Origin of the sequence: Colwellia sp. 20A7 (genome assembly GCF_009832865.1) — a bacterium.
Lineage (GTDB): Bacteria > Pseudomonadota > Gammaproteobacteria > Enterobacterales > Alteromonadaceae > Colwellia.
Window position 1 is genome coordinate 1 of sequence record NZ_CP047130.1, and the last position, 230686, is coordinate 230686.

180 protein-coding genes, 4 tRNA genes, 4 rRNA genes, 1 pseudogene, 1 CRISPR repeat array and 3 riboswitches (1 of these 193 cut by a window edge) are annotated in these 230686 nt (G+C 36.4%); of the genes and pseudogenes, 105 read left to right on the top strand and 84 right to left on the bottom strand.

Features of this window, described 5'->3' with window-relative positions; all coding sequences use genetic code 11:
• The first annotated feature begins 99 nt into the window (after window positions 1–99).
• From dnaA to glyS, 6 genes are all read left to right on the top strand, one after another.
• Entirely contained in the window at window positions 100–1494 is a 1395-nt protein-coding gene (dnaA, locus tag GQS55_RS00005; protein WP_442872167.1) for a chromosomal replication initiator protein DnaA, read from the top strand.
• A gap of 86 nt (window positions 1495–1580) precedes the next feature.
• A complete protein-coding gene (gene dnaN, locus GQS55_RS00010) occupies window positions 1581–2684 on the top strand; it encodes a DNA polymerase III subunit beta (RefSeq protein ID WP_159816749.1) in 1104 nt (367 codons plus the stop codon).
• Between the two features lie 25 nt (window positions 2685–2709).
• Window positions 2710–3906 carry a DNA replication/repair protein RecF gene (gene recF / locus GQS55_RS00015; protein WP_159816751.1) on the top strand — a complete coding sequence of 399 codons (1197 nt, stop codon included), beginning with the start codon at window positions 2710–2712 and terminating at the stop codon, window positions 3904–3906.
• A gap of 9 nt (window positions 3907–3915) precedes the next feature.
• Complete coding sequence (gene gyrB / locus GQS55_RS00020; RefSeq protein WP_159816753.1) at window positions 3916–6360, top strand: DNA topoisomerase (ATP-hydrolyzing) subunit B; 2445 nt, start codon at window positions 3916–3918, stop codon at window positions 6358–6360.
• Between the two features lie 181 nt (window positions 6361–6541).
• Entirely contained in the window at window positions 6542–7480 is a 939-nt protein-coding gene (gene glyQ / locus GQS55_RS00025) for a glycine--tRNA ligase subunit alpha (RefSeq protein WP_159816755.1), read from the top strand.
• Window positions 7480–9543 carry a glycine--tRNA ligase subunit beta gene (gene glyS / locus GQS55_RS00030; RefSeq protein WP_159816757.1) on the top strand — a complete coding sequence of 688 codons (2064 nt, stop codon included), beginning with the start codon at window positions 7480–7482 and terminating at the stop codon, window positions 9541–9543. The genes glyQ and glyS overlap by 1 nt, the downstream gene beginning before the upstream one ends.
• A gap of 77 nt (window positions 9544–9620) precedes the next feature.
• On the opposite strand, the gene lepB is transcribed toward glyS, so the two are convergent.
• Window positions 9621–10280: a signal peptidase I gene (gene lepB, locus GQS55_RS00035; protein WP_159822434.1), complete on the bottom strand. Its 660-nt coding sequence runs from the start codon at window positions 10278–10280 to the stop codon at window positions 9621–9623.
• 206 nt (window positions 10281–10486) lie between these two features.
• Between lepB and GQS55_RS00040 the strand changes: the two genes are divergently transcribed.
• Window positions 10487–10738: a YdcH family protein gene (locus GQS55_RS00040; RefSeq protein ID WP_159816759.1), complete on the top strand. Its 252-nt coding sequence runs from the start codon at window positions 10487–10489 to the stop codon at window positions 10736–10738.
• Between the two features lie 40 nt (window positions 10739–10778).
• Here GQS55_RS00040 and tusA read toward each other — a convergent pair whose 3' ends face one another.
• Entirely contained in the window at window positions 10779–11024 is a 246-nt protein-coding gene (tusA, locus tag GQS55_RS00045; RefSeq protein WP_159816761.1) for a sulfurtransferase TusA, read from the bottom strand.
• Between the two features lie 171 nt (window positions 11025–11195).
• On the opposite strand from tusA, the gene GQS55_RS00050 reads away from it, so the two are divergent.
• The 4 genes from GQS55_RS00050 (at window position 11196) to GQS55_RS00065 (ending at window position 16762) form a co-directional block, all read left to right on the top strand.
• Window positions 11196–13130: a transglycosylase SLT domain-containing protein gene (locus tag GQS55_RS00050; RefSeq protein ID WP_159816763.1), complete on the top strand. Its 1935-nt coding sequence runs from the start codon at window positions 11196–11198 to the stop codon at window positions 13128–13130.
• 145 nt (window positions 13131–13275) lie between these two features.
• On the top strand, window positions 13276–14607 hold the full coding sequence (gene pepQ, locus GQS55_RS00055) for a Xaa-Pro dipeptidase (protein WP_159816765.1): 1332 nt from the start codon (window positions 13276–13278) through the stop codon (window positions 14605–14607).
• Window positions 14608–14639: 32 nt separating this feature from the next.
• Window positions 14640–15260 carry a YigZ family protein gene (locus tag GQS55_RS00060; RefSeq protein WP_159816767.1) on the top strand — a complete coding sequence of 207 codons (621 nt, stop codon included), beginning with the start codon at window positions 14640–14642 and terminating at the stop codon, window positions 15258–15260.
• A gap of 50 nt (window positions 15261–15310) precedes the next feature.
• Complete coding sequence (locus tag GQS55_RS00065; RefSeq protein WP_159816769.1) at window positions 15311–16762, top strand: TrkH family potassium uptake protein; 1452 nt, start codon at window positions 15311–15313, stop codon at window positions 16760–16762.
• 126 nt (window positions 16763–16888) lie between these two features.
• Here GQS55_RS00065 and trkA read toward each other — a convergent pair whose 3' ends face one another.
• Genes trkA through def form a run of 4 tightly spaced genes read right to left on the bottom strand, consistent with a single transcriptional unit; the run spans window position 16889 to window position 21215 of the window.
• Entirely contained in the window at window positions 16889–18265 is a 1377-nt protein-coding gene (trkA, locus tag GQS55_RS00070; protein ID WP_159816771.1) for a Trk system potassium transporter TrkA, read from the bottom strand.
• Between the two features lie 54 nt (window positions 18266–18319).
• Complete coding sequence (rsmB, locus tag GQS55_RS00075; RefSeq protein ID WP_159816773.1) at window positions 18320–19681, bottom strand: 16S rRNA (cytosine(967)-C(5))-methyltransferase RsmB; 1362 nt, start codon at window positions 19679–19681, stop codon at window positions 18320–18322.
• Window positions 19682–20677 carry a methionyl-tRNA formyltransferase gene (gene fmt, locus GQS55_RS00080; RefSeq protein ID WP_159816775.1) on the bottom strand — a complete coding sequence of 332 codons (996 nt, stop codon included), beginning with the start codon at window positions 20675–20677 and terminating at the stop codon, window positions 19682–19684.
• A gap of 22 nt (window positions 20678–20699) precedes the next feature.
• Entirely contained in the window at window positions 20700–21215 is a 516-nt protein-coding gene (gene def / locus GQS55_RS00085) for a peptide deformylase (RefSeq protein WP_159816777.1), read from the bottom strand.
• 127 nt (window positions 21216–21342) lie between these two features.
• Between def and GQS55_RS00090 the strand changes: the two genes are divergently transcribed.
• From GQS55_RS00090 to GQS55_RS00105, 4 genes are all read left to right on the top strand, one after another.
• Window positions 21343–22446 (top strand): LysM peptidoglycan-binding domain-containing protein, encoded by a 1104-nt coding sequence (locus tag GQS55_RS00090; RefSeq protein WP_159816779.1) that lies wholly within the window; start codon window positions 21343–21345, stop codon window positions 22444–22446.
• A 51-nt stretch (window positions 22447–22497) separates the two neighbouring features.
• On the top strand, window positions 22498–23637 hold the full coding sequence (dprA, locus tag GQS55_RS00095) for a DNA-processing protein DprA (RefSeq protein WP_159816781.1): 1140 nt from the start codon (window positions 22498–22500) through the stop codon (window positions 23635–23637).
• A gap of 26 nt (window positions 23638–23663) precedes the next feature.
• The gene (locus GQS55_RS00100; RefSeq protein ID WP_159816783.1) at window positions 23664–24137 is read left to right on the top strand and encodes a DUF494 family protein; all 474 of its coding nucleotides are present in this window, start codon (window positions 23664–23666) and stop codon (window positions 24135–24137) included.
• Between the two features lie 121 nt (window positions 24138–24258).
• Window positions 24259–24825 carry a DNA topoisomerase family protein gene (locus tag GQS55_RS00105; RefSeq protein ID WP_159816785.1) on the top strand — a complete coding sequence of 189 codons (567 nt, stop codon included), beginning with the start codon at window positions 24259–24261 and terminating at the stop codon, window positions 24823–24825.
• 69 nt (window positions 24826–24894) lie between these two features.
• Here the strand turns inward: GQS55_RS00105 and GQS55_RS00110 are convergent, their stop codons facing one another.
• A complete protein-coding gene (locus tag GQS55_RS00110; protein WP_159816787.1) occupies window positions 24895–26052 on the bottom strand; it encodes a 5-(carboxyamino)imidazole ribonucleotide synthase in 1158 nt (385 codons plus the stop codon).
• Between the two features lie 9 nt (window positions 26053–26061).
• The gene (gene purE, locus GQS55_RS00115) at window positions 26062–26544 is read right to left on the bottom strand and encodes a 5-(carboxyamino)imidazole ribonucleotide mutase (protein WP_159816789.1); all 483 of its coding nucleotides are present in this window, start codon (window positions 26542–26544) and stop codon (window positions 26062–26064) included.
• A gap of 270 nt (window positions 26545–26814) precedes the next feature.
• Here purE and GQS55_RS00120 point away from each other — a divergent pair, with 270 nt between their 5' ends.
• Window positions 26815–27372: a Sua5/YciO/YrdC/YwlC family protein gene (locus tag GQS55_RS00120; protein ID WP_159816791.1), complete on the top strand. Its 558-nt coding sequence runs from the start codon at window positions 26815–26817 to the stop codon at window positions 27370–27372.
• A 120-nt stretch (window positions 27373–27492) separates the two neighbouring features.
• Here GQS55_RS00120 and GQS55_RS00125 read toward each other — a convergent pair whose 3' ends face one another.
• Entirely contained in the window at window positions 27493–27900 is a 408-nt protein-coding gene (locus tag GQS55_RS00125) for a group II truncated hemoglobin (protein ID WP_159816793.1), read from the bottom strand.
• Between the two features lie 315 nt (window positions 27901–28215).
• Here GQS55_RS00125 and GQS55_RS00130 point away from each other — a divergent pair, with 315 nt between their 5' ends.
• From GQS55_RS00130 to GQS55_RS00140, 3 genes are all read left to right on the top strand, one after another.
• Window positions 28216–28920: an OmpW/AlkL family protein gene (locus GQS55_RS00130; RefSeq protein ID WP_159816795.1), complete on the top strand. Its 705-nt coding sequence runs from the start codon at window positions 28216–28218 to the stop codon at window positions 28918–28920.
• 114 nt (window positions 28921–29034) lie between these two features.
• Window positions 29035–29862, top strand: a complete 828-nt coding sequence (aroE, locus tag GQS55_RS00135) for a shikimate dehydrogenase (protein ID WP_159816797.1) — start codon at window positions 29035–29037, stop codon at window positions 29860–29862.
• Window positions 29859–30089, top strand: a complete 231-nt coding sequence (locus GQS55_RS00140; RefSeq protein ID WP_159816799.1) for a hypothetical protein — start codon at window positions 29859–29861, stop codon at window positions 30087–30089. Before aroE ends, GQS55_RS00140 begins: the two co-directional genes overlap by 4 nt.
• 57 nt (window positions 30090–30146) lie before the next feature.
• Here GQS55_RS00140 and GQS55_RS00145 read toward each other — a convergent pair whose 3' ends face one another.
• Entirely contained in the window at window positions 30147–30692 is a 546-nt protein-coding gene (locus GQS55_RS00145) for a gamma carbonic anhydrase family protein (RefSeq protein WP_159816801.1), read from the bottom strand.
• Window positions 30693–31526: 834 nt separating this feature from the next.
• Here GQS55_RS00145 and GQS55_RS00150 point away from each other — a divergent pair.
• The 14 genes from GQS55_RS00150 (at window position 31527) to hemB (ending at window position 45151) form a co-directional block, all read left to right on the top strand.
• Window positions 31527–33067 (top strand): 16S ribosomal RNA (locus tag GQS55_RS00150).
• A gap of 96 nt (window positions 33068–33163) precedes the next feature.
• Window positions 33164–33239 (top strand) — tRNA-Ala (locus tag GQS55_RS00155).
• A gap of 437 nt (window positions 33240–33676) precedes the next feature.
• A 23S ribosomal RNA gene (locus tag GQS55_RS00160) occupies window positions 33677–36571 on the top strand.
• A gap of 209 nt (window positions 36572–36780) precedes the next feature.
• Window positions 36781–36895, top strand: a 5S ribosomal RNA gene (rrf, locus tag GQS55_RS00165).
• 99 nt (window positions 36896–36994) lie between these two features.
• Window positions 36995–37109: ribosomal RNA gene (gene rrf / locus GQS55_RS00170) — 5S ribosomal RNA — on the top strand.
• The 16S, 23S and 5S rRNA genes sit together here with 2 tRNA genes alongside, the layout of an rRNA operon.
• A gap of 42 nt (window positions 37110–37151) precedes the next feature.
• Window positions 37152–37236, top strand: a tRNA-Tyr gene (locus GQS55_RS00175).
• Between the two features lie 460 nt (window positions 37237–37696).
• On the top strand, window positions 37697–39244 hold the full coding sequence (locus GQS55_RS00180; RefSeq protein WP_159816803.1) for a putative bifunctional diguanylate cyclase/phosphodiesterase: 1548 nt from the start codon (window positions 37697–37699) through the stop codon (window positions 39242–39244).
• A 142-nt stretch (window positions 39245–39386) separates the two neighbouring features.
• The gene (gene tatA, locus GQS55_RS00185; RefSeq protein WP_159816805.1) at window positions 39387–39635 is read left to right on the top strand and encodes a twin-arginine translocase TatA/TatE family subunit; all 249 of its coding nucleotides are present in this window, start codon (window positions 39387–39389) and stop codon (window positions 39633–39635) included.
• A 3-nt stretch (window positions 39636–39638) separates the two neighbouring features.
• Window positions 39639–40070 carry a Sec-independent protein translocase protein TatB gene (gene tatB / locus GQS55_RS00190; RefSeq protein ID WP_159816807.1) on the top strand — a complete coding sequence of 144 codons (432 nt, stop codon included), beginning with the start codon at window positions 39639–39641 and terminating at the stop codon, window positions 40068–40070.
• Window positions 40070–40852 carry a twin-arginine translocase subunit TatC gene (tatC, locus tag GQS55_RS00195; RefSeq protein WP_159816808.1) on the top strand — a complete coding sequence of 261 codons (783 nt, stop codon included), beginning with the start codon at window positions 40070–40072 and terminating at the stop codon, window positions 40850–40852. The genes tatB and tatC overlap by 1 nt, the downstream gene beginning before the upstream one ends.
• Window positions 40849–41364, top strand: a complete 516-nt coding sequence (locus GQS55_RS00200) for a hypothetical protein (protein WP_159816810.1) — start codon at window positions 40849–40851, stop codon at window positions 41362–41364. The genes tatC and GQS55_RS00200 overlap by 4 nt, the downstream gene beginning before the upstream one ends.
• Window positions 41364–42161 (top strand): TatD family hydrolase, encoded by a 798-nt coding sequence (locus GQS55_RS00205; RefSeq protein WP_159816812.1) that lies wholly within the window; start codon window positions 41364–41366, stop codon window positions 42159–42161. The genes GQS55_RS00200 and GQS55_RS00205 overlap by 1 nt, the downstream gene beginning before the upstream one ends.
• A gap of 28 nt (window positions 42162–42189) precedes the next feature.
• Window positions 42190–44070 carry a GGDEF domain-containing protein gene (locus GQS55_RS00210; protein ID WP_159816814.1) on the top strand — a complete coding sequence of 627 codons (1881 nt, stop codon included), beginning with the start codon at window positions 42190–42192 and terminating at the stop codon, window positions 44068–44070.
• Window positions 44071–44101: 31 nt separating this feature from the next.
• On the top strand, window positions 44102–45151 hold the full coding sequence (gene hemB, locus GQS55_RS00215; RefSeq protein ID WP_442872168.1) for a porphobilinogen synthase: 1050 nt from the start codon (window positions 44102–44104) through the stop codon (window positions 45149–45151).
• A 29-nt stretch (window positions 45152–45180) separates the two neighbouring features.
• Here the strand turns inward: hemB and GQS55_RS20130 are convergent, their stop codons facing one another.
• The 3 genes from GQS55_RS20130 to rhlB are packed head-to-tail and all read right to left on the bottom strand — an operon-like array spanning window position 45181 to window position 47410.
• On the bottom strand, window positions 45181–45777 hold the full coding sequence (locus GQS55_RS20130; RefSeq protein ID WP_328698893.1) for a Ppx/GppA phosphatase family protein: 597 nt from the start codon (window positions 45775–45777) through the stop codon (window positions 45181–45183).
• Complete coding sequence (locus GQS55_RS20135) at window positions 45768–46124, bottom strand: Ppx/GppA phosphatase family protein (protein WP_268892416.1); 357 nt, start codon at window positions 46122–46124, stop codon at window positions 45768–45770. Before GQS55_RS20135 ends, GQS55_RS20130 begins: the two co-directional genes overlap by 10 nt.
• Before the next feature lie 17 nt (window positions 46125–46141).
• On the bottom strand, window positions 46142–47410 hold the full coding sequence (gene rhlB, locus GQS55_RS00225; protein WP_159816818.1) for an ATP-dependent RNA helicase RhlB: 1269 nt from the start codon (window positions 47408–47410) through the stop codon (window positions 46142–46144).
• Window positions 47411–47581: 171 nt separating this feature from the next.
• On the opposite strand from rhlB, the gene trxA reads away from it, so the two are divergent.
• The 11 genes from trxA (at window position 47582) to GQS55_RS00280 (ending at window position 60346) form a co-directional block, all read left to right on the top strand.
• Complete coding sequence (gene trxA / locus GQS55_RS00230) at window positions 47582–47908, top strand: thioredoxin TrxA (protein ID WP_159816820.1); 327 nt, start codon at window positions 47582–47584, stop codon at window positions 47906–47908.
• A 189-nt stretch (window positions 47909–48097) separates the two neighbouring features.
• Window positions 48098–49150 (top strand): CNNM domain-containing protein, encoded by a 1053-nt coding sequence (locus tag GQS55_RS00235; RefSeq protein WP_159816822.1) that lies wholly within the window; start codon window positions 48098–48100, stop codon window positions 49148–49150.
• 282 nt (window positions 49151–49432) lie between these two features.
• Window positions 49433–50692 carry a transcription termination factor Rho gene (gene rho / locus GQS55_RS00240; RefSeq protein WP_159816824.1) on the top strand — a complete coding sequence of 420 codons (1260 nt, stop codon included), beginning with the start codon at window positions 49433–49435 and terminating at the stop codon, window positions 50690–50692.
• Between the two features lie 86 nt (window positions 50693–50778).
• A complete protein-coding gene (locus GQS55_RS00245; protein WP_159816826.1) occupies window positions 50779–51498 on the top strand; it encodes a substrate-binding periplasmic protein in 720 nt (239 codons plus the stop codon).
• A gap of 78 nt (window positions 51499–51576) precedes the next feature.
• Window positions 51577–53073 (top strand): 4-hydroxy-3-polyprenylbenzoate decarboxylase, encoded by a 1497-nt coding sequence (gene ubiD / locus GQS55_RS00250; protein ID WP_159816828.1) that lies wholly within the window; start codon window positions 51577–51579, stop codon window positions 53071–53073.
• Between the two features lie 14 nt (window positions 53074–53087).
• On the top strand, window positions 53088–53801 hold the full coding sequence (gene fre / locus GQS55_RS00255) for an NAD(P)H-flavin reductase (protein ID WP_159816830.1): 714 nt from the start codon (window positions 53088–53090) through the stop codon (window positions 53799–53801).
• A 452-nt stretch (window positions 53802–54253) separates the two neighbouring features.
• Window positions 54254–56635: a TonB-dependent receptor domain-containing protein gene (locus tag GQS55_RS00260; protein WP_159816832.1), complete on the top strand. Its 2382-nt coding sequence runs from the start codon at window positions 54254–54256 to the stop codon at window positions 56633–56635.
• Between the two features lie 64 nt (window positions 56636–56699).
• Window positions 56700–57299 carry a PepSY-associated TM helix domain-containing protein gene (locus tag GQS55_RS00265; RefSeq protein ID WP_159816834.1) on the top strand — a complete coding sequence of 200 codons (600 nt, stop codon included), beginning with the start codon at window positions 56700–56702 and terminating at the stop codon, window positions 57297–57299.
• A gap of 24 nt (window positions 57300–57323) precedes the next feature.
• Window positions 57324–57863, top strand: a complete 540-nt coding sequence (locus GQS55_RS00270; RefSeq protein ID WP_159816836.1) for a DUF2271 domain-containing protein — start codon at window positions 57324–57326, stop codon at window positions 57861–57863.
• Between the two features lie 54 nt (window positions 57864–57917).
• Window positions 57918–58751, top strand: coding sequence for a DUF4198 domain-containing protein (locus tag GQS55_RS00275; protein WP_159816838.1), 834 nt, complete (start codon window positions 57918–57920; stop codon window positions 58749–58751).
• Window positions 58752–58813: 62 nt separating this feature from the next.
• A complete protein-coding gene (locus GQS55_RS00280) occupies window positions 58814–60346 on the top strand; it encodes a flavodoxin domain-containing protein (RefSeq protein ID WP_159816840.1) in 1533 nt (510 codons plus the stop codon).
• On the opposite strand, the gene GQS55_RS00285 is transcribed toward GQS55_RS00280, so the two are convergent.
• The 5 genes from GQS55_RS00285 to cyaY form a co-directional block, all read right to left on the bottom strand.
• A complete protein-coding gene (locus GQS55_RS00285; RefSeq protein ID WP_159816842.1) occupies window positions 60343–61569 on the bottom strand; it encodes a heme biosynthesis HemY N-terminal domain-containing protein in 1227 nt (408 codons plus the stop codon). The genes GQS55_RS00280 and GQS55_RS00285 overlap by 4 nt on opposite strands.
• Window positions 61566–62843 carry a uroporphyrinogen-III C-methyltransferase gene (locus GQS55_RS00290; protein WP_159816843.1) on the bottom strand — a complete coding sequence of 426 codons (1278 nt, stop codon included), beginning with the start codon at window positions 62841–62843 and terminating at the stop codon, window positions 61566–61568. The genes GQS55_RS00285 and GQS55_RS00290 overlap by 4 nt, the downstream gene beginning before the upstream one ends.
• Window positions 62844–62912: 69 nt before the next feature.
• Window positions 62913–63695, bottom strand: a complete 783-nt coding sequence (locus GQS55_RS00295) for a uroporphyrinogen-III synthase (protein WP_159816845.1) — start codon at window positions 63693–63695, stop codon at window positions 62913–62915.
• A 61-nt stretch (window positions 63696–63756) separates the two neighbouring features.
• Complete coding sequence (gene hemC, locus GQS55_RS00300) at window positions 63757–64698, bottom strand: hydroxymethylbilane synthase (RefSeq protein ID WP_159816847.1); 942 nt, start codon at window positions 64696–64698, stop codon at window positions 63757–63759.
• A 23-nt stretch (window positions 64699–64721) separates the two neighbouring features.
• Entirely contained in the window at window positions 64722–65048 is a 327-nt protein-coding gene (cyaY, locus tag GQS55_RS00305) for an iron donor protein CyaY (protein ID WP_159816849.1), read from the bottom strand.
• A gap of 124 nt (window positions 65049–65172) precedes the next feature.
• On the opposite strand from cyaY, the gene GQS55_RS00310 reads away from it, so the two are divergent.
• The 7 genes from GQS55_RS00310 to GQS55_RS00340 all read left to right on the top strand — a co-directional run bounded on the left by GQS55_RS00310 (window position 65173) and on the right by GQS55_RS00340 (window position 73124).
• A complete protein-coding gene (locus GQS55_RS00310) occupies window positions 65173–65346 on the top strand; it encodes a lipoprotein (protein ID WP_159816852.1) in 174 nt (57 codons plus the stop codon).
• On the top strand, window positions 65346–66176 hold the full coding sequence (gene dapF, locus GQS55_RS00315) for a diaminopimelate epimerase (protein ID WP_159816854.1): 831 nt from the start codon (window positions 65346–65348) through the stop codon (window positions 66174–66176). Before GQS55_RS00310 ends, dapF begins: the two co-directional genes overlap by 1 nt.
• Window positions 66177–66310: 134 nt before the next feature.
• Window positions 66311–66997: a DUF484 family protein gene (locus GQS55_RS00320; protein ID WP_159816856.1), complete on the top strand. Its 687-nt coding sequence runs from the start codon at window positions 66311–66313 to the stop codon at window positions 66995–66997.
• Between the two features lie 49 nt (window positions 66998–67046).
• On the top strand, window positions 67047–67784 hold the full coding sequence (locus tag GQS55_RS00325) for an HAD-IA family hydrolase (protein ID WP_159816858.1): 738 nt from the start codon (window positions 67047–67049) through the stop codon (window positions 67782–67784).
• Between the two features lie 99 nt (window positions 67785–67883).
• A complete protein-coding gene (gene uvrD, locus GQS55_RS00330; RefSeq protein WP_159816860.1) occupies window positions 67884–70058 on the top strand; it encodes a DNA helicase II in 2175 nt (724 codons plus the stop codon).
• Between the two features lie 44 nt (window positions 70059–70102).
• Window positions 70103–71362, top strand: coding sequence for a diguanylate cyclase (locus GQS55_RS00335; RefSeq protein ID WP_159816862.1), 1260 nt, complete (start codon window positions 70103–70105; stop codon window positions 71360–71362).
• A gap of 127 nt (window positions 71363–71489) precedes the next feature.
• The gene (locus tag GQS55_RS00340; protein ID WP_159816864.1) at window positions 71490–73124 is read left to right on the top strand and encodes a M28 family metallopeptidase; all 1635 of its coding nucleotides are present in this window, start codon (window positions 71490–71492) and stop codon (window positions 73122–73124) included.
• Between the two features lie 403 nt (window positions 73125–73527).
• Here the strand turns inward: GQS55_RS00340 and GQS55_RS00345 are convergent.
• The 9 genes from GQS55_RS00345 to GQS55_RS00385 form a co-directional block, all read right to left on the bottom strand.
• Window positions 73528–73602, bottom strand: a tRNA-OTHER gene (locus GQS55_RS00345).
• Between the two features lie 961 nt (window positions 73603–74563).
• Window positions 74564–76009: a hypothetical protein gene (locus GQS55_RS00350; RefSeq protein WP_159816866.1), complete on the bottom strand. Its 1446-nt coding sequence runs from the start codon at window positions 76007–76009 to the stop codon at window positions 74564–74566.
• Between the two features lie 52 nt (window positions 76010–76061).
• Window positions 76062–76814: a hypothetical protein gene (locus tag GQS55_RS00355; RefSeq protein WP_159816868.1), complete on the bottom strand. Its 753-nt coding sequence runs from the start codon at window positions 76812–76814 to the stop codon at window positions 76062–76064.
• A gap of 2 nt (window positions 76815–76816) precedes the next feature.
• Window positions 76817–77653: a hypothetical protein gene (locus GQS55_RS00360; RefSeq protein WP_159816870.1), complete on the bottom strand. Its 837-nt coding sequence runs from the start codon at window positions 77651–77653 to the stop codon at window positions 76817–76819.
• A gap of 21 nt (window positions 77654–77674) precedes the next feature.
• Entirely contained in the window at window positions 77675–78607 is a 933-nt protein-coding gene (locus GQS55_RS00365; RefSeq protein WP_159816872.1) for a hypothetical protein, read from the bottom strand.
• A complete protein-coding gene (locus GQS55_RS00370; protein WP_159816874.1) occupies window positions 78604–81477 on the bottom strand; it encodes a hypothetical protein in 2874 nt (957 codons plus the stop codon). Before GQS55_RS00370 ends, GQS55_RS00365 begins: the two co-directional genes overlap by 4 nt.
• Window positions 81477–81908 (bottom strand): hypothetical protein, encoded by a 432-nt coding sequence (locus GQS55_RS00375; protein WP_159816876.1) that lies wholly within the window; start codon window positions 81906–81908, stop codon window positions 81477–81479. The genes GQS55_RS00370 and GQS55_RS00375 overlap by 1 nt, the downstream gene beginning before the upstream one ends.
• Window positions 81909–81930: 22 nt before the next feature.
• The gene (locus tag GQS55_RS00380) at window positions 81931–82689 is read right to left on the bottom strand and encodes an OmpA family protein (protein WP_159816878.1); all 759 of its coding nucleotides are present in this window, start codon (window positions 82687–82689) and stop codon (window positions 81931–81933) included.
• On the bottom strand, window positions 82689–83315 hold the full coding sequence (locus tag GQS55_RS00385; protein WP_159816880.1) for a MotA/TolQ/ExbB proton channel family protein: 627 nt from the start codon (window positions 83313–83315) through the stop codon (window positions 82689–82691). The genes GQS55_RS00380 and GQS55_RS00385 overlap by 1 nt, the downstream gene beginning before the upstream one ends.
• A 306-nt stretch (window positions 83316–83621) precedes the next feature.
• A riboswitch (cyclic di-GMP riboswitch) is annotated at window positions 83622–83708 on the bottom strand.
• A 795-nt stretch (window positions 83709–84503) separates the two neighbouring features.
• On the opposite strand from GQS55_RS00385, the gene GQS55_RS00390 reads away from it, so the two are divergent.
• From GQS55_RS00390 to GQS55_RS00410, 5 genes are all read left to right on the top strand, one after another.
• On the top strand, window positions 84504–85106 hold the full coding sequence (locus tag GQS55_RS00390; RefSeq protein WP_159816882.1) for a hypothetical protein: 603 nt from the start codon (window positions 84504–84506) through the stop codon (window positions 85104–85106).
• On the top strand, window positions 85099–87417 hold the full coding sequence (locus GQS55_RS00395; RefSeq protein ID WP_159816884.1) for a hypothetical protein: 2319 nt from the start codon (window positions 85099–85101) through the stop codon (window positions 87415–87417). The genes GQS55_RS00390 and GQS55_RS00395 overlap by 8 nt, the downstream gene beginning before the upstream one ends.
• Window positions 87414–90569 (top strand): site-specific integrase, encoded by a 3156-nt coding sequence (locus GQS55_RS00400; protein WP_159816886.1) that lies wholly within the window; start codon window positions 87414–87416, stop codon window positions 90567–90569. The genes GQS55_RS00395 and GQS55_RS00400 overlap by 4 nt, the downstream gene beginning before the upstream one ends.
• 144 nt (window positions 90570–90713) lie before the next feature.
• Window positions 90714–90920: a hypothetical protein gene (locus GQS55_RS00405; protein ID WP_159816888.1), complete on the top strand. Its 207-nt coding sequence runs from the start codon at window positions 90714–90716 to the stop codon at window positions 90918–90920.
• Window positions 90921–90931: 11 nt separating this feature from the next.
• Window positions 90932–91231: a HigA family addiction module antitoxin gene (locus GQS55_RS00410; protein ID WP_159816890.1), complete on the top strand. Its 300-nt coding sequence runs from the start codon at window positions 90932–90934 to the stop codon at window positions 91229–91231.
• A gap of 256 nt (window positions 91232–91487) precedes the next feature.
• On the opposite strand, the gene GQS55_RS00415 is transcribed toward GQS55_RS00410, so the two are convergent.
• The 3 genes from GQS55_RS00415 to GQS55_RS00425 are packed head-to-tail and all read right to left on the bottom strand — an operon-like array spanning window position 91488 to window position 93224.
• A complete protein-coding gene (locus tag GQS55_RS00415) occupies window positions 91488–91832 on the bottom strand; it encodes a hypothetical protein (protein WP_159816893.1) in 345 nt (114 codons plus the stop codon).
• On the bottom strand, window positions 91832–92995 hold the full coding sequence (locus tag GQS55_RS00420; RefSeq protein WP_159816895.1) for an Arm DNA-binding domain-containing protein: 1164 nt from the start codon (window positions 92993–92995) through the stop codon (window positions 91832–91834). Before GQS55_RS00420 ends, GQS55_RS00415 begins: the two co-directional genes overlap by 1 nt.
• The gene (locus GQS55_RS00425; protein WP_159816897.1) at window positions 92982–93224 is read right to left on the bottom strand and encodes a hypothetical protein; all 243 of its coding nucleotides are present in this window, start codon (window positions 93222–93224) and stop codon (window positions 92982–92984) included. The genes GQS55_RS00420 and GQS55_RS00425 overlap by 14 nt, the downstream gene beginning before the upstream one ends.
• Window positions 93225–93375: 151 nt before the next feature.
• On the opposite strand from GQS55_RS00425, the gene GQS55_RS00430 reads away from it, so the two are divergent.
• The 8 genes from GQS55_RS00430 to cas6f all read left to right on the top strand — a co-directional run bounded on the left by GQS55_RS00430 (window position 93376) and on the right by cas6f (window position 103025).
• Entirely contained in the window at window positions 93376–93576 is a 201-nt protein-coding gene (locus tag GQS55_RS00430; protein WP_159816899.1) for a helix-turn-helix domain-containing protein, read from the top strand.
• A gap of 141 nt (window positions 93577–93717) precedes the next feature.
• Window positions 93718–94560 (top strand): WYL domain-containing protein, encoded by an 843-nt coding sequence (locus tag GQS55_RS00435; RefSeq protein WP_159816901.1) that lies wholly within the window; start codon window positions 93718–93720, stop codon window positions 94558–94560.
• 129 nt (window positions 94561–94689) lie between these two features.
• Window positions 94690–95694 (top strand): type I-F CRISPR-associated endonuclease Cas1f, encoded by a 1005-nt coding sequence (gene cas1f, locus GQS55_RS00440; RefSeq protein WP_159816903.1) that lies wholly within the window; start codon window positions 94690–94692, stop codon window positions 95692–95694.
• Entirely contained in the window at window positions 95691–99086 is a 3396-nt protein-coding gene (gene cas3f / locus GQS55_RS00445) for a type I-F CRISPR-associated helicase Cas3f (RefSeq protein WP_159816905.1), read from the top strand. Before cas1f ends, cas3f begins: the two co-directional genes overlap by 4 nt.
• Window positions 99087–99088: 2 nt before the next feature.
• Complete coding sequence (gene csy1, locus GQS55_RS00450; protein ID WP_159816907.1) at window positions 99089–100345, top strand: type I-F CRISPR-associated protein Csy1; 1257 nt, start codon at window positions 99089–99091, stop codon at window positions 100343–100345.
• A complete protein-coding gene (gene csy2 / locus GQS55_RS00455) occupies window positions 100342–101283 on the top strand; it encodes a type I-F CRISPR-associated protein Csy2 (RefSeq protein ID WP_159816909.1) in 942 nt (313 codons plus the stop codon). Before csy1 ends, csy2 begins: the two co-directional genes overlap by 4 nt.
• A gap of 26 nt (window positions 101284–101309) precedes the next feature.
• Window positions 101310–102344, top strand: coding sequence for a type I-F CRISPR-associated protein Csy3 (csy3, locus tag GQS55_RS00460; protein ID WP_159816911.1), 1035 nt, complete (start codon window positions 101310–101312; stop codon window positions 102342–102344).
• 27 nt (window positions 102345–102371) lie between these two features.
• Window positions 102372–103025 carry a type I-F CRISPR-associated endoribonuclease Cas6/Csy4 gene (gene cas6f / locus GQS55_RS00465; protein ID WP_159816913.1) on the top strand — a complete coding sequence of 218 codons (654 nt, stop codon included), beginning with the start codon at window positions 102372–102374 and terminating at the stop codon, window positions 103023–103025.
• 128 nt (window positions 103026–103153) lie between these two features.
• A CRISPR array of direct repeats spans window positions 103154–107323; the repeat unit is 28 nt; unit sequence GTTCACTGCCACACAGGCAGCTTAGAAA.
• 193 nt (window positions 107324–107516) lie between these two features.
• Here the strand turns inward: cas6f and GQS55_RS00470 are convergent.
• Window positions 107517–107593: transfer RNA gene (locus tag GQS55_RS00470), tRNA-Arg, on the bottom strand.
• A 427-nt stretch (window positions 107594–108020) separates the two neighbouring features.
• Between GQS55_RS00470 and GQS55_RS00475 the strand changes: the two genes are divergently transcribed.
• From GQS55_RS00475 to prsR, 4 genes are all read left to right on the top strand, one after another.
• Entirely contained in the window at window positions 108021–109028 is a 1008-nt protein-coding gene (locus GQS55_RS00475) for an efflux RND transporter periplasmic adaptor subunit (protein ID WP_159816915.1), read from the top strand.
• A 5-nt stretch (window positions 109029–109033) separates the two neighbouring features.
• On the top strand, window positions 109034–112111 hold the full coding sequence (locus GQS55_RS00480) for an efflux RND transporter permease subunit (RefSeq protein ID WP_159816917.1): 3078 nt from the start codon (window positions 109034–109036) through the stop codon (window positions 112109–112111).
• 3 nt (window positions 112112–112114) lie between these two features.
• Entirely contained in the window at window positions 112115–114142 is a 2028-nt protein-coding gene (gene prsK / locus GQS55_RS00485) for an XrtA/PEP-CTERM system histidine kinase PrsK (protein ID WP_236559709.1), read from the top strand.
• Between the two features lie 134 nt (window positions 114143–114276).
• Entirely contained in the window at window positions 114277–115626 is a 1350-nt protein-coding gene (gene prsR / locus GQS55_RS00490; RefSeq protein WP_159816919.1) for a PEP-CTERM-box response regulator transcription factor, read from the top strand.
• 98 nt (window positions 115627–115724) lie between these two features.
• Here the strand turns inward: prsR and GQS55_RS00495 are convergent, their stop codons facing one another.
• The 5 genes from GQS55_RS00495 to GQS55_RS00515 all read right to left on the bottom strand — a co-directional run bounded on the left by GQS55_RS00495 (window position 115725) and on the right by GQS55_RS00515 (window position 121630).
• Window positions 115725–116774 (bottom strand): XrtA/PEP-CTERM system-associated ATPase, encoded by a 1050-nt coding sequence (locus GQS55_RS00495; protein ID WP_159816921.1) that lies wholly within the window; start codon window positions 116772–116774, stop codon window positions 115725–115727.
• Between the two features lies 1 nt (window position 116775).
• Complete coding sequence (locus tag GQS55_RS00500; RefSeq protein ID WP_159816923.1) at window positions 116776–118389, bottom strand: TIGR03016 family PEP-CTERM system-associated outer membrane protein; 1614 nt, start codon at window positions 118387–118389, stop codon at window positions 116776–116778.
• Window positions 118352–119278, bottom strand: coding sequence for an XrtA-associated tyrosine autokinase (locus GQS55_RS00505; RefSeq protein ID WP_159816925.1), 927 nt, complete (start codon window positions 119276–119278; stop codon window positions 118352–118354). The genes GQS55_RS00500 and GQS55_RS00505 overlap by 38 nt, the downstream gene beginning before the upstream one ends.
• A 3-nt stretch (window positions 119279–119281) precedes the next feature.
• Window positions 119282–120871, bottom strand: coding sequence for an XrtA system polysaccharide chain length determinant (locus GQS55_RS00510; protein WP_159816927.1), 1590 nt, complete (start codon window positions 120869–120871; stop codon window positions 119282–119284).
• A gap of 123 nt (window positions 120872–120994) precedes the next feature.
• The gene (locus GQS55_RS00515) at window positions 120995–121630 is read right to left on the bottom strand and encodes an XrtA/PEP-CTERM system exopolysaccharide export protein (protein ID WP_159816929.1); all 636 of its coding nucleotides are present in this window, start codon (window positions 121628–121630) and stop codon (window positions 120995–120997) included.
• Window positions 121631–121953: 323 nt separating this feature from the next.
• Here GQS55_RS00515 and GQS55_RS00520 point away from each other — a divergent pair, with 323 nt between their 5' ends.
• Window positions 121954–123357, top strand: a complete 1404-nt coding sequence (locus GQS55_RS00520; RefSeq protein ID WP_159816931.1) for a TIGR03013 family XrtA/PEP-CTERM system glycosyltransferase — start codon at window positions 121954–121956, stop codon at window positions 123355–123357.
• Between the two features lie 139 nt (window positions 123358–123496).
• Here GQS55_RS00520 and GQS55_RS00525 read toward each other — a convergent pair whose 3' ends face one another.
• From GQS55_RS00525 to GQS55_RS00600, 16 genes are all read right to left on the bottom strand, one after another.
• The gene (locus GQS55_RS00525; protein ID WP_159816933.1) at window positions 123497–124489 is read right to left on the bottom strand and encodes a polysaccharide deacetylase family protein; all 993 of its coding nucleotides are present in this window, start codon (window positions 124487–124489) and stop codon (window positions 123497–123499) included.
• Complete coding sequence (locus GQS55_RS00530) at window positions 124489–125658, bottom strand: hypothetical protein (RefSeq protein ID WP_159816935.1); 1170 nt, start codon at window positions 125656–125658, stop codon at window positions 124489–124491. Before GQS55_RS00530 ends, GQS55_RS00525 begins: the two co-directional genes overlap by 1 nt.
• A complete protein-coding gene (locus GQS55_RS00535) occupies window positions 125658–126818 on the bottom strand; it encodes a glycosyltransferase family 2 protein (RefSeq protein ID WP_159816937.1) in 1161 nt (386 codons plus the stop codon). The genes GQS55_RS00530 and GQS55_RS00535 overlap by 1 nt, the downstream gene beginning before the upstream one ends.
• A gap of 3 nt (window positions 126819–126821) precedes the next feature.
• Window positions 126822–127343, bottom strand: a complete 522-nt coding sequence (locus GQS55_RS00540; protein ID WP_159816939.1) for a serine O-acetyltransferase — start codon at window positions 127341–127343, stop codon at window positions 126822–126824.
• Window positions 127344–127348: 5 nt separating this feature from the next.
• On the bottom strand, window positions 127349–128566 hold the full coding sequence (locus GQS55_RS00545; protein WP_159816941.1) for a glycosyltransferase: 1218 nt from the start codon (window positions 128564–128566) through the stop codon (window positions 127349–127351).
• A 1-nt stretch (window position 128567) separates the two neighbouring features.
• Complete coding sequence (locus tag GQS55_RS00550) at window positions 128568–129206, bottom strand: polysaccharide deacetylase family protein (protein WP_159816943.1); 639 nt, start codon at window positions 129204–129206, stop codon at window positions 128568–128570.
• Between the two features lie 87 nt (window positions 129207–129293).
• Window positions 129294–130427, bottom strand: coding sequence for a glycosyltransferase (locus tag GQS55_RS00555; protein WP_159816945.1), 1134 nt, complete (start codon window positions 130425–130427; stop codon window positions 129294–129296).
• Complete coding sequence (locus GQS55_RS00560; RefSeq protein WP_159816947.1) at window positions 130417–131757, bottom strand: phenylacetate--CoA ligase family protein; 1341 nt, start codon at window positions 131755–131757, stop codon at window positions 130417–130419. Before GQS55_RS00560 ends, GQS55_RS00555 begins: the two co-directional genes overlap by 11 nt.
• A gap of 26 nt (window positions 131758–131783) precedes the next feature.
• Complete coding sequence (locus GQS55_RS00565; RefSeq protein WP_159816949.1) at window positions 131784–132881, bottom strand: acyltransferase family protein; 1098 nt, start codon at window positions 132879–132881, stop codon at window positions 131784–131786.
• A gap of 161 nt (window positions 132882–133042) precedes the next feature.
• Window positions 133043–134374 (bottom strand): O-antigen ligase family protein, encoded by a 1332-nt coding sequence (locus tag GQS55_RS00570; protein WP_159816951.1) that lies wholly within the window; start codon window positions 134372–134374, stop codon window positions 133043–133045.
• Between the two features lie 80 nt (window positions 134375–134454).
• Window positions 134455–138144 carry an FG-GAP repeat domain-containing protein gene (locus tag GQS55_RS00575; RefSeq protein WP_159816953.1) on the bottom strand — a complete coding sequence of 1230 codons (3690 nt, stop codon included), beginning with the start codon at window positions 138142–138144 and terminating at the stop codon, window positions 134455–134457.
• Window positions 138145–138285: 141 nt separating this feature from the next.
• A complete protein-coding gene (locus GQS55_RS00580; RefSeq protein ID WP_159816955.1) occupies window positions 138286–139359 on the bottom strand; it encodes a GNAT family N-acetyltransferase in 1074 nt (357 codons plus the stop codon).
• 62 nt (window positions 139360–139421) lie between these two features.
• A complete protein-coding gene (locus tag GQS55_RS00585) occupies window positions 139422–140930 on the bottom strand; it encodes an oligosaccharide flippase family protein (protein ID WP_159816957.1) in 1509 nt (502 codons plus the stop codon).
• A gap of 23 nt (window positions 140931–140953) precedes the next feature.
• On the bottom strand, window positions 140954–142048 hold the full coding sequence (locus GQS55_RS00590) for a CDP-glycerol glycerophosphotransferase family protein (protein WP_159816959.1): 1095 nt from the start codon (window positions 142046–142048) through the stop codon (window positions 140954–140956).
• A gap of 55 nt (window positions 142049–142103) precedes the next feature.
• Window positions 142104–142499 (bottom strand): adenylyltransferase/cytidyltransferase family protein, encoded by a 396-nt coding sequence (locus GQS55_RS00595; RefSeq protein WP_159816961.1) that lies wholly within the window; start codon window positions 142497–142499, stop codon window positions 142104–142106.
• Window positions 142500–142603: 104 nt separating this feature from the next.
• Window positions 142604–143452, bottom strand: a complete 849-nt coding sequence (locus GQS55_RS00600; protein WP_159816963.1) for a sulfotransferase — start codon at window positions 143450–143452, stop codon at window positions 142604–142606.
• Window positions 143453–143755: 303 nt separating this feature from the next.
• Between GQS55_RS00600 and GQS55_RS00605 the strand changes: the two genes are divergently transcribed.
• On the top strand, window positions 143756–144658 hold the full coding sequence (locus tag GQS55_RS00605; RefSeq protein WP_159816965.1) for a glycosyltransferase: 903 nt from the start codon (window positions 143756–143758) through the stop codon (window positions 144656–144658).
• A 33-nt stretch (window positions 144659–144691) separates the two neighbouring features.
• Here the strand turns inward: GQS55_RS00605 and GQS55_RS00610 are convergent, their stop codons facing one another.
• From GQS55_RS00610 to GQS55_RS00620, 3 genes are all read right to left on the bottom strand, one after another.
• Window positions 144692–145516, bottom strand: a complete 825-nt coding sequence (locus GQS55_RS00610) for a glycosyltransferase family 2 protein (protein ID WP_159816967.1) — start codon at window positions 145514–145516, stop codon at window positions 144692–144694.
• Window positions 145517–146509, bottom strand: a complete 993-nt coding sequence (locus GQS55_RS00615; protein ID WP_159816969.1) for a glycosyltransferase family 2 protein — start codon at window positions 146507–146509, stop codon at window positions 145517–145519.
• 133 nt (window positions 146510–146642) lie between these two features.
• Window positions 146643–147749: a glycosyltransferase family 4 protein gene (locus tag GQS55_RS00620; protein WP_159816971.1), complete on the bottom strand. Its 1107-nt coding sequence runs from the start codon at window positions 147747–147749 to the stop codon at window positions 146643–146645.
• Window positions 147750–147889: 140 nt separating this feature from the next.
• On the opposite strand from GQS55_RS00620, the gene GQS55_RS00625 reads away from it, so the two are divergent.
• The 3 genes from GQS55_RS00625 to GQS55_RS00635 are packed head-to-tail and all read left to right on the top strand — an operon-like array spanning window position 147890 to window position 151452.
• Window positions 147890–148942, top strand: coding sequence for a glycosyltransferase family 4 protein (locus tag GQS55_RS00625; RefSeq protein ID WP_159816973.1), 1053 nt, complete (start codon window positions 147890–147892; stop codon window positions 148940–148942).
• Complete coding sequence (locus GQS55_RS00630) at window positions 148920–149924, top strand: endonuclease/exonuclease/phosphatase family protein (RefSeq protein ID WP_159816975.1); 1005 nt, start codon at window positions 148920–148922, stop codon at window positions 149922–149924. The genes GQS55_RS00625 and GQS55_RS00630 overlap by 23 nt, the downstream gene beginning before the upstream one ends.
• Window positions 149914–151452, top strand: coding sequence for a hypothetical protein (locus GQS55_RS00635; protein WP_159816977.1), 1539 nt, complete (start codon window positions 149914–149916; stop codon window positions 151450–151452). Before GQS55_RS00630 ends, GQS55_RS00635 begins: the two co-directional genes overlap by 11 nt.
• 64 nt (window positions 151453–151516) lie before the next feature.
• Here GQS55_RS00635 and xrt read toward each other — a convergent pair whose 3' ends face one another.
• Window positions 151517–152842, bottom strand: coding sequence for an exosortase (gene xrt, locus GQS55_RS00640; RefSeq protein ID WP_159816979.1), 1326 nt, complete (start codon window positions 152840–152842; stop codon window positions 151517–151519).
• A 509-nt stretch (window positions 152843–153351) separates the two neighbouring features.
• Here xrt and prsT (GQS55_RS00645) point away from each other — a divergent pair.
• Together prsT (GQS55_RS00645) and GQS55_RS00650 are read left to right on the top strand one after the other, a co-directional pair.
• Window positions 153352–156015: an XrtA/PEP-CTERM system TPR-repeat protein PrsT gene (gene prsT / locus GQS55_RS00645; RefSeq protein ID WP_159816981.1), complete on the top strand. Its 2664-nt coding sequence runs from the start codon at window positions 153352–153354 to the stop codon at window positions 156013–156015.
• A gap of 203 nt (window positions 156016–156218) precedes the next feature.
• Window positions 156219–157094, top strand: coding sequence for a PEP-CTERM sorting domain-containing protein (locus GQS55_RS00650; protein WP_159816983.1), 876 nt, complete (start codon window positions 156219–156221; stop codon window positions 157092–157094).
• 150 nt (window positions 157095–157244) lie between these two features.
• Here GQS55_RS00650 and GQS55_RS00655 read toward each other — a convergent pair whose 3' ends face one another.
• The gene (locus GQS55_RS00655) at window positions 157245–158135 is read right to left on the bottom strand and encodes a ThiF family adenylyltransferase (protein WP_159816985.1); all 891 of its coding nucleotides are present in this window, start codon (window positions 158133–158135) and stop codon (window positions 157245–157247) included.
• A gap of 215 nt (window positions 158136–158350) precedes the next feature.
• Here GQS55_RS00655 and GQS55_RS00660 point away from each other — a divergent pair, with 215 nt between their 5' ends.
• The 3 genes from GQS55_RS00660 (at window position 158351) to prsT (GQS55_RS00670) (ending at window position 164102) form a co-directional block, all read left to right on the top strand.
• The gene (locus GQS55_RS00660; RefSeq protein WP_236559710.1) at window positions 158351–159787 is read left to right on the top strand and encodes a mannose-1-phosphate guanylyltransferase/mannose-6-phosphate isomerase; all 1437 of its coding nucleotides are present in this window, start codon (window positions 158351–158353) and stop codon (window positions 159785–159787) included.
• The gene (locus GQS55_RS00665; protein WP_159816987.1) at window positions 159784–161202 is read left to right on the top strand and encodes a phosphomannomutase CpsG; all 1419 of its coding nucleotides are present in this window, start codon (window positions 159784–159786) and stop codon (window positions 161200–161202) included. The genes GQS55_RS00660 and GQS55_RS00665 overlap by 4 nt, the downstream gene beginning before the upstream one ends.
• A gap of 152 nt (window positions 161203–161354) precedes the next feature.
• Window positions 161355–164102 (top strand): XrtA/PEP-CTERM system TPR-repeat protein PrsT, encoded by a 2748-nt coding sequence (gene prsT, locus GQS55_RS00670; protein ID WP_159816989.1) that lies wholly within the window; start codon window positions 161355–161357, stop codon window positions 164100–164102.
• 181 nt (window positions 164103–164283) lie between these two features.
• Here prsT (GQS55_RS00670) and GQS55_RS00675 read toward each other — a convergent pair whose 3' ends face one another.
• On the bottom strand, window positions 164284–165108 hold the full coding sequence (locus GQS55_RS00675; RefSeq protein WP_159816991.1) for a PEP-CTERM/exosortase system-associated acyltransferase: 825 nt from the start codon (window positions 165106–165108) through the stop codon (window positions 164284–164286).
• Window positions 165109–165583: 475 nt separating this feature from the next.
• Between GQS55_RS00675 and GQS55_RS00680 the strand changes: the two genes are divergently transcribed.
• Entirely contained in the window at window positions 165584–166351 is a 768-nt protein-coding gene (locus GQS55_RS00680) for a S1 family peptidase (RefSeq protein WP_159816993.1), read from the top strand.
• Window positions 166352–166368: 17 nt separating this feature from the next.
• Here the strand turns inward: GQS55_RS00680 and GQS55_RS00685 are convergent, their stop codons facing one another.
• From GQS55_RS00685 to gpmI, 3 genes are all read right to left on the bottom strand, one after another.
• Window positions 166369–167145: a divergent polysaccharide deacetylase family protein gene (locus GQS55_RS00685; protein WP_159816995.1), complete on the bottom strand. Its 777-nt coding sequence runs from the start codon at window positions 167143–167145 to the stop codon at window positions 166369–166371.
• Between the two features lie 105 nt (window positions 167146–167250).
• On the bottom strand, window positions 167251–168366 hold the full coding sequence (locus GQS55_RS00690; RefSeq protein WP_236559711.1) for a murein hydrolase activator EnvC family protein: 1116 nt from the start codon (window positions 168364–168366) through the stop codon (window positions 167251–167253).
• Window positions 168367–168541: 175 nt separating this feature from the next.
• Window positions 168542–170128 (bottom strand): 2,3-bisphosphoglycerate-independent phosphoglycerate mutase, encoded by a 1587-nt coding sequence (gene gpmI, locus GQS55_RS00695; protein WP_159816997.1) that lies wholly within the window; start codon window positions 170126–170128, stop codon window positions 168542–168544.
• A gap of 269 nt (window positions 170129–170397) precedes the next feature.
• Here gpmI and GQS55_RS00700 point away from each other — a divergent pair, with 269 nt between their 5' ends.
• From GQS55_RS00700 to gpsA, 4 genes are all read left to right on the top strand, one after another.
• The gene (locus GQS55_RS00700) at window positions 170398–170826 is read left to right on the top strand and encodes a rhodanese-like domain-containing protein (protein WP_159816999.1); all 429 of its coding nucleotides are present in this window, start codon (window positions 170398–170400) and stop codon (window positions 170824–170826) included.
• 109 nt (window positions 170827–170935) lie between these two features.
• Window positions 170936–171211: a glutaredoxin 3 gene (grxC, locus tag GQS55_RS00705; RefSeq protein ID WP_159817001.1), complete on the top strand. Its 276-nt coding sequence runs from the start codon at window positions 170936–170938 to the stop codon at window positions 171209–171211.
• A 66-nt stretch (window positions 171212–171277) separates the two neighbouring features.
• Window positions 171278–171781: a protein-export chaperone SecB gene (secB, locus tag GQS55_RS00710; RefSeq protein ID WP_159817003.1), complete on the top strand. Its 504-nt coding sequence runs from the start codon at window positions 171278–171280 to the stop codon at window positions 171779–171781.
• 58 nt (window positions 171782–171839) lie between these two features.
• Window positions 171840–172844, top strand: a complete 1005-nt coding sequence (gene gpsA / locus GQS55_RS00715; protein WP_159817005.1) for an NAD(P)H-dependent glycerol-3-phosphate dehydrogenase — start codon at window positions 171840–171842, stop codon at window positions 172842–172844.
• Window positions 172845–173028: 184 nt separating this feature from the next.
• On the opposite strand, the gene trmL is transcribed toward gpsA, so the two are convergent.
• The gene (trmL, locus tag GQS55_RS00720) at window positions 173029–173493 is read right to left on the bottom strand and encodes a tRNA (uridine(34)/cytosine(34)/5-carboxymethylaminomethyluridine(34)-2'-O)-methyltransferase TrmL (protein WP_159817007.1); all 465 of its coding nucleotides are present in this window, start codon (window positions 173491–173493) and stop codon (window positions 173029–173031) included.
• A 78-nt stretch (window positions 173494–173571) separates the two neighbouring features.
• On the opposite strand from trmL, the gene GQS55_RS00725 reads away from it, so the two are divergent.
• Window positions 173572–174531, top strand: coding sequence for a cation diffusion facilitator family transporter (locus GQS55_RS00725; RefSeq protein ID WP_159817009.1), 960 nt, complete (start codon window positions 173572–173574; stop codon window positions 174529–174531).
• A 272-nt stretch (window positions 174532–174803) separates the two neighbouring features.
• Here GQS55_RS00725 and GQS55_RS00730 read toward each other — a convergent pair whose 3' ends face one another.
• Complete coding sequence (locus tag GQS55_RS00730) at window positions 174804–175907, bottom strand: alpha/beta fold hydrolase (RefSeq protein ID WP_236559712.1); 1104 nt, start codon at window positions 175905–175907, stop codon at window positions 174804–174806.
• 126 nt (window positions 175908–176033) lie between these two features.
• Window positions 176034–176288 (bottom strand): ubiquinone biosynthesis accessory factor UbiK, encoded by a 255-nt coding sequence (ubiK, locus tag GQS55_RS00735; RefSeq protein ID WP_159817011.1) that lies wholly within the window; start codon window positions 176286–176288, stop codon window positions 176034–176036.
• Between the two features lie 175 nt (window positions 176289–176463).
• Between ubiK and rep the strand changes: the two genes are divergently transcribed.
• A complete protein-coding gene (gene rep, locus GQS55_RS00740; protein WP_159817013.1) occupies window positions 176464–178482 on the top strand; it encodes a DNA helicase Rep in 2019 nt (672 codons plus the stop codon).
• Window positions 178483–178495: 13 nt separating this feature from the next.
• Here rep and ubiB read toward each other — a convergent pair whose 3' ends face one another.
• The 3 genes from ubiB to ubiE are packed head-to-tail and all read right to left on the bottom strand — an operon-like array spanning window position 178496 to window position 181566.
• A complete protein-coding gene (gene ubiB, locus GQS55_RS00745) occupies window positions 178496–180133 on the bottom strand; it encodes a ubiquinone biosynthesis regulatory protein kinase UbiB (RefSeq protein ID WP_159817015.1) in 1638 nt (545 codons plus the stop codon).
• Entirely contained in the window at window positions 180130–180738 is a 609-nt protein-coding gene (locus GQS55_RS00750) for a ubiquinone biosynthesis accessory factor UbiJ (protein WP_159817017.1), read from the bottom strand. The genes ubiB and GQS55_RS00750 overlap by 4 nt, the downstream gene beginning before the upstream one ends.
• A 36-nt stretch (window positions 180739–180774) precedes the next feature.
• Window positions 180775–181566, bottom strand: coding sequence for a bifunctional demethylmenaquinone methyltransferase/2-methoxy-6-polyprenyl-1,4-benzoquinol methylase UbiE (ubiE, locus tag GQS55_RS00755; RefSeq protein ID WP_159817019.1), 792 nt, complete (start codon window positions 181564–181566; stop codon window positions 180775–180777).
• A gap of 522 nt (window positions 181567–182088) precedes the next feature.
• Between ubiE and GQS55_RS00760 the strand changes: the two genes are divergently transcribed.
• Entirely contained in the window at window positions 182089–184068 is a 1980-nt protein-coding gene (locus tag GQS55_RS00760) for a methyl-accepting chemotaxis protein (protein WP_159817021.1), read from the top strand.
• 330 nt (window positions 184069–184398) lie between these two features.
• On the top strand, window positions 184399–185526 hold the full coding sequence (locus tag GQS55_RS00765) for a PQQ-dependent sugar dehydrogenase (protein WP_159817023.1): 1128 nt from the start codon (window positions 184399–184401) through the stop codon (window positions 185524–185526).
• Between the two features lie 89 nt (window positions 185527–185615).
• Here the strand turns inward: GQS55_RS00765 and GQS55_RS00770 are convergent, their stop codons facing one another.
• Both GQS55_RS00770 and GQS55_RS00775 read right to left on the bottom strand, forming a co-directional pair.
• On the bottom strand, window positions 185616–188315 hold the full coding sequence (locus GQS55_RS00770) for a LuxR C-terminal-related transcriptional regulator (protein ID WP_159817025.1): 2700 nt from the start codon (window positions 188313–188315) through the stop codon (window positions 185616–185618).
• 35 nt (window positions 188316–188350) lie between these two features.
• A complete protein-coding gene (locus tag GQS55_RS00775) occupies window positions 188351–189133 on the bottom strand; it encodes a class II glutamine amidotransferase (protein ID WP_159817027.1) in 783 nt (260 codons plus the stop codon).
• A 205-nt stretch (window positions 189134–189338) separates the two neighbouring features.
• On the opposite strand from GQS55_RS00775, the gene GQS55_RS00780 reads away from it, so the two are divergent.
• From GQS55_RS00780 to GQS55_RS00795, 4 genes are read left to right on the top strand one after another with little or no spacing between them, the layout of a single operon-like run.
• Window positions 189339–190280: an ABC transporter permease gene (locus tag GQS55_RS00780; protein ID WP_159817029.1), complete on the top strand. Its 942-nt coding sequence runs from the start codon at window positions 189339–189341 to the stop codon at window positions 190278–190280.
• The gene (locus tag GQS55_RS00785; protein WP_159817031.1) at window positions 190277–191146 is read left to right on the top strand and encodes an ABC transporter permease; all 870 of its coding nucleotides are present in this window, start codon (window positions 190277–190279) and stop codon (window positions 191144–191146) included. Before GQS55_RS00780 ends, GQS55_RS00785 begins: the two co-directional genes overlap by 4 nt.
• Window positions 191143–192144, top strand: a complete 1002-nt coding sequence (locus GQS55_RS00790) for an ABC transporter ATP-binding protein (protein WP_159817033.1) — start codon at window positions 191143–191145, stop codon at window positions 192142–192144. Before GQS55_RS00785 ends, GQS55_RS00790 begins: the two co-directional genes overlap by 4 nt.
• Window positions 192141–193130 carry an ABC transporter ATP-binding protein gene (locus tag GQS55_RS00795; RefSeq protein WP_159817035.1) on the top strand — a complete coding sequence of 330 codons (990 nt, stop codon included), beginning with the start codon at window positions 192141–192143 and terminating at the stop codon, window positions 193128–193130. Before GQS55_RS00790 ends, GQS55_RS00795 begins: the two co-directional genes overlap by 4 nt.
• A 52-nt stretch (window positions 193131–193182) precedes the next feature.
• On the opposite strand, the gene GQS55_RS00800 is transcribed toward GQS55_RS00795, so the two are convergent.
• The 3 genes from GQS55_RS00800 to GQS55_RS00810 all read right to left on the bottom strand — a co-directional run bounded on the left by GQS55_RS00800 (window position 193183) and on the right by GQS55_RS00810 (window position 198800).
• The gene (locus GQS55_RS00800) at window positions 193183–194778 is read right to left on the bottom strand and encodes an ABC transporter substrate-binding protein (protein WP_159817037.1); all 1596 of its coding nucleotides are present in this window, start codon (window positions 194776–194778) and stop codon (window positions 193183–193185) included.
• A complete protein-coding gene (locus tag GQS55_RS00805; protein ID WP_159817039.1) occupies window positions 194778–195773 on the bottom strand; it encodes a class I SAM-dependent methyltransferase in 996 nt (331 codons plus the stop codon). Before GQS55_RS00805 ends, GQS55_RS00800 begins: the two co-directional genes overlap by 1 nt.
• Before the next feature lie 108 nt (window positions 195774–195881).
• On the bottom strand, window positions 195882–198800 hold the full coding sequence (locus tag GQS55_RS00810) for a TonB-dependent receptor domain-containing protein (protein ID WP_159817041.1): 2919 nt from the start codon (window positions 198798–198800) through the stop codon (window positions 195882–195884).
• A gap of 231 nt (window positions 198801–199031) precedes the next feature.
• On the opposite strand from GQS55_RS00810, the gene GQS55_RS00815 reads away from it, so the two are divergent.
• Window positions 199032–199664, top strand: a complete 633-nt coding sequence (locus GQS55_RS00815) for a glutathione S-transferase family protein (protein ID WP_159817043.1) — start codon at window positions 199032–199034, stop codon at window positions 199662–199664.
• 265 nt (window positions 199665–199929) lie between these two features.
• Here the strand turns inward: GQS55_RS00815 and GQS55_RS19925 are convergent, their stop codons facing one another.
• The 3 genes from GQS55_RS19925 to GQS55_RS00830 form a co-directional block, all read right to left on the bottom strand.
• Window positions 199930–200487 carry a PEP-CTERM sorting domain-containing protein gene (locus GQS55_RS19925; protein ID WP_236559713.1) on the bottom strand — a complete coding sequence of 186 codons (558 nt, stop codon included), beginning with the start codon at window positions 200485–200487 and terminating at the stop codon, window positions 199930–199932.
• Between the two features lie 174 nt (window positions 200488–200661).
• A complete protein-coding gene (locus GQS55_RS00825) occupies window positions 200662–202317 on the bottom strand; it encodes a phosphoethanolamine transferase (RefSeq protein ID WP_236559714.1) in 1656 nt (551 codons plus the stop codon).
• Window positions 202318–202417: 100 nt separating this feature from the next.
• Entirely contained in the window at window positions 202418–202783 is a 366-nt protein-coding gene (locus GQS55_RS00830) for a diacylglycerol kinase (RefSeq protein WP_159817045.1), read from the bottom strand.
• Between the two features lie 198 nt (window positions 202784–202981).
• Between GQS55_RS00830 and GQS55_RS00835 the strand changes: the two genes are divergently transcribed.
• The 3 genes from GQS55_RS00835 to GQS55_RS00845 all read left to right on the top strand — a co-directional run bounded on the left by GQS55_RS00835 (window position 202982) and on the right by GQS55_RS00845 (window position 205671).
• Window positions 202982–203656 (top strand): response regulator transcription factor, encoded by a 675-nt coding sequence (locus GQS55_RS00835; RefSeq protein WP_159817047.1) that lies wholly within the window; start codon window positions 202982–202984, stop codon window positions 203654–203656.
• A gap of 42 nt (window positions 203657–203698) precedes the next feature.
• Window positions 203699–205096 (top strand): sensor histidine kinase, encoded by a 1398-nt coding sequence (locus GQS55_RS00840; protein ID WP_159817049.1) that lies wholly within the window; start codon window positions 203699–203701, stop codon window positions 205094–205096.
• Between the two features lie 140 nt (window positions 205097–205236).
• Complete coding sequence (locus tag GQS55_RS00845) at window positions 205237–205671, top strand: hypothetical protein (protein ID WP_159817051.1); 435 nt, start codon at window positions 205237–205239, stop codon at window positions 205669–205671.
• 53 nt (window positions 205672–205724) lie between these two features.
• Here GQS55_RS00845 and ribB read toward each other — a convergent pair whose 3' ends face one another.
• Window positions 205725–206369 carry a 3,4-dihydroxy-2-butanone-4-phosphate synthase gene (gene ribB / locus GQS55_RS00850; protein ID WP_159817053.1) on the bottom strand — a complete coding sequence of 215 codons (645 nt, stop codon included), beginning with the start codon at window positions 206367–206369 and terminating at the stop codon, window positions 205725–205727.
• A 136-nt stretch (window positions 206370–206505) separates the two neighbouring features.
• Window positions 206506–206682, bottom strand: a riboswitch (FMN riboswitch).
• Between the two features lie 748 nt (window positions 206683–207430).
• Between ribB and GQS55_RS00855 the strand changes: the two genes are divergently transcribed.
• Window positions 207431–208108 (top strand): PilZ domain-containing protein, encoded by a 678-nt coding sequence (locus GQS55_RS00855; RefSeq protein WP_159817055.1) that lies wholly within the window; start codon window positions 207431–207433, stop codon window positions 208106–208108.
• Between the two features lie 175 nt (window positions 208109–208283).
• Here the strand turns inward: GQS55_RS00855 and yihA are convergent, their stop codons facing one another.
• Window positions 208284–208901: a ribosome biogenesis GTP-binding protein YihA/YsxC gene (yihA, locus tag GQS55_RS00860; RefSeq protein WP_159817057.1), complete on the bottom strand. Its 618-nt coding sequence runs from the start codon at window positions 208899–208901 to the stop codon at window positions 208284–208286.
• A 282-nt stretch (window positions 208902–209183) separates the two neighbouring features.
• On the opposite strand from yihA, the pseudogene GQS55_RS20235 reads away from it, so the two are divergent.
• The 5 genes and pseudogenes from GQS55_RS20235 to GQS55_RS00880 all read left to right on the top strand — a co-directional run.
• Window positions 209184–209414, top strand: a pseudogene (locus GQS55_RS20235) (c-type cytochrome); the annotation flags it as partial.
• Between the two features lie 96 nt (window positions 209415–209510).
• A complete protein-coding gene (locus tag GQS55_RS20240; protein ID WP_236559822.1) occupies window positions 209511–210080 on the top strand; it encodes a c-type cytochrome in 570 nt (189 codons plus the stop codon).
• A 119-nt stretch (window positions 210081–210199) separates the two neighbouring features.
• The gene (locus GQS55_RS00870) at window positions 210200–210826 is read left to right on the top strand and encodes a paraquat-inducible protein A (protein ID WP_159817061.1); all 627 of its coding nucleotides are present in this window, start codon (window positions 210200–210202) and stop codon (window positions 210824–210826) included.
• Window positions 210819–211454, top strand: a complete 636-nt coding sequence (locus GQS55_RS00875; protein WP_159817063.1) for a paraquat-inducible protein A — start codon at window positions 210819–210821, stop codon at window positions 211452–211454. The genes GQS55_RS00870 and GQS55_RS00875 overlap by 8 nt, the downstream gene beginning before the upstream one ends.
• A 13-nt stretch (window positions 211455–211467) precedes the next feature.
• Window positions 211468–214545, top strand: a complete 3078-nt coding sequence (locus GQS55_RS00880) for a PqiB family protein (RefSeq protein WP_159817065.1) — start codon at window positions 211468–211470, stop codon at window positions 214543–214545.
• Between the two features lie 18 nt (window positions 214546–214563).
• Here GQS55_RS00880 and thiE read toward each other — a convergent pair whose 3' ends face one another.
• The 5 genes from thiE to thiC all read right to left on the bottom strand — a co-directional run bounded on the left by thiE (window position 214564) and on the right by thiC (window position 220654).
• Complete coding sequence (gene thiE / locus GQS55_RS00885; protein ID WP_159817067.1) at window positions 214564–216240, bottom strand: thiamine phosphate synthase; 1677 nt, start codon at window positions 216238–216240, stop codon at window positions 214564–214566.
• Complete coding sequence (locus tag GQS55_RS00890; protein WP_159817069.1) at window positions 216237–217031, bottom strand: thiazole synthase; 795 nt, start codon at window positions 217029–217031, stop codon at window positions 216237–216239. The genes thiE and GQS55_RS00890 overlap by 4 nt, the downstream gene beginning before the upstream one ends.
• A 5-nt stretch (window positions 217032–217036) precedes the next feature.
• Window positions 217037–217249 carry a sulfur carrier protein ThiS gene (thiS, locus tag GQS55_RS00895; RefSeq protein ID WP_159817071.1) on the bottom strand — a complete coding sequence of 71 codons (213 nt, stop codon included), beginning with the start codon at window positions 217247–217249 and terminating at the stop codon, window positions 217037–217039.
• 11 nt (window positions 217250–217260) lie between these two features.
• Window positions 217261–218430, bottom strand: coding sequence for a glycine oxidase ThiO (gene thiO / locus GQS55_RS00900; RefSeq protein WP_159817073.1), 1170 nt, complete (start codon window positions 218428–218430; stop codon window positions 217261–217263).
• Between the two features lie 199 nt (window positions 218431–218629).
• Complete coding sequence (gene thiC, locus GQS55_RS00905; RefSeq protein ID WP_159817075.1) at window positions 218630–220654, bottom strand: phosphomethylpyrimidine synthase ThiC; 2025 nt, start codon at window positions 220652–220654, stop codon at window positions 218630–218632.
• Between the two features lie 83 nt (window positions 220655–220737).
• A riboswitch (TPP riboswitch) is annotated at window positions 220738–220835 on the bottom strand.
• Window positions 220836–221060: 225 nt separating this feature from the next.
• Between thiC and GQS55_RS00910 the strand changes: the two genes are divergently transcribed.
• Complete coding sequence (locus GQS55_RS00910; RefSeq protein ID WP_159817077.1) at window positions 221061–222947, top strand: hypothetical protein; 1887 nt, start codon at window positions 221061–221063, stop codon at window positions 222945–222947.
• 414 nt (window positions 222948–223361) lie between these two features.
• Window positions 223362–224066, top strand: a complete 705-nt coding sequence (locus GQS55_RS00915; protein ID WP_159817079.1) for a PEP-CTERM sorting domain-containing protein — start codon at window positions 223362–223364, stop codon at window positions 224064–224066.
• 324 nt (window positions 224067–224390) lie between these two features.
• Here GQS55_RS00915 and GQS55_RS00920 read toward each other — a convergent pair whose 3' ends face one another.
• On the bottom strand, window positions 224391–226793 hold the full coding sequence (locus tag GQS55_RS00920) for a fatty acid cis/trans isomerase (protein ID WP_159817081.1): 2403 nt from the start codon (window positions 226791–226793) through the stop codon (window positions 224391–224393).
• Window positions 226794–227019: 226 nt separating this feature from the next.
• On the opposite strand from GQS55_RS00920, the gene GQS55_RS00925 reads away from it, so the two are divergent.
• Window positions 227020–228579, top strand: coding sequence for an FG-GAP repeat domain-containing protein (locus GQS55_RS00925; protein ID WP_159817083.1), 1560 nt, complete (start codon window positions 227020–227022; stop codon window positions 228577–228579).
• A gap of 87 nt (window positions 228580–228666) precedes the next feature.
• Here the strand turns inward: GQS55_RS00925 and GQS55_RS00930 are convergent, their stop codons facing one another.
• The gene (locus GQS55_RS00930; protein ID WP_159817085.1) at window positions 228667–229962 is read right to left on the bottom strand and encodes a sensor histidine kinase; all 1296 of its coding nucleotides are present in this window, start codon (window positions 229960–229962) and stop codon (window positions 228667–228669) included.
• Between the two features lie 349 nt (window positions 229963–230311).
• Here GQS55_RS00930 and GQS55_RS00935 point away from each other — a divergent pair, with 349 nt between their 5' ends.
• Window positions 230312–230686 carry the 5' portion of a hypothetical protein gene (locus GQS55_RS00935; protein ID WP_159817087.1) on the top strand. It continues 240 nt past the right edge of the window, so the window shows 375 of its 615 coding nt (coding positions 1–375); the start codon lies at window positions 230312–230314; its stop codon lies beyond the right edge, outside the window.

Sequence of the window (230686 nt, forward strand, 5' to 3'; positions counted from 1 at the left end):
TTTACTTTTTCAAGTCGCAAAACTTCTTGTGTTTTAAGTAACGATCTTATTGTTTATTTTCTAATATTTTTTTAAGAGATAAATAATAACAACAGGCGGATGAAATATTTTCCTTTGGAGTTTTGGTTGGAACACTCTCTTTGGCAGCGATGCCTATCTGTTCTTCAAGAAGAATTGCCCGCACAGCAATTTAGTATGTGGATTCGTCCACTACAGTGTGTTGTTACGGATAATATATTAACACTTTATGCACCTAATCGTTTTGTTTTAGATTGGGTTCGTGATAAATATGTTAATAGAATCAATGAACTAATAACAATGACAGATGGTGGTGATTCATACCTTTTACGCTTTGATGTTGGTAGTAAACCGTTAAGTCCTGCCGTTCAAAAAAATGCAACGGCTTCTGGCGGCGCCAACTTTAGTTTAAATAATAAGTCAGCCCCTACAGTTGAAGCTGAAACTAACCTACCAAAAAAAGCCAATGTTCGTGTTAAATATACTTTTGATAATTTTGTTGAAGGTAAATCGAACCAACTAGCAAGAGCGGCAGCTTCACAAGTTGCTGATAATCCCGGCTCAGCTTATAATCCACTCTTTATTTATGGTGGTACTGGTTTAGGTAAAACGCATTTATTGCATGCTGTTGGTAATGGCATTTTACAAAATAATCCGAATGCTAAAATTGCTTACATGCATTCAGAACGTTTTGTGCAAGATATGGTAAAAGCGTTGCAAAATAATTCCATGGAAAAGTTTAAGCAATATTACCGCAGTGTTGACGCTTTATTGATTGATGATATTCAATTCTTTGCTGGTAAAGATAGAACACAAGAAGAATTTTTCCATACTTTTAATGCGCTACTTGAAGGTAATCAACAAATTATCTTAACAAGTGATCGCTACCCTAAAGAAGTTGCTGTTGAAGATCGATTAAAGTCTCGTTTTGGTTGGGGCTTAACTATTGCAATTGAACCACCAGAATTAGAAACACGTGTGGCTATCTTAAAAAGAAAGGGACAAGAAAGTAATATCAACTTAGCGGATGAAGTTGCTTTTTTCATTGCTAAACGTTTACGTTCAAATGTTCGTGAATTAGAGGGAGCGCTTAATCGTGTTATTGCTAATGCAAATTTCACGGGTAGGGCGATTACGATAGATTTTGTTAGAGAAGCATTACGAGATTTATTAGCTTTGCAAGATAAGCTTGTTACTATTGATAATATTCAACGCACAGTAGCTGAATATTATAAGATTAAAGTGGCAGATTTACTCTCGAAACGAAGAAACAGATCTGTGGCTAGACCTAGACAGCTAGCAATGGCATTATCTAAAGAATTAACGAACCATAGTTTGCCAGAAATTGGCGATGCTTTTGGCGGTAGAGATCATACAACGGTATTACATGCTTGTCGTAAGGTTAAGTCTCTAAGAGAGGAACTACATGATATTAAAGAAGATTACTCTAATTTAATTAGAACATTGTCTTCATAATATTTAATGTTTTTCATTAGTGTTATAGAATTATTTTACAAACTAAAATTTAATAATAAGAAATTTGCTCAAATGCAGGATAACAAATGAAATTTTCACTTAATAGAGAATTACTACTTAAACCATTATTGTTAGTGTCTGGTGCTGTTGAGCGCAAAAGTACTTTACCTATTTTAGGAAATATTCTTTTTGATGTTAAAGGACATTTGTTAACATTAACCGCTACTGATTTAGAACTTGAAATGGTTGCTCATACAGAAATTGAGAACCAAGGTGAAGATGGAAAAGTAACAATACCTGCGCGTAAGTTACTTGATATTTGTAAAAGTTTACCTGAAAACTCAATGCTGAATTTTAATGCTGAGAACGATAGCGTTAAACTGACATCGGGTAGAAGTAGATATTCTTTATCAACACTACCAGCTGATGACTTTCCAAACATTGAAGAATGGAAGGGTGATGTTGAGTTTAAGTTATTAAAATCAGAATTATTACGTTTAATTGAAAGCACGCATTTTTCAATGGCTAACCAAGATGTTCGTTATTACTTAAATGGAATGTCGATTGAAAGTGAAGGCAATGAGATTAGATCTGTTGCTACAGATGGCCATCGATTAGCGATTTGTAAAATTTCTAATGAATCTTTAACGTTACCAGCACGACAAGTAATTGTTCCTCGTAAAGGTATATTAGAAATTATTCGTCTTCTTGCTCCTGTTGATGAAGCGGTGCAAGTTTATCTTGGTTCTAATCATATTCGTATTATTGATTCAGAATTTTCGTTTACAAGTAAATTAGTTGATGGTCGTTTTCCTGATTACCGTCGAGTTTTACCTCGTAACGGAGATAAAATATTTGTAACAGACAAAGAAAAGTTACGTCAAGTATTGTCACGCGCATCTATTTTATCGAATGAAAAATTTAAAGGTGTTCGCTTAAACTTTTTAAATTCTTTATTAAAAATTACAGCTAACAACCCAGAACAAGAGCAAGCAGAAGAAGAATTAGAAATTGATTTTCCTTATGATGAACTAGAGATTGGTTTCAACGTTAGCTATGTACTTGATGTGTTGAGTGCTGTTAAAGATGAAAAAGTTAAGTTTACCTTGGCTGACGCTAACTCAAGTGTTGTTATTGAAGGTGCTGATTCAGGCGAAGCACTATATGTTGTTATGCCAATGCGTTTATAGTCTGCATACTATTGAAATTAACTAAATGAGTGTTGTAAAACTAGTTACCAACAATTTTCGTAACTTAAATGATGCTACAATTGATTTTCACTCACAATTAAATTTTTTTGTTGGAGACAATGGTAGCGGTAAAAGTAGTTTATTAGAGGCTCTTTTTTTTCTAGGGCATGGTAAATCTTTTAGAACAAGTAAACTTGATGCGCTAGCTTGCCACGAAAAAACAAACTTTGTTGTAAGTGTAAGAGACGGGAATAACCGTCAACTAGGATTAAGCCGAGACATAACTTCTGGTTTAACTACGATTAAAATTGATGGTGAATTTCAAAATCGTTTATCAGTTTTAGCTAAAAATATTGCAATACAAATTGTTACACCAGAAAGTTTTAAACTGTTTTTTGGTGGACCTAGAGAACGTAGAAGGTTTGTTGATTTAGGAATGTTTCACGTGAAACATTCATTTGCACAGCAATGGAAAAACTTTAATAGAGTACTAAAGCAAAGAAATGCTTGTATTAGGTTGAATAATAACTCAAGTGAATCTAATGCTATGTTGGCGTATTGGACAGATCAATTCTGTCAACTGTCAGTTGAAGTTGCTAGTGTAAGAGAAGAATATAGCTTAACGCTTATTGATGAGTTAGATGGTTGGTTAACTATTTTACTTCCAAATTTGAAGAGCAGAGTTACGGTACAATATTTACGTGGATGGCCACAAAAAAGAGAATTAGCAGAAGTACTTTTTACTAATCAAGAGCGTGAAGCTAAGTATGGATATAGTTTATATGGCGCTCATAAATTTGATGTAAAATTCCTTCTTGATAAACAACCTTTAGAGACTCAATTGTCTAGAGGGCAACAAAAGTTGTTTTTACTCGCATTAACTTTCACTCAAGCAAAATTGATAGCAAGAGTTGAACGAGTAAAACCAATTTTATTAATAGATGATATTGGTGCAGAATTAGATATTAATTCTCGTAAAGCGTTATCAGAAGCATTAGAAATATTAGATTGCCAAGTAGTAATTACAGCAATCAGTAATGATGTTTTAACACCTTTTTTTGACCGCTTTAATGAAAGTAATAAGAGTGATATTGATTACTCTGAAAATGAAAGAACAATTACAAAAATAGAAGATTATAAAGTGTTTCACGTGAAACATGGCGAAATATCAGCGATGTCTCCAAACGATTCTGACTTAAAAACAGAAACAGCAATTGAATAGGCTAAAACTATGACTGTAGAAAATGAATATGACTCGGCCAGTATTAAAGTACTAAAAGGACTTGATGCAGTACGAAAAAGACCCGGTATGTACATCGGTGACACTGATGATGGTACTGGTTTGCACCACATGGTTTTTGAGGTGTTAGATAACTCAATTGATGAAGCTTTGGCAGGACATTGTAAAGATATTGTCGTCACTATTCATTTAGACGGTTCTGTTTCTGTGAAAGATGATGGTCGTGGTATACCAACAGAATTACATCCTGAAGAGGGTGTTTCTGCAGCTGAAGTTATCATGACAGTATTACATGCTGGTGGTAAGTTTGGTGGTGAAGACTCTGGCTATAAGGTTTCAGGTGGTCTTCATGGTGTTGGTATTTCTGTAGTAAATGCTTTAAGTAGCAAACTGAAATTGAATATTCGCAGAAACGGTCAATTATTTGAACAGTATTATCATATAGGTGTACCTGAAGCACCATTGGCTGTTGTTGGTGAAAGTGACAAGACAGGTACAGAAGTACGCTTTTGGCCAAGCACAGACACCTTTACAGACGTTTTATTTCACTATGAGTTGTTAGTTAAGCGTATTAGAGAATTATCATTCTTAAACTCAGGTGTATCAATTCGTTTAATTGATGAACGTGAAGAAGGTAAAGAAGACCATTTCCATTTTGATGGTGGTATTCAAGCTTTTGTTGATTATTTAAATACTAATAAAACGCCAGTGAACGAAGAGATTTTCTACTTCGATTTAGCTCGTGAAGATGGCATTGTTGTAGAAGTTGCTATGCAGTGGAATGATGGCTTCCAAGAAAACATTCACTGTTTTACTAACAACATTCCTCAAAAAGATGGCGGAACACATTTAAGTGGTTTCCGTACAGCGTTAACCAGAACCTTAAATAGTTATATGGTTAAAGAGGGATTAAACAAAACTAAGAAAGGCGGCAGTACAGAAACGAGCGCATCAGGTGATGATGCACGTGAAGGTTTAACTGCTGTAATTTCTGTTAAAGTACCTGATCCTAAGTTCTCTTCTCAAACTAAAGATAAATTAGTTTCTTCAGAAGTTAAAACTGCAGTTGAGCAGGCTATGGGTGAAAAGTTAGGTGAGTACTTATTAGAAAAGCCTACTGTAGCTCGTACTATTATTATGAAGATTGTTGATGCGGCAAGAGCACGTGAAGCTGCGCGTAAAGCGCGTGAAATGACTCGACGTAAAGGTGCATTAGACATTGCTGGCTTACCAGGTAAGTTAGCTGATTGTCAGGAAAAAGATCCTGCACTCTCTGAACTATATATTGTGGAAGGGGACTCTGCTGGCGGTTCAGCCAAGCAGGGACGTAATCGTAAAAACCAAGCTATCTTACCGTTGAAAGGTAAAATATTGAACGTAGAAAAAGCACGTTTTGATAAAATGATTTCCTCTCAAGAAGTAGGCACATTAATTACAGCGTTAGGTTGTGGTATTGGCCGTGATGAATATAACCCTGAAAAATTGAGATATCATAGTATTATCATCATGACCGATGCTGATGTTGATGGATCGCATATCCGTACTTTGTTATTAACATTCTTCTATCGTCAAATGCCTGAAATTATGGAACGTGGTCATATATTTATTGCTCAGCCACCGCTATATAAAGTTAAAAAAGGTAAGCAAGAACGTTACATAAAAGATGATGATGGTTTAACTGAATACCTAACTACTTTGGCATTAGACGGCGCTTCTATTCATGTTAATGAAGATGCGCCTGCAATTACTGGTTTAGCCTTAGAGCAATTAGTTAACCAATATCGTACTACGATGGAAACTATTAAACGTATCTCTAGACAGATCCCTGCAGATATCCTAGAGAAAATGGTTTATAGCACTAATATTGCGAAAGAAGATTTTTCTGATAAAGATAAAGTTGATGTGTGGGCTAAAGATTTAATTACTCAACTTGATGATCAAGATGGTAACGGATCTCTTTATACCGTAACAGTAGAGTACAATACTGAACGTAAAATTTATTACCCACAATTTATTGTTCGTAAGCACGGGATTGATAAAGTTTATAGTTGTAACTATGAGTTTACTCAGTCTAATGAGTTTGCCGCAATTATTTCATTAAATGATGCTATCAATAATTTAATGGAAGAAGGCTCTTATGTTAAACGTGGTGAAAAAGTTAAGCCTGTTGATACCTTTGAAGAAGCACTTAGTTGGTTAATGGCTGAATCTAAACGTGGTCAATATATACAACGTTATAAAGGATTGGGTGAGATGAACCCAGATCAATTATGGGAAACCACAATGGATCCTGAAACACGTCGTATGCTACAAGTAACGATTGATGATGCTATTGCAGCAGATCAACTGTTTAATACCTTGATGGGTGATCACGTAGAGCCGCGTAGGAAGTTTATAGAAGAAAATGCCTTAAAAGTTTCAAACTTAGATTTTTAAGAGCTATGGCTATGTAAACAACAGTATTTACATAGCCTGTAGGGATGAAAGTTAGTATTTCATCAATAAATATTATATGCTCGGTCATCAGAACTGAGCATTTCTATTTTAAAAACAGCATGTTATATGTATTTTAGTGTGTGGCGTGTAAATTTATAACTTAGAGTGAATTTGAAAAAACATGACTAGTTTCAATTGTAAAACGTTTCAAGGTCTAATCTTGCAGTTGCAAGATTATTGGTCAAGACAAGGTTGTGTAATAGTACAACCATTAGACTTAGAAGTTGGTGCAGGTACATTCCACCCAATGACATTTCTAAGATCGATAGGACCTGAGCCTATTAGCAGCGCATATGTACAACCATGTAGACGACCTACCGATGGTCGCTATGGTGAAAACCCTAACCGTTTACAACATTACTATCAATTTCAAGTGATGTTAAAGCCATCCCCAAAAAATATACAAGAGCTGTATCTTAATTCATTAAAAGAGCTGGGTATTGATCCTCTCGTTCATGATATTCGCTTTGTTGAAGATAATTGGGAATCACCAACTTTAGGTGCATGGGGCTTAGGCTGGGAAATATGGCTTAATGGTATGGAGATTACTCAGTTTACTTATTTCCAACAAGTAGGTGGCTTAGAGTGTACGCCTGTTACCGGTGAGATTACTTACGGGTTAGAGCGTCTTGCCATGTACATTCAAAATGTAGATAGCATTTATGACCTTGTTTGGGCTGATGGTCCAATGGGTAAAATTTATTACGGTGATGTTTTCCATCAAAATGAAGTAGAGCAGTCTACTTATAATTTTGAACATGCTGACGTAGACGCATTATTTAATCAATTTGATCAATGTGAAAAAGACAGTCAGAAATTGATTGAAGCTAACTTACCATTACCTGCTTACGAGCAAGTGATGAAAGCGTCTCATGCTTTCAATTTACTTGATGCACGTCATGCGATATCAGTAACAGAACGTCAACGTTATATTTTACGTGTACGTACTTTATCGAAAGCAGTTGCTGAAGCGTATTACCAAAAACGTGAAGAGCTAGGCTTCCCGTTATGTAAGAATAATAAAGCCAAAAATGACGTTTCAAGCAAAGGAGAGAAATAATGACTACTGAAACACTCCTTATTGAACTAGGCACAGAAGAGTTACCACCTAAATCATTGAAAACCTTGGCTACTGCTTTTTTTGATAATATAAAAAGCCAACTTGATAGCCATGATTTAGCGTATAGCGATATAAAATGGTTTGCTACACCTCGTCGTATGGCAGTACAAGTTTTTGATTTGGTTGATAAACAACAAGATAAAACTGTAGAGAAGCGCGGGCCAGCAGTGAATGTTGCTTTTGATGAAGCAGGTAACGCCAGTAAAGCGGCTCAAGGTTGGGCAAGATCAAACGGTATAACCGTTGAACAAGCTGAACGCTTGGTAACTGACAAAGGTGAATGGTTGCTTCATAGTGCAACAGTAACAGGCTTGGCCACCACCGAATTAATTCCTGATATGGTAAATGTAGCGTTAAAGAAATTACCTATCGCTAAACCAATGCGTTGGGGCGCTGAGCGTACTCAATTTATTCGCCCTGTACATACATTAACTATGCTATTTGGTAGTGAGTTAATTGCTGGTGAAGCTCTTGGTGTTACATCAGGTAATCAAGTACAAGGTCATCGTTTTCATCATGAAGGCTTAGTTACTATTAATCATGCAAATGATTACCAAGCTGAACTTACTAAAGCTTACGTTGAAGTAGACTTTGCTGAGCGACAAAATAAAATTGTTGAGCAAATAAAGCAAGCCGCTAACGATATTGATGCTGTAGCATTAATTGATGAAGACTTGCTTAATGAGGTTACCGCATTAGTTGAATGGCCAGTAACATTAGTAGGAACGTTTGATAAAGACTTCTTAAATGTTCCAGCTGAACCATTAATTTACTCAATGAAAGACCATCAGAAATATTTCCCTGTTACAGATAAAAATGGTCAATTAGTTAACAAGTTTATTTTTGTTTCTAATATTGAATCAAAAGATCCAAATGCCGTTATTTTTGGTAATGAAAAAGTTATTCGTCCACGTTTAGCGGATGCAGAGTTTTTCTTTAAAACAGATAAAAAGCAAAGTTTAGAGTCACGTTTAACAAGTCTTGAGTCTGTATTGTTTCAAAAGCAATTAGGCACATTAAAAGCTAAATCTGAACGCATTGCACAGTTGAGCCAGTTTATAGCACAACAGTTAAATGAAAATGCAGATGATGCTTACCGTGCAGGTTTGCTTAGTAAAACCGATTTAATGTCTGAAATGGTATTAGAATTCCCACAAGTGCAAGGCACTATGGGTAAATACTATGCTTTACATGATGGTGAAAATGAAAATATTGCACAAGCGTTAGAAGATCAATATCGTCCACGCTTTGCGGGTGATTCATTACCAGAAGCGAATATAGGTTGTGCTGTTGCTATCAGTGACAAGATTGACACCTTGGTAGGTATCTTTGGTATTAATCAAGCACCTAAGGGCGATAAAGACCCATTTGCGCTACGAAGAGCTGCTATCGGTAGTATTCGTATCATTATTGAAAAACAGCTTAATTTAGACTTGTCTGAATTGATTAGCAAAAGTATCGAATTATTTGGTGATAAGCTAGTTAATGAAAATACGGCTAACGATGTTTTAGATTTTATTATGGGTCGTTTCCGTGCTTTCTATCAAGAGCAAGGAATTAGTGTTGATGTTATCCAAGCGGTATTGGCCAAAAAACCAAGTGCACCACTGGATTTTGAAAAACGCATTAAAGCTGTTACTTTCTTTGGTGAATTACCTGAAGCGGCAACACTTGCTGCGGCGAATAAGCGTGTTGGTAATATTCTAGCCAAGTTTGATGGCGAGCTTTATCAGGCATTTAATGCTGACTTAGCCACAGAACAAGCCGAACGTGATTTAGCTGATGTTTATCAAGCAATAAAATTAAAAGTTGCACCATTAATGGCGGATAAAAACTATCAAGCTGCTTTAAGTGAATTAGCACAGTTAAAGGCACCAATAGATACGTTCTTTGATAATGTTATGGTTATGAGTGACGATGAAGCGATTAAAACTAACCGTTTAACGTTACTTAATGAAATTCGTAATAGCTTCTTTGCTATTGCAGATATTTCGCTACTATAGAAATATATCGTTAGAAAATACTGTTAGTTAACTAAAAGGGCATAATGATATGCCCTTTTATTTGCATAAAATTTGTCTTAAATAGAATAAATGTCTTTAAAAAGTCGATTAGCTCTTGGTAAATAGTAATTGTCGTAATCAACAGAAAAAGCAATTGAAGTTGCTTTCCCTTTAAGCTCATGACGAGGAACTAAGCCATAAACTCGTGAATCGGCGCTGTTACGACGATTATCACCCAAAACAAAGTAATAGCCTTCGGGAACGGTTAATGGCGAAAAAGTACTGCGTTGATTGCTTCTCTCTTTATCGATACGAATAGTGTGATTGATAGCGTCAACCTGTTCAATAGCAATAAGTTGCCGAGGGTTTTCTTCGATAACTTTATTTGGCATAGCTTCACCATTAATATAAAGCGTTTCTTCTTTCATTGAAATAATATCACCAGGCAAACCAATCATCCGTTTTATCAATCGCTTATCTGCAGCTTCAGATTCAAATACAACAATTTCGCCACGTTTAGGTTCTCCGGTAGATAGTAAAGAGAATTGGCTAAAAGGCAGTCTTAGATCATAAGCCATTTTATTAACAATAATTCTATCGCCTTCTTTAATTGTTGGTTGCATTGAACCTGTCGGCACTGTGTACCAATCAGCCATGGCACTTCTAAAAACAGACATTAATAAAATAAAGAGTATAAATAGTTTGTTGTCTTTTAGAAGTTTTTTTAAGTAAGTCATCATGATTGTCCTCATTAGTAATAGATCGATTTAGATACACCGATTAAAGAAAGGTTCGGCTAATACACACATGTTTACAACTTTGAAGCTGAGCTTATTATAAAGATAAAGTGATAATAGTTTGTGATAGATCAATTACGTAAATAAATAAAGGCGTAATATATTAGTTAGGTGCATTATTTAAATATAAAAAGCAGGAGAAAATTATGACGTTAGAAAAGCATGACCTTCATCACGAATTTCCAGATTTTAATGAGGAAATACACTACTTGAAAATGAACGATAAGCACTTTGCTCGTTTGTTTAATGAATACCATGAAGTTGATAAAGAAGTACGTCATATCGAGCAGGGTATAGAGAATACCAGTGATGAATATTTAGAGCAGCAAAAGAAAGCACGTTTAAAATTAAAAGACGAAATTTTTGTTATGCTTAAAAATGTAGAATTATCAGAATAAGCATTATAAGCGGGTTTACCTTACTTAACTGTAATAAAAGTTAACCCTTTTTAATTACAAATAAGTAAGGCTTCTCATCAACTTTTTTAGCTATAAGATCATGTTCCATAAACCGACAAAAGCTAGGAATATCTCGCGTGGTTGATGGATCGTCACAGGTGATTAATAAAGTTTCGCCACTTGCCATTTTTCTTATATTCAATCGAACCATCATTACAGGCTCTGGGCATCGTAGACCAATAGCATCAAGTGAGTGATCTGTTTCTTTAAATATTTCGTTTAGCATAAATGATATTGGGTTAGTTAAATCTATATAGAGTTACTATTCTACTTCATTTCTATTTGAGCTGTCTCGCATATAGTTCAACCAACTAAATATATATCAACTCGCATGTCTGGGTCGTTTAGGTATATACTTTCATTAGATATCTGATATGTTTTGGGAAAATAGACGTTAATGCTAACCCGAGTAGTGCCGAAAATATTGTTAACACTGGCTATAGTTAGTTATAGCTTTAGCCTACAGGCGAGTGAGCCATTCAAAATAACAGTAGATAAAATACAACAAAAAAACTTTATTAAAGCAGAAAAACTTGTCAATAAAAGTGGTTCTGCTCAATATCAAGTACTCTATAACCAACTTCATTATTATTCTTTACAACCTTATTTAGATCAACAGCGCTTGATGAACAAAATGAGCTTGTCTGATGCAAAAGAAATATCACAATTTTTAGATAAGTATCAAGGTACGCCTCTTGATTGGTCTTTACGAAAAAAATGGTTAACTTATCTCGCGAATAAGAAGCAAGGTGCCTTGTATTTAAAAGATTATAGCCTGACTTCAAATGCTGCATTAGTGTGCCATCAGTTAAACTTTAGTTTGCAGTCTGGTGTCTCTGAGAGTGAGGTGCTGCCAAAGGTTACTAAATTATGGGTAGTGGGTAAGTCACAAGACAAAGCATGTGATTCTTTATTTGAACGTTGGCAAAAAGCAGGATACCGCACGAATGATATTATTTGGCAGCGTATTAGCTTAGCAGCTGATGGAGGAAAACATACACTCATTCCTTATTTAACTAAATTACTACCGCCTGAGCAGCAATATTTAGGGCGTTTGTGGCATAAAGTTAGACGTGACCCTTCTATGGCAAGCAAATTTAAAAACTTTCCTAATAAATCGGCACGAGAAGTAGAAATACTGACTTATGGTTTTAAACGACTGATATGGCATTCTCCCGATATCGCTATTCGTAGTTATAACAAAGCAAAGTTGATATTTACTTTTACTAAAGATCAACAGCAACAAATAACAGAAAAATTTGCTGTCGCTTTATCATCGAAAAACCACCATGCAGCACAATTATGGCTTGATAAGCTTGATGTTAACGTATTGAGCGATAGTATTCTGCAACGACGATTATCTCAGGCATTAAAGAAAAATGATTGGGATCAATTAATTATAGATTTAGCGCAATTACCTAAAAAGCATAAGAATGATTTAAAGTGGAAGTATTGGTATGCACGGGCTTTAATTGAAACAAATGCAAATGAACCAGGTATTCTTTTATTACAAGAGTTAGCTAATAAACGTCATTATTATGGATTTCTTGCAGCAAGTTATTTAAAGAAACCGGTGAACCTACAAAACAAACCACTTGAGTTTTCTTTAGCTGAAAAAAAACAAGTGATTAGTTATCCTGCCGCTAAACGCGCTTTTGAATTTCATTCTTTAGGGCGCCACCATCAAGCACGTTCAGAGTGGAATTATTTACTTAAGAAATTAAGTAATAGAGAACAATTAATCGCAGCAAAAATAGCGAATGAAAATCAATGGTTTGATAGAACAATTTTTACTTTAGTGAGTGCCGGCTATTTAGATGATGTTGATTTACGTTTTCCTAAAGCGTTTGACAAAGAAATTAATTTTTATGCAAAAGCAGAGAAAATAGCACCTTCGTGGGCGTTTGCTATAGCAAGAAGAGAAAGCTCTTTTATGAAGGATGCTCATTCTCCTGTAGGTGCTAAAGGGCTAATGCAATTAATGCCTAATACGGCAAAAAGCCTTAAAAAGGGAAGGGTCAATAATAGTTACTTATTGAATGCTGAAAATAATATTGAATTAGGCACTAAGTATTTAAAGATTCTTTTGGGTAAAAACAATGGTAACCAGTTGCTTGCTACAGCTTCATATAATGCTGGGCCATATAGAGTGAGTACTTGGGTAAATAATATAGAATCTATTCCAGCAGATATTTGGATTGAGACCATACCTTACAAAGAAACGCGAAACTATGTAAAAAGTGTTTTAGCTTATCAGGAAATATATCAGCATAAACCAGGACAAGTTAGTGAGCTTTTTGAAAAAGTAATTAACATGACCATAGGTGGTTAACTCTTTTGTTATTCATAAAGTAAAAGAGATGTAAATCAAGTCAGCTGTACAATAAGATGCACAAATTTAAAGAAGATCTGTTGTAGTGTTATAGCTTGAAAATAAAAGGGTATGGTATTATACCGAAAAATTTATGGGAGGGTTTATGACTACATTAACCAACAAGTTAAAAGAAGAGTATTCAGCACATATTGACAGTTTACAACAACGAACAAAACAAGCGTTGTTATGTGAAAAAATTGAAGGTGTGGTGATTCATTCAGGCCAAGAAATTAAAGCTTTTCTTGATGATAATGCTTACCCATTTAGAGTAAACCCTCACTTTAAACATTGGCTACCTTTAATTGATGTGCCTAATTGCTGGCTTATTATAAATGGTGAAGATAAGCCAACGCTTATTTATTATCAACCTGTCGATTTTTGGCATAAAGTAATCCCGTTAGCTGAAAGTTATTGGGGTGAATTTTTTCATATTAAAGTACTTACTAAAGCAAGCGATGTAGATAAATTATTACCTTATGATAAAAAAGACTTTGCTTATATTGGTAGTCATATTGAAGTGGCAAAAGCGTTAGGGTTTGAAGAAATTAATCCTGAGCCGTTATTAAACTACTTTCATTATCACCGTGCTTATAAAACATCATATGAACTAGTGTGCTTGCGTGAGTCTAATAACTTGGCTGTAACAGCACATAATGCCGCAAAAAAAGCATTTTTCAGTGGCGCTACAGAGTATGATATTCAACAAGCTTACCTTAGCGCTATAGGCTATACGACTAATGAAACGCCGTATGGCAATATTGTCGCACTAAATAAAAATTGCTCAGTTTTACATTATATGACGCTAGATAAAGTGGCCCCGCAAACACATAAATCATTTCTAATTGATGCAGGTGCAAACTTTCATGGTTACGCTGCTGATATAACGCGTACGTATTCTTTTAAGCGAGATAAGTTTGCCGAGTTGATCGCCCGCATGGATCAATTAATGCTTAATGCTGTTGAAGGCTTGAAGCCAGGTGTAAGCTATGTAGATTTACATATTGCTACCTATAGAGAAATTGCACAGGTGTTAGTCGAGTTCGATTTTATTAAAGTAAGTGCAGATACTGCTGTTGAGTCGGGTATTGTAAGTACCTTTTTCCCTCATGGGCTAGGACATCATTTAGGTTTGCAAGTACACGATGTTGGCAGTTTTATGGCAGATGAACGTGGTACTCATATTAACTCTCCTGAGAAACATCCTTTTTTACGTACTTCAAGAATCATTGAAGCAGGGCAGGTTTTTACAATAGAACCTGGACTATATTTTGTTGATTCTTTACTTAGCACATTAAAAGACTCAAAAAATAGTGATCAAGTTAACTGGGAAAAAGTTGATAGTATGCGTGATTTTGGTGGAATTCGTATTGAAGATAACATCATTGTTCATCAATCGCATAATGAAAATATGACCCGTGACTTAGGCTTGAACTAGTCTTTTGCTAAACTTTCTTGGATGTTAGAGTTATGACAAAGCCTTATCAAATAGCGGTTAACGATGTTGAACATGAAACATTTGTTAACCGTAGTCGGTTTATTTGTTATTTGTCATCCTGTACTAGTATTGAAGAAGCAAAGGCGCAAGTTAAGCAAAGGCAACTTGAGCATCCTCAAGCCAGTCACCATTGTTATGCTTTTTTAACCAAAGCAGCAGATGATAGCTTAGGTTATGGCTATTCTGATGATGGCGAACCAAGTGGCACCGCTGGTAAACCTATGCTGGCGGTTTTACAAGGTGGTGGCATTGGGCAAGTTTGTGCTGTAGTTGTACGATATTTTGGTGGCACTAAACTAGGTACTGGTGGTTTACAGCGAGCTTATGGTGATAGTGTTCGCCAAGCGCTTGTGTTTTTACAATCGAAAACTAAAATAGCGATGGCGGCAAAAACTTTAGCGTGTCAATATAGCCAAGTTGATGATGTATTGCATATAATTAGCCAAGTAGAAGGTCAGGTTATTGAGCAAGAATATTTACAAACAGTGCAGTTTAAACTCTTGTTACCACAAGCTGAATTAGCTTTGGTTGAACATAAATTGCAAACACTGTCGGCAGGTCAATTAAAATTATACTCTTCTGATACCTTGTAGGTTGGGTTGTATACCAACATTAAATAAAATAATGATGCAAAAAACAAAACGTGCAATATAAAAATATTATTCGAATTTTAGGTTTGTTAGTCGCACTACTCAGTGTCACTATGCTTCCGCCTGCCATGGTGTCTATGATCTATCGTGATGGTGGCGGTGTACCTTTTTTAATGGGCTTTTTATGTTGCCTGTTTACCGGTTTTTTAGCTTGGTATCCTTTTAGGGGGGAAAAAACCGATCTAAAATCTCGAGAAGGTTTCTTGATTGTGGTGTTATTTTGGTTAGTACTTGCTAGCTTCTCCGCTATTCCTCTTATCTTATTAGATCAGCCATCATTGTCAGTGACTGATGCATTTTTTGAATCATTCTCAGGTTTAACGACGACAGGGGCGACCATTTTAAATCGTATTGATGGTTTACCTCATGCCGTGTTGTGGTATCGCCAGCAGTTACAGTGGTTAGGTGGTATGGGGATTATTGTATTAGCTGTTGCGGTATTACCTATGTTAGGTATTGGTGGTATGCAGCTATATCGAGCAGAGATTCCTGGCCCAGTAAAAGATTCAAAGATGACACCAAGAATAGCCGATACAGCAAAGCATTTATGGTATATCTATTTATCATTAACAGTTGCTTGTGCAGCAGCGTATTGGTTGGCGGGTATGTCAGTATTTGACGCTATTTGTCATTCATTTTCCACTGTTGCCATTGGAGGGTTTTCTACTCACGATGCCAGCATGGGGTATTTTAACAGCCCCACGATTAACTTGGTTTGTGTGTTCTTCTTAATTATTGCGAGTGTAAATTTCGCCCTACATTACGCTGTGGTTCAAAGTAAATCCCTTAGAAACTATTTTGCTGACCCAGAATTTAAAGCGTTTCTTGCTATACAAATTGTACTAACTCTTATTTGTTTTACAGTATTAATGACGTCTGGCACTTATCAAGATGCAGATAAAGCATTTGACCAAGCCTTATTTCAATCTGTTTCAATTAGTACAACAGCAGGCTTCTCAACCACTTCATTTGCCGATTGGCCAACACTTTTACCTTTGTTACTGATTTTTTCGAGTTTTATTGGTGGTTGTGCAGCGAGTACCGCTGGCGGTATGAAGGTAGTGAGGGTATTACTACTGTACTTACAAGGTTTACGTGAGCTAAATAAGTTAGTACATCCCAGGGCTATTTTTAAGATTAAAATGGGTAAAAAGGTATTGCCAGATCGTGTTGTAGAAGCTGTTTGGGGCTTCTTTTCTGCCTATGCTGCAGTATTTGTTATTTGTATGTTATTACTATTAGCAACTGGTATGGATGATATTACTGCATTTACAGCTGTTGCTGCTGCCATTAACAACCTTGGTCCAGGATTAGGGGAGGTTGCCGCTAACTTCTCAGGTATTGGGGATGCGAGCAAGTGGGTGTTAATTATGGCAATGCTATTTGGACGCTTAGAAATATTTACTTTATTAGTACTCTTTACTCCTGGGTTTTGGCGTACATAATGCTATTCATCAGTTGAGGAATAGCATTAATTGGCGCTAGAGTATGGTAAATATAATATTATTAAATCTTTGAAGTAATTAAAAATATATTAAACTGAGTTCAGAGTAGTTAAATAAATTGGCGCGTTAGAAATACGTTGCACTAACTTGGAATAACCTTTCCACATCACCAATGTAACGTTTATTAACGAGAAAGAGGATAACATGGTCTTCTTCTTCTATTAGTGTATTAGAGTGAGCTATTAACACCTCTATACCTCTAACAATTGCACCAATAGTTGTACCCGGCGGTAACTTGATATTTTGAACTGAGCGCCCAACTACTTTTGAAGATTTCTCATCTCCTTTGGCAACAATTTCAATCGCTTCAGCTGCACCACCACGTAAGCTATACACATTATCAATAGTACCTCGTCTTACATGAGTGAGTAACGCAGAAATTGTGGCTTGTTGTGGTGAAATGGCTATATCAATAGCGCCACCATGGACTAGCTCAACATAGGCATCACGCTGAATAAGTACCATTGTTTTTCGAACACCAAGCTTTTTAGCAAGTAATGAAGACATGATATTAGCTTCATCATCATTAGTTACAGCAATAAATACATCGAATTGGTCTATATTTTCTTCTGTTAATAACTCTATATCTGAAGAGTCGCCTTGAAATACTAGGGTGTTATTAAGTTCAGACGTTAGCTCAGCAGCCCTTGTTGCAGAACGCTCTATTAATTTAACTTGATGATTATCTTCTAGAATACTCGCTAAACCAGCGCCGATATTACCGCCACCAACAATCATTATTCGTTTATAGGCAGGCTCTAGTTTTTGTAGTTCATTCATCACTGCCCGTATGTGAATACTTGCGGCAATGAAAAACACCTCATCATCTGCTTCAATAACAGTAGTACCTAGAGGGCGGATAGGCTTGCCATCTCGATAAATGGCAGCAACACGGGTATCAACATTGGGTATATGGTCTCTTAATGTTGATAATGCATGGCCAACAAGTAAACCACCATAATAGGCTTTTACTGCTACTAAGCTAACACGACCACTAGCAAATTCTAATACTTGTAATGCGCCTGGATAATCAATTAAGCGAGCTATATCACGGGTAACTAATTCTTCAGGTGCAATAACATGATCAATAGGAATGTGTAGCTTATGAAATAATTGCTTTGAATGTTTTAATATTTGGTTTGAGCGAATACGAGCTATTTTTTTATGAGTATTAAATAAAGAAGAACAAATTTGGCAAGTGATCATATTCGTGGCATCGTCTGAAGTAACAGCGATAACCATGTCAGCATCTTCAGCACCCGCGTTTCTTAATACGTCTGGATGACAGCCTTGGCCAGTGACAACTTTAAGATCCATTCTGTCTTGTAGCTCACGAAGTTTTTCTCCGTCAACATCAACAACAGATATATCGTTATTTTCACCAACAAGGTTTTCCGCTAAAGTTCCACCTACTTGGCCTGCACCGACTATTATTATTTTCATTTATTGTTGTTTTTCTCAAATTAGCTTGTGTGTTTTGAATATAGAATAATTTTATTAAGCTTCTACTTTTAATAGTTTAGCGTAATAAAAACCATCCATATTATTTTCACCAGGCAATAATTGCCAACCGATGGTTCCTTCAGTTTGATTTTTCTCGCCATCAATAGGAACTAATTTTGCATCAGTGTTATTTTTAATAAAGTGTTCTATTTGTTCGTTATTTTCTTGCGGTAAAATACTACAAGTAGCGTAAAGTAAAGTACCACCGGGCTTGAGTAAAGACCATGTTTCTTTTAAAATTTGCTGTTGTAAAATAACTAATGCGTCTATGTCACTTGCTTTGCGTAACCACTTTATATCAGGGTGACGACGAATTACACCTGTTGCCGAACAAGGTACATCTAATAAAATACGGTCAAAGTATTGTCCCTGCCACCATGTTTGTGAATTTGCAGCATCGGCGGCAATAACGGTAGCTTCTACATTTAAACGTGTAAGGTTTTCTTGTACTCTAACTAAACGGCTAGCTTCTATGTCAATTGCGGTCATTGACGCTATTTCAGGATATTGCTCTAATATATGGCAAGTTTTCCCACCGGGTGCTGCACAAGAGTCGAGTACTACATCACCTGGTTTACAGTCTAATAAACGTGCAGCTTGCTGAGCCGCGCCATCTTGTACCGATATCCAACCTTGTTCAAAGCCTGGTAGCTTTAACACATCAATAGGGTGTGTAAGTTCGATACCCTGGCTTAATGGGTCAACAGAATTAATTGATATTTCTTCAGCGGCTAATAGTTTTTGATAACTTGCACTATCGTGACAGCGCTGATTTGCTCTCAACCACATCGGCGGCTTTTGCTGGTTTGCGGTAAGTATTTGTTGCCACTTATCAGGATAAGCTTCTTGTACTTTTTTAATAAACCAGCTTGGGTGGTTGTATTGTATTGAAATAGGAAGTGTTGAATCTGGTATTGTAGATTCAGTTACTCCGCTTTTTTCTGTAGCACGAACAAAATTACGCAAAACAGCATTCACTAATGCTTTCATATGACGATTTTTAAGCGTACCTGTTGCCGCTACAGTTTCACTGACAGCCGCATGATCAGGTATACGCATATATTTTATCTGATAAACACCAACTAATAATAGAAAATGAAATACACGCTGTTTTCCCGTTAAGGGTTTTTGCATTAAACCACGAACATCATTTTCTAATTCAGGTAAGTAGCGCATTACGCCATAACAAATCTCTTGTAATAAGCCTTTATCTTTCGCTAACGCTTTGTCTTGCTGTTTTGGGAGCTCATCACCTAAACTACGTCCTTGATCAATAACGCTATAACAACATTTAGCCGCTAATGCTCGAATGTTAACTAGTTTTTGATTATTTGTTTTTGGGGCTGTAATAGTCATTTAGCTCACAACACTATTAATATCTGTACCGTTGATATTAGCACCTACTGTAAACCAATCAGCTCGACCGTTTAGTATATCTTTAATCGGGAGGGCTTTTTTATTTGGTAATTGTAAAACCTCTAAACAAATGGCGCCTTTAGCTGTGGCGACAACAATCCCTTCTTTATCTACAGAGATGATGCTACCAATTGGTTGAGTTGTTTTCATTTCTTTAACTGATGCCTGCCAAATTCGAATACGATGTTGCTTGTTATGCTGAGAATTTTCAGTAAATGTAAATTGTGCTACTGGCCAAGGAATGTAAGCTCGAATTTTTCTATCTAATTCATGCGCTGTTAAATTCCAGTCTATTTCCGCTTCGTTTTTATCTAGTTTATGTGCATAGGTAGCTAGATCATTATTTTGCGTAATCGCTTTATGCGCACCTGTAGTCATTAATGCTAAGGTATCAACTAATGCGTTTGGCCCAAGTTGAGCTAACTTTTCATAAAGGCTAGCACTTGTATCGCTATTTTCAATGGTGCATTCTGCCGTTAAAATCATATCACCAGTATCAAGACCTTTATCCATTTGCATAATGGTGACACCCGTTTTTGAATCGCCAGCTTCTAACGAACGTTGAATAGGTGCAGCGCCTCGCCATTTAGGAAGTAATGAACCATGTACATTAATACAACCTAACTGTGGTGTAGTAAGAATAACTTCTGGAAGTAATAGGCCGTATGCGACCACTACCATAACATCCGCATTATATTGTCCTAATTGCTGTTGATCACTTGCCTCTTTAAAATTAACAGGTTGCTCAACAGGTAAGTTATTTTCAAGTGCTAATAACTTAGTGGCACAGGCTGTTAATTTTTTACCACGTCCGGCAGGTTTATCTGGCGGGCAATAAACAGCAACAACATTATGTTGGCTATTAATAAGGGCTGCTAAATGTTGGGCAGCAAAGTCGGGTGTTCCAGCAAAAATGATATTTAATGGCTTTAACAAAAGTATTTCCTAAGGGTAAAAGTTAAGCGTTGGCTTTATCTAAACGTTCTTCTTTTTCTAGCTTTAATTTTATGCGTTGACGTTTTAGTGGCGATAAATAATCGACAAACAAAACACCATTCAAATGATCAAGCTCGTGCTGAATACAAATACTTAACAATTCTTCACCATCAAGTGTAAATTCTTCACCAGCTCTGTTTAAAGCTTTCACGGTACAAGTTGTGTGACGGTTCACTTTTGCATAAATACCAGGGACAGATAAACAGCCCTCTTCATTTATGACCGTTTCATCGCCTTTATTAATTATTTCTGGATTAATCAATACGATTGGTTGGTCACCATTTTCAGAAACATCCATTACAACGATACGTTGATGAATATCAACTTGAGTGGCTGCTAGACCAACTCCTTTTTCGTCATACATGGTTTCTAGCATGTCATCTATAATGGTTAGTGTGTCGTCTGTAATTTCACTTACAGGCTTAGCCTTTGTTTTTAAACGAGGATCTGGAAAACGTAATACAGTTAATATAGTCATAATCTTACAAATGTTTGATAAAAGAATTAGCGATAATGCTTTTAGAGTGTTATGTTTAACATTATAGCAATTAATAATACAGCATTTCTATAAAAGCATGAAAAACCATAATAAAGGAACGAGTCACATGCTAAAAAAAATAATGTTAATACTTACGTTGTTTGCATGTCCTTTCATTTCACTCGCAGAACAATTAAAGATTAATGATGATGCACCAACGACTTACATAGTTAAGAAGGGTGATACTCTTTGGGATATTTCCTCCATTTTTCTTAATCAGCCATGGCTTTGGCCTAAACTTTGGCGTTTAAATCCTGAAATAAAAAATCCGCATTTAATTTATCCTGGTGACACAATATCGCTAATCTTTGATGAAAATGGTGAACCACAATTACTTCTTAAGGCAAGTAGTAGTAAACCAAGTTATAAGTGGTCACCTAAAATCAGGAAAAAAAATAAAGCTGATACTGCAATTAAGTTATTACCTTTAAAAGTAATAGCACCATATATTAAGTACGACCACCTCTTTAGCGCAGAGCAACTTGAACAATTCCCTCATGTGATTGGTAGTGATGAAGGTTATAGATCAAGTATTAATGGCTTCAAAGTTTATGTTGATAAAGATTTATCATTATCAAAAACGTATGCTATTTATAATAAAGGCGAGGAGATTATTGATCCTGAAACAGATGAGTCACTTGGTTTTTATGTTGACTTAGTTGCTACAGGTCAAGCAGTTGGTAGCGGTAATATAGAAGATGATACGCCAGCAACACTAAAAGTGAGTACAGCCAAACGAGAAATACGTTCGGGTGATTATGTTGTACCTGTACATGAAGGGCAAATGTTCCCATCAGTTTTTACTATGAAAGCTGCAGATAAATCATTTCGTGGTTCAATTATTAAAGCGACAAGTAATGGACGTGAATTTGGAAAACTAGAAGTAGTGATGCTTAATCGCGGCTTTGAGGATGACGTGACCATTGGTGATGTCATGGCGATAAAACGTTTAAGTCCAAGTGTACTAAAAACAAGAACAGGCCCTGAATATACAGAAGAAGCTACTCTATGGGACCGTTTGTTAACACCTAATGGTTCAAGCTATAAAATGCCTGAAGAGTATTTAGGTGAGTTGATGGTTTTTAAAGTTTATCAACAAGTAAGTATGGCGTTAATATTGAGAACAGAAAAACCCGCACGATTAAATGATGTAATTACTGCTCCAGAATAAAGTGTACTATAAAGTTTTGTATTAAAGGTAAGTGTCTTAGGGAGAAGGCAAGTGCAAAAAAGCAAAATTCATTATTGGCTAGCTTTAAAGCTGGTACCACGATTAGCTATTCATAAAAAATTAACGCTAGTTGAGTCTTATGGTTTAACCGCGCTTTTTTCATCTTCAGTAAAAAACAATCCTAGTTTAACATCAGCAAATAATTTAACAGCAAAACAGCTCGCTTCATTTTACCAACCAGATTGGCAAAAAATTGACGATATTATTAGCAGTAGCGATCGTTGTCGTAGCGAAATAATTGTATTTGATGATCCGGTTTATCCGCAGTTGCTTAAACAGATTTACGATCCACCTTTAGTGCTTTTTGTACAAGGTAATACAAAACTATTAAATCAAACTCAATTGGCTATTGTTGGCAGCCGTTCAGCCAGTATTAATGGTCGAGAGACGGCTTTTGAAATAGCACAACAATTGGTTAAAAATGGGTTAGTTGTTACAAGCGGTTTAGCTTTAGGTATTGATGCTGCCGCGCATAAAGGAGCGTTAACGACTTGTGCAAGTACTATTGCCGTTGTTGCTACTGGGCTTGATAAAATTTATCCAGCAAGGCATCGAGATCTAGTGGCTACGATTCTTGAAAAAGAAGGGGCCATCATTAGTGAGTTTTTACCTGGAACTTCACCTAAACCAGGGCACTTTCCTAAGCGAAATCGTATTATTAGCGGGTTAAGTGTGGGCGTTTTAGTCGTAGAGGCTGCTTTGCAAAGTGGTTCACTTATAACAGCACGTTGTGCTTTAGAACAAAATCGTGATGTTTTTTCAATACCTAGCGGTATTAACAACCCTCAAGCAAAAGGCTGTCACTGGTTAATTAAACAAGGAGCTAAACTTGTAGAGGAATCTGCCGATATAATGGATGAGTTAGCATTTATCGATAATTTTGATTCACAATTGAAGCCACAACATAAACCTCAATTATTTATAAATAAAGAAATTGATGAAAAAAGGTCAAATAAGGACTTGTTTGTTGATGAATTGTTGGCTAGTGTGGGATTTGAAATTACGCCTGTAGATAAAGTGGTTTCAAGAAGTAAGCTACCTGTTGAAGAAGTGCTAACGCGGTTAACAATATTAGAGTTGAATGGTCTGGTAGCTGCAGTACCCGGAGGCTACCTTAGATTACATAAATAATAATCATAAGGAATAAGGGGCTAGTTATGTTCGATATTTTAATGTATTTGTTTGAAAATTATATACATAGTGAAGCCGAAGTCATGGTTGATCATGACATATTGACGGATGAATTAACGCGAGCAGGTTTTCATCAAGATGAGATATATAAGGCGCTTAATTGGTTAGAAAAACTAAGTGCTTTACAAGATTCTGATGCTTATCCTTGTTTAACACGTGTAGGTAATAAATCTTTTCGTATTTATACTGAAAACGAAATGCAGTTTCTCGATACAGAAAGTCGAGGCTTCATTCTATTTTTAGAGCAAGTAAATGTACTAGATTTTACAACGCGTGAAATGGTAATTGATAGAGTAATGGAATTAGATACTAATCATTTCTCTATAGATGATCTGAAGTGGGTTATTTTAATGGTTCTCTTCAATGTTCCTGGTCAGGAAAATGCTTACTCGCAGATGGAAGAGCTCATTTTTGAAGAGCAAGAAGGCCCTTTACATTAATACCATTTGTTATTAACTGGCTTAATTATTAAGTCAGTTAATGTTGCCATATTGTTTAAACAACAATTATGGCATAATAACTTATCTTGTTATGTAAATAGCGGCTATAGATCAACAGACAATGTCCAAGTCAGATAATCCTTTATTCTCCCATCACGAACATGCTTTAGAGAAAGAATATCAAGTGTGCCCAGAATGTGGCTCTGAACTTTCTATTAAGCATGGTAAAAGTGGACCTTTTTTAGGATGTGTTAATTATCCTAGTTGTGCTTACACTAGACCCGTTGTTGAAAATGAGCGTGTTGAAGATAAAATTCTTCAAGGCAGCGAATGTCCTAAATGCAATCATAATTTAGCTGTAAAACAAGGTCGATATGGTATGTTTATCGGTTGTAGTAACTTCCCCGATTGTGATTACATTGAGCATGATGAGCCTAATGAATTAGCTGATATATCGTGCCCTAATTGTAAAAAAGGTTTAATTAAAGAAAAGACGAGCCGCTTTGGTAAAAAGTTTTATTCGTGTGATGCTTATCCCAAGTGCAAGTTTATTGTTAATTTTGAACCAGTAGTAGGAACATGTCAGCAATGCGACTATCCTCTATTATTAAAACGAAATATGGCTGCAGGCGTCAAGTATCAATGTGCCAGTAAAAAGTGCTCAGCAATGCAAAAGATAACACCATAAAAAAAGACGCTAATTAGCGTCTTTTTTAGTTAAACATCGTTAATAATACTGACGTTTAATTATGAATGCTTAACTATGTTTATTAAGGTAGCTAGTCGAAAAGTCATTTAGATCCGGGAATGCTGATTGCGACAATAGCTTTGATAACGCGCTTAAGCGTTGCGCTAGCACTAATTCATTCTCACCACTCACGTTAATATGACCCATTTTACGACCGGCACGTTTATCTTTGTTATACCAATGAATAGTAACACTTGGAATCGATAGTACTTCGTCAGAGACTGTATCTTCACCAATGATATTAACCATTGCCGTTGGTCTAACTAAAGCGGTACTACCTAATGGTAAGTCGCAAATCGCTCTTAAGTGATTTTCGAACTGGCAAGTATCGGCGCCTTGCTGAGTCCAATGCCCAGAGTTGTGAACGCGTGGTGCTATTTCGTTTACTAGCAGTTGATTACCCACTTGGAAAAATTCTATAGCTAACACACCCACATAATTTAGTTCATCGGATATAGCTTTAAAAACCTGCGCTGCTTGCTTCTGTAATACTTCATCAACTTTTACGGCAACAGATACACTCAATACACCTTGTGTATGATGGTTCTCAGTTAACGGGTAAGCGGCAACATCACCATTTCTGCTGCGTACTCCAATAAGAGAAACTTCTCGGTCAAAGTTGATCATCTGTTCCGCAACAATACCTTGTTTAACAGATGTTGTTGAGGATTTGAGAAAGCTCTCCATGTCTTGCCAGATACTATCCGCGTCTTCTACTGATTTTAAGCGCCATTGACCTTTACCGTCGTAACCTTCTAAGGCACTTTTAAAAATGACCGGTAACGTTAATGATGCTAAAGCTGCAGCAAAATCTTCTTTTGTTTGAATAAAAAAATGTTTTGCATTAGCAACATTGCATGATTCAAGTAGCGCTTTTTCTAAGCGTCTATCACCACCTATCTTTATTGCATTACTACTCGGAAATAGTTTATTCGACTGCTCACATTCAGCAAGCGTGTCATGTGCAACATGCTCAAATTCGGCGGTGATTACTTCAGCATTGGTAATTCCTTGTGCTAAATCACCATAAATATGCTCAGGGCTAATAGGTTGAACGACTTTAAGGCTTCTTACATCAAATGCTTTCACATCTAAATTTAAAGGTGTGCCTGCTAACTCCATCATGCGAGCGAGTTGACCGGCACCAAGTACAAGAACTTTTTTCATTATGAATGCTTATTCTGCTGGATTTGGATTATTTAAAATAGTTTGCGTTTGATTTTTTCTAAATTCTTCAATATTTTTTTGAATTTTTTCATCAAACGTACCAATGATTTGGGCTGCAAGTAAACCTGCGTTGGCTGCACCAGCGGTACCTATAGCTAAAGTACCTACGGCTATACCTTTAGGCATTTGTACAATAGATAATAATGAGTCTTGCCCATTAAGCGCTTTAGATTGAACTGGAACTCCAAGAACAGGTAAGCAAGTATATGCGGCCGTCATGCCTGGTAGGTGAGCAGCACCACCAGCACCACCAATAATAACTTTAATGCCTCTATCTTTAGCACCTTCTGCGTATTCAGCTAACAAATGAGGAGTACGGTGAGCAGAAACAACTTTGGTTTCATATTTTACACCTAATAGATCAAGCATTTCTGCTGCATGTTGCATTGTTGGCCAATCTGATTTTGACCCCATGATAATACCCACTGTCATGAATTTACGCCCTTTGAAAAAGTATAATGTTCTAGCTAAATGAACAAGGTTAATAAAGAAGCCTGTAATTATAACCTTGTTTCACGCAATACGGAATAATGAAGTTTTTCATTGATAGATTCTATTGTAATACGATACAAATTTTTAACCGTTCTCAGCGCATTAATATAACGTGGCACACCTAATATCAATTTAATGAAATTGCTATTAGGTGTTCTCTAGCCCACTTTGTTAAGATTGCAGCATAGAAGTTTATTGAAAGAGTGTATTGTGGACGAAAGATCTGTTGTTGATGTGTTTTTAAGTGGAGGCATTATCGCTTATCCAACTGAAGGTGTATTTGGCTTGGGCTGTGATCCCGACAATGAGCAAGCGGTTGAAAAATTATTAGCTTTGAAAAATAGACCTGTTGAGAAAGGCCTTATCTTACTTGCGGCTAATTATTCACAATTATTGCCTTATATTAATGATGATCTTATTCCACCTGATAAAAGGTATACCGTTTTATCTAGATGGCCGAATGGGATTACACAAGTTATGCCTAAGAATAATAATACAGCCGCTTGGCTAACAGGAAGGTTCAATACCATTGCCGTGAGAGTGACAGATCAACCAGATGTTGTAGCATTATGTAAACAAACGAACAAACCTATCATTTCAACTAGTGCGAACCTTTCAGGAAGTGAACCTGCAATGACGTGGCAAGCGTTAGAAAATAATGATGAATTAGCATCGAAAATAGATTTTATTATTAAAGGTAAAACGTTAGGGTTTACACAACCTTCAACCATTATTGATGCCTTAACGGGTGAAACATTCAGAGCGTAGTTGTTAGAATTCGAGAGTGTATATCAGTTTTTATTGCATTAAATGATTATGGCTATCTGTTTTAGGTGGATAGCCTTTCATCTGTAACTATATTAAACATAAGAATTTTTACAAGTATTGTTAGCAATTGACCATATGTGAGGCCATTTGATCAAAAGCTTGTCTTAGATGTTGCTCAATTTCATTATTGTTAATCACCTTTTTCATTGCATTATTCATGCAAAGCATCCATAAATCACGCTGCTTTTTAGTCACCTGAAAAGGCATATGTCTTGCTCTAAGCTGTGGATGGCCATATTTTTGCTCAAATAATCTTGGTCCACCGAGCCAGCCAGACAGAAATTCAAAAAACTTCTGTCTGATATTATCTAAAGGCTGTTTGTGAATGGCTAATAATTCTTGTAAATGAATATTAGTTTCCATTTCATCATAGAATGCTTCAGCTAAGTTACGAGTAGCTGATTCTCCACCAATAAGCTGATATAAGCTGTTTTCTTGCAAGTTATGATTGTTTGATTTGGTGATCATGGAAATTATTCTTTTAAGTTTGCTAAACATATTGATGGTTAATAAGGTAAGAAATTTATATTACTATATTCAAACATTATAACCTTAGTTGATAATGAAGGCATATTTAATAAGGTTAATAAAAAGCCGCAACGTTAATAACAAATGATATGGAGTCATTATTAGGCTAGATAACAGCCATAATTAGAGTAAATACTTGATCGAAATCAACTTTGAAATCACTTTTGTTTTTTCACTAAAAAACATTGTCTGAGATCAAGGTTTTTGTTGGTGGTAGGATTATTATGTCCCTAAATAATTAAAGGACATAAAAACATGAAACACTCTATATTAGCAATCGCATTATTATCACTTTCTCTACCAACTTTAGCTAACCAAGCCGGCGATATAATCGTTCGTGGTGGTGCAACAATGGTTTCTCCAGATTCAGGATCTGCCGGCGTAGCATTAGATGGCACACTTACGCCATTATCTCTTACTGTGGATGATAATACTCAGCTTGGTTTGAACCTAGTTTACTTTTTTGATAGTAACTGGGCTATCGAGCTACTTGCCGCTACACCATTTACTCATGATGTTAAGTTACAAGACCCTGATGGGGTTACAAGCTCTTTGTATGGTATTGATCTTAATGGTGCTAATCTTGCTGAAGTTACTCACTTACCACCAACGTTAAGTGCATTATATTATTTTGACACAGGCACAGCATTTAAACCTTATATTGGTGCAGGTATTAATTACACAATTATATTTGATGAAAAATTCACATCAACACCAAAAGCGGCAGGGTTTAGCGATCTAGAATTAGATAACTCTTTTGGTTTGTCACTTCAAGTGGGTATGGATTACGAACTTGATGAAAATTGGTCACTTAATATTTCAGCTCGTTATATAAATATTGAAACAGATGCAAAATTTGATTTAGCCGATCCATTAAATGTAGGATTATCAGGAAAAGGTAGCGCTGCAGTAGATATCAACCCAATGGTATATTCAGTTATGCTCGGTTATAAATTTTAATAAAATTAATTTGTCTAAACCAGAACAAAAAGCAGTAATTTATTACTGCTTTTTTGTATTTTTAAAATGATAATTCAGTTAGGCTACTTATACTATTTCTATAAGGCTATTTTCATGGATCAATATCGTGTTTTTGGTAACCCTATTAAGCAATCTCGTTCACCTTTAATTCATCAGTCATTCGCACTGGCAACTGAACAAGTACTTAATTATGAAATTCAATTTGCTGAACTAAATGGTTTTAATGAAGCTGTAACAGAATTTATTGCACAGGGTGGTAAGGGCGCTAATGTGACAGCACCATTCAAAGAACAAGCAATGGCGATGTGTGATGAGTTAACAGAGCATGCGAAATTTTCTGGGGCTGTTAATACGCTAACTTTTAAAAATGGTAAGATTTATGGTGATACTACCGATGGTGTTGGTTTAGTAAATGATTTACTAGCCCATAATGTCTGCCTTGAAAATAGTCGTATATTATTACTGGGTGCTGGCGGTGCTTCAAAAGGCGTAGTGTTACCTTTATTGAATAAAGCTCCCAAAAGTTTAACAATTGCTAATAGAACCGTTTCTAAAGCTCAAGCGATTGTTGAACAATATACAAATGAACCTCTTTCAGCTTGCTCATTTGAAGAAGCAAATGAACAGGTGTTTGATGTTATTATTAATGCAACGTCTGCTGGTTTAACAGGGGCAGGGTTGCCCATAGCTGAAAAGCTTATCACTGAAAATAGTGTTTGCTACGATATGACTTACGGGAAGGAACTTACCCCTTTCTTGAAAAAAGCAACAGAACTAAAGGCTAAGCAAGTTATTGATGGACTGGGAATGCTTGTGGGCCAAGCTGCGGAAAGCTTCTATATTTGGAGAGGCATAAGACCAAATGTTGATTCTGTTATAGCGAAATTAAAGTCATCTCTTTTTTATAGGTATAAATTTTGAACCAAGCAATATTATTTAATGATGATTTCTCCTTTAGTATAGAAGAATGCGCATGGTGTCTTACTGCTCAAATATCAGGGCAAAAAGCGACAATATACTTTCATTCGACTGAACTTGAAAAATTAAAAGCTATTGATGATTGTACAAAGTACGACTTAGAAGAAGTTGCTGAGCTCTGGTTAGAGAAAAATGAACTAGAGGGAAATGATATTCATATTAAAATATGATGACTCATTAAACACTGTCTATATAGTATAGTGAGTCATCAAATCATTGAATGAACTCTAATTCTTTTGATTTAAGTAGTCATTTTTCAACTCGACATAGTTTTCAGCTGATTTTTTTAGAAAGTCAGCTTCACTTTCTTTTAATTTTCTTGCCTGTTTTATCGGGTTCCCCATATATAGGTAACCACTGAGTAGAGTTTTATTCGGAGGCACTAAACTACCTGCACCAATAAATACATCATCTTGAACAACAGCACCATCCATAATGATTGCTCCCATACCAACTAGAATACGATCGCCTAAAGTACAACCATGCAACATACATTTATGACCAATAGTTACATCTTCACCAATTATGAGTGGATTTCCATTTGGATTATGTTCGCTTTTGCGAGTTACATGCAGAACGCTACCATCTTGAACATTAGTTCTGGCTCCTATAGTGATTAGGTTGACATCACCACGGGCAGCCACTAATGGCCAAATACTCACATCAGCGCCTAAGGTTATATCGCCAACAAGTACTGAACTAGAATCAATATAATTAGCATGACCTAAAATAGGGGATATCCCGTTGTATGTTCTTAAATTAGCAGTAGACATAAAATACCTTAAATAAAATTTAGTAAAAGCTTTAAGCAAAATAGCATAAAAATATCGGTAACTTAATAAATGAAGGAAAAAATGGGTAGAGAAGATCAATAGTTGTACTTGTTTAGGGTTTTATAATTCGACCAAAAACGAAGGTGTTGTCTGTTTAAACGGCAATATCAATAAGGTTTGTATCATTGTTGAGCACTTAAACAAATAATTGAACTTTTTGATAAATAACAGTTGACCCAGTAAAAGAAATCTATACAATGCGCTCCAGTTCCAAGGGGTTCAGGCAAAACGAATCATCAACGGACTGTTTTAATAAGTTATCTACTTTCATTTAATGATAAATAGTTAACTTAACGTTTTAAAATGAAGTGTTTAAGAGTTTGCAAAAACTTTTAAAAAATCAAAATAAAACGTTGACATTAAAACTCGGAAGCGTATGATACGCATCCTGCTTCGGGGCAACAGCAACGAGCAACACGATTCAAGTTAGACAATGGTTCAACTTAAATCGTTTAGGTGAAGAGCGAATGCGACTCTCATCTATATCGACTAACCTAGTTACTCGATATCTTCTTTAACAATTAGTTATCATGCAATTTGTGTGAATACTCACATTAACTTGTTTTTACATAGTTCTTCTTTCTTAGGAAAGCGGAACAAAAAAACGCTTAATGAATGATGTTCATGCAAATAAATATAGTTACTTATTTCTAGCGAGATAGGTGGCGACTATGTAATGCGATATCAGCTTTGCTGGTATCACGACAGAATTCATTGAGCAGTAACACATCACTTTTACTTAGGTAAGAATGGTGAGGTTACACAAACGATTTTTAATTGAAGAGTTTGATCATGGCTCAGATTGAACGCTGGCGGCAGGCTTAACACATGCAAGTCGAGCGGTAACAGAGATAGCTTGCTATCTGCTGACGAGCGGCGGACGGGTGAGTAATGCTTGGGAATATGCCTTATGGTGGGGGACAACAGTTGGAAACGACTGCTAATACCGCATAACGTCTACGGACCAAAGGGGGGGATCTTCGGACCTCTCGCCATTTGATTAGCCCAAGTGAGATTAGCTAGTTGGTGAGGTAATGGCTCACCAAGGCGACGATCTCTAGCTGGTTTGAGAGGATGATCAGCCACACTGGGACTGAGACACGGCCCAGACTCCTACGGGAGGCAGCAGTGGGGAATATTGCACAATGGGCGAAAGCCTGATGCAGCCATGCCGCGTGTGTGAAGAAGGCCTTCGGGTTGTAAAGCACTTTCAGTTGTGAGGAAAGGGATGTAGTTAATAGCTGCATTCTGTGACGTTAACAACAGAAGAAGCACCGGCTAACTTCGTGCCAGCAGCCGCGGTAATACGAGGGGTGCAAGCGTTAATCGGAATTACTGGGCGTAAAGCGTTCGTAGGCGGTCTATTAAGCAAGATGTGAAAGCCCAGGGCTCAACCTTGGAACTGCATTTTGAACTGGTAGACTAGAGTACTGTAGAGGGTGGTGGAATTTCCAGTGTAGCGGTGAAATGCGTAGAGATTGGAAGGAACATCAGTGGCGAAGGCGGCCACCTGGACAGATACTGACGCTGAGGAACGAAAGCGTGGGGAGCGAACAGGATTAGATACCCTGGTAGTCCACGCCGTAAACGATGTCAACTAGCCGTTTGTGTCCTTGAGACGTGAGTGGCGCAGCTAACGCACTAAGTTGACCGCCTGGGGAGTACGGCCGCAAGGTTAAAACTCAAATGAATTGACGGGGGCCCGCACAAGCGGTGGAGCATGTGGTTTAATTCGATGCAACGCGAAGAACCTTACCATCCCTTGACATCCAGAGAAGAGACTAGAGATAGACTTGTGCCTTCGGGAACTCTGTGACAGGTGCTGCATGGCTGTCGTCAGCTCGTGTTGTGAAATGTTGGGTTAAGTCCCGCAACGAGCGCAACCCCTATCCTTATTTGCCAGCGCGTTATGGCGGGAACTCTAAGGAGACTGCCGGTGATAAACCGGAGGAAGGTGGGGACGACGTCAAGTCATCATGGCCCTTACGGGATGGGCTACACACGTGCTACAATGGCAGGTACAGAGGGCAGCAATACCGCGAGGTTGAGCGAATCCCACAAAGCTTGTCGTAGTCCGGATCGGAGTCTGCAACTCGACTCCGTGAAGTCGGAATCGCTAGTAATCGTAGATCAGAATGCTACGGTGAATACGTTCCCGGGCCTTGTACACACCGCCCGTCACACCATGGGAGTGGGATGCAAAAGAAGTGGCTAGTTTAACCTTCGGGAGGACGGTCACCACTTTGTGTTTCATGACTGGGGTGAAGTCGTAACAAGGTAACCCTAGGGGAACCTGGGGTTGGATCACCTCCTTATCTTGAAGTAAAAACGAATAATGGAATGTCCCTTTTAAGAGATATTCAGAGTATTCACACAAATTACATGATAACAAAATTGAAAGAAACCCTGATGGGGCTATAGCTCAGCTGGGAGAGCGCCTGCCTTGCACGCAGGAGGTCAGCAGTTCGATCCTGCTTAGCTCCACCATCTTGCTTCTTTCATGTGAAGAAAGAGACCAAATTTAAATCCACTTTTTAGTGATTTTAAATTTGGTTTTTTAAACCAAGTTTTTAACCGAATGTGAGTTAAAAATTAGTTCTTTAACAATCTGGAAAGCTGATATAAATATCGGTATTTATATAACAAACACGGTGTCGCGCTGTTGTTTGTTACAGTATAAATACCAAGCTGTTATGACATTCTCTTATCGTGAATGCTGTAATGGTGATAATGCATCCCCCAAGGATGTATTATCGAATTCATACTTGCTCTTAGAGCAAAGATGTCTTATCAAGTAACTCATCTTATATCTTCGGATATATTGAGTACGTGAAAATGTCAGACTTTACAATTACTGTGGATTAGTCTCCACGGTGTACTTTGTTTTCATTTCTTTTATTAGAAAAGACTACTTAGGGTTGTATGGTTAAGTGACTAAGCGTATGTGGTGGATGCCTTGGCAGTTAGAGGCGATGAAGGACGTGTTAATCTGCGAAAAGCTTTGGTGAGGTGATAAAAACCGTTATAGCCAAAGATGTCCGAATGGGGAAACCCACTTAGCATAAGCTAGGTATCATTATCTGAATACATAGGATAATGAAGCGAACCGGGAGAACTGAAACATCTAAGTACCCCGAGGAAAAGAAATCAACCGAGATTTCGTTAGTAGCGGCGAGCGAACGCGAATCAGCCCTTAAGCTTATTGGGCGCTAGTGGAACTTACTGGAAAGTAAGACGATACAGGGTGATAGTCCCGTACACTAAAGCAACCTTTAAGTGAAATCGAGTAGGACGGAGCACGTGAAACTTTGTCTGAATATGGGGGGACCATCCTCCAAGGCTAAATACTACTAACTGACCGATAGTGAACCAGTACCGTGAGGGAAAGGCGAAAAGAACCCCTGTGAGGGGAGTGAAATAGAACCTGAAACCGCATACGTACAAGCAGTGGGAGCCCGATTTAGTCGGGTGACTGCGTACCTTTTGTATAATGGGTCAGCGACTTATATTCTGTAGCAAGGTTAACCGATTAGGGGAGCCGTAGCGAAAGCGAGTGTTAACTGCGCGTTTAGTTGCAGGGTATAGACCCGAAACCCGGCGATCTACCCATGGGCAGGTTGAAGGTTGAGTAACATCAACTGGAGGACCGAACACACGTATGTTGAAAAATGCGGTGATGACTTGTGGGTCGGAGTGAAAGGCTAATCAAGCCGGGAGATAGCTGGTTCTCCCCGAAATCTATTTAGGTAGAGCCTCGCACGAACACCATTGGGGGTAGAGCACTGTTAAGGCTAGGGGGTCATCCCGACTTACCAACCCTTTGCAAACTCCGAATACCAATGAGTGATATGCGGGAGACACACTGCGGGTGCTAACGTCCGTTGTGAAGAGGGAAACAACCCAGACCGCCAGCTAAGGTCCCAAAGTACTAGTTAAGTGGGAAACGATGTGGAAAGGCATAGACAGCTAGGAGGTTGGCTTAGAAGCAGCCATCCTTTAAAGAAAGCGTAATAGCTCACTAGTCGAGTCGGTCTGCGCGGAAGATGTAACGGGGCTAAACTAGTCACCGAAGCTGCGGATTTAATCTTAGGATTAAGTGGTAGGGGAGCGTTGTGTAAGCCGTTGAAGGTGAATTGAGAAGTTTGCTGGAGGTATCACAAGTGCGAATGCTGACATGAGTAACGATAAGGGGAGTGAAAAACTCCCCCGCCGAAAGACCAAGGTTTCCTGTCCCATGTTAATCAGGGCAGGGTAAGTCGGCCCCTAAGGCGAGGCGGAAACGCGTAGTCGATGGGAAACAGATTAATATTTCTGTACTTCTATATATTGCGAAGGAGGGACGGAGTAGGCTAGATGAGCACGGCGTTGGTAGTCCGTGTGAAAGAATGTAGGTGGGCGACTTAGGTAAATCCGGGTTGCTGTTAACACTGAGACTCGAGACGAGTGTCTACGGACATGAAGTCATTGATGCCATGCTTCCAGGAAAAGCTTCTAAGCTTCAGATATATAGGAACCGTACCCCAAACCGACACAGGTGGTTAGGTAGAGAATACTAAGGCGCTTGAGAGAACTCGGGTGAAGGAACTAGGCAAAATAGTACCGTAACTTCGGGAGAAGGTACGCTGCTCAGGGTGATGGAACTTGCTTCCTAAGCTCAGAGCAGTCGAAGTAACCAGGTGGCTGGAACTGTTTATTAAAAACACAGCACTGTGCAAAATCGAAAGATGACGTATACGGTGTGACGCCTGCCCGGTGCCGGAAGGTTAATTGATTCGGTTAGACTTAGGTCGAAGCTGATGATCGAAGCCCCGGTAAACGGCGGCCGTAACTATAACGGTCCTAAGGTAGCGAAATTCCTTGTCGGGTAAGTTCCGACCTGCACGAATGGCGTAATCATGGCCACACTGTCTCCACCCGAGACTCAGTGAAATTGAATTTGCGGTTAAGATGCCGTATACCCGCGGCTAGACGGAAAGACCCCGTGAACCTTTACTATAGCTTGACAGTGAACATTGCTCCTACATGTGTAGGATAGGTGGGAGGCGTTGAAACAGAGTCGCTAGATTTTGTGGAGCCAATCTTGAAATACCACCCTTGTATGCGTGATGTTCTAACCTAGGGCCCTAATCGGGCTTGGGGACACTGTCTGGTGGGTAGTTTGACTGGGGCGGTCTCCTCCCAAAGAGTAACGGAGGAGCACGAAGGTTGGCTAAGTATGGTCGGACATCATACGGTTAGTGCAATGGCATAAGCCAGCTTAACTGCGAGACAGACACGTCGAGCAGGTACGAAAGTAGGTCATAGTGATCCGGTGGTTCTGTATGGAAGGGCCATCGCTCAACGGATAAAAGGTACTCCGGGGATAACAGGCTGATACCGCCCAAGAGTTCATATCGACGGCGGTGTTTGGCACCTCGATGTCGGCTCATCACATCCTGGGGCTGAAGTCGGTCCCAAGGGTATGGCTGTTCGCCATTTAAAGTGGTACGCGAGCTGGGTTTAGAACGTCGTGAGACAGTTCGGTCCCTATCTGCCGTGGGCGTTTGAGAATTGAAGAGGGCTGCTCCTAGTACGAGAGGACCGGAGTGGACGAACCGCTGGTGTTCGGGTTGTTATGCCAATAGCATTGCCCGGTAGCTACGTTCGGAACTGATAACCGCTGAAAGCATCTAAGCGGGAAGCAGGCTTTGAGATGAGTTCTCACTGGAGCTTTAAGCTCCCTAAAGGGTCGTTGGAGACTACAACGTTGATAGGTCAGGTGTGTAAGGGCTGTGAGGTCTTGAGCTAACTGATACTAATTGCCCGTGAGGCTTAACCATACAACACCCAAGTAGTTTTTAGAACTATGAAGTGCATTGTATGAAGACTGACATTAGAAAACACACGTACTTACGTGTTACTTGAATCAGAATAAAGAACAAAACGATATTTAAACCTCGAAAGAGAGTCGATAAAAACGTTCATCCATGAACATTATCGACATTAGTACATCCGTGTACGTTAGCTTTCTAAGATTGTAACCTTTTTGTTTAGCGACAATAGCGCTGTGGTACCACCTGACTCCATTCCGAACTCAGAAGTGAAACGCAGTAGCGCCGATGGTAGTGTGGGAGTTCCCATGTGAGAGTAGGACATTGCTAAACTTCTAATTAAAGAAACCCGCAGCTGATGCTGCGGGTTTTTTGCTAAAATTTTAATTTTTTAAGTTATTTAATAAGTAAATTAAAAAATTAAAGTTTCTATCTAGCGACAATAGCGCTGTGGCCCCACCTGATTCCATTCCGAACTCAGAAGTGAAACGCAGTAGCGCCGATGGTAGTGTGGGAGTTCCCATGTGAGAGTAGGACATTGCTAGGTTTCATCTTCAAACAAATCAATTTATTGTTTTGTTGACCCTGTGGAGGGGTTCCCGAGTGGCCAAAGGGATCAGACTGTAAATCTGACGGCTCCGCCTTCGGTGGTTCGAATCCACCTCCCTCCACCATCTTATTAAAAAACCAGCTATATGCTGGTTTTTTTTTGTCTAAAACTAATTTAATTACTAGCATTAGATAAAATAAGCTGAATTTATCTATTATCTCTTCAATATATTGTGTTTTTAACTTCAAAAATACCCGCTTTAAATATTAAAATTTCCTGACCATAAAATCTTTATATCAAAAGGTTATTTATTACTAGCCTAGTGGTCATAATTTGGTACACTAACCGTTCAAAAATCATGCTTATACCAGTTTCATTAATTAGGTGAACAATTTTATACGTAGAAAAAATTGACAAATACAAGGCATTTATTTCAATAACTAGTTGTTCTAATTATTAAATAAATAACGATGTAGTTGGTGATTTTAGCAAGTAGAAATGATCACATAGCTAGTGAGATTGGTATTAAATAGTATGATTTAAATTTTCACTAAGTTTAATACATCTCATGTATAGGAACCTTGATGCCTACAAGGAGCAAAAATAAAGAATTTACAGAGCCAGACTGTTCTGATATTCAATATTTAACAATAGCTTTAAACTTAGCGAATGAAAGTCTCATAAGAGCTAAAGAAGATAATCAGGCTTTAAAGCAAGAGTATCTCTTGACACTTGATGCCCTCGTAACAGAAAAAACTCAACAATTAGTTACTGAAAATTTAATACTACATCAAAAACTATCCGAAAAAAATAAGGCTGATCAACAGCTCTATTTTGATGCCCACCATGACGTATTAACTAAATTACCTAATAGAGCGATGTTTTCTGATCGTCTCGGTTGTGCGCTTAGACATTTGAAACGACACCAAGATCAACAATACGCAGTATTATTTATTGATTTAGATAGATTTAAGCTTATTAATGATACGTTAGGTCATCATGCTGGTGATATATTCCTTGTCGAAATAGCTAAGCGACTAAGTACATGTGTACGTGAAAATGATGTTCTGGCACGGCTTGGTGGAGATGAATTTGTTATATTATTAGACTCACTCACATCTGATGATGCTGAAGAGGTTTCTAATCGAATTATAAATAGTATTGAACAACCTTATGAAATAGACACTAATACCGTATATTCTAGTGCGAGTATAGGAATTGCCCTATGTAATAGATCTTATGATAGTTCAGTTGAAGTTTTACGTGATGCAGATGCTGCAATGTATCAAGCCAAAAGTTTAGGGCGTGGTCGTTATGTTTTTTATGATGAAAGTATGCGTGAAAAACTTATTGCTACTATGACTTTGGAACAAGAGTTACGAGTTGCTATTGTTGAACAACAGTTTGAGCTTCATTATCAAAAAATATCAGATTTAAATAGCGGACAAGTTATCGGTTTTGAAGGACTGTTACGTTGGAATCATCCTAAAAAAGGGTTGCAGACACCGAGTGACTTTTTATATTTGGCAGAAGAAACCGGCATTATATTAGCAATTGAGACCTGGGTTGTAGAAGAAGTAGCAAGGCAGTTACATTTATTGCAGGATGATATTCAGTACCAACATGCTTTTATTGCTATTAATTTATCTGGTAGGCATTTAACTCAAACTAATCAGTTGCACAAGTTGATAACTCTAATTAAGAGTCAGTCATTTGATCCGCAAAGGTTAATTTTAGAGTTCAATGAAAAAGCATTTATTCATCATGAAGAGTTAGCGTTGAAAGGTTTACGTAAATTGAAAAAGGCAGGGGTAAAATTAGCATTAGATGACTATGCATCAGGTGTGTCTTCTTTCAGCTTTCTACATAATTACCCTTTCGAATTTATTAAATTAGATCGCGGATTTATAAGTACTTTACAAAATAGTAATAGAAATTTGCCCTTAGTTAAAGCTTTGCATGATTTAGGTGACAAATATGGGTACCGATTAGTAGCTGAAGGTATAGAAACTGACGCTGTTATGTTAAAACTTCATGCTGCTGGTTGTGATTTTGGTCAAGGTTATCATATTAATAAGCCTGAAAAGATACAAATAACTACTCTTAAAACCCAAGACAAAAACTGCGCCTAACTTTCCAACTTATCTGAAAAACTACTGCATTCAAGTTTGACTGTATTTTCTTGAATATTTTCTTAAATCTTTATAGTCTTTTACTCGTTTAGTTAATGAGTTTCGGTGTATACTGCTGTTAAATAGATTATAGGAGTTTGTTATGGGCGGCATCGGTATTTGGCAATTATTAATTATTGCTGTGATCATTGTTTTATTATTTGGTACAAAAAAATTACGTAATTTGGGCGGTGATTTAGGCTCAGCTATTAAAGGCTTTAAAAATGCAGTAACGGATGAAAAAGATTCTACAACTAAATCTGAAGCCGATGCAGACACTTTAACTGATAACATAGCAGCTAAAAGTGAAGCTAACCAAAAAGATAGCAAAAAAGAAAACAGTCAGGCTTAACGCATGTTCGATATCGGTTTTTGGGAATTAATGCTTATTGGTATTATGGGACTTATTGTACTTGGTCCAGAACGTTTACCTGTAGCTATTCGAACCGTAAGAGGTTGGATAACAGGTGTTCGTAATTTTAGTGATAATGTGAAATCAGAGCTCACAGAAGAGTTAAGAATTCACGAATTACATGCTAATTTAAAAAAAGCAGAACAGGGAGGTATGAAAAACCTATCCCCTGAAATTGCTGAGTCTGTTAAGTCACTACAAGAAGCCGCTGAGATGGTGAGAGAACCATTTAAAAACATGGATACGAAGAGTATAGATGACAACAACATACCTTCATCAACGTCAAATCAATCTCCTTTAGTAGAAAGTAATGATGAGTCAGAATCTTATAAAGTTAATAATGTCCCTACTATTGATAAAGATAAAAAAGAATAATGAATACAGCTACAGAGCAAGAAAAATCAGCACCATTAGAGTCAGAAAAAAGCGTAACAATTTTTGATCATCTACTCGAATTAAGAACCCGATTACTTCACGCTGTTTTAGGTGTTATAGTTGTATTTTGTTGCTTAGTATATTTTGCTCAAGATATATATCAATATCTAGCGCAACCATTACTCCAAACAATGCCATCTGGCTCACAGATGATCGCTACTGATGTAGCATCACCTTTTTTAGCCCCTTTTAAGTTAACAATAGTTCTCTCTATTTTTCTTGCTATGCCATATATTCTTTATCAGATGTGGTCATTTATTGCGCCTGGACTTTATCGAAATGAAAAGAAATTAATTGCCCCGTTAATGTTGGGCTCAACACTTCTTTTTTATAGTGGAATAGCGTTCGCTTACTTTGCTGTTTTTCCTGTGATTTTTGCTTTTTTCACGTCGGTTGCTCCCGAGGGAGTAGTTATTGCGACTGATATTAGTAGCTATTTAGACTTTGTTTTAAAATTGTTTTTTGCTTTTGGTGCGGCATTTGAAATCCCTGTAGCTATTATATTAATGTGTTGGACAGGAGTAACTTCTCCTAATAGTTTACGAAAAAAACGTCCCTATGTTGTTGTAGGTGCATTTGTTATAGGTATGCTGTTAACACCACCAGATATTATTTCTCAGTCTATGTTGGCTATACCTATGTTACTGTTGTTTGAAGTTGGCATTATTATAGCTTCGTTATATCACAAAGAAGATGAAGATCTCGATAAGGATGATTCATGAAAGTAAACATTACTGCACTGCTTAGTTTGTTTTTCGTCGTAATATCAACTAATGCACTTGCTAACCAAAAAAGTGATTTAACCGATGGTTTATCACACTGCATGCAGGTATCGAATGATCAACAACGACTTAAATGCTTTGACCTGTTATCAAATAAATATATAACGCCTTTAAGCTCTGTTCCAGAATCACAGGTTAAAGAAGTAGTTTCAAAAGTTGAACCTATTAAGCAGGAAGAAGCTAAAAGAATAGACGATTTTGCTAAAGAAACGTTGAAAAAGCCTGAAAAAGACATTGAAGGTATTACTGGAACTATCAGTAACTTGAAAAAATTAATACGCGGCCAGTGGGTAATTTATTTAGAAAATGGTCAGAAATGGCAACAAACAGACACGACTAGTTTAAAGTTACTGGTAGGTGATCGTATCAATTTAGAAAAAGGTAGCTTTGGCTCAGTGTATTTATCAAAAGATGGCCTTAATCGAACTATACGAGTTAAGCGACTTAAATAATGATTGATATTGGTGTTAACTTAACCAACAAACGTTTCGATAAAGACTTAACTGAAGTCATTGTTCGCGCTAAGAATAAAGGCGTAAACCAGTTAATTATCACGGGAACTAATGTTGATGAGAGTAAAAAAGGAGTAGCACTATGTCAACATTATCAACAAAAATTTTCTAATACTTTATATACAACTGTAGGTGTCCATCCGCATGATGCTGATGCTGTAACCGAAAATTATTTAAATGATTTATCTCAATTAGCTGAGCAACCGTGTGTTAAGGCAATAGGTGAATGTGGTTTAGACTTTAATCGAAATTTCTCTACTCCAGCGCAACAGTTAAAAGTATTTGAAGAACAAATGCAGTTAGCTAAGCAACTTAATAAGCCTTTGTTTTTACATCAACGAGATGCTTTTCAAACTTGGTTTGATGCATTAAATCCCTTCATTGAACAAGTGCCGGCTATGATTGCCCATTGTTTTACTGGAAATAAAGAAGAGCTGTTGAAGTGCGTTGATGTTGGTATGTACATTGGTATTACTGGTTGGGTTTGTGATGAAAGAAGAGGTGTTTCTTTACAGGAGATAATCAACTTGATTCCTTTAGATAGACTGCTTGTAGAAACAGACGCTCCTTATTTGATTCCACGAACGATGCATCCCAAACCCAAAAGTAACCGTAATGAACCAAGTTACTTGCCTTTTATTGTAGATAAAATTGCTAATATTCTAGCGCTTGCCCCTGAAGAGCTTATTAGTCAAACAAGTCTTAATGCACAACAAGTATTTGATTTACCTTCTTAGTATTTTATTTTTTGAATAAACATTAATTATGCCAATATTTTTTCATCAAATGCTTAAAGTCATACAGATTTTACTGATTGTAATTTCTGCTTTTTTGATGATGTCTTTCGCGCAGGTAAAAGCTGAAATTCCATCGTATAACCTAGATGAAGATAAACACCTTATTGTTGATTATTTATATCGACTTATCGCCAAACCAGAACAAAATAAACTTAACGAAGTAAATGATTTAAGCAGTAATGAGTGGCAACAAGTACACCTCAATAATGGTGATCTGTTAATAATGCCAGGTGAAAACTGGATTGCTTTTGAGTTAGTAAATAATAGCGATAAAACAAAGAAAGTTTACCTCGACATGGCAAACCAAGTACGAATAAATGCGGTGGCGTTATTTATTCGAGATCAATATAACGATATTGATAAGAAAAAGATGGAATTGCAACGAAGTAATAACCGTAGTGTTAAAGTTAATGTTTATCCTCATTCGAAAATTACTATTTATGTAGCGATTACAAGTTCTGCCCAACTTCGTTCTTCTTTGAAAGTCTATTCAATAGAGTCTTATATAGAAGCTAATAGTAATTTACAGTTCCAACAAGGGATTGTCATAGGTGGCTTACTTTGCTTATCTATTGCATGTATGTTGTTATTTTTTGGAACTGGTAGCAAAGCTATTATTGCTCTATTTGGATACCTTTTAAGTAATAGTTTAATGCTTGCAGTAATGCTCGGTTTTAATTTGTATTACCTTTTTCCTGCTTTCACTTGGCTAGTTGGTATTGAGCTTCCTTTATTGTCAGCAACATCGGCAATATTCTTATTAGCTTTCAGTACACAGTTTTTTAATTTAAAGAATAAATTTTACAATATTCACCGGGTTGTTCGAGCTGTCTGTTGGGCACTATTAATCTATATGCCTGTGAGTCTTCAACTCTCGATTGCTGATAACATTAATATTAGTATGGCTATTTATGTATTGTTAGAATTTTCCTTGATAGTGCTTGGTATTTATTTATACAAATCTGCTGCTCGTTTAGCACTATTATTTACCTTTGTTATGCTTATTCAGTTGATTTTTGTATTAATTGTGATTGTTTCAGTAAACTGGTTTGATATGGGTTTTGTCTCTTATCGTAGTTCATTTTATGGCATGCTTTTTTGGCTTAATGCTTTGATGATTACTTTTATATTGAGTTACCAGTATAGATATCAATTAGCTGATAAACAGTTAGCGCAACGCCAAGCATTAACTAGTGAGCTAAATTCCGAACGGGCGCAAGAAGAGCTATTCACTTTACAATCACAAACCCAAGAAGATTTGGAAAATCGTGTTCAAGAGCGCACTTTAGAGCTGAATATTGCCTTGCAAGAGTTAGAGGAAGTTAACCGAGAATTAGAGCAAAAAAATACACTTGATGAATTAACCGGATTATATAATCGTCGCTTTTATGATCAAAGAATCCTGGCTGAATATCGTCGAAGTAAGCGTAATTTAACTCCTTTAAGTATTGTTTTGATAGATATTGATCACTTTAAAAGCGTTAATGATACTTATGGACATTTAGCTGGAGATCAATGCCTTGCGTGGGTGAGTCAGTATATTAATAAGAGTTTAAAAAGAAGTAGTGATATGGCTTTTCGATATGGTGGGGAGGAGTTTTGCTTAATTCTCCCTGATACAGATGCTAAGGGGGCTTTAGCCCTGTCAGAGACATTAAGAGAAAGCATTGCTGAACAACCTTTTATATATGACAATAAAAATATCTCATTAACGGTAAGTAATGGTATTTTTACCTATGTTCAACAAGAAAATGTAACACCAGAGCAGATATTTTCTTGTGCAGACAAGGCACTTTATCAGGCAAAAAATCATGGACGCAATCAAACGCAAGAATACAAAGCGCAATAAACGTTATTGAATAAGATAAAAATTTAGGAGAATGGTAATGAATAGCAATAGTAATATGTTTGGTCAATATCCAGCTCGTCGTATGCGCCGTATGCGTAAAGATGAATATACTCGACGTTTAATGGCAGAAAACCAACTAACTGTAAATGATTTAATTTACCCTGTATTTGTTTTAGAAGGTGATAATAGACGAGAAGCTATTCTATCTATGCCAGGTGTTGAACGTAAGAGTATTGACTTGTTATTAGAAGAAGCCCAAGAGTTAGTAGATTTAGGTATTCCCGCGATTGCGATTTTTCCTGTAACACCAGATGATATTAAATCATTAATGGCTGAAGAATCTTATAACCCAGAAGGTTTAACACAACGTACTGTTCGTGCATTAAAAGCTAAATTTCCTCAGTTAGCCGTAATAACTGATGTAGCTCTCGACCCGTTCACAACACATGGGCAAGACGGTATTTTAAGCGAAAGTGATGAGAATAAAGCAGGGTCTGAAGGGTATGTATTAAATGAAGTAACTAAAGATATTTTAGTGAAACAAGCATTATCTCATGCCGAAGCTGGAGCTGATATTGTTGCACCATCAGATATGATGGATGGACGTGTCGGTGCTATTAGAATGGCGCTTGAAGAACATGGTTTTGTTAACACTAAAATTCTCGCTTATTCTGCTAAGTATGCATCTAATTACTATGGTCCATTTCGTGATGCGGTTGGATCATCAAGTAATATCAAAGGTGGTAATAAGCACACTTATCAGATGGATCCTGCTAATAGCAATGAAGCTTTACATGAAGTTGCACAAGATATTGCCGAAGGCGCAGATATGGTAATGGTGAAGCCTGGTATGCCATATTTAGATGTAGTACGTCGTGTTAAAGATACTTTTCAAGTACCTACTTATGCATATCAAGTAAGTGGCGAATACGCTATGTTGAAGTCTGCTATTCAAAATGGCTGGTTAGCCGAGAAACCATGTGTAATGGAAGGTTTATTATGCTTTAAACGTGCTGGTGCTGATGGGATTTTGACTTATTTTGCTAAGCAAGTGGCGAGGTGGTTAAAAGAAGATAGTTAACCTATATGCGTTTTCGCTAGCCTCACTTGTTAGGCTTTATTAGATAACATTTCAAATAACAAGCCTTCTCGAAGGGCACCTGTTGATAATGTAAGCTCTTTAATTTGTAAACAATTAAAGAGCGCTATCAATATACATAGTCCACTTGTTAAAACTGCTGCTCTGTCAGTGCGTAAACCATCAAAGATAATATTATCGATTGATTTAAGTTCAATGAGCTTGTTCTTAATCTCTTGTAAGAAAGTAGGGGTAATGATGATTTCTTGTTGGCGATGGGATAATATTTCAGCCAAGGCCTGTATCGTTCCTGAGCCACCCGAAACTGATTGCCAACCTAGTTGAATAAAGTCACTACTGATCGGGTTGATAATTTCACTTGCCGCATTAATGGCAGCGTTAATGTTTTGCTCAGTTAACTGCCCATTAGTAAAGAATTGCTCTCTAAAGCTAACACAGCCTAAATTTAAACTGACCACTTTCCTCGCATTAAAACTCTGACCTATGATTAATTCAGTACTAGCGCCACCTATATCAATCACTAATCGTTTTTTATCAAATTTATTGTTGCAGGTGTAGGCAGCTCCTTTGTAGATAGTTTCTGCTTCTTGTTCGCCGCTTAAAATAATTTAATATTTAATGGTAAAATTTTATTAGCTTGATTTAAGAATTCATCTTTATTAGTCGCAATTCTTAATGTTGCAGTAGCAACAATGCTAATATTATTTACAGGAATAGTGGCGAGATGTTTGGCGAAAAGCTTTAAGCAATCAAGCCCAGAGGCTATAGTTTCTGGGTTAAGTGCTAACTCTTGATTAAGGCCAGCAGCTAAACGGACTTTACGTTTAACTTTGTTGACTTGTATCCGTTCGTTATTATGTACACGGATAATGAGTAAATGAAAGCTATTGGAGCCCAGGTCAACCACAGCATAATGGCTCGCATCGTACTGTGGTATTGTGTTGGAAGTTGTCATGTTATTACTATACTTGACTAACGACGGCCACGATAATTACTATTACCACCTTGTCTGTTTCCACCAGGGCGACCTGCATTAGGTCTAGGGCGGCGTTGACGAGGTTTAGGTTTAGGTAAATCATCAATTAATGCATCAGAATCGTATTTTGTTACCGGAAGCTCATGTTCAATATAGTTTTCGATATCAGGTAAATTAAACACGTATTGTTCACAAGCTAAACTGATTGCATGACCAGTTGCGCCTGCACGGCCAGTACGACCAATACGATGTACATAATCTTCACAATCATCAGGTAAGTCATAATTAAATACGTGAGTAACTTCTGGAATGTGTAAGCCACGAGCTGCAACATCAGTTGCTACTAAGAAATCTACACTACCTTCACTAAATTGCTCTAATATTTTTAGGCGTTTTTTCTGTGGAACATCACCTGTTAATAAACCAACTCGAAGACCATCTGCAACTAAGTGATCATAAACTTTTTCACAAACGTGTTTAGTGTTCGCAAAAATAATCGCTTTTTCAGGCCAATCTTCTTCAATCAGCGTTTGTAAAAGAGACATTTTATCTTCATTTGAAGGATAAAAAAGTTCTTCACTAATGCGAATGTTAGTTTTTTGGTCAGGTTCAACTTCAACGCTTGTTGGGTCGTTCATGTGATCAAAAGCTAGTTCTTTGACTCTAAATGATAAGGTAGCCGAAAATAGCATGCTTAAACGTTGTTTAGGCGGAGGCATTTTGTTGAACATGTAGCGAATATCTTTGATAAAGCCTAAATCGAACATTCTGTCGGCTTCATCTAAAACGATCACTTCAATATTTGTTAAGTTGTATACGCCTTGTTTCATGTAATCAATTAATCGGCCACAGGTGCCAATTAAAATATCGACACCTTGTTCTAGCGCCAAACGTTGACTTTCATAACCTTCACCACCATATACAATACCAAGGCGTAGCCCTGTACTTTTAGAGAGTTCAATGGCATCACGGTGAATTTGAATTGCTAATTCACGTGTTGGTGCCATAATCAATGCTCTAGGCTGATTATGTGTTGGTGCTTCTTTTTGTAATAAATGATGGAAAGTTGCAGCTAAGAAGGCAATAGTTTTACCTTCTCCTGTCTGCGCTTGACCAGCAATATCAGTGCCTTGAAGCAGCACAGGTAAAGATTTCGCCTGAATAGACGTACAATATTCGAAGCCCATGGCTTCTAATCCAGTAACTACTTGCGGAGCAAGATTTAAGTCAGCGAATTTTGTTTCAGTTAAGTGTGTTTTTTTCATGGCGCTAGCTTAACACCTAACTTAGTTAATGACTAATTTTAGCGCTGATAAGTGAAGATAAAAGAAAACGAACTTGATATTCTAACAATAGAGCCCCATAAAGGTTTTATATACATATTTAATATTGTAATTAATAGATTGGCGCAAGCGCCATCACTAACGGAGAATAAGATGAACGACAAAATTATTCAGCTAACTGATGATAGTTTCGAAGCCGATGTTTTAAAAGCATCAGGCTTAGTATTGGTTGATTTCTGGGCTGAATGGTGTGGCCCTTGTAAAATGATAGCACCAGTGCTTGATGATATTGCTAATGAATATGAAGGCAAGGTTACGATAGGTAAACTAAATATAGACCAAAACTCGGGAACACCACCAAAGTACGGTGTAAGAGGTATTCCAACGCTATTATTATTTAAAGATGGCGAAATTGCTGATACTAAAGTTGGTGCATTATCAAAAACTCAATTAAAAGAATTTTTAGATAAAAATATTTAAATCTTGTTGAGTTTGTATTGTTTAAACTTGTCTAATGCCGCTCATCTGTAAGCGGTATTTTTTTGCCTAGTGTGGCAAGTCAACTCAGTGGGCTTTATAAACAAAAGTAAGATTCTATTTCGACTCCTTAATTATAAGCTTCATTGTGCTATGCTATTTTATAATGGAATTATTAGGAATAAATAACGCTTGACCTTGCTCTTCATTTATCTCGCCATTGCAATTGGTGTGTCATTTTTTTGTTCTGTACTTGAGGCTGTTTTACTATCTGTAACACCTAGCTTTGTTGAGCAAACTCAAACTGAAAAACCTGAAGCAGGTGCAGTATTAGCTCATGCTAAAAATAATTTAGATGAGTCACTTTCTAGTATATTAATTTTGAACACCTTCGCACATACCATGGGTGCTGCAGGTGTTGGCGCTCAAGCTATTAGTATTTTTGGTGAGCGGTGGGAAACCTTAATTGCGTTATTACTGACACTGGCTATTTTATATTTGTCAGAAATCATCCCAAAAACTTTAGGCGCTACCTTCTGGCGTAGTTTATCAATACCTGCAGCATATATTATTGTTTGGTTAGTAAAAATTGTTTATCCGTTAGTGTGGATCGCAACGCGTTTAACACGTTTGTTTAAAAAGAATAAAGAAAATGAAATCACGCGCGAAGAAATTATTGCGCTTGCCTCTTTAAGTCACAAGGATGGCAGCTTGTTTGCACATGAAAATGAATATTTAGCTAATATTTTGTCATTACGTGAATTACGTACCGGGCAGATATCAACGCCACGAACAGTAGTACACATGCTGCATCAAGATGTGACGGTAACTGAGGCATTAAATCATGAATTAACCCCTCAGTTTACCCGTATTCCAATTTATGGAGTAACAATTGATGATATAAAAGCTAAAGTGATGAAAGGTGATTTATACCAAGCAGAGCGAAATGGTTATGGTGACAAACCGCTTATTGATTTTGCTATCCCGTTAAGTTCAGTGTCAGAAAAGCTGCCTGTGCAACAATTATTAGATATGTTTATCAAAAACCATATTCATTTATATTTGGTTGAAGATAAGTATGGACAAACTTCTGGGGTAGTAACATTAGAAGATGCAATTGAGACGCTACTTGGGCGTGAAATTATTGATGAAAGTGACACGGTAACTGATATGCAAGAGTTTGCCCGGAATAAATATCGTGAGCGTTTAAGAGAAATGAAGCAGCAAAAGAATGATAATGAATAATGTTTAATCGCCTATTTATCTTGTAAAAGTTATGTTGATACCTTATTTATGTTGTTATATTTTGCTTACATTTTAACTAGTACCTTTACCTTGATGGTTTTTAATGCTAAATTTAGATTCTGAGTAAAGATTAACACCCCACTATCCCAATTCTATTGTTTAAATTTGCTACATTATTAGCGCTATTATTAGATAATAAGATTATAAAAACACATTGAACATATTATTGTTGTCGGCAATCGCCCCAGACATAAACACTTAAAATAATTTAAGAAACCCCCTATGAACCTTACCGAATTAAAAGAAAAATCCATTAATGACTTGGTTGAATTAGCTGAAACTATGAAGCTAGAAAACCTTGCTAGAACACGCAAGCAAGATATAATTTTTGCTATATTAAAAAAACATGCTGAAAACGACAACGATATTTTCGGTGGTGGTGTTTTAGAAATTCTACAAGATGGGTTTGGTTTCTTACGCTCCGCAGACTCTTCTTATTTAGCTGGACCAGATGATATTTATGTATCACCTAGCCAAATCCGTCGATTCAGTATGCGTACTGGTGACACTATTCAAGGAAAGATTCGCTCTCCTAAAAAAGGCGAACGTTATTTTGCCTTGTTGAAAGTTACTGAAGTAAACTTTGATCGCCCAGAAAACTCTCGTAATAAAATTTTATTTGAAAACTTAACTCCTATTCATCCAAATGAACGATTTACCATGGAACGTGGTAATGGTTCAACGGAAGATATCACCGCACGTATTTTAGATTTAGCTTCGCCAATTGGTAAAGGTCAACGTGGTTTAATTGTTGCGCCACCAAAAGCCGGTAAAACATTACTATTACAAAATATTGCCCAAAGTATTGCGCATAACCATCCTGACGCTGAATTAATGGTTTTATTAATTGATGAGCGTCCAGAAGAAGTAACAGAAATGCAACGCCTAGTAAAAGGTGAAGTTATTGCCTCAACGTTTGATGAACCAGCAAGTCGCCATGTACAGGTGGCCGAAATGGTTATTGAAAAAGCAAAACGTTTAGTAGAGCATAAAAAAGACGTTGTTATTTTACTTGATTCAATTACCCGTTTAGCACGTGCTTATAACACGGTAATTCCATCATCAGGTAAAATTCTAACCGGTGGTGTTGATGCTAACGCATTACATCGTCCAAAACGTTTCTTTGGTGCTGCACGTAATATTGAAGAAGGTGGTAGTTTAACTATTATCGCTACTGCGCTTGTAGACACAGGTTCTAAAATGGATGAAGTTATCTATGAGGAATTCAAAGGTACAGGTAATATGGAATTACATCTATCTCGTAAAGTTTCAGAGAAACGTGTTTTCCCTGCTATTCACATTAATCGCAGCGGTACACGTCGTGAAGAATTAATCACTAAGCCTGATGAACTACAAAAAATGTGGATTTTACGCAAAATAGTGCATGAAATGGATGAGGTTGGCGCTATTGAATTCCTTATCGATAAGCTAGCGATGAGTAAAACGAATAACGAATTTTTTGATTCAATGAAACGTAAATAAAATAGTATAAGCCGTAACTTTAAAAACCAGTCATTTTGACTGGTTTTTATTAGGGTTAGCATGATGAATGCTTTAGGGAGGATATGATGAAGTTTTATTTTTTATTAATTCTCTATTTTTTTGTTTTTTCATTATCAGCGAAAGACGTTATTCTTGAAGTCTTTACGGAAGATGCTTACCCCTTACAATATGAAAATGAAGGTAAAGTTGTCGGGCTTGCTACAACGATAGTTGAAAAAGTATTAAAAGAAGCAAATATTAAATATGAAATAGTAATGCAACCCTGGGCAAGAGCTTATAACACCGCGCTTTTAAAACCCAATGTACTCATTTATTCTTTGGCAAGAACAAAAGAGCGTGAAGCGTTATTTTCATGGTTAGGTCCAATACAAAAAGTGAATTATGCTTTGTACGGGTTTGATAACATAAAGTTAACGGCAACAGATTCATTTGAAACCATTAATAATTTTCGTTTAGCTGTAGGACGAAATTCAGCAATTCACCAATATTTAGTCAATAAAAAATTCACTAATCTTCATCCAATCAATAGCAGTGAACAATCTATAAAAATGTTATTGGCTGATCGCGTTGATTTAATACCAGGAAGCGATTTATATTTCTATAAAACTTGCCAAAACCAAAACTTAGATTGCAGCGAAATAAAGCCCATCTTCCCATTAAAAGATCTTGAAGTAACATTATATTTAGCAGCAAGTAAAAATACTGATATTGAAATAATAAAGCGTATTCAAGTTGCATTTCAAAAGATTAAAAGCCAAGCTATAAGCGATCAAGTACCCCGATAAATTATGCCTTATACCTGTAGCAAGGTATAATTGGTTCAATTCTTCTTAATACCATTGAAAATTTCCGATTATATAATTATGAAATATAGTGATTTACGAGATTTTATTGCTCAATTAGAAAAAGTTGGTCAACTCAAACGCATTACACAGCCTGTTTCAACTCATTTAACTATGACTGAGATTAGTGACAGAACCCTTCGTGCTAAAGGGCCTGCACTTTTATTTGAAAATGCTGTTGATGAAAATGGCAACCCATATAATGTGCCGGTATTAACTAATCTTTTCGGTACACCTAAACGAGTTGCCTTGGCAATGGGTCAGAAGGATGTTGATGCTCTACGTGATGTTGGTAAGTTACTTGCCATGCTGAAAGAGCCAGAGCCGCCAACAGGCTTTCGTGATGCTTTAGGTAAAATACCTGTGTATAAACAGGTCCTTAATATGCCAACTAAAATGGTTAAAAAAGCACTTTGCCAACAAATCGTCCTCAGTGGAGATGAGGTCGATTTATCTAAATTACCTATTCAAACCTGCTGGCCAGGTGATGTTGCACCATTAATAACGTGGGGTCTAACAGTCACTAAAGGTCCTCATAAAGCACGACAAAATTTAGGCATTTACCGACAACAAGTTTTATCTAAAAATAAAGTGATAATGCGTTGGTTATCTCATCGTGGTGGTGCGTTAGATTTTCAAGAATTCAAAAAAACTAATCCGGGCGAGAAGTATCCAGTTTCTGTGGCTTTAGGTGCCGATCCAGCAACTATTTTAGGTGCGGTTACACCCGTACCAGATACACTATCTGAATATGCTTTTGCTGGTTTACTACGTGGTGCTAAAACCGAAGTAACTAAGTCGATTAGTAATGATTTAGAAGTTCCTGCAACAGCCGAAATTATTTTAGAAGGTTATTTAGATCCTGATGAAACCGCGCCAGAAGGACCTTATGGTGATCACACCGGTTACTATAATGAAGTAGATGATTTCCCAGTTTTTACCGTAACACATATGACTATGCGTAAAGACCCTATTTATCATAGTACCTACACAGGTAGACCGCCTGATGAACCAGCCATTTTAGGCGTGGCGTTAAATGAAGTATTCGTGCCTATTTTGCAAAAGCAGTTCCCCGAAATTCAAGACTTCTATTTACCTCCTGAAGGTTGCTCATACCGTTTAGCGGTTGTAACAATTAAAAAGCAATACGCAGGACATGCAAAACGTGTAATGATGGGCGTTTGGTCGTTTTTACGCCAGTTTATGTACACAAAATTTGTTATTGTATGTGATGATGATGTGGATGCTAGGAATTGGGAAGATGTGATTTGGGCGATGACTACACGTATGGATCCAAGTCGAGATACTGTCTTAATTGAAAATACCCCTATTGATTATCTAGATTTTGCTTCGCCAGTGTCGGGTTTAGGCTCAAAAATGGGCTTAGATGCAACTAATAAGTGGCCAGGTGAAACAAATAGAGAATGGGGTGAACCCATAGTAATGGATGAAACTATCAAGCAGCAAGTTGATGAAATCTGGGATGAACTCAACATTTTATCAGAAGATATTAATTAGAAAGAAGGTTTAAAATGAAGACTGTCAATTGTCAAATTGTGTCGTTAACATCACTAACGCCACATGTGTTTAAAGTGTTATTAAAACCGAACGAAAAAGTGGATTTTATTGCGGGTCAATATTTAAATTTTGTCATGAGTAGTGATGATAAACGTCCTTTTTCTATTGCGAGCTCACCTAATAATGAATTGATAGAGTTACAAGTAGGTGCTTTTATTGCAGATAGTTACCCAATGCAAGTGATTGAACGACTTCAATCTGCGCAAGTAGCTAATGAGCCGGTAACCATTGAAATTCCATTAGGTAATGCTGAATTACGTCTTGATAGTGAACGACCTTTATTATTGTTAGCAGGCGGAACAGGTTTTTCTTACATTAAGTCAATGTTTGAGTATTTAGCTGAAGAAAAGTCACAACGTCCTATCACGGTATATTGGGGACTACGTGAACTCGCTGCTACATATGAGTTAGCTGAAACAGCCGCAATTATTGCCACATTACCAAACGCAAAGTTTGTTCCAGTAATAGAAAATGTTGGTGAAAATGACAGCTGGGAAGGTAAAACAGGCTTAGTGCATCAAGTCGTTATGGACGATATTATTAATCTAGAGTCTTATGATATTTATCTTGCAGGGCGCTTTGAAATGGTCGGCGTTATTCGTGGCGACTTTGTTAAACACGGCGCATTATTAGAGCATATGTATGCTGATGCATTTGCTTTTATTTAAATAAAACAACAGCTTGTTGGCTGTAAGCGCAGTACTAAGATGTACTGCGTATCAGCAATTTTATTCAATTTATTCCTCCCTAAAACTACCCAAAATACTTCATCAAATGTTCTAAATTTTTAATTTCATGCGATTATTAAATAACCGTGTCATTTTAATCTTTGCTTTCTGTAGCTGTGTTATAAATGTTATTCATTCTTTGATAAAACTCACTCAAAATAAGAAAAATATCTTCATAATGATACCAAGTTGATTAAGGTGTTTTTATTACTTTTAAAACCTAATTAGGCATTAACTCCAATTAAAGTTATAGATGTAATAGAGGTTATTTATTGAATGTAAATGGTAATAGTTATCATTGACATTGTGCTTGTTGTTTTGTACAGTGCCCCGCAATAAAAACATATAAATAATATCAACATAAAACACAACTTATAAAACAAGGAATTCAAATGAACAAAAAGTTTAAGTATCAAACCTTGGCAACATGTATCGCTATGGTTTGTGGTGCAAATGCTTACGGACAAGAAGATATTACACAAAATACTAAAGCAGCAGAGCCTGTAGAACGCATGGTTATTACTGCTACTGGCTTTGAGCAAAAGCTTACCGCGGCACCAGCCAGTATTTCTATTATTACTGAAGAAGATATTCAATCACGTCCATTTACAACATTACTTGATGCAGTTAAATACTTAGAAGGTGTTGATATTGGCACAACCCGTGACAAAAGTGGTCAAGGCTCAATTAGCATGCGAGGTTTAACTAGTGAGTACACATTAATACTGGTTGATGGCAAACGTCAAAATAACCACGGTGATATTTATCCTAATAACTTTGGCGGTAATGCGTTTGGACATATACCTCCAATGGATGCTATTGAACGTGTTGAAGTGATTCGTGGTCCAGCATCAACCCTTTACGGTGCCGATGCTTTAGGTGGCGCAATTAATATCATTACTAAAAAATCTCAAGGTAAATGGTCAGGCTCTTTAACATTTGGTCGTAGCATGCAAAGTGATGATCAATTTGGTGATGACATCACAACTGATTTCTCTGTCATGGGTCCATTAATCAAAGGTGTATTAGATTTAAGCTTACGTGGTAGTGTTTATGAACGCTTAGCATCTTCACCAGAATTTGAACCAGCAACAGATCCAAATGGTGATGTACATTATCGTTCATTAGGCTTTGGCAGCGGTGGTAAAACGGTTGATAATACCAATAATCAATATGGTTTTTCATTATTGTTTACACCAGGTGAAGATCACGACATACGCTTTGATTATGATAACTCTCATCAGAAATACGATAACACCCCAACTTACGATATTGACAGTGGTGAAATTAGTTACCCATTAGGGACTAAGGATAATATTGAATCAATTTGGCGCACATCAGCTGGCGCTGTTTCTCCACGCGCTGGCTATGCGGCTGATCAAGAGTTTGATCGTCAATGGTGGTCATTAAGCTATAACGCTGACTGGGACTTTGGTCGTTCATTTATTTCTTTATCATATGTAGATACACAAAATAATGGTCGTACCATGCCATTAAGTGTTGCTGAGCGTCAGTTATTACAAAAAATGTATGATGGTACCGATCCAGAATACGCAGGTATGGATGAAGAGGCTCGTAAAGTACTAGCAGCAGAGACCTTTTTACCTAGAAATAAACGCCCATTAGAAAGTAATCAATATACACTTGATGCGCGCTTAGATGTTCCTATTAACGATTTAGCCGGAGAGCATAATTTAGTTATTGGTACTCAAATTACCAGTGGTGAGTTAACTGACGGTGTTTTTGGAATGGAAGACGGAGAAGTCAACGGCGTACAAAAACAAGATATGTATGCGTTGTTTATTGAAGATAACTGGACAATTATTGAACATTTAACAATTACTGCTGGTGTTCGATATGATAATCATGATGTCTTTGGTAGTAATGTGTCACCACGTTTATATTCTGTTTATACCTTATCAGATAATTGGACAATTAAAGGTGGCGTGAGTACTGGTTTTAAAACACCGAAAACAACTGATCTTTATGATGGTATTACTGGTTTTGGCGGTCAAGGTACTTCACCATTCGCTGGTAATCCAGATCTACAACCAGAAACGAGTGTTAATAGCGAAATAGCGGTTTATTGGACTGATCTTGATAAAGGTCATAACTTTAATATGACTTATTTTAATACTAAATTCAAAGATAAAATTGCCCAAGGTGACACAATCCAAAGTTGTGAAGCAACTAACGATGTTCGTCCTTGTGTAAACTTAGGTGCTTATGATTCATTAGGTTACACTACTTACAGTCAAAAAATTAATATCGACAAAGTGGATATTCAAGGTATTGAAGTAGCAGGTCGAGTTTCAATTACTGATGACTGGAATGTTAGTGCCAACTACACATGGACAGATAGCGAGCAAAAAAGTGGTTCAAATGCTGGTCAGCCATTAACAAATACCGCAGAACATATGGCTAACATTTCAACAGATTGGTCGATTACTGAAAACCTTAATGCTTATCTTCAACTTGAAATTCGTTCTGATCGTTACAGAGATTGGGATAGTGTTCTAGATCGAGCGTTATATTATAAAAGCTATAATGCGGTAAACCTTGGTGCACGTTATAGAATAAGCGAAAACCTAACGGTAAACTTACGTGTTAATAATTTACTTGATAAAGACTTTACGTCATATGCAACGGATTATGTTGATTTAAATAATGACGGTCTGTATTTAGACGATGACAATGAAGTTATCTTTACAGATGATTATAACATTAAGGATAAAGCACGTAGTTTTTGGGTTAGTGTTAACGCATCTTTCTAAATACATACGTATAATACCAAGCTAATATGATTTTAAGGTTAGTCAAAATAGTGAAGTACAGCATATGAAAATAGCATTAGGTAGCGCACGTCAGTGGCATTGGATAAGTGCAGCTATTTGTAGTATTGGTATGTTGTTTTTTTCATGGACGGGAATCACATTGAATCACGCAGGAGATATTCCTGCGAATTCAGATATCACGACTATTGAGACTGAGCTACCAGAGTCTATATTACAAGCTTGGCGCTCTCTTGAAAAACACCAAAATGTGTTACCAGATGATGTTCGTGAATATTTAGCTGGTGAGCATAATTTAACGATTAAAGGCGGCTTACAAGGTGAGCTTAGTGATGGAGAGTTCTATTTAGCTATGCCAAATCCTGGTGTAGATGCGTGGCTTTCAGTTGATATTGAAAGTGGTGAATTAATTTATGAACGTACTGATCGAGGCTGGATTTCTTTCTTTAATGATTTACATAAAGGACGTTATACCAATGAAGCTTGGCGTTGGTTTATCGATATATTCGCTGTTATCTCTATTGTTTTTTGTTTAAGTGGCTTGTGGTTGCTTTATAAACAATCAGGCTTTCGTTTGTCTACTTGGCCCATGGTGTCGTTAGGCGTACTTTTACCACTCATTATTATTTTAATGAGTTTACACTAATCATCGTATTTAAAAGGAAAATCAATGAATCGTAATATTTTATTTAGCATAGCGCTTTTGTTAACGCTTGCTTTAAGTACTGTTTTTAGTGGTGTTTCAAATGCAGCAAGTAATCAATTGCTAATAGAAGTTGAAATACCACGTATGAATGTTGCTGAATACCACAGACCTTATGTTGCAATATGGTTAGAAGATAGCAACCGTAAAGCGACTCAGATCGCCTTATGGTATGACCTAGACATGAAAGATAATGAAGGCGCAAAGTGGTTAAAAGACATTCGTCAGTGGTGGAGACGTATTGGTAGAAAAGCAGAGCAACCATTTGATGGTTTAACGTCTGCAACTAAAGGTGCGGGTAAACACACTATTTCGGTTGATTTGAATGCGAAAGAGCTAAAAGCGTTAGCGGCTGGTGATTATCAATTACGTATTGAAGCATCTAGAGAAGTTGGCGGTAAAGAAGTGGTAAATATTCCACTAACTTGGCCAATAAAGGCCAGTGATTATCCATTGAAAGCCTCTGGTAATTCAGAGTTAGGCGATGTTCTTATTCAAGTAAATTAACGTCAGTTTATATAATCCACAGTAATACACCGTAATTATTAAAGGAAGAAAACAATGAAAATATATACACCATTAAAAGCGCTATTGTCGATTGGTATGATAGTAGGGTTAAGTTTTAGCGCCAATGCTCACCGAGCGTGGATCGTACCAAGCACAACTAATTTATCAGGTGACGCACCTTGGGTAACATTTGACGCTGCAGTTTCAAATTCTTTATTTGTACCTGAGCATGTACCGCTACGTATGAAAGGGTTAATGGTTCAAGATCCTACAGGTAAATTAATTGAGGCTGTTAATGCACATACAGGAAAATACCGCTCAACGTTTGATTTGAACTTAGTAACCGAAGGTACTTATAAAATTGGCTATACTTCGGGCGGATTACGTGCTTCATGGAAAGATAAAGAAGGTAAACGTAAAAGATGGCCAGCTCGTGGTAAAGAGGCTAATGCAGCTGATTTTGCCAAGGAAGTACCTAAAAGTGCTGATTCATTAAAAGTATCTGATAGCTACCGTCGTTTGGAAACATTTGTTACTTCAGGTGAGCCAACGGATAAAGTATTCGAACCGACTAATTCAGGCCTAGAGCTAATACCTGTTACTCACCCAAATGACTTATTTGTGGGCGAAGCGGCTAAGTTTAAGTTCTTATTTCATGGTGAACCAGCAGCTGGCGTTAAACTCGCTATTGTTAAGGGTGATACCCGTTACCGTAATGACCAGAATCAAATAGATGTTGTTACTGATGCTAAAGGTTATGTAAGCATTACATGGCCAGAAGCAGGAATGTATTTAATTGAAGCTGAATATGAAGACGATAAAGCAAAAGCTCCTGCGACTATGCGTACGGGTAGCTACGGTGCAACATTTGCTGTATTACCTTTGTAATTAAGTATTTGTTGATTTAACGTTTTTTTAAATTATAACCAAAGCGCGATCGAAGTTTATCTATGCAGAGTTTGTATTTAATTGTTGTTTTAAGTGTTACATGGCTAGCGTTGTGTTTTGCCATGTGGCGTTTACATCGTGCACGGCTTTATCGCAAGCTAGAGCCCGACGCATCAATATTAATTACTTATGCAAGTCAAACAGGTAATGCGCAAGCAATTGCAAAGCGATGTGCAACGGCGTTAAATTTATCGGAAAATTCAAGTGTTATTGCCCTAAATGCATTAACACTTGAACATTTATGTAATATTGAAAAAATACTGTTTGTGGTCAGTACTTATGGGGATGGTGAAGCACCTGATAACGGTAGTTTATTTACTAAACTAGCCAAGGCTTTATCAAATAATCCATTAAACCATTTAGAGTATTCTGTTATTGCTTTAGGTGATAAGGCATACCCTGAATTCTGTGCTTTTGGTTATCAAATAAATCAAACCATGTTAAGTGCAGGCGCCCAATTATTGGGTGATGTTATCACGGTTGATAACTATAACGAACAAACTACAAAACTTGCTGATATCACGCCTGGTTGGATAAAAATAGATCATGAGTTAACCTTGAATCCAGCAATCAAATCACTGCAATATTGGCAATTAACCCAACGTAAATTACTTAATCCAGATTGTAACGATGAAAAGTTATTTCAATTAAGCTTTAAAAGTATTGGCCCATTTCCTAGTTGGCAAGCAGGTGATTTAATTGATATACAACCACATCAATCAACAGACATTGTAGAGCGTTGGCTACTTAAAAATAAGTTTAATGGTAATACCTGGTTAACACATCAAGGACACCAGCAACCTTTAAGAGCATGGTTACTTGCCAGAGAATTACCAGAAAATTGTTTATATTCACTTGATGAATTACTTATCAAATTACCTTATTTACATAAGCGCAGTTATTCAATTGCTTCTGTTTCACAAGAAGGCGAATTGCAGCTTATTGTGCGTTTAGTAGAAAAAGATAAACCAGCAAGTATATTTGGCTTAGCCTCTGGTTTTTTAAGTCATGATTGTGAAATTGGTCATATTATTGAAGGCCAAATTAGAGATGTTAGTTCACATCATAATATTGACCAAAGTCAGCCAATTATATTGATTGGTGCCGGTAGTGGTTTAGCGGGATTAAAAGCACAATTAGCAGCACGTACTTTCTCTAAACATAAACAAACAGGTGACAGTTGGCTGATCTTTGGTGAGCGAAATAGCAATCCTATCTTACCGATTAATCAGCAATTATTTACCTTACAAGAAACACAGTTAACTAAACTCAATTGTGCTTACTCACAGATAAATTCACAGGATGCTCATCAGGGGGATTTAACCCATAGAAAGTACCCTAAGTATGTACAAGAGATATTATTAAATGAGCAGCATGCGTTGAAAGAGTGGGTTGAAGAGGGTGCTGTGATTTATGTTTGTGGTTGTTTATCAGGAATGGGTGAGGGTGTTCATCAAGCATTGATTGAAATTCTTGGTCAATCAACACTTGAAACATTACAACTGCAACAGCGCTATATTAGAGATGTTTATTAATTCTTGTCATTCTGCCAATCATTAACCTTAACCCACACTTCATTTGCTGCCTTATGTTGTTCTTCTTCCATTAATGCTTTAGCGAAGGCTTGTAAGTCTTGTTTGTCGTATTGTTTTACTTGGTGATTAGCTTCAAGTTTTAGCAAGCTTCGAAATGCTTTTTCTGCCATTGACCATTGTTCACACATTACCGCGAGATGTCCTAAACAACTTAACCATTTTGCATTATGCTTATCATTATGTAGGTGCTTCTGTGCGATAGCGAGAAGTGATTCACTTTGTTTGATAGGTAGAGTACGTAAATGCTTTAAAAAACGGACACTGGGCTGTTTATTGAGTATTGGTGTTATTATATTAATTAACGGGTCAGTAATATTTTGCTCAGCTAAGATCTGACAATAGGAAAATAAAACTGCTTCACGTTGTTTGGTTTTTCTATCAAGTGCTTTCCAATACGCTTGTAAGCTTGTCTGGTCTTGCTTAGTGATAATGTCGTTAAAGGCACCGTAATATGCTTTTTCTTCCCAAGCTTGCATCACATCATTGGCGATACTTTTCTGTTTACGCGCTGATGTTAAGCAACTTACGGCGGCTTCAAAACGTTTTTCAATTAAGCATAAATCAATTTCTAAGGCGAGTAGTCGTACATCGTGGCCAATTTGTTTATGATTTTCATCAATTAAAGCGCGTGCTTTTGCATAAGCTTCGCTGCGCCCTTGGTTCATTAGTAGTTTTATTTTTACAATGACACTGGCAATATCTGAATCACTATTTTTAGCCGATACTTCTTCGAGCAAAGCTAAATAATGGTTAGTATTAGCATCTAATTGTTGTTTTGCTGAGGCGGCAGCGGCAAGTAAATAAGCACTTTGTTGGCGTTTGGCAGGCTCTGCACTTTTGGCAAACAGTTGTTCAGCATTTTGATAATCTTCAAGCATGTAGGCGGTTAAACCTTTATTGAAGTTAGCAATACCACGCTTACGGCCAGCGAAAGCAACGGTACGCCATGCTTTAAAACTGATGTTAAAACCACCGCGTAGCATTTTGAAAATAACAAAAGCGCTAATAGCGAAGAGCATAAACAAAATAGAAGCTGAAAGTACGGTTAACTCAATGATGGTTTCACCCATAGCAATTAGAATGTAACCTTTTTCATCAATTAAAAGTGGGCTTAAGGCCAACATTGCAAAGAAAAGTACAATGATGATGATAAAACGGATCATATGCTGCCCTCGCTTTGTGGTTCTTCCTGTTGCTTAGCAGGTGTTGGTGCTTTTGCCGGCGCAGTTTCTATTTCTGCTTGAGGCTCAGTTTCCGTATCGTCTTGTTGTGCTTTTGCAGGCATTGATGGTTTATTTTGCTGACTTCTTAGTGTGGCTCTAATCGCTGTTAATGAGCCTAATTCACTTGGATAATCATAAGACACTTGCTTGTTTTTTAAATTTTTCAACGAAGCTGAAAAATGTTGGTTAATAGTATTTTCCATATCGAAAAACTCATTAAGCCATTGTTGAATATCAACTAATGCTTGTTGATAAACATCACCTTTACGTTCACTGGCTGCCCATAATGCGAATTGAATTTTTAAACTTAAATTTTGCTGTAGGTTTTCTTGTTGGTTAGGTGATATTAATGCTTCTACAGTGCCTGTTCTTTGACGAACTCTGATAAAGTCATTTAAAAATTTCTGCCACGTTTTGGCTAAATTTGTTTGCCAGTCATTTATATCATCAGACAGATCAACACTTGCTGACTTTTCTTCTTTTCCTAAATCTACAATAGCTAAAGGCAATTGAGATACTTCTTTGTTCATTGCCATTAAGGTTAATATTACTTCATCGGTGTCTAAGGTAGGCATTAGCTCTAATGAATTAATGTCTTGACGAATGACTTCGCGCACCGGTAAAAAAGCAGGATCATTTAACTCAGTTAAGCGAGCGTCAGCATCTTGCAATAAACCAATGGCGGCACGGGTATCATGTTCTAACCACAAGGTACGTGAAGATATACGGATTAAATATTCAGCTTCATGTAACAACCAATCACTAGGCTGGCGTTCTTTAATACCTTCTTCCAGTTGTTGTATTTTTGTGCTGAGCTTAGCAATGGTTGCTTGATTGGTGCTATTAATATTGGCAGCAACCTGCTGTAACTGTTTGGCTAAGTTTCGCTCTTGATTAGTTAGCGCTTGCTGCGTTTGATTTTGATAACGTGTTAATGTTGCACTATTTTCTTTAGCTACATTATTGGTAAGTGTTTGAGTTAACTGTTGGGTTTGCAATTGTTGCCAATAATAATGGGCTGCTGGCGCTATGATGGCGATAAGCAGAGCAAAAATTGCTAACTTAGATACTTTAGATGAGTCGTTACTTGGCGGTGATTTTTTGGTATCACTTTTATTTACTTTGTTTGGCTTCGTAGTATCTTTGTCTAAACTGACTTTAGTGGTGGTTTCGCTCACTTTATCTGAAGTTAACGGCGTTTTTGATTCAGTCATTATTTATCCCACTTTCTAAAATAAGCCTAATATAGGCCTAATCTAATCCATTACTTAATAATTACAGCGTTATTTAGCGTTTTCGAGTTGCTTTAACGTGTTGATGATTGCGTCTTTATTAGCACCATTACTTATTATAACGTGTGTTAAACCAAATTGCTTTGCTGTATTCGCAATACGTTGGCTAGCGACAACCCACACACATTGACTACGCCAATATGTTATTAACTCTTGTGCCTCAAGGTGCTCTTGTTGAACAATAATTAACTGTATAAGTTTTTCTAATATAGCGTTACTGGTAACGACAATACAATTTATTTGCTGTTTAAACCACTGTTTACTTATGTCTTCGGTAAATGTTCGCCATACACATTGGTAGCTTTCTAAATAGGTAACAATTGCACCTTGTTTAGTTAATTGCTCTGCCAAATGCTCCCTACCGCTGGCACCGCGTACTATGGTAATAGGTTCGCTATTAAAGTTTTTATTTAACATTGGCAGGGCCAATAAACCTTCGCTGTTTTCTTGTTCAGGGCAAAGGATATTACTGATACCAAGCTGTTGTAAAGCCTCTTTCGTTGCTCGTCCAACCGCTATAATTTTTTTATATTTCCAATGATTTATCGAAAACATTTTAGTCGCAAACTCAACAGCAGAAACGCTAACAAAAATAATAATATTGTTATTGGTTAATAAGCGTTTACTTGTTTGATGATCAGCTAAGGGCTGATAATCAAACAAGGATTGATTCACGCTGGCAATATTACTATTAGCGAGTGACTTTGCAAGTGCTTGCGCTTTCTGTGTTGGCCGCGTTATTAAAACGTTCAGCGTACTTTTGTTATTGAGCATAGCTTTTATTAAACACGATTTTCATTGAGCAGTGTTTTATTGATTACAGATTAAGTTCAGGTTAGTTATTGCTATTTGTTGCGTAAACTTCTTTTAGAATTCTATCAGCGCCACGACTTAATAGCTCCTGTGCTAACGTATTTCCTAGTATTTCGCCTTGTTCTACAGGCCCTGTTATTTCACTTTCAATTATTTCGCTGCCATCTATAGCGCCAACTAAGCCGCGCAAGTGAACTTCTTTACCGTCTTCAGAAATTACGCTGTAACTAGCAATTGGCACCTGACAACCACCTTCTAGTGCTTTGTTCATCGCACGCTCTGTTAAAACTCGTGTACGAGTGGTAGAGCATTCAAGTGGTTTCAGTAAGGCTTTAATCGTGTCGTCATCAATACGGCATTCAATGCCCACTGCACCTTGACCATTAGCGGGTAACATTTCTTCAGGCTCGATATATTGAGCTATACGGTCACTCATTTTTAAACGAATTAAACCAGCCGCAGCTAAAATAATTGCGTCATATTGTCCTTCATCAAGTTTTTTAAGGCGTGTATTAACATTGCCACGTAAATCATGAATTTCTAAATCAGGACGTTTGGCTTTTAATTGGCATTGACGGCGTAAACTTGAAGTGCCAACAACCGCACCTTGTGGTAAGTCACTTAGTGTAGAAAAAGTATTAGAAACAAAAGCATCACGTGGATCTTCTCGTGGACAAATTACTTCTAATCCTAAGCCTTCTGGGAAGTCGACAGGAACGTCTTTCATTGAATGTACGGCAATATCAGCTCTGTTTTCTAGTATAGCAACTTCTAATTCTTTAACGAAAAGCCCTTTACCGCCAACTTTTGCCAGTGGAGTATCTAGCAGAATATCGCCCTTGGTTGTCATAGGGACAAGCTCAACATTAATATCTTGATGAAAATGTTCTAATTGTGCTTTTACGTATTCTGCTTGCCATAAGGCTAAGGCGCTATTTCGTGTTGCTATTCTTACTGTTGTCATTTTTCTTGTTCCCAAGGGCTAAATTATTCTGAAGAAAGTGTTAATTCAGTTTCGGCTTGTATACTTACTGCGCTTGACAAAAATTGCCAAAATTCATCTCCACCACGTTTATCTATCCATACTTCTTCGCTGTCAGAATAGGCGAAATGATGGCCGTTAAATTTTGTGGCGATCCAAATTTCATGCAAAGGTGCCTGCTTGTTAATAATGATTTTGGTACTATTTTTAAAGGTCAGAGTTAATAAACCACCCACACCTTCATAGTCTATATCAACGCCACTTTCTTCAATGGCTTCTTCAACAGCAAGTAACAAATCTTCTGCGATTAAATTATATTGGCTATCGTTCATTAGCTTTCTTTTGTTGTTTGGTGAATCAGCATATGAGTATAATAGCAATACGATAAAATAAATACCCATTAAGTTAAGTCGAAAAGCTTGATTTAAACGACTTTCATGGCAAATACTGGTACTCATGCATCTAATTAAACATTTTTCTTTTTTCTTTCTCTGCTTTTTAATAAGCATAACGCTTTCTGCGTGTGGTTCAAAAGGTGCTTTATATCAAGTTGAAGAAACAGATGTAGAGATAAAGTCAGTAGTAGAAGAGCCTACGCAGGTAACTGAAAAACTTAAGAAGCAGCCATAATGTTAGTGAATTTTTCTAAAATGCATGGCCTCGGCAATGATTTTTTGGTGTTAGACAATGTTACGCAAAATGCATATTTGTCTAATGAACAAATAGCAAAATTAGCGGATAGAAACTTCGGCGTCGGTTTTGACCAATTATTGATAGTTGAGCCACCATATGATCCCGATTTAGACTTCCACTATCGCATTTTTAATGCCGATGGTAGCGAGGTTAGCCAGTGCGGAAATGGTGCCCGTTGTTTTGCGCGATTTGTTCGCATGAAAGGTTTGTGCAATAAAAATAAAATTCGGGTTTCAACGGCGTCGGGTAAACTCACTTTATTTGTGGAGCGTGATGGCAATATCTCGGTGACCATGCCTGTGCCGCAATTTGAACCCGCTAAAATTCCATTTACCGCACAAAAAGCAGAGGGTACGTATATTTTACGTAGTGAATCTGAAACCGTACTTTGTGGTGCTGTTTCGTTAGGTAACCCTCATTGTGTTGTTACGGTAGACGATGTGCTTTCAGCTCCGGTGGAACGCTTAGGTAAAGAGTTGTCATTACATGAACGCTTTCCCGAGCAAGCTAATGTTGGCTTTATGGAAGTGATTGCGGCTAATCAAATAAAACTTCGTGTTTATGAGCGAGGTGCAGCAGAAACCTTAGCTTGTGGTAGCGGCGCTTGTGCAGCCGTTGTTATTGGCCAAATGCAAAATAAATTAAGTAAACAAGTGACTGTTGAATTACCGGGCGGAAAATTAAGAATTTATTGGAAAGGTCCGGGACACCCTGTAAAAATGTCTGGGCCAGCAGTACATGTATTTGATGGGCAACTGTCGATATAATCATCTATCTTTTTGCTAGTTACTCAACTTCGTTATCTAGGATTCGCAGGTAAACTTATGAACTGCGTACTTTTTAAAGAAAAGAATAAAACTGTAGCAAGCTGTATAATTAATAATATGAATAAGATATTAATATGAAAAATGAACCAACAATGACCAATTTAGATGACTTACCACTTACCGATGAACTAGTTAGTGCTTACTTGCAAGATAACCCAGAATTTTTCAATCGTAATAATGAATTGATGACAGGGTTAAGACTAAGCGATGCACAGCGAGGTACTGTTTCGTTAGTGGAAAGGCAACAGCAACAGTTAAGACAAAAAGTACATAATTTAGAAGATGAAATTACTCAGTTATTGTCAGTAGCAAATCATAATGAAGGTTTATTTATGCTTTATAGTGATTTATATCTGCGCTTGATTGATTGTCAATCTGCGAGTGAATTACTAGATTGTTTAGCACAAACAACAACTGAATTATTGTCCTTGTCAGCCTTTAAATTGTACTTGCTTGATGCAACGAAAATTGAACATGAGACCTTGTCTAAAAATGATTGTACAGGCGTAATGCAAAATCGTTTAAGCAATAGCGACTATTATTTTGGTCGCTTACAACAAAGTGAGCAAGAGTTAATTTTTTCGCAAAATTGTGCGGGCTCAGTTGTGTTAGTAAAACTTGCTTATGAAGAAAAAGAGTTAGGCTTCTTAGCCATTAGTAGTAATGATGCACATCATTTTGATCCACGTATGGATACTTTACTATTAAGTCAATTCAAGCGTTTAGTGGCTAAATTATTAACGCAACATTTAGCAATTTAAGTGATTTTAACCTCAGATCTTATATTAGATCTAATGCCTATGGAAAAGTATGAAGTTTTATCGACGTTTATCTACTATAAAAGCCATCAGTTTTGACTTAGACGATACTCTTTACAGCAATAAACCTGTGATGGTGGCAATTGAAAAGAAAATGATTGCCTATTTTGCTAATTTAGCTGTCCTTAGTAAAGCAGTAGTAAGTCAGCATCTAGTGTTAGATCACCGCTTTTGGAGTACTTTTCGTCAACAAGCCGTCTTAAAGCAACCTGATTTAACGCACGATGTTGTACTCATTAGGTTAGTGACTTATCGTCTTGGTTTTATGGCACTTGGTTTAACTGAAAGCACTGCTGAACAAGAGGCACAAACCGCGTTAGATTATTTTGTGGCTTTGCGTAGTGATTTTACTGTACCGGAATCAAGTAAGAAACTATTAGCGAATTTAAGTAAGCAATATCCTCTGATTGCCATTAGTAATGGTAATGTGGATACCAAGGTATTAGGCATCGACCATTATTTTCAGCATATTTATCATGCTGGATGGCAAGATGATGGCACTTTATTAAGACAAAAACCGACGAGTGATATGTTTGATTTAGCTTGTCAAAAGCTCTCAATTAAATCATCACAATTACTACACGTAGGTGATTGCGGGCGTGCCGATATTCAAGGAGCATTACTTGCTGGCTGCCAAGCCGCCTGGTTATCTTGTTATGATGTTGGTAAGCCTATTACTACATTACCTCATATCGAACTTAGTAAACTCACTCAACTTAATCAAATATAGACGATTCAGCGGCTTAAATATTTAACTGACTGTATATAAGTCCAGTGTTATACTGTTGTTATTTTTATTATTACTCTTCAAAAGTTAAAGGTTCCCCCGATGGATGTTTCAGAATTACTCGACTCTTTAAACGATAAACAGCGCGAAGTAGTTGCAGCGCCAAAACAAAATATGTTGGTGTTAGCAGGAGCCGGTTCGGGTAAAACACGAGTATTAGTGCAGCGTATTGCTTGGTTGATGCAAGTTGAACAAGCTGCACCACATTCTATTTTAGCAGTAACCTTTACCAATAAAGCCGCAGCAGAAATGCGAGCGAGGGTAGAAGAAGTTACTGGTGGTAATACACACGGTATGTGGATAGGTACTTTTCATGGGTTAGCCCATCGACTACTGCGTATGCATTTTCAAGAAGCAAAGTTACCACAAAGCTTTCAAGTACTCGATAGTGACGACCAACTGCGATTGATTAAACGTATTATTCGTTCTTTAGAATTAGATGAGAAAAAATGGCCAGCTAAACAGTTCGTTTGGTATATCAATGGCAAAAAAGATGAAGGGTTAAGACCACAACATATTGATGCTCAATTTGACCCTAGTGAAGAGCTTTTTGTTAAAGTATATAAAGCCTATCAAGAAACCTGTGATCGTGCCGGCCTTGTTGATTTTGCTGAATTATTACTACGCGCTCATGAACTTTGGCTTAATAATCCAGAACTACTAGCTCACTATCAACAACGTTTTGGTCATGTATTAGTTGATGAATTTCAAGATACCAATGCTATTCAATATGCCTGGTTAACTATGTTAGGCCGTGCAACATCTAAAGTAATGATTGTTGGTGATGATGATCAATCTATCTATGGCTGGCGTGGTGCACGTATTGAAAATATTGAGCGTTTTACTAATGAGTTTGATGATGTTCAAACCATTCGCTTAGAGCAAAATTATCGTTCTACAGCGAATATTCTTAATGCAGCCAATCAGTTAATTAGTAATAATAATAATCGCTTAGGCAAAGAGTTATGGACTGATGATAAAGCTGGAGAAAAGATCTCTGTTTATACCGCTTTCAATGAAATAGATGAAGCACGCTTTATTGTTGGTTGTATCAAAAAATGGCGTGATGATGGCGGTAAGCTTGACGAGGTTGCCATTTTATACCGTTCTAATGCGCAATCACGCTTGATGGAAGAAGCTTTATTACAAAGGCAACTGCCGTATCGAATTTATGGCGGACAACGCTTTTTCGAACGTCAAGAAATCAAAGATGCTTTAGCTTATTTGCGATTAATTAATAATAGAGATGATGATGCGGCCTTTGAACGTATTATTAATACACCTACTCGGGGTATTGGTAATCAAACTGTTGCGTTAATTCGTGATGCAGCAAGAAGCCAAGAAGTAACCTTGTGGCAGGCGTGTCAACAAATGTTACAAGCTGAGCAACTTAAAGGTCGTAGTGCTAAAACTATCACTCATTTTATTCAGCTAATCAATCAACTTGAAGATGACTCGACCGATTTAGACTTAGATCAGCAAACTAATTTTGTTGTTCAACATTCGGGTTTAAAAGCAATGTATAAAGCTGAAAAAGGCGAGCGTGCAGAGCAACGTATTGAAAACTTGAATGAATTAGTCACGGCTTGCCAAACGTTTAATAGTGATCCAGAATTAACCGAAGAACTAACGCCATTAACCGCCTTTTTAACCCATGCCGCGTTAGAGTCTGGGGAATCTCAAGCAGATGAATTTGAAGCAGCTGTACAGCTAATGACAATGCATTCAGCGAAAGGATTAGAATTCCCGCTAGTATTTATTGCAGGCCTTGAAGAAGGTATGTTTCCATCGCAGCAATCAGTGGAAGAAATTGGGCGTTTAGAGGAAGAACGACGTTTATGCTATGTTGGCATGACAAGAGCAATGAGTAAGCTATACTTATGTCATGCAGAAAGTCGTCGAATTTACGGACAAGAAAAATTCCATAAAGCCAGCCGCTTTTTACGTGAACTACCTGAAGAATGTATTGACGAAATTCGTCTACAAAACCAAGTAGTTAAACCTAAAGCAGTTGGTAAGTTTTCTAATACTTTTACGTTAGAAACATTTGCGAATACCGGTTTTAAATTAGGGCAACAAGTCAAACATGCTAAGTTTGGTGAAGGTGTTGTGCTAAATTATGAAGGAAGTGGTGCGCAATCTCGAATTCAAGTCAATTTTGCTGATGTTGGGAGTAAGTGGTTAGTCGTTGAGTATGCCAATTTACAAGCAGTTTAGCAGGGTGTAATTAAGAGCTAAAAATAACTAAGAAGGGCGTTAGAATGTCACAAAGATTATTGGTGGTAGAAGACAGTAAACCTATTGCAACTGTTATTAAACAAATAGCGCAATCGTTAAACTATGAAGTTGTTATGGCTACAACGTTAGCCCAAGTGGAAGAGATTTTATCGGGTGATACCGATTTTTTTGCCGCGACCATTGATTTTTCTTTACCTGATGCGCTAGATGGTGAAGCTATCGCCTGTGTACTATCTCACAAGATTCCTAGCGTTGTAATGACCGGTAAAATGGATGATGCTACAAGACAAAAAATATTAGCTCAACCTGTTATCGATTATATCACTAAAGAAAACAGCCAAGCATTTTTGTACTTAAAGCGCATACTCCACTGGCAACAGACTAATAGTGACAATGAAATTCTAGTGGTGGATGACTCATCTTCTGCCCGCAATCACATCGTTGAGTTGTTAAAGCGTCGTAATTTCACCGTGTACACCGCAAACAATGGTGTAGAAGCCTTAGAAAAATTAACACAGCATAAGCATATTAAATTGGTGGTGACTGATTTAGAAATGCCAGTCATGAATGGCATTACCTTAACCAATGAAATACGCAAAAAGTATACGAGAGAGCAACTAGCGATCGTCGGAATTTCAGGAGCCGAAAACGGGAGTCACTCAGCACGGTTCATTAAAAATGGTGCCGATGATTTCTTGCGGAAGCCTTTTTGCCCCGAAGAGTTTTATTGTCGTATAACTCAAAATATTGAGAATTTAAATAACATCGCAAAAATTCAACATGCGGCAAATACAGACTATTTAACTGATTTATCAAATCGCAGAACATTCATTAAAAATTCAGAGCAGCGTATAGCCGAATACGCTAAACGCAATGTATCCTATTGTTTAGCCGTATTTGATATCGATCACTTTAAAAAAGTTAATGACACCTATGGTCATGATACTGGTGACCAAGTCTTAAAAGTATTAGCCTTGTATATGCGTAAATACTTTGGTGGTGGCTTAACTACGCGTTTAGGCGGCGGAACGTTTGGTATTCTATTGCATGGTTTAGACACTGATCAACTTTACAATAAATTAGATGATTTTCGTCGTGAAGTTGCGGTATCTAATATACCTGCAGGAGAGGCTGAAATCTCGATTAGTGTTAGTTTTGGTGTGGTTTTTGATAGCCAAGATAGTTTTTCAAAACAAATGAGTGATGCAGATAATGCACTTTATTTAGCTAAAGATCGCGGACGCAATCAAATTGTTGTTTCTGGTAGTGAAGACTACGATTAACTTTGATTGTCTGAGGGTCTTTACAGTTATCCATTTAAACAACATATTATTTGTTAGTAAATATACCTAATAATTAAAATATTTGTTTATAATCAATTATGTCATTTTAAATAAAAGAATCAATTTAATGAAAAAAATAATCGGTTTAACCTTACTTGTTTCTGCTGTAATAAGTGGTTGCGTTGCTAATAATATTATCAAAACTAATACAACAGCAGACGTAACTGCTAGTTACAATAGTATTAATAAAGAACAACTAATTGAACATATTAAAGTACTTTCTTCTGATGAATTTGAGGGGCGTGCACCTTCTACCAAAGGTGAAGCGTTAACGCTTGATTACTTAACAAAGCAATTGACGGCAATTGGCTTTCAACCTGGTAATGGCGATAGCTTCTTACAAGAAGTACCTATGGTGTCTATTGAAGCTTCACCAGAGATGACTTTATCAATCAATGGTAAAGATTATCAGTATGGCGACGAGATGGTAATGGGTACTAGCCGTATTAGTGACTTTGAGCAGCTTAAAAATTCAGAATTAGTTTTTGTTGGTTATGGTGTTAATGCTCCTGAATATAACTGGAATGATTACAATGGTTTAGATGTAAAAGGTAAAACAGTTGTTATTTTAGTAAATGACCCCGGATTTGCGACTCAAGATCCTGAATTATTTAATGGTAATGCAATGACTTATTATGGTCGTTGGACTTATAAATACGAGGAAGCTAGCCGTCAGGGTGCTGAAGGAGCAATTATTATCCATGAAACTGCACCGGCATCATATGGTTGGTCAGTAGTTGAGCATTCATGGAGTGGTCCTCAATTTGGTTTTGTTCGTGAAGACCTAAATAAAGGACGTGTAGCCGTTGAAGGTTGGATTAACAGTGAAGTTGCTACAGAGTTATTTACACGCGCAGGTTTGAATTTTGAACAAGCTAAAATAGAAGCTGCAAAGGGTAGTTACCATGTTGATATGGGTGATCTATCGGCATCAGTTAGCGTAAAGAATACAGTGAAAGAGTCGGTTTCATATAACTTTATCGCGACTTTACCTGGAAGTAGTACACCAGATGAACACATTATTTATACAGCACACTGGGATCATTTAGGTAAAGATAAAAGTTTAATCGGTGATCAAATTTACAATGGTGCCGTTGATAATGCATCAGGAACTGGCGCACTTATCGAAGTGGCGGAAGCCTTTGCTAAACTTCCTGTTGCACCAGAACGTTCAATTACTATTATGGCTGTAACAGCAGAAGAACAAGGCTTACTAGGTTCTAAATACTATGCGGCAAATTCAGTCATTCCAGCAGCTAAAACAGTAGCTAATATTAATATGGATGCTTTGGGGGTTGATGGAAGAAGTAGTGATGTGTCTGTTTATGGTTTAGGTCAATCAGAACTAGATAACTTCCTTAGCATTGCTGCGAAGAAACAAGGACGAACTATTGCAGGCGATCCACGTCCAGCTGCGGGTATTTACTACCGTTCAGACCATTTTGCTTTTGCTAATATTGGTATTCCTGCTCTTTATGCAAAAACAGGCAAAACGCCAGTAGATGAAGCAACTAAAGCATTACGCGTTGAACTAGGTGAAAGTCTAAGTAAGTGTTATCACAATCTATGTGATGAATATAGCGACGCTTGGGATATGTCTGGTGCGGTAGAAGACATGCAAGCATTCTTTGAAGTTGGTTATGAGTTATCGAAAGAAAATGTTTGGCCTCAGTGGAGTAAAACATCTGAATTTAAACGTTAGAGTCAAAAGATAAATTTATTAATAGATTAAATGAGCCTAGACGGTTCATTTAATCTTTTAACAGTAAGATATAGCCTAGAAGTGTCATAAGAACAAAGTAAAAACCAATCTGCATTATCCCCCAGTAAACCCGTACTTTTCATAAATATTTAAATAACGAACTTATTGAAATCAATTCACATCAAAAATTACAGTCGTGGATAATAAACTTTGTGATTGGATATTTATACCAGTTTCATTAATTAAGTGAACAATTTTATACGTAGAAAAAATTGCAAAATACAAGGCATTTATTTCAATAACTAGTTGTTCTAATTATTAAATAAATAACGATATAGTTGGTGATTTTAGCAAGTAGAAATGATCACAAAGCTAGTAAAATGGGTATTAATGAATTAAGCAATGGCGCACCATGCAGGAGTCGAACCTGCGGCCTTGCCCTCCGGAGGGCACTCCTGTCAAATGTATTGAATAGTGCTTAATAGGCTTCGCTAGTAACTATATGTTTATATTGAGTAATAATAAAAATTGGAATTAACTCTCTTTATATCATTTAATCACTATTAATATCATCACGCACAGATATGATGAGTAAAAATGTTCATATACGATCATTTTTACTATGGCTGAGATGTAAACGCCTTCTAAAAAATACCGAATACTATTTGCCACAATATCTATATGTGAGCAATTACCAAATGTCGTAACCCCCGTGCAATACTACTACTGGTCGAAGATGCACATTCGTATAAAAACTGCGCCAATATTTTGAAAAAATAGCATTAAGATTATGTCGTAAATACAATCGTGTAATGTGCAAAGCTAAACACCGTAATATTGTCGTACAACAATCGCAACAGAAATGACCTCCTATATTTTGACTATTTCTCGAAAAGCTATACTGCCGTAGTGGATGTAAAACTAAAATAAGGGAGAGCCCTAACGTAGAGACACTAAGGATTTAAACAAGCTAAGATCAGCTCCTTGAGGGTATTTGGGGTCTACATTAACTAACCGCTGTGTGTTCATGTCAAGATATGAGCGATTGATATCTTCTATAATCTCGTCAAGAGTTGCAGTAAGGTCTCGCCCAGTATTACGTTTATAAGGGATATTTTTAATATATGGAAAATTAGTTCCTGCACTCGTTGGATCTAAAATACAAAATTGTACTGCGTGAGGTAACATGGAACATGGTCGGCAAATAAAAGAATGAATGTGTTTTTTAAGTTTTATTAACAATGATTTTTAGAACTTAAAATTCAATTATGTTAATCTCCCTTTTTTAACAAGGATTTACAATTAAAGTTGAAAAGATACGATTTTGGCTATTATTATTTACTGTTCTGAACTTGTGATGTTAATGCATATAATTAATCTGTGTATTTAAGCGGTAATGATATTATAGAGCACGTATAGTCGCCCATATGTGAAGATAACTAATCATCTTTAGTCTCATCACTCTCTTTAATATTTTTGTTCGAATCATCCATTGATGGTTTCATATTACGTATTTTATCCCAGAATGAAAGTTCTTCAGTAGATTTTTCTACTACCTTACCGGGTGTTGATATAATTACTTCATCAGTATTGTTGGCTGTTTTTTCGTGTATTTCCTGCGATTTATCTTCAAAAGTTTCGACAGCTTCTTGTGCTTTATCTATGGTTTTATTTACACTTCCAGCTAAGGCTGAGCTATTTTCATTTTTTACAACCATAGTGTCGCTTTGGCTCATGAAGTTTTTAAATACTTGTAGTTGTGTTACGTACTTTCCAACAGCACTGTTCGGATCGAAGAACTTACCTTGTTCAATAATTCTTTCTAGCTTACCACCAAACTGTTTCACAACAGGTGACTGAGCAGATAGGTTCTCTGATAATGGGGCATTCATGTCAAGTCCGCCTAAACGACTAGGTTGTTTATTTTTATTGCCAGCACCAACTAATGACTTAAGCATTCCAATTATCTTGTTTGCTTTTATCTTTTCGGCATGACCATATTGCGCCATTTCATCTCTAATATCAGAGGTCATATCATCAACAATATCATCTAACGCTGACACACCTTCGTGTGATGCTTTATAAGCGGCATCTGCGAACAATAATGAATTATTCGCCTTCGATTCTGTATCTACAGTTTTGTCCCAGAACACAGAGTCAGTTATCCAAGCGAGGCCGCTTGATTTCTTGCCTGTAACAACTTTCATCATACCCGCCTGTACTTTTTTCTGGCATAAACTATCGACAAAACCACCAACAACTGCGTCGGGATTTACTTTGCTTCCCTTTGTATGGTCTAGCTTTTCTTTTACATAACCTGAGCCAGCTCCTCGTAACACAGCTAAAGGTGTTTTATTTATAAAATAAGAAGTAAATTTAGGAGCGTAGTATTCTTTCCAGTCTTTAGTTTGTGGACCATTTGGCTTAAGGGTTTCTGGGTCTATACCATTTGCTCTGTCGGTATATTCATTCCACCCTTCATTAATAAATTTAGCTGAATCTATGTTGCCATTCGTTTTAGATCGGTTGTACACATTTTCAATTGTTCCAAGCTTTTTATTGTATGATTTCATTAAATCCAATGCGCAATGGGCATCGTACAAGGTGCCTATTAGTGACATTTCCTGATGAGTTTCACCGCCAGTTGCAGCAGACATACCATAGCGCATAATTTGAAATGCACTTGTATAAAGCATTAACTGGCTACCCAAACAGGATATTGCACGACCATTCGTTGAAACATCACCACACGCTGTGGCTAGACTTTTGAACATTGATTCAGGAACTTGACTTTGAGAAGTAGCATTCGCGACGGTAATACCACATAAAGTAATAGAACAAGCCAAGCCCGTACCAATAATTAGACTCTTAATTGTCGAATGCATCGTTAATTCCTTTATGTTTTATCTTCGGTTGCAGGGGCTGCTTGCTGGTTATTCATTTTTTCCATAATGAACGAAGTTTATTACCCATTTTGTTTTTGGATACCTGCAAAAAATCCCCCATTTCAGACTTTGCCTCGCGGGCAATAAAACGGGTGAACTTACCTTTGTCATAGTCACCACGTATTTGGTCATCCATAAACTGTTTAGATAGCTCTTTCGCTACAGCCAAGAACAAAATGTCACGGTTACTTCTACCTGAATATTTTGAGCTAACGTGTGGAATGGTAATATTATCTATAGTAAACGTGCCAATTCCTCCGTATTGAAAATCATTTAATTCAACAGTTACATCTCGCATTTCGATGGTGTAAACATCCCAATCTACAGATGGTTTGTTTTCAGCTTTGCGTGTATTGATGTAATTACGCAGATTTTTTTGAATATCATGAATATTCGAATCACCCTCGCCAGCATAATCAAAAACTAATGAAACGCCTTGAGCTTTAATACTTTTTACTTGGAAGTTACGTAGCAAAGCATTGGTGTAATCTACATCTAACGTCAACCTTTCGGCTGTAAAGTTAAATTCACCTGCACTGGCTTCAAAACTCTTAAGCGTTGCGTCTTTAAATACAATTTTGTCACCAGAAAAACTGGCTTGCATTTCACTATAATCTAGTTGCTGCGCTACCGCTTTATTAAGTTGCGTTGTAATAGCATACTCTGTTTTATATTGAATAAAAAATAAGGTAATCAGGACAATACCAACAATACTTACACTTAATTTAATAAAGCTCTTTTTCATTATTAAATACCGCTTGAAGAAGCTGCTTGTTTTGCCTTTTTCATTTTGTCGTAGTCTTTAAAAAATCCCGGGGAATATTGTAATAACCGTACTTCTTGCAAATCAATATTGGCCGTTTTTATACTTGATAGGATTCGATTAACATTATATGGGTTACAAGTGACCTCTTCACTTTTATCCATTGTTTGGAATCTCTCTGTATAAACTGAAGAATTTCGTGCTTGCAGAGAAATATGTGTCGATTCTAATTCTACGGTTGTAATATCTTGTTCTGTTGTTTTCCCACCCAAGGCAGTAAACAATTCCAAGTGTGTTAAATGGCTTAACGTAGATTCGCATAACCTCTTTTTGTTAGCGTTTGTTCCTAAATAAGACATACCGCGTTTTTCTAACATACCTTGACTATACAAATTTTCTATCGCCTTATTATGCCATTCAAGCGCATAAATCATTGGCACAATTTCACTGGCTGTTTTGGGCGCACTGACAAAACTATTAAAAATAACATTGGCTGTTTTTGCATCGTTTTGAATAAGTGACATATGCAAGGCATATGACAAGTCTTCATAAGGCATCTCAATTTTACGGGGTAATTGACCTTTGAAAATTTGTTGCGGAATACACTCGTCATTATACACCACAATATTATCTCCCAATGCCTTGCGCGTAGGAGGTGTAAGCATTAAAAATGTCGTGGGTGTTAACTTCATTGGTTTGTATGAAGTACCATCGGTTGCTTGTTCTAATATGGTTTTAATGGTGAACATACGAGGATCATCCATGCAAATTTTAGCATAGACACTATTTGACAGCATTAAAGATAGGGTTATCAGTATCATTTTTTTAAACATGTTTATTCCTTAAGATTGGCATTCTGCTGAGTAGATTTTTAGTCCGCGAGATACGTTAAAGTGCGGTACGTCTGGGTTATCGATAGGTTTTTCTTGATAAAGACTGACAGCGCCTTTTTCGATTTTGCCTTTGGTTGTCCACTTACCTTTATGTTTTATGTTATGAACGTTATAGAAGGACTTAATGGCTGCATCGGTTAATTCTGGCCACACCATTAACTCTTTTGATGGCTCGGCTGAGGTTTCTTCACACTCGCCGCTGTTTGAAAAAAACTTAACAGGGTAATGATGAAGGTTTTTATGGATGCTGTATAACAAGTTATAACTGTCAGCACTGTATTCTTTTGGTTCTATATTCCCTGAAAGCACATGGTCAATTTTTGCTAATGTATCAAAATCAAAGCCAAGCATATCCATGTGGGCTTTATCGGTGACAAAGAAAGACCAAAACCACCGAGGATCCATACCAGCAACGACAAAGGTATTGGTTAATTGCGTAATTCGCTCTATGTCGCCATAGTTAGCTAAATCATCATGTAAAATAGTCAACGCTTCTTCAAAAGGGATAACCGGCACACCAATTAAGGCAGTTTCTGTCGCATAAACTGGCCTACATTCCATGCTTGCAACAATAACATTATTGGTTATCAAAGCGCGGGTGTTTGGCCCCATGTTTTGTAACGTACGATAGGTCACCATGATAGGGTCCATCGGTTTATTATTTGCTAGCGCTTTGAGTGTCGCGTCCAAGTCTTCGGTTAAGCGAGGATCATCTTGGTATTCACAACCAAAAATAGCCGCTTCACTTGAAACAAATGAATCCCAAGCACTTTTCTGAAATGTTGTTAAAGCACCCCGCTCAAAGCTAGCATTAGTGCTAGCACTGAAACTTGATGCAGAAACCGACAATAATGTTGCGGCAAATATCATGCGTTTTATCATTGCAATAACTGTCCTTTTATTAAATTACCGCTCATCAAAAACGGTATTTTGTTGTGTTTTTTAAGCGTTCTATCAACGCTATCGTTGTATAAGTATGTGTCTACAAGCAGAGCATCTAAGAAAGGGTGGTGCTCTATCAGAGTATTTAAATCGCTAATATCAACTCGGTTAAGTGTTGGTTTTCCACCTTTTTCAGCGTGTTTTAATCGTCCCCATTCAGCCCTCGTCATCCAAAGGTGATTTTTTGCTTTTAAAGCTGTTGGTGAATCACTAAATAAAGGCATTTCAAATGCTGTCATGTATTGTGAGCTGAGTTTGTTAAAGCACCCCAGAACGCTAATTGACGGTGTAGAGAAAATAATGTTGTTATTGCCAATTTGGTTCGTTACATCTTCAATTAGCGACACATAACGATTACAGAATACTTCACCAGCGATGTCTTCTTGCAAGCTCACTATTAATGGCGCGGTGCGATTCTGCTTAATATTGCGCAAATAACTTGCAAGCGAAGGTAATCGCTCTAACATGCCATTTCCTGCTTTACATGTACCATGAAAACCAGCACGCCACTGTGATACGGTGATGTTGCGCAAGGTGTCATACTCTCGTCTGCCCGGTATGCAAATATCATCATTAAAATTAGGTTTGTCGTATATAACCCATTTTTCATCACTTGGTACACCGATAGGTGAAATATCAAACATGACACCTTGCATGTTCTCAAAAGCATTTTTTACAAGTTGTTTAGAATAGGCATGGGCTTTTCCATCTGATTCAGATTGACGACTAAAGGTGATTTCAGCTAGTGGAGTTTCAGGCGCTACTATTTCTGAGGATCTTTCAGTATCGTTAGGTAATTCTTGCTGATCAATTGCACTATTTTCTTTTTCATTAGTTTCAAACGTTTCTTCGGAAGATAAAAAGTCCTCCTCCTCATCATTTTCAACTACAACTGACTTGCCATGAATAGGAGGCTCGTATAAATACGCTTTTAATGTTTCTTCTACTTCGGCTTGTTTAACTAAACCTGTAATAGCATGACCAATCGGATATACCATAGGTTGTGTATCAACAACCCAAGCACTTAGTTTTCCTAATGCTGCATGGTAGTCATTGCTTAACTGAGCATCAAAGTATTTAAAGGCTTTACTTTTTACGGTTTCTGATGGAAATGTGAACGGGATGACTACAAATATTACCACCATTAATGTTGTAGCACTTAGTTGAGCATAGATAGGCTTTCGAATTTTCGTGGACATTAATACACGAATTAATGCCATTAAGTTAAGCAGACCAAAAAATAAAGAAAAGCCCATAGCTAATGGCGGTACGACAATACTTCGATAGTAAGATTTACCTCGCTCTTCTAGTTGTTCTCCATCACCAAAATATTGCCCGTCTTTTTCAAGCTCTTGTTTTTGCTCTAAATAAACCTCTATATACTTAGGTTTATGGATTATTTGTAAAAACACTTCAGGGGATAAATCAAGCGGGATATTCATTGATTTATTCCATTGGAGCTGCTCTTTCAAAGGTGACTGGATCACCGAATGATTAACAAATTGCTTTTGCGTTAATGTTGGTGGCAGGTACTTTCCAACATTAAAGGTAATAGACTCTCGGTATTGCTGTTCAATTTGAATTGAGCCTGCTTGCTCTATAGCTTCAATTAATGTATCTTTTTCACGTAAGGTCCAAGTTAACGGTAATTGAACACCTTCTTTTGATATTTCATTTCTAACGGCGTCTGCAACTTTTATATTATCCAAAAATGATAAAGTTTCACCACCAGACATAAGTGCCATCATTTTATCTTCAATGTAGTCTCGGCTCATTGAGTGGCAATCAGTTACCGTTTTAACAACAGAGCGAGAGCGACCTCTGATTGTTTCAGTCATACGTTTCTTTTCAGGCGGATAACACCAATGATCCGGAGCGACATATCTACCTGCTTGCTTTAATACGGTATCGCGGTACGCTTGCTCTATCTTAATATGACACTTTTCATTCGTAACATAATGACCTGTGCATTTTTTGTCAGCTTTATCTTTCGCTTCAAAATAATCACTTACCGCTCGTTTTATTTCGAGTGACTTGCGAATACGTTCTTGCTTACTTAATTTTGCCTGTTTACTGGTAAATTCATTTGCCGCCGCTAAGTAGATCTCATCTGTTTTGTAAATAGCATTAATGTGCACTTTTTTCTTGGCACTATTGTACTCATTAACTCCAGCAGCGTAATCTGCCCAACCCTTAATAACGTTTTCCTGATACTCTTTATAACCGTCATAAGCTTTAGGAAATGTTTTTCTCGCATCTAACTCTGAAACTTGATCAATAATGTTATGAACACTGGATTTTAAGTGGGAGATAAAGCTTTCGGAATTAAAAACCATTGCGCCAACAATTGATAACATGGCCTTTGTTGCAGGCGTATCGACTTGATCGGCTGGCACTTCCATATCATCTATTTGGATAGTGTTTGTGCTAATACCTTTTTTAAGCAGTGCAATGTGCATTGCATCAACGCGATCGCTTTCGGATGAATTGTTAACTAAGGTATCGATCAAAACCTTTTGACCAAAAAACATTAATGTAAATCCGAAAAAGCTTAACAATAATACCTTTTGAGTGAATGCTTTGGTTTTTCCTGGTGTAATTAAGCGTAACAAAAGTAATGTAATACCTATACCGGATAAAATGCGACCTTGGTATTCTAGAGCTTCAAGCATTAATGCATCAAAACTGCCTGAGGCACCGTCGACTATTCGACTGTTAAATGCTAGTTCAAATAGCAGGTAGCAAAACGATAATACGAGTAATAATACAGCCCACAGATTAGCTTTTGAAAAACCCTCTTTTTTAAACATTAATCATCACTACTCGTTTTGATAATAATTGGATTATTACTACCGCTAATTGGTGGAGGCGTAGCAAATGTTTTGATTGGTAATACTTTGCTTTTCTCAACCGCAGAAGATTGAGTTACAACACTTTCAGTTCGTCCCCCAGCTATTTCGGCAACAGAACCATCTTTTTTGATATATAAGCCAGCCGGTATCATTGCCAACTGTTGTGCTTCATTTCTTACTGCATCAACCGGCAACTCAACACCATCAACAATAAATGTTGAACTTACTTCTATTTCCTTAAATTCTTTATAAGGGATACAAGTAGCAGGTGATTTTTTACATAAAATTAAGGCTGCTGCTTTTTCAGTTTTAACATAATCAATGGCATTAGCCGATTGAACCAATAAGCACAGCAACAATGCCAATATTACTTTTGAAACTGTATTCATTCTAAACCCTTTTAAATTATTTTTATTCCACTTCATATTTAATTTCTACGCGACGATTTCGTGAATCGTCGGCAGCCATGCCTGTTAAATGCTCATCAGAGCCAAAACCAAAAACCTGTATTCTTTCAGATTCAATAGGGTACTTGGCAATCAAATACTCTTTTATTGAATTTGCCCTTCGCTCTGATAGGAAGTAGTTCCACTCTTTACCTCTAAAGCAACGTTTAAAAACCTGACCAATAGGAGCTATACTTTTAACGCGAGAGCTTTTAACGTCACCATGTTCATCTAGGTTTAAACATTCTTGCCCTTTAGTCTTAGCTTCACCTGAGGTATGCCCAATCAGTGTTACCTTCGCGCCATTGATGGCTGTTTCTCGCCCCATCATATTTAAAATATCAACATTTTCGGGACGAATGTACCACTGGTTTCCATCAAACATTAGCGGCAAGTTCATACTGTAATCTTCTTTGTAAAGGGACTTAACAGCAGATAACTGCTTTTTCATTTGAGCATTTACTTGTGATAATACATTTGTACTATCGGATGACGAAGCAGCTTTAGCTTGGGCAAGTTGAGCCGCTAAAGCCTCAATCTGTGCATCTTTAGAAGAAATTGTTTGCTTTAACCCTGCTATATCTACTTTGTCGCTTGGTGCCTCAATAGTAGATGTAAATGAAATTTTCGGTAGCAACATAAAGGTTAATATCATGAAGGCCATCATGGCTGACGCGAATAAATCGATTAGTGCAACTGAGAATATTGAATATTCTGATTTCATTATTGGCGCTCTGCAAGGACTTGTTTGTGTTTGAACACCAATAGACTTAATACCCCGACACAAATAGCATTCATAATTAGGCCAAGTATTGTGGTATAGAAAGCAGTACCTAAATTGGTCATAACTTCTTGTAGTAACCCATCATTAATAGCAGAATTTAAATCTTCTGTATCAGCTAAAGAAGACAATGCAAATGACATACCTACTACAGTTCCTAAAAAACCGAGTGTGGGTATTAACCAAATAAGATATCGAACTGGCTCTAGACGACCCTCTATATGATTGTCAAGCGAATGAATTTCTTTGTCTTTATCAAGTGAGGCTAACTTTGATTCAGCAAACAGCATCATAATAGTGATACAAAAAACAACCCACATTAAGTTCTGAATAGTTAAGGGCCAAAGAAAAACTTCATTATCTCCAACAAGAAATGCTCGTAATGTGCCATCACTTAATGTCGTATGTAAGAACAATAGAATGACACAACCGGCTAGCACACCAATACCTGTATGTATCGTCCAGATGTGTTTTATCTTAAGATGTTTAACTGACCACTGGAGAAGTGCAAATAAAACAAATGAGCCAAAAACAACCAAACCCAATTCGATATAACTTTTGTCTAACATACTATATCCTGCAGTGTGTTAACGCTAATAGCCAAGTTTATAGGTACATAACATGAGTTTGGTAACTGCACCTTAGGAAACTTATTAAACCTGATCTTAGAATTTGACTCTGTAAATCAAGAAGAACAACGTTAAATGTTTTGTAAAAAAATTTATACCAAGTAAAAAACTAGGTTTATATCCAAAAAATATAGATAGTTTAATTTATTAAATACATAAAGCAGGTTGGTTGACATTAGATTTGTCGTGCGTCCATTCTCGTTGAGCTTTCCCTAAAGAAGATGATTTACATCTTATACTGGAATTGAGAGCAACCCCGCTAGCATAGATTTAAAATCTTTAGCTCGGAAGTTTTGCGACATTGCCTTTTCAAACAACTTGCCTTTGTTAAGATAAATGTAACTGATTATTTCAGCAAAGTAAACTCTTTATATTTCAATTAGTAAGAGCGAATAACTTACCTTTGTTGTATTTCATAAATTTAAACACCATGATTATCAGCCAATACTCTGTAATTGATAGAATGGTTAAGCTTTTCTAAGGGTAACCTAACTGGAATTGACTTAACTGATTAAGCTGAAAGCCTTTTACAGTAAAGTCACACATGAAATTAGGCTACTCTACCCAATTGTATTGCTATTTCAAAACTTGATGAAGTCATAAGCTCAGCTCCCTGTAGATAGGACGGAAATTTTTGTTAACTATGATGACTTTTTGGGTTTAGTCCGCTGTGATTAATGTTAGTTGAGTGATAATTGCTCAAATCAAACTACTATGACCCAAAAATATCAGCCGAAAACACTTAGGGTTAACTTAACAAGTTAGCCCCATTGTCCAACCCAAATCAGCATCTGCATGATGTGTAAGTTTATTTTGCCAGCGGATAAAGTATTAGACCTTTATCACCAAAATCCACTTCTATATCACTACACACAAAAGTTAAATAATTAGAGAGCGAAAAAAGCCCTCTCTACCAAATAATTGAATGAATTTATTCAGGTACCATCTTTGTATATTTTTATATTACGAAGAGTTTCATTCATGTTAACAAAAACACAGACTAGTTCTATTAATAGTACCAATAAAAGCAATGTGATCGTGCCACCTGCGGGATCGGAAAAACACATTCATCTATATAATAAGCAGGTTCAAGGTTTTAAAGCACTATGGTCTAGAGGAATAATATAAATGGCATCGTTTCTTAAGAGCAAAAAAAAGATAAAGTTAGTCACTATCCACCGCGAGGCACAAGAAGTTTTATCTCTTATTGATAATTTAATTTTAACCGTCCCAACAGGAAAACTATCAAAATCAACTCTTGAACTAATAGAAAAAACGATCAAATTGGAAGGGGTTTTAAATGAAGAAACAGGTGAGCTACAAGTTTTTTCACCTTTGTTTGATCTAGGATTAACATCGAAAACACTTAAACAAATGCTAAACAAAAATACGATTATACATCGACAAGAAGTTGTTGATGATAAGTTAATTGAATCCCTAATTTGGGTGCAGTTTTTTAAACATATTTCAACATCAATTAGGTTTATTGACGATATTGCTCTCATACAGCCGCAGTTAAAACAGTTATTACCAAATAATATGTGTCAAAAATTATTTAATAAAAACTTCCTAACTCAGCATGACTTTTCATATTTTATCAACGAGGATCGAAGTCTGTTGGCTCATGCGATATCAAATATACCCGCCAAGGAAAAAATAGTTAAGTCCACTTCTTCAACATTTAAACCATCAATAGAAGTAGAGTTGAGTATGGGTGTAAGTAATGACTAGCAAAAAACAGCCAGAATTTAGTTTTAATTTTATAACTGAGATACTTCCAAAATATTTAAATGCTGATGAAAAGTCAGTTTTAGCGTTGCATGTAGAGTCTCTATTATTAGCGGTAACGCCAAAACTAGCACAAATATTCTCAACTGAAATAGCTTCAATTAAGCATGAAATATTACCATATATCGTAAATCGAAAGTTATACATTGGCGAAGATAACGAACCAGAAAATTTAAATGCTTTGGCACTTAATATAATAGAAGAAATTAACACAGATTTAAGAAAAAAAGGCATGCTCATAAAATATCATGCCTGCGCTTTTATCTCATCTACCTTAAAGTCACGGACATACAATACGGAAAAATATAATCAATATAAATTGTTAGTGCTTCTTTGTGTTACACGATTAGCAAAAATGGGAAAACATAACTCTGCGATTCATTCAATTTTAAGTGAAATCAGACAGTTGAGTCTCGGCAAAAGAGATGAGTTGCTTCCGCATTTACCAGATCCCTGTGTCAATGAACTTAAAATACTCATCAATAAACTTAATGAGGGAAGACGGAACGAAGATGTTATTAAGAGTATTAGGTCTTTTTTATCTTATTATTTTGTCTCGTTTAATGATGCTTATGAACTTAACCGCGGAAAGGAATATAAAAGAAGAGACGCTGAGCGCACTGTAACTACTATAGTTTTATCAGCTAAAGAAAGAGAAGATGAAGATGATGAAGGCTACGTTGTCCATCGTTTAAAAAGTGAGATTAAAGAAAACAGTAAACTCAGGGGATATTGGAATACCGAAGAAGAAAATAATATAGCTGAAAAAGTCCAAGCATCTATCATTATAAAAAAATCCTCGTCTGAACCGACAGAACAAGCTCGTAGAGCGATGAAAGCAAAAAATATAGTAGATAGGCTCAGCATGAGAAATCAATCGCTTTCTTGTGATTACAAAATACTAAGCGCGCATGAGGTTACCATATTACTAATATGTGTTTTAGATGATTTAACCAACAAAAGTTATGATTTTAATACTGCGAAAACTTTGATTTTTTGTGTTTTATTTGGTCGATCGGTAACCGAAATAGAAGAAATGCAAGAGCAACGAAAAACACGTTTCTTATATGATAAAAAAACAGAGTGCTGGAAGATAAAGATAAAACATACAGTCAGCACCTTTAAGCAAGAAAAAGCTGTAGAGCATTTAATTACAGCGGTAAGTGATCATGTTGAGTATTATTTACCAGAACAACTATCTTCCTTATTAACAAAAATATTATCTATTGCCACTACAGAAGAGGTACAAAAATATTTAACAGCTGTAAATAAAAAGTTTAACACTCGTTTAAGTATTTCGCGTTTAGCTTGTTACTTTATCGATTTTTGTAAAGATAAAAATATTGATCCTGTCCTTATTGAGATTATTAGCCATACAACTAGCCGTCAAGATAGTGCTATTCCATATGTTCATATAACGCAGAAACAAATAAACACAACCTTGAATTTATTTGTTGGCCATTTAAACAAACTTCTACCAGCAAAGCATCTCGACTTATTAGTACCTAATACTACGTTAAACCTAAATAAAGGTAATAGTATTGGCTCTCCGTTAATGCTTAAGAACAGTGAAATAATCAAAGTAAACCAGCAGCATATTTATCACCTTAAAGAACTTAAAAAATTAAGCTTATCGATGCATGTCGATGTAAAAGAGCTTCATAATGAATTGGTTTTTTATATTTATAAAATGCTAACAATGGCAAGCGGCTATAGAGCGGTAACAGGTACTGGTGGAAAGTTCAGTGATATTAATTTCATCTCAAATGAATATTGGATATCAGACAAAGAAAATAGAGATCGTGAATCGGCAAGAATTATTGTATTACCCAACATGGCAATACAACAGCTAGATGAATATCGAAATCACCTCGCTCAATTGAAATTCAAGGTCAAATATAGCGCGACTAATATAGCTGAGAGAATTGATGGTGTGCTAAATGATACATCACACTTTCTATTTTTAATTTCCAATGACAATAAAATTTTGGAAGTTTCCCCTAAAACTATAAAACCTTGCATGGATACACAATTTCCGGTGCAATTGAATTGGAATCGTCACTATATGCGAAGTACATTGATGAAATTCAATATTTCAGCACCTGTCATTTATCATTTTATGGGACATGATGATATTGGCTCTGAAGCAATGGGGAGATATTCAGGGCTAAGCTATTATGATTTTAAAGCATTATCCGTGGTAATTGATAGCATACTCGAAGAGTTAAATTTTGAGGTGGTGTCTGGTCTATGAATCCAATAATATTTCTGAAAAAGGAAGCTTTTACAAAATCGCTCTCAGAAGACTCTGTTGGTGTAGAACAACGCAAAGTAAATCGACAAAATCAAAATAAAAACGCTATCCGTAGGGGGATAAATCTTTTTGAAAAGCTATTTCCTAAAGCTTTCCTTCCTGAGCCATCATTAGATAATTTTATAACCCAATGGGAAAAATTTTATTTAGGCTTAATTAGTGACTTGCCAGGTAAGAAAGATCTCACCATTGCTCATAACAAAATCGCTAAAGCTGTCGATTTGGGTACAAAACAAGAACTCTGGTCGGTTTCAATACCAACGCATATTAATTTCTTACGTCGAGAAAAGCCCTTCAAAAATAAAACCTGGTTTATTAACGCTAAAATATTACAGATATTTGAGTCAAATTGGTTAATAAATATCAATAAGTCTAATGATTACACAGAACTGCTAACAAGATGTATTTATAGTGCCATGTTTCATTCGGGCTTAAATGACCCTCTTCACATAAATGCGTTATTGACCAGTCTTCAACAAAAGAAGCCTATACATCAGAAAGGAAATCACTACTGGATCAACCTAAATATCTCCCCTGAACATTATGTGAAAACACATAAAAACAATAAAATAAAATTTCCTTTTTCAACAAATAATAAAATAGATGGTAAAGAAATACTTACTACCCGTTTTTACCTAACAACTATTACGTTAGCCTTCATTTGTAACTTTTTGAATAACGCTAAAGTGTTTGATATTTTAGATAAAAGTGAATTTTGGAAGACTCTTTCAAATGATATTAAACTTAATAGCGGTGTACTTTTATCTGAAAGACAAATTTGTCAGGGCGCTGTTGCTATTAGTGAAACTAAACCAAACGTTCGTTGTCCCGAAGCTATTGTGGAATACATGACAAAAAGAAATATGTCTTATTCTTTACCTGATAGCAATTGGAATAAAATAGGTGAAAGTCACGATATTATTGAACTTGATTCGTTATCAAATTTTAAAAGTAGCTTAGGTGATAATGATGTAAAAGAAATACAAGCACAGCCGGTAAGATCTAAATTTGGCTTAATAGCCGATTTAAAGGGGGCATTAACTACACATAAGAATAAAAAGAAGCTAAGTCATCAACAAATAATAAGGAATATTACAGAATGCTTGGATATAGATGCGGTTAATATAGCCTTGCATGAAAAAATACTCGTTCATTGGCTGTTAACTTTTCTAAAAGCTAAAAAGTCACCAAACACCCCTGTACGCTATTTTTCAGCTATAGGTGCTTTATGGATAATACATGCAGAACAAGTTAGTGAAGAACAGCCTTATACTTTCTTTGAAAATTTATATTTAGGTATGTTGGAATTAGCTACATCAGAAAAAACCCGATCTTATAATAAAGGAAGGTTAATTGATTTACATCAGTTTGCAGTCATTCATTACAATTTTCCAAAGTTATTGACGCTATCAAAAAGTAATGATGTATCTGTTGCTCACGTTAAAGCATCATTTATACCAGAATCAATGTTTAAGTCTCTATTAGGCTCAATTAACCAATGCAAAACAGCAACTAACCAAGAAAGGTTACTGATATCGACCCTGCTTATTATAGCTTATAGAACGGGGCTTAGACTTGGAGAAGTTCTAAAATTAAAACGATCTGATTTTGAATACTCATCAGATGGCTGGCTATTTATCCGAGATAATGTTTTTGATAATAATAAGTCTGCCGCGGCAAGACGAAAAATACCACTAATTTCGTTACTTACACCAGATGAAGTAGCAATATTTAAAAATTACTTAATTACAAACAATATTATCGATTCATTAAAAAAAGGCTCTAATAGGTTATTATTTTCGTTTGCTATAAATGAAGCGTCACCGATTGATAAATTCATGGTTTCAAACTTAGTATCTCAAGTACTAAAACAAATATCTCAATTGACCTTATTTGTTTTTCATTGCTTAAGACATTCAGCACTTTCAAGATTACAGCTTTTAATTCATTATGATGAATTTAATGTCGGTGAAAAACTGAGCATATTCAAGAATGATATAATCCCCTATGATGATAAGCAAATAGCGTTAATTAGCTCAAAATTATTTGGCGAGAATAAGTTAAAAAAATATAACGCCATTGCTGCATTAGCTGGGCATAGCTCTACAAAGGTGACATTCAATAGCTACTTTCATTTTACTGATTTTATGACATATTGTGCTTTAAATATGAATGAACAAGAACTGCATATAGATCAAATAGTTAATATATCGGGCTTAAGTAAGCGTTCATTAATGCCATTAACTCAAAGTAATAAAACAATTAGAATTAACCAGATACAGGAACTATTAATTAAAAAAGTACATAAAAAGCCTTTTTGTTGTAATCAAAAAACTGTTATTAAAGAATCACCAACATTTATTAATTACACCAAATCTGACAGTCACAAAGCCAAACCTTTTGATCAAATTTTAAAACTATTAATTTTGGTTGAAAAAGGAAAAAGTACCGAGTATCTAAGGTGGTTATATTCAATAGAACAAAGCCAATTAAGGGACTGGATTGAAAAAGCAGAATTAATTAAGGCTATAGTAACCCCGAAGAATAAATCGCGTCATATTACTTCAAATAGACCTAATGCTTTATTAACACCACTGCCATCTGCGCAAGCTGATATTGATGAAATATCCTTATTTCGTAATAATTTAAGAGTTAAATTTAAAGAGTTGAAAGCAACAGAAAGAAAAAAAGTCGTGTTTGATATTTGTAGAGTGATATTTTGTCGCACAAATACAAGTAGTAGCTACATATTATTCAGGCATTATAAGTTATTAACATTATTCCTGACTTTTATGTCTTATTTCCCTAAAAATCGATGGTATGTGCGTATTAATGCGTCTAAAAAAGAAGATATTAAACTTTGGAAAAAAGCAGTAAAAGGCTGCAAGATGGAACTCAATACTGAATTTACTCAAGATAAACGGAATCCAAATGGACAAGTGAAATTACATTTATTAGCGAAGCAAGCACCACAAAAAGTAGCGCAAAATGAATGGAAAAAGTACTCAGTCAACACTATTAAATTTGTCATGCATATTATTGCTATCAGTGAATTAAGTACTGAAGAATTAGAGGCAATGATGATGTTATAGATTAAACTTCATCTATATGGTCTCTTAACGAAGCATCTTAAGCTATTAAATTAAAATATTTTAAAGCATGTGTTATTTGCTGTCCCTTATCGCGTAACAGGTAGCACGTTATGATTGATGAAAACAATAATATGGAATAATTAGGTGATTGTTAACTTCAAATCAAAAGTATTAGCGCAGTTATGGAGAGAAGGTAATGTTGCATTATCAGGTGGATTCCAAATAGAGGAATACAAACCTAATAATTGGTCGGTGACAGTAAAAGCGAATAACATTGAGTCTATTGGTAGTGGAACTTGCTTGTACGCTGGCGGTAATGCTCACGATGTTTATTTAAATGAATACAATTAGTGGGAGGCAATATGACCTTAATTAGAAGTAATAAATTACCTGTTAAACATGCTGGCTTAATATTTAATGAAAGAATATTAATTCGCCATAATATTTCACAAACACAAGCCGCTAAATTTCTACATATGAGTCGCAAGCAAGTATCTTTATTTGCTAACGGCAAAACATCTGTTTCGATATCCTTATCAAAAAAACTGGAAGTGGCAACAGGCATTAGTGCTGGATTTTGGTTAAATATTCAAAAGTCGTATGATTTATATATGGCGCGAAATGAAAAGGTTGAAGCTGAGCCAATGTATGCTTTTGGCTAACAAGGAGTGATTCTTTTATGACTTTTTTAATCAATTAATTAGTTAAAGCTACTATAAAGAGATTGAGTAAAATATAAGTTTTCCGCTATCCGTATTAACCAATATGCAAAAAGTGCATATTGGTTAAGTAGGCTACTAAACCTTGTAACGATATCTATGACGTTAAATCAAAATATCGACGGAGCTAATTGAGCTCTGATAAAAATAGCAGCGCAGTTATTATAGTGAGTAATCTTCGCTTCCTGTCATGATTCACTTAATTAAGTAACAAACGGTTAAGCTCAATTTCTAACATTGTTGCTAACTTTTTAAGTGGACAAGATTCATAAGGAAATCCCGCGTCAACTAATTTGTCTAATGCCCAATCACAAATAGCTTCTTGATTATTAGCTGAATTAACACCCAATAAATGCGCCACATTATGCTCATATTCGACAATATTCAAGAGCAAGCATAGTGATGATGACAAAACACGTGATTCACTAACTAATCGCTTTTTTAATTGTATTAAGTTGCCGTTCAATTTTATCATTTCATTATTGAACCGTGACATTTGTTGATTGTATTCTCTAATTTTAAAGTGTCCATTAATAATATCCATTAGAAATCACCTGTAGAGTTAATTAAACGTTCAAAAGCACTACCGTCTTGTCGAGTTAAGTTAGGTACATACCGGGAGTAAACTCGAAATAACATTTCGGTATTGGCATGCCCCATTTGCCGAGCAATCCATTCAGGATTTTCACCACTAGCAAGCCACAAAGTTGCTGCAGTATGTCTTGATTGATACGGGCTTCTAGCTCGAAGGCCTAAATGCCTAAGAAGAGGGTGCCATACACGTTTAGTGACATTATCTCCTAGCGGAGTACCAATATTGGTAGCAAAAACAAATTCAGTATTATTTGTTATTTCAGACTGTCGTTTTAATGCATCAAATACCGGTTGAGACATTTGTATTTCACGTTGGCTACCATCATTTTTTGTATAGGTAGACTCCCCTTTTAACCAACATTCACGTACTAAAATAAGACGACGTTCAAAGTCTATATAACGCCATTTAAGTCCATGAATTTCACCTGATCGCATACCAGTATAAAATCGTACTACATAATAATTTTTAAAATCACTACGTACTGTTGATACAATTGAATTAACTTCTTCTAGCGTAAAAGGCTCAATATCTTTTTTATCTTTCTTTAATGGTTTTATATTACGAAATGGTGAGGTAAAATCATACCTGTCGGCCGCTTCAGTAAATATCATTCTTAACACTTTCATGTGTCTATTAATGTAATCAGCTGAGAAACTATTACCTTTTTCGCACGTTACTTTGGTCAGTTGGGTGCGAAATAGCATTAAATCAGCTTTCTTGATTTGGCCGACATCTTTATCGCCAAAATAAGGAAGCAACCGGCGTTTAAGAATAAAATCAATCGTATGTTTATAGCTTTTACTCCAAGTAACGCATACTTCAGAAAACCAAATGGCTGAAAAATCTTCAAATGTCGGGGTACCATTAATATATTGTTGTAGCTTTTCCTCTTTTTTCTTAAACTTTTCCAACATTTTACTGTTAGGAAAATGCTGAGCATAATCAAACTGTGCTAATAAAATTTCAGCTGTAATGCGGTCTAGTACCTTTTTTAGTTTTTTCATATTTGCTGGCGTACTTACTAGAGCTGTTTGTTCTCTACAGCGAACTCCCTGATATATAAAGTCAAAGTACAGCTTTCCAGTTTCTTTTCGTTCTCTAATATGAGCCATGAGCAATACCCCCATTAGCCATTGGGATTGATAATGAGGATATCGAATCTTTGGCCATATCTTTTTGAATCATTTTCCAAAGATATAAAATTTTGCGGCCTCCAAATGGGCGAATATAGTGAATGCCCTCAATGAGTACAGAGTCTTTTAAACGCTCACGAATAGTACGTGCATCGTATTTCATCACTTGTGACAGCTCTTCGGTGGTTAGATATGTTTCATTATTCATAGCAGTTTCCTTTTTCAGGTGTTAGTCTAAGAGAATAAATGACGTTTAATAAGATTAAATGTCATTCTAGATAACATAATAACAGTTAAAATCAATTTAACAACACTTTTTGTCATTTAAAGTGACAAAAAGAGTCTTGAGGTATCAAAAAGTGATTAAATGTCATCTCGCTCGATTGATGGGCGAACATAAAATGAAAGTAATGGATGTGGCTCGTGAAACTGGTTTGAACAGAAATACCATTACGCTTTTATATAAAGAAACTGCACAGCGTGTAGATCTTGAAGCAATGGATAAGCTTTGCGATTTGTTTAATTGTGAAGTTCAGGACTTGTTTGAGAAAATCAAGTAAAAGGATAGTTAGTTTTAAATCTGCAGGTTTTATGAACAATAAAGTATTTTAAGATTTATCCAATAAATAAATTTATATTGCCTTTAGTCTTTTTACGCGGTAAAAATGTATCTACTCAATGGATGGTATTAAAGTACGGATATGTCAAAAGAAAATAATCAGCGTTTTACCTTTATAACTAACGTGGTTGGTTGGGAAGGACAAATAAACGCGACACATATCAGCAATAAGTTTCAATTATCAAGACAAGCGGCAAGTCATATCTTAAAGGAATATAGGAATGTATTTCCTGAAGCTTTACAATATGATGCCTCGCAAAAAGCTTATGTAGCAACAGACGACTTTAATAACAATTTTGCCACCAACGGTAACTTCAAATCACTCTCACAATATTTAACTGCAATCGAACGGACTGATAATATAAATGAGTCTATTACTAGCAGTATTATAGAAGTTGAAGCGCCATTACGGAATATCAATCCACTGCAAATCAGACCAATACTCAGAGCAATAAGAGAACAATCACAAATAGATATTGGTTACATATCACTTTCTAGCCCTGATTATCTAGACCGAATAATACAACCACATGCCTTAATATTTGACGGATTACGCTGGCACGTAAGAGCTTATTGTAATAAAAATTCGTCCTTCAGAGATTTCACTTTATCACGGTTTAATGGTGAAGCAACGTTTGAAGGCAAAGCAACACATAATGCAGCAGAAGATGAAAGGTGGAATACAATAGTTGATGTTGTTATCGAAGCCGACTCAAGATTAAGTGACTCACAAAGACGCATAATAGAACAAGACTTTCAAATGCAGCAAGGCCAAAAAACCATTCCAACTCGTGCAGCGTTAGTGAATTATTTACTTCGACGATTACACCTCGACAGCTACAAAAACACCCCTGAAGAACAACAAATAGTACTAACTAAAGAAAGCAGAAAAGCAATAACCCCTTATTTACCAAAACCTGTATAAATTGTTTACATGTTATAAATACCAGTATTGAGCAAAAAATCTGAATAGTTAATATAGGTTAACCAAAAAATGTTGTGCAAATAAATAACCAATAATCATTGGTATGCCTTATGAATCGGTAGAGGAAATATGGAAACATTAAAGTCATCGGATTTAAAAAGTATATTACACTCAAAAAGAGCGAATATGTTTTATCTTGAATACTGTCGGGTTATGCAAAAAGATGGACGTGTTTTATACCTTACTGAAAGCATGGCGAACAAAAGCCAAGAAAACCAATATTTCAATATTCCTATCGCCAATACTACCGTAATCCTATTGGGTAATGGTACTTCAATTACGCAAGCTGCCATGCGAATGCTTGCTCAAGCAGGTGTAATGGTTGGCTTTAGCGGTGGTGGTGGCACACCACTGTACATGGCAAATGATGTCGAACAACCAATAGAGTGGTTAACACCACAAAGTGAATACCGTCCAACTGAATATTTACAAGGTTGGATGGGCTTTTGGTTTGATGATGAAAAACGCTTAACAGCCGCCAAAATGATTCAAAACGCACGCATTGAATACCTAACTAGAATTTGGCAAAAAGACAAAGACCTCAAGCAAAACGGTTTTGAACTATCAGGTTTAGAAAGTGCGCTTGCTACGTTTAATCAACGTACTGAAAAAGCCATAAAACAAAGTGAATTACTATTAACCGAAGCACAGCTTACCAAAGCGCTTTATAAATTTGCCGTCAACGCGACTGGCACAGCATCATTTAAACGTCAACATGACTCTACTGACCTTGCTAACGACTTTTTAAATCACGGTAATTACCTCGCTTACGGCTTAGCCGCTAGTACCTTATGGGTGTTAGGCATTCCACATGGCTTTGCCGTAATGCATGGCAAAACAAGACGTGGCGCATTAGTGTTTGACGTTGCCGATTTAATAAAAGACACACTCGTTCTACCGTGGGCATTTATTTGCGCCAAAGAGAATGCCACAGAGCAAGAATTTAGACAGCAAATATTACAAGCTTTTACCGACCACAAATCACTTGATTTCATGTTTGATAAAGTAAAAGAAATAGCCTTAGCTGAGTTTGTTAATGAAGATAATATTAACAACGAGAGCACATCACTATGATGGTCACTTTTGTTAGCCAGTGTGAAAAGAATGCACTGAAAAAAACACGTCGTGTACTCGATGCGTTTGCCAACCGCATTGGTGATAACACGTGGCAAACCATCATCACTGAAGATGGCCTATTAACCGTAAAGCGAATGCTGCGCCAAACGGCAAGTAAAAGCACTGCGGTAAGTTGTCATTGGATACGTTCAAGATCACGTAGCCAGTTTATTTGGGTAGTGGGGAATAAAAGTAAGTTTAATGAGCAGGGCATAGTGCCTGTAAATAGTACGAGAAAAAACTTGTTAAACAGTGAAATAGAAAATGATTGGAAATACCTACCGTTAATTAAATCACTCACAGCACTTTCAGCGCTACTTCATGATTGGGGAAAAGCGTCTCGTTTATTTCAAGAGAAGCTAAATCCTAACAGTAAAAATAAATTTAAAGGTGATCCGTTAAGGCATGAATGGATTTCTGTTTTATTACTTAATGCCTTAGTAAATAGTCAAAATGATGAAACATGGTTAACCGAGTTAGCGCAAAACGGTTTTACTGAATCACAGTTAAAAGCAACGATTAAAGTTGAAAACATTAAACCGTTAGATAAATTACCTAACGCAGCCAAACTGTTAGCTTGGTTAATTGTATCTCATCATCGCTTACCATATATAAAAAGTGATTGGCGTGATGAAAAATCGCCTGACTTATCTTCAATGCTCAAACGCATAACTCAAAAATGGGGATATGAAAACCAAATAGACCCCACAGAATACAACAAACGCGTAAAATATTGTTTTGAATTTCCTAATGGTTTGTTATCCGAATCAACACAGTGGACTCAAAAAATAAAACGTTGGGCAACTAGCCTACTAAATAATTTACCTTTACTTGAATCAGCGATGAAAGACGGTAGTTATCGTTTGGTATTACACCATACGCGTTTGTGTTTAATGTTAGGTGATCACTTTTATTCATCACAAGATGCCGCCAAAAATTGGAAAAATAGCACAGGACTATTCGCTAATACTGACCGAAATACCCGCGAGCTAAAGCAAAAGCTTGATGAACACTTGGTAGGCGTGGCAAAAAACGCCTTAGACACAGCACATTTATTACCCACATTTGAAAAAGAACCACCCGCTGCAACCGATATTCAAGTATTAAGAAAAGCGAGTCCCACAGCATTCAAATGGCAAGATAAAGCTGTCACTAAAATTAATGACTGGAAAACACAACAAGACAAAAAAGTATCAGGTTTTTTCGCGGTAAACATGGCAAGTACAGGTTGTGGTAAAACCTTTGCCAACGCTAAGGTTATGCGTACGTTATCGTCTGATGGCAAAAGCTTACGTTATATTCTTGCGCTGGGGTTACGTACATTAACGTTGCAAACAGGTGATGAATACCGTGACCGAATAGGTTTAACCAATGAAGACCTTGCGGTATTAATAGGCTCAAGGGCGGTTGCTGAACTGCATAATCAACGAGAAATTAAACAAGATGAAATTACTGACGAGGTGTTAGGGTCTGAATCCCAAGAAGCCTTATTAGATGAATTTATTGATTATGATTGTGAAATACCTGAAGAAGGGCTAAGTACCGTATTAACATGCACTAAAGATAAACAGTTTTTATATGCGCCAGTGCTGGCGTGCACCATTGACCACTTAATGGCGGCAACAGAAACAAAGCGTGGCGGACGCTATATTTTGCCTAGTCTACGGTTAATGTCTTCTGATCTTGTTATTGATGAAATAGATGATTTTACTGGTGATGATTTAATTGCAATCGGCAGACTTATTCACTTAGCAGGCATGTTAGGTAGAAAAGTAATGATTTCATCGGCAACTATCCCACCAGATTTAGCGTTAGGTTATTTCAATGCTTACCAAAAAGGCTGGCAAATATTTACCAAAAGTCGAGACGCATCAAAAGCTGAAATAGGTTGCGCATGGATAGACGAATTTACCACACACGTTCATAGCATCAATGTGATACAAAGCAACGGAACACAAAGTCATAACGCCCTTGAACAATACCAAGCTAATCACAGCAACTTTATAGATAAACGTGTTAACAGCCTAAATAAACAGGTCGCTATACGTAAAGCCGACATTGTTCCTTGTCCATTATTATCAGAGCAAGTTTCACCCTCTGAAAATGAAACCGAAGAAAGTAAACAATCTCATTACTTTTCAACCGTAAAGCGAGCGATTTTAGCTAAACATCAACAGCATCATAGTATTGATGATAAAACAGCAATCAAGGTTTCATTTGGCGTTGTTCGCGTAGCTAATATTTCGCCTTGTGTAGAACTAACCAAATACTTATTACAAGCCGATTACCCGCAAGATACTCAAGTAAAAGTAATGGCATATCATAGCCAACAAGTATTGTTACTGCGCCATGAACAAGAAAAGCACCTTGATGCCGTATTAAAAAGAAAAGAAAAAGTTGGAGAGCCTCAACAAGCATTTTCCAACCCCATTATCCGCAATCACCTCGACTTATGTGCAAAAAAGTCATGCGTTAAAAATAATATCCGTATTAACAATGTACTCTTTATTTTAGTGGCAACGCCTGTTGAAGAAGTCGGGCGAGATCATGATTTTGATTGGGCAATTATTGAACCATCATCTTATCGCTCCATTGTACAGCTAGCTGGGCGTGTACGCCGACATAGATCGGAAGAAGTTGCATTAGCCAATATTGGTGTAATGCAATATAACCTTAAGGCATTTAAGGTTAATGATAAGCAAGATGGTAAGTATTTCATTAAACCAGGTTATGAAGATGGTTGGGCTAAAACACTACACAGCCACAACCTTAATAAATTAGTGAATGAAGTACGTATTAACAAAAGTTTAAATGCCATTCCTAGGATAAAAATACCTACCCAAACAGATAAGCAGTTATTAGCGTTTATGGAGCATAAGGTAACCGCGCAACAACTCACAAACTTTTCTGCATTTGGCGCAAACACCTTACAAGGTTATTTAACTGAAACATGGTACTTAACAGCTTTACCGCAAGTATTAACCCCTTTTAGAAAAAGTGAGCCGAGCATTAATTTATTCTTGTTTTATAACGAGAATGAAGATACCTGTTATTTCACTGAAAAAGATGGGGCAGGTAAACCTTTGTTAGATATAAATTATCAGGCTATCAATCGAGAAAATATACACAATATTAAGCAAGTAGCATTAACAGAACAACAGCAGGAAAACTTATGGTTTGAACGTAATTACCAACAGTTATTAGCAAATTACATCAGTGAACCTTGGTTAGCAACGCGAAAACGAGTGTCATTGCGTTATGGGGAGATAAATATGGTAGAGCGTGAAAATGCACAGTATGAATATAACGACCAGTTTGGGTTAGTTAAAGTAAATAAGAAAGGAGGTTAATAATGCTAGATCCTACAATACAAAATTACTTTTCTGAACGAAAAGAAGCGTGGTTAAAAAAGAATGTGAAAGCAGTAATGCAAGATCATGAAATTGCTGAAATGGAGCAACAGTGTGAGCAGCAATTTTCATTAAATGAATGGTTACCTAATGCAGCGAAGAGAGCGGGGCAAATATCTATGTCTACTCACCCTTGCACCTTTAGCCATCCTAGCGCGAGAAAAAATAAAAATGGTTATGTTTCTTCTGTTTTAGCTGAAATAGACAGAATTGAAGATGGTTACTTAAAAACAGGTAATGTGTCTGTTGCTACTGATGCATTAGGTAATGCTGCCGCACTAGATGTATATAAATTTTTAACCTTAGTAATGCAAGACGGTGAAAATTTACTTAATCATATTCAACAAGAAACTGATTTAGCACAAGCATTATTAACAATTAAATCTGCTAAATATCAAGAGCTAAGAAATGGCTTTTTAGCTATGGTTGAAGGCGCAACAGAAAGTATTACTAGCTCTAAAATAAAACAAGTATATTTCCCTGTTGACGATGATTATCACCAACTATCACTGCTAACTAATTCAGGCATGGTTTATCAATTGCGTTCTCGTTTAGATAAATTACGTTTTTCAGAAGAAGTGAAAGAACTTCGTGATAAAAAACGTAAAAACGAATTTAGCGAGCAAGGTTATAGTGAAATATATGGCTTAACCACCATAGGTTATGGTGGAACAAAGCCACAAAATATAAGTGTTTTAAATAATCAAAATGGCGGTAAAGCACACCTTTTATCGTCGTTACCACCGAGTATTGAAAAGCGAAATATTCACTTTCCTAAAAGTGATTTTTTTACAGAGTCATTTAAAAAATATGAATATGTTATTCAATTCAAAGCACTGCATAACGTGTTTCTGGATACACGCAATAATATCAACATTCGTGATGCGCGTGATCGCTACCTTCAACAGATAATAGATTTACTGATTGAAAAAATGTGGGCGGTTCGAGCAGTTTCACAAGCGCAATACCACGGACAAACATCTTCACTGTCAAGTACACAACGTACTTGGTTACATGATGACTTTGCTGATGAAAGAGAAAAATCAGAGCAATGGCTAAATTCACTTATCACTGAAATATCTGCATGGTTATTGCGTAGTTATGAAAAAGTGTTAGATAAAAAAGCAATCAAATTAGGCGAGGCGGAACGTTTACACTTTGCCGAAGTGATTGAACGTAATAAGGAGTTTTTTAAATGAACAAGTTAAAACGATTATTGTTATTACCTCATATAAAAGTACATAACGCTAATGCACTTTCTAGCCCGTTTACTATTGGCTTTCCTGCCATGACGGCATGGCTTGGCGCGGTACACGCACTGCAACGAAAGTTAAATGCGCAAGGTTATAGTGATATTAAATTTAATAGCGTTGCTGTGGTTAACCATCAATGTGACTTACAAACCCATAAAGGTGTTGATGACTTTGTACATTCAATTATTGGTACGGGTAACCCGTTAGATAAAACAGGCGCAAGAAGTGCTTTTATTGAAGAAGCACGTTGTCATTTAGCTGTGTCATTAGTCATTGAATACACAGGCATTGAAAAAGACGATGAAGAAACGTTGCAAGAAAAAATTACCCATTTACTTAACAGCAACATGAAAATGGCTGGCGGTGATATTTTAACGTTTAAAGCACCGCAGTTTTTCAAAGTTGAAAAGGGTAATACAGCAGACCTTATTACGTTAACACGAAAGCTTATGCCGGGTTATGCCTTAATTGAACGCCGAGATTTAATGATTGAGGCAATGAAAGCAGGGCAAGACGCGATGGATGCTTTGTTAGACAGCCTTGTTATTCACCACGAATGTACAAAACAGCAACATGAAAATGATGAAGTTATTCAGTGGACGAGTAAGCGAAAAAATAAAGGTTGGATTGTACCCATAGCAGCAGGTTTTCACGGTTTAACGGATTTAGGCGAAGCCAAAAATCAACGAGATCCAAATACAGCGCACCGCTTTGCTGAAAGTGTGGTAACGCTAGGAGAATTTAAAATGCCTCATAACATTAAATCAATTGATGAAATATTGTGGCGCTATCAAACAGACCAAACCAATAATTTGTATCTTTGTGCTCAAATTCAAAAAACAGCTCAAACAGAAGAAGAAATTGAAAACGCGTATTACGCATAACTTAATTTATTAAAAAGGAAATTATCATGGCTAAAAATCAAGATACCGCATCAGTATTGGCATTTGAAAAAAAATTAGTACCATCAGATGGTTATATGTATGGCACACAATGGGAAGAACGAAATAAAAGTAGTAACCAGATTTCGTTAAAGCTCATTGAAAAGTCAGTGCGCGGTACTATTTCAAACCGCTTAAAAGCAGCAATTAAAAGCGATCCTGTAAAATTAAACGCCGAAGTAGAAAAAGCTAACTTACAAACAGTCGACAGCTGTGCACTTGCACCAGAGCAAGATACTTTAAAACTGCACTTTACCTTAAAAGTGTTAGGCGGCGTACAAAATCCTTCAGCCTGTAACAACGCATTATTTAAAGAAAGCTACAGTAAAGCGGTATCAGCTTATGTTGAAAAAGAAGGTTTTAAAGAATTAGGAAAACGCTATGCACTTAATTTAGCGAATGCACGTTTTTTATGGCGTAATCGCGTTGGTGCTGAAAATATAGAAGTACAAGTAAACGCATTAAATAAAAATAGCAAACAATCATGGGTGTTTGACGCAACGCAATTTAGCACGCGTCATTTTAATCATGATGACAAACAAGTTGCTGAATTGGGCGAACGTATCGCTGCAGCGTTATCAAGTGCGGATGATTTTTTAATGTTGGAAGTTAATTGTTTTGTGCAGGTAGGCAAGGCGCAAGAAGTCTACCCAAGTGAAGAGTTAGTGCTTGATAAAGGTAAAGGTAAAAAAAGTAAAATCCTTTATTCAGTGCACAACATTGCCGCCATGCACTCGCAAAAACTAGGTAATGCATTGCGCAGTATCGATACTTGGTATCCAGAATTTGATGATGCAGAAAAAACAGCAGGGCCTATCGCAATAGAACCTTATGGTGCAGTCACCAATTTAGGAAAAGCGTACAGAACCCCTAAAGATAAACAAGATTTCTACACCTTTTTTGATAAATGGGCACGCGGCACAGAGTTAGATCGAGTGGAAGATGAGCATTATGTTATGGCTATTTTATTACGTGGCGGTGTGTTTGGGGAAAGCGACAAGTAGTCTTTATTTCATATAGGAAGAAAGAAAATGAAATATTATCTCGATATAACCTTACTGCCTGAAGCCGACATCACCCTTGGTTTCATTTGGCAAAAGGTGTACCAACAAGTGCATATTGCCTTAGTTGATAACAAAGTGGCAGATAATGAGTCGGCTATAGCCGTTAGTTTCCCTCATTATAATGCTGAAAAAAGAGCTGAGCAAGCGTTTCCGTTAGGCAATCAATTAAGATTACTGGCAAATACAGAGTCGCAATTAACTGAACTAAACATAGCTAAGTGGCTTAATCGCTTTGAAGATTACGTGCATATAAAATCAATAAAACCCGTACCAGAAAAGGTGACACATGCGAGTTTTGTTAGAGTGCAAGTGAAAGGTGAAGCGCGTATAGAAAAAGATATGCTCAGCAAAGCGCAGCGTTGGTCTGAAAAATCTGGACAACCGCTTGATATTTGTTTAGCCGAGCTTGAAAAAAGCAAACCTAAAGCGAATAACAACGCACCTTTTATTTGGTTAGAAAGCCAAGAAACGAAACAACGTGATTTAGCTAGCAGTAGAAAATTCCCACTGTTTATCAAAAAGGTAGAGGTTGCCGAGCAACAATTTGGAAAGTTTAATTGTTATGGTTTGAGTGTAAATCATAACCATAAAGGAAAACTGGTAAGTATTCCCCAGTTTTAACCTTAATTTTTGCTCTTTAAAAATTAGAAACTAAAACAACAAGTTATAACAAACGATAAAAACAAGGTAAAAATTCATATTTTACTTTAATCAATTGTTGTAACTTGTTTTTTGCGTGATATTCTATTGTTCACTGCCACACAGGCAGCTTAGAAAGATTCTAAAAGTCGCAGCTTAGTTTTAAGCAAGTTCACTGCCACACAGGCAGCTTAGAAATAACAACAAATACATTAATTTATTGTGAGCTAGTTCACTGCCACACAGGCAGCTTAGAAAGAGCCAATACCAGTATCAAGGAAATTGCTACCGTTCACTGCCACACAGGCAGCTTAGAAAATTCCAGAACCTGACTTATCATCAGGTGAGGTGTTCACTGCCACACAGGCAGCTTAGAAAATTTAATACACCGTAACTGGTACAAGGCAATAGTTCACTGCCACACAGGCAGCTTAGAAAATCATAGTGGTTTGAACTTTTGGATTGTTTATGTTCACTGCCACACAGGCAGCTTAGAAAGCCGCCAGCACTCGTCCACTCAGGAACTATGTGTTCACTGCCACACAGGCAGCTTAGAAATGTAGAAGTGTGATTAAAGCAGTTGGTAATGGGTTCACTGCCACACAGGCAGCTTAGAAAGCGTCAGACTTTTTTATGTCTTCAATTTTTAAGTTCACTGCCACACAGGCAGCTTAGAAAAGCGCGAAAAACTAGCACAAAGGCAGCGCGAAGTTCACTGCCACACAGGCAGCTTAGAAAGGGCAATACATCACAAAGCACAAACGCTTTTAGTTCACTGCCACACAGGCAGCTTAGAAATGTACATGATCAAAGGCTTTTTTGTTGCTTGCGTTCACTGCCACACAGGCAGCTTAGAAATCACCAATTAGAGCGGTTAAATTCTCTATCATGTTCACTGCCACACAGGCAGCTTAGAAATGACAACAAAGACATTAATTTATTGTAAGCTAGTTCACTGCCACACAGGCAGCTTAGAAATGTTAGCGCAATGATTGATTGAGCCACATCGAGTTCACTGCCACACAGGCAGCTTAGAAAAGTATGGAATCGATGTAATATCACCTTCGCCTGTTCACTGCCACACAGGCAGCTTAGAAATGTCCAATAGCGCACCGAGCCGTCAGGATATTGTTCACTGCCACACAGGCAGCTTAGAAATGAACATTTTGATTATAACGGCTACCCTAAACGTTCACTGCCACACAGGCAGCTTAGAAAGCGTCGTCTAGCGTTACTGTAACTGCTGTTTCGTTCACTGCCACACAGGCAGCTTAGAAACATACGATGTGAAATTTAACACTGATGGATCTAGTTCACTGCCACACAGGCAGCTTAGAAAGCCTTAAACGCGCCCGAATCACTAAAGCCGCTGTTCACTGCCACACAGGCAGCTTAGAAATCACATTCTTCGCGTTCAATATCCATTTCTTCGTTCACTGCCACACAGGCAGCTTAGAAAGTAGCAAAGTCTGTTTCAATGATATCAAAAGAGTTCACTGCCACACAGGCAGCTTAGAAACTGCTAGCGCGTTAACACTGGGAGATCTGCATGTTCACTGCCACACAGGCAGCTTAGAAAGCTAAATCATAAGCGTATATAGCATCAGTGGTGTTCACTGCCACACAGGCAGCTTAGAAATGTTTTGTTGTACGTAAAGCCACCAACGAGAAGTTCACTGCCACACAGGCAGCTTAGAAACCATAGGAGTAACATTTAACAATGATGGTTCAGTTCACTGCCACACAGGCAGCTTAGAAAATGGCAGGGGTTAACTGCATCAATGTTGCAAAGTTCACTGCCACACAGGCAGCTTAGAAAATTATTGAAATGGCCGTTAAGTTTGCGGCTCTGTTCACTGCCACACAGGCAGCTTAGAAAATTCTTTCGCGCGGCTTCTGCTTTTTCATTTTGTTCACTGCCACACAGGCAGCTTAGAAACGTTGGGAATGAAGAGTAATACTATAGAAGACGTTCACTGCCACACAGGCAGCTTAGAAAAATAGTCAGACCTATACTAAACTTATTACTAAGTTCACTGCCACACAGGCAGCTTAGAAAAGAGCTTACGAGCTTACACAGAGAATACCGCGAGTTCACTGCCACACAGGCAGCTTAGAAATAGCCCCGTAAACGGGGCTTTTAATTCAACTTGTTCACTGCCACACAGGCAGCTTAGAAATCTTAGAAGACTTGGAACCCCAAAACGTCTTTGTTCACTGCCACACAGGCAGCTTAGAAAATGCCAAAGTTGCTTTGTTATCGCAAGCAACAGTTCACTGCCACACAGGCAGCTTAGAAATAATAATAGGAATAAAAGGAGGCTATCAGTACGTTCACTGCCACACAGGCAGCTTAGAAACCTCCCCTAACTCTACCCAATAATCGTACCAAGTTCACTGCCACACAGGCAGCTTAGAAATTGGACGTGATCAAAAGCTTTTTTATTGCTTGGTTCACTGCCACACAGGCAGCTTAGAAATTCATAGTATCCAATGATAAAATAGTCATTGTGTTCACTGCCACACAGGCAGCTTAGAAAGTTGAGACTTTCTTTCAATTTTAAATAGTTGAGTTCACTGCCACACAGGCAGCTTAGAAATGTAACCAGTCCTACAGTGGCATTAAAACTAAGTTCACTGCCACACAGGCAGCTTAGAAACTAGAAAGCAAAACAATAAATAATAAAAAGATGTTCACTGCCACACAGGCAGCTTAGAAATTTTCACAGTTTATTGTTTTAAAGTTGTAATCGTTCACTGCCACACAGGCAACTTAGAAATCAAAACACGGGAGCTGTGTTGATGAGTAATTGTTCACTGCCACACAGGCAGCTTAGAAAACAATAACCGTTATGTTTTACCTTTCGATGAAGTTCACTGCCACACAGGCAGCTTAGAAAACAACGGTATGCAATAGGATCTACTTCTTTTAGTTCACTGCCACACAGGCAGCTTAGAAAACTAAAATCGTGAACCATTTTTGACGCTTCATGTTCACTGCCACACAGGCAGCTTAGAAATAAAAGGTGCTAGTATAAAAGAGTTAACCACGGTTCACTGCCACACAGGCAGCTTAGAAAACATTAAGATCTTTAATAATATCAATACATAGGTTCACTGCCACACAGGCAGCTTAGAAATGTGCAGAATCGAGCCCAAACTGATAACCCCAGTTCACTGCCACACAGGCAGCTTAGAAATGTACAGAATCGCGCCCATACACCCATTCCCAGTTCACTGCCACACAGGCAGCTTAGAAATTGTTAGTGGCTCTAAATTATCAGGCTCACAGGTTCACTGCCACACAGGCAGCTTAGAAACTAAACATGCATTAGTAATGGTTAAGGAATCAGTTCACTGCCACACAGGCAGCTTAGAAATAGCAGTGTAGGTATTGTTTGCGGTGTTGGTGGTTCACTGCCACACAGGCAGCTTAGAAATCCACCGTATATAGTGGTGATAGCTTTTATATGTTCACTGCCACACAGGCAGCTTAGAAAAGCCCAACAGGGTTAGCTTTCAACAGCGACGGGTTCACTGCCACACAGGCAGCTTAGAAAAAAAAGCACCCCGTAATACGAAACTGCAATTTGTTCACTGCCACACAGGCAGCTTAGAAAGCCATCTAAGTCAATTTTTACGCGCGAGAAATGTTCACTGCCACACAGGCAGCTTAGAAATGACTTTGTTCTTAGAACTCCATCGTCAGATAGTTCACTGCCACACAGGCAGCTTAGAAATTTAAAAAGTAGCTATAAAATAATTATCTCTTGTTCACTGCCACACAGGCAGCTTAGAAAAAGGCGCACAAATGCAGCTCATAAGAATTAGCGTTCACTGCCACACAGGCAGCTTAGAAAAAATGCTTCGCTTATTAGCTTTGTATGGGCCTGTTCACTGCCACACAGGCAGCTTAGAAATGCTAAATTAGATATTGTTGCTAGTTGGTTTTGTTCACTGCCACACAGGCAGCTTAGAAAACATAAGCGACCACGGAAACGAAATATTAAGTGTTCACTGCCACACAGGCAGCTTAGAAAACATTAAGATCTCTAATGATACTAATACATAAGTTCACTGCCACACAGGCAGCTTAGAAATAGCCACCGCTATGGGCGGGTTCTTATCATTGGTTCACTGCCACACAGGCAGCTTAGAAATCCCACCAACTCTAATCAATAATCGTACCAATGTTCACTGCCACACAGGCAGCTTAGAAATAACAGATAACCTCATTAAAAGGTAAATAGTAGTTCACTGCCACACAGGCAGCTTAGAAAAGTTTCACTCCTTTAGCTGTATTTATTGAGTAGTTTTTATCATTTGGCACGGATTTGTCACAAACCTGTCACAGGCATAAAAATTGGTTTTGTGACGAGTAAAAGTAACGGTCACTAAAGGTAGTGTTAATTGATTTGAAAATTATAGGAATTAATAAGATATTTATTTCTGATTACTCGCAGAGGCAAGTAATGGCGCACCATGCAGGAGTCGAACCTGCTACCTCGCCCTCCGGAGGGGCGCGCTCTATCCAAGTGAGCTAATGGTGCATATTACACTTTTTGACTGTTACCCCATGTGACACTTCTGGAGGTGACTGCTGCCTCCGGAGGGGCACGCTCTATCCAGCTGAGCTAATGGTGCATATTACTAATATTAACTATTTTCTTCAGTGTTCTCTTTTAAAATAACTGTAAACACTGAAGAAGAGGTTTATCGCGCTAGGCTTTTGATAGCATACGATAAGCGCGGAAATACTATAGCTAATAAGCGAGTTTGTCTAGGGATGAGTATGAATATTTCCGCATTACATTCAATACAGCTTTATCTAGAGAGTATAAGGCAACGATATTGATGTACTTTAATGGTAAAAATGCCTAAAGTAGTCATTATATTTACAATACACTATTGAATAGTTACTATTTTATGATGATGAAAATGTACATATCTTATTTCTTCCAACGCCAGTTATTAAAAATGCTTAATAACAAAGTCTTTAGTCTGCTTTTATTTTCTTGCTGTGTTACCACGGTACAGGCTTCATCCTCAGAAGGTTATCAGTTAACAACAATTGAGGCCGAGCCCTACACACAAGTGATACAACGAACAGGTAAGGTTGATTTTGCCCGAGTTGTAAACCTTTCTTTTAAAACAGCAGGCTTTTTAACAGAGTTGAATGTTGATGAAGGTGAGGTATTTAATAAAAATCAATTACTTGCCGCTTTAGATACGTCTGAGTTATTAGCCGACAAAAATGCAACTTATTCACGCTTATTACAAGCTAAACGTAATATAGATCGTGTTAAAGTTTTGCTAGAAAAAAATCTCAGCTCACAACGAGATTTAGATGATGCATTAACCGCTGTTGAAACCACAAGGGCAGCCTACAACGTCGCTTCTTATAACTTGAATAAAGCGCAAATATTAGCACCTTTTGACGGCGTAGTAATTCAACGTAGTACTGATTTAGGTGAGCTACAAGCCCCAGGTGTAAGTGCATTACAGGTCGCAACCTTGTCTAAAAATCTTATTGCCAGTGTTTCTTTAACAGGTGAGGAAATATCTTTAGTACATTTGAATCAAAAAGTGAAAGTTAATTTAGCTTATGCTGGGTTAGTAAATGGTAAAATAAGTAAAATTCCCGCCATCGCTGATAGTCGAAATCACCTATTTACTATTGAGGTATCTTTAGAAGAAACCAATCTGACTAAACCATTGATTGTTGGACAAATAGCTAAAATACTTATTTATGCAAAAAGTCAAAATTATATCTATCGTCTACCAATCGCAGCTCTCAATGCAGTGAATGAACAAGGGCAAGCGTTGATTACCATTGAAAGAAATAACGTACCTGAGCAACAGGCTTTTGCTATTCATAAACTAGACAATGATTTTATTTACTTAACAGCCCAAGAAAACTCAGCGGCATTAGATGTTATTACTCAAGGGTGGAATAATTCCTCTCTTATTTCTACTAAAAAGTAAGCATAATGAAGTTACCTAATTTAGCGATTAAAAACGCACAATTTACCTTGACGATAGTTGTATTACTGGTGCTTGTTGGCATTGTGTCATATTTGAATATGCCACGAAGTGAAGATCCGCAATTCGATATTCCTATTACTTTGATTGAAGTTATTTATCCTGGTGCATCACCAAGGGATATTGAAACTCTAGTGGTTGATCCTCTTGAAGAGGAATTTGCTGATATTGAGAATATAAAGCAAGTTGAATCACAAATAAAAAATGATGGTGCTCGTATTGAAATTAAATTTCAGTATGGCGCGGATCCTGAATTGGCTTTCAATAAAATACAATTGGCGGTTTCTTCTGTTAAACCGTCTTTACCTGAAGGCGTACAAGATTTACTGGTATTAAAGGCAACGCCTACAGCCGTCGCTGTTGTGCAGCTAGCTTTATGGACTGAGCCTGCTGATTACAAGCAAATGGAGTTTTATGCAAAACTTTTAGAGAAACGCTTGGAAACCATCAGTAGTGTGAAAAAAGCCGATATATGGGGATATCCACAGCAAATTGTGGCGGTTGATCTCAATTTAGATCTACTTTTACATCATAAAGTTTCTACCACGCAAGTCATGCAAGTGTTGCAAGGACGGGCAATTAATATTACTCCTGGTTTCGTCGATGCGAATACGCGTCGATTTAATGTGAAAACTAGTGGGAATTTTGAAAAAATTGCTCAATTAGAAGATACCATTATCCTTTCTAATGATGATTTTGTGTTACGCCTTAAAGATATTGCCAAGGTTAGTTTTAATAGCCAAGACCCTAGTTATTTAGCTTACTATGATAATAAACCGGTAATTTTTGTTACGGTTGAACAACGTATGAATACGAATATCTTTTCATTAACACAAGCCATCCAGCAAGAAGTCGCATTATTTAAAGAGACTGTTCCGCCAGAATTGAAAATGGAAGTGCTATTTGAGCAAGCGCAAAGTGTTGAAAGCAGAGTTAATGGCTTTTTTGATAACCTTTGGCAGGGGCTTGTACTCGTTGGTATTTTATCGCTGTTATTTTTGGGGTTGAGAGAAGCATTAGTGGTGATGATCGCTATTCCTCTTTCGTTTGTTATTGCTATTGGCTGGTTAGATTTTGCTGGATTTGGTTTGCAGCAAATGTCGATTGTCGGACTTATTATTGCGTTGGGGCTTTTGGTTGATAATGCCATTGTTGTAACAGAGAGTATCCACCGAGAAAGAAAAAATCATAAATCACTTAGAGACGCTGCGGCTGCAGGCGCAAGTAAAGTGGGTTGGGCGGTTTCAAGTGGAACGGTTACCACCATGCTGGCATTTTTACCTATGCTAATGCTAGCCAGTGATACTGGTGACTTTATTCGCTCTATGCCTGTTACAGTGGTTCTAGTGTTATTAGCTTCATTGTTAATTGCACTCACATTTACACCGCTTTTAGCGAGTAAATTTTTATTACCTCATAACAATGAAGAAGCTAACGTAAATAAAAAAATAAAAACTCTACAACATTATATCAACAATTTTGCTGAAAATTTTTATGTGACTTGGTTGCAAAAACTTTTTCGATTAAAGTTGGTAGTTATTGCTGTTGCCATCGCAAGTTTAATTGCCATGTTGTCACTTTTTTCTGAGGTAGGTTTAAGTTTATTTCCTAAAGCAGAAAAACCGATGATTTTAATCGATGTGGAAACACCGCCTAACTCATCATTAGCTTATACCAATAACGTGATGCAAAAAATGACTCACTTTATTGAAGAACAAGCGCTAGTTGAAAAAGTAGCGCTGAATGTCGGAAGCTCTAATCCGCGTATTTACTATAATGAAATTCCTAAACGTGGTGTAGTTAAATATGGGCAAATACTTGTCGTATTAACTGAATTTGAACCTGATGCAGTTGAAGGGCTTGTCAGCACTTTACGTACTGAGTTTGACCGTTGGCAACAGGCAAAAATCACCATAAAAGAATTTACTCAAGGTCCGGTGACCGATCAACCTATTGCTATTCGTTTGATTTCTGAATCTTTAGCCGACTTAGAGCGTGTCGCCAAAGATTTAGAAAGTAAAATGGCGCAAACCGAAGGAACTATTAATATTGATAATCCAATCGGTGTGGCAAATACAGAGCTCAATTTACAAATTGATTATGATAAAGCTGGTTTATCTAATATAGATATTAATGCGTTAGATAACACCCTTCAGTCTGTTTTAACCGGTACTTATGTTGGTCGTTTTAATGACACTAATGGTGAAAATTACCCTATTTTAGTGCGCAATAAAAATCCTGACATCAATACATTGTCAGATGTTTATGTGACCAGCTTAACGGGACAACAAATACCATTAATGCAAGTGGTTGATACGAAATTACAAAAAGGGCAAACAGATTATTTTCATTATCAAAAACTACGTATGGCGAAAGTATCTGCTGATGCCGCCCCTGGTTATTCAGTTAACGCCCTTACTGCAGAGTTTGTTCAATACATAGAAGAGTATGATTTACCGTTAGGTATGTACTACATCTTAGGAGGGGAAGAAGAGTCTAGACAAGAGTCTTTCGCGGGCTTAACGCAAATTATGTTAATTACTGCTATTGGTATTTTTGCGGTGTTAGTACTGCAATTTAAATCTTTTTTACAGCCATTAATTATCTTTAGTTCTATTCCTTTTGCTATGGCGGGATCTGTTATTGGTTTGTACTTAACCGGACTTTCTTTTTCTATGATGGCATTTATTGGCCTGATTAGTTTATTTGGCATTGTGGTTAATAACGCTATTATTTTAATTGATAGTGCTAATAGAAATTTGGCAGAAGGGTTAAACAAACAGCAAGCAGTGCTAAAAGCGAGCGCTACTCGTTTTACACCAATATTACTAACAACACTAACGACTATCGGCGGGTTAATTCCACTAACTTTGTATGGCGGTGGTTTGTGGCAACCTTTAGGTGTTGTTCTTATTTCAGGGCTCTGTATATCAGCCATTTCAAGTTTTATATTAGTGCCGGTGTTAACAGAGTTATTCACTCGTTCAAACACTCAGCAACATATTGTTCAGGAAATAAAAAACTAACTTATGGAAATGTATACGGTAGGTATCTGGGGTTATAGCTTTGCGAGTATTGCCTATGTTCTGTTTTCTTTGCTCATCATTGGCGCCCATAATAAGTCGAGTATCGCTAAGTGGTTATTGTTTAGCGCATTAATGGCGGCAATAGCTAATATTATTGGCGCATTACAGGTAAGTTTAGGTTTTTCATTGCAATGGGCAATGTTAGCAGATGCCATTAAAATAGCTGCTTTTTCTGTTTTTATACTTAGTTTTAATGTAGAAAAAGGAAATGTTAAAGACGTTTTACATAATGAAACAGTAGGTAAATATCTGCTGTTTTGGTCTGGCCTATCCATTGTCTGTTGGGGGTTAAGTTATACCTTAGATTACTCTTATGAATATTTGTTTTTGCTTTTTGTAATACTAAACTTATTGAGTTTAGTATTACTGGAACAAATTTATCGGGGAGCAAATGATGAGGCAAAAGAATCTGTTACACCGTTAGTTCTTGCTTTAGGAAGTGTTGCAGTATTTGACTTTGTACTTTTTGCTCAAGCAAGTATGGTTGGCGGCATTGAGTTTGATTTTTGGTACATTAGAGGATATCTATCAGCGTTAGCTGTTCCGTTATTATTGATAAGTATTAGACGCTTTAAAGCGGGTACGGTGCGAATATTTGTGTCGCGCAATGTGGTTTTCTATAGCTCAATGTTAATGATTGCTGGCTTATATTTATTAGCAATGGCTGTAGCTGGTTATTTGATTAACTATTTTGGTGGAAAGTGGGGTGAATTAGTTAGTTTTGGCTTCTTTATTCTCGGTAGTATTGTTCTGGCAGTTTTACTCATTACAGAAAGTGTACGTCGTCGGGTCAAAGTCTTTATTTCAAAACATTTTTTTGCTAATAAATATGAATATCGGGAAGAGTGGTTAGAGCTAATTGGCAAAATAGAAACAGCAGGTGCTGAAAATTATTATCAAATGTCGCTACAAATTATGATGTCTAAAGTAGATGCTACCGGTGGGGTCATATTAAAAAGTACGGGTAATAATTGTTTTGTGGTAACACATAGTGATGGTATTGAGTTAGATGAATCGTTCAACAAAGATCTAGAATTACTTGGTAATTTTACTAAACGCCAAGGGTGGATTATTGATATTAATGAATACAATGAAAACCCGCTGTCATATCCAGGGTTATTTATTCAACCTAAAATCTGGAATGCTGTTGGCGTGAACATTTTAGTGCCTATTCTTATAGGTAAAGATTTTTATGGTTTTTTTGTACTATCAAATAGTAATGAAGAAAATAAACTTAATTGGGAAGACCGAGATTTATTGTTTGCTATTGCGAAACAATTAGGCAATTTTATCTCTTTGAATGAAGCGAATGACAAACTGGCTGAAGCTAAACAATTTGATGCATTTAATCAAATGTCGGCTTTTCTAGTGCATGACTTAAAGAACATTCAAGCACAGTTAGCACTAATTACTTCTAATGCTATACAGCATCGAGATAACCCTGAATTTGTTGACGATGTTTTTGAAACAGTAGAGTCGGCAACAGAAAGATTAGCAAAAGTATTAACACAATTAAGGAATAAGCAAGTCGCACAATCAACGAGTAGAAAAGTTGATCTTGGGGATATTATTAAACGTGTTATTGCACAGCGAAATGTAATACAACCACAAGTTACCCTGCAAAATAAAGACAATTGTTTAGCTACTCTCGATGATGAACGTTTCTTTTCGGTGATGAATCACTTAATTCAAAATGCTCAAGAAGCAAGTGATGAAGATGGTAAAGTAGAAGTTATTATTGATAAACAAGATAGTAAAATCAATATAGTAGTGAGTGATAATGGTTGTGGGATGTCTGCAGTTTTCGTTAAAACTCGACTCTTTAAACCTTTCGATACCACTAAAGGAAATGCTGGTATGGGAATTGGTGTGTTTGAGGCAAAACAATTTTTTGAAAGTGTATCGGGTAGCTTAACAGTTCATAGTATAGAGGGACAGGGAACAAAAATGATGATTGTTTTGCCGTTATAAATAAAGCCACAATAAGCTATGGTTTACAATACAGGTATTACTTTTTTGTCAGATGCGCTACGGTAATTGCATCACATGACAATAAAGCACAAATATATGATTTTATTTGTAAAAAATAATTGGGAAAGGAACTAATGGAAAAAGTATTAATTGTTGATGATGATAAAGGAATTCAAAAGCAGCTAAAATGGAGCTTGTCTGATTATAGTCCTATTCTAGCTGGAGATAGAGAGTCTGCTATCGCTGCCGTGAGACGTCATGAGCCTAAAGTTGTTACTTTAGATTTAGGCTTACCGCCAGATGAAACTAATGCAAGCGAAGGATTGAAAGCATTAGAGGAAATACTCGCTATTGCTCCTCATACTAAAGTTATCGTGATTACAGGTAATGAAGACAGAGTTAATGCCTTAAAAGCAATTTCTGCCGGCGCTTATGATTTTTATCAAAAACCCATTGATGCTGATGTTATCAACGTCATAATTTCTCGTGCTTTAACGCTAGCTAATATTGAGAGTGAAAACCGTTCTATGCGGGCGGTCACCGATAGTAATATTGGTATCATCGGTAATAGTGAGGCGATTGATCGCTTATGTACTATGGTTAAACGTATAGCGCCAACCAATATTACCGCATTACTCTTAGGTGAAAGTGGTACTGGTAAAGAAGTTACGGCAAAAGCGGTACATTTGGCTAGTGATCGTGTCGATAAGCCCTTTATCGCCATTAACTGTGCTTCTATTCCTGAAACATTATTAGAAAGTGAATTGTTTGGTTTTGAGAAAGGAGCCTTTACTGGCGCGCATAAAACTACGAAAGGGAAAATAGAGTGTGCTGAAGGTGGTACTCTATTTCTAGATGAAATTGGTGATATGCCCTTTAATTTACAAGCTAAATTATTACGTTTTTTACAGGAAAAAATCATTGAACGATTGGGTGGCAGAGAAGAAATCCCCGTTAATGTTAGGGTGGTTTGTGCTACAAATCAAAACTTAGAAGAGATGGTTGCCAATAAAGAATTTAGAGAAGATTTATTTTATCGTGTTAGTGAAATAACGTTAAACATTCCACCATTACGCGATCGTGATGAAGATGTTTTGATTCTCGCTAAATATTTTCTTCAGCTTTATGCTACCGAGTATAAGAGTAATGCGAGGTCTTTTTCCGAAGATGCTATTGGTGCAATTAGTGCGCACAAATGGCCTGGAAATATTCGTGAATTACAAAATAAAGTTAAATCTGCGGTAGTCATGAGTACTGGTGTACAGGTAACTGCTTTCGATCTAGGTTTCTTCGACCACAGTGATACCAATTACGAACTTTCATTGAATTTACGTACCGTAAGAGAACAAGCAGAGTCCTTGGCTATTCAGAAGGCTTATGCGTTGTCTGAAGGAAATATGTCTAAAACATCAGAGCTATTAGGTGTCACCAGACCAACACTGTATTCATTAATTGAAAAGTATGAACTGAGCATTAATAGTTAAACTACTTAAAATTGCGGGTTTAGAAATATAACTTTGACCCGCAATCATTCTACTATTCAATAATAAACTGGCTATATGTGCGTAGTAGGTGCTAACTATTAATCTTTTTCTACTTGCTCTTGCGCATATTGACGATTCTTTTGTTTAAGTAATTTATCAACATAACGTGCCATCTTTATTTTTTGTTTAATATTAACTTCTAATATCTCTTCGACTTCCCTTAAAACTTCTTTTATATTTTCAACATTTTCACTAGAGTTAACGACGAATTGTTGAGTGGCGGGGGCGCTTTTGGGTTGAGTATTCTCAAGTGTTTTTGAGCTTAATGAACCAGTGAGCTCAACCGACATTTCTTCGGCAACTTCATTGATATTATCAACAGTGAAATGTGAGACCTCTTCTAAAAAGCCAAATAATAACAAACGATCAACAAAAATATTAATTTTACGCGGTACGCCTAATGTTTTTTGGTGAATTAACTCAAAAGAATCATCAGAAAATAAGGCTTCTTTCTTACAGCCTGCTTGCTGTAAACGGTGATTAATATAGCTTTTTACTTCCTCAACACTTAATGGTTTTAAATGCGCAGAAGCAATAATACGTTGCCTAAATTGCTCCATATTAGGTGCTTGAATAATATCTTTAAGTTCTTCCTGACCTAGTAAAAAGCTCTGAATAAGTGGTTTATCATCCAATTGAAAATTTGAAAGCATTCTCAATTCTTCAACGGTTTCAGATGGTAAGTTTTGGGCTTCATCAACTAGTAGTAAAGCTCGTTTTCCCTGTTTGTGAAGCTGAATTAAGAAAGCTTCTATACTTCGTAATATTTCAGCCTTACTACTATTGCTTTTTAGAGGGATTTTAAATTCAGCAGCAACCAATTCAAGTAGTTCGTCTGGTGATAATTTTGTTGTCACAAGTTGTGCAGCTACAATATTTTCATCACCTATAGATGACAGTAAATTTCGAGCAATTGTGGTTTTTCCTGTGCCTATAGGGCCCGTGATTACAATAAATCCTTCACCTTGGTCTAAACCATATTGTAAATAGGATAATGCGCGTTGGTGATGGCTAGTTGCAAAGAAAAAACGAGGGTCAGGGCTTAACTGAAATGGCTTTTCTTTAAAGCCATAGTAACTTTCATACATATTAAAATTCTTTGGTTACGTTGATTATTGCGCGTAGTTCATTGTAGGTATACTGCTCAATAGTTGAGTCTCGATTTACACGTTGAAGTGTAAAATGAGTCGATAATGATGACGCTAAATCTTTAGTATAAGTAGCGGATAATGTTCTGTAGTCATCTTCTTGTCTACTTCCTGCAGGATTATTTTTATCGTAAATATTGTTATCATATTTAGCTAATAGTGTTAGTTCACTTCTGCCACTAATTCTACGATTTATTGTGAATGATGCTGAGAGAGTATCATCTACAACTTCAGATTCAATACTCTCACGTCTAGAGCCTGAGGCACTAAAAGTAAAAGATGTTCTCGCAAGTTGTAATTTTGAATTCCAAGCAAAGCGTTTATTTAAAGAAAATTCGTTACTTTCAACAGGCTCTAAATAAAAAAAGTTTGTTAATTGAAATCCACTATCATTGGGTTGTTCTGTTTGAGCAAAACAGTTAGCAATATTTGCAATGGTAGAACCTGTTGGACACCAAAATGCGCCAAGATCTATTTGTTGAAAATTATTCCGGTCAAAAACCTCTAGGCTTTCATCGTAAGTAATCGTATTGGTTAAACGTTTAGTTCTATGTTGAAAGTTAAGGTTGTATGAGTCGCCAAAAAAACGTTGGCTGTAGCCTGCTGTTAATGACGTTCTTGCTGAAGGATCCCATTGAATTGATGCGGCGACATAATCATCACTAACTTCATCATCAGTAACATAGTTATAAGACAAATCTAACTGTAGGTGTTGTGAAATTAACCAGCGGAAACCAGGACCCCATGATGAGGTTGTTGGTTGGCTTTGATTACCTAAGTTACCTGAAAAATCTTCATCGTAAAAACGAATAAAAGGATTAAAATTTACAGGTGTTATTAGCCCTAATTTTGCATCAACACTATACTGTTTACCGTTTCTAGTTAGTCCTAATGAGTTCTGCTCTCTTTTTGAGTAGCTACTATTTAGCTGCCAAAAAGCAAGGCGTGCATTATTGTTATTATTGGTATTTAAATAAACAGATGTACCATCATATTCACCAATGTTATCTTCAAATCTACTTGTCGAGTATGTGAGTGCTGATTGTACGGAAAAACTGCTATTATTGACGTTATAACGTAGGCCTGATGAATAGTTTTGGGACTGTATGGTATCACCAGAAACTAAGTCAGCAAGACCATTGCTAGCTGAGTTTCTGTTGGTATTATCAATTGATGCAGTAGCAAAAACCTCTGGTCCACTAGACCAAAGGTAAACGCTTCCTTGGGTATCAAGCGTTAAATAATTATCATTAATATTACTGTCATGACTAAAGAACAGGTTGTTATTCTCGCCCGTAAAAGAGAAATTAGCTAAGCGCGACTGGTAATCTGCGTCCATACCAAAAATTGCTTGAGAAACTAAGCTGGAAGTAGGGTCACTTATGGTCAACTCTACATTGTCAGTATAAGTTTCTTCTATACCAAAAGTAGGCACAAACTGCCATTCTCCGGCCATGGTCGAAGTTGCAAAAATAGAGCATGTTAGCAATGTTAAAACATTGGTTAAGCGAATATTGCTAGTTTTTCTTACCGTAGCCATAGCCGTAATAGCCATACTCATCCTTTTTAGATCTTATTGTTTTATTCATTACAAAGCCTACTGCGATATCTTCATTTAATTGAGAAACCGCTTTTTTTACATCATCGACTTTTGTTTTTAACTCTTCAACAACAACTACTGCTTGTCCAACTAAGCTTGATAGTACAGGTGTCTCTGTAACGCCAAGTATAGGCGGACAATCAAATATAACAATACGGTCAGGGTAACGCTGGGCCAATTCTTCAGCTAATGAAGCCATTTTTGCACTGGCTAATAATTCATTGGTTAAATGATGTGGTTTACCCGCAGGAATTAACTTTAAATTATCAATACTGGTATTATAAATAACATCAGATAATGATGAGACTTCGTCAAGTAGATATTCAAGCAAACCCTGCTTACTTTCAAATTCTAACTCTCTGTGTATACTTGGTCTTAATACATCAGCATCAACTAATAAAACAGTTTTGTCTTGCTCAAGTGCAATACTCAAAGCAAGGTTAATTGAAATAAAAGTTTTACCTTCATTAGGGTTAGAGCTACTCACCATAATTAAGTTACTGTGCTTCAATGTTTTTGCTGTCGGTCCAAAAGCATTGTTGATTAACTTGCGTTTAATATGACGGAATTCTTCTTGAATATGGTGTGCGCTGTTAGCACTAAATATAAATCCACGTTCAGTTAGGTGTTCACCATTTAAAACGATTGTTTCTTTTTCTGCTCTCAATGTTTCAGTGGACGTTGTGTCTTTCAAGGAAGCTTGAGTAACTTCACTTTGGACTTTTCCTTGATGTTTTGTCGAATCGTCATTTTGTCTCAAGTTGATATCTTGTGCTTCAATATTATTTTTATTATCTTGAGCTGCTTGTTTTTGTTTGGCCAGTGCCTTTTCTATAGTACTCACGGCTTATAGTATCCTTTTCAATGGGGCTTGAATGGCATCAGGAAATAAAAAATAACTTATAAACATCATCAGAATAACCAGTAGAAATAGGTTTGATATTACAAAAAGGATTGTCTTCTTTCTGTGCCATTTCTGTAGGCCTAAATTTTTATTAGCCGATACTACACCGAAAATAGGAACGCCGGTCGCTTTCGATAGTTGAGCAGTCGAGGTTGCCACTGGTGATAATTGACTAAATAGTAATGACAAGCCTATACCTGCACCAAAGCCGGCAACTGTTACAGCAAGGAATAATAATATTCGTTTAGGTCCTGAAGGTTTATCCGCAGCTCTTGGCGGATCTATCACTTTAAATTGAATTTTATTCGTTGATTCATCGGCTTGCTGAGCCAGTTGAGCTGTTTCTTGTCGATTCAACAATTGCTCATATTTTTCTTTTGTGATTTGATAGCCACGATTAAGTGCAACAAGTTCGGCTTCAATTTCGGGTAATACATGAATCTTTCCTTCAAGCTCATTTACCTTATTTTGATAATCATTGGCTCTAACTTTCAGAGAAGCAACCTGGTTTTCAAATTGATTAACTTGAATTTGTAATTCTTGAATAACTGGATTCTGGCTTGTTATTAATGCGTTATTACTATTGTTACTTGTTTCACTTAAGTATTCTTCAATTTCATCACTACGTTGTTTTTCTAAATGTTCTAAACGTCTTCTAGCTTCAGCGACATCAGGGTGCTTATCAGTATATCTTAACTGTAAAGAATCTAGAGATAACTCTAATTCAGTAATACGGTCATCAAAGTTTGTTTTTATAGAATTAGCTGTTTGTATTTTATTCTGAGCTGAACTAGATTCATTAGGCACTGTACCTAATTGAGCTCTAGCAGATGCTAACTGTGTTTCAGCTTCTTTTAACTCAAGTTCAATGTTGCCTAAATTTTCTTTAGCAAGGTTCAGTCTACTATAATAACCACCATTTTGTTGTGGTAGCATAGTACTGTATTTTTGTTTGAAATCGGTTAAACGGCCTTCTGCGCTAGCCAGTCTACTTTCATATTCTGCAATCTGTTTTGCTAAGAATTTTTGAGCAGAATCAGAATCGGTACGGTTTTGACCAAGGGTGTTTTCGATAAAGACAGTTAATGCAGATTGCACAACATTTTTAGCCATTTCAGGATTTTTATCTTCAAAAGAAATTGTAAATATATTATCTCTTCCTCGGGTTTTTACTATTTCTATATTATCTCTTAAGCGATTTATAATACTTTCATATTGTTGAGGTGTTTCAGCTTGAATGTCTAAATCAGTCATTCGTGAAATACGCTCTAAATTTGGTCGGCTAAGTAATGTTTTAATCATTAAATTTATTTGAATGTCTGGATCTGTTTGTACAGTTAGTCCTTTTAATAGCGGTGCCAATATTGATTGAGTATCCGCAAAAACACGGGCCTCAGATTGATAAACATCAGGCATTACAGATACAACACCCCAACCAATAGGGCAAATCAACCAAGTTGATATAATAATATATCGACGTTTTATCCAGATCCCTTTTAAATAATCGAGTAGATCATCAAATAATTCTTGCATTCTAATTACTAACCTTCATTAATTATATTTTTCCATTGTCAGACAGATGTCCAACCTACATTAAGTTTAATCATTTTTAGAAGGTGATTTATGACCCTCTCGTTAGACTTAAAGGTTACTTTATTAAAACCAAGCTTCAGGAATAATAATGATATCCCCAGGTAACATGTCGATGTTGGCGCTAATATCGCCATCTTTTAATAATCCATCAATCATGATGTCGTATTGTTGCTGCTTACCATTTTCAATTCTCACTAGTACTGCGCCATTACCATTAGCAAACTCTGTTAAGCCACCTACTTGTATCATTACATCTAATAATGTCATGTGTTGAGTATAATTAATCGCTCGCGGTTGTGCCGCTTCACCAATAACACGTATTTGTTCGCTAAATGGGCCAACAAAACTGTTTACGGTAACTGTCACGATAGGATCTCTTAAATAGGTTCCTAATATATCTTCAATTGAGCGGGCTAGTTCAGTAGGTGTTTTACCCGATACTTCAATATCTTCAACCAATGAAGTGGTGATCATACCATCTGGACGTACAATAAATGAGCCTGAAACTTCAGGGTTACGCCAAACAAATATATTAAGCACATCTCCAGCGCCAATAAGATATTTGTAAGAATTTATATCGTCTGTATTAGAAGAGTGAAGTGTCGCTGTGGGTAATTGATTAGTAGAGCAGGCTGAAATGATTTGTGCTAAAAGTAAAACAACGATTACTTTAAGTGACTTGGTAAATTTTTTATCCATGGTATATACCTTCAACATCAAAAATTATTTGTAATTCGATTATTGATTGTATGGTATTTTTTTCACAGATGCCACATTTTAACAACGGTAAATAAAACCTTAACTTTAGCTACATTTTTGATAGAATCATTTCTTTACGTTTGTAGCGTGATTTTTTTGTGTTAATTAGCAAATATATTTTATAGAAATTGAGTATATCTATAAAATATTGGCACTATTATAACAGTTAAAATAAATTCAAAACTACATCAATTTATGCCCCCTATTTTTTGGGTGGAATTCATTCCGACAAATATATAATTCATCAAGGAATCTAGTCTATTATGTCTAGCCCCAAATTTCGAGATTTATCGATAGCAAGCAAGTCATTGATACTAATTGAGTTCTTTTTATTTTTAGGTGCATTACCTTTCGTTGTATATGGTAGTAGACTTCTTATGGAAAGTCAGTTCTCTGTCATTCCTGATAACTATTTACTTGTTTATTCCGTAGTTTTTGCGTTACTTAATCAACTGACCTCACTCGCGCTAGGTTTATATAATTCTAAACTACGGGTGAACTTCCGAGGTGTTATTCGCCGCGTATTAATGTGTGTTGCTGTTGCCTTTTTTATTCTTACTATCATTAATCCTCTATATGGTGATTATGCACTACCAATAGAAGTGTTAGCTATTGCTTCATTAGTTAGTTTTATATTGATTAGTTCATTCAGGTATTTAACAGTTCAAATAGATTTTTTTGGTTTTAATAAGCGTATTGTTTTAGTGCTTGGTGCTGGTGAAAGAGCATCAATAATAGAAAGACGAATGCGAAGAGATGTCGATAGACAAAGTTTTTCAGTTCATGGCTATGTTGTTATGAATGGTGATGCTGAAGAAGGTATTAAGCAAGAAACTAGAATTGAGCTTAAAGGGTCTTTGGTAAATTATGCTTTAAATCATCAAATTGATGAAATCGTTGTGGCGAGTGATGAGCGCCGTAATAATATTCCTATTGATGAGCTCTTTGCTTGTAAAATTCGCGGTATTGAAATTACTGAAATTTTAGATTTTATTGAACGAGAAACAGGACAAATTGCGGTTAATCTTATTTATCCAAGTTGGGTTATTTATTCTAATGGTTTTGCTTCAGCAAATCATTTACGTAACACATTAGATTGGATATTCAATGCAGTTATGGCTTCTATACTTTTAATGGTCACTTGGCCAATAATGCTGTTAACAGCATTATTAATTAAGTTAGATGAAGGGCTGAAAGCACCCGTTTTTTATTTTCAAGAGCGTGTCGGTTTAGACGGCGAACCTTTTAATATTATTAAATTTAGAAGTATGCGTTTAGATGCGGAAAAGTTTGGTGCACAAATGGCCTCTGAAGATGATCCTCGTGTCACTAAAATAGGTAACATTCTGCGTAAATACCGTATTGATGAATTACCTCAAATTTATAACGTAATACGTGGTGATATGGGCTTTGTTGGCCCTAGACCTGAACGACCAGAGTTTGTCCAAAGTTTAATTAAAAACATTCCTTATTATAATGAACGTCATAATGTTAAACCTGGTTTAACAGGGTGGGCACAGCTAAAATATCCTTATGGCGCTACCGAAGCTGATTCATTAGAAAAGCTTAAATATGATTTATATTACATTAAACATCGTAGTTTTATGCTCGATTTATTAATATTAATAAGAACAGTAGAAATTGTATTGTTTGGTAAAGGACGTTAGGTAATTTATAGCTGTTTTTGGCGGGAGAGGGTTGATGACTTGTATAACACTTATTTCATCACCTTCTAATGCTGACTAATGAGAAGTAGCGTTACTGGTAATCATTTTCTAAAAATGTCACTGTCAATTATAGAGCAATTTAACGTTTAGGTGAGGTGAGGATAAGTTCCTTTAAGAACGGCTCATCAAAGGCTCTATCAATTGAAATTCTCCCCAATTCATAGCGGTTATTTTCCATTTTACAGGAAACCATTCTGCGAAAAGTAAATCCAACTTGATAACCAATATCATCTAATAGTGTAAACATACTATTATTGTAGGTCGACTCGCCTCCTACAGGGTACGATAAACTTTCGATTGGTTTATTTAAATAATCTTCTAATAACCGTTTAGACTCGGTTAACTCAAAGATAAGATCTTCTCTATTCAAAGATGATAAAATACGATGTGTGTGTGAGTGAGCGCCAATGCTTATCCCATTTTGTTCTAACTCTTTTAAATGCTCCCACTGAACAAATAAATTATTAGATAACTCAGCCGGGATTTCTTGATCTGTAAAGGCTCTTAATTCTTGTAATTGTAGCTCTATTTTAGCCGGAAAAGACTTTATTCTATTTAATACTCGACGAATGGCCTCTGCATCTATAGTGGTAGGCAGTGTAATTGGGTCGGGCCAATTATTTAGCTTAAATGTCTGTCCTGCTAATTTTCGAACATGCCATGCAATTTCATCCCACCAAGGCACTACATTAGAGCCTATTAGACTAGTAGTAACAAAGAATATTGCAGGAATCGCCATCCTCTTTAATATGGGATAAGCAACATCGTAGTTATCACGATAGCCATCATCAAAGGTAATTAACGCGAGCCTTTCTTTAATCGGTTCACCTATTTTAACAATGGAATATAATTCCTTCAGATCTATGATTCGAAAATTAGATTGAAAAAATTGTAAATACTTTTCAAAATTGTCGGCATCACAAGAATAAACGCAAGGATCAAACTGTGCATTTTTTGCATTACCAATACGATGAAAATTAAAACAATACAAACCACTAGAGCGAAGAGGCCAGAGTGTAGTGGCAAGCCTGCCACGCTTTATGATTTGTCTTTTAATTAGTTCCAATGACATTAATAGTTAACTTTGAATTGTGGACGAGGTAAAATATAGTCCCTATATTGATTAGGGTTTCCTGTTTTACCGTCTTCAGCTGCCTTAACTATGTTGTACATTTCTCTTGAATTTACGTAGTGTAATACGTAGTTCGTGCCATCGTTATAAGTGTTTTCTAAGTAACTAAACATATCATCAATAGGTTTACCTAGCAAAACGTCCATATCCTTTTCCTGAGTACCGTGAGTGTGTAATTTTATAAAACGCCACTCAGGTCGCCCTTCAACATGAATATTAGATTTTACCCATAAATCAACACGATCATTGGTCGGCTCCATACCGCTTCTTAAATCAGAATTTTCTATTTGCGGGAAAATACCTTTTTTAAGTTTTTTCCAGTTCAGCATTAAAGGGCCATTAATTAATAATAAATCACCCCAAGGTTTTTGCTTAACTTTAGCTGTTACACCCGTGTTATGTGAATTCGGTGCTAAAGGATCATCTTTAGCATAATAAATACTATTAATTGTAGAAGGTTGTGTTGGATGAGGAGCAGAAGGGAAGGTAAAATCGGCATAGCAGCCAGTTTCTTTTAATATTAAAAGCTCATTATTAATACCACAATTATTGCCTGTAGGGTCACAATTGTCTAAAGCCCAATTACCATGAATGAATGCATAGACTAACTCACCTGTTTCAGGATCCTTACTTAATGCACCATGGTCATTATGCAATGTTTCGCAGAAGGTCGTTAACAAATTACGTAAGTTATCTTCAGTATCGTTATGATGATGCAAGTGTAATTCAATTTCACCAAAGCCTTGCTTACAAAGATCTGCAATCTTGTTTAAATGTTCGTAACGATACTCTTCTTCTGGGTAAAAGAAAGTGTGCTGTGGATAAAAACCATCAGCATCTTGATGTTTTTTTGCCATTTTAGGGTAATCATTTAACCAGCGATCAACACGTGATCTTTCAACTTCTATATCATTTGGTTTGCCCCATTGAGGTTCATAATGGTCAACAATTGAAAAAAGTAAATGAATTGGTTCATTTGGTTTTTTATTACGTTTACCATATTGGCTTACGTATTGAGGCATCCAATTGAGCATGTTTTTTTTCTTTAGAATGAAAAGAAAAGCGGCAATACCACAAAAAGAAAGAAGTAACAGGGTTAAAATAAGCATTATCGAGAAGTCCTTTGCCAACTGCCTTGAACATTAGAATTAAAATAACGAATAAACCCACGCATTAAGGCTACATTCATCGATACAAAGAAAGCGATTAATGAAGCTAGTGTGTTTATTGCTATATCTTGTTTTTGTTTTTTTATACCCCAATAAGCTACCCAATAAAATGCAATTTGGCCAAGCATTGATAGCTGATAAAAGGGTTCTGAGAGTAAAACTATATTAGAAATGAATGCAATTACCATAAAATGAGGGACGAACCAGCGGCATACTTTATGACTTAAATAGGCGATAAAACGCCAACCTAATAAAGGATTTAATGCCCATCGCATTTTGAAAAAAGCTTGATAATTACCTAAACCAATTCTTATTCTTCTACCTTCTTCTTCTGCTAAATTAGGTGCTACTTCCTCTATAGCAATAGCAGAAGGGTCATATATCGTTTTAAATTTTTGTTTTGAAACATTCATAACCACTTGAAAGTCATCAACAATAGTATTTGCAGGCAAAGGTACATAGAGTGACTTTCTAATCGCATAAATAGCACCGTTTGCACCAAGTAATGCGCCTAATTGAGCTTCATGAAATTTAAGTACTTGTTCATAGCGCCAATAAATACTGTCTTGATTAATACCTGATTCAGCATCAACAAGATTTAACTCACCACAGACAACACCGACGGAGTCATTCTGAAAATGTTTCACTAATTCGTTTATAGCATCAGGATTAAAGTGGGTATTTGCGTCAGACATCACTAAAATTTCGTCGGTAGCACTTTCAACTAAATCATTTAACACACTCATTTTTCCGCGATTTTTCTCGAAAATATGCGCGTGAAAATTTTCAGCAGTAATACTTTCAAGTATTTGTGCGGTATTGTCTGAACTACCATCAGAGCCTATACGTATAGTAAGCTTATCTTGAGGATAATCTAATGATAATAAGTTTTCTACTCGTGCTTTAATACACGAATCTTCATTGAACGCTGCAATAATCACAGTAACATTAGGTAGTTTACTGTTCTCTATAGGTGTTTGATTTACTGTGCTGTTATTAGTCACCACTTGTTTAACATTACTCATAATAATAAGTAATAAAGGGTAAATAAAATAACTATAAACAATAAGGCTAATGGCAGTCCAAAATACTATTTCCATTGGTTACACATCCCCACTAGTTTTTTTGTGATAAGGTTTGGCAGGAATACCTAGCATGGTAGAGCCAGCAGGAGCACTTTTGGTTAATACTGCATTAGCGCCAATTTTTACATCATCTTCAACAGTTAGCTTGCCAATAACTTTTGCGCCGGCACCAATAAATATATTTTGACCAAAAGTCGGGGATTCCCCTTTTTCGTCACCAATAACTACCCCACTTTCTAGTGTGATATTTTTACCGCCTTTGACTTTAGAATTAATAACAATACCGATGGGGTGCATTATGACAAAGCCTTTATCGAAATCAGCACCAATACCTATAACGCAGCCATTAAGGAACTTATTTAGCCATTGAAAGGCATAGGCAATTATTGCTAAATTATGCTCTGCAAACCAACGCATAACTCTATATAAAATATTAGCACTTGTGCCGTCAGACATCATTATGCGTATCATTCCTACTTGTGCTCCGTCCTTAGCAAAAATTCGTTGTTTTTGCTTAAGATCTGCTTTTAAATATTCCATTATCTTTACAATGACACTTTTTTATTAAATAAATTGATGATTTGTTCAGCATTGTGACGCCACTGACGCTCTTTTTCAATGTAACTTCTTGCATTCAAACCAACTTGTTTTTGCTGCTCTTGTTGATCAACTAATGACAAGGTTAAATCAATACAGGCTTGGCGATTACTCGCCGGGAATAACCAGCTAGTTTCATTATGTTTTACTACTTCAGCAATAGGTGAAAAATCAGGTGCAACCATGCCTTTTTCCATTGCCATAAATTCAAACAATTTCATTGGAGAGCCGTAATCGTTTGAATCAGGCAGTATACCAAAATCCATCGCTGACAAATAACTCGGTATTTGTGCATGATCTACTCTACCTGGAAGAATAATTTGTGTTTCAACACCGGCATCTTCAGTACGTTTCTTAATGGTTTCGAAGCAAACACCATCACCAACAAGTAATAATACTAACTTTGGGTGCGCTTTCAATTGGTCAACAATCATATCAACAAACCAATCTATGCCATGCCAATGTACAAAAGCACCAACATAACCTACAACGACCTTATCATTGATATTTAATTGCTCTCGCAATGCAACGCCAGCTTCTCGGTTGATAATAAATTTGTCTAAATCAGCCGCGTTGGGCGAAACAACAGAAGGCACTATGTTTGGATAGGCTTCAGTGGCAACTTCCTGAAAACGATTCGAAATAAAAACTAATCCAGTCGCATTGCTAAAAATCCACTCTTCAAGTTTTCGCGCTAAGCCTTTAAAGGTCAGATGGCGTACTCGGTGAACCAAACAAGAGTCGTTAATTTCTAATACAATAGGTATTCCTTTACGTTTTGCCCACCATACACTGGCAAAAAGGAATAATGAATAGCGTTCATAAATACAGTCTATTTGGTGTTTTTTTACTTCACGTCGTAAACGGAAGTATGAAATCACATTAAAAAACAACTCTACCCATTCAAAAACAAACTCAGGTAAGTGTTTAGTTAATCCTGTTAATTTAGATAATAAGCTTTTTTCTTCTTCTTCTTGTGAAGAGGGATGTTTTACTTCTACCGCTATCGCTTTGGGTACGGCTAACTCTTCATCTTCAGGATCTGCACCAGGTAACGATAGTATATAAACTTTATGCTTCAGTTCACGTAAGCCTTTTACGACACCTCGTATATGAACCCCTTCAGCGCCACGTCCACGTGTTCTATGATGAAAAAGTATATTCATATTAGTTTTTACCCACTAATTTTTCCATGGTATATCCTTGTGATTGCCATAACGGGATTAATTGTCTTAATATCTGAATGCATAAGTCATTATCGTCATGGAATAAAATGATATCACCGGCATTTACAGGTTGTTGTTTAAATCGATTAACTACGACTTCAGCAGATTCCTTTTTAAAATCTAATGAGTCTCTACTCCAATGGGCTGCGGTAATTTTCTCTTTCCATAAAAAATAAAGCAACTTTAAATTCCAGCGCCCTTGAGGAGCCCTAAATAATTGACATGGTTGATTAGTTGTCTGACTAATAATTCGATTCGTTTTTGTTACTTCTTCTTGCTGATTTTCATCACTTATCTTATTAAAATTAGGGTGGCTATATGAATGATTAGCAATACCATGTCCTTCACTATCAATACGAGACATCAATAAAGGTGCTTGTTCAGCATTAGCCCCAATAATAAAAAATGTCGCTTTAGCATTATGTTCTTTTAATAAATTTAGCAGGGGATCGGTTATACCTGAAACAGGACCGTCGTCAAACGTTAAATACAGCACTTTTTCACGACGCGTTTTAGCGTATAAAAATAGGCTGTCAGGTATCAAATAAGAACGAATAAAAATTTTAACTTGCTGAATCATTAAATGAAAATCCAATTATCATTTTAAATATAAGTGTCCAATAACATAGTGTAGCAAAAATGTGGGCGGAACAAAGCTATTTTGTATTTAATGAACATCACCTTTTAGCATGTTAATTAATTGAGTTTTGTTTTTCTGCCAAGTAAATTGAGCCGCATGTTGCTTGATTTTATCTCTTGAAAATTGGCTTGTAAGTAGCTCATTCAAACCATTCGCCACTGCATTGACATCTTTAGGTGGAATTAACTTACCACAAATATTTTCATCAACTACTTCAGGGATACCCCCTACGCTTGTTGCTAAAATAGGTGTGCCAGCAGCCATCGACTCTAGCACCACATTAGGTACGCCTTCATTATAACTTGGTAAGCACAAGGCTTTTGCATTTGCCAACCAGGCAGGTAATTCATGGTGAGGAACGTTACCAAGAAAGGTAACCCTTTCGCTAAGACTATGTGTATTGACATAGTTAGCTAAGGTATCAAGCATTAAACCTGAGCCTGCAAACACTAATGATAAGTTCGGATGTTGCGCTTTTATTTGATTAAAACCTTCAATTAACTCCATCACACCTTTGTCGCGTTTAAGGTTACCAATATATAAAATATAATCGCCACCCTTTTTGGCAGGGTAACTCAGGCCAAATTTATCATGACAAACACCGTTATAAATAACATGAACTGCGTCTTTGTTAACACCCATCGCAAAAAGCTCATTGGCTAAAGCCTTTGACACTGACAATATGCCCTGAGATTTTTTAGCGGCAGATAAAATTTGTTTAGCGCGAGCAGGAATTTTGCCATGTAAGTTAATATCACTGCCATGCACTTTAAAAAAGAACTTAGCTTTATATAAGCGACTTAACCAGCTAGCGGCAACCGCTTCTGGAAATGCCCAACTTGCCATTATCGTGCTAGGTTTGCGTTTTTTTAACCAAAGCCCACTGTGTATTAAAATAGATAAAAATAGCGTAACACTATAAAAACGTCGACCAATTTTAGGTAAATAAAAATAAGGCACATAACGAATGTTAGTACTTTGTTTAATGTGCTTTCGATGTTTAAAATAGTCAACAAAGGCAACAGGAATCAAGATACTTAGGTCATAATCATCTTTCAAAAGTTCGAATTGTTGCTTGTTAAATGTTGCTCTATTCGGTTCCCAAGGTAGTGGGTAAAGATTGGTAATAATCACCAAAGAGGGATTTTTGTTAGACTTCACAAATAGTTACTCTATGTTTACCACTCATGGTTAATGGAATGTCATCTACAAAATTTAGGTGTAGTGTTAGTTCGTTGTCTGCATATTTATTTATTTCATCTTTGATTTTTTGTTGTTCACTTTCAGACAACGCTTTATTAACAATCATAGCGATACTTAATTCATTAATGTTACTTTGCTTTACTTGAAAGCGAGTAATGTCTTCAAATTCTTTAAATAGATGCGGAAAGAGCTCACCAGGAATTTTTTTGCCTGACGGAGTTTTAATAATATCAAGTTTTCTCCCATCAATACTTTTCATAATAGGTAATGGGTTTGTACAACCACAAGGAGAATTAACTAGGGTTGCTCTATCGCCATTAAGATAGCGTATTAATGGCATACCGTAGTTATATAAATCTGTAACCACTAAGTCGCCACTTTCACCCGTAATTGCTGAACCATCATCTGAAATTGTTTCAACCACTAAATGGTCAATATTAATATGTAGGTTTTTATGCTCTTTACATTCTGCTGACATTAGCATGAATTCGCGACAACCAAAGGTATTATAAACATTGCAATTAAACGCTTCTTCTATCACTTCACGTTGAAATTCATGTAATGGTTCGGCACCCGTTAGAATAGTTTTTGGGGAAAATACCGATAGTTTATTATCAATTATGTATTTTGCTAATTCATATAACGGATTAACGTATGACACTAATGCCTTAGGGCGATAACTATTTATATTCTCAACATACTCATGCATATTATTTGCGTTCATTGCAAAAGAGTTCATCATTTTTCTATTATAAAACGCATGATATAAATTGTTTTTAAGCGCTTTTAATTTTGTTGGTTGGCCAATATCAGCGCCCCATAAATAAAGTGTTTTTTCACCTAATCCTGCGCCTAACCAACCATAGCCGCGCCACATTATTGCTTCACGTCTAGTGTTACTATCAGTATTCAATTCAAAGCGAAAGGGTTGCCCTGTGGATCCACCTGTTGCCTTTTTAATGTTGTTAGAATAATTCTTGGCGAGTAAGTCTTCATAATGTTTAGCGATATCATCTTTAGTAACAAGAGGAAGTTTTTCGAAATCACTCATACTTTGAATATCATCAATTGAATTAACACCAACTTTGGCCCATATTTCAGGATAGAAAGTGGTGTTGTCAAAAGCATGTTTAAGTAACTTTTGTAATTCATTCCATTGATGCTGTTCTAGCTGTAATTTGGTAAGTGCTAGGTGGGATTGGTATTGATTAACATATGTAAGCAGTTTTTTTCCTTTTATTTTTTCATATAAAGGAAGTATTAATTTTTTAAATAAAGCCGGATACATATATATTTTCCTTGAAGACTAAAGAGTTAATATTTTCCATTAAATAAGAACTGCATCGTTTTGAAATTTAGAATAATTTTCTTATGAATAAAAAGTGTGATCGTAATGGTAGATACTATCAAAATTACAAAGCTTAGTGCGGGCGGTACATTATATTTTACTAATGTTACCGCTAATACTACTACTATTATACTGTGAAATAAATAAATGCTATAGGCCGAGTTTGAAAGGAACAGCCATGTTTTTGATGGTTTATTGGCATACATATAAAAGAGTTTAAATATTATTGATGACGAAACCCATGCGATTAAACTTCTAGAGTATATATTGGTGAAATACGTCAATGTTTGGTTATCAAAAGGAAGTGAAGTTTTTAATATGTAGGCGACCAATATTAAAATAAATAGGCTAGTAAAAGGTATTGTACTGAATTTTTTTAGTAAGGTATGTGAATGAAAAAGTAACATTCCAAAAATAAAATAAGGGAGATAAGAAACGATTTGATAGACATCTAAAACAGTGAAAAACGTTGAATATAACGGAAAACCTACTTTATTGACCGCAACAATAGCAAGTGAACATAAAGGCAGTAAAATTAATAGTAGTGTTGTTGGTGGCTTATCAAGAATCTTAAGAATGCCACAGTGCTTTTTAATTGCATTAGCAAAAAAATAAGTAAGTATAGCTGCGACAAAAAAATAGATGAGTAAATTAATTAAGAACCACAAATGTCCAAGCCAATCGCCTGACGTGAAAAACACCTCAAGTGAAAAAAGCTGATTATTTGCAGTACTTAAAAAAATACTTTGTAATAAATTAAGGGTAAAAACTGTGACGAGTAAAGGAACTAAAATTCGTTGTACTTTATTGCCGGTGAACTTCTTAACTGTTTGTCGTTGTAACATCATTAAACAAAAAAAGCCGGAAATGATAAAAAAGGCCGGCATTCTAAATGAATGGATAAAGGTGACCGCATAATAAAAAAATGGGTGGGTATTATCACTTAACACAAGCCAACGTTGACTCGGATTAAATACTTGTGCTGAGTGTATAAAAATACCTAGCATCATAAGAATGCTACGCATGGCATCCATATAGTAATATCGCATTGCAACTGTTGCCAAAATTAACTTCTCTTGAATTATTTTACGGTATATTTAACTAGAACTTTGCTCAGCATTCTGTTGTGAAACTGAAGTGTTAATTTTTAGCTAAGTCATTTACCAGATTAAAGGTTTTAATTAGTTTTCTATAGTGAAAAATTTAATATAGTAATTTGATTTTATTATAAGCCTACTTTAAGCGCCATATATACAGCGACAATAATAAACCATGAATATCCTATACATTTAAACACCATCTTAGTACTGAAGAGTATGTCTTTTAATTCAGGCCTTATATTTATTAGCCTTATATGGCTGGCGGTTAACATACCCAAATAAATAAACAATAATAAGGTAAACTGTCGGCTTAAAAAGAAAGCCGTGATCATAAATCCAATCATTGAGAAAAAGAGCGTTTGATTCATTTTAACTTCAGCGGCATAAAGCTCTTTTTGTTCTTCAGTAACATCGTCTGCATTCCAGTCAGTGAATTCTTTTTTGACCCGGTAGGCAACAAACATAGATAAAACTATTACTCCACCCCAAAGAGAATATCCTGGAACACCCATTTCTCCGGCAACATGAATAAAGGAGTTATGAGCAACTAAGCCATGATGATCCATGAAGTTACCTTTACCAACGCCAAAAACGGGGTTGCCAATTAGCATTTGAATACCCGCATACCAAGCCTCTAAACGACCATTCGCGGATGATTCAGATGAGGAAAAACCACCAAATTTAGACATTAATGTTGCCGCGATAGGGGCTAGAATTACGGCAAAGAGAATAAGTTTAGCGCCGGCTTTCTTCAGTAAAAAGTAAGCAAAAATAACACCGAGTAATCCGAGTATTGTGCCGCGGGAGCCCGTTATTAATACGCCATAGCAAAATAATAAAAAGATAGCAGGCATAAGTATGGTATTAAGCTTTCCTTTTTCACTATAAAAATAGCCAAGAAAAGCGAGGTTCATTACTAAAAACATGCCTAAATCATTAGGGTCACCAAAAAAACCTAAGTAGGTAATACGCATTTCTGCTCTACCTACAGACACTGAATTACCTAACCCATAGCCCATTACACCATCAAAAGAATTCTGCTGAAGATAACCGTTATAAATCATTATTAATGAAGCAGCTAGAGAAACATACATCAATAACTTTTGTCTTGATATTGAAGTGATTAAATTACTGTATAAGAAAAAAGGAATAATCGAGGCGACGAAAAATTTTTGTGCTTCTACAATTCCACCAGTGCCCCAGCCATTTAAAAAGGCAGAGATCATAATTAAGGGTGTAAAACCTAATAACATATAATGTTGAGGCAAAAACTTAAAGGGTCTAAGTGATATTAGCGTAAATGCAAAGGCTAAAATCGCAAATACTTTAATAAAAAAGTAGTTCGAAGTAGCCAATGAAAATTCATGTGGCCGAATTAATACCGAAATGGTATATAAAAATAAAAAGAAAAAAGCTAAACCAGCATTTTTTTCTTTAGTGGGAAATTGGCGGGCCATAACTGTATGTATATCCTACATTAATGTATAAAAGAGATAAGTGTTTAAAAGCAATAATTCTAATCAATATTACTTTTTATTTAATTGGGTTTTGTACACACTTGTCCAGCACTCGTCATAGGCCAACCTTGTCCTGGTTGCCAATTTTGAATTAGACAGCCATCTCTAAAGACAATTAACTCTTTATCTACATCAATATTAGAGTAATGATACTGAGGCCCTTGATGAGGGAATTCTACCGTTAAATCAACGGAAGTAACAGTACCTAAACCAGCATAGGCAATAAAACGAGCATCCGCTTGATTATAGTTTCCTAAATAACGCGTCGCTATTATTTGCTGATTTGTCGAATCTCTAAAAACAAATTTTGTATGATAGCCATCAGTATTGTTATTTAAACCTCTGGCTCTAATTTTAAGCCAATGGTTATCATTAGCATTGTTTTGATAAAGTCTTAAACCTTCAATATCACCAGAGCCACTACTTAAAATAGCCATATCAATAAAACCATCATTGTTCCAATCAGCTACATTTCCCCAGGGTCTAAAAACGTCAACGCCTGCACCGCCATTTACAATTAAGCCTTTTAGTAATGTGAAAGAACCATCGCCATTATTTTGAAATACTCGAGGAGAGTTACTATAGCTTTGAGTCATAGTCATAAAATCTATAAAGCCATCATTATTAAAATCACCTGGATATATTCCACCATAAGTAGTCCAATTGTTTTGATTTATTAGGCTACCATCTGTCCAACTACCGCCACCGGCTTCGTCTGTAACATTAGTAAAGGTACCATCACCATTATTGCGATAAAGAGAAAGATAAAACTCTTTTATTTTATCCCCGCCAGACCATTTACCATAGCCAAAAAGAATGTCGAAATGTCCGTCGTTATTATAATCTAAAGCCACTTGCATATTACCTGTTACAGTGCGATCAAAAGGCTGGTCAAATGCAAGAGTGAAGTCATCAAAACTTGCTTTGTTAGGGTTGTAGCGCCAATATCCCGCACTTTCTCCCGCAACAACATCAGGCCAAGAGTCGCCATCAACATCCACAATTAAGTAAGACGAAGAGTTGTAACCTAGGATATCTTCATTAGATAACTCGGGAATAATAGTGGTGTTGGTTAAAGGGTCATAAACTCGTCGTCTTGGGTTCGTAATATCGGAAGAAGCAATAAACTCAATATCACCATCGCCGTTAATATCAAGAGCAGAACATCTAGCCTTACCGCCTACGCAGCCAGTAATTTCATTGTCATATACAGGAGATTCACCAATATTAATGTCATTGCGTAAAGGGTATATTACTGAATTACCACCATCAGCATCTGAACCAAAGATGTCAGGTAAGCCTGAAGGTTTTTTGCTTATATTCGAAAAAATATAACGGGAAGTAATGCGTCCACTACCTAATTGAGAGTATTTTCCTTCATTATTGCCATAGTACGAAAATTGATTGCTGCACTTTCCAGCAATCACCTTATGTAACCACATTTGGCTTGAACCTGCATTGTCATTATGAGTGCCAGCAAATAAATCAGGACAGCCATCGTTGTTTACATCAGGCATACCTATCCAAAAAGGTTGGTGTGCAATAGGAGCAAAATCGATAACTTGTTCACTGACTTCTTCAAAAGATACCATAGCACTTGGATCTGTAGGCTCTGTTGTTGGTGGTTCAGTGATTGGTGGTTCGATTACTGGGGGCTCGGTTATTGGTGGTTGCTCAATTTTTGGCTGTTCGTCATTGATCCACTGCCATGTTCTAACCGAATTTGATCTGTGTTGCCAATTAAATAGTCGATGTACATTAGAGAAAACACTTGCGCAACCAACATGTCCCCAACCAGAAATTAATTTTTCAATGCGAGCACTTAAACGTGTTTTATTGGCTGCTGTATCTTCAAAATAATAGGCAGTTGCAAGTAGTAACACGGTTTCTATATTATGAGTATCCGAGTAGTAAGGCCAAAAATCACCACTCGTTCTTGCGCTATCATCAGCCCAAGCACTGGCAAAATACAATAAATCAGTGTCTTCGCCGGCTTTATTACAACTTTTGGTTCTTACGTCACCAATAGCCGCGAAGGGGGGAAGGGTATCGTGTTCGCCAGTATTCGCGTTATATATTGAAGTAAAACCATATAAATCAACTGCATTACCTAATTTTTTAAGCATATCAGGTATTTTTTGATTCTTAGTTATCCAGTAGCTTTGCCATAAAAAATCGGCTATGTTTTCGCTCATCCAAGCAGAAAACCCTCGTGAATTTGAGTCATTCGTTGGCGCGCTCGTCGCACTACGATTACCTTCATGCACATCAAGGTTATGTTCAAAGCCGCCGGTTTTAGGTAACCAATTATTGGTTTTATCCCAAGCATGTTCATTTTGTTGCATATGAGCAAGCGAGGCAATTCTTTGGTTTATATGGTTATAAATAGTAACGTCAGCCGTCATTTCATAAGCGGTTATTTCAGCTAATCCTGCCATGCCCGCGCCGCGTTCGGTAAACCCTTCATTTTCACTGTCAAAGTCATCACGCGACCCATACTGATTCCAACCTAAATCGCTTTGCAATGCCATATCTATGATAAGTGAATTATCCCACTGGCTGTCATCGCCCGTTAAAGCCCATGCTAATTTAGCTTGTTGTGGCGCAATATATTTACCGTCGGCACAGGCAACACTGCCCCATGTCCAACAACCACGGCCACCCGATTGGCTCGGCGATGAACTATCATTTCTTACATGCGAAAAATAAAACTGTTTACTTAATATTGCCTCCTTTAAAAACTCGACTAGTCCTGTTGTCATGTACGCTTTAAAGTAAGCACTTGAACGGTCAAATAACCAATTTGCGCTACTTGATGTCGTATAGTTTAAATTGCCTGACCATTGTTTAAGCTGAGAAAGTTGATATTGTTCAAAACTATCATCAGCCCCTTGTGAGCTAAGGTAAGGGGGAATTAATCCAGATGTCGCTAAATAGTTTTTATCATGTAAGGCGAATATTCTTGGATACAGCATATTGGCTTTATCAGCCCCAGCAGTAGCCCAACCGTCTGCATGAGGTTGCTCGCTCAGATCCTTTGTTAAGTCACGTCCATTATTGGTTATGGTTAATTCGATATTGCCTAAAGTCATATCAACATTTTGTAATTGTATTGTGGCTGAACGTATTGAATTATCACTCCAATGCCAACGTAAACCTGCCTTAACAAAAATAGCCTGTTCTACCCCTTTCATTGTCACCTTTATTGATGAAGTATCTTGAACTATGCCTTCAGCAATAGGTAACGCAAAGGTAATTAGTTCACTTGTATAGGGGGTTATCTCAGTGTCAGGTTGTAAAGTAACTGTTGTATATAGTTGGCTGCTGTCGGTATTACCCAGAGGAAGAACGGTTACCACAATAGTGTCGCTCGCTTCTGTACCAAGGCTATTAATAACGGTAATCTTAAATTCTAAGTCAGTCGCTTCAGCAACTGATGGTGAGGTAAATTGAATGTCAGTATCTGAAACATCAATAATAGACACTGTTGGCCCACTGATTTGTTGCCAAAGATAGCCATCGATAGTGCCTTCAGTATCTGAGGCAGCACCTGTTAATAGAACAATATCACTGCTTTGAACTTTTTTGTCAGCACCTGCGTGCGCAACAGAGGTTGTATTGGTTGGGATTTCTACTTCAGGAATATCGACTGCTTGCGTTTGTTTACCAGCGCTTTCGCCCCCACAGCCTAATAGGAAGAAAAATAACATGCATGAGCTGAATCTTGTGACTGCTTTTAAGGAGTAAAAATGTTTCATTAAATGAAAATCCGTTAATTAATGTGAAAAGATACCGATAAATATTACTGATTTAATGACAAGCTTAAAGTATCAATACATTCTAACGTGTAATTAAAGCTTAAAAAACCTTCTTTTTAGTAACAGAATAATTTTATGAATAACGAGCTTCTGCTTATTTTTAAGTAAACTAAGTGAAAGCATTGGCTGCTTGTCACAAGCAAACTTAGATTTATAACTATTGTTAACGCCACCCATCATAAAATCGTACTTTGCTGCATTGCAATGCTCAATTGACCAATAGTGTAAGTATAGACCGGGTGAAAGCTTTTGATAATTTATTTGATCCCAACCGCTTTGGTAAAAATAAAAAGTACTACCATCAACTAAATAATAATTGATCGCTATCGGTTTGTTATCTATAAAAATAGCGCTTATTGCAACGTTATTTAAATGCTCTTTAATTAAAGATAAATGAAAAGCATTAAACTCTGATGAACTAAATGCACCCAAATCACCTTTATTTAACCACCTTGTTTGATGAAACTCTGCCAGTGTTGGCCACATTTTCATAATTTCATCTTTTGCTAGCCAGCGAATATTAACATTAAATTGCTGCAGTTGGTTTTGGGTTCGTTTTATTCTTGAACGGGTATTTTTAGAGACGCTTTGCAGTGACCACTCTTTGCATTCTATAACATAGCGATAATAGTTTCGTTGACTGGAATTACCATTAAGTAAGGGGAAGATATTTGCTATATGTGAAGTACCTAAAACGGCTTTAGCGATGAATAAGTCAACCGACAAGTTATTTAAATGCTGAGCAAGTTGAGGATAGAGTTGTTTTTCATATCCCGGTTTTATTTGAATGTCTAAGTATTCAGACGACACCTCTGTATTTTCAGGCTCTCCTTGGCCAATAAAATACAAAGATGATACATAAGGGAAGGTTTGTTCTTTTTGTATATAAAAAGGGGCGAAACCAATAATAGTATCGCCTTGAGAATATATAATACAGTGCAGTTGCCAGCTTTGCTGCCAGTAGTGTTTATACCAAGTATCTAACCAAATACGAGATTCAAAAATAGTACGACATTCAATTACGTCAGTAAAAGCTAAAAATGCCCGTTCTAACTGTTCGTACGAGCTGACGATAACTTCCTGTATGTCTTCTAGTTCACTACTCATAATCACTACACAATTTTTAGAGAATAATCATTCATTAATCTGACGGTTACAATACTTACGTATTATGCAGGCTTTTTATTGAGCTTAAGCTTACTCGCCAGTAAATTAAAAATCATTACTTTAAGCGGTTTATCTAGCAGCAGAACCCAGCACACAAGAATAATGAATGGGAACGTTATGGCTCCAGACAGAATAAGTGTTAACCACGAATCAATCACTAAATATTCTAAAGCATAATTGCCTAATAACCCTAAAGAATACACAAGAAATATCGAGGCAAATAACCGAATATAAATAGCTTTAGTTTTGTAATTATTATAATGACGAAACAGTGCCATTTTCACATAAATATTAAAGATAAGGTTCGTTAATGCACCACTCATTGCTATACCAATAAGGCCATATTCTAAACCGAGGTAAATCGACATTGGCACATTAAACGCAACAATACAAAAGCTGATAGCAGACAATAATTTATGATTAGCCTGCGCAAGCAAAATACTGTTAGCACTGGTATTAAAACCGCTACATATTGTGGCAAACACAGCGAAACATAAAATGTTGTATGAATAAGCAAATTCATCACCTACCCATAAAACAATAAACACTTTACCAAACATTAACAGTGAGATATTTAAAATCGTTGAAACAAAAATATTAATCGTTGTTGTTTGAACAAAAATCTTCTCCATGTTTTGTTTTTTTGCGGCCATTTGATTATAAATAGGAGAAAATACGCCAGTAATTGTGCCGATGAATGCTTGACCATGCATTACTAGGTTTGACGATATTTGTTGTATTGCAAGCGAAGGCAAATCGAATAACTTGGTAATAATAATAGGGGCAGAACGCGCACCAATCGTGTTAATAATACCGTTTAACACTAAGTGTTTAGAATAGGCAAATAACGACTTTATTTCGTCTAATTTTATCAAGCTTACTTTAAACGAGAGGCTTGGAAATAAACGTTTAGCATAAAAAACTTTGAGTAAATTTGTTAATATATCGGCAGCGAGCGTAGCAACAACTGCACCCCAAATATTTAAATCAGAGATAAACCAAAAAACTAATAACGCTTTTACAACTGCGTTTAAAGACGACAAATTAGCGTCAATATCAAACCGTAGTAATCCTGCGAAAAAACCGTGAAAGGGGTTCATTAAAAATCCCCAAAGCACTTTTACCGAAAGCACTAATAGAATATCTATCAGTGTTATTTGTTCTGGGCCCGTTACACCAAAAATAGCAGGAACTTGCGTTAAACCAACCATTATTAATACAGATGCAAGACCAAGTACTGCAAACAGTGCCATAGAGGTTGAAAATACCACATTAACTCGTTGAGTGTCTTTTAACTCTAAGGCTTGTACTATCTGTCGTTGTACCGCTTGCGGAAAACCTAAATCAACAACATTAAACCAACCTAAAATAGAGAGTATTAATATCCACAGACCATAGTTAGTCGTACCTAATTCACTAATAAGGTAAGGAGTCAGTAATAACGAGGTAACAACAACGATGGCACGTTCAAGAAAACGAAAGATAGAGCTTTTTAAGAGGAGTTTTTTCATTTTATGCCAAGTACTTGTATATTTTAGCCATGCTTAAGAATCTCACTTAGTTGTTGTATAAATATTTTACTAGCATTACCACTATTGAAAAGGTAATTATTAATAAACAGTTCTCTTTGTTTACTTAGAGTATCAAGTTCGATCGCATGTTCGATAGTTAAATCTTCATTATTATTCCAACAGGGTACAGGGCAAAATTTAATGATTTCGTCATAAATCTTTAGTGCATTACAATGTTCATATAAATCTTTATTACCATCAAGTAATACATTTTTTTTCAGCGCCATTGCTTCAAATAAAATTGAGCTAATATCACTTATTACTATATCACTCGCTTTCACTAAATCTAAAGTAGTGAATTGACTTTCAGGAGTGTTGATATGTAAAAGTTTAATTTTATTATTATTTTTGAAAAAATCTTCACCTTTGCAGCGATTTTTATCAAATAATAAGGGGTGAGGACTAACTACAATGTTAAATTGCTTCTTAGTGCTTAAAAAAGCCAAAATTGTTTTTATATCAGATATTTTAGTTGTGTCGGAACACCAACTAGGCGCATAAATAATAAGAGGCTTACTGCCATCAAACTGATAAAATTCGATAATTTCTTGTTGACGAGAAGACTTGTCCTCTAATATTGGTAAGCCAACCGGAATTACTCTTTCTTTAGGTAAATTTTGAATTTGTAACTCATATGCAGGGCGATAAGGAGAAAAAACAAAGTCGAATTCTAATAGCTCATCTCTTGCAACATAGTCTAATTTAGGGCCAATTCCATGCCCGAAATAAATAGTAGGGCAGCTAAACCAATGAGGTATCTTATTATAATCAGTTGAGATAAATGCATCGGCTTTTTTATAAATAGGATATTCGTTGATAGTTTTATATGCCTGAACGTTTTTGAGTTCGTTCAGGTCTTTACCATTTGGTGTAATCACAACAATGTTATATTCATCCATTTCTGAAAGTAAATGGATTACATGCTTAAAATGTTCTAGATGAAAAGGTGTATAAGCTTCTAATATCACTAAAGGTTTTGAAGAAATAAAAAAACGAGCGAGATTACAACACAGGTTGTGTAAAAATTTCTTTTTCCCGCTGGGAAATAAGGCTGGCATAGGCATTAGGGTTTTTCTTGTTTGAATTGTAAATTAACGATATTAGATAAGTTTTTTATTCAACACTATTGATAACTTCAATTATCTCGGTTGTAGAAATAGAAGGTGTTCGTTTGAGGTATACCACTTCACAAAGGTCTTTGAAGTGGTCAAACTTTCCTTCCCAATCATCGCCCATCACTAATATATCGGCATTAAATTGTTTAATATAATCTGCCTTTTTTTCCAATGACTCTTCAGGAAAGCAAAGATTAACATAGCGTAAGCTATTGATTATTTTCATTCTGTCACGCTCAGGGTAGATAGGGTTTCTCCCTTTTTTACTATAATTCAGAGCGTCTGTTGACACACCAACAATTAAAGTATCGCCTAAGGCCGCAGCTCTTTGTAGGATATTAATATGACCTACATGGAAAACATCAAATGTTCCAAAAGTAATAACCGTTTTCATTCTAATCCTTTACATATAAAAATTAAAGACGTGATAGTCTATGAATTATGACAGAATTATGAAATCATGAATATAGTGCATATTAAGTTATAACAGTTGAAGTGTTATTTCTTCAAAATAGTAGCGATTGATTTTTCTGGAAAATAGGTATCGTTTAATTCCCCACATATTTCCATTGCGATATCATAAATAAAATTAGTATCTAACTTTTCTAATATCCCGTGCTTTCCTTTAGCTTTAAACTCATGAGTAGAATTATTAATAATCTTTGGTGTATCGACATCTAAAAAACTTAATATTTTAGAGGTACTTTTAGAGATGTCTTGCGTTTTAATAATTAATAATTTGTCTTGGTGCACTGAATTAATTACTTTTTGGTTATGCTCTTTCCAGAATTCTAAATATGATCTGACTGGGTATAATTTCATTTCTTCTAAGATTCGATCATGTTTAGTGTATTGATGTCCTCTGGAGTAATAATTATTCCTACCAAGATCGTATACAGATTCATTCGTAAGTGTTGGTCTCGAAAGTTGATGGTTAAACCAAGAGTCCATCCAAGATAAACAGTCACGAATTGTTAGAATATATTTTGCATCATCAGATATATGAATTAACTGTTCAATTACTCCTCCTAAGTAGTGAGAAGACTCCATCTCTAGCCAGTTAGAAATGTCCCTAGATTTTAAGATTTTAATTATTTCATTATGCGATATCTCACCTTTTGCTTTTTTATTTATAAGATTGATCATAAATATTTCGTTAGGTTCATGAGTAGCTCTATACCCTTTTAGTATATTAGCTATAGAATGAGTTCCTGACTTTGGAGTTCCTATGCAAAAAGCGTGGAAAGCTTTTTTCTGAAAAAAACTTCGTAATGGGTACTTATACCTACCGTTTTCAAAAGATTTTAAATCTTTATTGTATTGCTTAACACCTGATTCTATATTCATTTAATTAATCTCTTTATATTTGTAGTGATTTCTAGCAGTAAAAATTTAGCATGTGTATTAATAATATCATTGTGTTTTATTTTGACTAAAGAACTGTTAATTTTTTGCCATAGTTTTAACTTCTAAACCATTAAAATTTTGGGTGCTATGGCAGAGTTGACATAAATCTTTAATATAAAGTTCATAATAAGTATATATTTGAGTTGTTATCCTTATGGAGTGATAACAATCCAAACTTCTCAAAAGACGCTAGCCATAGATAAAGCATGGTATTTTTTATATCTTACTTACAAGGAGTAAGTATTGAATCTTTCAATTGTTTTTGCCACATACAAGAATGAAAAGATACTACAAAAATCTCTTGAGGCGTATTGTTTAATTGAAACTAAATATCAATGGGAATTAATTATCATTGATAATGCCTGTCGCCAAGAAACTAGAGAGCTTATCGAACGTTATAAACAATATCTTCCTATTGTTTTTTTAGAGCAGCCTATACCAGGAAAAAATAGTGCGCTTAATTTAGCCTTACCCTTAATTAAATCAGATTTAGTCCTTTTTACTGACAACGACATTTTACCTAATGATAACTTAGTTACTATTTGCGTTGAGGCGGCGAAAAATTACTCAGACGTTAGTATTTTCAGTGGTCAAATTTTGCCTGATAGAGAACTACCTCTATGGCTTGATACCACTTCACATCGTATTTGCTCGGCATTAGGTATATACAATAAAGGTGAGCAAGATAAAGATATTTTCCCTGAAGATGTTTGGGGTGGGAATATGTTGGTAAAAAAAGAAGTCTTTACTAACGGAGTTATGTTTAATACTAGTGTAGGCCCAAATGGTAAAGACTATGTGATGGGCAGTGAAACAGAACTATTAAAACGTTTACAAGCCGATGGTTTTAAAGCCATGTATTTGGCAAGTAGTAAAGTGTACCATCAGATAAGAGATGAGCAGTTATCCCTAGATTGGTTAAGCCAACGCGCTTTAAGGTCTGGCAAAGGTTCAGCTTTCAATAATGAAGACAATGCTATAAAGCTATGTGGAGTCCCGCGTTATTTATTTAAGAAACTCGTAATAGATTATTTATGTTTGTTAAAGGCAACGATTTGTAGTGGTAAGCGTTTGAAGTGCTTAACCAGTATGGAATACTATTTTACTAAAGGGAAAGTACAACAAGTAAAACAACAAAGTAAATAATATTTATTAATATTATTTACTTTGTAATGAAGATTAATGAATATTCACGTTAAAAATCATTTTGATAATGGCGCCTAAAAAATAGTAATACTTTTTTTCTAGCCCAGTTGTTTTGCCACCAGCCGTCATACAGGTTTTGTACATAAATTGATGTTTTAATTGTGGATGTTGATTGTACAAAGATTGATGCTTTTTCAGTAATTGTCTATGCCCAATAAATATTTTTCGACCATTGGATGAAATATTGCCGTGACCCTCTCGACGTAAAAATGCTAATGGTTCACTTAAAAAACCAATATTCTCGCCTGCTGCAACTAGTCTAATAGTTATATCATGGTCTTCAGAGCATTGAATATCTGTATCGAATCCATCAACTTTTTGAAAAGCGCTTTTTTTGATTAGCCATGATGTAGGAACAGCATGACTTGATACTAATAAATCTTCAATAGTTAGCTCGAGCGGTTTATTATTAAATTGCGCTATAACTTCTTTGCCAATAAAGGTTTTTATACCTGTATGACAAGAACTGAATTCAGGATGATTATTTAAAAAAAACAGTTGTTTTTCTAATTTTTCAGGTTCCCACTTATCATCTGCATCCATAAATGCAATCCAGTCACCGCTGGCCTCTTTGACACCGATATTTCTAGCTCTTGCGGGACCGCCATTTTTTTCTAAATTAATGACTTTAATATCGTTATATGAGGCTAAAAAATTTACAGCTTTTTCACCACAACCATCAATAACGACAATAATTTCTTTGGCAGGGAGTGTTTGTGACTTAATTGAGTTATATGTTTCTTCAAAAAATTCTTCAGCATGGTAAAACGGTATAACGATACTTATAGACGATCTCACTTAAAATTCCTTATTAGTATAAAAATTTATTGATTTACCTTCGGGGTCTTGCACAGGATCCCACACTGGTTTAATCATGGTTTTAATTTTTGCGGCAATACGTGTAATGAAATTGGCAGCTGATATTGGTATATGTAGCCAACGACAATACAAGAAAATACGACGACGAAATACCCAGTGATACATGGCTTGTTCGGCATAAAATTTGTAGCCCCAGCGTTGCTCAAATAGTCGAGATGCTTGCCATGTTAAACTTTTTTTCCATCGGAAAAAGAAAAAGCGCATATCTGAATATTCCATACGAGTACCTAAATTATCAAAAATGACAATTGATTTAGGCTGAGAAAATATTTTATACCCCATTTTCTTCAATTGCATAGCAATATCGATATGTTCTCTGATCACCATTTGAGGTAATTCTAATTTTTTTAATATTTCAGTATTAAAAAGCACACCGTGAAGTTCAAACATTTCGGACGGTGTGACTTCTGTTGGAATATCTTCTGGTAATGCCCGTCGAAGGTGTTTTTTCTCAATAAGGTAGTCTTCATCTTTAATGGCTAAAAAGGTAATTTCATTGGTGAATAAATGATTACGCAATGGCGCACCTACGTCGACACCTGCTTTTTCTAGGGTTAATGGGTTTACAACAGCAACATTGTCAAGCGCTGCGACTTCTAATAAAGGCGGTAACCAGTTTTCGGTTACATTAGAATCATTATCAAGAAACATTACGTAGGGTGTTGTAATATCATCTCTGACTTTTCTCATCGCTTCCATGGGAATGATTAATCCCATTTCGATAAGTTCAGCATTGTCTTTAGTTGCAAGTAGTTTAATTAACTGTTTTTTAATTACTTTAGGGTAATCAAGATCTAATACTTTTAATAAAAAAGGCTGTTCTGTAACCTTATATAAGTTTTCTATACATTCAATTACGCCTGAATAGCGGTCTCTAGGGGTAATAATTACGGTGACTTTTATATCATTCATTTTGACCATCCACTTTATAATTGTTTAAATACCTAATGTTGTTTGTATAGTAGCCTATTAGTGTATTTAAAATCATCAATTCATTTGAGTAGATCGTTAGCTGTATTGTAAAGTAATAATACTGTCATGTTTTCTATCTAGCTATTACGGTATTGAATATTTCTAAGTATTTGTTCACCATATTGTCAATTGAAAACTGTGTAGAAATTCGCTTATAAGCATTTTCACCTAACAATTTTCTTAGATCAGGTGATGCTATCAGTTCTTTCATTGCTTCGGCTAGTTTTTCTGGGTTAGCAGGTGGCACTAAGTAACCTGTTTCTTCATGAAGAATAATTTCTTTTATGCCTCCTACATTAGTAGCAACTGCCGGCTTCCCTTTAGCTCCAGCTTCAGCAAATACAAGACCAAAGGCTTCTTCTATTGAAGGTTGAACAAAAATATCGCAGGCTTCAAGCCATTGTGATGCATTATTTATTTGCCCTAAGAACGTAATATGATTGTGTAATCCTAGTTGTTCTACTAAGGCTAACAAGGTGTTTTTTTCATATTCACTTCCATCACCGGCAATATATAAATGAATGTTTTGATCATTAGTGATTAACGATGATAAGGCGATAATGGTGTCTTGATGGCCTTTTATTTCGCCAAGGTGTCCAATACTTAACAACACTGTTTGTGTTTCTGGAAGTTGTAATATGTTACGCGCTTCTCTAACCGATGCAGTCGTTGGTAAATTTTCAATAATTGATCCACCATGCACTACATGGCACTTTTTCGCTGGCAAGGATAAATTTTTTGTTAATAAAGATAAGCGGTCATACGAGACAGCAATATAATGAGAAAGTAAAATTTTAAGTAACGTATTTACTTTGCTCGGTTGATATTTACTTAGGTCAGAACGATGAAAAGTGCCTATTGTAGGAATACCGCAAGTAAAGCCAGCAATACCAGCATAAAGTTGGCTGAGTTCACAATGGGCGTGAATAACCTGAATATTATGCTTTTTTATGAGTGCTCTGATTTTCTTAATTAACTGAAAAGCTGAAATGCTTTTACGTTCAATAATTTCTAATGCAGGTATTTCAACCCAAGATTCAGGTTGTGATAAGCATAGTGGAGCAACATATTGCTTATGTTTTCGCAAACCAGAAATAGTGTCTGAAAATCGTTTTGTTCGACCGCCTTTTTCTAAACTTTGCACTACTTCTAAAATTCTCAATTGAGGTTGAGAGTTCATATTACTTCCTTGGTTTTGGGCATATATGTTTATTTTCTACGTATCAATCATAACGAAACTCAATTATTATACCTTTAAATTGAGTCGTTAGAATATAGCTGATTTTTCCAAAATCAAAGTTAGTAATGGATGGAGTTGAAGTGATAAAAGTTGCACATGTTGTAGGCAGTTTAAAAATTGGTGGTGCAGAGCGTTTTGTTACTGATTTATGTGAAGTGCAGAAAAGCAATAAAAAATTTCCTGTAATAATTTCTTTAGGGCAGCCAGGTGAAGCATTAGAGCAAGAGTGTCATCAATTAAACACACCGGTATATAGTTATAATAATTCACTTATTGTTAAGTTGATAAAGGTTTTTTATCAACTACGAAAGTGCAATATTTTACATATTCATTCCCCACATGCATTAAAGTTTCTTCGCCCCATATTACCTTTTTTAAAAGCTAAAATTATATATACACGTCATGGGGCTTCGCCATTAGCTGGACCGGATTGGATAAAGTTACATAAAAAAGTAATGCCATTTATTAATGCAATTACTTTTGTATCACAAGAAGGGAAAGACAACTTTCAACAAACTCACCAGTGGCATAATGTACCAAGCTCTGTCATTGATAATGGGGTACTTATTCAACCAATAGTTAAAGATGAAGCAGCTAAAGCCGGGTTAAGAGTTGGGTCAGTTGGCCGTATGATCCCTTTAAAAAATCAAATTGCGTTATTACGAGCTGCGTATTTATTACCTTTGTCAGTACAAGAAAACCTCGAAATACATTATTTTGGTGATGGTGAGTGTCGGTCTATTTTAGAAAAATACAATAGCGAACAGAATTGGCCAGTGAAAGTGTTTTTTCATGGGATGGTTACTGACAGAAATGTTATTTATTCTAGCTTTGATGTACTAGCGGTAACGTCAGAAACCGAAGGTTTGTCTATGGTAATTATTGAAGCGATGGCAAATAAGATTCCGGTTGTTGCTACTAATGTTGGTGGTAACCCTAAGTTAGTTATTGATGATACAACCGGCTATTTATTTGATTACAACGATGATGAAAAACTAGCGGAACGCTTAATTGCTTTTGCTGAAAATTCTCAATTAACGAATAATCTTGGAGAACAAGCGTTTTCTTATATTCAAGAAAATTTCTCATTAGAAGCTACAGCCAAAAAGTATGCCGAACTTTATCAAGCGTAGGCTAACAACACTCACTTCGTTATATTTTTACTGTTTAGTTATAGCGGTTGTGGTTGTTTCAGTTTTACCTTGGTGGCCCTTTTATCAGTGGTTGATTATCCCTAAGTACTTATTATTATTTGGTCCTCGGTGGTGGTTAGCCATTGTTAGTTTATGTATTTTGGCTTTTTGGGCTTATTTAAGTAGAAGAAAGCGACTGTTATTGCCTGTACTGTTTATGGGGGTACTTAATTATTTAGATTTTCAATTACCCTCTCTTACTCAGTATTTTCAGCCCTCAATTGAAAATACGCAAACCATTAAAATTATTCAAGCGAACATTGGTGGCGGTGGATCTATTTATGAGATTCAATTACTGATACAAGATGAACAGCCTGATATTGTACTTTTGCAAGAAGCTAAAAAGATTGATTTTTCGAAGTGGCTTTCGCCAGAATATCGAACTAGTTGTAAAGGTGGGCTGTGTATTGTTAGTAAATTGGATTTTGAAGAACTTGGTGCGTTAAATAGGAAATTAATTCAAGGTTGGGGGAATTTTGCTATGCTGTATAAAATAAAGACAGCGCAAGGCGATTTTTCTTTAGCTAATATTCATATGGAAACGCCAAGAACAGTCATTATGAGTATTATACATGGTGTTTGGGCACAACCTAGCGCTACTAAATTAGATGGTGATAGGCAATATGAGGCGTTATTAATTTCGTCATGGCAACAAGCTCAAGATAACGCCATTATTGTAGGCGATTTTAACATGCTAGAAGATGAGAATATTTATCAAAAGTATTTTTCATCTATGAATAATGCCCTGGGCAGTGCAAGTGTTGGATTAAACTACACTAAGAAAACCTCATGGCACGGGGTTCGTATTGACCACCTTTTATTTTCTGATAATTTTACTTTGAAGGAATCAAGAGTTTTGAATTCTTTAACCGGTGATCATCAACCCATTACTTCTATATTAAGCTTTAAAAATGAAAATTAATCTTAATTCAATACTATTATTTATTAGTTTATTTGTATTTTCAGCTTTATTTACTGTAAGCGCTAATAATACGATATCTATCGATATTGCAAACGATGATGATGCGTCGTTATTAATGTTACCTATTCCTAATGAAGTGATATCCGTTCGTTCAAACTTGGCTGTTTACTATAAGGATATCCCTATTAATGCAACCTTTTACATGGCAGCAGAGTGGCCAAACTCTGAGTCGACAGTGTATGTTAGAACTTTACTAATTGATTCACCTGAACTTAAAGGTTTTTCAGGTAAATTATCGTTTGTGTGGTCAAATACTCGCACTGAAAATTCAAGAAGTGTTACACGTATTCTAGATAAAGACCTGAGGGTAGCATTGAGTTCAAAAACACGAACAGCGAACTTAGTTTACCCATCAAAACATTGGTTAAGACAAAGCTTATTATTACATCCTATGGATCAACGTTACGAAACTGATTGGTATGTATTACCGCAGGAAAAATATGCCCATTTTGTTACCAATAAAGAGGCTTTGTTAAAAAAAGGGTACCCACCTAAAAAAGCTGCTCAGTGGTTATATGATCGTCCACAAGCGTTATATCAATTATATATTATGACCGAAGATAAGCAGTGGCTTACTAAGGCTAATACGTTAGCTGATTTTTACCAAGAGCACCTTGATGAAGATGGCCAATTTACACTAAAAAATCGGTTTGACCCTAAATACTTAATGCCAGCAGGTTTAGCATTTCAATATTTACTTAATGCTGACGAGAGTGCTTTAAAGGCATTAACAAGTATGTTTCAGCTTTCGCTAGACTGGGATGAGAAATATAGTTTATCGCGTGGTTTTTGGACTGAACGTAATCAAGCGGCTGCATTGAATGTGGCGGTGAGATACTGGGAGCTAACACAAGATAAAGAAGCACTATTGAGAATTAATGACATTATTGATGCGACAGTTAAAATGACCTTTAATCCTGAAAGTAATTGGCCTATACGAGGGTGTCCGCAGCATAGCTTTAAATCACATGAAGGTTGGGGAGATGATACCGCGGCATGTTCTCCGTGGATGATGGCTTTATTAGGCGATGCATTATGGCATTACTATCGGTTAACGGGCGACGAAAAAGCATCGGCTTTACTTAATGCCTTTGGTGATTTTATTTTAAATAATGGTATTTATTATGGTGATAAACGCGTTAAGAATATCGTTATTCCTAAATATATTGTGTCGATGGAAAACCCAGAGCAAGAAGAATTAAATCAATGGTCAGATCCGCAACATGCTTGTGATGTGGCTGCTTTATTAGGTAAGTCGGTTTATATAAAAGAACTGAAAGGGCAGGATGCTTTTGTGGTAAAAGAGTTATTTCGTTCACTTGTGGAGCAATGTAAGGGTTCGTACCAAAGACTTAAAGCAGAAAAAACAGAGAAGAAGTTCTGGACGTTAATGCCGCCTCGTCGTTTTGCTTGGATGTATTCATCAACAAGCGATTTACCTTGGTTAGTTGATCGCTTGTTGAATTGATAAGCTTATTTATATTAGACACACAGGAACTGTGATAACAGCAATAAATTTACTCTTTGTGTTATCAGTTATGCGTTTCTATAAAGTTGTTAAGTTCATTGTTGCAATCACTTTCACACGCTAAATAAACCCAATGTAATTTAGTATCGTTAATATTTGCTAAAGCTTTTTTGATTCGGGCTATTTTTAACGCGCCTAAGCTGGTGTAAGTCACTTCATCAAGCTCATATTTAAATAATATAACGCCTGTACCCTGATGTGACTTGGTATAATTAATATTCCAACCTTTCGTTATTTCAGAACGAATGCGAAGATGATCTTTTGGCAGCATTTCGTTTGCATAATAACTAGGTTTGCCGTCGAGATTACTACCATCAAAATTGAATGTTTTATATGAACTACCGTTATTATCTAACGTTTTCTGGTCTACGCTTGAATAAAAATAAACAGTTGGGAATATCCCTGTCATTTGAACTATGTTTGTAGTTTCATTATTTTGCGTATTATTCAAAAATGATTTCATTGTGGTAGACGAGATAACCATGATGGCAAGCAATGTTAGTACTACTACTAGTTTAGGTTTAGTACTGGGTGTTACATTGTTGTTATTTTGAAATATATCAGTATCAATAAGTTTGTTGCCCCAAGCGAACAGCAATACCATGAATGGGATGTAAATGTACCAGCCAAAAGTATTGTGATCTTCCATCAAGCCACTTTCCATATTGGTGTATTCACCAATCATAATAAGTGCGGTTATTCTGATCCAGTTTGTTACTAGCGCACCTATAATAGCTACGGTAATAAACAGAGCTGCACGTTTTAAACTTTTTATATATAAGAAAACATACAGTGAACTGATAGCGATAGAAACAATAAAATAGCGTAATCCTGAGCAACCATCAGCTATTTCAAATACGCCAGCAGGAATCGTAACAAACTCAGCTTCAACAAATGTGGGTATTCCTGTGAAACTCATAATATAGGTTACAGCAATTACCGAAAGGTTTTGTAAGTAAGGTGTTAAAAGCCCCCAGAAAGGGAATATAAAAGCCATAAAAGCAACGGGAAATATAATTATCCAACTAAAATTGAATAATAATATTAGGCTTGATGTAGCAAGCGCTAAAATAGCCAGCCAATAGCCAATACTGATTTGAGCATCACTGGTTATAAATAACAGAAATGCGCTTGAAAGTACTAATAAAATAGAAACAGTAGATAATTTTTCTCTGAAGAGTAGCTTGCCACTGCGAGATAACTCAAAAAATAAGTAAAGAACGATAAATGGAATTAAGAAGGCATGTGAGTATGTACCGTCATCAAAACTGTGGCGCTCTAATGTTTCCATAATAGGATAATTTAGCAGGCTTAATACTGTAAATAACACTAGGATGCTCAAAAAAGGGAGCAGCGATTTATTTTGTGAACTTGTATTTTTCTTCATTGATGGATTATTCATTGAGTTATGTATTGTATCGTCCTTAGTTTCATTAAAATAATATTTATAATTCACGACTTTATTATATAGGTAGTCCATTTTGTCGTGTTTATTTAATGATGCCCTGATATAGTTGAGGTTACTTTATCAATAGTTAATATAACTTACCAATAGTTTTATTTTGATTATTAAGCCTGTTACTAAGTTCTGCCTTTATGACTTTTAGCATTTATGAGACCATTTTTTTAAGCACAATTATTAAGCACAATTATTAAGCACAGTATTCGAAATTATCGGGAGTATCCGATAGTCTTAAAACCGTGACTAGGTATACACAAATGTATACTTAATTCATTTTGTTCGAAAATAAACAATTCACACAGAATTATAAATTTTTATGATGTTTTACAATAAAAATATTTTAGCTGATTTACCTAATAAAGAGTGATGGAGTACTAATGAAATTTAAAATTCAAAAAATTACCATAGCAATTTCTCTACTGATAACTTTAGGCGCTTGTACGCCAAACAGTACACAAGAAGAACAAATTGCTGAAGCAAAATCATATTTACAACAAGACAAGCCTAAGTCTGCGGTAATACTACTTAAAAAGGCGATTGTACAATCTCCTAAAGCAGCACTACCTCGTTTTTTATTAGGTAGTAGCTATTTACAAATAGGCAGTGTTGTTTCAGCTGAAAAAGAGTTGTTATTATCACTTGATTTAGGTTTTGATGTTAATTTAGTTGCCCCTCTTGTTTTTAGGTCACTGCTAGCGCAACAAAAGTATGAAGATATTGTCTTGTTTGCAAAAGAGTGGGATATCACTGACAAGGAAGCTCAAGGAATTGTTTGGGCATATGAAGTGATTGCTCTGATTGGGCAGGAGGAATTATCAGAAGCTAAGCGCATATTAGATAAAGTGAACTCTACGTTACCTAATGAGACCATAGTGCAAGTAAGTAATGCATATTACCAAGCAGCAACAAATAACATCGCAAGTGCTCTATCTACTGTTAACCAAGTCTTGCTTGAGCAACCAGACTCTCTTGAAGCAATAGATCTAAAAGGTAATTTATCTCTATTTACAAAGGATAACGAGGGAGCTATTTCTGCTTACAAGCGTTATTTAAATTACATTCCTATAAATTATCAGGTTCAAATCAAATTAGCTAAGGCATATATACAAGGTGGTAATTTTGATGAAGCTGAAAAAATAGTAGACGCTTTATTTAATATTGCCCCAGAAAATGCACTTTTACATCAGATTAAAGGATTATCGCTTTATGCTAAAGAAGATATATCACTTGCTAAATACCATATAGAAAAAGCGATACAAAATGGTATGAGAAATCGCTCTAATCAGTTAATTGCAGGTGTGATTTATTTTAGAGAAAAAAATTATGAACAAGCATACTATTACCTTAATGCAATAAGGGATACTTTAGAAAATGGCCACTCAGCGAAAAAAATTCTTGCCATTACAGAGTTAGCGCTAGGTTATAATACTAATGCAGGGCAAACCTTATCAGAATTAGAAATAATGACAGCAGAAGATGAAAAGCTGCTGACTGAAGCTAGTCTGGTTTTATCTAGTCGAGGTGATCGTCAAGCAGCTAAGAACTCTATTAGTCAACTTGATAGTGTTGATATGCATGATCCCGACAGTATTTTAAAACTAGGTGCAATAAAGCTATATCTTGATGATGTGGAAGGTCTTATTGATATAGAAAAAGTTGTTGCTTCTTCTCCTGAAGATTTAAACCCTAAGGTAGTACTTTTTACTGCTTACCTTGAAGCGAATGATTTTTCTAAAGCTTTAGCTATTGCTGAATCCTTAAAAAAAGATATTAAAAGCCAACTCATTGGGTTTAATTTAGCAGCTCTTGTACATATTAAAAAAAATGAAATCGAAAAAGCGAAAGATAACTATACAAGTGCTTTGGATATTGATGTAAACAACATTAATTCATTAGTTTTTTTTGCGAGCCAAGCATGGAGTAGTAGTGATTTTAATTTAGCTAAAGGCTATGTTGAACGTATTCTTAAAGAGCGGCCTATGCATATCTTCGCATTAAAAATGAATTTAAGCATTGATATAGCAAGTAATGAGGTTAACGAAAGCCTAACCAAAATAAAAAATGCTTATAAAGCGCAACCTGAGATGCCGTATCGCTTATTGTTAGTGGACTCTCTATTTAAACTTCAAAAATTTAACGAAATTATTCCACTATTAAATGATGCTGATGTAGCTCTAGATGAAAATACTAATAATCAAGTTTGGGTTTATTTGATTCGAAGCTATCAATTAACAAATGAAATAGAAAAAGCCATTGATGTTGCTAATAAATGGTCGTTAATAAAACCAGAAGAGCAGTTGTCTTGGTTGTATGCTATAGATTTACTAGATAACCAGCAAAAATTAGCTGAGGCACTTTCTAAAACTGAATCAGCGTTGTTAATACACCCGCAAAGTGCACGCTTAAAAGTATTGTATAGCTACTTTTTATTACATAGTAAGCAAATAGAGAAAGCAAAAGATACGTTTAATAGCTTAATAGTAGAAGCTAGAACTCTACCTTTAGGTTTGTATTTACAGGGTAACTTTTTGGCGGTAGAAGGAAGCTATCAAGAAGCTTTAAATACTTTAACTGCTAGTTATAAAGCAAGTAATAGAGCTAAAACGGCGCATTTAATTTATTTTATCTTACAAAAACTCAATCAAACAGCGCAAGCACATGAGTTTTTAGAGCAACATTTAGTACGTTTCCCTAAAGATATAGCGACACGCCTTATTTTAGCTGATAACTATATGGAGACTTCGCGTGATAAAGCTATTAATCATTATCTTTATTTAGCAAATAATAATGTCGCTTCAGCAACAGTGTTAAATAACCTTGCTTGGTTACAATTAACAAAAGGAGAATACGAGAAAGCAAAAGAGAATATAGAAAAGGCTCTTGAGTTGAACCCTAATAGCGTCAGTGTGTTAGATACAGCAGCAGAAATTAATCTTAAATTGAATAAAAAAGTAGTCGCTAAAGATTATTGGAACAAAGCTTTATTATTAGATTTAGATAATTCAAAAATAAAAGCTAAGCTTGAAGCCATTTCTAATTAATGTGGTGTTTCAAAATGGACAAGATGAAGTTAATAGTAAGGTGAATTAAAGTGTCAGTTAATTTTACAACTAAAGGAAATGTAAATGACGACAACTTAAAAAGTCATTTTAAAACATGATGTTGCAATGTTGGCACGCTTGGTGCTTATATACTTAACATAGAATTGAACTTCACTATTTACATATAAGACAAGGAATTAAAAATGAAAAAATTACTTTTAGCTTCGGCTTTAGCGTTAACAACTACTGTTGCAGTAGCAGACCCTATCTTTTTGGATGTAGGACTGGATTTTGGTGGAAATGGTAACGTTGCAACTACTTCAAGTTCTACAGGTTGGATTGACCAGTTAACATATATTTACCAATCTGATACTACTGTAGTTGATGTAGATGGTAGCTTTAGTGGTACTGCTGCAAGTTTACTTACTGACGGTGATAGCATTGTAACTAACGGTGGTTTTATCAATGGCGATTTGAACAGCCTGAGTACTAACCTAATTACAGGACTTAACCCACAACAAACAACGTTTGGTGGTCCTAGTGATAATGGTTATGGTGGTGACTGGGGTTTAACATTCCAAATCACAAACCTAATGGGTACTGTTGCTGGTGGCACTAATCAATATCTTGATTATACTTCAGGTGCTATTAGCATTTATTATTATCAAGCAGGTATGACTGCAACTACTGATTTCATTGAGTTATTTACTATTAATGTAACAAATTCAGGATTGACTGCTTCAGGTTCTTTTGTAGGTGGTAATGTTACTAACTACGGTACTGACCTTGTAAACGGTGTTGTTGCTGGTGATGTATTTAATAACCTATTTGGTGGCTTTAAAGAATATTCAGAAGATCAAGTATCTCCTGATTTCGCGGTTAATTCTTTACTTGATTATAATACTGAAGATGTGAAGAGTGCAGATTTTCTTGGTACAGATTTAGAAGGTAATAATATCTTTAGGGTTGAAGGACAGCATGATGGTTCAATTGTTTTTAATGTTCCAGAGCCTGCTTCAATTGCAATATTAGGTTTAGGTTTATTAGGTTTAGCTGGCGCACGTCGTCGTAAATCTTAATTAAATATTAGCCTCGGCTAAAATAAAAAAAACCGCCTCTTGGCGGTTTTTTTATTTCTATTTTTTAGTTTGTAAATGATAGTTTAGAATATTATGTATTAGCGGGCAGAATGAGTGTCGTTTAATCATTTGAGGTGATTTCGCTTATGATTAATTGTTACCCTTTAATAGTTGTTTTACTCGCCAGAACATATATTTTTGAATTGGGTTTTTGTTACCCCAAGGTCGCCATGTTTTTATTAGCTTGTTTCTATAGGCATCGAAATGTAATCCATGTGGGGCATGTATAACTTCACCACGCTTTAGAATGATTTTTAAAACATTAGTGCACAATGTGCCAGCGGCTAATGAAATCCCCATACATGTTGAGGGTACTTTTTTATTAAGGAAGTTTACAGAAGACCTATCAACTAGGTAATGTCTTTGTTGAACAGAAGGAGAAACACCAATAACAAAACGAATGATATTGTCATTAAATATCAGATCTTTTTCGTTATCACTTGCATCTTGAGTGGGGTCTACAATAGCAAAGTACTCATCGAAAGACATTTTTCCGGGCATAAAAACTAGAAAAGCAGTACCCATACCCATTGGTGCTGCTGTTATTGTAGGAATGCCTTTTTCATAACAACGCCTAAATACTTTACGGCGAATTTCTAAACAAAAAATATCTAGGCTATCAACATAAATATCCACACCGTCTAGAAAATCTTCTAAATTATTTTCGTCAATTCCACTGTCAAAGTTTTTTACATAGGCTTCAGGATTAATACCTTTTATAGTCTCTTCCATTACCGCTGCTTTAGCTTTGCCTAACGTAGACATATTAGCGCCTGCTTGACGGTTGAAATTGGCAACATCGTAGTCATCAAGATCTGAAATATGAAAATTACCAATACCTAGTCTAGAAAGTACAATAGTATGATCTCCGCCTACGCCTCCCAAACCACCAATGGCAACTTTTGTATTTCTTAATATTTGTTGTTCTTGTTGAGTAACCCAACCGATATTTCGAGAAAATGCTTCCTCATAATTAAACATTTAATACCCCTTGATAAAAAGACTAGTTAGCTGAAATAGATGGAAAAAGTATAGTGTTAAAATTGATTTAATTCATGTAAAAATCAATATAGACATTAAGTTTATAGTAGTTTATTCCTAATAAGCGGTTAAAACACTAATATATTTTTCAAAAGCTATTATTATGTTCTATTACTGCACTTTTGATATTAAGCACTTTTTTGTATGGAAGATACATGACTCAAGTAAAAACGCCTTCATTGGCTATTTCACCTATTATTATGTGTGGTGGTAGTGGAACTCGCTTATGGCCTCTATCGCGCGCGCAGTTTCCTAAACAATTTTTAGCATTGATAAATGATACTAGTCTGTTGCAAGACACCTTGGCGCGTTTACCAATAAAACACCAGGCACCTGTTTTTATTTGTAATGAAGATCATCGGTTTTTAGTCGCAGAACAGGTTAAACAAGTTAAGTGTTCCGGCGCAACTATTCTACTGGAGCCTGAAGGAAAGAATACAGCACCAGCAGTTGCTATCGCAGCTTTAAATGCTCTGGAAAATGATGATGATGCGCTCTTACTTGTTTTAGCTGCAGATCATGTGATTAAAGATTTAGAAAAATTTCATCAAGCTATTGATATCGCAAGTGTTGCCGCAGCACGAGGAAAATTGGTTACTTTTGGTGTTGTGCCTACACATGCTGAAACAGGGTACGGTTATATTAAGCAAGGTAATAAAAAAGGCGATGGTACCTATCAAGTTGCTAAATTTGTTGAAAAACCTAATATTGATACAGCACAAAGCTATGTAGAGTCTGGTGATTATTTATGGAATAGCGGTATGTTTTTGTTTAAAGCAAGCCGTTATCTAGAAGAGTTAGCAAAGTTTAGACCCGATATCTTAGTTGCTTGCCAAGAAGCCATGGGTAAAGTGGCAGCTGATTTAGATTTTATTCGTCCAGACCGAGATGCTTTTTTACAATGTGACAACGTTTCGATTGACTATGCTGTGATGGAAAAAACTGACGATGCTGTGGTAGTGCCTTTAGATGCCGGTTGGAGTGATATTGGTTCATATTCTGCACTTTGGGAAATCGGTCAGCAAGATTTACAACATAATGTGTTAAAAGGAGATGTTATTGCCCACGATACCCGTAATAGTTATTTACACAGTCAAAATAAACTTATTGCTACTTTAGGTGTGGATAATTTAGTTGTTATTGATACGCCTGATGCTGTACTCGTTGCCGATAAAAATAAAGTCCAGAATGTGGAGGGTATAGTAAATGAGTTAAAAGCTTTGCAGCGACCCGAGACAAAATTGCACCGAGAAGTTTATCGCCCATGGGGGAAGTATGACCTTGTTGATCAAGGTGAACGCTTTCAGGTAAAACGTATTACGGTTAATCCTGGCGCTAAACTGTCGGTACAAACGCATCAGCATAGAGCTGAACACTGGGTTATCGTCTCAGGCATAGCAAAAGTGACATTGAATGGTGAGATTACTATTTTAAAAGAAAATCAATCCACTTATATCCCTATTGGTGCTGTTCATGCGCTAGAGAACCCAGGATTACTGCCTTTGGAAATGATAGAGGTACAGTCGGGAAGTTATTTAGGAGAGGACGATATTGTTCGTTTTGAAGATAAATATGGGCGTGTAAAAGAGTGAGCGACCTAACGTGTTTTAAAGCTTACGATATTCGAGGGAAGGTTGGCGAAGAATTAAATACAGAGATTGCCTATCGTATTGGACAGGCTTTTGCTCAATATACTAGGGCAAAGAAAGTGGTCATAGGTGCTGATATCCGTTTAACGAGCGAATCATTGAAGTTAGCACTTGCCAACGGTTTAATGGACGGTGGTAGTGATGTTATTGATCTAGGTTTGTCTGGGACCGAGCATATTTACTTTGCGACAAGTTATCTAGAGTGTGAGGGCGGCATTGTTGTTACTGCTAGCCATAATCCTATCGACTACAATGGCATGAAGCTAGTTCGAGAAAACTCTAAAGCTATCAGTGGTGATACTGGCCTTTTAGATATTAAGGCATTGGCTGAGCAGAACGAGTTTACTCACGTTGAGCGAAAAGGAATATATGCTACTTATGATATCAGTCAGCCCTATACTGAGCATTTGTTAACTTATATTAATGCTAAAAATTTTTCTTTATTACATTCTAAATCAGGTAAACCATTAAAATTAGTGGTTAATGCTGGTAATGGCACAGCAGGCCCGACAATAGATGCAATTGAGATCGCCTTTAAACAGTTAAGCGTACCTGTTGAGTTTATTAAAGTGCATCATCAGCCTGATGGTAACTTTCCAAACGGTATTCCAAACCCTTTATTAGTAGAAAATAGATCGGTTACTCAAAAGGCGGTAGTAGAGCACAGTGCTGATATGGGGATTGCTTGGGATGGCGATTTTGATCGTTGTTTTTTCTTTGACGAGCAAGGGCGGTTTATTGAGGGATATTATATTGTTGGTTTGTTAGCGGAATATTTTTTAGCGAAAACTGCTAAAAATAATAATAGTCAGGTAAATTCATCACCACAAAAAATAATTCATGATCCTCGGTTAACATGGAATACCATTGATATCGTTGCACGAGCTGGCGGTCAAGCTATTCAAAATAAAACAGGACATGCATTTATAAAAGAGCGTATGCGTAGTGAAGATGCTATTTATGGGGGAGAGATGAGTGCTCACCACTATTTTAGAGACTTTTTCTATTGCGATAGCGGTATGATTCCTTGGCTATTAATTGCTGAATTAATGTGCTTACGTCAAGAGCCTTTATCCAATTTAGTTCAAGCACGTATTAAAGCCTATCCCTCTTCAGGTGAAATTAATAGCCGCGTTGTCGATGCTCAAAAAGCGATTACTCGTGTACTTAACTTTTATCAAAATGATGCTCAGTTGATAGATAATACAGATGGTATTAGTATGGAGTTTAGTTATTGGCGTTTTAACTTACGTAGCAGTAATACTGAGCCAGTCGTTAGGCTAAATGTTGAATCGAAAGGTAATATAGAATTAATGAATGAGAAAACTCAAGAAGTGTTGATGTTGTTACGACAATAAATGTCATATCAGTGTGAGATATTAAGGGGAGTGAAGCATATATTTTGTTGAATTACCTCCTACATGGTGAATTGATTTCATCTAGGGTATATTTAATTGTGTCAGTGAGTTTTTATTAGGGATTATTTCATATCTCGAAAAAGGAAAGTTAAATGAAATTTTTAAAATCAATGGTTTGTGCAAGTATTGTTATTGCACTATCAGCGTGTGGCGATAATGAAACGGCACAAACTTATATCAGCAAAGCAGAAAGTTTAATTGCTGAAAAACAGAATAATACAGCGATTATTTCTTTAAAAAATGCCATTAAAATTGACGCCAAAAATGCAAAAGCACGATTTTTGTTAGGGCAACTTTATTTAAATGATGGTGATGCTGAAAATGCAGCGAAAGAATTAAATCGTGCTAACCAGTTAAAATTTAGTATAGATAAAGTACTTCCACTTCTAGCTCGCGCTTATATGTTGATGGAATATGATGAAGATATTTTGTCATTAACCGAACAGGAAAAACTATTATCGACTCCTAGTACTCAATACCTTGCATATAAAACAATGGCAGCCTTACGTACAAATGATAAAGCGCTAGCACAAGAAACGGTTGATGCTGCATTAGCTCTTTCAGGTAGTGATGGCTACAGTATGCTAGCAAGTGCATATTTAGCCTTTTCTAAGCAAGATATTCCTCATGCCAGTACATTGGTTGAACGTATTATTACCGCAACACCTAATAATGTTGATGCCTTAATGTTACAAGGACAAATAGCGATAGCAGATCAAAACTTTGCTTTAGCGGTTGATAGTTTTAAGCAATATTTTCAGTTGCAGCCTAGTTCAGGCAAAGTGCAATTATTCATTGCTGATGCTTTATTGAAAAATGGTCAGCTTGACGAAGCGGAAGAAATTGCTGATGCAATATTGGCTACCGTACCGACACAGCCGTTTTTACAGTACATTAAAGCAGTGACACGTTTTGAAAATAAAGATTATAAAACGGCAAGTGAGTATGCTAATCAATCTTTAAGCTCAGGTTTTAATACTTTTAGATTAAAGTTAGTAGCAGGCGCAAGTGCGTTTTATTTGAAAAACTATGAACAAAGTAATTTTCATTTAAAAGATATTGTTGAATACCTTCCTATTGATAATCCAGCTAGAAGAATGCTTGCTATTAGTCAACTACAGCTAGGTTTCATTGATGATATTAGTGAAACTTTAACCGGTTATGATCCATCGAAGCAAGATAACGCCCAATTTTTGTCAACGTTAAGTTATGAGCTATTGGAAGTGGGTGCTATTGATGAAGCACAAAAAATGGCTGAACAAGCAGCTAGTGTAAATGACATGACCGCCGAGCAAACAGCAAGATCTGGCGTGTTGAAGTTAATGATGAACGACCCGTCAGGTATTGAAACATTAGAATTAGCTTTACAGCAAAGTCCTGAATTAGTATCAGCAGAGCTGGCCTTAGCGTTCGCATCTATTAAGTTAGGTGACTTGCCAAGGGCTAGTAAAATAGCTGATAAATGGCTAAAAGAATACCCAGAAAAAGCGAGTGGTTATAATTTACAAGCAAATATTTTCTTTAAGAAGAATGAATTAGAGCAAGGTAAGGCCGCATTAGCAAAAAGTTTAGAAGTTGAACCTAATAATGTCTTCGCATTAACACAAATGGTACAACTTGCCAGTCATCAAAAAGATACAGAACAAGCCACATTGTTAACTGAGCAAGCGCTAAAAGCCCATCCAAACAATATTGAAATACTACGTCAATATTTAGCATTTCATCAAAATGAGCAAGGTTTAAGCGTTATTAGGCAGGCACAAGAGCGTAATACAGATGATGTTCAATATGGCATACTTTTATCAGAAGCATTAATACGAGTAGAAGAGTTTAAACAGGCTAGTGCTATTTTAGATGGTTATGAGTTAACGCCTAAAACGCCTAAACGTTATTGGCAGTTGTTACTTGCTGCAAATGCGAGACAAACTGAAGGCAGTGATATTTTCTTAATATTGGAAAAATGGCATAAAACCAATGCTTATCATATTGAGCCTGTATTGTTATTAGCCGATTATTGGATTAAAAAAAGGTCTCCTGATAGAGCACTAAGTGTTTTACAAGATGCTTTTCAAAAGCATTCTCAGAATTTAATTCTTCATTTGGTAAAAATGCAAGTATTGCTAGATAACAAGCGTGTGGACGATGCTAAATCATTTTTCGAAACGTTTGATAAATTTGATCTCAATAAAGATTTACGTGCTGGTATCGAAGGACGAATTTTCTTACTCGACAAAAAATTTGCCTCGGCGGTACCTAAGTTACAGCAGTTTTATCAAATAAAACCTACTAGTAATAACGCAACACACCTTGCTTTTGCATTAGAAGGGAATAATCAAAAATCAGAAGCGATAGCGTTACTTGAACAGCACATAGCTAAAGAGGGGGTAGACGCTAAAATCAACCCCAATGTGAGCTTAAATTTAGCGAATATGTATTTAGCGGAGCATCAAGATAAAGCTATTAGTGAATATGAACGACTTATTACAGCTTCACCGAATAATATTGTGGCATTGAATAACTTGTCATGGCTTTATATGGATAAAAAGGAATTTTCTCAAGCCTTAAAATACGCTAAGCAAGCCTATAATATTACGAATGAAATACCGAATGTCGTTGATACGTATGCTCAAGTTTTATTGAGATCAGGTAATAAAATTGAAGCTTTAACTAAAGCTCAAGAAGCCTACGAATTAGCGAAGGGTGAGGATGTTGATATAGCGTTAAACTTTGCCGAAGCTTTAATAGCCAATAATAAAAATGCAGAGGCTAAATTTGTGTTAGCGGGAGTTACAGCGGTAACGGCTGCTCAAAAAGAGAAAAAGCAGAGCTTGTTAAAATAATAAATATACGGGTATAAGTTGAATGAAAAAAGGAGCAATATATTGCTCCTTTCTTTTTTATATACTTACCTAACAGTATGAGTTTTTATATCAAGTTGATTAAAAACTATAAATGAGACCTACTCTGTCTCAATAAACTTAACAAAGATGTAGGAAAAATAGTCGTGCTATTCAATGTTAATCACGCCAAACTTAGTTTGTTTAGCTGACCACTAATATCATGCTCTATCGATTTGTATAAATGTTGAAAACCAGGTGATAAGTTTTCAAGAAAAATGTCAGGGCTAATATAATACGGTGCTCTTAAACCATGATATTGAATAGGCTCACCTAATTGTTGAAATTTTATGCCAACAAATTTCATGCTGCGAGCAAGCCTTGGCTCCATCATAACATATACATGTTTAACGCCGGTATCAATTGCCATGGTTGCCGCTGCCATATATAAACCTATAGCGATAAAAGGGAAGCAACGTAATTCTACTTCAGAGTATGTTGTTTCTTGAATTGCACCTGTAGCAGAGCCTTTAAATTGATCTGTTTTACGACGTCTAAAATCAGATTTTACTGCTAATCGTGAAATTTCAGCAATTTCAGAGCGATTAAAATTGCTTGGGTGCAGTGCTTCATTTGTAATGGAGTCGAGGCAAAATTTTTCTATAGGTAAAAGTTGCTCTGGTTGCTGAATATTGACTAAACGAACACAGCTAGTGTATGTATTTGAAGGTTTGTGCTTAATCAAAGAAAAAATAGATTGTTCATCAAATTCATCTTTTTCTTGTCCACCTTCCTTTATATCTTCAAAAGCTAATTCTTCACAGTAAACATTGTGACGTATTTTAAATGCTTCTTCTTTTAATGTGTTATTAATGGCAACTTGGGGTTCTAAAAACTGAGTGAAATGTTCAGCAATATTATAGGCATCACGACTGACCTTAATTGAGGCGATTTTTTTTGTGATATCACCAATAATAGGTGTATTTAGTAGGCGTTTATTCCAATTCATTTTATTTCCAAGTTATCATGCTAATACCAATATTAACATTAATGTATTTGTGTGCCATTCTGAATTCCTTATCATACTAAAATATAATTTAATATTGAGGCACTTGCATCACTATACTTTAACCAATATAAACAAATAATTAGTGAATGTTAACTAAATAAATATTAATTTATTAATAAAGGTCGTATTAAATTTTGTTATGGGGGCATAACAACATTATAGCTTAACAGTACTTTGTTCTAGTGTTATTGGACGATAAATAGAGTATAGACTAATTTATCAGAATGATGATTTTACTTAGTTAATAATTCACAACAGGCATATATTAATTTGTCTACTTGGATGAAAAGTGCCTTTTTATAGTCGCGATTATTACTGTCATCCTAGTATTTATAATGTTGATACTTTTAATTATGGTTGTTAAATAAAAAATTGCGTAGAGTAGAGCAATGAAGTTATTCAATTAGGGCTCATCATGTTTAAATTTTTTTTTATTGTATTACTGCTAGTTACTTTAGCGCCATTAGGAGAGGCAAAAGCAGAATTTGTTGAGGTAGTTGCCAAGGTTAAACCTTCTGTCGTTGGTATTGGTATTCATACGCCAACCAGTAGACCACAAAATATTTTACGCGGAACAGGTTTTGTGATTGGCGACGGACATTATATTGTAACTAACGCTCATGTTTTACCAACGGAATTAGATGAAAGCTTATTGCAAAAAATGGCAGTTTTTATTGGCTCAGGTAAAAAAGCAAAAGTTAGACAGGCTGAAATTATTGTAACTTCTGAACTATATGATTTAGCTATTTTGAAGTTATCAGGCTCAGCTTTACCTGCTATGACGTTGGCTGATGAAAAATTCCGTGGTGATGGCACTTATGTCGCTTTTACTGGTTTTCCTATTGGTACGGTTTTAGGTTTATACCCAGTAACTCATCGCGGCATGATTGCTAGCACAACACCAACGGTTGTTCCGGCACAAGCCGCAGAGCAAATTAATTTAAAAATGCTTAAACGGATGCGGAACCCTTATTTGGCGTATCAACTTGATGCAACGGCTTACCCTGGTAATAGTGGTAGCGCTATGTACGATATGAAAACAGGTAAAGTCTTAGGTGTTATAAATAAAGTATTTGTGCAAACAACAAAAGAAGCTGTGATAAGTCACCCTAGTGGTATTACTTATGCCATTCCGGTTAAATATTTACATCAAATACTAAGAGAAAATAATATTAAACTGTAAGAATAAAGAGTGAATTATCATTCATTACTGGCAACTTTAGTTGCGCTGTTTTCTATTGTTTTATATAAGGCAGATAACGGTACTAGCTCAATATTATCTTTTGCTAGCGTAGGGATTAAACGTTTTAGCGCTTGAATGGTTTCAGGATGTGGGTGAGCTATAGCTATGGCAGTCTTTTGTGACTTTGCATAACGAACCAAAGACTGAAACTGTTGGGTAATATACTTGTCTGTTAAGTGATTATCGAGAAAAACATGCCTATTTCGTATAGGTACACCAATTAATTTTGCAATACTTCCTGCTTTTGAATCTGGACTTGTTTTACTGTCTAAAAAAAGTAGATGATGTTGCTTTAAAAAATTCATTGTCCAAGTCATCGGTTTATTTAATTGCGTTAAGTGACTGCCCATATGATTGTTGATACCAATCGCAAAAGGTATTTCGGCTAAAGAATCACTTAAACTTGCTAAGATTTCTGCTTCATTCATGGTGCTAGTAAGTCCGCCGGGACCTAATTTTTTACCATTTTCAGCTTCCATTGGGATATGTAGCATTACATCATTCTTTTTTTCGTTGGCTATAGTTGCTATTTTTTTCCCATAAGGTGTATGGGGTAAAATAGCGTAAGTAATAGCGCCAGGTAATGATAAAACGTCTTTGTCGGTATAACGATAACCAATATCATCGATAACAATAGCAACGCGTACAGATTCAGCTTGTGTTGATTTTGTGTATAAGGTACTGAAAAAAAACAGAATAACAACTGGGGTTAATTTCGAAACAACTGAAATCATCTAATAAATTTTTATAATAGTAGGGGTTTTAAAAGAGTAACATTTGACTGTGTTTTTTAGTAGTAACTTTTATGATTCTAGCCAATATATCACTGTAAACACAGTTTATCGGCACCACAATTTAGGATTAACAGCTTTGCCTTGATGACGAATTTCAAAATAGAGTCCTGGGCGATCTTGACCACCACTTTGTCCAACAAGTGCAATAGGTTCGCCGGTTTCTACACGATCTCCAATCGATTTTAACAACGTTTGATTATGCGCGTATAAACTCATATAGCCATTGCCGTGGTCTATAACCGTTAATAAACCATAACCCTTTAACCAGTCAGAAAATATCACCGTGCCGTCATATATTGTTTGTACTTGGTTGCCGATAGATGCCCCAAGTAAAACACCTTTCCATTTTAAGTAACCTTGTTTTTTGCTACCAAAACTGCGAAGTAATCTACCTTTGACCGGCCACGATAATTTATTTTTAAGTTTACTTAATCCGTTTAAATCAATTTCGGCACGAATAATCTCGGTGAGTTTTTTTAAAGCAGCAGCCAAATTAGCTTCATCAGTTTTTAACTTTGCCAGTTGTTGCTTACTTGATAATAACTCTTTGCCTAACGATTCTATGGTTTTACTACGATTATTTTTACTTTTATTTAAGGTGATTCTTTGATCTTGTTGATTTTTTTTAATGACTTGTAGTTTTTCTATTTGTGTCTGATGTTGTGAGGTAACCTGAACTAATTGCGCTATAGTCGCTTGAAAATTTTCAATTTCCTTAATACGCGCCTTATTCATATATTGATAATAGGTTACTGTACGTTGAATTTTTTCACTTTGTTGTTGGTTTAATAGTAGCTTTAAATAATCATGCTGCCCAGTGGTATAAGCTGAGCGTAGTTGTTTGGCGAGAAGTTCCTCTTGTGCTATTTTTTGTGACGTTAATTGCTTTTTATCTTCGCTTAATGAGGATATTTTTTCTTGAGTACTATTTAACGACTGTTCAGTTTCATTAATTGCTTTAGCGACTTTCGCGATGGCTAAATCATCGCTTTTTAACTGTCTTTCTAGAGTTTCTCTTGCTTTGTTGGTGTTAAATATATTTGATTCTTGCTTGGCAATGGCTTTTTGAACGTCGCTGAGTTGGGCATTATTACGTTGTTTGGCTTTTTCATTGTTATTTTCATTGGCGATACAATGAATAGGTGTTAGTAAACAGCTCATTAGAATTAAGCTGCTTACTATCTTTAGGACGTATGAAGTGATTATGCGCATCAATAAGTTATTATCTTTTGTAGGTTGGGCTTTAGCCCGACATGTTAAATGAAAATAACAGAATAAATGTTGTTCTGCATTATCAACTTAATTGACGGCTGGAATTAGCCTACAGTTTGCCCCATTAATCTAATTGCATCAATACCGAACCTGTCATTTCTTCAGGTTGCTCCATTGCCATTAAGTGCAATAGGGTTGGTGAAATATCACTTAATGCACCTGTGCTTGCCGGTGTCGCTTTTCTACCAACATAAATTAGTGGTACAGGTTCACAAGTATGTGCGGTATGAGCTTGACCTGATTTTTCATCTAGCATTTGCTCTGCGTTACCATGGTCAGCCGTAATTAAACATTCACCGTCAGTACTTTTCAAGGCTGCAACAACACGCCCTATACAGGTATCAACAGCTTCACAAGCTTTAACTGCGGCATCAAAATCACCTGTGTGTCCAACCATGTCACCATTAGGGTAGTTACACACTATAAAATCATACTCATGGCTTTCAATTGCGGCGACTAATTTATCGGTGAGTAAGGTTGAGTTCATTTCAGGTTGTAAATCATATGTAGCAACATCAGGAGAAGGAACTAGAATACGTTTTTCACCGTCGAATTCATCTTCTTGGCCACCACTAAAAAAGAAAGTTACGTGGGCATATTTTTCAGTTTCTGAAATACGTAGTTGAGTTTTGTTATGCTTAGCAAGCCATTCACCCATCACGTTATTCAGTGGTGTTGGCGCAAAAGCACAGCTGGCTTTAATATCAGCAGAATATTGCGTTAACATAACAAAATCACTAATAGCCGGTACTTTTTTACGGGCGAAGCCATCAAAATCGCTTTCGGTAAAGCAGCGGCTAAATTGGCGAGCACGATCGGCTCTGAAATTCATAAAAATTAACGCGTCACCATCATTAACTTCAATGGTTTCACCTTGTTCGTTTACAATAGCGCTAGCACTAACAAATTCATCATTTTCATCACGCTGGTATGCAGCCTCTAGAGCAGACAATGCATCTTGGTATTGATACTTACCTATACCTGAAACCATCACATCGTATGCGGCTTCTACACGCTCCCAACGTTGATCTCTGTCCATAGCATAGTAACGGCCAATAACAGATGCTATTTGTCCTTCGCCAGTAGTGTTAGCAAAAAGTTGCTCAAATTTTTGTTGTGCTTTTTCTAATGAGCCTTTTGCACTGCGTGGTGGTGTATCTCGACCATCAAGAAATGCATGCAAATAAACTTTTGTCGCGCCACGTTCTTTGGCTAGTTCCATCATGGCAAAAATATGATCTTCATGACTATGAACACCACCTGGCGATAATAAACCGAATATGTGCACGGCTTTCTCTTGTTTAACTGCTTTATCTACTGCTTGGCATAATGCTGGCGTTTGTGAGAATTCACCATCTGCTATTGATTTGGTGATGCGCGTAAAGTCTTGATAAACAATTCGGCCAGCGCCTAAATTTACATGACCTACTTCAGAGTTGCCCATTTGACCATCAGGTAAACCAACCGCCATACCAGATGTTTGTATTAGCATGTTGGGATAGTCGTTTTTCAGTTTGTCTAATACAGGGGTATTAGCTGCTTGTATAGCATTGGAGTCACTTTTTTCGCGATATCCCCAACCATCTAAAATAATTAACGCAGTTGTTTTTTTTGCCGATGCTTCTTTGTTAGACGCTTCTTTGTTAGACATAATTACTGGCCTTGTATTAGTGCTTATACAAACTATATTAATTTAACTCTGAAGAGAGAATAAATTTAATAGAATTGGTATTTAAATTTAATTGTTTACATTGTACACATTCATTTCTATTTAATTAAGCAAGAAATGATTCATTAGTGGTTACTAAAGCTAAGAACTAAACTCGCAATTCCAAGCAGCTTGGGTATAATGTCTCGATTTTTTTATTTATTAAAATCAAAGTCATTACTTTTACTATTCACTAATAGAGTCCCCGATTTATGGAACAATTTATTACTTTTGCCAGCAATAACGGCTTGTTAAGTGCGGTTTGGGTTGCGATTGTTGTTATGATTATCGTAATAACAATTAAAATTCAGTTATCACCGATTAAACAAATCAGTACACAAGAATTAACCTTTTTAATGAATAGAGAGCAAGGTGTTGCACTTGATATTCGTAAAGAAAAAGAATTTAACACGAGCCATATTTTAGATGCGATAAATTTATCAAACGATAAAATCACTAAAAATGGCTTTGTTAGCCTTGAAAAACACAAAGAAAATCCCATCATAGTTGTATGCAGTGCTGGTCTTGTTGCTTCAAAAGTGGCAATCGATTTACATAAAGCGGGTTTTTCTCGCGTTAGTATATTAAAAGGCGGCATGGGAGCTTGGATAGGCGCAGGCTTACCTTTAACTAAAAAGTAAGTTGAAAATTACCTTTTAAAGTGGCTTGTAAATAATTGAGTTATACAGTTGTGAGTTTCTCTTAGCTGTACTTGATTAATTACTATCAACTCAGAATTATGGAAAAACTATGGCAAAAGTAGAAATTTACACTAAAGCGTACTGTCCTTTTTGTTCTCATGCTATTGCGTTGCTTGAGAAAAAATTAACGACTTACCCATCGCTAGAAGTAGAAGAAATTAGTATTGATGGTGATATGGCATTACGTGAAAAAATGATCGCACGCAGTAAGGGTGCTTATACCGTACCACAAATATTTATTGATGATGTTCATGTCGGTGGTTGTGATCAACTAGTCGCTTTAGACAGAAATAATCAGCTTGATGAATTACTTGCAAATAGCTAGTAACAAATTATCAAAAGCTTAAAACTAAACAAATATTAAATTTATAAAAAATACAGGAAAATTCCCATGAGTGATGAAAATCAAAGCCCAGCAGGCGAAGCAGCACCAGCACAACCACAATTTGCTATTCAACGTGTTTACACTAAAGATGTTTCATTTGAAACACCAAACTCTCCTGCTATCTTTCAAAAAGAATGGAAGCCTGAAATTAAGTTAGATTTAGACACTCGCTCTAATAAATTAGCTGACGATACATATGAAGTTATTTTAGCGGTAACGGTAACGGCAACGGTTGAAGGTCAAACTGCCTTTTTAGCTGAAGTACAGCAAGCGGGTATTTTTACTATTGGTAACTTACCTGAAGCACAATTGGCACATACTATTGGCGCATTTTGTCCAACAACGTTATTTCCATATGCGCGTGAAGCAGTAGCAAGCTTAGTTAACCGTGGTTCATTCCCACAATTTAACTTATCGCCAGTGAACTTCGAAGCATTATTTGCGTCTTATGTACAACAACGTGCAGCTGAAGCAAAAGTTAATGCTCCAGAAAGCGTAGAAACGCATTAGTCTTAGATCGACTTTAGTTCTACAAAGTAATTTTATCACCCTTATATAAAAGGTATTTATGACAGTTTCAGCTAAAATCACAGTGTTAGGTGCGGGCTCTTATGGCACGGCGCTAGCTATTTGTTTGGCTAGAAATGGGCATAAGACACTTTTATGGGGTCGTGATGCTAATCAAGTTAATGACATGGTTAGTGCGCGAGAAAATACTAAGTATTTAGCGGGTTGCCCATTTCCTGATAGCTTACAACCTATTAGTGATTTGGCTGCCGCGGTAAGTGCTAGTGATAATATTTTAGTAGTAGTGCCAAGTCATGCTTTTGGCGATATGCTTAAAAGCATTCAGCCAATGCTGAAGCCAGGTGCAAAAATCGCTTGGGCAACCAAAGGTTTAGATCCTCAGTCGGGTGATCTACTGCAAACTGTAGCGAATCGAATTTTAGGTGATAGTGTTGCTTTAGCAGTACTGTCTGGGCCTACATTCGCTAAAGAAATGGCAATAGGTTTACCAACGGCCATCTCTTTATCTTCTACCGATGAAAACTTCGCGCTAGAATTATCAGACTTATTACATTGTGAAAAATGCTTCCGTGTTTATCCAAATAAAGATTTTATTGGTATTCAATTAGGCGGCGCAGTGAAGAATGTTGTTGCTATTGGCGCAGGTATTGCTGATGGTATTGGCTTTGGGGCAAATGCTCGTACAGCTTTGATTACCCGTGGATTAGCTGAAATGACACGTTTAGGCGCCGCATTAGGTGCAGATCCTGCAACGTTTATGGGGATGGCTGGTTTAGGCGACTTAGTCTTAACTTGTACCGATAATCAATCACGTAATCGTCGTTTTGGTTTAGCGTTAGGACAAGGCGCTTGTGTTGAACAAGCTATGGCTGATATTGGGCAAGTCGTTGAAGGCTATCGCAATACTAAAGAAGTCTTTACCTTAGCTAAGCGCATGAATGTTGAAATGCCTATCGTAGAGCAAGTATATGAAGTGTTGTATCAAGGCAAAGAAGCAAAACTTGCTGCAGCTGACCTATTGTCTCGCGATCAAAAACAAGAATAACCCCACCTTTTTATAACCTTTCCTTTTACTATCGTTATTTCGTTGGTATTTTGACACGGAATCTTTCGAGTTATGCAATAAAGTGATTGAGTTCCTGAATCAAGTTCAGGATTACGAGGCTAGATAGGGTGAAAAGGCTAGGTAACATGACGAAGCCCGGTAGCATGATAGTTTTAGACTAGGATTACACTGCGTTCACAAAGCCTAACTGACGCCATGCATCGTAAACGATGACGGCTGCAGCGTTTGATAAATTCATACTACGGCTTTCTTTTAACATCGGAATTCTAATTTTGTGCTCATCAGGGATTTGTGCACGTACTTCTTCAGGTAAGCCCGCAGTTTCAGAGCCAAATAGTAAGTAATCACCTTCTGTAAAGGTAACATCACCATAAAAATTATCTGTTTTGGTTGTAATCGCAAGTATGCGCTTTGGTTGTTCACGCTCAACAAAATCCTTGAAGCTTTTATGTCGTTGCAGCGCTGCAAACTCATGATAATCAAGTCCTGCACGGCGTAGTTTTTTATCTTCCAAATCAAAACCCAATGGTTCAATTAGGTGTAAACGGAATCCTGAATTAGCACATAAACGAATTATATTGCCAGTATTAGGTGGGATTTGTGGTTGGAAAAGAACAACATCTAACATAATGATTTAATCAAATTGGTATAAGTTTAATAATTCTTGCTATTATAACGACAATCTTTCGATAAAGTCTGTTTTTTAATGTCAGAACAAAAATCACCAAACAATTCACAAAATAACTCACAAAGTAACTTCAGTCATAGTACTGATTATGCGTATTGGGTTCGATTAGCTGCTATTACCGCTTCATCTGTTGCATTAATTTTGGTGATTATCAAGTTATATGCTTGGATCATAAGTGATTCTAGTGCAATGCTTGCGTCGACTACTGATTCCATTTTAGATTTATTTGCCTCAGTAATGAATATTGTTATTCTTCGTTTTGCTTTAGCTCCAGCAGACGAAGAACATAAGTTTGGCCATGGCAAGGCGGAAAGCCTGGCAGGTTTAGTACAAGCGGCTTTTGTTTTAGGCTCAGCTATATTATTAATCTTTAATGGTGTTGAGCGCGTGATGAACCCTCGAGCTATTGTGCAAAGCGATATTGCTATTTGGGTGTCTATTATTGCGATTTTGCTTACGTTATTTTTAGTCGTTTTTCAGCGTTACGTTATTAAGCGCACAGGATCTATTGTGATTAGTGCTGATGCATTACATTATCAATCAGACTTATTATTAAATTTAGGTGTATTGGCTGCCATCTTTTTAAGCCAAGGTATTTGGCTACAAGCGGATGGTGCTTTTACTATCGCGGTTGGTTTATATTTAATTTTTGGTGCAGGACAGATTATTTATCAAAGTGTTTATCAGTTGATGGATCATGAGTTAAACGCTGAAGATTTAGCACAAATTAAAAGTATTATTTTGTCACATGAGCATGCTTTGGGGTTACATGAATTACGAACAAGACAATCAGGTGTTCAGCGTTTTATTCAATTTCATCTAGAGCTAGAAGACAATTTATCGTTATTAGAAGCTCATAGCATTGGTAATGAGATTGAAGCTGAAATTTGCCAAGCACTTGCGCCATGTGAGGTTTTTATTCACCATGATCCAACCTCTGTTGTGCCTGAAGAACTAAAAGTCGAGTCAAGTAATTGATATCCTGAATCAATGTCAGAATAACTGTTTTTATTTGGATGATGAGTCTAAGTTGAGGATGGCGGGTGCCTTTTAAGAAGACCGCGTACTTAGGTGTTTGTTAGCCACATATTTCATCATTCAGTAGGCCGGTTAATACGGGATATATGAATTTCCCCGTCGTCATTTCGTAAGTCACGGAATCTATGAATCTTACTGTCGTCATCTCATAGGTCGCTGAATACGGGATCTATAGCACTAAGCAAAACTAACCTTGCCAGAATAATTCAGCTCTAATACTGTTTAAACCACTCAATTGCTGCAGTTAATGCCTTGTCACGATGAAGATCGCTTTCAAAAAATAGTTCATGATACGCGCCTTCTATTACCAGTGGTTTGCCCTCTGGGCATGAGTATGAATAGTGTTGATGTAATTGCTGACAAAAGTCATGCTGTGCTTCATTTGACACTATCGTATCTTCACCTGCTTGAATAACTAACGTCGGCGTTGTTATTTTATCTATATTATTAAACAGTGTTTCGAGTGCGGTAATTGATTCAGATAACCATTTTACGGTAATGCCGCCAAGTTGCAGTTTAGGCTCTGTTTGATAAAGTTGAATAAATTGTTGAAAACGTAATTCTGAATGCATTAGCGGGTTATCGGTAAATGAAGTTGGATCATCTGCTTTTGGCGTGTAATCTTTTTGTCCTAAAAAATACCAAGGCGTATCAGACACTATTTGATTAATTTGGTTGGTCACTTTAACTAATGATTCAGCGATAACACGAGGAATAGGGCCGCTATTAAAGCCTAACATAGGTGAAGATAATACCGCTGCTTGTATGTTATTTGGATAATCTTGTAAGTATCTGGCAGCAATGGCCCCTCCCATTGAATGCGCTAATAAATAGGGTTTTTGGCTTTCACCATTTACATTACAATAGGGTTTAACGGCTTTTTCAATAAAACTAGCAAAGTCATCAACATAATATTGGAAGTCTTCTACATAGCCTTTATGTGGGTTTTCTAATAAACGTGCCGATATACCTTGGCCACGGTGATCAACGAGAAAAACATTGAAACCGAGATTGAATAAATCAAAGCTTAGCTCTTTATATTTCAAATAACCTTCACTGCGCCCTGAGGAAATAATTAAACATTTTCTATTGGTGTGGTTAGCTGGTTTTACGTCAGTTTCATTATGATTGAATATTGCATAATTAATTCGCTTATCATTAACGCCATTAAAACTTGAAAACTCACCTTGCAGCCAAAATTGCGCAATTTCATTGCTATAACGGGTGCTAAGTTGTGGTTCAGTAGTAAAGTTATTCGCGTTAATTTTTGTCATAAATCCAACGAGTAGTAAGATAATAAGCGTATATTTAAACATAATCATTTGTTCCGACTGTTAATTTACTACCTATGAAACACAATGCTTACGAATAAATCAAATCGGTGATTTGTAATGTTCGTAAGCGTGAGCATTCTTATTTGATGATATTTTTATTCGACACTTTTATTCGATATTGTTGCTAGTAGCCTCTAACGCAGTTAATCGTGCTTCAAGCTCAGCTAACTTAGTACGTGTTTTAATCAACACTTGTGTTTGTATATCAAACTCTTCACGAGTTACTACGTCAAGTTGTGATAATTTACGTTGTAATACGGTTTTTGTTTTGTCTTCAAAATCGCTAGCCATGCTCTTTAAACCAGGAGGAATGGCGTCAGTTACTTGTTTGGCTATTTCTTCAATTTTTTTTGCATTAATCATACTATAGGTCCAAATTCTCGGTTCGAATTATTTATTTGAATTTCTTATCTACTATTTATATAAAATAACGATCCAAATAATTACACAAAATTTCACTTGAACACATTGTAACTGTTTTGCTAACGAGTAAAAACAGGTAAAATTACTGTCCTTAAAATTAATCATTTCTGCAATTATGAAACTTAACCCCGGACAAAACGAAGCCGTAAAATATGTTAGTGGTCCTTGCCTTGTATTGGCTGGCGCTGGCTCAGGTAAAACGGGAGTTATTTGTCAAAAAATTGCTTACTTAATTCAAAAGTGTGATTACAAAGCACGTAATATTGCCGCTGTAACCTTCACCAATAAAGCAGCGCGAGAAATGAAAGAGCGTATTATCAAAATGCTCGGCAAAGAGTCAACTCGCGGCTTAACAGTTTCTACTTTCCATTCGCTTGGGCTCGATATTGTACGTCGAGAAATTAAAACACTAGGCTATAAGCCAGGATTTACACTATTTGACGATCAAGATAGTCTTTCATTATTAAAAGAATTAACGCTAGATGAACTTGATGGTGATAAAGATTTATTGAGCCAATTGCAAAGTAAAATATCTAACTGGAAAAATGATTTATTATTACCTGATGCAGCTTTAAAAATAGCAAATGATGCCAGCTCTCAAGAATTCGCTGAGTTTTATCAGCGGTATCATCAGCATATGAAGGCGTACAATGCGCTTGATTTTGATGATTTAATTCTTATTCCTACACTGTTATTGAAAAACTATCCTGAGGTGCGTGAACGCTGGCGCAGTAAAATTCGTTATCTGTTGGTTGATGAATATCAAGATACTAATGCGAGTCAATATGAATTAGTAAAACTCATTGCAGGTGACCGAGGGCGCTTAACGGTTGTGGGAGATGATGATCAGTCTATTTATTCTTGGCGTGGTGCTAAACCTGAAAACTTAGTTTTACTGGGTAAAGATTTTCCTCAACTTAAGCTGATTAAACTGGAGCAAAATTACCGTTCAAGTGGCCGCATTTTAAAATGTGCCAATATATTAATTGCTAATAATCCTCATGTTTACGATAAAGCGTTATTTAGTGAACTAGCTTATGGGCCTGAACTGCGTGTAGTACAAACTAAAAATGAAGAAGATGAAGTTTCGCGTATTATTGGCGAGCTGATTGGTCATCGGTTTATGAATCGAAGCCGCCATAAAGATTATGCTATTTTATATCGTGGTAATCATCAATCTCGATTATTAGAAAAAGCATTAATGCAAAACCGTATCCCGTATAAAATTAGTGGCGGTACATCGTTTTTCTCCCGTGCTGAAATTAAAGATGTTATGGCGTATTTACGTGTATTGGTTAACCCTGATGATGATAATGCTTTCTTACGTATTGTTAATGTACCGAAGCGAGAGCTTGGTCCTGCGACTTTAGAAAAGTTAGGGAATTACGCTAATATGCGTCAAATAAGCATGTTTGCCGCGAGTTTTGAATTAGGGCTAGAGCAAACATTAACAGGGCGTCCATTAATGAAAATGCAAGCCTTCACACAATGGTTAGTTGATGTGGCTGATCAAACCGAACGCGGTGATACAGCGGCAGTGTTACGGTCAATGATTCGAGAAATCAATTATGAAGATTTTCTCTATGACACCTCTCCTAGTGCGAAAGCAGCTGAAATGCGGATGAAGAATGTCACCGAGCTATTTAGTTGGGTTACGCAAATGCTTGAAGGCTCTGATGATGAAGAACCGATGACTTTGCCACAAATTGTTACTCGCTTAACATTACGCGATATGATGGAGCGTAATGAAGATGAAGATGATAGTGATCAAGTACAATTAATGACCTTGCATGCATCGAAAGGATTAGAGTTTCCTTATGTGTTTTTAATTGGGATGGAAGAGGGGTTATTGCCCCATCAAACCAGTATTGATGAAGGTAGTGTGGAAGAAGAGCGTCGTTTAGCTTACGTAGGTATAACGCGCGCGCAACGCGAGTTAATATTTACTTATGCACGTGAACGTCGTCAATTTGGTGAAGTATCACGCACTGAAGCTAGTCGATTTTTACATGAGTTGCCACAAGATGATTTAAACTGGGAGTTAGGACAAGTGAAGAAAACACAAGTCTATAAAGAACAGTCTAATAAACAGGGGATGGCAAGTTTAAGAGCCCAATTAGCTAAAGGTAAGTAATTGAGCTCGTTCTTTACTTCTTGATAGAGTATATAAAACTAATAGCGGCAGCAGCGGCAGTTATGATAGCAAATAAATTGTTGTCTTGGTTTAACAGTAGAGCCGAGCTAATGCACAAACCTGCTGTTAAGACACTAAAAATTAAGCGCTGATTGTTCGCTTGTTGTTGTTGAGTTATTTGCTCTATTAATTGCATTTGTTGCGACTGACTCTCTTTGCCTGCTTTTAAATAATCATAAATAAGATCAGGCATTTCGGGTAGTTTTTCATTCCAAAAAGGTATGTTGTCTTTTATCTTTGTAAAGACGGCTTTAACACCCATTTGTTCTTTTACCCAGTTCTCTAAAAACGGCTTAGCTGTTTGCCATAAATCTAATTGTGGATAAAGCTGTCTACCTAATCCTTCAATATAAAGTAAGGTCTTTTGTAATAAGACTAATTGAGGTTGCACTTCCATATTGAAGCGACGTGCGGTGTTAAATAAATTGACTAGTACCTGACCAAATGAAATTTCAGATAAAGGTTTGTTAAATATAGGTTCACATACTGCACGAATTGCAAATTCAAATTCATCAACACTCGTGTTAGCCGGTACCCAGCCAGAATCAACATGCAGTTGTGCCACTTTACGATAATCTCTATTGAAAAAGGCAACGAAATTCTCTGCTAAGTAACGTTTATCTTCTCGGTTTAATGTACCTACAATACCGCAATCTATAGCAATCCAAGTAGGATCTGTTGGGTTGTTCGCATTAACAAAAACATTACCTGGGTGCATATCTGCGTGGAAGAAACTATCTCTAAAAACTTGTGTAAAAAATACTTCTACGCCGCGTTCAGCAAGTAGTTTCATGTCAACATTTAGGTCGTTTAATTTGTTGATCTCTCCTACACCAATCCCGTAAATACGCTCCATCACAAGAATGTTCTTGTGGCTGTATTCACCGTAGATTTCAGGAACATAGAGCACGTTGTCGTAACTACGCCCTTGTTCAAAGTTATGTTTTAATTGAATAGCGTTCGCAGCTTCTCGGTTAAGATCTAGCTCATCTAAAATGGTTTTTTTATATTCAGCAACCACTTCAACCGGTCGTAAGCGTTTGCCGTCTGGTAACCATCGAGCGACAATGGCAGCAATACGCGACATCACTTTTATATCAGCTAGAATAGTCTCGCCTATATTGGGACGAAGTACTTTAATAACGATATGTTGTTCTTTATCATCGTCAATTAAGGTTGCGGTATGTACTTGAGCGATAGAAGCAGAGGCAAGCGGTGTAACCTCAAAAGCACTAAAATATTGTTCAAATATTTCAATGCCCATGGCTTCAATAATTATTTTCTTTGCCAGCTCACCGTCGAAAGGTGTTACTTTATCTTGCAATAAAGCTAATTCATCGGCGAAGTCAGGTGGTAATAAGTCACGACGAGTAGAGAGCATTTGTCCAAATTTAATAAAGACAGGGCCTAGCTCTTCAATTGCTAGGCGGAAACGTTGAGCAACAGTTTTATTTTTGTGTTTGTTTTGTAACCAAAATAAAGATAAACGCCCAAGTTTTGCGTACCACGGTAACATTTTCTTGGGTACCATCTCGTCCAAACCATAATGTAAAAATGTTTTAACAATGCGGTATAGTCGTTTATTACTCACGTGTTTGAATATCCTTTGGTTAATGCATCAAGTCGCGTTGATATGTTGTCAGCGTGATTATTCACTTGGCTAACCTGTTGATTAAACGCTTCAAGTTCGCTGCGAGTTACTACTAAGCGTTGTTCGTGTACTAGATACTCGCTAGCATCTGCTTTAATTTGTTTACTCGCAAATTGTAATTTTCCTGCAACACGCTTACCTAGTTGCATTAACTTGTGTGTTGGTACATCACCAATATGCTTTGCTAATTCACTTTGCCAATCAATATTTAGAGTCTCTGCCAAATGCATGAATTGCTGTGCAACTTTGATATCCCCGGTTAAATCGAGCTTATTTTGTTTAATTAATTCAGTTAATTGTTGTTCGGCTTTTAATGCTTGTATGGTTTTTATGCTCGTTTTTACCGTGCAATCGACACCTTCTGTTAGTCCCGACACAATTATTTTGTTGGCATTAACGGTTAAACTAACTGGAAATTTTAATTCAGATAAAAAAATTGAGAGTGTTTTTTGTTCTAGTTTTTTTAAATCAATCTTCTCAGTATTTAATGACAATACTTTGTTAATTAATAGCTCTATTGACGAAGTTAATACTTGCTGCAACATGAAAGTAACCCTGTATTTACGGTTAATAATACCTGATTAAAATTTATAACCTTTGTGTAAAGCGACAACACCACCGGTTAAGTTTTTAAAACTCGTTTGCTCAAAACCTGCATTGTCCATCATACTTTTTAATGTTTCTTGATTAGGATGCATACGAATTGATTCAGCAAGATATTGGTAACTATCACCGTCTTTCGCTACTAACTCGCCCATTTTTGGTAAAATGTTGAATGAATAAAAGTCATAAGCCTTATTAAGTAGCTCATGTTCAGGCTTAGAAAATTCTAATATTAAGAGACGACCGCCTGGTTTTAAAACACGATAAATAGAACGTAGCGCCATATCTTGATCAGTAACATTACGTAAACCAAAAGCGATAGTCACTATATCAAAAGTATTATCTTCAAAAGGTAAGTATTGAGCATTTGCTTGAACATATTTTATGTTCTGTACTAAACCTTTATCACGTAACTTATCGCGTCCAACATTGAGCATTGAACTGTTAATATCAGCGAGTACAACTTTACCTTCTTTGCCTACTAATTGAGAAAATTTAGCTGTTAAATCACCCGTTCCACCTGCTAGATCTAAAACACTATTACCAGGTCTGACACCACTTGCATCAATAGTAAAGCGTTTCCATAGACGGTGTATACCAAATGACATTAAATCATTCATTACGTCATATTGCTTTGCAACTGAATGGAAAACACCTGCCACCATAGGCACTTTATCCTCTTTATCAATGGTTTTGTAACCAAAGTGAGTGGTGTTATCTGACGACGTTTCGGGTAGCTTTGGTGATTGATCTTGTTGTTGAGCAGGCATCTTTTATTCACTAATAACGAAAATTGATAATAGTTTACTTTATGTCAGTAGGATAACCAAATATCGATGAGCCTTTTATTGATTTAAAACACTCGTTAGTGGTGAGTGTAGGCTAAATAATTATATCGACAATGCTTAAATTTTAAATTTACATGGCAAGTAAAGAATAAAAAAAACATAAGTGTAATTTAATTACATATGTAACTTGCATATTTAGAGTATATACTCTATAATTCTTTTCGTTCTCCTTATGTGAACGCTTTTTTTTGTAATAATTTTATATTTTAGCTCTCCCCCATAGCTAATATGCCGATAGCCTTGCTATCGGTTTTTTTTTGCCTGAAATTGAATGTAATATGTTGATTTATAGTTATTTATGAATAAGGTATAAAGTTATATTATTCATAAATAACTATCAAATAACTCTATCTCAAGTTAAAGTCTGACTTATAGCTTCATTATCATTTTGTTACAATATAGAATGACTAGGCTTTTAATTTAATACACATATTTGGAACATGGATGAATATTTCAGATCTCTCATTTAAGAACAAAATCTTCTCTTTACTGGCTTTACCTACTCTAGGCTTTCTTTGGCTAAGTATTAGCACCATATTTGATACGATAAAAATTGAAAATGAGATGCAAACTATTGCGCCTTTAACCGAGTTATCGGTTGTTTATAGTGATTTGGTGCATGAACTACAGAAAGAAAGAGGCATGACAGCTGGTTTTTTAGGATCTAAAGGCAGTAAATTTAGTGATAATTTAAAAGCTCAGCGTCTAAATACCGACGAACAACGTGCTAAGCAAGTTAGTTTCTGGCAAGAACAGGACTTTGTATTACCCAGCATAGTGCAGTTGAATTCTTTAATCACACAATCAATACAGCGTTTAAGTGCTATACGTCAACAAGTTGATAGCCAATCAATATCGAATACTGAGGCCATTGCTTATTATACTCAGCTAAATAAAAAGCTATTAAGTGTTGCTACTTTAAATGCTGAAATAAGCTCTGATGCTCTAATTACCAAGGAAACTATTGCATATTTTAGTTTTTTACAAGGTAAAGAGCGTGCTGGTATTGAGCGTGCCGTATTAAGTAATACCTTTGCACAAAATCAATTTGGTAAGGGTATGTTTGTAAAGTTTATTACTTTGGTAAGTGAGCAAAATACTTATTTTGATAACTTTAAATATTTTAGTAATTTGGATAATAAGGCTTTTTTTGATCAACAATTAGATCATGATTCGTCAATAGAAGTTAACAAAATGCGGACAATTGCCCGCGATAAGCAAGTAGATTTTGGTATTGATGCTGAATACTGGTTTGAACAATCGACCAAACGTATTGGCCAACTGAATAAGATAGAAAGTCATTTGGATAATAGAATATTGGCATTAGTTAAAACAAAACAACAGGATGCATTTTTTGCAATGTTAGTGAATAGTATTGCCAGTGCTATTTTAATTGTTCTCTCGTTAGTTATTAGTACTTATGTTATTCATGAACTTACAGGTAGAGTGAAAAGTTTAACTAAAGTATTGTCAAAAGTACGAGACGATAATGACTTAACTGCGCATAGCCCTCATGGTGGCAAAAGTGAGTTGGGACAAATATCAACTGCGTTAAACGCAACTTTAGATAGTTTTGCCCATGTCATTACCGACATTTCATCTTCAAGTATAACTTTAGCATCAGCTGCAGAAGAGACAGCACAAACTTGTGAATATAATTCTCAATCGTTATTTGCACAGCAAAATGGCATAGCGTTAATTGCAGCCGCCATTGAAGAACTTTCTGCCACCGTAAATGAGGTGGCTGAAAATACTCAAAACACTGCTAATTCAGCGAAAAATGCTGATGAGAAGGTGAAAAATGGCTTATGTATAGTACAAAAAGCTTATCACTCAATTGAAGCGCTAGCAGATGAAATTGATAGTTTAGCTTTGAGAATTAGTAAATTACATGAAAGTAGTAAAAATATTACCAGTGTTGTTGATGTGATTAAAGCCGTTGCGGAACAGACAAATTTATTGGCCTTAAATGCAGCAATTGAAGCGGCGAGAGCAGGAGAGCAAGGACGTGGTTTTGCTGTTGTTGCGGACGAAGTTCGTACATTAGCTCAGCGTACTCAAGAGTCTACTGCCGAAATTGAAAGTTTTATTGGTTCATTACAAAGTGATGCTAATGCTGCTTTTAATGTTATCGAAACCAGTCAGAAAAAAGCGATTGATGCGGTGAGTAATTCAAAAGATGTTGAGCATATGCTGGAAGAAATTACGGAATCAGTGGGCGATATCTTTGCGATGACAGATCAGATTGCAACCGCTATTGAAGAGCAAGCAATTGTCACTCAAGATGTTGCAAAAAATGTTGTGTCTGTTGAAGAACAATCAATAGAAACAACAGCCGGTGCAAATCAGATATTATTGACAGCGCAGGAGCAAGCAAAATTAGCTGCTTCATTGCAAGATATAGCAAGCACATTTAAAGTGTAAACATAACTTTGAGTGTAGCTCTTTTGGTATAGCTTCATTGGACTGATAGTGACAAAAATTTATATCAATTAGTGTGAGGCATCGTTTATAACGGTGCTTTTTTTTATCTGAAATTTAATATAAATCATCGTTTAATCTATGGAGTAGAGTGGTTATGTAATTTTTAATTAACTACTGAGCAATTGCCTTTATTGATCTCATCACGATAAAAGTCTACTGTTTCTTATGTGAGACTTATGTCCTTAATGTACTAAATGATCATGTATCAACGTTAGGATTGTTCACGTAGAACAATAACCAAATAATCCGGGTTAAATTATAAGGAAAAATATGAAATATTTGATAGTAACTGTGTTGATTTTTTTATCATCTACAGCACAAGCAAAGCATTCTATTCACTTAGATGAGGATAAAGGTCATTATAAAACTCAATTAATGTGGCCTGAGGTATCAATACCTTGGGGTATGGTACAACTGCCTGATGGGCGAATGTTAGCGACTGAACGCTCTGGCACATTATTTTTGTTAGCAGAAAATAAACCTGCTATTGAAATACAAGGCTTACCGAAAATACATGTGAATAATCAAGGTGGTTTACTTGATATTGCCTTACATCCAGACTTTGTAAAAAATAGCTTAATATTCTTCACGTATGCGAGTCCAGAAGGTGAGGGTACAGGAAGCCATACTGCATTAATGCGAGCTAAACTAGACACTAAAACTAATACAATTACACAACAAAAGGTTTTTTATAAAGGTGAGGGAAATACCACTAAAGGCTCACATTATGGTAGCCGTATAGCTATAGACGATGATTATATTTATTTTTCAGTCGGTGACCGAGGGGCACGTGACTTAAATCCTCAAGATTTATCTCTAGATGGTGGCAAAATATATCGCTTAAATTTAGACGGTTCAATTCCAGATGATAATCCATTTGTTAAAAATGATAGGGCAAAAAAAGCTATTTTTTCTTATGGACACCGTAACCCTCAAGGGCTAGTGAAGTTGGATGATACAGGAACAATATGGTCACATGAACATGGACCAAAGGGCGGAGACGAGGTTAATTTAATTGAAGCAGGTAAAAACTATGGTTGGCCGATAATCAGTTATGGTGTTAATTATAATGGCTCAGCATTTACTGAATTGACTAAAAAAGTTGGTATGGAACAGCCTAAACTTTTTTGGGACCCTTCTATAGCACCGTCTGGCATGGCTGTTATTAATAGTGATAAATATCCGCATTGGCAAGGAAAAATATTACTTGGCTCATTGAAGTTTAATCACCTGGTATTATTAGAGGTTGAGGATAATAAAATTGTAAACCAAACTAAGATAGTTACTGAAGTAGGTGGCAGATATAGAAATGTTATTCAAGGACGTGATGGCTATATCTATTTAGGCGTAGATGGCGAAGGTATTTCCCGTTTACTTCCAATGAGTGCTAGTGATTAAGTTAACAACAAAATAGTGCCGCGAAGTGACCTATAGGTAATATTTAGGTCACCTCGAGGTAAATACTTAATTAAGTAGTTAGTCCTATTTTACATAGGGATTAGGTCTAGTTGTCGCGCAACAGCGACAGCAGAAGTTCGATTATTTACCCCAAGCTTGCCAAAAATATTTTTCAAATGCCATTTAACGGTGTTTAAGCTAATGAACAGCGTTGTGGATATTGTATTATTTGTGCAACCCGCGGAAATAAGCCCTAATATTTGACACTCTCGATCACTGAGCGGTTCAATTAAACCTGCAACAGGGCTAATGCTACTACTAACTTCAGTATCTTCAGATTTTTCGGTTACGATTGATAGAGTAACGTCTTCCAAAAAACTCCTTTTGGAAGACGACCAACTTTTGATTTTACTCTGTCGTAAGTCGAGCAGTAAGGAGTCTATTTCACTACCTTCGTCAACAAAGCAACGCACGGAATGATTAGGCGCAGCAATCGCCAGTGCCTCATCAACTAGCGTTCGCGCTTTAATTTTATCTTGTAAAAATCGTGCGCGAGCTTCAAGAATATAACATTCAAGTACCCGCATTCCCCAGCGTGACTCTGTGGCAAGTTTGCGTAACTCAGCCAACACTGGAAGTGTAACTTCGGGTCGTCCTGTGGCTATTTGTAATCTCGCCCAAGTCAGTGCATTGCGGCAAGGTTTGCGTTCCCATTCTGCCGGTAATGATAAAGTGTAGGCGTCTACATCTATGTCATTAATCAGTGCATGGTCTAAGGCTTCATTTAAACGCTCTGCTTGTAAAAGGTAAGCAATGCGAGCACCAACAACTAACGCTTGATGGCGTTCATAAGGAGCACCCCAGCGAGCGCCAACAGCGGCAATTAGATCGTAACAACGCATTGCCGCACGATGATCACCGTGCAAACCACTTATTCGAGCCAGTGCGGTATAACCAAACACGAGTAATTTAGTAAAGCCAACTTCGCCAATTAAAGGAAGATTAGGCTGTAAACACTCTAACGCTTCATCAATTCTATTCCATTGATACAGTACAATACCCTGAATTACTTGCGGTATTGGCGCGACATATTTTTCTTTTGAAAAACTTCTACTTTCAGGTGAAAATCGTGCAAAACAATGATCTAAGTTGCCATTAGAAAAGTCAGTTAGCGCTAAGAAACATTCTGAGTAAATAGCACCAAACTCCGAGCCGGCTAATAAATGATAGTGCCTAGCGTCAGATAAGGTTTTTGCTGCCGGACCAAATTCACCTAATTCCGATAGCGCATAACCTAGAAAGTTACCGGCAAGTCCACGCTCAAAGTCACTTAAGTAATAAAATTCATCTGAGAGTAGTTCAATTATTTTATGAGGATCGTCTCTGGCAATTGCTATGCCAGCAGATAATAAACGTGTTTGCTCTCTTAAGTATTTGTATTCGTCTGATGCTACCGAGGCTTCTTGCCTATCGACCAGTAAAATCATTTTTGACAGTATATCGTCGCTCTCATCGGCGCTATTTGCGTGGTAGAGTGCGGTACCAAGTAAGTATAATATTTTAGGATTTTCGTTACGCACGTCATCTGGAATTCGGCGAATCCAAGCGATAACCTGTGGCATACGCCCAGCCATTAACTCTATCCATGATTGTTGCTCTACCAAGGTTGTTACAATGTTAAAATCACCGGCGAGTAAACCGTATTCAACAGCCTCACCCGATAAATTTTCTTTTTGAAACCATATTGCTGTTTTGCGGTATAAGCCAACCAGTTCACCAGGATGGCGTCGGCGTAATTCAGCCAGTAAAAATTCGTGAAAAAGTTGGTGATAACGATACCATGTACGGTTTTGATCTAGCGGAGATACAAATAATCCATCACGCTCAATTTCTTCCAGCATTTTCGGAGCATTTTCGTCGCCGGTAAGATAAGCTGCAAGATCGCCATTAATGCGATCAGACACCGAGGTTCGTAATAAAAATTCTTGTACCGCTTTGGGTTGTTGGTTTAGTACGTCACTTGCTAAATATTCGGCAATATCCTGTAAGCTACCCGAAAAAGATTCTATAAATCCGTCTCGTCGCGCTGGATCTCGAAGTGATAAAGAGGCAAGTTGTAGACCGGCAACCCAGCCCTCACTATGTTGGTGAATCTTTTCAATTTGATCGTTGTTTAAGGCTAAATTACGAATTTCCAGGAGAAATTCTGACGCTTCAGATAAGTCGAATCGTAATTGAGCAGGCGTTATTTCTCGTAGCTCATCTCTAACGCGTAGTGCGGCCAAACCAAACTGTGGTCGTGTTCTTGAGGCAACAATCATCTGAAAGTTTTCAGGTGCAAGGTTTAGCAATAATTCAATTAATTCATCAGTTTCACCACCACTAACACAATGATAATCATCAAGGATTAGAATTAATGGCGCTTCTGTTTCGCGTATGTCTTCAACCAAATCGCTCAGTGTACGAGTGACATCAAGTCGAGCGCAAGCACTAATAATTCTCGCAGTTCTAGTACCAAATGTTGGTATGGCATATTTAATTGCTTCTACAATATTTCTTAGCAAATTAGAAACACTGCAGTCGTCAGCACCAAGAGATATCCAAGGCACTAAATAACCGTCAGACAATAAGCTCTCTCGCGACTGAGTAAGCAACGTTGTTTTACCAAAACCGGCAGGCGCGGCAACCAATGTTAGTTTTGGCTCGCGTCTGTCTTTATTTGAGTTTAATAGCGTATGCCGGTTCATCATTTTTGAACGGCTAATGGGAGTAATAAATTTAGTTTTCATACCAATGACAACTTTTTTGTAAACTATTTATCATGTTATATTAAAAACAACTCGCTATGTACTTTAACTTCGTTATTCTCCTGTAATTCAAGACGTACCAAAGTGTTCGGCAAAACGGCTACCCATTTCGAAGTATCTTCATCTAATGGCTCTGATACAACAAGAGTTCCGTCTTGTGTATGGTGAATATATAAGGATGGAGCGTAGGTATCTGATGCCCATCTTACTACCCGTAAAGTTTTTCCGTCGGTCACGGCAAATGTTGCGCGAAAGGATTCTTGGATGTTCTGTTTACGTCGTAATTCATCAACGACATTAATTGCTTTTCGAATGGCTTTATCTGGATCTTCTCGAAGGCCAAAAGTAATCATCAGTTGAAAGAGTAGTTCGCTATCGGTACCACCCTCAATACAGTCAAAACTCTTGTCTGATAACATAGATAAAAGTTGTCGTCGTAAAAGGTGAAAACCACCTATTTGTCCGTTGTGCATAAATAACAATCGACCTGCACGAAATGGATGACAGTTTACTAATAGGTTACCTGCGCCAGTGGAGGCACGAACATGTGCAAAAAAAACATCACTTTCAATAACGCGCGTTAATTCGCGTAAATTAGTGTCTGCCCAGGCAGGACCCGCATCTCGATATAATCCAGGTGTACTCGGTTTCCCGTACCAACCTAAACCTCCGCCGTCTCCATGAACTCCAAGTTTTGCTTTATGTGAATGTAGCGCCTGTTCACACAGGGAATGTGGACCATCATATAGAAATTGTTCTATAAGTCTGGGTTCTCCGATATAAGCCAACCAACGACACATTAGTTTTGTCTATCCTATTATTATTGCGCGAAATAAGTCTACTTGCGCCTATTAAAAGGATAGTCTTTAGGGTATCACAGCAAACCACCCCTAAGGGTAGTTGTACAGTTATCGAGTATAAGGACATAATAGCTGCAAACTACTGTTTGAGAAGCCGCATGTTAAATTACTTGAAAATAAACGCTCTGCGCCTAGGAGCCTGTAAATGCTAGCGCTTGTAATTAGGCGAATATTAGCAACCATTCCGGTCATGGCAGTTGTCGCCATCATCGTATTTTCACTGCTATATTTAACGCCCGGTGACCCAGCTGCCGTACTTGCAGGGGAACAAGCTTCTATAGAAGATATCAATCGTTTACGTAGTACACTTGGTCTTGATCAGCCTTTTTTGGTTCGTTTTAGTCAGTGGATCGGTGGTGTATTTCAAGGCGATCTCGGTATCTCTATCTTCTCTCAACGACCTGTTATGGAATTGATTGTCCAAAGATTAGAGCCGACCATCGCATTAACAGTTGCCTCATTATTTATTGCCGTAACAATTGCAGTACCACTTGGTGTTATTGCCGCATGGCGTGCAGGTGGGTTGATTGACCGTATGGCGATGAGCTTCGCGGTACTTGGTTTTTCGATACCAGTCTTTGTATTATCTTATATCCTCATCGCGGTCGTTTCTGTTGATTTAAAGCTCTTACCGGTGCAAGGATATGTCCCCATTGCTTATGGTATTGGCCCTTTCCTAGAACATCTGATTTTACCTGCGTTATCACTCGGTATTATTAATGCTGCGCTTATTGCCAGAATTACTCGTACCACCATGCTTGAAGTACTTAACCAAGATTATATTCGTGCAGCCCGAGCTAAGGGACTATCAGTCCGTAGAGTTTTGATTAGACATGCGTTAAAGAATGCTGCTATTCCTATTGTTACCGTTATAGGTATCAGTTTTGCTCTTTTGATCAGTGGTGTTGTAGTGACCGAAACTGTTTTCAATATACCAGGGCTAGGCCGTTTAACGGTTGACGCTATTCTTCGTCGAGATTATCCCGTGATACAGGGAGTTATATTGGTATTTTCTGCAACCTATGTCGTGGTTAATTTACTTATAGATCTCAGTTATAGTTTATTTGATCCGAGGATTAAATATTGAGTATTTCAGCAATAACACAAACGCCATCTTCGCCTACGGGTCTTATGCGGATTTGGAAGCGATACCCTAACGTTATTATTGGTGGCGTTATGTTGGGAATCGCAGTATTTGCAGCGCTTGCAGCGCCGTGGTTAGGCACCATTGACCCACAAACAATTGCCCCTTTTAACCGATTAGAAGTCCCAGGTACCGAATTTTGGTTCGGTGGTGATTTAGTTGGCCGTGATGTTTATAGCCGTACTGTCTATGGAGCACGTATTTCTCTTGCTGTTGGACTTGGTGTTGTTGTTATCGGTATTTCTTTCGGCCTGCTCATTGGTATTCTTAGTGGTTTTGTCAGTTGGGTTGACCAGATACTGATGCGAGTAATGGACGGTTTAATGGCAATACCTTCTATTTTACTTGCCGTGGCATTAATTTCTTTGACTGGTGCCAGCTTGAAAAATGTCATCATTGCTATTTCAATCGCCGAAGTCCCTAGGGTTGCTCGGTTGGTTCGTAGTGTTGTATTGCAATTAAAAGAACGACCTTATGTAGAAGCCGCGATTACAGCAGGTACACCTTTTATTCTCATCTTATGGCGACACATACTACCTAATACACTGGCGCCTCTACTTGTACAGGCGACTTATATATTTGCTTCTGCGGTGTTGACTGAAGCAATATTGAGCTTCATTGGTGCTGGTACTCCGCCATCAATACCTAGTTGGGGTAATATAATTGCGGAAGGTCGTACAGTATTTTCTATCGCGCCACACATCGTGATGTTCCCAGGAATAGCGTTATCGTTTACTGTATTGGGCGTGAACCTGCTAGGTGATGGCTTACGTGATATTTTTGACCCTCGTTTTGTGAGTCGCACATGAAAAAATTAACCCCCTTACTCACTGTAGATAATCTTTCGGTCACTTTTCGTACCGAACGAGGTAAAGTGCCAGCAGTACAAGATTTTTCCTATACTTTGAATGAAGGTGAAACCTTGGCGATTGTTGGTGAATCCGGATCAGGAAAAAGCGTGGGTGCACTTGCACTGATGCGCTTGATTCCTAATCCACCAGGTAACATTGATAGCGGCTCTATTAAGTTCAAGAATCGAGAGATTCTCAGTATGTCTGAGAGCGAAATGCAAAAGATTCGCGGTAATGAAATCGCGATGATATTTCAAGAGCCGATGACTAGCCTTAATCCTGTGCTGACTATTGCCGAGCAAATTTGTGAAGCGGTGCAGCTACATCAACATCTTGATAAAAAGGCTGCCCGTGCTCGTGCACTAGAAATGCTGCAGTTTGTACAGCTTACCGAACCTGAAAAACGATTGGATCAATACCCTTATGAACTTTCTGGAGGAATGTGTCAGCGTGTCATGATAGCAATGGCGCTAGCTTGCACTCCTTCAATACTTATCGCTGATGAACCCACAACGGCGCTTGATGTAACAATACAAGCACAAATTCTGGATTTAATGCGCGATTTAAAAAATCGTTTAGGCACTGCTATTCTTTTAATTACTCATGATCTTGGTGTTGTTGCTGAAATGGCGGATCGCGTTATTGTGGTTTATGCCGGAAGAAAAATTGAAGAGGCTCCTGTTCGCGATTTACTGAGAACTCCCAAGCATCCTTATACTTTAGGGTTACTTGGTGCAATGCCTCGGCTGGGCGACACCAATTCTCAGGCTCGGCTAACAGAAATACCAGGTACAGTTCCTTCATTGCTTGAACCAATCATAGGTTGTGCTTTTGCTCCCCGTTGTTCATTGGCGACAGAAAAGTGTCGAACAGATGCACCTGAATTACAACCTGTTGGCAACACTGGCCACTTGGCTGCCTGCTGGCATAGCGACAAAGTTGGAGTACCACGATGAGTGATATATTAGTTGTCAAAGATCTTGTTAAACATTATGAGATTGGTGGCACAGGTATTATTGACCGAATGCTTGGTGGAAAAGCGAGTGTTGTACGCTCAGTTGATGGTGTTAGCTTTAGTATCGCCGAAGGTGAAACGTTAGGCCTTGTCGGTGAAAGTGGCTGTGGTAAATCAACGGTAGGGCGCTCAATTTTGCGTTTAGTTGAACCGACACAAGGTACCATTGAATTAGCAGGGCAGGATATATCACATGTTTCTGAAAAGGTATTACGTCCCTTACGAAAACATTTACAAGTGGTTTTTCAAGACCCTTTTGCATCACTAAACCCTCGTCGCACTGTTGGTCAAACGGTTGCAGAGCCAATTGGTAATTATGATTTAGCAACAGGCGACGAATTGAATAATCGAGTACGCGACTTATTTGAACGTGTCGGTTTACGTGCTGATCAGGTAGATAGATACCCACACGAATTTTCAGGTGGTCAACGACAACGTATCGGTATTGCTCGTGCGTTGGCAACCAATCCTAAGCTAATTATTCTTGATGAACCTGTATCGGCGCTTGATGTATCAGTACAAGCACAGGTGATTAATTTACTTGTGGATTTACAAAAAGAGCTCGGTATTGCTTATCTTTTTATTGCTCACGATTTAGCCGTTGTTGAGCATATCTCGACACATGTTGCGGTAATGTACTTAGGTAAAGTTGTTGAGATTGCCGATAAAAAGAGTCTTTTTAATTCACCTAAGCACCCCTATACCAAAGCATTATTATCTGCGGTGCCAAACAGTGACCCTGATGCTATAAGTAATCGTATTGTTTTAAAAGGTGATATACCAAGCCCTACAAACCCTCCTTCTGGTTGCCGTTTTCGTACTCGTTGTCCTATCGCTCAACCGATTTGTGCAAGCGAAGAGCCTGCTTTAGAAATACAGTCATCGGGACACAAAACTGCTTGTCATTTCGCTAAAGACGAAGTTTAGACAAGAGCATTGCTTAGCCTAAAACATAGACTAAGCAATGCGTATTCACTTATTAAGTTGGAAGGTAAGGTTTTTTCTTAACATTCCAAAAAACAGTGCTACCTGGTACTTCGAGCATACCTGATATACGTGGGCTATAAGCAACGGGAGCGAACCATTGACCAATTGGTACATAAGGTACTAATTCATAAGCACTAGTTTGTATTTTGTCTGCTAATTTCTTACGTTCAAGTTCATTAGGGGCATAAGGGTACTGTTCAATTAAAGCTTGATGTTTAGCATCGCATGGCCAACCAGGCCAAGCATCTTCACAGTTTGCGTGCATAGGCACATTGCCAATAGGGTCAGTAATATTACCGCCTGGCCAATAAGTTAAACCGAGATCCCAGCCGCCGTTTTGTGGACTTGAGCGATTGATACGTCGTGAACCCATAGCACCAAAATCCATTGCTTGTAAGTCAACATTAACACCAATTGATCTCAAATCGTCAGCAAGTACTAGTGTGGCTAGGTTCATAAATTGAATATCGGTTGGGTGTAGAATTACCACAGGACGGCCGTCATAACCAGAAGCAGCCATTAATGCTTTGGCTTTTTCACGATTTTTACCGAGACCTTTCGGAACTCCCGCTTGGCTTTCAAGTGGAGAACCACAGACAAAGAATGCGCTGCAGTTATTTGTTACTTCGGGGTCACCAAACATAGCTTGTAAATAGCGGTCTTGATCAATTAGATATAATAAGGCCTGACGTGCGCGAGGATCATCAAACGGAGGGTGTAAATGGTTCATTCGTAGCATGCCTTGAAACCCAAGGGTATCGGCACGTTGAATTACCACGCCTGCATCACGTAATAATGGTAAAAACTCAGGTGATGGGTTTTCAAAAAAATCTATCTCGCCGTTGGCAAGTGCTAATACCGCAGACTGAGGGTCACGGATATTGAGCCATTCTACAGTATCCATGTAAACGTGTTTTCCACCCGAAGTACCATTGGGTGTTTCATTGCGTGGTATATAATGCTGGTTTTTGCGGTACACAACTTTTGCACCTGGAACCCAAGCGGCAGTGTCAAAGATATAAGGGCCAGAGCCAATACTACTTTTGATTGATGTTGATGAATCAGTTGCTGCAATACTTGCAGGCATGATGGCAGCAACCGGGCCACCAGTTTTAGATAATGCGTGCAACAATAAGCTATAAGGTTTATTAAGCTTCCAAACAAATTTTTGTGTATCAATTGCTTCAAGTTGCTCTGTTACAGCAAATATTTGTCGACCGTAAACATCGCGCTGCCCCCAACGTTTAAGCGAAGCAATAACGTCTTTGGTCGTTACTGAGCTCCCATCGTGAAATAACAGTCCATTACGTAAAGTGAACTCCCAATTTAGTTGATCCTCACTAACATTCCAGTGTCCAACCATTTGAGGTTGCGGTACACCATTGATATCGCGACCGAACAAAAAATCATAAACCATCAATGCGTGACGTTGTACAATACCAATGGTTGTAACAATTGGGTCTAAAGATTGTAAATCGGCATGCATAACCGCGCGTAATACGTTTGATCTGTCTGGTGGAGTACAACCAGAGAGCATAATACCTGTGGCCGACGCAGCCGCAGCTACTAAAAATTCACGTCTTTTCATTATCTTTCCTCAGCCACTGTTTGGGGCTTTTCTCCGGATAACCAATAGCCCATGCTACGGTTTCCTATATTTGTTGTAGCTAACTCTAGTGACACGTTATTAATTTTCAGCTGGCGCAATTGCTCGGCCATTTCAGTCACCTTTGTATCATCTAAAGCTGCTTTCTGCATGGATTGCAGGCGCTTTGATTGTGCTAATAATAATAATTTTATATCTTCATTCATTTTTGTGAGAACTTGAATTTCGTAAGACTTTCGTAATCCTAGAAGGTTACGAACAGCAGTAAACAAGTTGTCGATAAGGCTTCGTTCTTCAGCCTTAGAAAATAATTGTTCTAACTCATCAAATACCTGTTTAACCGATAATATTAAACTTTCTGCAGTCTTTACTGCTTGTGGAGTATTGAGGATTTCAGCTTCATTAAGTGCTATAAGCAATTTAGTTGTTATTGGAAATAATTCGCTGGCTAAAATTGTTTGTGCCTGTTCATATTGCTGACGACAACGTTCTTTTAATATACCGTCGTTCGCATGCAACAAAAATCGTAATCGTCCACCAGGTTTTAATACACGACAGGCTTCGCGTAAACTTTTATTGATTGTGGAATACTCGATGGCAAATTGGCTGCCAATTGCATCAAATGTGTTAGCTTCAAAAGGTAATTTCTCCATAGCAGTTCGAGGGTGAAAAATTACATCTGATAAATGTTTTTCGGCATTGGCAACATATTTAGCTGGTGCTATGTCTGCAAGGTCTACCCCATGAATTGAAAAAGGAGGATGTTTTTTATGAGAGACCGCAACGGCTTGTACAGCTAAACTTCCGTTTCCTGTGCCTAAATCTAAAATATTGGCTCCTGCAGGTAAATTACTAAAGAATTTGCGCCATGTAGGTGCTAAAGAATCTGACTCTTCGTTAACTGGCATGCAAGAATGCAACTGGTTTGAGTGCCAAAAAACACTCCATTCCCAGAGACTATCATTCTGATTGTCCATCAAGTTACCTACTAAAAGTATGAGGTCTGTTTGTAGCAAAGAAGGTTTGTTACCTGTTTGGTATACTAACCTTCCTTGCTACTTACTTCTTTTTCTTTCTGCCTTAACTTAGAAGCGGTAAGATCCGCCTATAAATAATTCAGCACCTGTTGCATTATAGGTATCAGGTCTAGTATTTGCTCTACTTTGACGTGAGCCTAATAACGGAGGGCTTTTATCTAGCACGTTATTTACACCACCCCAAACTGTTGTGTTATCACCAAGATTATAGTTAAAGGAGATATCAAGGTAGCTGTAACCTGAAAGCTCAGGAACCGCAGACGTTGAAGGATCAGCACCAAATTGTACCTGATCAAGGGTAGTATCTTCAGACCAACGATGTCTTAAACCAAGCGTTAAATCACCATCTGTCCAAGTAACCGAAGTATTCATTTTTAATTCAGACTTAGGTTCACCACAGGTTGTACCAAATGCACCTGCACAGTCATTAACGGTATTTAAATCGGCAATAGGAGTTAGATCATAGTCATTTAGTAAAGTTGCATTGAATAAGATATTAATCTCACTAGCATCCAATTCAACTTTATAGTCTACTTGGAAATCAACCCCGGATGTTGCCAAACCACCAACATTAACATTGGTTGCAGTTACTGGGTTAAGGGTATCAATTTCACCACTAGTAGTATTACGGGTAACCGCCTGACATGCAGTGCTGTTGATGTCTTGAACTTGACTGTAGCAAATATCGAGTATGTTATTGACTGAGCCACCAAATGCGCCAATTGCGTTATCAACTTCAATATCGAAATAATCAACTAATACACGTAGGTTAGGTATGCTGGTTGGTGTAATAATAGCACTGATAGTAATGGTGTCTGACTCTTCTTCGCTTAAGTTAGGGTTACCACCAAAAACACCTGGTATTTCATTGTTTGGCTGAAGGTTTGCATTACCTACTAAGTTGGCAGGTACCCCCGTCGCTTCACAAAGACTTCTAATGGTTGCATCTGTTGCGGCACTAGGCAGAGCACAAGGATCTGTCGCAGCAACTGGAAACAGCTGTTGTCCCCCAAACGCTTCACCAAGACTTGGAGCACGAATAGCTTTTTGGAATTGAGCACCAAAAGCGAGTGAATCATTTACCATCCAGTCTAAACCAACAAGAAAGGTGCTAACACCATCTGTTTTCTCAAGATCATATTCTGAATAGCGGTAGGCTGCGGTAGCGTCTAATGACTTAATACCTGATATATCGGCTAAAATTGGCATAAACACTTCACCAAATACTTCCCAAACCTCTATTTCTCCAGCGGTTGGTTGTACGGCATTGAATCCGGCAACATCACCAGTAAGTAAGGCTTGATCAACAGCAAATACAACTTTATTCGAGCGCCATTCTACGCCAAATGAAGCGGATAAGAAGCCATTTGGCACTTCTAATAAATCTCCACTGATACTTGCACCAAAAACATTAAGTTCCGTGACTTCAGTATTGATAGTATCGATACTGATATAATCTACGCCTTCAGCCGAAATATTCGGACCAAATGGATTCACTATAGGTGCGGCGCCATCAACCGATAATATTCCTGCAGCAAAAGCAGAACTAGATACGTTACCTATTTGAGTTTGAGTATTGTCAGAACGGGCATAAGAATAGTAAAGATCATAGTTGTAATCATCGATAACGCCTTCAACACCAATTAATGCTCTGAATGAATGACGGCTATCGTTATTACGACGAGCGCCAGTTTCAACTAAACGACGATTAACACCAAGATTAACTAAACCATCATTTTGAGCAACACCTGCTTCATTAGCATCTACAAGTTGTAATACATCACTTAATTCTGAGCTGATATAAGGGTTGGTAACGTCAATAGGTAATGATGTGCTGATAAAAGAAGGGGCAAAACCAGTAGAGGTTTCGTTGTGAGTATAAGCACCTTCAATATAGAGCTTAGAGTCATCATTGATTTCATAATCAGCAAATAGCGTTAGGCTGTGGCGCTCTTGCGGTATACGTAGAAAATTATCTAAGGTGTAGTTATATAAATCATCAGGACGGGAAAAAGGGCGAACATTACCATCTGCATCTGGAATAAATCCGTCACCACCGATACCGGTAAGCCCTGCCGCGGCTAATGCACCATCTAATCCGGGAATAGCAGCAATAGCTTCAGCTGAACTTGGTAGCCCAGTAAAACGACCGTTTGGTACAAAGCTACTACCACCTGGTACTAAAACTCTATTGCCGTTGGCATCAGTACCATCAGTTAAAACAGAAGAAGAAAAATCACGATCTGTTGTATAAATTGCATCGCGATCTAAATAATTTAAGGCAATAACAGCATTACCTCTTCCATCAGCAAAATTGCCACCCATAGTTAGCGTAAAGTCTTTAGTATTGCCATCACCTTCCGCGGTTTGGTTGAATTGAGTACGTAATTCAACACCTTCGAAATCATCCTTCATTATAAAGTTAACAACACCAGCTACCGCATCTGAGCCATAAACCGCTGACGCGCCACCGGTAACCACTTCTACACGTTCAATTAGTGACGCTGGGATTGTATTTATATCAGTAGTTTGACTAGAGTCAAAAAAGGTATATCGTCGACCATTAACTAGTACTAAGCTACGAGTAGAGCCTAGTCCACGTAAGTCCAATGTTGCAGCACCTGTTGCTGTTGGGTTTGCAGTAGAGTTTGTTGAGGCTGTGCCAGATGGCACAAATTGTGGCATGTTATTTAGAATTTCTTCAACGTTTTGAAAGCCTGATAATTTTATTTGTTCTGACGAAACTACATCAACTGGAATTGATGCGGCTTGTCGACCGCTTCGGATACGTGAACCAGTAACAGATATTTTTTCGATATCTTCATAATCTATTTCAGATTGCGCCGGTATTTCTTCTTGTGCAGGAACTACAGACTGTGCAGATGCATAAACGGGCGCTAAAGATGATAAAGCTAACGCTGCGGAGATCGCAGATGACAATGAATTTTTCATTCTAAATTTGAACATGGTGTAACTACCTCGCCTTAATATATTTTTGTTATAGTGATATTTTTATAGTTATTATTATTATTTGATGGCTTTGATTTAAACCTTCCTATATATAGTTGTAGGAAGTTTATTCTACTCAAATTAAGATACTCCTTAGCAACAATCGCTATACCACCCAAAGGGGTAGTTTATTGATATCCACTCTTTCGGGTAGTGCTGTTAGTTATATCATTAAGGCATACTATACAAATGAATAATATTAAACTGTATATGTGGGCTACGCCCAATTCGCGCCGGATTTCAATTCTTTTTGAAGAATTGGGTCTTAATTTTGATGTTCACCCTGTTAATATCAGAGCAAAAGAACAATTTGCAGCTGAAATTACTGATCTGAATCCATTTGGAAAAGTGCCAATTGTTGTTTGGCAAGAGTGTGAAGAGCAACGCCTTTTATTTGAATCAGGTGCAATTCTAATACACTTTGCTGAAGCAGGTAAACAATTTCTTCCTGCTGAAAGTAAAGAACGTAGCGAAATACTTTCGTGGTTAATGGTGGCATTAACTGGATTAGGACCGCATAGTGCATCTGCACATTATTGGTCTGATTTAGCGGTAGAGAAGTCACCTCAAGCGCTAGATTATCATGTGAATTTTACTGCACGTGTATATCGCCTATTAGATGATCGACTTGCAGATAATGAATACTTGGCCGGAGACTATTCCATTGCCGATATGGCCGCTTATCCTTGGATTAGCGTTAGCGAATGGACGACCCTTGATATTGAAGACTATCCAAATTTATTAAGATGGTATAAACATGTTGGTTTACGCCCAGCAGTACAGCGTGGCATGAGTTTACCAACTGGTATTACTCTAGATTAAATAATAGATTTAGCCTTATCACTAATTCTTGGTATCAATGAGAGTTAGTGATTTTTTATAACAAAATTTTTATTGTAAATTGCTGAAATAAAGATTGTCGTGGGTATAATGAACTATAGAGTTTGAAAAATAATTTAGTAGGCTATTAGTTTTTTTAGTTCCTTAAATTTAGTTTATAAAACTGAGTTCAGCCAAGTATAAAAGTAGAAGTTAAAACATCAATCGCTATAATTGATGTCCTTTAGAGTCTAATATTAACAAGTAATTAAGATAGCTTTTTAAATCGACGCGATGCTAAACCAATCATTCCTAAAGCAAAAATAGCTAGTGTAGTTGGCTCTGGAACCGAGTTAACATGACTACTTTTGAAAGTAACATCGTTTAATTCTGTTAACCGTATTGCACCACAGCTAGTACAGATAGGATCATATACATCCATTCTTAAAGTCCAATCAGTGCTAGTTGAGTTTAATTCTGCAAAGTTGAAATCTAAATTATATTTTTGCTCTATTGAGCTGCCGGTAAGATCCCATGTACCTACAATTGAATCATTTAACGAGAATTGAAAACCAAGCGTACCAGAAAACAAATTTAAATCTAAATTCATCTCAAGGCTTAATCCATCTATATATTCTAAACCTGTCTCGGAATATGTTTGACTGGCATAGTTTATAGAAGAATAATAATAATAAGAAACTGATGTTATTATAGGTTCTTCATTTTCGGCATCAAAATTACTGCTATATATCAACCCTGCGTTAGCTAAACTGCTCATCGAAAACAAAAGTATTGCAAATGTTGCTTGTCTGTAACCAAGTTTCATATAGTTATCCTATTTATGATTTTCATTTATGATTACTATTTTAATCAATAAAATAGTAATCAATCGTTCCCTGATGGGAATAATTAATTCGAACATAAAAGTAGCATAATTTCAATATGATAGAAAGATATAAACCAATGCAGATACTCTTGTAAGCCTATCGACTTTGTTAATCTAACTTCTAGCAATACGCATCAGGTCAGAGTCATCGCGACATGGTTTAAAAGCATCAAGTTTTGATTGATATGTTGATGACACTACATTTAACACGCCAAGCATCGAATGGAATATATTGTCATGATTAAGTGTTGTTTGTGTACTCTGTTTTAAGCAATTACTTTGAAAGCTTTTTTGAGTATTATTCGACCAAAATAATAGAGGAATATGGGTTTGTTCGATAGGCGCAATAGCGTATGGAAAACCATGTAAATAAAGACCATTTTCACCTAATGATTCCCCATGGTCGGATACATAAATCATTTCTGTATTTATCATTTGTGTACTGTTTTTGCTAAATCTAGCTAATTTATTTATCACTTCAGAAATCACATAATCAGAATAATGTATCGTATTATCGTAAGTGTTTACCAGTTGCTCTGATGTACAATTTTGTATGTCACTTTGCTGGCAGTCAGGTAGAAAAGTAGCAAATTCCTGTGGGTAACGACGATAATATGTTGGTCCATGTGAGCCCATTAAATGCAGGACAATTAATGTGGTTTGAGAGCTTAACATGGCTAGTTTATTATCTAATTGCGTTAATAATATTTCATCAAAACAATAGTCACCATCGCATAATGGATTACTTTTATTTTTATCAATATTGATGGTGTTCACTCGTTTACAGACACCCTTACAGCCTTCATTATTATCAACCCATAGCACATCGACACCTGCTAATTTCGCAATATCTAATAGATTTTGTTGTGAAGACGCCGACCGCTTATTAAATTGCTCTTTGTTTAATAATGAAAACATACAGGGAACAGAAACGGCTGTTGCTGTACCGCAGGAATACATTTGGTTAAAAAAATGTATATTAAATTTTTCTGTATATTCATTTGTTTGTTTATAATAACCATTTAAAGAGAAATTTTTTGCTCTTGCCGTTTCTCCTACAATCATTACCACGACGTTTTTATCTGTTTTAAGCGGTGTTTGTATTTCAGGGTGAGAGTCTAGCTCTTTAAACACCATTGGCTCAGCGAAATGGTTTCGTTTAATGTATTTATAGCTCGCAATTAATGTTGGTATTGGCACTATATACTTTGCTAAATCTCTATTGTTGCGATTAACAGACGCGTAACTAGAATATAAGCTAAAAAAAATAATGATAAAGATAATAAGGGCAGAAACAATTAGCTTTAAACGATGGCTTACGCTTAGGTTCAGTGGATTTGGCTTAGGGTTAATTCTTCTTAATATGATTAAAGGTGTAATTGTTAATAGTATTATATAAAAAACAGCTGATAAATTAAGGTAGGTAAAAGCCTCAGACGTGGATGTTTCCGCCATATTTTCTACCATACCGTAATCAAAAATAATGCCATAACTACTCATTGCATAGCAGAATATGGCGGATAACAAGATCAGAACAGTAATCACTGTTTTATAAACATACCTTCTCGGCAATAGACTAAATAGCAGAACAAAAATAGTGCTTAAAAATAGGGGTAGAGATATAAAGTAAGCAAAATCAAAGTTATCCAGCTTAATTAAATCATGATACGTTTTTTGTAAAAACGGAAAGTTAAAAATAATTGAAAAATAAAGACTTAACAAAATTGTTGCAGAATTTAATGACAGCGTTTTAGAAAATATTTTTTGCACAATGTTATCTCTTTAATAAAAATATCATTGTGCCTTTTCAATCTTAATTAAGACTGAGCGTAAACTGAATTTTTACTGAATTTTCTTGTTTACGGATAAATTATAGCTCCCATAAAACTACTCCCCAGGTAGCAATAGCGATTGCTAAACTAATCAATACAGCAAGAGATCCTAAGTCTTTTGCTAATCCAGATAATGAATGATGCTCTAACCCGATGCGATCAATCGTTGCTTCTACTGCGGTGTTAATAACTTCAACTAATAAAACAAACAGCAGTGAAACAATTAGTAATAAATGGAGTAATAAGCTGATATCGAGAAAGCAGCTAGTACCTGATAATACAAGGATTAGTATCAACTCTTGTTGAAAAGCAGTTTCATTTTTTATTAACCATTTAAAGCCTTGTAATGAATTAATTAAGGCTAGAAAAATGCGTTTAGCACCTTTATGTTTTTGTATTGTCATTGTTAACTCAAATAATAAATAATTTTCATCATTAATTTATCAAATTGAACTTAAGTGCACCTGAAGGGAAGCTTAAGATTTACTGAATATATTGATGTTTATACTATAAAAGGTCTCTTTTATTCGCGGTTTTTATAAAATTCAGCCAATCTTAAGTTTACCGTGATAAATTAAATAAAAATGGTATTGATGATTAATATGAATATTTTACTTGTTGAAGATTCTGATAAATTAAGACGTAGTTTGCGTATAGGCTTAGTTGCTTTAGGATTTGCTGTTGATGAAGCAAGTGACGGAGCCGATGCGTTAGCGATGGCATTATCTGATGATTATGACATTATTATTTTGGATTTAATGTTACCCAGTGTTGATGGCTTATCAATATTAAAATCGCTAAGAAAGCATAAAAAACAAAGTAAGGTACTTATTCTTTCTGCTAAAGATCAACTGTCAGATCGCATTGATGGTTTGTTTACCGGTGCCGATGATTATATGACTAAGCCTTTTTCATTTGATGAGTTACATGCTCGAATTATCGCGTTAACAAGGCGAGGTGAGTTATTAAGAACGTCAAACTTGATCACTATTAATGATTTTGTTGTCGATTTACAAGCCAAAGTGTTTAGCTTTGAAGGTAAACCGATAGACTTAACTGCTACAGAATATAAAATTATAGAATGTTTATTTATTAATAAAGAAAAAGTAGTGAGCGCTGAAAAAATGGGGGAGTATATTGTGGGTAAATACGATGCTATTAATAAAAACTCATTAGAAGCTCATATCTCATCTATTCGTAAGAAATTAAAACAGTTTTCAGCTATATTTCCTGTAAAAAATAAACGTGGATTTGGCTATGTTGCTACTGATGCTTAAGCATTAAGCCTCACATTATGAAAATAAACTGTAAGGTTCAAAATGAAATCAATCAAACAGTCGTTAGTTAAGCAACTAACAACACTTATTACTTTTATTTTATTTATTGTTCTCTTATTTTTAGACATTAGTGTAGATACATATGTCGATAAACAATTTGATGATGCTTTAGAGCAAAAGGGTAAAAGTCTCGTTAACTTAATTAGTTATAAAGAAAATTCATTACAATTAACGATGCTAACCGATGTGATGACGGCGTTTGATCGCACAGAAAATGCAGAGTATTTTCAAATTTGGTCAAATGATAAGTTACTAAAATATTCAGCTACCTTAAATCAAACACCTGAATTTGACTTTAATCGTACCGATTTACTACTTGGCGGGCATATCATCACCGAAACTAATTTACCTGATGGTGAAAGTGGGCGTGTTTTTTTATTTAAATTTATACCAGCGAGTGACAATAATTCTACAGATATCAAACCTCCTATATATCTTGTTTTTGCTCGGTCAAATGCAACGCTTGAGAAAATTTTAATATTAATAGATATTGTTTTCTTAATCACCGCAATCGGTACTGCTTTTTTTATTCGTTACTTAGTTAATAAAATTGTTTCTAAGGGGTTAGAGCCAATTACCTTACTTAATAAAAAAATCAGAGAAATTGATATCAATAATGAATTAGAAAAATTTATCATTGATCATCCACCAAGTGAAATTAAAACAATTATTGATGAATTAAATCAATTTTTAATTGAAAACAGAGTATTACTTAAAAATGAAAAACGGTTAACTTCAGATATTGCGCATGAGCTAAAAACACCTATTACAGAATTAATGAGTGTGAGTGAAATAGCGATTAAATATCCAGAGAATGAAGAGGTTATGGAGAACTATAAAGACGATGTATTATCTATATCTACGCGTATGAAAAACATTGTAGAGTCATTGTTATTATTAAATAAAGTAAGTACTGAGCAATTTAATTTAACCATGGTTGATATAGATTTATCAGATAAAGTGTTATGTATTTTAGAAAGGTTGGCAATAACCATACCTAATTTTGAACAAAGAATTAAAACCAAACTTACCGATAACATTGTTATTACGAATGATGTGTTTTCCTTAGAAGCAATACTAACAAATCTTATTAACAATGCGATTCATTACAGCCCAGAAGCAAGTAAAGTAACAATTGAACTGAATATTATTAATGACAAACCAAAGCTAACCATATCTAACATACCACTACAGAAATTAACGCCCGCAGACATAAATAATATGTTCGAACCTCTATGGCAAAAAGATAATGCCAGAACATCTGAAACCCATTTTGGCTTGGGTTTAGCTATTGTGAAAACTTTAGCTGAACGAGCTAATATAAAAATATCAGTTGAATTAAAAGGCTCAGATTTAATTACCTTTAGTGTGATTTTTTGATTCTCAACTCGGTAAATTATAATAATATATCGTTAATTCTCTTGATATGTAATTAAAATGTCTTTGAGTTCCGGTGTGATTAAAATCAGGCCTCAATTTGCAGTTAACTAAAGCGTAAGAATCTTAAAAAGGGTAAGCTCATGGATAGAACAAAAACTACAGTAGTCGCTAGTTTATTAGGGATTTTGTACGCGTACTGGTCTGTTTATATAATCGGTTTTGGTGCCGCTATCGCAATGCCTGCAAGGCTTTTAACTTTTATTGCTGAGCTATATCCCATTTTCGCCTTTGCTATAGCAGATATTATTACAATTGCCGTACCGTTAATTCTTGTTTATTTTCTATTGGTGCTTGTGGTCAAGTATTTAAATTCGGGTAATAGTTACCTTCCATTTTTAGTATTATTCGCTCCTTTTTGTCTTCAACATCTTTATTTTTGGATGAATATGGAGTTTACTCAAGATTGGGTATATGTTTTGAGTACAACAATGCCTAGGTATATTCTTATTATACTGTTTGCCTTATATTTTGTTAAACAAGCCGTTGAGCAACAGCAATGCTTGGCGAGAAAATAAATAAAGCCACCTTTTCAAGTGGCTTTATTTATAATTAATGGGTCAAGTTTAGGTTAGTTTAGGTTTAAAGAGCGATATTGAACGATATCTTCAATGCTCAAAACTACCATTTCATGTTTTATAGCGAACTTACATATTTCAGGTAATCTTGCCATTGTTCCATCTGCATTGGTTAGTTCGCATAAAATTCCTTTCGAATCTAATCCGGCAAGTTTGATTAAATCTATAGTTCCTTCTGTATGGCCTCTTCTAGAGAGAACACCGCCTGAATTAGCAAGTAAAGGAAATATATGACCTGGAGTATTGAGATCGTTGGCTACACTATCTAGATTGGCCGCAGTTTTAACTGTGTGCATTCTATCGGCTGCTGAAACGCCTGTTGTAACACCGTGCTTTGCTTCAATCGAAACAGTATAAGCTGTTTTATTGCGACTGGTATTAATTGATACCATTTGTGGTAGGTTAAGCCGCTCCACATCATCTTGCTCTAAAACCAAACAAACAATACCGCTACACTCTCGGATCATCATTGCCATTTGTTGCTGAGTAATATGTTGGGTGGAAAAAATAAGATCGCCTTCGTTTTCTCGATCTTCATCGTCTACTAACAACAAACCTTTACCAGATTGAAGTGCATTTATTGCAGACGCGACCCTTTGAAGGGGGGTTCCAAATTGACTAAGTAGTGACTGACTCATGGTAAATTTCCTCTTTAGTTACCAGAATCAGGGCGCAAAGAGATACAGAAATACTTTTCTGTAAACAAACGATTCGTCTAGCCCTCAGTTATCGTACGGGGAAACCGTATCGACTGATGGCTAAAAAAATGGATTGTCTTAAACTCTCTCATCCGGACTATGACCGTCGGCTCTGGAGTTACACCAGATCTGCTGACCTCTTATTGTTAATTAAAACGAATAAGAGCGCTCGCGGGCTATCTTAAAATAAATCGTGATTGATTTTTTGTAAGTTACCGCCGGTGGGGAATTTCGCCCCGCCCTGAGATTAAAACATTATGTATGCGGTCAATATTACCGCGTGGAAGATTCTACGGGAGAAATATTCAGGGTGCAATAACTCTCCTTAATTCGAGTATCACATTATAATTTTTGGACAGAATTATGCTAAAAAACATATCAAATAAATCTAGTTATGACGGAATAAAGTTGTTGTTAGTCATCATAGTTAGCTTCAATTTTGTTGGAGGCTAAGTTAAATTAAGCCCTATTTTTCAGGTGATTATTAACTTTAAATATCAAATATAATAGAAGGGGAGTGCTTGAAATATCTACAGCAGGATTTTAGCTATGATGATTGAATAGTAATCTAATATAGTGATTGTTAATATTAACTAATACGCGGAAAAGTAGATATACCTTAGCCTTGAACGATTAATACTATTCTTGTTTTTGATGACACCTCCACACCTACAATAAATACGTTGTATTAAATTCACACAAATAAAAGTAGAGTATTTATACTATTAACACTTTACTTTTATAGAGTGGTTACTCTATAATACTCTATGTTCCTAGCGAACACTTATTGTAATAATTTTATTCTAGCTTCCCCATAGCTTACATATGCCAGTAGCCTTGCTACTGGTTTTTTTTGTCTAAAATATAACAAAACTAATTGTTGAGTATCAAATACCTGCCTGAATCCCTACTTAGTTAGCATTGACTTACTTATTGTATATTGTGATTTTATTGATTATATTATTTTTTAGATACTTTATGAATATATGTACAGGGTAATAATGTCAGGTCTAAATATTAATAGTAAACCTCAAATATTTGAGCTACAGCCAGGTAAAACAATGGATCTTCAAATAAACCATCCTGTACCTGTTCGTTTGAAACTTGCTTTAGTGGGTTATGAGTTTGGTAAGTATGTTTTATTAAAATATCCAAAAGTCAGTAATACTTCGCAATACAAAGATGTACTCGTTGAGGGGAATGTCGTTATTGTGCGTTATCTATTAGAAGGTAACAAAGGTGAATGTTGTGCTTTTAAGTCAGTAGTTAAGAATATTTCGACTTATCCAGAGAAGCTCTTGTTTATTGACTACCCTAAAAGCATAGAGAACCGTCAACTAAGAGTACAACCAAGAACTAGTATTCATATTCCTGCTGCTATTATGATTGAAGAAGATGATCATAATAAGGAAATGAAAATACTTGGAGCAATAAGTGATATATCGCTTAAAGGATGTGGCTTCCTATTTAAAAGTACCAGTCTGACAACTAATGTTAATCAGCGAAACATCTTTGTTTGTTTACAAGATCAAAAAGGAGCTGAAATAAAAATATCAGCTCGAGTACGTAATAGCCGCAACGACCAAGGTGTGGTGAGTGTTGGTATTCAGTTTTTAGAAGATAATAGTTTGTTACCACAACTACTAGAGCAATTATTCATTAATATGGATAATAGCTAAGCCATAATACTACTTATACCAATATCACTAACTATGTGATCATTTCTACTTGTTAAAATCACCAATTACATCGTTATTTATTTAATAATTAGAACAACTAGTTATTGAAATAAATGCCTTGTATTTGGCAATTTTTCTACGTATAAAATTGTTCACTTAATTAATGAAACTGGTATTACTCTTCTGGTTCTTCAAGAAACCAATCGCAAATAATGCTATTTGCTTGCTCTTCACCGGTACGTTTTAACGATGAAAATGCTTGAACTCTAATATCCGCATTTAACGGTGCTAAGGCTTTTTTTACTTTTAGCACTTCAGCACTACGTTTACCTTGCGATAATTTATCACTTTTAGTTAATAGAGCTAAAACAGGTAAATCGCTATCAGCAGCCCATTGAATTAAGTCCATATCTAAGTCTTTTAATGGATGGCGGATATCCATTAATACAACTAGGCCTTTAAGGCTTTCACGTTTTTCTAGATATTCACCTAGCGCTTTCTGCCATTTCTTCTTCATTTCTAAAGGAACTTTAGCAAAACCGTAACCAGGTAAATCAATTAAACGTTTATTTTCGCCAATTTCAAAGACGTTAATCAGTTGAGTACGACCAGGGGTTTTACTGATACGCGCTAAACCTCTTTGGTTAGTTAGCGTATTTAATGCGCTTGATTTGCCTGCATTAGAACGGCCGGCAAAAGCAACTTCAATACCACTATCTTCAGGTAATCTTCGAATATCTGGCGCACTGATGGTGAAGGTGGCTTTGCTTAAATGTATAGTGGTAGAAGACAAGGGCTTAACTCTTAATAAAAAATCTGACACTATTATAACGTTATTATTATAAAAATGATGAACAAATATGCTAAATAGTGCGTTTTTTCAAGGAATTTTTATCAGATGGTGTTACACACAGGATAGATTAGTGTAAAATGCCGTCACTTTTTAAGATTTATTGTAAAAATAAACTCAATCATAATTTAACATTACAAGTTTAGTTAACGACAAGCAGAGAGCAATTCAATGAAAAAAATATTATTTTCACTTTTGTTAGGAGCGAGCATGCTCAATACAGCAATGGCTGTAGAAGGCGACGCTGAAGCAGGTAAAGGTAAATCAGCTATCTGTGCCACATGTCATGGTGCTACGGGTATCAGTATAGCGCCTATTTATCCAAACCTTGCGGGGCAAAAAGCTCCTTATATAGTTAAACAATTAACTGACTTTAAGGCTGGCACTCGAACAGATATGATGATGGCACCAATGGCTATGAACCTATCTGAGCAAGATATGGCTGATTTAGCAGCATATTTTTCAAGCCAACCACGTAGTGGTGAAAAAGCTGCAGCAGAAGATACAGCAGGCGCATCGGCTGTAGCGCCAGGTGCTGCTGGTAATGTAGAAATTGTTACATCAACATCTGCTAAAGCCATTTATGCTGGTGATGTGAAAGCAGGGCAAGAAAAATCAGCTATGTGTGTTGCTTGTCATGGTACAGATGGTAATAGTGCGATAGCAATATATCCTAAATTAGCTGGCCAAAGTGCTAATTATTTAGCTAAACAGTTAGCTGATTTTAAATCAGGTGCACGTGTTGATCCTATAATGGCGGGTATGGTTGCTGGTTTAAGTACAACAGATATGGACGATTTAGCCGCATATTTTGCAGTTCAAACAATGAGCGATGGTTCTGGTGAAACTAGTGCTAAAGGTAAAGAATTATATTTTGGTGGTGACGCTGAAAAGGGTATTACAGCCTGTATCGCTTGTCATGGTATTGAAGGTAAAGGTATGGCTCAAGCTGGTTTTCCTGCTATTGCGGGTCAAAATGCTGATTACTTGAAAAAACAATTGTTAACCTTTAGAGAAGGTAGTCGTAGTAACGATAGAAATAATATGATGGGTAATATCGCGATAAAATTATCAGAAAGCGATATTGAAGAGCTTGTGAAGTACATGGCTTCTCTTAAATAGTAGAAAATATTTTATTAGTACATTACTAATATTCTAAAAAAAAGCAGCATTTATTGCTGCTTTTTTGTTTTATCACATAAAATAATTGCTATGATTGGTGGTATAAATAAGTGGGATACTTGAGCGATAATATCAATACTAATCAATTAATAGCTTGCCAACTCTGTGATGCACTATATGAAAAGCCTAAATTAAAACAAGGTCAAATAGTTAAGTGCACTCGCTGTGGTAGCACAATGGCTGAACGCAAAGTTAATTCGATTGAACGTAGTTTTTATTGGTCAATGGCGGGGTTATTTTTCTTAATACCCGCCGTACTACTTCCTATAATGGGGGTGACGTTAGCGGGGCAGTATCATCATGCTTCACTACTAGATTGTATTCTTGCCTTGATCGACCGAGGTTTTTTTATGATTGCAACGCTAGTATTTTTGTTTGCGATTGCTGTGCCTGCCATCCGTTTATTTGGATCATTCTATGTTACCTACAGCTTTAAATTTAATAAATTAAAGCCTTCCTTGTTATACTTTTTTCGGGCGTTTCATCACTTAGATAACTGGGCAATGCTAAATGTATTTATGCTGGGCATTGTTGTATCCATGTATAAATTACTCGATGATACCGAGCTATCTATTAACATGGGACTGCTTGCTTTTATTTTATGGCTGATTAGCTCAACAATGGCTGCGTCAACGCTAGATCAAGATTATATTTGGCAAAAATTAGAGGATGAATTTGTTGATTAATACTGCAAAAAACAACAATCTTGCTCTTTGTCCCCAATGTCATAAAGTTAATTTACTTGGTGATGCAAGTAGTGAAGAAAAAATACAATGTGTACGTTGTAAGGGGATGTTTTATCAACGGAACTCACGTAGTTTACAATATACTTTAGCGTGGAATATTGCCGCATTAATAGCTTTTATTCCGGCAAACCTTTACCCTATTATGATTATCTACTCTTTAGGTATTGGTGAACCATCAACAATACTTTCAGGCATTGGACAATTTATTGACTATGGCTTGTACCCTATCGCGATCATTATTTTTACGGCAAGCATTATTGTGCCATTACTTAAAATAGCGGGCTTGTTTGTACTGGTGTACCGTGCACATACTGGAATAAGATTACGACCAGATAAACACAGTAAATTTTATCATATGCTAGAATTTTTAGGCCCCTGGTCAATGCTGGATGTTTTTGTAGTCGCCTTGTTAGTAGCTGTTGTTGAGCTAGGCTTTATAACGACAATAGCGGCCGGGCCAGCAATTAATTACTTTACCTTAACGGTAATTTTTACCATGATAGCAGCCAATAGCTTTGACTCTAGACTGTTGTGGGATAAACAACAAAATAGTGAAGAAACTTGTTAGGTAAAGGAAAAACATGACTATTAATAAATCGTCGGACAATAATGATTTGAAAACTAATGTAGCTACTGCTGATGTTGTGCCTAGGCAAGGCATTTCAGTTATTTGGTTTATCCCTTTTATTGCGCTGATTTTTGGCGGTTGGTTAGCCATTAAGGCGATATCTGAACAAGGTGTTTTCATTACGATTGAATTTGAAAACGGCTCAGGTATTGTTCCGAAAAAAACAGAAGTACGTTATAAAGGTCTTGTCACTGGTTTAGTGAGTAAAGTTGAGCCTTCAGACGATCTCAAGTCTGTTATTGCTGAAGTTGAAATGACGCAATCTTTTACAGATTATCTTACTAACAAAACAAAATTTTGGTTGGTAAGTGCTGACATTTCATTGCAAGGGGTTTCTGGTCTAGAGACGTTAGTATCGGGTAGTTATATTAATATTATTCCTGATACTGATAAAAAGTCGCGAAGCCAAGATCACTTTATTGCATTAAATGAAGCGCCAGAACTAGATATGACCACGCCAGGATTACACCTAACTTTAAAAGCCAGTGTGCTAGGTTCAATTAGTGAAGATTCGCCTATTACGTTTAAACAAATACCTATTGGCTATGTTACGGGTTATCACTACGTTGAAGATAGCCAAGATATTAATATTAATATCTTTATTGAACAAGAGTATGCGCATTTAATTAAAGAAAATTCACTTTTTTGGAATATGAGTGGTGTACAGATCAACGCATCTATCGCTGCAGGTGTAAAAATAAATACTGGGTCATTAGGCTCTATTCTTGGTGGTGGTATTGCCGTTGATACGATGAGTTATCACGAAAAGTTACCTCCAGCTAAAAACGGCCATATGTTTCCATTACATGCTGACTTTCAATCAGCAGAGATGGGGTATAGCATTGAACTTACATTAGATTGGAATTCAGACATTAACCATAATGCAGCGATTTTATATCAAGGTGTAACTATAGGTACTATTGAATCTTTTAGTAGAATAGATCCTAAAACTAGAAAAATTACCGCTCAAGCTAAAGTGAATCCCCGTATTGCTCCTTACTTAACAGAGCAATCTCAATTCTATCTGGTATCACCTAAAATTGACCTTTCGGGCGTCTCAAATGCAAAAGCTTTAATAACGGGGACCTATATCAACATACGACCCTCTTTACAGGGTAAACCAATAAACAAGTTTCATGTTTTCAATGTTAAACCACCTTATTTATATGCTGAGCCAGGCTTACATTTAATTATAGAGTCTAATAATAGAGATTCATTGCAAGTAGGGAATAACATTTATTTTAAACAACAAGTCATTGGTAGTATTCAAGCAATTGATACCGTAGGGGCTGAGCAACATTTAATACACATTCATATCCAAGATAAATATCAACACTATATTAAGTTAACTAGCCGTTTTTATAATAATTCAGGGCTTAAAGTTAAAGCGAGCCTTTTGGGGATAGATGTTGAAGCGCAATCACTGCAAAGTATTATTACGGGTGGTATTTCAATGATGAATGTTGACAGTTCTGATAATGCTTTAGCAGAAAACGCAGTCATTAATGGCGAAAAATTTACGTTATTTGCTAACCAAAAAATAGCAGAACAACGGGTCAGTTTTACTTTAGTTGCGTCTGCTAATGAAAAAATTAACGCTAGCACACGTGTTTTATATCGTGGCGTAGAAATAGGCGCTATTCACAGTATTGAGGCTGATGGCGATAACAGTAAATTATCGCTTGGCTTATTACCTGAATACGAACATATTTTACGAGAAGGCACCCAATTTTGGTTGGCTAAACCAAGTATTACTTTGTCTGGTGCAGCCGATACTGATGCATTATTTGGTGGCGCTTATATAACGTTTGATTTTAACAGTGAAAGCCAAGTAGCCAAAACTAACTTTTCTTTATTAACGTCACCGCCAGCTAAATCAGCTAGCGCTCCAGGGTTGCAATTAAGTTTGCTCGCCAATAGTGCAACAGTAGCAACAGCGGGAAGTCGTATTAGTTATCGTGGTATTGTTGTTGGGCAAGTAGATAACGTGGTCTTAGACAAAAAAACTGATAAAGTGCATGTGAATGTGACTATTGATGATGAACATAAAACGTTAATACAAGCCTATACTCGGTTCTATAATGCCAGTGGCATAACACTTAGCGGTGGATTAGGAGGTTTTGTTGTGAAAACAGAATCGATAGATGCCATGCTACGCGGTGGAATTAGCTTTTATAATCCAGAAGCTACTGAAAAAAAGCAAGCTCAAGTGAAAGAACTCGATAGCTTTGAGTTATTTGATAATGTTGAACAAGCTGAAAATGCAGGTTTAGCTATCAGTGTTTATTTCAATGACTACACTGGTCTAAAAGTTAATACTCATGTTGTTTATCAAGGTCAAAAAATGGGTTCGATAACACGTTTAATATTTAACCCTGATGAAGTTGGAGTGACTGCTTTAGTATTGTTAAATGATATTGGGGCCAAATTTGCTCAAAAAGGTACTAATTTTTGGGTAGTTGAGCCAGAGATTGGCTTGGTAGGTTCGAAAAATGTTTCATCTTTACTCGATGGTGCGTTTATTTCATTGTTACCAAGTAATCAGCCAAGTAATCAATTAAGTGCACAACAAACAGTATTTGAAGCGCTTGAATTACCTCCTACTGTTAAACAATTACCTTATGGCTTGAATATTAAGCTAGTGACTGAACGCTTAGGGTCAGTACGTATTGGTAATCCTGTGCTATACCGTCAAGTAAAAGTTGGTGTAGTGATTGGTATTGATTTATCACCAACGGCAGATACCGTTGATGTTTATATTAATATTGCCAAGCGTTATGCGCCTTTAGTTAATAGTGGTAGCAAGTTCTGGAATACAAGTGGTATTAATATTGATGCTGGTCTTTTTTCAGGCATTAATATTGATTCAGAGTCTATTGAAACCTTAATTTCTGGTGGTATTGCCTTTGCTAGTCCAGCATTATCAGCAGATGAGCCAGAAAGTGCTCCGTTAGTAAATAGCTTTTTGTTACATCAAACCCTTGATAAAGATTGGTTAGAGTGGCAGCCTAAAATAGCAATAGACCAATAACATTATTGAAACCGTTCTTTACAGGGAATCTGAATTCAGTTTAGTATGTTTAGTTAAAGCAACAAATTCAGTAACTGCCTGTTCTGGATTGCTTGCTTCAGTGATTGCAGTAACTACAGCGATACTATCAACAGTCGTTGCTAGTACTTGAGGTGCTCGTGCTAAATTAATACCGCCTATGGCCACGACGGGAATAGGTGGTGTTTTAGATCTTAATGCTAATAACTGGCGTAAGTTATCTATCCCTTGAATTTGTCCTGTCATATCTTTAGTTTTTGTTGGAAAAATTGCGCCAATAGCTAAATACGAAGGCTGTAACTGTTGTGCGAGTAAAAACTCATAACAGCCATGTGTGCTGATACCAAGCTTAAGCCCTGCCTGTTGAATTTTTTCTAAATCGGCTTTATTTAAATCCTCTTGCCCAATATGAACGCCATAAGCATTATATTTTATAGCCAGTTCCCAATAATCATTAATAAATAGTCGAGTTTTATATTTTTTGGCTACATTAATCGCTTCAATAAGAATTTGTTCAAGCTCGGTTTCATCTAGATTCTTCACTCTTAGTTGAATTATGTTCAACCCTAAAGGTAATAAACGTTTTAACCACGCTATTGAGTCTACTACTGGGTATAACCCGAGCTTCTCACCTTGTAAATTTAGCGATGCAAATGCAGGTAAGTTTTGATGTTGTTGATTGAGTGTATCTACTACCGTTGGAAATAATTCATTTAAACAAACCTGTGACTCCACCTCTGATGGTAATATTGCTGGCCAAGCGAGTTGTTCAAAAGCGCCATAATATTGATGCTGTTGCTCAACGCTAATGTTTTGTGTTGCCGCTAGCCCTTGGTTGATAAATGCTTTAGCTAAGGTAAAAGCGTCTCGCACTAAATATCCTTTTGCTAAACACGATGCTAAGGCGCTTGCGAAACTACAACCACCGCCATGACTATAATGAGTGTTAAGTCGAGGTGAGCTGAGTTGATATTCGATTGGTTGAAAGCATTTATCTTGGTTATCCTGCTTTATTTGATTAAGTTGGTGGTAACAGTAATCAATGCAGTGGTGATTATTTTTACTGTGACCACCTTTAATGATGATGCTTTTGATAGCAAATTCTTGATGAATTTTTTTCGCAAGTTGCTTGACGCTAAGCTGACTTATATTAGGCTTAATTCTGTTAGGTTGAGCTATATTAAGTGAGTTAGTTTCTTTTTCTATCATTGAACTTACAAAAAAATGCGCTTCATTTATATTAGGGGTAAGTACATCAATTTGTTGTAATAATGGAGCTAGGTCAAGCACTGATAATTGACTGAAATTACCACCAACACTGGCTTGTCCTACGGGATCATAAACAGTAATTAATTGGGGAAGCTTTGTTTTTAGTTGTTGTAGTGTCGAAGCTAACCATAAAGCCTGTATATTATCGGCTAGTAAACCAATTTTTATTACTGCCGGCGGCTTGTCCTCAATCAGTGTCGTTACTTGTTGTTGTAAAATATCGACAGCAACAGGGTTAACCGAGATTAGCTGATTTGAATTTTGTACCGTATTGGCGGTAATTAATGTACACACTTCAACACCCAAGCTATGACCCGTTTTTATATCGGCAGCAATACCGGCACCACCAGAGCAATCACTGCCTGAAATACTCCATATTATTGGTTTTTTCTGACTATTATTTATCATTGTTGATGCCAAAATGGCGTATCTAAAGTAGGGGTTGATGGATGAGCGGTCTGTCGTTGTTCCATTATTCCGGCAATGTAACCTTGTTCGCCAGCTTGTAAAGCTTGGCTAAATGCTTTTGCCATAAGAATAGGGTTATCAGCTAAAGCAATTGCACTATTTAATAATACGCCGTCATAGCCCATTTCCATAGCTAAGCAAGCGTCCGAGGGCTTACCTATACCGGCATCTAAAATGAGCGTTGCTTGAGGTAAGCGTAGGCGAATAGTTTCTAAATTATAGGGGTTCATTAAGCCTTTTCCCGTACCAATAGGTGAAGCCCAAGGCATAATCACTTGGCAGCCTAAGTCATACAAGCGCTGACATAAAACTAAGTCATCGGTACAGTAGGGTAGCACTTTAAAACCGTCATTGATAAGCTGTTCAGCGGCGCTGAGTAACTCAATAGGATCAGGCTGTAAATTGTAGTCATCACCGATGACTTCGAGTTTTATCCAGTCCGTTTGAAAAATTTCTTTACTCATTTTAGCGAGGGTAACTGCTTCTTTAGCTGTTCTACAGCCAGCAGTGTTTGGTAATAAGTAACCATCAACTTGTTTTACTATAGACTGTAAATATTGCCATATTTTTTGCCCTGATTGTTCTGCTGGATTTTGTCTCTTCAATGACAAGGTAATAACTTGTGAACCACTGGCAATAATGGCTTGTTTCATAATTTCAGGGGAAGGGTAGAGCGCACTACCAATTAATAATCGACTATCGAGCTTTTGGCCGTAAAGTGTTAATGACATAGCTATTAACCTCCTTGAATGGGTAAAAGTACATCGATACTATCCCCATTAATAACATGAGTATTCTCATAGTCTTCTCGACTAACAAAGTCACCATTAACAGCTACGGCAAAGGTACTTTGTTGTGGCTCTATAAAATATAAGGCTAATGCAGCATTGATTGTTATTTTTGATTCGTGATTAAGTGAATATGATTGGCCATTAATATGTATATTCATGATATTGCCTTTTATGTGTTGTACGGTTGTAGCGTATTTTGCTGCGTAAGTGTTTGTACCGCTAATAAATGCTCATAAGGTAACGTTTGTACTTTACCCGACACTTTGTTGTTTACTACCGCGAGTACTTGTTGCAAAACTACAGGCGAAATTAAAAAGCCGTGGCGGAACAACCCATTTATTTGTATTAACGTGCCTTGTACAATAATTTGAGGCTGGTTATCGCTAAAAGCAGGGCGAGATTGGCTAATATGTTGACGAATGTTAGCTTCAGCAAACCCCGGGTGAACACTATAAGCTGCGCTTAATAATTCCATTGCTGAGCGTACGGTCATATTTCCGCTATCATCACTTTCAATTTCAGTGGCACCAACGACATAAAAACCTTTTTCTTTGGGCGCAATATAAAGTTGATATCGTGGATGCATTAATCGAATAGGACGTGATAAATGGACATCGGGTGCGAATAACTGAAATAGCTCACCACGCACAGAGCGTAAATCAGTTAAGGGAGCACAATGATTATTAGCGCTTTTAATACTAGCGCCAGTCCCTCGGCAATCAAGAACTAAATCAAAGGTTTGGCTTTGTTGTTTAGCACCTTTGGTTGTATAAGAAATAGAGCTTTCGTGGGCAGCCGTTTTTATTTCGGTCACTAATGTTTCACTGAGCCAATCGATACCTTCTTTCTCAAGTTGCTTACGTAAAGCAACGAGTAATCGACGATTACCAATTTGCCCTTCCTGGGGTAGATACAAGCCTTGGTTAAAGCTACGGCCAAGCTCTGGCTCTAACTCAGTTAGTTGGGCACGATTTAATGGATGTTGCTTTTGATCTGGATAATGATGCTGTAAATGGCGAGTAAAACGTAGGTAATCTCCTTTATCTTGTTCGTGACTCACCATAATGGTGCCAGTTTGCTGAAAGAAGGTATGCTCATCTAAGCTTGCAAGTAAGCTTGGCCACAAAGATAATGATTCAAACCCCATGGCGACAATATTCTCTTCACAATGGAGTGATTCACCTAAAGGCGTTAATAAACCTGCTGCCGCATAAGCGGCGCTGTTATGTGCGAGCTTAGTGTCTTTATCAAATAAAGACACCTTAAATTCAGCTTGGCGATGTAAAGATAAGGCGAGTAACCGCCCTATTAACCCCGCACCTACAATGGCAACTTTCATTATTTAACCTCAACTCGGTTTAAGATGTTTTTAACTATCTGAATTACAATGTAATTATATTTAAACTTATACTCTAGCTTGATAGTTTTTCTTAATTCAAGGCAAATTTCGCGTCAATAGCTAGTCTATTGCAAGTAAATTTAACGATGAAGTCAGGAAAAATAGCTGCTAGAGAAGAATTTGTTAAGCCGAGCTGAGGTTATTTAGCACTATGGTAGATTTTACTACCCGTTGCTTTAAATTCAGCGGATTTTTCCGCCATCCCTTTTTCTACATCAGTATGCTCAAGGCTGATTTTTTCGTTATTCGTTTGGGATGAATCTAATACGATAGTTTCATCTAGTAATTGAATTTCAATTTTACGACCTGATTCAAGATCGGCAGCATAGTCACGAACTTCTTGAGAAATTTTCATTGAACAAAACTTGGGACCACACATCGAACAAAAGTGAGCAACTTTCCCCGATTCTTGCGGCAATGTTTCATCGTGGTAAGCTTTGGCTTTTTCAGGATCTAACCCTATATTAAATTGATCGTACCAACGAAACTCAAAGCGGGCCTTGCTCATCGCATTATCGCGAATTTGAGCACCTGGGTGACCTTTGGCTAAATCCCCTGCGTGAGCAGCAATTTTATAGGTGATTAAACCTTCTTTTACATCTTCTTTATTGGGTAAACCCAAATGTTCTTTTGGCGTTACATAACAAAGCATTGCGCAACCGTACCAACCAATATTGGCAGCACCAATACCTGACGTAATGTGGTCATAACCTGGTGCAATATCTGTCGTTAATGGCCCTAACGTATAGAAAGGGGCTTCACCACAGTGCTTAAGTTGCTCATCCATGTTGGCTTTAATCATATGCAGTGGCACATGACCCGGGCCTTCAATAATAGTTTGTACATCATGTTGCCATGCAATTTTTGTTAACTCGCCTAATGTATGTAATTCAGCAAATTGTGCTTCATCGTTAGCGTCTGCAACTGAACCAGGGCGTAAACCATCACCTAATGAAAATGAAACATCATACTGTTTTAAAATTTCACAAATGTCTTCAAAGTGCGTGTATAAAAAGTTTTCTTTGTGATGCGCTAAACACCATTTCGCCATGATTGAACCACCGCGCGAAACAATGCCTGTTACTCGCTTCGCTGTCATAGGTACATAACGCAATAAAACGCCAGCATGAATCGTAAAATAATCGACACCCTGTTCCGCTTGTTCAATTAAGGTATCGCGGAATATTTCCCAGGTTAAATCTTCAGCTACACCATTTACTTTTTCAAGCGCTTGATAAATAGGTACAGTGCCAATTGGCACAGGTGAATTACGTAAAATCCATTCACGGGTTTCATGAATGTTACGACCTGTTGATAAATCCATTACTGTATCTGCACCCCACTTAGTAGACCAAACCAGTTTTTCAACTTCTTCTTCAATAGAAGAGGTGACTGCTGAATTACCAATATTGGCATTAACCTTGATTAAAAAGTTACGACCAATAATCATAGGTTCACATTCAGGATGATTGATATTGACTGGAATAATAGCGCGACCGCGAGCAACTTCGTCACGAACAAATTCAGGGGTGATTTTTTCCGGAATGCTGGCACCAAAAGACTGACCTTTGTGCTGTTGCAATAAAATATTGTCTTTTACGTCTTCACGTTTTAAGTTTTCACGAATGGCGATATATTCCATCTCTGGCGTGATAATACCTTGGCGGGCGTAATGCATTTGCGTTACATTTTTGCCTTGCTTGGCGATACGTTTTGTTGGTAAATGCTTGAAGCGTATATCGTCAACATTTTCGTCATCAAGTCGTGCTTGTGCAAATTTTGAGTGAGTTTCAGTAAATGGCTCTACATCACCACGGGCATCAATCCATGATTCACGTAAACGAGGAATGCCTTTGTGTACATCAATATCGACATTTTCATCGGTATAAAATCCTGATGTATCGTAAACACAAAGCGGTTCATTTTTTTCGTAAACAGGGCTGTCTTTACTACCGTTAACTAAAGTGTCGGTTAGGGTGATTTCACGCATCGCTACTTTGATATCGTGTATTTCACCCTGCACATAAACTTTCTTAGAATTTGGAAAAGATTGGTCTGAAACATTCTTTAAAAATGCTGCTGCCGATTCACGTTTTTCACGTCTGCTTGGTTTGTTTTTTGAGGAGGTGTTTTTTGTGAGTATGTTTTCTGATTGATCGTTCATGGTCGCTACCTATTTTAATACATTAAAAAAGAAGCGGAATGACAACAATAAAGGTGTGTAATGAAGAAAGTTACGTCAAATAGCCGCAACTTTCTCTTGTTCCCTACGCAGATACTAATCTGTTCAGGTATTACGGATCCCGCTTACGCGATCTCAGCCTTTGGCACTCCGACAAGTTTGCGTTATTAGCTATGCTAGTAACGCGGAAAGATTCTAACGCGATGCGAATGTAGTAAGCAAGTAAAAGTTGAAACGCTATTTTAAGTGGTTAATGCTAAAGAAACGAATGAAAAAATAAAGATTACCTTTATATCGGTTAACTTTAATCGCTGTTTTTCAAAGTAAAAGTTAAGTAAACTCTACACGTTAAAAAATTAACATAGTAAGTATTATACAGGAGTACTGCATGGCGTTTGATTATGGTTCCATAGATTTAGGATTAAAAAATCCATTTAAGAAAGAGGGCGTCGCCACTGCTATTCGGGGGATCATTCAAACATTATTAGGGGTATATTTATTAATTACAGCCGCTAGTTTAGTAAAGGAAGATGCCGGCACTGGTTGGATATTGGTGATCTTTGGTTTATTTTTATTACTTGGCGGTCTTCGTGCTACAGGTGGTGGAATTTATGCCACTATGCGATATTTTGTTGGTCGTAATCATCCTACTTCACTAGCGCGAAATTTTAGTAAGTCAGAATTAAGTACTGCCGAAGAAGAAGCAAAATATGTCGCGTACAATGCTAAAGTGTTGGAGGAAATGCTTGTTGGACGTAAAAATAGTACTTTTGTTGAGCCACAAGGGTTTTTAGCTAGGTTATTACATACCTTAATACCCAAGTTATTATTTATGCCTTACCCAATTCGCAACATGTCACAAAAATTGTTTGCTGCTTGGGTTCAAACTATTACCGCATTAATTGCCTATAGCTTTGTTGCTTTCGTCTCTCTGGCTGGTTTTGCGGGCGAAATTGGTGAATTAACTTTTCCAATATATTCAACCTTCTTAATGCTATATTTACTCTTAGTATGGAGAAGTGCAGGCCAACCCATTGCTCGAGATGCTGAAAAAAATATCAATTCTTTAGGGACGGGTAATTTAGTTAAAGTCATTGCTTTGTCGTTATTGTTACCTGTTGTGATTGGTGCCATATTGTCATGGATTCTGGCATCAACAGATATTACTCCTAAGGAAATCAATGACTGGTTGGTTAATTTACCTAGTTTAAATACTGCTTTATATTTCATAGCTTTATTTACTTTAGCAATTGCTTGTACGGCTATCATTTTATTTATGGTACGCAAACGATTAGAGCATGCTAACCCTAAAGCTGAAGTTTCTGAGTTAAGAGAGAATTGGCAAGAATCAGTTCACCCTAATGAAATATTTATTAATTTAGACAATTTAGTGATGGCCAACCGTCGTTATAAAGAAGTGCCGAACCGTGTTTATAAAGAGCTTGATCCACAGCTTGAAGAGCAAGTCGATGGTAAAGGTGGCTTTAAAGGAGAGTTGCTTCAAGAAATTCAGCCTAAAGTTAAAATGATGGACTTAGGGGCTAGTTTTGATCTAGCACGTTTAATCACGTTAATAAGTGGCAATCTTTTATTTATATTGTCAGTGATTATCACTTTTTCATTAGCTTATTCAATTGTTGATGTTTATCAATTTATTAAAGCTGCAGCGATAAACTCTACTAGTGATTTATTGAGTGATGCGTTGTTTACGGATTTTTCTAATTTGTTGATGTCTGCTTTCCAGGTGTTTTTGGTGGGATACCTTATTCGATCGTTTGCTTTATTAATGACGAATGTAGCGCATTTATTTTTTGCCGAAATTCAATTTGAATCGCTATTAGTTTACTTTAAGTGTGAAGGTACTTTTACTGAATCTAAAATAGCGACAGGTACAGGGATTCATGACAGTACTCGTTCTGAAAATACGCTGGTTAGAAGTAGTATTACTCCGTGGATTATTACATCAAGAATAGTATCGACAACTTTTGCTGATACAGGGATGAAAAATTTAGAACATCCAAGAACTATTCTTGAAATGCATAAAAATGACGAAGAATTAGCATCGATTAAAAATGATATTATTTCATTCTTAAAAGATAGAGAATCTATTGCTGCAATTACCAGTGAGCGAGATTTGGGAAATGCTTCACAAATTCATCAACTGAATCAACAAACACGTGCGATGCCAACACAAGAACGCATTGAGCAAGATGAGGAAGCGGCAGGTTATTTAAGACAAGAGGAAAATATGTCTGACGATAACAAATTGTCGTAACTTTTTTTTCATCCTATAAATGCGACAGAATTAAGTGGCATTTATAGGTTCATAGAAGGATAGTCAGTTTAATTTTTTTGCTAGTTGACTGTTTTCTTGCTGGTTTATGACTTTATTCGTTCCCTTCATCGTTACATCCATTAAATATTGTCGATGTGATTAAATAATAGTCGTCGAGTTTTTTTACACACTATCAGTGTTTCGTTAACCTTAATATTGACCTGCAGATAAAGTGATTGTAAATCAACGGCTTGCAATGTTGGCTTGTTTTTTGCTTTAGTGGGTGATGATTTATTATTAACAATAAATATATCAATTGTTTACCCTTTGTTTAATACAATGGACGAAACAAAGTTTACTACTATTATCATTAACGGTAATGAAATAAATAATTTATATCTCAAGGAAATAAAAATGAAAAAAACATTTATCGGCGCAGTATTCTTATTAGCTTCTTCTTCAGCATTTGCAGGCTTAATCACTGAAACAGGTACATTTGGAACACAAGGTAGTTCAACAGATGTACCTTTAGGTACTTTAAGCGAAACAATTTCTATTAATGCTTTTGATACTCAATTAGGTACGCTTACCGGTGTTGATATTACAGTATTTGGTCAAATTGATACCGTAGGTACTTCTACAAACACAGCTACCGCTAATGGTCGTGCTGACGTTGCTATGCATATTCAAAACCCATGGCAGGTAACGACTTTAGCAGCCGATGGTTATGTATTCCAAGCGTCAGCTTTTAATTATTTAACAGATCAGAGCTCAGCAAGCGGTTTTGATATGGCTTCGGGTGATACATTTAACTTTTCATTAACTTCAGGTGAATTGAGCTCTGCATTAACTGGCGTTAATCTTGCTGCCTTCACTACTGGTTTAGCAGTAGATTTTAACTTCTCGGGTCTACCTATCACTGCCTTATCAAACGTTTTAGAATCAGGTACTGGTGATTTCGTAAATAACGTAGCAACAGCATCTTGGGGTAAAGTGGTAGTTAATTACACGTATTCAGATAGCCCTGCTACATCTGTTTCTGAACCAGGTACATTAGCTATATTAGCATTAGGTTTAGTTGGCTTTGCTGCTAGCCGTAAGAAAAAAGCTTCATTATAAGTTTTTTTAGCGAGTTATCGTAACGTTCTATTTTAAATACCTAACCTTAGCAATAAGGTTAGGTATTTCTTTTTAAACTGTTGTGATTTTCGTCATTGCTATTGTTATCGTCTAAAAATGTTATTGTCTAAAAATGTTATTGTCTAAAAATTTTACACGTGTTATTTCTTTTCTTCGTGCTCTTCATCATCAACACATCCAAATTCACATAAACTCATAAAATACTGTAATGACAAAAAATAGCTTAGTTATGCTGATTATACCCGAGCAACATATTCTGGCACTTGCTTAACGTCAGTTGTTAATTAGTCGTTATATTTATCTCTAACGGTTTTCTAAGCGATTAAAGTCTAATAACCCAGCTGAATTAGCTTGATTCTTTTTATACCAAAGGTGTAATTGATCAGCGTATTGCCAAAAGTTAGGATCAGTACGTCGTATAGCAAATTTATCTTTAAGTTGGCTATAATCTTCCTCAGTTTTTATACTTTCCACTGCGCTGACAAATGTAGCCAATTGTTGATCACTTACTTTAAAAAATGCATTAGGGTATGTACCTACTATACCTGCCAGTACTGTTAAATTGTCTTCTGCAGGGATGCGTCGTTCATCTTCGGAAAATAAGTGGGCAACATTGCTATGTGCACTATTATTGATTAACGTGTAAACACTGCTACCATGTTCCCCATTAACCATTAAGTAACTGACTTGTGGTAAAATTGATACTGCTGAACCAGTCATACTATTAAGGCGTTTTAGCTTATATTCATTGGTATTACTATTGTCTGTATTAGCTAAGTTATAAGCATTAATATCACTATTATTAGTATGTTTAGCTACTTTTTCTAATAACTCCTTTTTTGAATCTTTTGTTGTATAACTAATATTAGTTTCTGGTAATTGGTGAAAATTATCGGAAAATATATAATCTTGAATATCTTTTGAGGTATTTCTATACCAATGTTGATGTACTTTTTTACGATCTTTTTTAGGTAAAAAAGCAATGAAATTACTCTCGGCTTCCATACGTAAAAAATCCATATATAAACGTGTTTTTAATTGATGACTTACGTTGCCATAAACATCAAAACCAGCAACCAATAAGTAGTGAATACGCTCTAATATAGGGTAGGTAATAAACCATGCCGTTTTTGGTGTTTGACCAATAAAACCTTTTAAGACTGATGCACTATCAAAATGTCTGAAGATAGTTAAGGTGGCGTTTGGATTACCTTCTCCAGACCAAATCAAATTAAGATCGACATCATTTTTTTTAAAATTAATTGATTTCATATAATCTAGTTTACTTTTTACATAAGCTTTTTCACGATTAGCATACGAGCGCCAATATAATAATGAGAAAGTTTTATCGCTAGTAGCCGCGGGTAATTGAAGTAAATTACTTTTGTTATCAAGGAAGCTGTCTGAATGAAAATCGTTAATATAATCTGGATCAGCAAATAATACCCAAAAATGATCGTCTATTACGTTTAAGGCGACTTGCCCACGACAAACAGGACCTTTAATAAAGTTCATAATAGAGAACTGTGCCTGCTCTAATAAAAATGTGTAACGTGATTTTGTTGGTATATCTCGAAAAGTAATAAAGGGGTTTGACGCATTCTTTAACTGATAGTCAGGTAATTTTGCTACTTGATATTGTGGTGAGATAAACAGTGTATTTAGATAGTTTAATTTATCTAAATCAAAAAGATAAGGCATATGACGTTTAGCAATAATAGTATCGTGTTGTTTAAGTAATCGATAATAAACTTGTTTCGGTATCTGATTATCGGTGTCCTTGGTCACATGTTCATCGTCAGTAAAGGGTGAATCAAAAGGTCTACGAGTATTAATAACGCTAGTAGGTTGCCCAGGAGGTGTACTTGAACGAACGAGCTTAAAATAACTTTGGCTATTTTCTTTAAAATATAGGTTGGCAAGGTATAAATGTTCAAACAAATAACGTGAAACAAGCTGCTGTTTATTATCATTTTGATTTAACCAACTTTCCCATTTATTGATTATGTCTTGCTCTTTTGGGGTTGCCTGCTTTGCTTTTGGTAATTGTGCGCCATTTGCTATCCAAGTTGTTAATTGCTGATGCTGTGTAGTATTTAATGCTGGTAGTCCATAAGGCATACCTGCTAACGGATAGTTATTTTTGTATTGTTCAAATTCTTCTATAGTTGGGCATTGTTGCTCTCTATTTAACGAAACATCAAAACTATTATCTAATAATGTTGTATTTGGTAATGGGTGCTGCTGTTTCAGTTGTAGCATTTGATACATTAAACCGGCGTTGGCATTGGCTATAGGTGTTTGATCACGTTCATTTAATACCGGAAAAAAGCCTTCTTGACGTAAAGAGTTAAGTTGCCCGGTATCGTGAGAGGTTAACGTACTTATGCTATGCGATTTTTTAACTGTAAGTAAGCGCTCACCGTTGTATACCAGTTCTTTGTTTGCTCCGCGCTCTAGGCCCGCGAGATTTTCCATTTTTAGCTGACATGGAGCATCAAAGCAACCATGACAAACTACACATCGGTTTTCGATAATAGGTTTAATGACTTGATTAAAATGTATGCTTTCTTTAGTCGATACCTTCTGAGCTGGTATACGATTTTCTACACTGGCAGCACCGTAAAGGTTGTCGTATTCAATAAAACTGATAGTGGCACAACCGCATAGAACAAAGAGTAAAAATAACCAATGATAAAGACGCATAAAATTCCTCGGCAAGTAGCCGTTTAAGAAAAGCTAATGATTTAGCTATTAAATTTTAAGCGTGGTAACGTCATCTGTAAAGGTGGAATGTTGTTGTGAGATCAGAGGAGAGTATAGTTTAGAGGTTTGAATGCAGGGCAAGATCGTTATAAATTGATACAAACTCAGGAAACAACTATGATGAATAGGCGAATAACGTGAAGGTAATATTTTTAAAAGGAAAGTTATGCACAATCGATTTTTAGTAGGCTTTATATTTTTTTATCTTTTTATAGTTGTTCCCACTACCTTTGCAAATTCAACAAAGTCTGCCAGTACGAAGTTAGATTTTAAAAAATATAGCATTACAGCACCATTTAAGGTCAGTTTACCCATTATTCCATTAGATTTAGTGAATGGAGAATCCTCGTCTGATGAATTAGTCCTTATTGGGGTCGATAAACTGAATCAAACTTGGCTGGCAGTTTATATTTTTAATGATAAGTCTGATGAATTTATCCTGTTAGATAAACTAGTTATTTCAGACGAGTATTTTGCTTTTGATGTCAGTGAAGATAGAAAAGGGCTCTACTTTTTAGCGAAAGATAAGGTAGTTGTACTTACCTATAATAGCGAGCTCAAAGCAGACTCTAATTTGAAATCTGGCTTGTACTTTGAACACAAACAAGAAATTAGCTCTATTTTCTTATTACCTAACTCAAAATTCATTTCTAAGAAAGATTTTATTCAAGATGTTAATAAAGATGGCTATGATGATATCGTTTTACCTGACTTTGGGAAAACAAATTTGTGGTTATTTTCAGAAGATGACGTCGTTCCTGTGTATCAACATTTGGCTATTAAGACACAAATAGAATTAGAAAGAGGTGGGGTGAAATTTACGCCAACAACTTTATTTTTTGCGGATTTTAATCTTGATAATCGTCAAGATGTTGCTTGGATTTCTAAAGGATATATTAATTATTTTAGCCAGAATAATGATGGTAAATTCTCTATAACCGCAGATAAAATTGCTTTAGCCGATACTATCTATGGTGTAAATTGGTGGCATATTAAAGAAGCTGATGGTGAAAACCTCGATCAAAGTAATTTAGTTCATCGTGCTGTTGAGGAAATTAAAGATATAAATGGTGATGGTTTATCTGATGTTGTTGTTCGTTTTACTCAAAGCTCAGGAGTATTAGACAGAACCAATGATTATGAATTTTATTTGGGCTATATAAATCAAGAAAATCAATTAGCATATCCTACAATACCCAATACTGTTATTAAGGCTGAAGGTACATTAACCGATTTGAAAATAATTGATGTTAATAAAGATGAAAAATTTGAAGTGTTAGTTTCTTCATTTGAGCTAAGTGTTAGTAATATTATTGGTGCTTTACTGTCTGGAGGCATAGATCAAAATGTTTTACTATTTGCTTTAGATGATGAAAATCGTTATGAAGAAGACGCACTAATTAGTAAAGAAGTTGAATTAAATTTTAGCTTAACGTCTGGACAGAGTGGTCAACCTATTGTGCGGTTAAGTGATGTAAACGGTGATGGTTTACAAGATTTAGTGTTATCTTCTGGGGAAGACAGATTCGCTATTTTTTTAGGCGATCAAAGTTCAAAATTGTTCGAGCGTAAAAGTAAAAAGTTTAAAGCTGTATTACCTGAAAATGGTGAATTATTTGAACAGTATGATATTAATCATGATGGTAAAGAAGATTTTATTATACGCTATGGACGTTTAGATGATGAAAGTCTGGCTAATAAAGTTACTATACTTATGGTGAAGTAATCTAAGTATAAGAATAAGTACAGCGGTTAGAAATCAGCTATTGAGTAGACTAGCTGTGATTTTTTGTTTCAGTAAAGCTTAATGATTTCATTTGCTTTTTTTAAATCGATAAGTGAAGCCCGCACCTGTATTAATATTATTATCAATTAAAATCTCACCCTTTAATGTTTGAGTAATTAGGTTATAAATTATCGACATTCCTAAGCCGACACCTCCTTCTTGTCGCGCTGTTGTAAAAAAAGGATCAAAGATATGCTTTTTTACTTCGTCAGATAAGCCAATACCATTATCTTGATAATTTACCTCAATGGTGTCATTTTCTTTATTAATATCAATAATAATATGATTGTTTTCTTTATTGTTAAAACCATGGCGAACACTGTTGGTAATTAAGTTAGTTAAGATTTGAGCATGTATACCTGGGTAGGTCGCTATATTAATTTCATCGTCACCCGTTATAGTTAATGTTACTTTTTTGGTTCTTAATATAGAATTTAATGTGCTGATTAATTTGTTGTAATAATGCTTTATATTAATTGTATCGATCTCTAAATGGTGCTGGTCAACTGCCGTTTGTTTAAAGTTCTCAATTAACCTTTTCGCCCGAAATAAATTGTCTTCTTGCATGCTTAAAGCGCTATTAACTGATTCACAGTAATCATTCATATCTTTGATACTTAGGGAATGTTTAGCCACTTTTTCTGATAATTTCTTATGTTTTTCAGCAATAATACTATGTGTGGTGATGGCAATGCCTAACGGGGTATTTACTTCATGAGAAATGCCAGCAACTAAACCACCTAAGGCGGCCATTTTATCTGATTCTACTAATTGTTTTTGTGCGCTTTTAAGCTTATCAACTGTGTTAGATAGCTCTAATGTACGAGATAATATAGTACCTTCTAATTCATCTTCGTAATTTTTTCGTTCTAATTCGGCAGCAATTCGTCCTGAAAACACCTTGAAAAGGGTGAGAACATCTTGTTTCTCTTCTAATGGTTTTTCGTATAAGGAAACAATAATACCAATTGTTCTCTGCTTAGAATTATATAAAGGAGAGCCGATATAGGCTTCTATCTTCATATCTTTTAACAGTTGATCTTGTGGAAATAGTTCACAAACGCCACCCTGATAATAACAAATGGAGTTATCTGCTACATCTGCACAAGGAGTGTTTTTTAACGCATATTCAAAGTTATCTGCTATTTCTCCTTTTGCGACTAACGCAATTGTTCTTGAAGTTGATTTTTCAGTGTCAAGTACAGCAATAAAGGTATAGTCAGCGTTTATTACGTTATGTAAAGCGAGTGTCATTGAATTGAAAAAATCATCACCGTAAGTATTGGATACTGCTTCAATAACGGTACGAATTCTGCTTTCCATAATCTACCTTGGTGATTTTTATTATTATTATTATGGCACAGGATTTTTTTTTGTGCGAATAGGGAAATATTGAATAAGAGTTAGGTGAAAAATTAGCTGAAATTGATACATATTTGGTTTGTTTTTGTAAAGGATATGCGGCCTTGTTATTTTAATGTGAAATAGCTCAATATAAGTGGCGAAACAGCTTTTTTACGCTATTCTATAGCTATAATTTCTTTGTATGTTAAATGATGAAAATTTTAATTAATTTAGTGCATTCAGCTATTATAGTTTTATTATTCTGTTTAAGTTTTACACTGAGTGCTAAACCTAATAGCCAGCCAAAATCTGTGGGATAAGTATCCCTTTGTCTGACAATATAAGTCATCGTTATGAGAAATACCTTTTATTTGCGTATAACCATTTAGGTTATAAAGTTATTTTCGATCAAATACTAATTGGCAGGGCTATAGAGTTAGTCGATGAGGGAAAATTGGATGGCATGATGATTGCCGAAAAAGAAATCGAGCAGACTTTTTTTAATTTATTACGTGTTCCTGTTGTCTTAGCAAAAGGTGCGCTAGTACTTTACTGTAACAAAAAAGTCGTTTGTGAAAAGTCAGCATTTAATGATGTAAACAATATTATTGGGGTAACTTCAGGTAAGTCTATTTCGGCTAATTTTATGGAAACAGTGCAGGCGTCGAGCTATGCAATTAAAAGTGATGAAGACCTAGGCTCT

Bases quoted from the DNA above. Each gene is read 5' to 3' on its own strand.
- dnaA (WP_442872167.1), top strand. From the start codon at position 100: ATGAAATATTTTCCTTTGGAGTTTTGGTTGGAACACTCTCTTTGGCAG.
- dnaN (WP_159816749.1), top strand. From the start codon at position 1,581: ATGAAATTTTCACTTAATAGAGAATTACTACTTAAACCATTATTGTTA.
- recF (WP_159816751.1), top strand. From the start codon at position 2,710: ATGAGTGTTGTAAAACTAGTTACCAACAATTTTCGTAACTTAAATGAT.
- gyrB (WP_159816753.1), top strand. From the start codon at position 3,916: ATGACTGTAGAAAATGAATATGACTCGGCCAGTATTAAAGTACTAAAA.
- glyQ (WP_159816755.1), top strand. From the start codon at position 6,542: ATGACTAGTTTCAATTGTAAAACGTTTCAAGGTCTAATCTTGCAGTTG.
- glyS (WP_159816757.1), top strand. From the start codon at position 7,480: ATGACTACTGAAACACTCCTTATTGAACTAGGCACAGAAGAGTTACCA.
- lepB (WP_159822434.1), bottom strand. From the start codon at position 10,280: ATGACTTACTTAAAAAAACTTCTAAAAGACAACAAACTATTTATACTC.
- GQS55_RS00040 (WP_159816759.1), top strand. From the start codon at position 10,487: ATGACGTTAGAAAAGCATGACCTTCATCACGAATTTCCAGATTTTAAT.
- tusA (WP_159816761.1), bottom strand. From the start codon at position 11,024: ATGCTAAACGAAATATTTAAAGAAACAGATCACTCACTTGATGCTATT.
- GQS55_RS00050 (WP_159816763.1), top strand. From the start codon at position 11,196: ATGCTAACCCGAGTAGTGCCGAAAATATTGTTAACACTGGCTATAGTT.
- pepQ (WP_159816765.1), top strand. From the start codon at position 13,276: ATGACTACATTAACCAACAAGTTAAAAGAAGAGTATTCAGCACATATT.
- GQS55_RS00060 (WP_159816767.1), top strand. From the start codon at position 14,640: ATGACAAAGCCTTATCAAATAGCGGTTAACGATGTTGAACATGAAACA.
- trkA (WP_159816771.1), bottom strand. From the start codon at position 18,265: ATGAAAATAATAATAGTCGGTGCAGGCCAAGTAGGTGGAACTTTAGCG.
- rsmB (WP_159816773.1), bottom strand. From the start codon at position 19,681: ATGACTATTACAGCCCCAAAAACAAATAATCAAAAACTAGTTAACATT.
- def (WP_159816777.1), bottom strand. From the start codon at position 21,215: ATGACTATATTAACTGTATTACGTTTTCCAGATCCTCGTTTAAAAACA.
- GQS55_RS00090 (WP_159816779.1), top strand. From the start codon at position 21,343: ATGCTAAAAAAAATAATGTTAATACTTACGTTGTTTGCATGTCCTTTC.
- GQS55_RS00100 (WP_159816783.1), top strand. From the start codon at position 23,664: ATGTTCGATATTTTAATGTATTTGTTTGAAAATTATATACATAGTGAA.
- GQS55_RS00105 (WP_159816785.1), top strand. From the start codon at position 24,259: ATGTCCAAGTCAGATAATCCTTTATTCTCCCATCACGAACATGCTTTA.
- GQS55_RS00110 (WP_159816787.1), bottom strand. From the start codon at position 26,052: ATGAAAAAAGTTCTTGTACTTGGTGCCGGTCAACTCGCTCGCATGATG.
- purE (WP_159816789.1), bottom strand. From the start codon at position 26,544: ATGACAGTGGGTATTATCATGGGGTCAAAATCAGATTGGCCAACAATG.
- GQS55_RS00125 (WP_159816793.1), bottom strand. From the start codon at position 27,900: ATGATCACCAAATCAAACAATCATAACTTGCAAGAAAACAGCTTATAT.
- GQS55_RS00130 (WP_159816795.1), top strand. From the start codon at position 28,216: ATGAAACACTCTATATTAGCAATCGCATTATTATCACTTTCTCTACCA.
- aroE (WP_159816797.1), top strand. From the start codon at position 29,035: ATGGATCAATATCGTGTTTTTGGTAACCCTATTAAGCAATCTCGTTCA.
- GQS55_RS00145 (WP_159816801.1), bottom strand. From the start codon at position 30,692: ATGTCTACTGCTAATTTAAGAACATACAACGGGATATCCCCTATTTTA.
- GQS55_RS00180 (WP_159816803.1), top strand. From the start codon at position 37,697: ATGCCTACAAGGAGCAAAAATAAAGAATTTACAGAGCCAGACTGTTCT.
- tatA (WP_159816805.1), top strand. From the start codon at position 39,387: ATGGGCGGCATCGGTATTTGGCAATTATTAATTATTGCTGTGATCATT.
- tatB (WP_159816807.1), top strand. From the start codon at position 39,639: ATGTTCGATATCGGTTTTTGGGAATTAATGCTTATTGGTATTATGGGA.
- tatC (WP_159816808.1), top strand. From the start codon at position 40,070: ATGAATACAGCTACAGAGCAAGAAAAATCAGCACCATTAGAGTCAGAA.
- GQS55_RS00200 (WP_159816810.1), top strand. From the start codon at position 40,849: ATGAAAGTAAACATTACTGCACTGCTTAGTTTGTTTTTCGTCGTAATA.
- GQS55_RS00205 (WP_159816812.1), top strand. From the start codon at position 41,364: ATGATTGATATTGGTGTTAACTTAACCAACAAACGTTTCGATAAAGAC.
- GQS55_RS00210 (WP_159816814.1), top strand. From the start codon at position 42,190: ATGCCAATATTTTTTCATCAAATGCTTAAAGTCATACAGATTTTACTG.
- hemB (WP_442872168.1), top strand. From the start codon at position 44,102: ATGGTAATGAATAGCAATAGTAATATGTTTGGTCAATATCCAGCTCGT.
- GQS55_RS20135 (WP_268892416.1), bottom strand. From the start codon at position 46,124: ATGACAACTTCCAACACAATACCACAGTACGATGCGAGCCATTATGCT.
- rhlB (WP_159816818.1), bottom strand. From the start codon at position 47,410: ATGAAAAAAACACACTTAACTGAAACAAAATTCGCTGACTTAAATCTT.
- trxA (WP_159816820.1), top strand. From the start codon at position 47,582: ATGAACGACAAAATTATTCAGCTAACTGATGATAGTTTCGAAGCCGAT.
- rho (WP_159816824.1), top strand. From the start codon at position 49,433: ATGAACCTTACCGAATTAAAAGAAAAATCCATTAATGACTTGGTTGAA.
- GQS55_RS00245 (WP_159816826.1), top strand. From the start codon at position 50,779: ATGAAGTTTTATTTTTTATTAATTCTCTATTTTTTTGTTTTTTCATTA.
- ubiD (WP_159816828.1), top strand. From the start codon at position 51,577: ATGAAATATAGTGATTTACGAGATTTTATTGCTCAATTAGAAAAAGTT.
- fre (WP_159816830.1), top strand. From the start codon at position 53,088: ATGAAGACTGTCAATTGTCAAATTGTGTCGTTAACATCACTAACGCCA.
- GQS55_RS00260 (WP_159816832.1), top strand. From the start codon at position 54,254: ATGAACAAAAAGTTTAAGTATCAAACCTTGGCAACATGTATCGCTATG.
- GQS55_RS00265 (WP_159816834.1), top strand. From the start codon at position 56,700: ATGAAAATAGCATTAGGTAGCGCACGTCAGTGGCATTGGATAAGTGCA.
- GQS55_RS00270 (WP_159816836.1), top strand. From the start codon at position 57,324: ATGAATCGTAATATTTTATTTAGCATAGCGCTTTTGTTAACGCTTGCT.
- GQS55_RS00275 (WP_159816838.1), top strand. From the start codon at position 57,918: ATGAAAATATATACACCATTAAAAGCGCTATTGTCGATTGGTATGATA.
- GQS55_RS00280 (WP_159816840.1), top strand. From the start codon at position 58,814: ATGCAGAGTTTGTATTTAATTGTTGTTTTAAGTGTTACATGGCTAGCG.
- GQS55_RS00285 (WP_159816842.1), bottom strand. From the start codon at position 61,569: ATGATCCGTTTTATCATCATCATTGTACTTTTCTTTGCAATGTTGGCC.
- GQS55_RS00290 (WP_159816843.1), bottom strand. From the start codon at position 62,843: ATGACTGAATCAAAAACGCCGTTAACTTCAGATAAAGTGAGCGAAACC.
- GQS55_RS00295 (WP_159816845.1), bottom strand. From the start codon at position 63,695: ATGCTCAATAACAAAAGTACGCTGAACGTTTTAATAACGCGGCCAACA.
- hemC (WP_159816847.1), bottom strand. From the start codon at position 64,698: ATGACAACAGTAAGAATAGCAACACGAAATAGCGCCTTAGCCTTATGG.
- cyaY (WP_159816849.1), bottom strand. From the start codon at position 65,048: ATGAACGATAGCCAATATAATTTAATCGCAGAAGATTTGTTACTTGCT.
- GQS55_RS00310 (WP_159816852.1), top strand. From the start codon at position 65,173: ATGCATCTAATTAAACATTTTTCTTTTTTCTTTCTCTGCTTTTTAATA.
- dapF (WP_159816854.1), top strand. From the start codon at position 65,346: ATGTTAGTGAATTTTTCTAAAATGCATGGCCTCGGCAATGATTTTTTG.
- GQS55_RS00320 (WP_159816856.1), top strand. From the start codon at position 66,311: ATGAAAAATGAACCAACAATGACCAATTTAGATGACTTACCACTTACC.
- GQS55_RS00325 (WP_159816858.1), top strand. From the start codon at position 67,047: ATGAAGTTTTATCGACGTTTATCTACTATAAAAGCCATCAGTTTTGAC.
- uvrD (WP_159816860.1), top strand. From the start codon at position 67,884: ATGGATGTTTCAGAATTACTCGACTCTTTAAACGATAAACAGCGCGAA.
- GQS55_RS00335 (WP_159816862.1), top strand. From the start codon at position 70,103: ATGTCACAAAGATTATTGGTGGTAGAAGACAGTAAACCTATTGCAACT.
- GQS55_RS00340 (WP_159816864.1), top strand. From the start codon at position 71,490: ATGAAAAAAATAATCGGTTTAACCTTACTTGTTTCTGCTGTAATAAGT.
- GQS55_RS00350 (WP_159816866.1), bottom strand. From the start codon at position 76,009: ATGCATTCGACAATTAAGAGTCTAATTATTGGTACGGGCTTGGCTTGT.
- GQS55_RS00355 (WP_159816868.1), bottom strand. From the start codon at position 76,814: ATGAAAAAGAGCTTTATTAAATTAAGTGTAAGTATTGTTGGTATTGTC.
- GQS55_RS00360 (WP_159816870.1), bottom strand. From the start codon at position 77,653: ATGATACTGATAACCCTATCTTTAATGCTGTCAAATAGTGTCTATGCT.
- GQS55_RS00365 (WP_159816872.1), bottom strand. From the start codon at position 78,607: ATGATAAAACGCATGATATTTGCCGCAACATTATTGTCGGTTTCTGCA.
- GQS55_RS00370 (WP_159816874.1), bottom strand. From the start codon at position 81,477: ATGTTTAAAAAAGAGGGTTTTTCAAAAGCTAATCTGTGGGCTGTATTA.
- GQS55_RS00375 (WP_159816876.1), bottom strand. From the start codon at position 81,908: ATGAATACAGTTTCAAAAGTAATATTGGCATTGTTGCTGTGCTTATTG.
- GQS55_RS00380 (WP_159816878.1), bottom strand. From the start codon at position 82,689: ATGAAATCAGAATATTCAATATTCTCAGTTGCACTAATCGATTTATTC.
- GQS55_RS00385 (WP_159816880.1), bottom strand. From the start codon at position 83,315: ATGTTAGACAAAAGTTATATCGAATTGGGTTTGGTTGTTTTTGGCTCA.
- GQS55_RS00390 (WP_159816882.1), top strand. From the start codon at position 84,504: ATGGCATCGTTTCTTAAGAGCAAAAAAAAGATAAAGTTAGTCACTATC.
- GQS55_RS00395 (WP_159816884.1), top strand. From the start codon at position 85,099: ATGACTAGCAAAAAACAGCCAGAATTTAGTTTTAATTTTATAACTGAG.
- GQS55_RS00400 (WP_159816886.1), top strand. From the start codon at position 87,414: ATGAATCCAATAATATTTCTGAAAAAGGAAGCTTTTACAAAATCGCTC.
- GQS55_RS00410 (WP_159816890.1), top strand. From the start codon at position 90,932: ATGACCTTAATTAGAAGTAATAAATTACCTGTTAAACATGCTGGCTTA.
- GQS55_RS00415 (WP_159816893.1), bottom strand. From the start codon at position 91,832: ATGGATATTATTAATGGACACTTTAAAATTAGAGAATACAATCAACAA.
- GQS55_RS00420 (WP_159816895.1), bottom strand. From the start codon at position 92,995: ATGGCTCATATTAGAGAACGAAAAGAAACTGGAAAGCTGTACTTTGAC.
- GQS55_RS00425 (WP_159816897.1), bottom strand. From the start codon at position 93,224: ATGAATAATGAAACATATCTAACCACCGAAGAGCTGTCACAAGTGATG.
- GQS55_RS00435 (WP_159816901.1), top strand. From the start codon at position 93,718: ATGTCAAAAGAAAATAATCAGCGTTTTACCTTTATAACTAACGTGGTT.
- cas1f (WP_159816903.1), top strand. From the start codon at position 94,690: ATGGAAACATTAAAGTCATCGGATTTAAAAAGTATATTACACTCAAAA.
- cas3f (WP_159816905.1), top strand. From the start codon at position 95,691: ATGATGGTCACTTTTGTTAGCCAGTGTGAAAAGAATGCACTGAAAAAA.
- csy1 (WP_159816907.1), top strand. From the start codon at position 99,089: ATGCTAGATCCTACAATACAAAATTACTTTTCTGAACGAAAAGAAGCG.
- csy2 (WP_159816909.1), top strand. From the start codon at position 100,342: ATGAACAAGTTAAAACGATTATTGTTATTACCTCATATAAAAGTACAT.
- csy3 (WP_159816911.1), top strand. From the start codon at position 101,310: ATGGCTAAAAATCAAGATACCGCATCAGTATTGGCATTTGAAAAAAAA.
- cas6f (WP_159816913.1), top strand. From the start codon at position 102,372: ATGAAATATTATCTCGATATAACCTTACTGCCTGAAGCCGACATCACC.
- GQS55_RS00475 (WP_159816915.1), top strand. From the start codon at position 108,021: ATGCTTAATAACAAAGTCTTTAGTCTGCTTTTATTTTCTTGCTGTGTT.
- GQS55_RS00480 (WP_159816917.1), top strand. From the start codon at position 109,034: ATGAAGTTACCTAATTTAGCGATTAAAAACGCACAATTTACCTTGACG.
- prsK (WP_236559709.1), top strand. From the start codon at position 112,115: ATGGAAATGTATACGGTAGGTATCTGGGGTTATAGCTTTGCGAGTATT.
- prsR (WP_159816919.1), top strand. From the start codon at position 114,277: ATGGAAAAAGTATTAATTGTTGATGATGATAAAGGAATTCAAAAGCAG.
- GQS55_RS00495 (WP_159816921.1), bottom strand. From the start codon at position 116,774: ATGTATGAAAGTTACTATGGCTTTAAAGAAAAGCCATTTCAGTTAAGC.
- GQS55_RS00500 (WP_159816923.1), bottom strand. From the start codon at position 118,389: ATGGCTATTACGGCTATGGCTACGGTAAGAAAAACTAGCAATATTCGC.
- GQS55_RS00510 (WP_159816927.1), bottom strand. From the start codon at position 120,871: ATGCAAGAATTATTTGATGATCTACTCGATTATTTAAAAGGGATCTGG.
- GQS55_RS00515 (WP_159816929.1), bottom strand. From the start codon at position 121,630: ATGGATAAAAAATTTACCAAGTCACTTAAAGTAATCGTTGTTTTACTT.
- GQS55_RS00520 (WP_159816931.1), top strand. From the start codon at position 121,954: ATGTCTAGCCCCAAATTTCGAGATTTATCGATAGCAAGCAAGTCATTG.
- GQS55_RS00525 (WP_159816933.1), bottom strand. From the start codon at position 124,489: ATGTCATTGGAACTAATTAAAAGACAAATCATAAAGCGTGGCAGGCTT.
- GQS55_RS00530 (WP_159816935.1), bottom strand. From the start codon at position 125,658: ATGCTTATTTTAACCCTGTTACTTCTTTCTTTTTGTGGTATTGCCGCT.
- GQS55_RS00535 (WP_159816937.1), bottom strand. From the start codon at position 126,818: ATGGAAATAGTATTTTGGACTGCCATTAGCCTTATTGTTTATAGTTAT.
- GQS55_RS00540 (WP_159816939.1), bottom strand. From the start codon at position 127,343: ATGGAATATTTAAAAGCAGATCTTAAGCAAAAACAACGAATTTTTGCT.
- GQS55_RS00545 (WP_159816941.1), bottom strand. From the start codon at position 128,566: ATGAATATACTTTTTCATCATAGAACACGTGGACGTGGCGCTGAAGGG.
- GQS55_RS00550 (WP_159816943.1), bottom strand. From the start codon at position 129,206: ATGATTCAGCAAGTTAAAATTTTTATTCGTTCTTATTTGATACCTGAC.
- GQS55_RS00560 (WP_159816947.1), bottom strand. From the start codon at position 131,757: ATGTATCCGGCTTTATTTAAAAAATTAATACTTCCTTTATATGAAAAA.
- GQS55_RS00570 (WP_159816951.1), bottom strand. From the start codon at position 134,374: ATGGCCCGCCAATTTCCCACTAAAGAAAAAAATGCTGGTTTAGCTTTT.
- GQS55_RS00575 (WP_159816953.1), bottom strand. From the start codon at position 138,144: ATGTTATTTTTCTTCCTATTAGGCTGTGGGGGCGAAAGCGCTGGTAAA.
- GQS55_RS00580 (WP_159816955.1), bottom strand. From the start codon at position 139,359: ATGAGTAGTGAACTAGAAGACATACAGGAAGTTATCGTCAGCTCGTAC.
- GQS55_RS00585 (WP_159816957.1), bottom strand. From the start codon at position 140,930: ATGAAAAAACTCCTCTTAAAAAGCTCTATCTTTCGTTTTCTTGAACGT.
- GQS55_RS00590 (WP_159816959.1), bottom strand. From the start codon at position 142,048: ATGCCAGCCTTATTTCCCAGCGGGAAAAAGAAATTTTTACACAACCTG.
- GQS55_RS00595 (WP_159816961.1), bottom strand. From the start codon at position 142,499: ATGAAAACGGTTATTACTTTTGGAACATTTGATGTTTTCCATGTAGGT.
- GQS55_RS00600 (WP_159816963.1), bottom strand. From the start codon at position 143,452: ATGAATATAGAATCAGGTGTTAAGCAATACAATAAAGATTTAAAATCT.
- GQS55_RS00615 (WP_159816969.1), bottom strand. From the start codon at position 146,509: ATGAATGATATAAAAGTCACCGTAATTATTACCCCTAGAGACCGCTAT.
- GQS55_RS00620 (WP_159816971.1), bottom strand. From the start codon at position 147,749: ATGAACTCTCAACCTCAATTGAGAATTTTAGAAGTAGTGCAAAGTTTA.
- GQS55_RS00630 (WP_159816975.1), top strand. From the start codon at position 148,920: ATGCCGAACTTTATCAAGCGTAGGCTAACAACACTCACTTCGTTATAT.
- GQS55_RS00635 (WP_159816977.1), top strand. From the start codon at position 149,914: ATGAAAATTAATCTTAATTCAATACTATTATTTATTAGTTTATTTGTA.
- prsT (WP_159816981.1), top strand. From the start codon at position 153,352: ATGAAATTTAAAATTCAAAAAATTACCATAGCAATTTCTCTACTGATA.
- GQS55_RS00650 (WP_159816983.1), top strand. From the start codon at position 156,219: ATGAAAAAATTACTTTTAGCTTCGGCTTTAGCGTTAACAACTACTGTT.
- GQS55_RS00655 (WP_159816985.1), bottom strand. From the start codon at position 158,135: ATGTTTAATTATGAGGAAGCATTTTCTCGAAATATCGGTTGGGTTACT.
- GQS55_RS00660 (WP_236559710.1), top strand. From the start codon at position 158,351: ATGACTCAAGTAAAAACGCCTTCATTGGCTATTTCACCTATTATTATG.
- prsT (WP_159816989.1), top strand. From the start codon at position 161,355: ATGAAATTTTTAAAATCAATGGTTTGTGCAAGTATTGTTATTGCACTA.
- GQS55_RS00675 (WP_159816991.1), bottom strand. From the start codon at position 165,108: ATGAATTGGAATAAACGCCTACTAAATACACCTATTATTGGTGATATC.
- GQS55_RS00680 (WP_159816993.1), top strand. From the start codon at position 165,584: ATGTTTAAATTTTTTTTTATTGTATTACTGCTAGTTACTTTAGCGCCA.
- GQS55_RS00685 (WP_159816995.1), bottom strand. From the start codon at position 167,145: ATGATTTCAGTTGTTTCGAAATTAACCCCAGTTGTTATTCTGTTTTTT.
- GQS55_RS00690 (WP_236559711.1), bottom strand. From the start codon at position 168,366: ATGAGCTGTTTACTAACACCTATTCATTGTATCGCCAATGAAAATAAC.
- gpmI (WP_159816997.1), bottom strand. From the start codon at position 170,128: ATGTCTAACAAAGAAGCGTCTAACAAAGAAGCATCGGCAAAAAAAACA.
- GQS55_RS00700 (WP_159816999.1), top strand. From the start codon at position 170,398: ATGGAACAATTTATTACTTTTGCCAGCAATAACGGCTTGTTAAGTGCG.
- grxC (WP_159817001.1), top strand. From the start codon at position 170,936: ATGGCAAAAGTAGAAATTTACACTAAAGCGTACTGTCCTTTTTGTTCT.
- secB (WP_159817003.1), top strand. From the start codon at position 171,278: ATGAGTGATGAAAATCAAAGCCCAGCAGGCGAAGCAGCACCAGCACAA.
- gpsA (WP_159817005.1), top strand. From the start codon at position 171,840: ATGACAGTTTCAGCTAAAATCACAGTGTTAGGTGCGGGCTCTTATGGC.
- trmL (WP_159817007.1), bottom strand. From the start codon at position 173,493: ATGTTAGATGTTGTTCTTTTCCAACCACAAATCCCACCTAATACTGGC.
- GQS55_RS00725 (WP_159817009.1), top strand. From the start codon at position 173,572: ATGTCAGAACAAAAATCACCAAACAATTCACAAAATAACTCACAAAGT.
- GQS55_RS00730 (WP_236559712.1), bottom strand. From the start codon at position 175,907: ATGTTTAAATATACGCTTATTATCTTACTACTCGTTGGATTTATGACA.
- ubiK (WP_159817011.1), bottom strand. From the start codon at position 176,288: ATGATTAATGCAAAAAAAATTGAAGAAATAGCCAAACAAGTAACTGAC.
- rep (WP_159817013.1), top strand. From the start codon at position 176,464: ATGAAACTTAACCCCGGACAAAACGAAGCCGTAAAATATGTTAGTGGT.
- GQS55_RS00750 (WP_159817017.1), bottom strand. From the start codon at position 180,738: ATGTTGCAGCAAGTATTAACTTCGTCAATAGAGCTATTAATTAACAAA.
- ubiE (WP_159817019.1), bottom strand. From the start codon at position 181,566: ATGCCTGCTCAACAACAAGATCAATCACCAAAGCTACCCGAAACGTCG.
- GQS55_RS00760 (WP_159817021.1), top strand. From the start codon at position 182,089: ATGAATATTTCAGATCTCTCATTTAAGAACAAAATCTTCTCTTTACTG.
- GQS55_RS00765 (WP_159817023.1), top strand. From the start codon at position 184,399: ATGAAATATTTGATAGTAACTGTGTTGATTTTTTTATCATCTACAGCA.
- GQS55_RS00770 (WP_159817025.1), bottom strand. From the start codon at position 188,315: ATGAAAACTAAATTTATTACTCCCATTAGCCGTTCAAAAATGATGAAC.
- GQS55_RS00775 (WP_159817027.1), bottom strand. From the start codon at position 189,133: ATGTGTCGTTGGTTGGCTTATATCGGAGAACCCAGACTTATAGAACAA.
- GQS55_RS00780 (WP_159817029.1), top strand. From the start codon at position 189,339: ATGCTAGCGCTTGTAATTAGGCGAATATTAGCAACCATTCCGGTCATG.
- GQS55_RS00790 (WP_159817033.1), top strand. From the start codon at position 191,143: ATGAAAAAATTAACCCCCTTACTCACTGTAGATAATCTTTCGGTCACT.
- GQS55_RS00795 (WP_159817035.1), top strand. From the start codon at position 192,141: ATGAGTGATATATTAGTTGTCAAAGATCTTGTTAAACATTATGAGATT.
- GQS55_RS00800 (WP_159817037.1), bottom strand. From the start codon at position 194,778: ATGAAAAGACGTGAATTTTTAGTAGCTGCGGCTGCGTCGGCCACAGGT.
- GQS55_RS00805 (WP_159817039.1), bottom strand. From the start codon at position 195,773: ATGGACAATCAGAATGATAGTCTCTGGGAATGGAGTGTTTTTTGGCAC.
- GQS55_RS00810 (WP_159817041.1), bottom strand. From the start codon at position 198,800: ATGTTCAAATTTAGAATGAAAAATTCATTGTCATCTGCGATCTCCGCA.
- GQS55_RS00815 (WP_159817043.1), top strand. From the start codon at position 199,032: ATGAATAATATTAAACTGTATATGTGGGCTACGCCCAATTCGCGCCGG.
- GQS55_RS19925 (WP_236559713.1), bottom strand. From the start codon at position 200,487: ATGAAACTTGGTTACAGACAAGCAACATTTGCAATACTTTTGTTTTCG.
- GQS55_RS00830 (WP_159817045.1), bottom strand. From the start codon at position 202,783: ATGACAATACAAAAACATAAAGGTGCTAAACGCATTTTTCTAGCCTTA.
- GQS55_RS00835 (WP_159817047.1), top strand. From the start codon at position 202,982: ATGAATATTTTACTTGTTGAAGATTCTGATAAATTAAGACGTAGTTTG.
- GQS55_RS00840 (WP_159817049.1), top strand. From the start codon at position 203,699: ATGAAATCAATCAAACAGTCGTTAGTTAAGCAACTAACAACACTTATT.
- GQS55_RS00845 (WP_159817051.1), top strand. From the start codon at position 205,237: ATGGATAGAACAAAAACTACAGTAGTCGCTAGTTTATTAGGGATTTTG.
- ribB (WP_159817053.1), bottom strand. From the start codon at position 206,369: ATGAGTCAGTCACTACTTAGTCAATTTGGAACCCCCCTTCAAAGGGTC.
- GQS55_RS00855 (WP_159817055.1), top strand. From the start codon at position 207,431: ATGTCAGGTCTAAATATTAATAGTAAACCTCAAATATTTGAGCTACAG.
- GQS55_RS00880 (WP_159817065.1), top strand. From the start codon at position 211,468: ATGACTATTAATAAATCGTCGGACAATAATGATTTGAAAACTAATGTA.
- thiE (WP_159817067.1), bottom strand. From the start codon at position 216,240: ATGATAAATAATAGTCAGAAAAAACCAATAATATGGAGTATTTCAGGC.
- GQS55_RS00890 (WP_159817069.1), bottom strand. From the start codon at position 217,031: ATGTCATTAACACTTTACGGCCAAAAGCTCGATAGTCGATTATTAATT.
- thiS (WP_159817071.1), bottom strand. From the start codon at position 217,249: ATGAATATACATATTAATGGCCAATCATATTCACTTAATCACGAATCA.
- thiO (WP_159817073.1), bottom strand. From the start codon at position 218,430: ATGAAAGTTGCCATTGTAGGTGCGGGGTTAATAGGGCGGTTACTCGCC.
- thiC (WP_159817075.1), bottom strand. From the start codon at position 220,654: ATGAACGATCAATCAGAAAACATACTCACAAAAAACACCTCCTCAAAA.
- GQS55_RS00910 (WP_159817077.1), top strand. From the start codon at position 221,061: ATGGCGTTTGATTATGGTTCCATAGATTTAGGATTAAAAAATCCATTT.
- GQS55_RS00915 (WP_159817079.1), top strand. From the start codon at position 223,362: ATGAAAAAAACATTTATCGGCGCAGTATTCTTATTAGCTTCTTCTTCA.
- GQS55_RS00920 (WP_159817081.1), bottom strand. From the start codon at position 226,793: ATGCGTCTTTATCATTGGTTATTTTTACTCTTTGTTCTATGCGGTTGT.
- GQS55_RS00925 (WP_159817083.1), top strand. From the start codon at position 227,020: ATGCACAATCGATTTTTAGTAGGCTTTATATTTTTTTATCTTTTTATA.
- GQS55_RS00930 (WP_159817085.1), bottom strand. From the start codon at position 229,962: ATGGAAAGCAGAATTCGTACCGTTATTGAAGCAGTATCCAATACTTAC.